The 226,646-nt window shown below is 71.5% G+C and carries 218 protein-coding genes, 1 tRNA gene and 1 pseudogene (2 of these 220 only partly in view); 117 read left to right on the forward strand and 103 right to left on the reverse strand.

Annotated elements, in window-relative coordinates:
- From ACYVNR_RS14875 to ACYVNR_RS14885, 3 genes are all read left to right on the forward strand, one after another.
- Positions 1-643: the 3' portion of a TetR/AcrR family transcriptional regulator gene (locus ACYVNR_RS14875; protein ID WP_461048951.1), read on the forward strand. It extends 155 nt beyond the left edge of the window; the window shows 643 of its 798 coding nt (coding positions 156-798); its start codon lies off the left edge, out of view; its stop codon occupies positions 641-643.
- Positions 644-733: 90 nt separating this feature from the next.
- The gene (locus ACYVNR_RS14880; RefSeq protein WP_045190770.1) at positions 734-2,467 is read left to right on the forward strand and encodes an ABC transporter ATP-binding protein; all 1,734 of its coding nucleotides are present in this window, start codon (positions 734-736) and stop codon (positions 2,465-2,467) included.
- Positions 2,467-4,581, forward strand: a complete 2,115-nt coding sequence (locus ACYVNR_RS14885; RefSeq protein WP_458803293.1) for an ABC transporter ATP-binding protein — start codon at positions 2,467-2,469, stop codon at positions 4,579-4,581. The genes ACYVNR_RS14880 and ACYVNR_RS14885 overlap by 1 nt, the downstream gene beginning before the upstream one ends.
- 184 nt (positions 4,582-4,765) lie before the next feature.
- On the opposite strand, the gene ACYVNR_RS14890 is transcribed toward ACYVNR_RS14885, so the two are convergent.
- From ACYVNR_RS14890 to ACYVNR_RS14965, 16 genes are all read right to left on the reverse strand, one after another.
- Positions 4,766-4,951 (reverse strand): hypothetical protein, encoded by a 186-nt coding sequence (locus ACYVNR_RS14890; protein WP_458803291.1) that lies wholly within the window; start codon positions 4,949-4,951, stop codon positions 4,766-4,768.
- A gap of 70 nt (positions 4,952-5,021) precedes the next feature.
- Entirely contained in the window at positions 5,022-8,111 is a 3,090-nt protein-coding gene (locus ACYVNR_RS14895) for an AfsR/SARP family transcriptional regulator (protein WP_461048954.1), read from the reverse strand.
- A 270-nt stretch (positions 8,112-8,381) separates the two neighbouring features.
- Complete coding sequence (locus tag ACYVNR_RS14900; RefSeq protein WP_045190631.1) at positions 8,382-8,855, reverse strand: CHAP domain-containing protein; 474 nt, start codon at positions 8,853-8,855, stop codon at positions 8,382-8,384.
- Positions 8,856-9,029: 174 nt separating this feature from the next.
- A complete protein-coding gene (gene soxR, locus ACYVNR_RS14905) occupies positions 9,030-9,461 on the reverse strand; it encodes a redox-sensitive transcriptional activator SoxR (RefSeq protein ID WP_045190629.1) in 432 nt (143 codons plus the stop codon).
- A 1-nt stretch (position 9,462) separates the two neighbouring features.
- A complete protein-coding gene (locus tag ACYVNR_RS14910; RefSeq protein ID WP_082080875.1) occupies positions 9,463-10,026 on the reverse strand; it encodes an AAA family ATPase in 564 nt (187 codons plus the stop codon).
- Positions 10,027-10,162: 136 nt separating this feature from the next.
- The gene (locus ACYVNR_RS14915) at positions 10,163-11,095 is read right to left on the reverse strand and encodes an FHA domain-containing protein (protein ID WP_461048957.1); all 933 of its coding nucleotides are present in this window, start codon (positions 11,093-11,095) and stop codon (positions 10,163-10,165) included.
- Entirely contained in the window at positions 11,092-12,390 is a 1,299-nt protein-coding gene (locus ACYVNR_RS14920) for a VWA domain-containing protein (protein WP_461048959.1), read from the reverse strand. The genes ACYVNR_RS14915 and ACYVNR_RS14920 overlap by 4 nt, the downstream gene beginning before the upstream one ends.
- Positions 12,383-13,801 (reverse strand): PP2C family protein-serine/threonine phosphatase, encoded by a 1,419-nt coding sequence (locus ACYVNR_RS14925; RefSeq protein WP_461048961.1) that lies wholly within the window; start codon positions 13,799-13,801, stop codon positions 12,383-12,385. Before ACYVNR_RS14925 ends, ACYVNR_RS14920 begins: the two co-directional genes overlap by 8 nt.
- On the reverse strand, positions 13,798-16,296 hold the full coding sequence (locus ACYVNR_RS14930) for a serine/threonine-protein kinase (RefSeq protein ID WP_461048963.1): 2,499 nt from the start codon (positions 16,294-16,296) through the stop codon (positions 13,798-13,800). The genes ACYVNR_RS14925 and ACYVNR_RS14930 overlap by 4 nt, the downstream gene beginning before the upstream one ends.
- Positions 16,293-17,552, reverse strand: coding sequence for a hypothetical protein (locus ACYVNR_RS14935; RefSeq protein WP_045190622.1), 1,260 nt, complete (start codon positions 17,550-17,552; stop codon positions 16,293-16,295). The genes ACYVNR_RS14930 and ACYVNR_RS14935 overlap by 4 nt, the downstream gene beginning before the upstream one ends.
- The gene (locus tag ACYVNR_RS14940) at positions 17,549-18,544 is read right to left on the reverse strand and encodes a glutamate ABC transporter substrate-binding protein (protein ID WP_461048965.1); all 996 of its coding nucleotides are present in this window, start codon (positions 18,542-18,544) and stop codon (positions 17,549-17,551) included. Before ACYVNR_RS14940 ends, ACYVNR_RS14935 begins: the two co-directional genes overlap by 4 nt.
- Entirely contained in the window at positions 18,541-19,872 is a 1,332-nt protein-coding gene (locus ACYVNR_RS14945) for a hypothetical protein (protein WP_461048967.1), read from the reverse strand. Before ACYVNR_RS14945 ends, ACYVNR_RS14940 begins: the two co-directional genes overlap by 4 nt.
- Positions 19,869-21,440, reverse strand: a complete 1,572-nt coding sequence (locus ACYVNR_RS14950; protein WP_461048969.1) for an AAA family ATPase — start codon at positions 21,438-21,440, stop codon at positions 19,869-19,871. The genes ACYVNR_RS14945 and ACYVNR_RS14950 overlap by 4 nt, the downstream gene beginning before the upstream one ends.
- A gap of 33 nt (positions 21,441-21,473) precedes the next feature.
- Positions 21,474-22,046 carry a hypothetical protein gene (locus ACYVNR_RS14955; protein WP_045190617.1) on the reverse strand — a complete coding sequence of 191 codons (573 nt, stop codon included), beginning with the start codon at positions 22,044-22,046 and terminating at the stop codon, positions 21,474-21,476.
- Between the two features lie 159 nt (positions 22,047-22,205).
- Entirely contained in the window at positions 22,206-23,465 is a 1,260-nt protein-coding gene (locus ACYVNR_RS14960; protein WP_045190615.1) for a toxic anion resistance protein, read from the reverse strand.
- Positions 23,466-23,860: 395 nt separating this feature from the next.
- A complete protein-coding gene (locus tag ACYVNR_RS14965; RefSeq protein ID WP_461048972.1) occupies positions 23,861-24,643 on the reverse strand; it encodes a dioxygenase family protein in 783 nt (260 codons plus the stop codon).
- A gap of 166 nt (positions 24,644-24,809) precedes the next feature.
- On the opposite strand from ACYVNR_RS14965, the gene ACYVNR_RS14970 reads away from it, so the two are divergent.
- From ACYVNR_RS14970 to ACYVNR_RS14995, 6 genes are all read left to right on the forward strand, one after another.
- Positions 24,810-25,268, forward strand: coding sequence for a GyrI-like domain-containing protein (locus ACYVNR_RS14970; protein WP_461048974.1), 459 nt, complete (start codon positions 24,810-24,812; stop codon positions 25,266-25,268).
- Between the two features lie 206 nt (positions 25,269-25,474).
- The gene (gene topA / locus ACYVNR_RS14975; RefSeq protein ID WP_461048976.1) at positions 25,475-28,255 is read left to right on the forward strand and encodes a type I DNA topoisomerase; all 2,781 of its coding nucleotides are present in this window, start codon (positions 25,475-25,477) and stop codon (positions 28,253-28,255) included.
- A 162-nt stretch (positions 28,256-28,417) separates the two neighbouring features.
- Complete coding sequence (locus ACYVNR_RS14980; protein WP_461048978.1) at positions 28,418-28,852, forward strand: GNAT family N-acetyltransferase; 435 nt, start codon at positions 28,418-28,420, stop codon at positions 28,850-28,852.
- 29 nt (positions 28,853-28,881) lie between these two features.
- Entirely contained in the window at positions 28,882-29,685 is an 804-nt protein-coding gene (locus tag ACYVNR_RS14985; protein ID WP_461048980.1) for a PIG-L deacetylase family protein, read from the forward strand.
- A gap of 43 nt (positions 29,686-29,728) precedes the next feature.
- On the forward strand, positions 29,729-30,196 hold the full coding sequence (locus ACYVNR_RS14990; RefSeq protein WP_045190608.1) for an SCP2 sterol-binding domain-containing protein: 468 nt from the start codon (positions 29,729-29,731) through the stop codon (positions 30,194-30,196).
- 10 nt (positions 30,197-30,206) lie between these two features.
- Positions 30,207-31,421, forward strand: coding sequence for an acyl-CoA dehydrogenase family protein (locus ACYVNR_RS14995; protein ID WP_461048982.1), 1,215 nt, complete (start codon positions 30,207-30,209; stop codon positions 31,419-31,421).
- A gap of 67 nt (positions 31,422-31,488) precedes the next feature.
- On the opposite strand, the gene ACYVNR_RS15000 is transcribed toward ACYVNR_RS14995, so the two are convergent.
- Together ACYVNR_RS15000 and ACYVNR_RS15005 are read right to left on the reverse strand one after the other, a co-directional pair.
- Positions 31,489-32,883 carry a GntP family permease gene (locus ACYVNR_RS15000; protein WP_045190606.1) on the reverse strand — a complete coding sequence of 465 codons (1,395 nt, stop codon included), beginning with the start codon at positions 32,881-32,883 and terminating at the stop codon, positions 31,489-31,491.
- The gene (locus ACYVNR_RS15005) at positions 32,880-33,509 is read right to left on the reverse strand and encodes a gluconokinase (RefSeq protein WP_461048984.1); all 630 of its coding nucleotides are present in this window, start codon (positions 33,507-33,509) and stop codon (positions 32,880-32,882) included. The genes ACYVNR_RS15000 and ACYVNR_RS15005 overlap by 4 nt, the downstream gene beginning before the upstream one ends.
- 157 nt (positions 33,510-33,666) lie before the next feature.
- Between ACYVNR_RS15005 and ACYVNR_RS15010 the strand changes: the two genes are divergently transcribed.
- Entirely contained in the window at positions 33,667-34,371 is a 705-nt protein-coding gene (locus tag ACYVNR_RS15010; protein WP_458801834.1) for a FadR/GntR family transcriptional regulator, read from the forward strand.
- Between the two features lie 114 nt (positions 34,372-34,485).
- On the opposite strand, the gene ACYVNR_RS15015 is transcribed toward ACYVNR_RS15010, so the two are convergent.
- A complete protein-coding gene (locus tag ACYVNR_RS15015; protein ID WP_461048987.1) occupies positions 34,486-36,708 on the reverse strand; it encodes an NADP-dependent isocitrate dehydrogenase in 2,223 nt (740 codons plus the stop codon).
- A 163-nt stretch (positions 36,709-36,871) separates the two neighbouring features.
- Here ACYVNR_RS15015 and ACYVNR_RS15020 point away from each other — a divergent pair, with 163 nt between their 5' ends.
- From ACYVNR_RS15020 to ACYVNR_RS15030, 3 genes are all read left to right on the forward strand, one after another.
- A complete protein-coding gene (locus ACYVNR_RS15020) occupies positions 36,872-38,275 on the forward strand; it encodes a serine hydrolase domain-containing protein (RefSeq protein ID WP_461048989.1) in 1,404 nt (467 codons plus the stop codon).
- Positions 38,275-38,868: a GNAT family N-acetyltransferase gene (locus tag ACYVNR_RS15025; RefSeq protein WP_461048991.1), complete on the forward strand. Its 594-nt coding sequence runs from the start codon at positions 38,275-38,277 to the stop codon at positions 38,866-38,868. The genes ACYVNR_RS15020 and ACYVNR_RS15025 overlap by 1 nt, the downstream gene beginning before the upstream one ends.
- A 263-nt stretch (positions 38,869-39,131) precedes the next feature.
- Entirely contained in the window at positions 39,132-41,216 is a 2,085-nt protein-coding gene (locus ACYVNR_RS15030) for a multicopper oxidase family protein (protein ID WP_461048993.1), read from the forward strand.
- 429 nt (positions 41,217-41,645) lie between these two features.
- Here the strand turns inward: ACYVNR_RS15030 and ACYVNR_RS15035 are convergent, their stop codons facing one another.
- Complete coding sequence (locus ACYVNR_RS15035) at positions 41,646-43,766, reverse strand: MMPL family transporter (RefSeq protein WP_461048995.1); 2,121 nt, start codon at positions 43,764-43,766, stop codon at positions 41,646-41,648.
- Positions 43,767-43,941: 175 nt separating this feature from the next.
- Here ACYVNR_RS15035 and ACYVNR_RS15040 point away from each other — a divergent pair, with 175 nt between their 5' ends.
- A complete protein-coding gene (locus ACYVNR_RS15040; RefSeq protein WP_045193161.1) occupies positions 43,942-44,403 on the forward strand; it encodes a MarR family winged helix-turn-helix transcriptional regulator in 462 nt (153 codons plus the stop codon).
- Positions 44,404-44,524: 121 nt separating this feature from the next.
- Here ACYVNR_RS15040 and ACYVNR_RS15045 read toward each other — a convergent pair whose 3' ends face one another.
- From ACYVNR_RS15045 to ACYVNR_RS15080, 8 genes are all read right to left on the reverse strand, one after another.
- Positions 44,525-45,280 carry an anti-sigma factor gene (locus ACYVNR_RS15045; RefSeq protein WP_461048998.1) on the reverse strand — a complete coding sequence of 252 codons (756 nt, stop codon included), beginning with the start codon at positions 45,278-45,280 and terminating at the stop codon, positions 44,525-44,527.
- Positions 45,264-45,836, reverse strand: a complete 573-nt coding sequence (locus ACYVNR_RS15050) for an RNA polymerase sigma factor (RefSeq protein WP_052677522.1) — start codon at positions 45,834-45,836, stop codon at positions 45,264-45,266. Before ACYVNR_RS15050 ends, ACYVNR_RS15045 begins: the two co-directional genes overlap by 17 nt.
- Positions 45,837-45,869: 33 nt before the next feature.
- Positions 45,870-46,334, reverse strand: coding sequence for a class F sortase (locus tag ACYVNR_RS15055; RefSeq protein WP_458801820.1), 465 nt, complete (start codon positions 46,332-46,334; stop codon positions 45,870-45,872).
- A gap of 470 nt (positions 46,335-46,804) precedes the next feature.
- Complete coding sequence (locus tag ACYVNR_RS15060) at positions 46,805-47,629, reverse strand: DUF4397 domain-containing protein (protein ID WP_461049001.1); 825 nt, start codon at positions 47,627-47,629, stop codon at positions 46,805-46,807.
- A 217-nt stretch (positions 47,630-47,846) separates the two neighbouring features.
- Positions 47,847-49,106 (reverse strand): NAD(P)/FAD-dependent oxidoreductase, encoded by a 1,260-nt coding sequence (locus ACYVNR_RS15065; RefSeq protein WP_461049003.1) that lies wholly within the window; start codon positions 49,104-49,106, stop codon positions 47,847-47,849.
- A 5-nt stretch (positions 49,107-49,111) separates the two neighbouring features.
- Positions 49,112-49,978: a tryptophan-rich sensory protein gene (locus ACYVNR_RS15070; RefSeq protein ID WP_461049005.1), complete on the reverse strand. Its 867-nt coding sequence runs from the start codon at positions 49,976-49,978 to the stop codon at positions 49,112-49,114.
- A 102-nt stretch (positions 49,979-50,080) separates the two neighbouring features.
- Positions 50,081-50,851, reverse strand: a complete 771-nt coding sequence (gene ddaH / locus ACYVNR_RS15075) for a dimethylargininase (protein ID WP_458801812.1) — start codon at positions 50,849-50,851, stop codon at positions 50,081-50,083.
- Positions 50,852-50,904: 53 nt separating this feature from the next.
- Positions 50,905-51,873 (reverse strand): LysR substrate-binding domain-containing protein, encoded by a 969-nt coding sequence (locus ACYVNR_RS15080; protein ID WP_458801810.1) that lies wholly within the window; start codon positions 51,871-51,873, stop codon positions 50,905-50,907.
- A 187-nt stretch (positions 51,874-52,060) separates the two neighbouring features.
- On the opposite strand from ACYVNR_RS15080, the gene ACYVNR_RS15085 reads away from it, so the two are divergent.
- From ACYVNR_RS15085 to ACYVNR_RS15115, 7 genes are all read left to right on the forward strand, one after another.
- Positions 52,061-52,855, forward strand: a complete 795-nt coding sequence (locus tag ACYVNR_RS15085; protein ID WP_461049007.1) for a MerR family transcriptional regulator — start codon at positions 52,061-52,063, stop codon at positions 52,853-52,855.
- 43 nt (positions 52,856-52,898) lie between these two features.
- Positions 52,899-53,939: an aspartate-semialdehyde dehydrogenase gene (locus ACYVNR_RS15090; protein WP_461049009.1), complete on the forward strand. Its 1,041-nt coding sequence runs from the start codon at positions 52,899-52,901 to the stop codon at positions 53,937-53,939.
- Between the two features lie 45 nt (positions 53,940-53,984).
- Positions 53,985-54,644, forward strand: coding sequence for a dTMP kinase (gene tmk, locus ACYVNR_RS15095; RefSeq protein ID WP_461049011.1), 660 nt, complete (start codon positions 53,985-53,987; stop codon positions 54,642-54,644).
- Positions 54,641-55,801 (forward strand): DNA polymerase III subunit delta', encoded by a 1,161-nt coding sequence (locus tag ACYVNR_RS15100; protein WP_461049013.1) that lies wholly within the window; start codon positions 54,641-54,643, stop codon positions 55,799-55,801. The genes tmk and ACYVNR_RS15100 overlap by 4 nt, the downstream gene beginning before the upstream one ends.
- Before the next feature lie 112 nt (positions 55,802-55,913).
- Complete coding sequence (locus ACYVNR_RS15105) at positions 55,914-57,470, forward strand: alpha/beta hydrolase (protein ID WP_461049015.1); 1,557 nt, start codon at positions 55,914-55,916, stop codon at positions 57,468-57,470.
- A 23-nt stretch (positions 57,471-57,493) separates the two neighbouring features.
- Positions 57,494-59,269 carry an alpha/beta hydrolase gene (locus tag ACYVNR_RS15110; RefSeq protein ID WP_461049017.1) on the forward strand — a complete coding sequence of 592 codons (1,776 nt, stop codon included), beginning with the start codon at positions 57,494-57,496 and terminating at the stop codon, positions 59,267-59,269.
- Positions 59,200-60,930: an alpha/beta hydrolase gene (locus tag ACYVNR_RS15115; RefSeq protein WP_461049019.1), complete on the forward strand. Its 1,731-nt coding sequence runs from the start codon at positions 59,200-59,202 to the stop codon at positions 60,928-60,930. Before ACYVNR_RS15110 ends, ACYVNR_RS15115 begins: the two co-directional genes overlap by 70 nt.
- Before the next feature lie 65 nt (positions 60,931-60,995).
- Here the strand turns inward: ACYVNR_RS15115 and ACYVNR_RS15120 are convergent, their stop codons facing one another.
- Complete coding sequence (locus ACYVNR_RS15120) at positions 60,996-61,922, reverse strand: NADP-dependent oxidoreductase (protein WP_461049021.1); 927 nt, start codon at positions 61,920-61,922, stop codon at positions 60,996-60,998.
- Positions 61,923-62,135: 213 nt separating this feature from the next.
- Between ACYVNR_RS15120 and ACYVNR_RS15125 the strand changes: the two genes are divergently transcribed.
- The 4 genes from ACYVNR_RS15125 (at position 62,136) to ACYVNR_RS15140 (ending at position 65,299) form a co-directional block, all read left to right on the forward strand.
- Positions 62,136-62,212, forward strand: a tRNA-Thr gene (locus tag ACYVNR_RS15125).
- Positions 62,213-62,705: 493 nt separating this feature from the next.
- The gene (locus ACYVNR_RS15130; protein WP_461049023.1) at positions 62,706-64,625 is read left to right on the forward strand and encodes an AAA family ATPase; all 1,920 of its coding nucleotides are present in this window, start codon (positions 62,706-62,708) and stop codon (positions 64,623-64,625) included.
- Positions 64,626-64,677: 52 nt separating this feature from the next.
- The gene (locus tag ACYVNR_RS15135; RefSeq protein ID WP_461049025.1) at positions 64,678-64,920 is read left to right on the forward strand and encodes a helix-turn-helix domain-containing protein; all 243 of its coding nucleotides are present in this window, start codon (positions 64,678-64,680) and stop codon (positions 64,918-64,920) included.
- Positions 64,921-65,104: 184 nt separating this feature from the next.
- On the forward strand, positions 65,105-65,299 hold the full coding sequence (locus ACYVNR_RS15140; RefSeq protein WP_461049027.1) for a hypothetical protein: 195 nt from the start codon (positions 65,105-65,107) through the stop codon (positions 65,297-65,299).
- A 470-nt stretch (positions 65,300-65,769) separates the two neighbouring features.
- On the opposite strand, the gene ACYVNR_RS15145 is transcribed toward ACYVNR_RS15140, so the two are convergent.
- The 15 genes from ACYVNR_RS15145 to ACYVNR_RS15215 all read right to left on the reverse strand — a co-directional run bounded on the left by ACYVNR_RS15145 (position 65,770) and on the right by ACYVNR_RS15215 (position 82,172).
- Positions 65,770-66,255 (reverse strand): hypothetical protein, encoded by a 486-nt coding sequence (locus ACYVNR_RS15145; protein WP_461049029.1) that lies wholly within the window; start codon positions 66,253-66,255, stop codon positions 65,770-65,772.
- On the reverse strand, positions 66,252-66,569 hold the full coding sequence (locus ACYVNR_RS15150) for a hypothetical protein (protein WP_461049031.1): 318 nt from the start codon (positions 66,567-66,569) through the stop codon (positions 66,252-66,254). The genes ACYVNR_RS15145 and ACYVNR_RS15150 overlap by 4 nt, the downstream gene beginning before the upstream one ends.
- A gap of 133 nt (positions 66,570-66,702) precedes the next feature.
- On the reverse strand, positions 66,703-67,776 hold the full coding sequence (locus ACYVNR_RS15155) for a M23 family metallopeptidase (protein WP_461049033.1): 1,074 nt from the start codon (positions 67,774-67,776) through the stop codon (positions 66,703-66,705).
- The gene (locus ACYVNR_RS15160; RefSeq protein WP_461049035.1) at positions 67,773-68,519 is read right to left on the reverse strand and encodes a hypothetical protein; all 747 of its coding nucleotides are present in this window, start codon (positions 68,517-68,519) and stop codon (positions 67,773-67,775) included. Before ACYVNR_RS15160 ends, ACYVNR_RS15155 begins: the two co-directional genes overlap by 4 nt.
- On the reverse strand, positions 68,516-70,489 hold the full coding sequence (locus ACYVNR_RS15165) for a hypothetical protein (RefSeq protein ID WP_461049037.1): 1,974 nt from the start codon (positions 70,487-70,489) through the stop codon (positions 68,516-68,518). Before ACYVNR_RS15165 ends, ACYVNR_RS15160 begins: the two co-directional genes overlap by 4 nt.
- Positions 70,486-73,158 carry a hypothetical protein gene (locus ACYVNR_RS15170; RefSeq protein ID WP_461049039.1) on the reverse strand — a complete coding sequence of 891 codons (2,673 nt, stop codon included), beginning with the start codon at positions 73,156-73,158 and terminating at the stop codon, positions 70,486-70,488. The genes ACYVNR_RS15165 and ACYVNR_RS15170 overlap by 4 nt, the downstream gene beginning before the upstream one ends.
- 16 nt (positions 73,159-73,174) lie before the next feature.
- Entirely contained in the window at positions 73,175-73,651 is a 477-nt protein-coding gene (locus tag ACYVNR_RS15175) for a hypothetical protein (RefSeq protein ID WP_461049041.1), read from the reverse strand.
- 10 nt (positions 73,652-73,661) lie between these two features.
- The gene (locus ACYVNR_RS15180; RefSeq protein ID WP_461049043.1) at positions 73,662-73,958 is read right to left on the reverse strand and encodes a hypothetical protein; all 297 of its coding nucleotides are present in this window, start codon (positions 73,956-73,958) and stop codon (positions 73,662-73,664) included.
- Between the two features lie 104 nt (positions 73,959-74,062).
- The gene (locus ACYVNR_RS15185; RefSeq protein WP_461049045.1) at positions 74,063-75,277 is read right to left on the reverse strand and encodes a tyrosine-type recombinase/integrase; all 1,215 of its coding nucleotides are present in this window, start codon (positions 75,275-75,277) and stop codon (positions 74,063-74,065) included.
- Complete coding sequence (locus ACYVNR_RS15190; RefSeq protein WP_461049047.1) at positions 75,274-75,453, reverse strand: helix-turn-helix domain-containing protein; 180 nt, start codon at positions 75,451-75,453, stop codon at positions 75,274-75,276. The genes ACYVNR_RS15185 and ACYVNR_RS15190 overlap by 4 nt, the downstream gene beginning before the upstream one ends.
- Before the next feature lie 205 nt (positions 75,454-75,658).
- Positions 75,659-77,260: a YfjI family protein gene (locus tag ACYVNR_RS15195; protein WP_461049049.1), complete on the reverse strand. Its 1,602-nt coding sequence runs from the start codon at positions 77,258-77,260 to the stop codon at positions 75,659-75,661.
- Positions 77,257-78,330 (reverse strand): bifunctional DNA primase/polymerase, encoded by a 1,074-nt coding sequence (locus ACYVNR_RS15200; protein WP_461049051.1) that lies wholly within the window; start codon positions 78,328-78,330, stop codon positions 77,257-77,259. Before ACYVNR_RS15200 ends, ACYVNR_RS15195 begins: the two co-directional genes overlap by 4 nt.
- Positions 78,331-78,532: 202 nt before the next feature.
- Positions 78,533-80,803 carry a hypothetical protein gene (locus tag ACYVNR_RS15205; RefSeq protein WP_461049053.1) on the reverse strand — a complete coding sequence of 757 codons (2,271 nt, stop codon included), beginning with the start codon at positions 80,801-80,803 and terminating at the stop codon, positions 78,533-78,535.
- A gap of 296 nt (positions 80,804-81,099) precedes the next feature.
- Positions 81,100-81,888, reverse strand: coding sequence for a hypothetical protein (locus ACYVNR_RS15210; RefSeq protein WP_461049055.1), 789 nt, complete (start codon positions 81,886-81,888; stop codon positions 81,100-81,102).
- Positions 81,889-81,965: 77 nt separating this feature from the next.
- Complete coding sequence (locus ACYVNR_RS15215) at positions 81,966-82,172, reverse strand: hypothetical protein (protein ID WP_461049057.1); 207 nt, start codon at positions 82,170-82,172, stop codon at positions 81,966-81,968.
- Positions 82,173-82,552: 380 nt separating this feature from the next.
- Between ACYVNR_RS15215 and ACYVNR_RS15220 the strand changes: the two genes are divergently transcribed.
- The 7 genes from ACYVNR_RS15220 to ACYVNR_RS15250 all read left to right on the forward strand — a co-directional run bounded on the left by ACYVNR_RS15220 (position 82,553) and on the right by ACYVNR_RS15250 (position 90,695).
- A complete protein-coding gene (locus ACYVNR_RS15220) occupies positions 82,553-82,882 on the forward strand; it encodes a GntR family transcriptional regulator (RefSeq protein ID WP_461049059.1) in 330 nt (109 codons plus the stop codon).
- Positions 82,883-83,022: 140 nt separating this feature from the next.
- On the forward strand, positions 83,023-84,216 hold the full coding sequence (locus ACYVNR_RS15225; RefSeq protein WP_461049061.1) for a helix-turn-helix domain-containing protein: 1,194 nt from the start codon (positions 83,023-83,025) through the stop codon (positions 84,214-84,216).
- Entirely contained in the window at positions 84,213-84,761 is a 549-nt protein-coding gene (locus ACYVNR_RS15230) for a flavoprotein (protein WP_461049063.1), read from the forward strand. Before ACYVNR_RS15225 ends, ACYVNR_RS15230 begins: the two co-directional genes overlap by 4 nt.
- 464 nt (positions 84,762-85,225) lie before the next feature.
- Positions 85,226-87,049: a site-specific DNA-methyltransferase gene (locus ACYVNR_RS15235; protein ID WP_461049065.1), complete on the forward strand. Its 1,824-nt coding sequence runs from the start codon at positions 85,226-85,228 to the stop codon at positions 87,047-87,049.
- Positions 87,049-89,541, forward strand: a complete 2,493-nt coding sequence (locus ACYVNR_RS15240; RefSeq protein WP_461049067.1) for a DEAD/DEAH box helicase — start codon at positions 87,049-87,051, stop codon at positions 89,539-89,541. The genes ACYVNR_RS15235 and ACYVNR_RS15240 overlap by 1 nt, the downstream gene beginning before the upstream one ends.
- Positions 89,542-89,694: 153 nt before the next feature.
- Positions 89,695-89,973: an IS3 family transposase gene (locus ACYVNR_RS15245; RefSeq protein ID WP_461049394.1), complete on the forward strand. Its 279-nt coding sequence runs from the start codon at positions 89,695-89,697 to the stop codon at positions 89,971-89,973.
- Positions 89,970-90,695 (forward strand): haloacid dehalogenase type II, encoded by a 726-nt coding sequence (locus ACYVNR_RS15250; RefSeq protein ID WP_461049069.1) that lies wholly within the window; start codon positions 89,970-89,972, stop codon positions 90,693-90,695. Before ACYVNR_RS15245 ends, ACYVNR_RS15250 begins: the two co-directional genes overlap by 4 nt.
- 212 nt (positions 90,696-90,907) lie before the next feature.
- On the opposite strand, the gene ACYVNR_RS15255 is transcribed toward ACYVNR_RS15250, so the two are convergent.
- The gene (locus ACYVNR_RS15255; RefSeq protein ID WP_461049071.1) at positions 90,908-91,558 is read right to left on the reverse strand and encodes a hypothetical protein; all 651 of its coding nucleotides are present in this window, start codon (positions 91,556-91,558) and stop codon (positions 90,908-90,910) included.
- A 652-nt stretch (positions 91,559-92,210) separates the two neighbouring features.
- Between ACYVNR_RS15255 and ACYVNR_RS15260 the strand changes: the two genes are divergently transcribed.
- Together ACYVNR_RS15260 and ACYVNR_RS15265 are read left to right on the forward strand one after the other, a co-directional pair.
- Complete coding sequence (locus ACYVNR_RS15260; protein WP_461049073.1) at positions 92,211-92,645, forward strand: cupredoxin domain-containing protein; 435 nt, start codon at positions 92,211-92,213, stop codon at positions 92,643-92,645.
- 5 nt (positions 92,646-92,650) lie between these two features.
- The gene (locus tag ACYVNR_RS15265; protein ID WP_461049075.1) at positions 92,651-93,103 is read left to right on the forward strand and encodes a hypothetical protein; all 453 of its coding nucleotides are present in this window, start codon (positions 92,651-92,653) and stop codon (positions 93,101-93,103) included.
- A 434-nt stretch (positions 93,104-93,537) separates the two neighbouring features.
- Here ACYVNR_RS15265 and ACYVNR_RS15270 read toward each other — a convergent pair whose 3' ends face one another.
- On the reverse strand, positions 93,538-93,738 hold the full coding sequence (locus ACYVNR_RS15270; RefSeq protein ID WP_461049077.1) for a hypothetical protein: 201 nt from the start codon (positions 93,736-93,738) through the stop codon (positions 93,538-93,540).
- 517 nt (positions 93,739-94,255) lie between these two features.
- Between ACYVNR_RS15270 and ACYVNR_RS15275 the strand changes: the two genes are divergently transcribed.
- Positions 94,256-95,086: a hypothetical protein gene (locus ACYVNR_RS15275; RefSeq protein ID WP_461049079.1), complete on the forward strand. Its 831-nt coding sequence runs from the start codon at positions 94,256-94,258 to the stop codon at positions 95,084-95,086.
- Positions 95,087-95,108: 22 nt separating this feature from the next.
- Complete coding sequence (locus ACYVNR_RS15280) at positions 95,109-95,882, forward strand: class F sortase (protein WP_461049081.1); 774 nt, start codon at positions 95,109-95,111, stop codon at positions 95,880-95,882.
- Between the two features lie 190 nt (positions 95,883-96,072).
- Here the strand turns inward: ACYVNR_RS15280 and ACYVNR_RS15285 are convergent, their stop codons facing one another.
- Positions 96,073-96,690, reverse strand: coding sequence for an alpha/beta hydrolase (locus ACYVNR_RS15285; RefSeq protein ID WP_461049083.1), 618 nt, complete (start codon positions 96,688-96,690; stop codon positions 96,073-96,075).
- 157 nt (positions 96,691-96,847) lie between these two features.
- On the opposite strand from ACYVNR_RS15285, the gene ACYVNR_RS15290 reads away from it, so the two are divergent.
- The 4 genes and pseudogenes from ACYVNR_RS15290 (at position 96,848) to ACYVNR_RS15305 (ending at position 99,188) form a co-directional block, all read left to right on the forward strand.
- A complete protein-coding gene (locus ACYVNR_RS15290; RefSeq protein ID WP_461049085.1) occupies positions 96,848-96,973 on the forward strand; it encodes a hypothetical protein in 126 nt (41 codons plus the stop codon).
- Positions 96,974-96,983: 10 nt separating this feature from the next.
- Positions 96,984-97,766 carry an alpha/beta fold hydrolase gene (locus ACYVNR_RS15295; protein WP_461049087.1) on the forward strand — a complete coding sequence of 261 codons (783 nt, stop codon included), beginning with the start codon at positions 96,984-96,986 and terminating at the stop codon, positions 97,764-97,766.
- Between the two features lie 568 nt (positions 97,767-98,334).
- Positions 98,335-98,697, forward strand: a pseudogene (locus tag ACYVNR_RS15300) (ester cyclase); the annotation flags it as partial.
- Positions 98,694-99,188, forward strand: a complete 495-nt coding sequence (locus ACYVNR_RS15305; RefSeq protein WP_461049089.1) for a hypothetical protein — start codon at positions 98,694-98,696, stop codon at positions 99,186-99,188. The pseudogene ACYVNR_RS15300 and the gene ACYVNR_RS15305, both read left to right, overlap by 4 nt.
- Positions 99,189-99,629: 441 nt before the next feature.
- Here the strand turns inward: ACYVNR_RS15305 and ACYVNR_RS15310 are convergent, their stop codons facing one another.
- The 5 genes from ACYVNR_RS15310 to ACYVNR_RS15330 form a co-directional block, all read right to left on the reverse strand.
- Positions 99,630-99,791: a hypothetical protein gene (locus ACYVNR_RS15310; protein WP_461049091.1), complete on the reverse strand. Its 162-nt coding sequence runs from the start codon at positions 99,789-99,791 to the stop codon at positions 99,630-99,632.
- A gap of 716 nt (positions 99,792-100,507) precedes the next feature.
- On the reverse strand, positions 100,508-100,975 hold the full coding sequence (locus ACYVNR_RS15315) for a transposase (RefSeq protein WP_461049093.1): 468 nt from the start codon (positions 100,973-100,975) through the stop codon (positions 100,508-100,510).
- 106 nt (positions 100,976-101,081) lie between these two features.
- On the reverse strand, positions 101,082-101,876 hold the full coding sequence (locus ACYVNR_RS15320) for an IS110 family transposase (protein WP_461049095.1): 795 nt from the start codon (positions 101,874-101,876) through the stop codon (positions 101,082-101,084).
- Positions 101,877-102,390: 514 nt separating this feature from the next.
- Positions 102,391-103,176, reverse strand: a complete 786-nt coding sequence (locus ACYVNR_RS15325; protein ID WP_461049097.1) for a VOC family protein — start codon at positions 103,174-103,176, stop codon at positions 102,391-102,393.
- Between the two features lie 195 nt (positions 103,177-103,371).
- A complete protein-coding gene (locus ACYVNR_RS15330) occupies positions 103,372-104,589 on the reverse strand; it encodes an MFS transporter (protein ID WP_461049099.1) in 1,218 nt (405 codons plus the stop codon).
- A gap of 108 nt (positions 104,590-104,697) precedes the next feature.
- Between ACYVNR_RS15330 and ACYVNR_RS15335 the strand changes: the two genes are divergently transcribed.
- Positions 104,698-105,267: a TetR/AcrR family transcriptional regulator gene (locus ACYVNR_RS15335; protein ID WP_461049101.1), complete on the forward strand. Its 570-nt coding sequence runs from the start codon at positions 104,698-104,700 to the stop codon at positions 105,265-105,267.
- Positions 105,268-105,307: 40 nt separating this feature from the next.
- On the opposite strand, the gene ACYVNR_RS15340 is transcribed toward ACYVNR_RS15335, so the two are convergent.
- Together ACYVNR_RS15340 and ACYVNR_RS15345 are read right to left on the reverse strand one after the other, a co-directional pair.
- A complete protein-coding gene (locus ACYVNR_RS15340) occupies positions 105,308-105,781 on the reverse strand; it encodes a carboxymuconolactone decarboxylase family protein (protein ID WP_461049103.1) in 474 nt (157 codons plus the stop codon).
- 200 nt (positions 105,782-105,981) lie between these two features.
- On the reverse strand, positions 105,982-106,515 hold the full coding sequence (locus ACYVNR_RS15345) for a TetR/AcrR family transcriptional regulator (protein WP_458801793.1): 534 nt from the start codon (positions 106,513-106,515) through the stop codon (positions 105,982-105,984).
- A gap of 223 nt (positions 106,516-106,738) precedes the next feature.
- Here ACYVNR_RS15345 and ACYVNR_RS15350 point away from each other — a divergent pair, with 223 nt between their 5' ends.
- The 3 genes from ACYVNR_RS15350 to ACYVNR_RS15360 are packed head-to-tail and all read left to right on the forward strand — an operon-like array spanning position 106,739 to position 108,375.
- Entirely contained in the window at positions 106,739-107,335 is a 597-nt protein-coding gene (locus ACYVNR_RS15350) for a molybdopterin-dependent oxidoreductase (RefSeq protein ID WP_458801791.1), read from the forward strand.
- A gap of 10 nt (positions 107,336-107,345) precedes the next feature.
- Positions 107,346-108,071 carry a ferredoxin reductase gene (locus ACYVNR_RS15355; RefSeq protein WP_461049106.1) on the forward strand — a complete coding sequence of 242 codons (726 nt, stop codon included), beginning with the start codon at positions 107,346-107,348 and terminating at the stop codon, positions 108,069-108,071.
- 1 nt (position 108,072) lies between these two features.
- Positions 108,073-108,375 carry a DUF6510 family protein gene (locus ACYVNR_RS15360; protein WP_045187245.1) on the forward strand — a complete coding sequence of 101 codons (303 nt, stop codon included), beginning with the start codon at positions 108,073-108,075 and terminating at the stop codon, positions 108,373-108,375.
- Positions 108,376-108,436: 61 nt separating this feature from the next.
- On the opposite strand, the gene ACYVNR_RS15365 is transcribed toward ACYVNR_RS15360, so the two are convergent.
- Complete coding sequence (locus ACYVNR_RS15365) at positions 108,437-108,754, reverse strand: hypothetical protein (RefSeq protein WP_461049108.1); 318 nt, start codon at positions 108,752-108,754, stop codon at positions 108,437-108,439.
- A 362-nt stretch (positions 108,755-109,116) separates the two neighbouring features.
- Between ACYVNR_RS15365 and ACYVNR_RS15370 the strand changes: the two genes are divergently transcribed.
- Both ACYVNR_RS15370 and ACYVNR_RS15375 read left to right on the forward strand, forming a co-directional pair.
- The gene (locus ACYVNR_RS15370; protein WP_461049110.1) at positions 109,117-110,247 is read left to right on the forward strand and encodes a hypothetical protein; all 1,131 of its coding nucleotides are present in this window, start codon (positions 109,117-109,119) and stop codon (positions 110,245-110,247) included.
- Positions 110,244-110,720, forward strand: a complete 477-nt coding sequence (locus ACYVNR_RS15375; RefSeq protein WP_458801783.1) for a GNAT family N-acetyltransferase — start codon at positions 110,244-110,246, stop codon at positions 110,718-110,720. The genes ACYVNR_RS15370 and ACYVNR_RS15375 overlap by 4 nt, the downstream gene beginning before the upstream one ends.
- Positions 110,721-110,781: 61 nt before the next feature.
- Here the strand turns inward: ACYVNR_RS15375 and ACYVNR_RS15380 are convergent, their stop codons facing one another.
- Both ACYVNR_RS15380 and ACYVNR_RS15385 read right to left on the reverse strand, forming a co-directional pair.
- The gene (locus ACYVNR_RS15380) at positions 110,782-112,020 is read right to left on the reverse strand and encodes an MFS transporter (protein ID WP_461049113.1); all 1,239 of its coding nucleotides are present in this window, start codon (positions 112,018-112,020) and stop codon (positions 110,782-110,784) included.
- Between the two features lie 169 nt (positions 112,021-112,189).
- Positions 112,190-114,637 (reverse strand): HAD-IC family P-type ATPase, encoded by a 2,448-nt coding sequence (locus tag ACYVNR_RS15385; protein ID WP_461049115.1) that lies wholly within the window; start codon positions 114,635-114,637, stop codon positions 112,190-112,192.
- A gap of 155 nt (positions 114,638-114,792) precedes the next feature.
- Here ACYVNR_RS15385 and ACYVNR_RS15390 point away from each other — a divergent pair, with 155 nt between their 5' ends.
- From ACYVNR_RS15390 to ACYVNR_RS15405, 4 genes are all read left to right on the forward strand, one after another.
- Positions 114,793-115,278, forward strand: a complete 486-nt coding sequence (locus ACYVNR_RS15390; RefSeq protein ID WP_458801779.1) for a hypothetical protein — start codon at positions 114,793-114,795, stop codon at positions 115,276-115,278.
- 75 nt (positions 115,279-115,353) lie between these two features.
- Entirely contained in the window at positions 115,354-116,793 is a 1,440-nt protein-coding gene (locus ACYVNR_RS15395) for a malic enzyme-like NAD(P)-binding protein (protein ID WP_461049117.1), read from the forward strand.
- Between the two features lie 25 nt (positions 116,794-116,818).
- Positions 116,819-118,150 carry an MFS transporter gene (locus tag ACYVNR_RS15400; RefSeq protein ID WP_461049119.1) on the forward strand — a complete coding sequence of 444 codons (1,332 nt, stop codon included), beginning with the start codon at positions 116,819-116,821 and terminating at the stop codon, positions 118,148-118,150.
- 63 nt (positions 118,151-118,213) lie between these two features.
- Positions 118,214-118,585 (forward strand): hypothetical protein, encoded by a 372-nt coding sequence (locus ACYVNR_RS15405; protein ID WP_461049121.1) that lies wholly within the window; start codon positions 118,214-118,216, stop codon positions 118,583-118,585.
- Between the two features lie 87 nt (positions 118,586-118,672).
- On the opposite strand, the gene ACYVNR_RS15410 is transcribed toward ACYVNR_RS15405, so the two are convergent.
- The 4 genes from ACYVNR_RS15410 to ACYVNR_RS15425 form a co-directional block, all read right to left on the reverse strand.
- Complete coding sequence (locus ACYVNR_RS15410) at positions 118,673-119,899, reverse strand: MFS transporter (protein WP_461049123.1); 1,227 nt, start codon at positions 119,897-119,899, stop codon at positions 118,673-118,675.
- On the reverse strand, positions 119,896-120,357 hold the full coding sequence (locus tag ACYVNR_RS15415) for a MarR family winged helix-turn-helix transcriptional regulator (protein ID WP_461049125.1): 462 nt from the start codon (positions 120,355-120,357) through the stop codon (positions 119,896-119,898). The genes ACYVNR_RS15410 and ACYVNR_RS15415 overlap by 4 nt, the downstream gene beginning before the upstream one ends.
- Before the next feature lie 158 nt (positions 120,358-120,515).
- Positions 120,516-121,451: an LLM class F420-dependent oxidoreductase gene (locus ACYVNR_RS15420; RefSeq protein WP_461049127.1), complete on the reverse strand. Its 936-nt coding sequence runs from the start codon at positions 121,449-121,451 to the stop codon at positions 120,516-120,518.
- 17 nt (positions 121,452-121,468) lie between these two features.
- Positions 121,469-122,017: a TetR/AcrR family transcriptional regulator gene (locus tag ACYVNR_RS15425; protein ID WP_045187223.1), complete on the reverse strand. Its 549-nt coding sequence runs from the start codon at positions 122,015-122,017 to the stop codon at positions 121,469-121,471.
- Positions 122,018-122,248: 231 nt separating this feature from the next.
- Here ACYVNR_RS15425 and ACYVNR_RS15430 point away from each other — a divergent pair, with 231 nt between their 5' ends.
- Positions 122,249-122,503 carry a hypothetical protein gene (locus tag ACYVNR_RS15430; RefSeq protein WP_461049129.1) on the forward strand — a complete coding sequence of 85 codons (255 nt, stop codon included), beginning with the start codon at positions 122,249-122,251 and terminating at the stop codon, positions 122,501-122,503.
- A gap of 8 nt (positions 122,504-122,511) precedes the next feature.
- Complete coding sequence (locus ACYVNR_RS15435) at positions 122,512-124,008, forward strand: MFS transporter (protein WP_461049131.1); 1,497 nt, start codon at positions 122,512-122,514, stop codon at positions 124,006-124,008.
- A 46-nt stretch (positions 124,009-124,054) separates the two neighbouring features.
- On the opposite strand, the gene ACYVNR_RS15440 is transcribed toward ACYVNR_RS15435, so the two are convergent.
- Positions 124,055-124,744: a LysE family translocator gene (locus tag ACYVNR_RS15440; protein ID WP_461049133.1), complete on the reverse strand. Its 690-nt coding sequence runs from the start codon at positions 124,742-124,744 to the stop codon at positions 124,055-124,057.
- A gap of 71 nt (positions 124,745-124,815) precedes the next feature.
- Between ACYVNR_RS15440 and ACYVNR_RS15445 the strand changes: the two genes are divergently transcribed.
- Complete coding sequence (locus ACYVNR_RS15445) at positions 124,816-125,775, forward strand: LysR family transcriptional regulator (protein ID WP_461049135.1); 960 nt, start codon at positions 124,816-124,818, stop codon at positions 125,773-125,775.
- Positions 125,776-125,794: 19 nt separating this feature from the next.
- Here the strand turns inward: ACYVNR_RS15445 and ACYVNR_RS15450 are convergent, their stop codons facing one another.
- Positions 125,795-126,259, reverse strand: a complete 465-nt coding sequence (locus ACYVNR_RS15450; protein WP_461049137.1) for a hypothetical protein — start codon at positions 126,257-126,259, stop codon at positions 125,795-125,797.
- On the opposite strand from ACYVNR_RS15450, the gene ACYVNR_RS15455 reads away from it, so the two are divergent.
- Positions 126,249-126,458, forward strand: a complete 210-nt coding sequence (locus ACYVNR_RS15455; RefSeq protein ID WP_461049139.1) for a hypothetical protein — start codon at positions 126,249-126,251, stop codon at positions 126,456-126,458. The genes ACYVNR_RS15450 and ACYVNR_RS15455 overlap by 11 nt on opposite strands.
- 199 nt (positions 126,459-126,657) lie before the next feature.
- Here the strand turns inward: ACYVNR_RS15455 and ACYVNR_RS15460 are convergent, their stop codons facing one another.
- Positions 126,658-127,071 (reverse strand): hypothetical protein, encoded by a 414-nt coding sequence (locus ACYVNR_RS15460; RefSeq protein WP_461049141.1) that lies wholly within the window; start codon positions 127,069-127,071, stop codon positions 126,658-126,660.
- 565 nt (positions 127,072-127,636) lie between these two features.
- The gene (locus ACYVNR_RS15465) at positions 127,637-128,212 is read right to left on the reverse strand and encodes an RNA polymerase sigma factor (RefSeq protein ID WP_461049143.1); all 576 of its coding nucleotides are present in this window, start codon (positions 128,210-128,212) and stop codon (positions 127,637-127,639) included.
- 88 nt (positions 128,213-128,300) lie between these two features.
- Between ACYVNR_RS15465 and ACYVNR_RS15470 the strand changes: the two genes are divergently transcribed.
- Complete coding sequence (locus tag ACYVNR_RS15470; RefSeq protein ID WP_461049145.1) at positions 128,301-129,245, forward strand: serine/threonine-protein kinase; 945 nt, start codon at positions 128,301-128,303, stop codon at positions 129,243-129,245.
- Positions 129,246-129,278: 33 nt separating this feature from the next.
- Here ACYVNR_RS15470 and ACYVNR_RS15475 read toward each other — a convergent pair whose 3' ends face one another.
- Positions 129,279-129,797, reverse strand: a complete 519-nt coding sequence (locus ACYVNR_RS15475) for an inorganic diphosphatase (protein ID WP_461049147.1) — start codon at positions 129,795-129,797, stop codon at positions 129,279-129,281.
- 142 nt (positions 129,798-129,939) lie between these two features.
- Between ACYVNR_RS15475 and ACYVNR_RS15480 the strand changes: the two genes are divergently transcribed.
- The 11 genes from ACYVNR_RS15480 to ACYVNR_RS15530 all read left to right on the forward strand — a co-directional run bounded on the left by ACYVNR_RS15480 (position 129,940) and on the right by ACYVNR_RS15530 (position 141,564).
- On the forward strand, positions 129,940-131,529 hold the full coding sequence (locus tag ACYVNR_RS15480) for a D-alanyl-D-alanine carboxypeptidase/D-alanyl-D-alanine-endopeptidase (protein WP_461049149.1): 1,590 nt from the start codon (positions 129,940-129,942) through the stop codon (positions 131,527-131,529).
- Between the two features lie 121 nt (positions 131,530-131,650).
- The gene (locus tag ACYVNR_RS15485; protein ID WP_458801758.1) at positions 131,651-132,748 is read left to right on the forward strand and encodes a zinc-dependent metalloprotease; all 1,098 of its coding nucleotides are present in this window, start codon (positions 131,651-131,653) and stop codon (positions 132,746-132,748) included.
- A 22-nt stretch (positions 132,749-132,770) separates the two neighbouring features.
- Complete coding sequence (gene tilS / locus ACYVNR_RS15490; protein ID WP_045187194.1) at positions 132,771-133,769, forward strand: tRNA lysidine(34) synthetase TilS; 999 nt, start codon at positions 132,771-132,773, stop codon at positions 133,767-133,769.
- A 143-nt stretch (positions 133,770-133,912) separates the two neighbouring features.
- Positions 133,913-134,464 (forward strand): hypoxanthine phosphoribosyltransferase, encoded by a 552-nt coding sequence (gene hpt / locus ACYVNR_RS15495; RefSeq protein ID WP_045187192.1) that lies wholly within the window; start codon positions 133,913-133,915, stop codon positions 134,462-134,464.
- Entirely contained in the window at positions 134,461-135,294 is an 834-nt protein-coding gene (locus ACYVNR_RS15500; RefSeq protein ID WP_461049152.1) for a DUF1028 domain-containing protein, read from the forward strand. Before hpt ends, ACYVNR_RS15500 begins: the two co-directional genes overlap by 4 nt.
- Before the next feature lie 261 nt (positions 135,295-135,555).
- Positions 135,556-137,664 (forward strand): ATP-dependent zinc metalloprotease FtsH, encoded by a 2,109-nt coding sequence (gene ftsH, locus ACYVNR_RS15505; protein WP_045187188.1) that lies wholly within the window; start codon positions 135,556-135,558, stop codon positions 137,662-137,664.
- 2 nt (positions 137,665-137,666) lie between these two features.
- Entirely contained in the window at positions 137,667-138,239 is a 573-nt protein-coding gene (gene folE / locus ACYVNR_RS15510) for a GTP cyclohydrolase I FolE (RefSeq protein ID WP_045187185.1), read from the forward strand.
- A gap of 53 nt (positions 138,240-138,292) precedes the next feature.
- Entirely contained in the window at positions 138,293-139,126 is an 834-nt protein-coding gene (gene folP, locus ACYVNR_RS15515) for a dihydropteroate synthase (protein ID WP_461049396.1), read from the forward strand.
- Positions 139,126-140,013: a 2-amino-4-hydroxy-6-hydroxymethyldihydropteridine diphosphokinase gene (gene folK, locus ACYVNR_RS15520; RefSeq protein ID WP_461049154.1), complete on the forward strand. Its 888-nt coding sequence runs from the start codon at positions 139,126-139,128 to the stop codon at positions 140,011-140,013. The genes folP and folK overlap by 1 nt, the downstream gene beginning before the upstream one ends.
- A gap of 14 nt (positions 140,014-140,027) precedes the next feature.
- Positions 140,028-140,489: a DUF3180 domain-containing protein gene (locus ACYVNR_RS15525; RefSeq protein ID WP_461049156.1), complete on the forward strand. Its 462-nt coding sequence runs from the start codon at positions 140,028-140,030 to the stop codon at positions 140,487-140,489.
- Between the two features lie 190 nt (positions 140,490-140,679).
- A complete protein-coding gene (locus tag ACYVNR_RS15530; RefSeq protein WP_461049158.1) occupies positions 140,680-141,564 on the forward strand; it encodes a hypothetical protein in 885 nt (294 codons plus the stop codon).
- 9 nt (positions 141,565-141,573) lie between these two features.
- Here the strand turns inward: ACYVNR_RS15530 and ACYVNR_RS15535 are convergent, their stop codons facing one another.
- The 4 genes from ACYVNR_RS15535 to ACYVNR_RS15550 all read right to left on the reverse strand — a co-directional run bounded on the left by ACYVNR_RS15535 (position 141,574) and on the right by ACYVNR_RS15550 (position 144,775).
- A complete protein-coding gene (locus ACYVNR_RS15535) occupies positions 141,574-141,825 on the reverse strand; it encodes a hypothetical protein (protein WP_461049160.1) in 252 nt (83 codons plus the stop codon).
- An 8-nt stretch (positions 141,826-141,833) separates the two neighbouring features.
- The gene (locus ACYVNR_RS15540) at positions 141,834-142,937 is read right to left on the reverse strand and encodes an NADH-quinone oxidoreductase subunit D (RefSeq protein ID WP_458801862.1); all 1,104 of its coding nucleotides are present in this window, start codon (positions 142,935-142,937) and stop codon (positions 141,834-141,836) included.
- A gap of 241 nt (positions 142,938-143,178) precedes the next feature.
- Positions 143,179-143,721, reverse strand: a complete 543-nt coding sequence (locus ACYVNR_RS15545) for a copper resistance CopC family protein (protein ID WP_461049162.1) — start codon at positions 143,719-143,721, stop codon at positions 143,179-143,181.
- Positions 143,722-143,725: 4 nt separating this feature from the next.
- On the reverse strand, positions 143,726-144,775 hold the full coding sequence (locus ACYVNR_RS15550) for an SAM-dependent methyltransferase (RefSeq protein WP_461049164.1): 1,050 nt from the start codon (positions 144,773-144,775) through the stop codon (positions 143,726-143,728).
- Positions 144,776-144,798: 23 nt separating this feature from the next.
- On the opposite strand from ACYVNR_RS15550, the gene ACYVNR_RS15555 reads away from it, so the two are divergent.
- The 6 genes from ACYVNR_RS15555 (at position 144,799) to ACYVNR_RS15580 (ending at position 151,519) form a co-directional block, all read left to right on the forward strand.
- On the forward strand, positions 144,799-145,707 hold the full coding sequence (locus ACYVNR_RS15555; RefSeq protein ID WP_461049166.1) for a Rossmann-like and DUF2520 domain-containing protein: 909 nt from the start codon (positions 144,799-144,801) through the stop codon (positions 145,705-145,707).
- Positions 145,704-146,624, forward strand: coding sequence for a pantoate--beta-alanine ligase (panC, locus tag ACYVNR_RS15560; RefSeq protein ID WP_461049168.1), 921 nt, complete (start codon positions 145,704-145,706; stop codon positions 146,622-146,624). Before ACYVNR_RS15555 ends, panC begins: the two co-directional genes overlap by 4 nt.
- Positions 146,625-146,671: 47 nt before the next feature.
- Positions 146,672-147,106 (forward strand): aspartate 1-decarboxylase, encoded by a 435-nt coding sequence (gene panD / locus ACYVNR_RS15565; protein WP_045187163.1) that lies wholly within the window; start codon positions 146,672-146,674, stop codon positions 147,104-147,106.
- 11 nt (positions 147,107-147,117) lie between these two features.
- Positions 147,118-148,896, forward strand: a complete 1,779-nt coding sequence (locus ACYVNR_RS15570) for an L-aspartate oxidase (RefSeq protein WP_461049171.1) — start codon at positions 147,118-147,120, stop codon at positions 148,894-148,896.
- Positions 148,893-149,777, forward strand: a complete 885-nt coding sequence (gene nadC / locus ACYVNR_RS15575; RefSeq protein WP_458801733.1) for a carboxylating nicotinate-nucleotide diphosphorylase — start codon at positions 148,893-148,895, stop codon at positions 149,775-149,777. Before ACYVNR_RS15570 ends, nadC begins: the two co-directional genes overlap by 4 nt.
- A gap of 113 nt (positions 149,778-149,890) precedes the next feature.
- Complete coding sequence (locus ACYVNR_RS15580) at positions 149,891-151,519, forward strand: LuxR C-terminal-related transcriptional regulator (protein ID WP_461049173.1); 1,629 nt, start codon at positions 149,891-149,893, stop codon at positions 151,517-151,519.
- Positions 151,520-151,530: 11 nt separating this feature from the next.
- On the opposite strand, the gene ACYVNR_RS15585 is transcribed toward ACYVNR_RS15580, so the two are convergent.
- The 3 genes from ACYVNR_RS15585 to ACYVNR_RS15595 all read right to left on the reverse strand — a co-directional run bounded on the left by ACYVNR_RS15585 (position 151,531) and on the right by ACYVNR_RS15595 (position 154,383).
- Complete coding sequence (locus ACYVNR_RS15585; RefSeq protein WP_461049175.1) at positions 151,531-152,646, reverse strand: flavin-containing monooxygenase; 1,116 nt, start codon at positions 152,644-152,646, stop codon at positions 151,531-151,533.
- Positions 152,647-152,864: 218 nt separating this feature from the next.
- Positions 152,865-153,575 carry a class I SAM-dependent methyltransferase gene (locus ACYVNR_RS15590; RefSeq protein WP_458801727.1) on the reverse strand — a complete coding sequence of 237 codons (711 nt, stop codon included), beginning with the start codon at positions 153,573-153,575 and terminating at the stop codon, positions 152,865-152,867.
- A gap of 7 nt (positions 153,576-153,582) precedes the next feature.
- Entirely contained in the window at positions 153,583-154,383 is an 801-nt protein-coding gene (locus tag ACYVNR_RS15595; protein ID WP_458801725.1) for a hypothetical protein, read from the reverse strand.
- Positions 154,384-154,579: 196 nt separating this feature from the next.
- On the opposite strand from ACYVNR_RS15595, the gene ACYVNR_RS15600 reads away from it, so the two are divergent.
- Complete coding sequence (locus ACYVNR_RS15600; RefSeq protein ID WP_461049178.1) at positions 154,580-155,941, forward strand: ankyrin repeat domain-containing protein; 1,362 nt, start codon at positions 154,580-154,582, stop codon at positions 155,939-155,941.
- Positions 155,942-155,990: 49 nt separating this feature from the next.
- On the opposite strand, the gene ACYVNR_RS15605 is transcribed toward ACYVNR_RS15600, so the two are convergent.
- On the reverse strand, positions 155,991-156,350 hold the full coding sequence (locus ACYVNR_RS15605) for an SPW repeat protein (RefSeq protein ID WP_045187144.1): 360 nt from the start codon (positions 156,348-156,350) through the stop codon (positions 155,991-155,993).
- Between the two features lie 140 nt (positions 156,351-156,490).
- Here ACYVNR_RS15605 and ACYVNR_RS15610 point away from each other — a divergent pair, with 140 nt between their 5' ends.
- The 5 genes from ACYVNR_RS15610 (at position 156,491) to ACYVNR_RS15630 (ending at position 160,501) form a co-directional block, all read left to right on the forward strand.
- Positions 156,491-157,105 (forward strand): TetR/AcrR family transcriptional regulator, encoded by a 615-nt coding sequence (locus ACYVNR_RS15610; protein ID WP_045187142.1) that lies wholly within the window; start codon positions 156,491-156,493, stop codon positions 157,103-157,105.
- 10 nt (positions 157,106-157,115) lie between these two features.
- Positions 157,116-157,895: an ABC transporter ATP-binding protein gene (locus ACYVNR_RS15615; protein ID WP_045187140.1), complete on the forward strand. Its 780-nt coding sequence runs from the start codon at positions 157,116-157,118 to the stop codon at positions 157,893-157,895.
- On the forward strand, positions 157,892-158,626 hold the full coding sequence (locus ACYVNR_RS15620; RefSeq protein WP_458801716.1) for an ABC transporter permease: 735 nt from the start codon (positions 157,892-157,894) through the stop codon (positions 158,624-158,626). Before ACYVNR_RS15615 ends, ACYVNR_RS15620 begins: the two co-directional genes overlap by 4 nt.
- 93 nt (positions 158,627-158,719) lie before the next feature.
- The gene (locus ACYVNR_RS15625) at positions 158,720-159,649 is read left to right on the forward strand and encodes a Ppx/GppA phosphatase family protein (RefSeq protein ID WP_458801714.1); all 930 of its coding nucleotides are present in this window, start codon (positions 158,720-158,722) and stop codon (positions 159,647-159,649) included.
- A gap of 54 nt (positions 159,650-159,703) precedes the next feature.
- Entirely contained in the window at positions 159,704-160,501 is a 798-nt protein-coding gene (locus tag ACYVNR_RS15630; protein WP_045187133.1) for a sugar phosphate isomerase/epimerase family protein, read from the forward strand.
- Positions 160,502-160,578: 77 nt separating this feature from the next.
- Here the strand turns inward: ACYVNR_RS15630 and ACYVNR_RS15635 are convergent, their stop codons facing one another.
- The 3 genes from ACYVNR_RS15635 to ku all read right to left on the reverse strand — a co-directional run bounded on the left by ACYVNR_RS15635 (position 160,579) and on the right by ku (position 163,651).
- Positions 160,579-161,322: an SDR family oxidoreductase gene (locus ACYVNR_RS15635; protein WP_461049182.1), complete on the reverse strand. Its 744-nt coding sequence runs from the start codon at positions 161,320-161,322 to the stop codon at positions 160,579-160,581.
- Positions 161,323-161,397: 75 nt separating this feature from the next.
- Positions 161,398-162,624 carry an acetyl-CoA hydrolase/transferase family protein gene (locus tag ACYVNR_RS15640; RefSeq protein WP_045187129.1) on the reverse strand — a complete coding sequence of 409 codons (1,227 nt, stop codon included), beginning with the start codon at positions 162,622-162,624 and terminating at the stop codon, positions 161,398-161,400.
- Between the two features lie 64 nt (positions 162,625-162,688).
- A complete protein-coding gene (gene ku / locus ACYVNR_RS15645) occupies positions 162,689-163,651 on the reverse strand; it encodes a non-homologous end joining protein Ku (protein WP_461049184.1) in 963 nt (320 codons plus the stop codon).
- Positions 163,652-163,669: 18 nt separating this feature from the next.
- Here ku and ligD (ACYVNR_RS15650) point away from each other — a divergent pair, with 18 nt between their 5' ends.
- Together ligD (ACYVNR_RS15650) and ligD (ACYVNR_RS15655) are read left to right on the forward strand one after the other, a co-directional pair.
- Positions 163,670-164,617, forward strand: coding sequence for a non-homologous end-joining DNA ligase (gene ligD, locus ACYVNR_RS15650; RefSeq protein ID WP_461049186.1), 948 nt, complete (start codon positions 163,670-163,672; stop codon positions 164,615-164,617).
- The gene (gene ligD, locus ACYVNR_RS15655; RefSeq protein ID WP_461049188.1) at positions 164,617-165,504 is read left to right on the forward strand and encodes a non-homologous end-joining DNA ligase; all 888 of its coding nucleotides are present in this window, start codon (positions 164,617-164,619) and stop codon (positions 165,502-165,504) included. The genes ligD (ACYVNR_RS15650) and ligD (ACYVNR_RS15655) overlap by 1 nt, the downstream gene beginning before the upstream one ends.
- Positions 165,505-165,589: 85 nt before the next feature.
- Here the strand turns inward: ligD (ACYVNR_RS15655) and ACYVNR_RS15660 are convergent, their stop codons facing one another.
- Together ACYVNR_RS15660 and ACYVNR_RS15665 are read right to left on the reverse strand one after the other, a co-directional pair.
- Complete coding sequence (locus ACYVNR_RS15660) at positions 165,590-165,919, reverse strand: histone-like nucleoid-structuring protein Lsr2 (protein ID WP_045187121.1); 330 nt, start codon at positions 165,917-165,919, stop codon at positions 165,590-165,592.
- Between the two features lie 199 nt (positions 165,920-166,118).
- Positions 166,119-166,322 (reverse strand): hypothetical protein, encoded by a 204-nt coding sequence (locus ACYVNR_RS15665; protein WP_045187351.1) that lies wholly within the window; start codon positions 166,320-166,322, stop codon positions 166,119-166,121.
- 71 nt (positions 166,323-166,393) lie between these two features.
- Between ACYVNR_RS15665 and radA the strand changes: the two genes are divergently transcribed.
- The 3 genes from radA to ACYVNR_RS15680 are packed head-to-tail and all read left to right on the forward strand — an operon-like array spanning position 166,394 to position 169,864.
- Positions 166,394-167,809, forward strand: a complete 1,416-nt coding sequence (gene radA / locus ACYVNR_RS15670) for a DNA repair protein RadA (RefSeq protein WP_458801700.1) — start codon at positions 166,394-166,396, stop codon at positions 167,807-167,809.
- A gap of 55 nt (positions 167,810-167,864) precedes the next feature.
- A complete protein-coding gene (disA, locus tag ACYVNR_RS15675) occupies positions 167,865-168,941 on the forward strand; it encodes a DNA integrity scanning diadenylate cyclase DisA (protein ID WP_045187116.1) in 1,077 nt (358 codons plus the stop codon).
- Between the two features lie 20 nt (positions 168,942-168,961).
- Positions 168,962-169,864, forward strand: coding sequence for an HhH-GPD family protein (locus ACYVNR_RS15680; RefSeq protein WP_461049192.1), 903 nt, complete (start codon positions 168,962-168,964; stop codon positions 169,862-169,864).
- 40 nt (positions 169,865-169,904) lie between these two features.
- Here the strand turns inward: ACYVNR_RS15680 and ACYVNR_RS15685 are convergent, their stop codons facing one another.
- Positions 169,905-170,294, reverse strand: a complete 390-nt coding sequence (locus tag ACYVNR_RS15685) for a PPOX class F420-dependent oxidoreductase (RefSeq protein WP_458801695.1) — start codon at positions 170,292-170,294, stop codon at positions 169,905-169,907.
- Positions 170,295-170,397: 103 nt separating this feature from the next.
- Between ACYVNR_RS15685 and ACYVNR_RS15690 the strand changes: the two genes are divergently transcribed.
- Genes ACYVNR_RS15690 through ACYVNR_RS15700 form a run of 3 tightly spaced genes read left to right on the forward strand, consistent with a single transcriptional unit; the run spans position 170,398 to position 172,938 of the window.
- Complete coding sequence (locus ACYVNR_RS15690) at positions 170,398-171,192, forward strand: ABC transporter permease (RefSeq protein ID WP_461049194.1); 795 nt, start codon at positions 170,398-170,400, stop codon at positions 171,190-171,192.
- Positions 171,185-172,009: an ABC transporter permease gene (locus ACYVNR_RS15695; protein ID WP_461049196.1), complete on the forward strand. Its 825-nt coding sequence runs from the start codon at positions 171,185-171,187 to the stop codon at positions 172,007-172,009. Before ACYVNR_RS15690 ends, ACYVNR_RS15695 begins: the two co-directional genes overlap by 8 nt.
- Positions 172,006-172,938: an ABC transporter ATP-binding protein gene (locus ACYVNR_RS15700; RefSeq protein WP_461049198.1), complete on the forward strand. Its 933-nt coding sequence runs from the start codon at positions 172,006-172,008 to the stop codon at positions 172,936-172,938. Before ACYVNR_RS15695 ends, ACYVNR_RS15700 begins: the two co-directional genes overlap by 4 nt.
- A gap of 80 nt (positions 172,939-173,018) precedes the next feature.
- Here the strand turns inward: ACYVNR_RS15700 and ACYVNR_RS15705 are convergent, their stop codons facing one another.
- The 10 genes from ACYVNR_RS15705 to ACYVNR_RS15750 form a co-directional block, all read right to left on the reverse strand.
- A complete protein-coding gene (locus tag ACYVNR_RS15705) occupies positions 173,019-173,549 on the reverse strand; it encodes an amino-acid N-acetyltransferase (protein WP_461049200.1) in 531 nt (176 codons plus the stop codon).
- Positions 173,546-174,799, reverse strand: a complete 1,254-nt coding sequence (locus tag ACYVNR_RS15710; RefSeq protein ID WP_461049202.1) for an LCP family protein — start codon at positions 174,797-174,799, stop codon at positions 173,546-173,548. The genes ACYVNR_RS15705 and ACYVNR_RS15710 overlap by 4 nt, the downstream gene beginning before the upstream one ends.
- Positions 174,800-174,821: 22 nt before the next feature.
- Positions 174,822-176,153 carry an FtsX-like permease family protein gene (locus tag ACYVNR_RS15715; RefSeq protein WP_461049204.1) on the reverse strand — a complete coding sequence of 444 codons (1,332 nt, stop codon included), beginning with the start codon at positions 176,151-176,153 and terminating at the stop codon, positions 174,822-174,824.
- Positions 176,150-176,893, reverse strand: coding sequence for an ABC transporter ATP-binding protein (locus tag ACYVNR_RS15720; RefSeq protein ID WP_461049206.1), 744 nt, complete (start codon positions 176,891-176,893; stop codon positions 176,150-176,152). Before ACYVNR_RS15720 ends, ACYVNR_RS15715 begins: the two co-directional genes overlap by 4 nt.
- A gap of 252 nt (positions 176,894-177,145) precedes the next feature.
- A complete protein-coding gene (locus tag ACYVNR_RS15725) occupies positions 177,146-179,770 on the reverse strand; it encodes an ATP-dependent Clp protease ATP-binding subunit (RefSeq protein ID WP_045187092.1) in 2,625 nt (874 codons plus the stop codon).
- Between the two features lie 342 nt (positions 179,771-180,112).
- Complete coding sequence (locus ACYVNR_RS15730) at positions 180,113-180,604, reverse strand: nucleoside deaminase (protein ID WP_045187089.1); 492 nt, start codon at positions 180,602-180,604, stop codon at positions 180,113-180,115.
- Positions 180,601-181,353: an SAM-dependent methyltransferase gene (locus ACYVNR_RS15735; RefSeq protein WP_461049209.1), complete on the reverse strand. Its 753-nt coding sequence runs from the start codon at positions 181,351-181,353 to the stop codon at positions 180,601-180,603. Before ACYVNR_RS15735 ends, ACYVNR_RS15730 begins: the two co-directional genes overlap by 4 nt.
- Before the next feature lie 84 nt (positions 181,354-181,437).
- Entirely contained in the window at positions 181,438-182,733 is a 1,296-nt protein-coding gene (locus ACYVNR_RS15740) for an alpha-hydroxy-acid oxidizing protein (RefSeq protein WP_461049211.1), read from the reverse strand.
- An 82-nt stretch (positions 182,734-182,815) separates the two neighbouring features.
- Positions 182,816-183,634, reverse strand: a complete 819-nt coding sequence (locus ACYVNR_RS15745) for a maleylpyruvate isomerase family mycothiol-dependent enzyme (protein WP_461049213.1) — start codon at positions 183,632-183,634, stop codon at positions 182,816-182,818.
- The gene (locus ACYVNR_RS15750) at positions 183,634-184,347 is read right to left on the reverse strand and encodes a hypothetical protein (protein ID WP_461049215.1); all 714 of its coding nucleotides are present in this window, start codon (positions 184,345-184,347) and stop codon (positions 183,634-183,636) included. Before ACYVNR_RS15750 ends, ACYVNR_RS15745 begins: the two co-directional genes overlap by 1 nt.
- Before the next feature lie 186 nt (positions 184,348-184,533).
- On the opposite strand from ACYVNR_RS15750, the gene ACYVNR_RS15755 reads away from it, so the two are divergent.
- The 4 genes from ACYVNR_RS15755 (at position 184,534) to ACYVNR_RS15770 (ending at position 187,882) form a co-directional block, all read left to right on the forward strand.
- On the forward strand, positions 184,534-185,484 hold the full coding sequence (locus ACYVNR_RS15755; RefSeq protein ID WP_461049217.1) for a proline dehydrogenase family protein: 951 nt from the start codon (positions 184,534-184,536) through the stop codon (positions 185,482-185,484).
- Positions 185,485-185,496: 12 nt separating this feature from the next.
- Positions 185,497-186,303: a pyrroline-5-carboxylate reductase gene (gene proC / locus ACYVNR_RS15760; RefSeq protein ID WP_045187083.1), complete on the forward strand. Its 807-nt coding sequence runs from the start codon at positions 185,497-185,499 to the stop codon at positions 186,301-186,303.
- Between the two features lie 371 nt (positions 186,304-186,674).
- Positions 186,675-187,250: a GNAT family N-acetyltransferase gene (locus ACYVNR_RS15765; RefSeq protein WP_461049219.1), complete on the forward strand. Its 576-nt coding sequence runs from the start codon at positions 186,675-186,677 to the stop codon at positions 187,248-187,250.
- Positions 187,251-187,354: 104 nt separating this feature from the next.
- Positions 187,355-187,882 carry a GNAT family N-acetyltransferase gene (locus ACYVNR_RS15770; protein WP_045187346.1) on the forward strand — a complete coding sequence of 176 codons (528 nt, stop codon included), beginning with the start codon at positions 187,355-187,357 and terminating at the stop codon, positions 187,880-187,882.
- Positions 187,883-187,963: 81 nt separating this feature from the next.
- On the opposite strand, the gene ACYVNR_RS15775 is transcribed toward ACYVNR_RS15770, so the two are convergent.
- On the reverse strand, positions 187,964-188,632 hold the full coding sequence (locus ACYVNR_RS15775; protein WP_045187082.1) for a potassium channel family protein: 669 nt from the start codon (positions 188,630-188,632) through the stop codon (positions 187,964-187,966).
- Between the two features lie 50 nt (positions 188,633-188,682).
- On the opposite strand from ACYVNR_RS15775, the gene ACYVNR_RS15780 reads away from it, so the two are divergent.
- The 6 genes from ACYVNR_RS15780 to ACYVNR_RS15805 all read left to right on the forward strand — a co-directional run bounded on the left by ACYVNR_RS15780 (position 188,683) and on the right by ACYVNR_RS15805 (position 195,517).
- Entirely contained in the window at positions 188,683-189,879 is a 1,197-nt protein-coding gene (locus ACYVNR_RS15780; protein WP_045187079.1) for an acetoin utilization protein AcuC, read from the forward strand.
- A 401-nt stretch (positions 189,880-190,280) separates the two neighbouring features.
- Positions 190,281-191,561: an aspartate--tRNA(Asn) ligase gene (aspS, locus tag ACYVNR_RS15785; RefSeq protein ID WP_461049223.1), complete on the forward strand. Its 1,281-nt coding sequence runs from the start codon at positions 190,281-190,283 to the stop codon at positions 191,559-191,561.
- Positions 191,562-191,756: 195 nt separating this feature from the next.
- Positions 191,757-191,957 (forward strand): helix-turn-helix domain-containing protein, encoded by a 201-nt coding sequence (locus tag ACYVNR_RS15790; protein WP_020145054.1) that lies wholly within the window; start codon positions 191,757-191,759, stop codon positions 191,955-191,957.
- A gap of 247 nt (positions 191,958-192,204) precedes the next feature.
- On the forward strand, positions 192,205-192,303 hold the full coding sequence (locus tag ACYVNR_RS15795; protein ID WP_003792170.1) for a 30S ribosomal protein bS22: 99 nt from the start codon (positions 192,205-192,207) through the stop codon (positions 192,301-192,303).
- A 230-nt stretch (positions 192,304-192,533) separates the two neighbouring features.
- Positions 192,534-193,580, forward strand: a complete 1,047-nt coding sequence (locus ACYVNR_RS15800; RefSeq protein ID WP_045187071.1) for an NAD-dependent epimerase/dehydratase family protein — start codon at positions 192,534-192,536, stop codon at positions 193,578-193,580.
- Complete coding sequence (locus tag ACYVNR_RS15805) at positions 193,577-195,517, forward strand: lysophospholipid acyltransferase family protein (protein WP_461049225.1); 1,941 nt, start codon at positions 193,577-193,579, stop codon at positions 195,515-195,517. The genes ACYVNR_RS15800 and ACYVNR_RS15805 overlap by 4 nt, the downstream gene beginning before the upstream one ends.
- 54 nt (positions 195,518-195,571) lie before the next feature.
- On the opposite strand, the gene ACYVNR_RS15810 is transcribed toward ACYVNR_RS15805, so the two are convergent.
- The 3 genes from ACYVNR_RS15810 to ACYVNR_RS15820 form a co-directional block, all read right to left on the reverse strand.
- Positions 195,572-196,951 carry a DUF5667 domain-containing protein gene (locus tag ACYVNR_RS15810; protein WP_461049227.1) on the reverse strand — a complete coding sequence of 460 codons (1,380 nt, stop codon included), beginning with the start codon at positions 196,949-196,951 and terminating at the stop codon, positions 195,572-195,574.
- 92 nt (positions 196,952-197,043) lie between these two features.
- Positions 197,044-197,166, reverse strand: coding sequence for a hypothetical protein (locus ACYVNR_RS15815; protein WP_461049229.1), 123 nt, complete (start codon positions 197,164-197,166; stop codon positions 197,044-197,046).
- Between the two features lie 122 nt (positions 197,167-197,288).
- Positions 197,289-198,041: an RNA polymerase sigma factor gene (locus ACYVNR_RS15820; protein ID WP_461049231.1), complete on the reverse strand. Its 753-nt coding sequence runs from the start codon at positions 198,039-198,041 to the stop codon at positions 197,289-197,291.
- Between the two features lie 228 nt (positions 198,042-198,269).
- Between ACYVNR_RS15820 and ACYVNR_RS15825 the strand changes: the two genes are divergently transcribed.
- From ACYVNR_RS15825 to ACYVNR_RS15865, 9 genes are all read left to right on the forward strand, one after another.
- Positions 198,270-198,533, forward strand: a complete 264-nt coding sequence (locus ACYVNR_RS15825; RefSeq protein ID WP_045187063.1) for a glutaredoxin family protein — start codon at positions 198,270-198,272, stop codon at positions 198,531-198,533.
- Between the two features lie 187 nt (positions 198,534-198,720).
- Positions 198,721-199,404, forward strand: coding sequence for a redox-sensing transcriptional repressor Rex (locus ACYVNR_RS15830; RefSeq protein WP_045187060.1), 684 nt, complete (start codon positions 198,721-198,723; stop codon positions 199,402-199,404).
- Positions 199,401-200,783 carry a glutamyl-tRNA reductase gene (gene hemA, locus ACYVNR_RS15835; protein ID WP_461049234.1) on the forward strand — a complete coding sequence of 461 codons (1,383 nt, stop codon included), beginning with the start codon at positions 199,401-199,403 and terminating at the stop codon, positions 200,781-200,783. The genes ACYVNR_RS15830 and hemA overlap by 4 nt, the downstream gene beginning before the upstream one ends.
- The gene (hemC, locus tag ACYVNR_RS15840; protein ID WP_461049236.1) at positions 200,780-201,748 is read left to right on the forward strand and encodes a hydroxymethylbilane synthase; all 969 of its coding nucleotides are present in this window, start codon (positions 200,780-200,782) and stop codon (positions 201,746-201,748) included. The genes hemA and hemC overlap by 4 nt, the downstream gene beginning before the upstream one ends.
- Positions 201,745-203,394 carry a bifunctional uroporphyrinogen-III C-methyltransferase/uroporphyrinogen-III synthase gene (locus ACYVNR_RS15845; protein WP_461049238.1) on the forward strand — a complete coding sequence of 550 codons (1,650 nt, stop codon included), beginning with the start codon at positions 201,745-201,747 and terminating at the stop codon, positions 203,392-203,394. Before hemC ends, ACYVNR_RS15845 begins: the two co-directional genes overlap by 4 nt.
- A 10-nt stretch (positions 203,395-203,404) precedes the next feature.
- On the forward strand, positions 203,405-204,370 hold the full coding sequence (hemB, locus tag ACYVNR_RS15850; RefSeq protein WP_461049240.1) for a porphobilinogen synthase: 966 nt from the start codon (positions 203,405-203,407) through the stop codon (positions 204,368-204,370).
- 35 nt (positions 204,371-204,405) lie between these two features.
- Positions 204,406-204,891: a MarR family winged helix-turn-helix transcriptional regulator gene (locus tag ACYVNR_RS15855; protein WP_045187045.1), complete on the forward strand. Its 486-nt coding sequence runs from the start codon at positions 204,406-204,408 to the stop codon at positions 204,889-204,891.
- A gap of 60 nt (positions 204,892-204,951) precedes the next feature.
- Positions 204,952-206,289, forward strand: a complete 1,338-nt coding sequence (gene hemL / locus ACYVNR_RS15860) for a glutamate-1-semialdehyde 2,1-aminomutase (protein WP_458801628.1) — start codon at positions 204,952-204,954, stop codon at positions 206,287-206,289.
- A gap of 150 nt (positions 206,290-206,439) precedes the next feature.
- A complete protein-coding gene (locus ACYVNR_RS15865) occupies positions 206,440-207,060 on the forward strand; it encodes an antibiotic biosynthesis monooxygenase (RefSeq protein WP_082080644.1) in 621 nt (206 codons plus the stop codon).
- A 73-nt stretch (positions 207,061-207,133) separates the two neighbouring features.
- On the opposite strand, the gene ACYVNR_RS15870 is transcribed toward ACYVNR_RS15865, so the two are convergent.
- Positions 207,134-207,751 carry a LysE family transporter gene (locus tag ACYVNR_RS15870; protein ID WP_458801626.1) on the reverse strand — a complete coding sequence of 206 codons (618 nt, stop codon included), beginning with the start codon at positions 207,749-207,751 and terminating at the stop codon, positions 207,134-207,136.
- Between the two features lie 100 nt (positions 207,752-207,851).
- Here ACYVNR_RS15870 and ACYVNR_RS15875 point away from each other — a divergent pair, with 100 nt between their 5' ends.
- From ACYVNR_RS15875 to ACYVNR_RS15905, 7 genes are all read left to right on the forward strand, one after another.
- Positions 207,852-209,474 (forward strand): HNH endonuclease signature motif containing protein, encoded by a 1,623-nt coding sequence (locus tag ACYVNR_RS15875; protein WP_461049243.1) that lies wholly within the window; start codon positions 207,852-207,854, stop codon positions 209,472-209,474.
- A gap of 134 nt (positions 209,475-209,608) precedes the next feature.
- A complete protein-coding gene (locus ACYVNR_RS15880) occupies positions 209,609-210,277 on the forward strand; it encodes a histidine phosphatase family protein (protein ID WP_045187029.1) in 669 nt (222 codons plus the stop codon).
- The gene (locus ACYVNR_RS15885) at positions 210,277-210,891 is read left to right on the forward strand and encodes a TlpA family protein disulfide reductase (RefSeq protein WP_461049246.1); all 615 of its coding nucleotides are present in this window, start codon (positions 210,277-210,279) and stop codon (positions 210,889-210,891) included. The genes ACYVNR_RS15880 and ACYVNR_RS15885 overlap by 1 nt, the downstream gene beginning before the upstream one ends.
- Positions 210,892-210,896: 5 nt before the next feature.
- Positions 210,897-211,640, forward strand: a complete 744-nt coding sequence (locus tag ACYVNR_RS15890) for a cytochrome c biogenesis CcdA family protein (RefSeq protein WP_461049248.1) — start codon at positions 210,897-210,899, stop codon at positions 211,638-211,640.
- Position 211,641: 1 nt separating this feature from the next.
- Positions 211,642-213,330, forward strand: coding sequence for a cytochrome c biogenesis protein ResB (gene resB / locus ACYVNR_RS15895; RefSeq protein WP_461049250.1), 1,689 nt, complete (start codon positions 211,642-211,644; stop codon positions 213,328-213,330).
- On the forward strand, positions 213,330-214,343 hold the full coding sequence (gene ccsB / locus ACYVNR_RS15900; protein WP_461049252.1) for a c-type cytochrome biogenesis protein CcsB: 1,014 nt from the start codon (positions 213,330-213,332) through the stop codon (positions 214,341-214,343). The genes resB and ccsB overlap by 1 nt, the downstream gene beginning before the upstream one ends.
- A 12-nt stretch (positions 214,344-214,355) precedes the next feature.
- Positions 214,356-214,649, forward strand: coding sequence for a DUF4229 domain-containing protein (locus tag ACYVNR_RS15905; RefSeq protein ID WP_045187024.1), 294 nt, complete (start codon positions 214,356-214,358; stop codon positions 214,647-214,649).
- Between the two features lie 6 nt (positions 214,650-214,655).
- On the opposite strand, the gene ACYVNR_RS15910 is transcribed toward ACYVNR_RS15905, so the two are convergent.
- The 5 genes from ACYVNR_RS15910 to ACYVNR_RS15930 all read right to left on the reverse strand — a co-directional run bounded on the left by ACYVNR_RS15910 (position 214,656) and on the right by ACYVNR_RS15930 (position 220,214).
- The gene (locus ACYVNR_RS15910; protein WP_461049255.1) at positions 214,656-215,885 is read right to left on the reverse strand and encodes a flavin-containing monooxygenase; all 1,230 of its coding nucleotides are present in this window, start codon (positions 215,883-215,885) and stop codon (positions 214,656-214,658) included.
- Between the two features lie 149 nt (positions 215,886-216,034).
- Entirely contained in the window at positions 216,035-216,910 is an 876-nt protein-coding gene (locus tag ACYVNR_RS15915) for a 1,4-dihydroxy-2-naphthoate polyprenyltransferase (RefSeq protein ID WP_461049257.1), read from the reverse strand.
- Positions 216,911-216,929: 19 nt separating this feature from the next.
- A complete protein-coding gene (locus ACYVNR_RS15920; RefSeq protein WP_045187336.1) occupies positions 216,930-217,214 on the reverse strand; it encodes a PLD nuclease N-terminal domain-containing protein in 285 nt (94 codons plus the stop codon).
- Positions 217,215-217,261: 47 nt separating this feature from the next.
- Positions 217,262-218,440, reverse strand: a complete 1,179-nt coding sequence (gene menE / locus ACYVNR_RS15925; protein ID WP_461049259.1) for an o-succinylbenzoate--CoA ligase — start codon at positions 218,438-218,440, stop codon at positions 217,262-217,264.
- A 127-nt stretch (positions 218,441-218,567) separates the two neighbouring features.
- Positions 218,568-220,214: an MFS transporter gene (locus tag ACYVNR_RS15930; protein WP_461049261.1), complete on the reverse strand. Its 1,647-nt coding sequence runs from the start codon at positions 220,212-220,214 to the stop codon at positions 218,568-218,570.
- A 197-nt stretch (positions 220,215-220,411) separates the two neighbouring features.
- On the opposite strand from ACYVNR_RS15930, the gene ACYVNR_RS15935 reads away from it, so the two are divergent.
- Positions 220,412-221,440, forward strand: coding sequence for an alpha/beta hydrolase (locus ACYVNR_RS15935; protein WP_461049263.1), 1,029 nt, complete (start codon positions 220,412-220,414; stop codon positions 221,438-221,440).
- Positions 221,441-221,450: 10 nt separating this feature from the next.
- Here ACYVNR_RS15935 and ACYVNR_RS15940 read toward each other — a convergent pair whose 3' ends face one another.
- Entirely contained in the window at positions 221,451-222,416 is a 966-nt protein-coding gene (locus ACYVNR_RS15940) for a 1,4-dihydroxy-2-naphthoyl-CoA synthase (RefSeq protein WP_461049264.1), read from the reverse strand.
- Positions 222,417-222,426: 10 nt separating this feature from the next.
- Positions 222,427-222,990, reverse strand: coding sequence for a methyltransferase family protein (locus tag ACYVNR_RS15945; protein WP_461049266.1), 564 nt, complete (start codon positions 222,988-222,990; stop codon positions 222,427-222,429).
- Positions 222,991-223,096: 106 nt separating this feature from the next.
- Between ACYVNR_RS15945 and ACYVNR_RS15950 the strand changes: the two genes are divergently transcribed.
- The 4 genes from ACYVNR_RS15950 to ACYVNR_RS15965 all read left to right on the forward strand — a co-directional run bounded on the left by ACYVNR_RS15950 (position 223,097) and on the right by ACYVNR_RS15965 (position 225,875).
- A complete protein-coding gene (locus tag ACYVNR_RS15950) occupies positions 223,097-223,579 on the forward strand; it encodes an NUDIX hydrolase (protein ID WP_461049268.1) in 483 nt (160 codons plus the stop codon).
- Between the two features lie 189 nt (positions 223,580-223,768).
- Positions 223,769-224,074 (forward strand): hypothetical protein, encoded by a 306-nt coding sequence (locus tag ACYVNR_RS15955; protein ID WP_461049270.1) that lies wholly within the window; start codon positions 223,769-223,771, stop codon positions 224,072-224,074.
- 35 nt (positions 224,075-224,109) lie between these two features.
- Positions 224,110-225,114, forward strand: coding sequence for an o-succinylbenzoate synthase (locus ACYVNR_RS15960; RefSeq protein WP_461049272.1), 1,005 nt, complete (start codon positions 224,110-224,112; stop codon positions 225,112-225,114).
- Positions 225,111-225,875, forward strand: a complete 765-nt coding sequence (locus ACYVNR_RS15965; RefSeq protein WP_461049274.1) for a 3-keto-5-aminohexanoate cleavage protein — start codon at positions 225,111-225,113, stop codon at positions 225,873-225,875. Before ACYVNR_RS15960 ends, ACYVNR_RS15965 begins: the two co-directional genes overlap by 4 nt.
- 79 nt (positions 225,876-225,954) lie before the next feature.
- On the opposite strand, the gene menD is transcribed toward ACYVNR_RS15965, so the two are convergent.
- Positions 225,955-226,646: the final stretch of a 2-succinyl-5-enolpyruvyl-6-hydroxy-3-cyclohexene-1-carboxylic-acid synthase gene (menD, locus tag ACYVNR_RS15970; protein ID WP_461049276.1), read on the reverse strand. Its footprint extends 1,111 nt past the window's final position; 692 of the gene's 1,803 nt are visible here — the last part of the coding sequence; its start codon lies off the right edge, out of view; it ends in the stop codon at positions 225,955-225,957.

The raw sequence follows: 226,646 nt of genomic DNA on the forward strand, positions 1-226,646 counted from the left end.
CCGGGTCTTCGCCACCAAGGACGCCCTGCAGGACGAAGCGGTGCAGACGGCGTTCTGCCCCGCGCCGGTGCGGCGGTCGATCGCCGCCATCGGCACCGACCTGCCGGTGCGCGACCGGCTCGTCGCGTTCACCACGATCCTGCAGCGGCGCTTCACCGAGGTCTTCGGGCTCATGGGGGCGCTCGGCCTCACCGAGCCGCCCAACCGCGGTCCGCACCTCGCCTGCTACGCCGCCGGCCGCCACCTGCGCGGCGCCGGTGACGCACCCCAGCCCGGCGCCGAGGAGTGCGAGCCGCACCAGCCCCTGCTCGACACCATCCACCAGCTCGTCCTCGGCGAGTCCGACCTGTTCGTCGTGCCGGCCCGCGACGTCGTGCACCGCATCCGGCTGCTCTGCTTCTCGGGCAGCCACCCCGGCATCGCCGACGGCCTGACCCTCACGCCCGAGGAGATCGTCGACACCGTGCTCTACGGCGTCGTGCCCCGGCCGCCGGCGGCGGGCAGCGGCCTCGGCATCGCCGAGCTCTACGCCGAACTCGGCGGCGAGCTCGGCGGCGAGCTCGGCGGCGACCCCAGCGCACTCGTCGGAGAGGAGCCAGCGCATGCAAGGCAGGCACCAGCCGTTGACCCTCACCCGACGTGAGGTCGTAGCGTCGCCGACCGGCCCGCACCCCCTCTGCACCCACACCGAGCACAGCCAGCACACAAACCACACCGAACGAAAGGCATGCGCATGTTGATGCGACTGCTCCGCAGCCACCTGCGGCCCTACGGGGGCGAGATCTCGCTCATCGTGCTGCTGCAGCTCGTGAGCACCCTCGCCTCCCTCTACCTGCCGAGCCTCAACGGCGAGATCATCGACGACGGCGTGGCCAAGGGCGACACCGGCTTCATCATGCGGCACGGAGGCCTCATGCTCGGCGTCAGCGTCGTGCAGATCGCCGCCGCGGTGGGTGCCACCTACCTCGCCGCCAGGGTCGCCATGGGGATGGGTCGCCAGATGCGCGCGAACATCTTCGGCACCGTCGTCGACTACTCCGCCCAGGAGGTCGCGAAGTTCGGCGCCCCCACCCTCATCTCGCGCAACACCAACGACGTCACCCAGGTGCAGATGGTGACGTTCATGGCGTTCGCGCTGCTCGTCACGACGCCGATCATGATGGTCGGCGGCGTCATCATGGCCCTGCGCGAGGACGTCGGCCTCTCCTGGCTCGTCGCGGTCGCGGTGCCGCTCCTCGGCCTGTGCGTCGGTCTCATCGTCTGGCGCATGGTGCCGTGGTTCGGCCGCATGCAGACCTCTCTCGACGGGGTGAACCGGGTGCTGCGCGAGCAGATCACGGGCATCCGCGTCGTGCGGGCGTTCGTGCGCGAGGGCCACGAGGAGGAGCGCTTCTCAGAGGCCAACGCGACCCTGACCGAGGCGGGCCTGCGCGTCGGCCGGCTCATGTCGCTCGTCTTCCCGATCGTGATGTTCATCTTCAACGTCTCGTCGGTCGCGGTGCTGTGGTTCGGTGCGCACCGCATCGCCACGGGAGACATGCAGATCGGGGCGCTGACGGCGTTCCTCAGCTACCTCATCCAGATCCTCATGGGCGTCATGATGGCGACCTTCATGGCCACGATGATCCCGCGCGCCGCGGTCTCGGCCGGCCGCATCCAGGAGGTGCTCGATACGAGCTCGTCGGTCGGCGAGTCGGTGCAGCCGCTGCCCATCAAGGCGGACCGCGCCGGCGTCGAGCTCGTCGACGTCGACTTCCACTACCCGGGCGCCGAGAACGCCGTGCTCCACGACGTCTCGTTCACGGCCGAGCCGGGGCGCACCACGGCGATCATCGGCTCCACGGGTGCCGGCAAGACGACCCTCATCGGCCTGGTGCCGCGCCTCTTCGACGTGTCGTCCGGGCGGGTGAAGGTGGGCGGCGTCGACGTGCGCGACCTCGCCCTCGACGAGCTGTGGTCACGCATCGGCCTCGTGCCGCAGAAGCCCTACCTCTTCAGCGGCACCGTCGCGAGCAACCTGCGCTACGGCAACCCCGACGCCACCGACGACGAGCTGTGGGAGGCCCTGCGCATCGCTCAGGCCCGCGACTTCGTCGAGAAGATGGACGGTGGCCTCGACGCGCCGATCGCGCAGGGCGGCACCAACGTGTCGGGCGGTCAGCGCCAGCGCCTCGCGATCGCGCGGGCCGTCGTCAAGCGGCCCGACGTCTACCTGTTCGACGACTCGTTCTCGGCCCTCGACCTCGCGACGGACGCCCGCCTGCGGCAGGCGTTGCGTCCGGTCACCCGCGAGAGCGCCGTCGTCATCGTGGCCCAGCGCGTCTCGACCATCGTCGACGCCGACCACATCGTCGTGCTCGAGGACGGCCGCGTCGTCGGCCAGGGCACCCACGACCAGCTCCTCGACTCCTGTGAGACCTACCAGGAGATCGTCGAGTCCCAGCGCAGCGCGGAGGAGGCGGCCTGATGGCCGAGGGAGTCAAGACCGCGGAGGAGAAGGCCGCCGAGGCACGTCGGGGTCCCGCCCGTCGCGGCGGACCGCCGCACATGCAGATGGGCCAGCCGGGTGAGAAGTCGCTGAACTTCGGCCCGTCGGCCAAGCGCCTGCTCGGCCTGCTCCGGCCCGAGCGCACCAAGCTCGTCGTCGTCATCGCGCTCGCGGTCGTCAGCGTCGTGCTGAGCTCGATCGGCCCGAAGATCCTCGGTCGCGCGACCGACATCATCTTCGCCGGCGTCATCGGCAGCACCGTCAAGGTGCCGCCGGGCACGACGAAGCAGCAGCTCGTCGACGGACTGCGCGCGAACGGCCAGACCACGTATGCCGACCTGCTGGCCAACGTGGACTTCACCCCGGGCGTCGGCATCGACTTCGAGGCGCTCAAGGGTGTGCTGCTGCTCGTCGTCGCGCTCTTCGCGATCGCCTCGCTGCTCATGTGGATCCAGGGCTGGGTGCTCCAGGGCCTGCTGCAGCGCACGATGTTCCGGCTGCGCGAGGAGGTCGAGGCCAAGCTCAACCGGCTGCCGCTGCCCTACTTCGACCGGCAGCCGCGCGGCGAGGTGCTCTCGCGCGTCACCAACGACATCGACAACATCTCGATGTCGCTGCAGCAGACGCTCTCCCAGCTGTTGACGTCACTGCTCACCGTGGTCGCGGTGCTCGGCATGATGTTCTGGATCTCGTGGCTGCTCGCCCTCATCGCGCTCGTCACGATCCCGATCTCGGTCATGGTGACGGCGGCCATCGGCAAGCGCTCGCAGAAGCTCTTCATCCAGCAGTGGCGCAACACCGGTGAGCTGAACGGCATCATCGAGGAGACCTTCACCGGCCACGGCGTCGTCAAGGTCTTCGGTCGCCAGAAGGAGGCCGAGGCGGCGTTCGAGAAGAAGAACGACGAGCTCTTCGGTGCCGCCTTCGGCGCCCAGTTCATCAGCGGCATCATCATGCCGACGATGATGTTCATCGGGAACCTCAACTACGTGCTCGTCGCCGTCGTCGGCGGACTGCGCGTGGCGAGCGGCTCGATGAGCCTCGGTGACGTGCAGGCCTTCATCCAGTACTCCCGCCAGTTCACGCAGCCGCTCACGCAGGTGGCCTCGATGGCCAACCTGCTGCAGTCGGGTGTCGCCTCGGCCGAGCGTGTCTTCGAGGTGCTCGACGCCGAGGAGCAGCAGGCCGACGCGGGCACCCCGGCGACCATCGACGACCCGCACGGCGCGGTGGCCTTCGAGGACGTGTCGTTCAGCTACGTCGCCGACAAGCCGCTCATCGAGCACCTCGACCTGTCGGTCAGCCCGGGACAGACCGTCGCCATCGTCGGTCCGACCGGTGCGGGCAAGACGACTCTCGTCAACCTCATCATGCGGTTCTACGAGCTCGACGGCGGCCGCATCACGCTCGACGGCGTCGACATCCGCGACCTGACCCGCCACGACCTGCGCTCGCGCATCGGCATGGTGCTGCAGGACACCTGGCTCTTCGGTGGCACGATCCGCGACAACATCGCGTACGGCCGACCGGGAGCCAGCAAGGAGGAGGTGCTCGAGGCGGCGCGCGCCACCTACGTCGACCGCTTCGTGCACTCGCTGCCCGACGGCTACGACACGGTGCTGGACGACGAGGCGAGCAACATCTCCGCCGGTGAGAAGCAGCTCGTCACCATCGCGAGGGCGTTCCTCTCCGACCCGGCGCTGCTCATCCTCGACGAGGCGACGAGCTCGGTCGACACGCGCACCGAGCTGCTCGTCCAGCAGGCCATGGCGGCGCTCCGGTCCGACCGCACGAGCTTCGTCATCGCGCACCGCCTCTCGACCATCCGCGACGCCGACCTCATCCTCGTCATGGAGGACGGCCGCATCGTCGAGCAGGGCTCGCACGCAGAGCTGCTCGCTCGCGACGGTGCGTACGCCACGCTGTATGCCGCCCAGTTCTCGGGTGCGGCGGCCGACCTCGACGAACAGGTCGCCGGTCCGCCCGCTCCACCCGAGCTGGCACGGGTCGGCGCCGGGGCTCCCGGTCCGGCCGGCGGGCCGGGAGTGCCGGCTCCGGACAACGCGGTCCCGGCCGACTCGCGCGGCGACTGAGCGCCCTGGCCCGCGAGCGTCGAGCGTCGGAGGCCCGGCGTACGCGCTCGGCTCGGCCGACGCGTGCGCGTTCGGATCACGACACGGAAGCGGCCCCCTCACCCGGCTGGGTGAGGGGGCCGCTCCGTTGCGACGCCCGAGTCGTCGCGCTGACCGGTCAGCCTTTGACAGGTCAGCCGGCCGGTCAGCTGAAGGACGGGGTCATGAGGATGGGGCACGGGCCGTTCGTGCCCGGGTCGGCGCGGAGGCACCAGCCGCTGGTCGTGGCGGCCGACGGCACGGCGGAGGGAGCCGCGGACGCCGGGCTCACGGTGAACGCGACGGCGAGTGCGGCGGTGAGGGCGGCTGCGGAACGGATGACGACCTTCATGATGAACCCCTGGATCTCTTGCGCCCGGTCCCTGTCGACCAAGCGGTGATCGGAGGATAGACCTGGGGCCCTAACTAACCGCTAACAGCGAATTCGCCTCTGGGTAGGGCGGGCTCGGCAGCCTCAGCGCCTGAGGTGCCACGTGGAGGTCGGCCAGGATCGCGGTCGCCTCCGCATGGTCGGAAGCGGACGCCTCGGGCTCGTCCAGGCGGGCGGCGACCCACCCCCGGCGGGCCAGGTCGGCGGCGAGCTCGAGGGGGGTGCCGTCCCGTCGGCGGCCCGTGACGAGCCTCTGCGCATGGTCGGCGGCGCGTGCCCACTCCTGCTGGTGCGCGAGCACGTCGACTTCGAGACGCAGCACGTCGAGGTCGCCGCCGTCGCCCGCCCGCGCGTCGAGCTCGACCCGGGCCGCGTGCAGCTCCTGCAGGGCTTCCCGCACGTCGCCGAGGCCGAGGAGGGCCCGGGCCAGCGCGAGACGGCAGTGGGCGGCCCCGAGGTCGTCGCGGATGTCCGCCGCGACCCGTAGCGCCTCCTCGAGCACGCCCTTCGCCTCGTCGTACCGGCCGAGGTCGACGAGCCCCTCACCGCGCGAGGCCATCCAGATGCTCGCGTCGCGTCGCGACCCGGAACGCCGGGCCTCTGCGACCATGGCGGCGAGGTGGGGGTCTCCCTCGTCGGCGCGTCCGACGTTGCGCAGCACGATGCCCCGGTGCGCCTCGGCCCGGATGCGTCCGAGGCGGTCGCCTCGCAGCTCGGCGAAGGCGGCGGTGCGGGCGAAACCCTCGAGCGCCGCCTCGAAGCGGTGCAGCGCCATGGATGCCCACGCCGACTGCGAGAGGGCGCGCTGCTCGCCGTCCCGGTCGCCGATGCGCCGCGCGATGGCCAGCGCTTCGGCGGCGACGTCGGGCAGCTCGACGTCCCGGTGCACCTGGCCGAGCACGGCGAAACGGGCTCCGAGCAGGTCCAGGCGCTGGCGGTCGCTTGATGGGGTCCGGCCCTCGGCTGCCCTCGACTCGAGGGCAGCGCGCAGCACCCGCTCGCGGTCGTCGTCGTAGGCACGCACCGTGAGGAAGCTCCGGATCGCGAGCGCCAGGCGGCCCGCGAGGTCGGGGTCACCGAGGCGGGCGGCGACGGTCACCGCCTCGACGAGGTTGAGCCGCTCGGACTCGAACCACTCGGCGGGGGCCGAGACCGCGTCCATGGCGCCGTCGCCCTGCGGCTCCGGCAGCGCGTCCGAGGCGCCGTCGAGGCGTGGCCCGGCAGCGGCCGCGAGCTGCAGCCACGCCTCGCCGAGGTCGAGCCGCAGCACGGCGACGGACGCCGGCGCCTCCTCGGCCTCGAGGTACTCGGCTGCCAGCTCCGAGACCAGGCTGTGCACGCGGTAGCGCGGCTGCCCGGCGGCGTCGCGGCCCGTGGGCTCGACGAGGTGACGGTCGACCAGCTCGTCGAGGGCGTGGTGCGCCTCGATCTCGCGCGTCACGTCCTTGAGGAGCCGGCGCGCGACCCACGCGGGCCAGTCCGCGCTCGGAGCGAGCGCCAGCCGCCGGAAGAGGGTGCGCGCCGGCCCCGGCAGGTCCTCGACCGAGAGCGCGATGCTGGCCCGCACGTCGATGTCGCCGGCCGACAGCTCGTCGAGACGGGTGTGCTCGTGGGTGAGGCGGTCCCTCAGCTCGGGCAGGGCGAGGGTCGGGTTGGTGGCGAGCTTCGAGCCCGCGACGCACAGCGCCAGGGGCAGGTGCCCGCAGAGGGCCGAGATGTCGACGAGGGCGTCGGGAGCGTCGACCTCTCGCTCGGGACCGGCCAGCTCGGTCAGCAGCGCCAGGCTCGCCTCCTCCGTCAGCGGCTGCACGGTGTGCCGGCGCACGCCGACGAGACCGGCTAGGCGGCTGCGGGAGGTGACGATGGCCCCGGCGCCCGGTGAGGTCGGCAGCAGGGGCCGCACCTGCGACTCGGTGCTGGCGCCGTCGATGACGGTGAGGATGCGCTTGCCCGCGATGGTGGTGCGGTAGAGCGCGATGCGGTCCTCGCGGCCGGCCGGGATCGAGGGGCCGTCGACGCCGAGCGCCCTGAGGAACCGCGCGGCGACGTGGTGGGGGTCGATGGCGCCGGTCGGGTCGTCGCTGAGGGCGGCGTAGAGCGTGCCGTCGGGGTAGGCGTCGGCGAGGGCGTGGCCCGCGGTCACCGCCAAGGCCGTCTTGCCCACCCCGCCGACGCCCACGAGGACGACGAGTGCCGGGGGCGCGGCGGCCCGGGAGGCCAGGGCGACAGGCGAGCGGGACCCGCCGGCGACGTCCGGCACCCGCGGGGCGAGGCGGGCGAGGACCGCCCCGAGCAGGGCCTCCCTGCCGACGAGGGTCCAGGTGGGTGCCGGGAGCTCGCGCGGGACGACGCGACGCCGTGACGACGTCGCGCCCAGTGGGCTGCCGTCGAGGATCTGGGTGTTGAGGTCGGCGAGGGTCTGGCTGGGTGGCACCCCGAGCTCGTCGATGAAGCGGCGGCGGAGCCGGAGGTAGGCGTCGCTGGCCTCGGAGCGGCGGCCGGTGGCGGCGAGTGCGCGGAGCCGGTGCTCGTGGAGGCGCTCGTTCCACGGGTCGTCCTCGAGCTGGGCCGCCGCGGTCGCGAGCACCTCCTCGTGCCGGCCGAGCTGGGCGAGGGAGTCGACGAGCAGGTCGACGGCGGCGATGCGCTCGTCGCGCAGGGCCTGCTGGAGGCTCTCGGTGGAGGAGTCGGCCGCCGGGGCGACATCGCCCAGGGCGGTGCCGCGCCACAGGGCCACGGCGCGTTCGAGGTGCCGCACGACGGTGGCCGGCTGGTCGCTGCCCTCCAGCGCGCGGGCCTCGGCCACCTCGCGCCGGAACTCGGCGAGGTCGAGGGTGTGGTCGCCCATCCGCAGCTCGTAGCCGAACGGGCGGGTCGTCACCAGGCCGCGGTCGTGACCGGCCAGGCGGCGGCGCAGGCCCGCGATGAGGTTCTGCAGCTGCTGTCTCGCCGTCGGCGGGGGCTCGTCCCACAGGCCGTCGATGAGCCGCTCTGCCGGAACGAGACGGTCGGCGCCGACGAGCAGCGTCGCCAGCACGAAGCGTTCGCGGGCGCTGCCGAGCCGCAGGAGCGCGCCGTCGTCGGCGACGACCTCCATGGGCCCGAGCAAGCGAAACTGCACAGGGCATTGATACCGGAACGACGGCGCCACGTCGCCACGGAGCGCAGGCACCTGCTGCCCCGGCGTCCCCACCGGTCGTGGTGGAGGATGGATCCCGGGGCAGCAGGTGCTGCGTTCGTGCCGGAGGACGCGACCGCGCGGAGTCGCCCCTGTACGACTCGCGCGGACAGGGCAACTGTGGCCGGCCCCGCTAACAAGTCGCTAACACGTCGCTGACGAGGACCGGCTGACCGTGGGAGCCCCCGTCGCCGGGGACCCCACGGCCGGCCGTCACTTGTGCCAGTAGTACGCGGCACCGCCGTTGTTGGCGGCGTGCGTCGTCGGGTCGTACGAGTGCTCGCCGACGATCTCGTAGCCGACCCAGTTCGAGTCGACCACGCGGATGGTGGCGCCCGCCGGGTCGCCCGTCACGATCGCGGTGTGGATGCCGCGCGTGTGGGTGGAGTCGGTCTCCTGGATGATGTCGCCGGGCACGACGTCGGCCTTGGCCACGCGGTGGTAGCCGGCGTCGATGTAGGCCTGGTAGTAGCCGGTGCCGAGGTTGTTGGCGTGGGTCTCGTTGTACATCCTCTGGACGAACGCCTTGCACTGGCCGCCCCACTCGCCGATGTGGCTGCGGGCGTGCTCGACGATGGCCGGCGCCGCGACGGCGGTCGTGGCGCTCATCGGCATGAAGGACGCCGCGGAGGCGGTGAGGACGGTGGCGGCCGCGGCGCGGCGCAGGATGGCGGTGTTGAGCTTCATGGTGGTCTCCTGGATCCCTGTGGTGGGTGCTGGAAGTGGTGGGCCGGCGACCGGGTGACCGGTCGGTGATCCATCGAGGAGACCGTCGCGAAGTGTCCTAACAAGCCACTAACCGTGGCGGGATGCACTCCGGCGCAAGGTGTTTCCCGGCCGGCACTCGGGCCGGGGCTCGGGCTAGACGTCGAGCTTGTGAGGACCGGGTCCGAGGTCCGCCTGCCAGTCGGCGGTGTTGTTGAGGGCGCAGGTCGTCAGGCTGAGACAGCCGCACCCGATGCAGCCGTCGAGGTCGTCGCGCAGCTTCTCGATGCGCCGGATCTGCTCGTCGAGGCGCGCCCGCCAGGCGCGCGAGAGCCGAGCCCAGTCGCGGGCCGTCGGGGTGCGCTGCTCGGGCAGCGTCGCCAGGGCGGCGCCGATCTCGTCGAGCGAAAGACCCACCCGCTGCGCGGCGCGGATGAAGGAGACGCGGCGGATGGTGGCCCGCTCGTAGCGGCGCTGGTTGCCGGTCGTGCGGACCGCCGTGATGAGCCCGAGGTCCTCCCAGTAGCGAAGGGCCGAGGTGGCCGCGCCCGTGCGCTGGGCCACCTCGCCGATCGTCAGGGCCGACATCTCAGGCGATCCTCGCCTCGGGCAGCCGGGAGACGATCTCGGTGACGGTCTCGTCGGGGGTCTGCTGCGAGCTGTCGAGCCACAGCCCGATGTGCGGCGTCTCGGCGCGCACCTTGAGGTCGAAGTCGCGGATCGACCACAGGTCGCCGTAGCCCACCTTGCTGCGCTCGGACTCGCGGCGCATGACCGTGCCGACGTCGGGAGCGAGCATCACGAGGCTGAGGGGCCGGGCCGAGACCTGCTCGAGGAAGGGCATGAGGCTGGCGCCGACGAAGAGGTCCTGCACCACGACGGTGAAGCCCGCCTCGGCGTACACGTCGGCGGTGCGCGCCGTGATGCGGTGCCGCAGGGCGAGCTGGCGCTCGGCCTCGGGGTCACCGTGGGGTGACATGTCGACGCGCCCGCGCACCACGACGCGGCGGAACTCGTCGCCGCGCAGGTGCACAGCACGGGTGAAGCGCTCCGCAAGGAGCTGGGACACGGTCGACTTGCCTGCGGCCATCACGCCAGTGACGACGATGACCTGCGGGATGTCGACGTCGGTGTGGAGGGACCGGTCGCTCACAGACCACAACCCTAGGGGGCGGTGGGCGAAATGTCGCCGGACCTCAGGTGAAGTTCAGGTCGAGTGCCCGGTTTCCCCGTCGGGAACCGGGCACTAGACCGGGACCCGCAGTCGAGTGCCCAGTTCCTCGCGTCTTTCAGGCGTACGCCTCGACCTCGTCGGGGGTGGCCCGCCGGACGACGACGCGCGTCCACGCGCCGACGTAGAGGCGGTCGTCGTCGTCGAGCTCGGTCTTGGGCCCGACGGAGATCGCGCGGTCGGGCAGAGGGCCGGAGGCGGGCCCGACGAAGGTGCCGTTGGAGCTGCCGAGGTCCTCGACGAACCAGCGCGACCCGTCGGTCGTCAGCTGCGCGTGCCGCCGGCTCACGCCCGGGTCTGAGGAGAGGTCGATCTCTGGGTGGGTGTTGCGGCTCGTGGAGACCCGGCCGAGCAGCACGCTGCGGTGACGCAGCGGCATGATCGTCGGCAGGCCGGGCGACGGGCACGGGTCGTCGGCCTCCTGCGTCTGGTACCAGTCGGGGTCGACCCACACCTCGGCGAGCCACTCGAACGCGGCCCCGCCGGCGCCGGCCTCGGCCGAGGATCCTTCGGCCCCAGCGGTGCCCGCCGCAGACGCGGCGGCACTCGCACGGGCTGCGGCGGCTCCTTCGAGGGTGACTGGCTCGTTGTCGGGCTGGGTGTCGTCGAGGTCGCCCGGCCCGGCGGCGGGGTCGCGCGGCATCGCTCCGGTCGTGAAGTCGTAGCCGCAGGCCTCGCAGAAGAGGGCTCCGTCGGGGTTCTCGGTGGCGCAGTTCGGGCACTCGAGCGACGTCGGCGCGGCCTCGGCCGGCGCGGCCTCGGCCGGCGCGGTCTCGGCCGGGGCACCCGCTGAGCCGGACGGCATACCTGCTGGGTCGAGGTCCAGCGACGAGCGCGACCCACCCGCGCCGGCGGCTGCACCGGACCCGGAGGCGGCCGGAGAGCCGCCCGCGCCGGCGGCGGGCTGGGCGCTCGCGTCGATGGGGGAACCGCAGGTGTCGCAGTAGTCCTCGGCCTCGGAGGTGTGCCCGTTGGGGCAGACCGCGCTCACCGGCGCACCCGGCTCGTCTTCGTCGAGGCCGTGTCGAGCGACATCTCGTCGATCTTCGACGCCCCCTTCTTCAGCCGCACCGTGCCGGTGTCGGCGTCGTCGATGTCGACGACCTTGCGCAGGCGCGAGGTCATCTCGTCGTTGCCGGTCATCCCGGCCAGCTGCACCGCACGCCCGAGCTTCGAGGTGGCAACGTCGTCCTGGCCGGCGGCCTTCGCGGCCAGCCCCTCCTGGATCACCGTGGCGAGCTCGGCCTGGCCCGTGTAGGCGGCGACCGCCGGGTCGATGCGCGTCGTCAGCGAGTCGTCGTTGCTCCACTTGGCCTTGACGAGAGCCTGCGCGACGGGGTCGCCGCCGAGGGAGAACTGCACCCGGGCCGCGAGCTGCTCCTGGCCGAGCGTGCGCGCCGGCAGACGCACGGCGACGTGGTAGTCGCGGCTCTCGTCGGACCATGCGCCGGTCGGGTAGGCGCCGGTGAGCGGGTTGACGACGGTGCGCCGCGAGGTGAGGTCCTCGAGGGTCGGAGACACCTGCTTGACGAAGAGCAGCTCGGCGCCCTGCGGCACCCACACCCGCAGCTCGGAGCTGGCGATGCCGCGCGACATCGAGGCGCGCATCATCGACCGGAACTCGGCGGCCATCTCCTCGGGCGCCGGGATGAGGTCGACCGTGCCGAGAAGGGCCGAGGCGATGCCGCGCACCTCGTCGACACGCCACTGGTCGCCCACGCCGCGGCAGTCGCACTGGAAGGCCCCGACGCAGCTGCGGACCGCGGCCTGCAGCGACGCCGGTGTCTCGCCCTCGTTGACGCCGTCGGTGAGCAGGATCGCGTGGCGCTTGGTCACGTGCGGGACGGTCTCGAAGATCTGCCGCGCGAGCGTGAGCCACGTGCCCATCGCCGTGCCGCCGTTGGCGCGCAGCCCCTCGATGGCCCGGTTGGCCTCGCCGCGCGTGTGCGACGACATCGGCACGAGCGCGCCCTGGTGGCTGTAGGGGTAGATGATCTGGGCGGTGCCGTTGCCCGACACGATCGAGAAGAGCGTGCCGTCGACGATCTCGGCGAGGGCGGCCTTGGCGGCCTCACCGGCGGCCGCGACCCCGCGCCGGCCCATCGAGCCCGACGTGTCGATGAGGATCACCTCGGCCGCCGAGCCGGGGTCGGCCAGACCGACCGCGCCGGCGCCGGACGCACCCGCGGAGGCGCCGGTCGAGGTCACGCGGACGATGGCGTGCACGTCGGTGCCGCCGTCGGGCAGGAACTCGTTCTGGAACACCTCTGCCGTGAAGTCAGCCATCGATCGGGTCCCCTTCCATCGGCGCCGCGGCAGCGGTCGCCTCGCTCGTGGTCGATCCTCGCCCAGCCAGTCTGGCGAGGGCAACCGTGATGTTGTCGCGTCCACCCTGCTCGTTCGCGAAGTCGACGAGTGCCTGGGCCAGCGCCGTCGGGGTGGGAGTGGCGGTGGTGCCGGCGGCCGAGCTGGCGTTGATGGCCCTCGTGGCCGGGTCCCCGGCACCCGACTCGTAGGCGGCAGACTCGTCGGCACCCGACTCGTGGGCACCGGACTGCTGCAGGCGCGCGGCCGCCTCGCGCAGCAGCGTGCGCAGGTCCTCGGCCTCGGAGCAGTAGTTCCACAGCCCGTCGGAACAGACCATGAGCCACCCCGGCGTGGCCTGCAGCGTCGTCAGGTGCGGGGTGAGGTCGTCGGGAGCGTCCTTGCCGAGCCAGCGCGTGATCGAGTGCGCGTGCGGGCCGTTCTCCGCCTCGACCCGGGGCACGCCCGCCACCATCTGCTCCTGGGCGAACGAGTCGTCGCGGCCGAGCTGCAATGCGGGCTGCTCCGACGCGTCGGGCAGCCAGTAGACGCGGCTGTCGCCGACGTTGCCGGCGACGACGACGTCGTCCTCGACGACGGCGGCGGCGATCGTGCAGGACGGGGGGTTGGGCACGTCTTCGTGGACGCACTCGGCGACGGCCTCGTTGGCGCTCGCGACGGCGACGGTGAGGGCGCGGCCCGCGGCAGCGGCCCACGCGTCCGGGGTGCCCACTCCCTTCGGGAAGGGCTGGTCGAGCACCGATCTCGCCGCCTTGGCGGCCGCGAGCGAGGCGATGTGCGAGTCCGTCGCCATCGAGACGCCGTCGCAGACCACGAGCACGGCCCGGGAGCCGGGTGCCTCGGTAGCGCTGAGCGACATGGCGTCCTCGTTGCGGGCGTGGCGCCGACCGATGTCGCACACCCCACCGACCCAGGCCGCGGGCGCCTCGGCGAAGTGGTCGCGCGGGTCGGGCGGTGGGGATCCGCACTGGTCGCAGTAGCCGTCGACGATGTGGCCCTGGCCGCACACGCGACAGAGCAGGTCGTCGTCGGCCGGAGCGGGCGGCACGACGGCCGACGGCACGGCGCCGGTCCAGCCGACGTCGAGCGGCGACTCCTCGCCCGCCGGGGCGGTCTGCGGCGTCGCCGACGCGAGCAGCGTGCCGTCGGAGACGGCGGTGCCGTCAGCGGCAGCCCCTCCGGCAAGGTCGCCGGCGGTGCCTGCCGGGAAGGCGGGAGCGTTGAGGACGACCAGGTCGGCGCCGCACGCCTCGCAGAAGCTCGACTCGGCCGGGTTGGCGGTGCCGCACGCGCGGCAGGTGCGTGAGGGCGCCTGCGTGGCCGGGGCCGTCGCCTCGGGCTGGGGGGATCCCGTCGTCGGGGTGTCGGTCACCAGAGGCTCCAGGGTCGGATGGCGTTCGCCTCGTCGACGAGGGGCACGCGCTCGGAAAGGTCGGGGGTGCGCTTGGCCAGCTCGCGCAGGGCGTCCTCGAGCCCGAGTCGCAGGCCGTGCGGGGTGCCCTTGTGGGTGCCGAGGCGGATGTCGGCCTTGTTGCCGGTCTTCTCCACCGTCTCGAGCGCCTCACGGTAGATGAGCGTCGTGAGCTCGGCCCGCCGCCGCGCCGAGAGCGAGGTGTCGTCGAGCGTGCGCAGCGCCTCGGCCAGGTCGGGGAGCCCGCGGTTGGCCTTGGTGAGCAGCTCGGCGAGGCCCGCTCGCGCCGTGCGGTAGGCGCTCGACTGCGGGGGCACGAGCCGGTACGCCGACACGGCGCCGTCGACGTCGGAGCGGGCCGCTCGGATGCGGGCGAGCCCGAAGGCGGCCATCGGCACGTAGGTCGCGTCGGTGCGGGCGCAGGCGACGTAGAGGTTCTCGGCGACGGCGTCGTCGCCGGCCTGCTCGCACGCCTGGGCGAGCGCGAGCTTGGGGGCGAGCTCGCCGGGCACCTGCCCGTAGACGGCGTTGAAGGCCGCCTGCGCCGCGCGGGCGTCGCCACGCTCGAGGGCGGCGAGGCCCTGGATCCAGACGGCGCGCCACTCCCACGGGTCGGCGGTGAGCAGCTCGCCCGCGGTGGCCTCGGCGACGTCGCGCTTGCCCGCCTCGAGGGCGGTGCGGCCGCGCTCGAGCAACACCTCGGTCGAGCTCTTCGGCGGGTTCATGAGTCGGTCGAGGCGCTCGGTCGGCGTGCCGTTGACGGTCTGCAGCCAGCCCACGAGCGCGTCGTGCGGGTCGCGGCGCAGGGCCGGGAGGTTGCGCCAGTCGTCGGGCTCGACGCCGGGCGTCGGCACGTCGAAGAGCAGCGAGCTGACCGTGGTGGAGGCCGCGCCCGACCCGCGGTCGAGCGCCACGACCTCGCGCAGCACACCGACCATCTGAGACCGCAGCTCGTCGGCGGAGACGAAGCGGTCGTCGCGGTTCGGTGCGCAGGCCTTGGCGACGAGCCGGTAGAAGGAGTCGTAGCGCTGGAAGACCGGCACGGTGTCCTGCGCGGGCAGCGTGTTGAGGTAGGTCGTCTGGTAGCCCCGGAACTCCATCGTCAGCACGACGAGCGTGCGGCCGATCGTGTAGATGTCGGACGCGACCGAGACCCCGAGCTCGGCGACCTCAGGGGCCTGGTAGCCGACGGTGCCGAAGATCGCGGAGTCCTCGTCGTCGGCCCGGCGCACGCCGCCGAGGTCGATGAGCTTCACCTCGTCGCCGACCTGGATGATGTTGTCGGGCTTGAAGTCGCAGTAGACGAGCCCGAGGTCGTGGAGGTACTGGAACGCCGGGAGGATCTCGAGCAGGTAGGCGAGGGCCTGGTCGACGGGCAGCGGATCGTACCTGCCGGCGGCCTGCAGTCGCTGCTTGAGGATCGACTTGAGCGACGTGCCACCGACGTACTCCATGACGATGTAGCCGGCGTCGTCGTGGGTGACGAAGTTGTAGATCTCGACGATGCTCGGGTGCGACACCTGGGCGAGGAACCGCTGCTCGGCGATCGCCGCGGCGAGCGCGTCGGGGTCGGCCGAGTTGAGCAGGCCCTTGAGCACGACCCACCGGTCGGACACGTTCTTGTCACGCGCGAGGTAGATCCAGCCGAGACCGCCGTGGGCGAGGCAGCCCGCCACTTCGTACTGCCCGGCGACGAGGTCACCGGCCTTGAGCTTCGGGTCGAACGAGAACGGGTGGCGGCACTTGGCGCAGAAACCGGTCGTGCGACCGGGCTTGCCGTCGCGGCCGCGGCCGACGGGCTCGCCGCACTTGGGGCAGAAGCGCTTGTTCTCGGGGACGGTGGGGTCCTTGAGGAGGGCCTTCCCAGCGTCGATCTCGGGCGCCGGGCGGACGGTCGTGATGCCGCCGCCGAGTCGGGCCGAGCGCAGCCGCTGCGAACCACTGGTGCGACGCGTCGCGACCGAACCGGACTCGCGGGCGCGCTTGGAGCCCAGCGCTGCCGAGGCGAGGTTGCTCGAGGCCGCCGAGCGGGTGGACATCTCGGGCCCGACCCCGGCGGTCCCGTTGCCGCCGTTGCTGCCGCCACCGTTGGTCCCGCCGGGCTCGGGGGTCGGAGGACCGGCGTACGCGGCGACGCCCTGCTGGTCGGCCGGGGTGCCGCAGACGTTGCAGTAGCCGGCCTCGATGGTCCCCGAGCAGCCCGGCTGCTGGCACGCGCCGCCCTCGGGGATGCCGGGGCCGCCGGGGAGGGAGCTGGACGGGGCCGGGGGGACGGGCAGCGACGCCCCGCCCGTTCCGGCCGAGCCAGTCGCCCCTCCGGTGGGTGCGGTGGCACTGCTTGCCGCGCTGCTCGAGGCGGCGGCGAGGGGCGCCGGAGTCGAGCCGGCGGCCATGCCGCAGACGTCGCAGTAGCCGTCGACGACGGTGCCGGAGCAGCCGGGCTGGGTGCACTTCATGGGCGAGGCCTCTGCGTTCGGGGTGCGGACGGGCGGGCGGCGGGTCGGGTCGTCGACCTGCTGCCGGGTCGGGTCACGGCTCTCGTCGCGGCGTCGACGTACGCCTGGTAGGCCGCCGCGAGCGCACGCGCGCGCCCGAGGGGGAGCGGCTTCGTCGCGAGCGTCTCGTCGAGGCGGGCGCGCAGGTCGGCGACGTCGGCCTGCACCTCCGGTCCGAGCGTCGCGGCTGCGGCCGCGGCCATGGCACCGACGGCGCCGGCGAGACCGACGACCTCGTCGCGCTCGGCGAGCCCGGCGGCATACCTCTCGTGGGCGAGGTCGAGCGCCCGCGACACCCGCTCGAGCTTGTCGCGGTAGGCCGCGAGCTCGGCCGCCGCCTGCGGCACGGGCCCCAGCGCGCGCACGTTGGGGATGGCCAGGTGCGGCGCGGGGGTGATGGCCTCGAGGCACGCCCGCTCGAGGGCGCGGATCGCCGCGGCTCGGGCGTCGAGCTCCTCGACCTGCTGCTGCGTGCGCACCCGGCTGCGGGCGGCGGAGGCCCGCTCGGCCGCGGCGACGATGAGGTCGCGCTCGAGGGTGGCGACCTCGATCTCGAGGGGCCCGATGATGCCCCCGACGTCGGCGCCGCGGCGGGCTCGGTCGACGAGGTCGTCCATGCGTCGGTCGAGCCGGGCGAGCTTCTCGCTCGCGTCGTCTCGCTGCGATCCCGCCGGCACGAGCGGGATCTGGTCGCGCGTGCGCTCGATCCCCGCGCGCACCAGAGTGATCCGCTGGGTCGCCTCGGCGGCTCCGGGAGCCAGCGACGCGCGGGCCTGGAGGGTGCGGGTGAGCGAGTCGAGCAGCCGGCACGCCTCGGGCAGGCTCACGGCGAGCGACCCGCTCGAGGGCAGCGACAGGTGCTCGGTCGTGTTGGAGTCGAGACGTCCGTGGATGAGCGTGGAGAGCCGCTCGGCCTCGACCGGCCCGACACGACCGCCGTCGAAGGTCGTCTCGAGCAGGGTGAGCCGGTCGCTGACGGCCTTCCAGAAGGTGAGGGCCACGGTGAGGTCGTTGGTGATGGCGACCTGCTCGGCCTGCGAGAGCTTGAGCACGGCGCGGTCGACCTCGCCGAGGTCGGCGCGGCGCTGGGCCACCCACTCGCGCAGGGCGCCCAGGTAGGTCTGGGCCTCGGGCGCCTGGACGGGCACGCCGAGCCGCCCGGGCGCCGCGGGCGCGACGACACCGGGGTCGGGATGCTGCTGGGGCACTGCCGTCATCGCCCGTAGACCGGGGTCGGGGGTGCGGGCGCCGGGCCGAGCGGGGCGGCCAACCAGCGGTTGTAGATCGCCTTCCACTCGCCGTCGGCCTCGAGGTCGGCGATGACCCGGTTGACGTAGCGCGTTAGGTACGTGTCGGCCTTGTTGAACCCGAGGCCGTACGGCTCGGCCGTGATGGCCTTGGCCTTCGTGATGACGGTGTTGGGGTCCTGGGCGGCCAGGCCCGCCAGCACGGTGTCGTCGCCGGTGATGGCGTCGGCCTTGCCCTGCTGGAACAGCACGAGGCAGCCCGTGTGGTTCGGCGCCGTGACGACCTCGGGGCCGCCGCTGCTCTGCGCGGCGACCTGCTGGAGCTTGGTCAGGGACGTCGTGCCGGTGGGCGCGCACACCTTCTTGCCCTTGAGGTCGGCCAGCCCGAGGTTCGCCGCGTTGGGGAGGTTCTTGCCGACGAGGACCTTCTGGCCGGAACGGTAGTACTCCGCGGAGAAGGCGATGTCGTTCCACCGGGCGCAGGTCATCGACATGTTGCGGGCGACCATGTCGACCTGCTTCGACTGCAGCAGCGGCAACCGTTCGGCGGCCGTGATGACGCGGAACTGCACCTTGCTCGGGTCGCCGAAGATCGCCTTCGCGACCGCCTTCGACATGTCGATGTCGAAGCCCTCGAGCGAGCTCGTGAACGGGTCGCGGGCGCCGAAGAGGTAGGTGTCGGCCGAGACCCCGACGGTGAGGTAGCCCTTGGTGTAGAGGTCGCGCATCTTCTGGTCCGTGATCTCGGCGCGACTCGGCAGGCTCGGCAGCGGGTCGTAGGACTGGGTCGCGTTCGAGCAGGTCGGGGCGCTCGTCGCCGGCGCGGCCGTGGTCGGCTTCGCCGCCACCGGGGCCGGGAGCGGGGTCTCCGCGTAGGTGACGCCCGAGCAGCCGGCGAGGGCGGCGATGCCCACGACGGTCGCCAGGGCGCCGGTGCGACGGCGCCAGCCCTGCGTGCTCATCGGTACTCCTCGATCCGCTGGCCGACTCCCCGCACGATGAGCCACGACGCGACGAGCGCGGCGAGGGCGACGAGGACGGCGTAGAGGGGGGCGCTGCCGCCGAGGCCCTGCAGCGTGCTGACGGTGGCCTTCGCAGCCGTGTCTCGGGCCTGGGCGACGCGCTGGTCGAACTCGTCGAACGTGCCGGCGGCCCCGGCGGCGGTGGTGTTGGTCGAGGCCTTCACGGCGTCGTCCCACCGACCACCGTCGTCGAGCTTGCGCACCTGCTCGTGGGCGACGACGTAGGCGGCCCACAGGCCTCTCAGCTCGGCCCCGTCGCGTATGCCGTCCAGACCCTTCTCGACGGCGTCGCGGTCGGCCTTCCACGAGGCCTCGTTCGAGGCGCCCGAGCCGCGGCGGATGAGCGTCAGGCTCTCGTTGGACCGTGCGTCGTTGGCGGCGGTCGTGACGTTCGCGAGCGAGACGGCCTGCTGGAAGTTCCCTCGCGACACGTCGGCCGTCGCGGTGCCGATGCCGCTGATCTGCGTCGCCGCGACGAAGAGCGCGACGAGCAGCAGGACGATGGCGCCGCTCAGCGAGCGGTTGAGGTAGCGGTGCGTGCGGCGGGCGAGCCACACGGCGAGGGCGACCAGCCCGATGACCGAGACGACGCCGACGAGCAGCTGCAGGCTCGAGTTGCTGCGCTCGAACTCCTTGCGGGAACGGTCCTCGTTGGCCTTGACGATCTGCGTGACGATCGGGATCGCGTCGGCCCGCAGCCCGGCGCTGGCCTGAGTGAGGTACTGGGCGCCCACGGGCAGCCCGAGGCGGTTGTTGGAGCGGGCCTGCTCGACGAGGGCGGCATACGCCTGGACCTTGACGGAGAGGGCACCGAGGGCGTTGCCGTCGGCCGGCTGGGCGGCGGCGGCCTTCGCGAGGCTGGTGGCCACGCGCGAGAGGGCCTGCTCGTACCTCAGCCGCGAGTCGGCGGACTCGAGGCCGCCGACGAGGAAGGCGTTGGTGGCGACGGCGTCGGCGCGGAGCAGGTCGACGTGGATCGACTGGACGCGGACGACCTGCTCGGTGTTGTTGGCCGCCCGCTCGACCGCGGCCTGCGAGGCGAGCAGGGCGTTCGCGCTGATCGCGCCGAGGAGGACGGCGGCCAGGACGCCGAGGAGCCCGAAGAGCCGCATCCGTCCGGGGGTGCCGTGCAGCAGGCGGCTCGCGAGCGACCGGGCACTGGGCAGGCTGCCGGCGATGGTGCGGGGCTGCGGCTGCTGGCCGCCGGACGTGCCGGACGCCGCTCCGGCCGTGACAGCGACGGGGATGTTCGTCGTCGGTGCGGTCATGCGGTGTCCTCGTCGCTGTGGTGGTGCTCGTCGTCCGAGGCTGCCTCATCGACGGCCGTGGGACCATCAGGGTCCTCCCTGACCGGCACCGGGTCGGTCCCCGAGCTCTCGGGCTCCTCGTCGGGTTCGTCGTCCGGCTGGTCGGTGAAGTCGCCTGCGGTGAGTAGACGCAGGTCGTCGCGCGTCGGCTCCGTCGCGTCCTTGAGTCGCCAGGCGTGGCGGCCGACGGCGTGCTCGAAGAGGTTGCGCGAGAAGCGGCCGTTCCCGAAGGCCGGCGTGCGCGGGGACGCCTGGAAGATGTGGCGGACACGCTCGTGCGCGTCGTCGGTCAGCTCGTAGTCGCTGCCCCCGGCGATGGAGTCGAGGATCGCGAGCAGCTCGTCGTCGGAGTAGTCGTCGAACTCGATCGTCGTCGTGAAGCGGCTCGCGAGCCCGGGGTTCTGGGCGATGAAGCCGACCATCGGGTCGGGGTAGCCGGCGACGATGACGACGAGGTCCTCGCGGTGGTCCTCCATCTCCTTGACGAGGGTGTTGACCGCCTCCTGGGCGTACTGGTCACCGGTGAGGGCGTACGCCTCATCGATGAAGAGCACGCCGCCGACGGCCTTGGCGCACACCTCCGCGGTCTTGAGCGCGGTCTGGCCGACGTAGCCGGCGACGAGCTCGCTGCGGTCGACCTCGACGAGCTGGCCCTTCGGCAACAGCCCCAGCGCCTTGTAGATGGCGCCGACGAGGCGGGCCACCGTGGTCTTCCCCGTGCCGGGGTTGCCGACGAAGATGAGGTGTCGACTCATCTTCGGGGCCTTGAGGCCGGCCTCGGTGCGCATCTTCTCGACGGTGAGCAGGGCCACCTGGCGGTGGATCTCCTTCTTGACCCGCTCGAGCCCGATCATCGCGTCGAGCTCGGCGAGCAGCTCCTCGACCGACTTCTCGGGCTCGGCCGGCTGCTCCGGCTCGGGCTCGGGCGCCGCGGGCTGCGCCTCGGCCACGGTGCCGTCAGTCGGGTTCCCTTGTGCGGCAGACGGGTCCATCGGGCCGGGAACGGTGGGTCGCATCGTGTCGGGCGAGCCGAGTCCGAAGCCGGGCACCCCGGAAAGGCCGGGTATGCCGGCTAGCTCGGCACCGGGGAACGCCGGGACCCCGTGCGTCGGCACCCGTGCGGCAGCGAGGTAGGCGCCCGACGCGGCCGACGCGTTCGCGATGACCCAGATCGGGGCGGTGCCGAGCATGACGGCCGACGACGCGACCTCGGTCAGCGCCTCGGCGTACTCGTCGGCGAGGTCGTGGCGGGAGGCGACGAGCGTGTCGAGCAGGTCGGTGGGTGCGGCGCGCCACCGGCGTCCGCGCGAGGCGGCGTCGAAGAAGACCTCGTTGATGCGGGCGAGGTCGGTGAGACCCGGGTGGGCGACCTCGGCCCACGCGGTGGCGGCACCGGGCACCGCCTCGGCGAGGGCGGCCGCCACCCGGAGCCCCTCGTCGCGCGCGGCGGCAGGGTCGAGCCCGGCCTCGGCCGCGACGTCTGTCAGCTGCTGCAGGCTCTCGGCGAGACGGGACTCGTCAGTACTCATGACTGCTCATGACTGCTCATGCGTCGTGCATCCTCACTCGGGGGGCGCCAGTGGAGCGGGCGACGGTGTGCCGGGAGCGGGTGGCGGCGCGACCTGGACGGGGTCGGGCCCGAGGCCGAGCACCCCGCCGGCCGAGGCGTGGCCGAACTTCTCCTCGAGGAAGGCCCCGTGGATGATGATCGCCTCGGCGTCGGCGCGGTTCACGGCGTCGTAGACCTTGTCCATCGTCGTGCCGAGCAGGTCGAGCTGGTCGACGAGCAGCATCACCGAGCTCTTGCCGGCAGCGATGGGGCGGGTGTCGGCCCAGTCGCGCGGCAGCCGCAGGTAGTTGCCGATGGCGACGGGCAGGTAGTCGGTGACCGTCGCCATGACGCTGAAGCCCTGGCTGCTGCCGAGACCGAGGTTGTCGAGCCGGGGGAGGGCCTGGCGCACGATGCGGGTGACGCGCAGCAGCCGGGAGAGCACGACGCCCGGCACCTTGCCGTCACGGGCCTGCTGCTCGATCAGCGCGAGCGCCTCGAGCAGCTGCTCCGTGGTCGGCGGCCCCGGGCGCGCGGGCTCGGGTGCCTCGGGCTCGCCCAACCCGAACCACGACCGGATTCCCACTGCGTTGTCCCCTCTGGTGTCCGCGGGGCCGACCGCTGGTCGGCCCCGCACATCCTGCAGCACGGGCCGCTCGTCGGCGACCCTGCTCACCTCACCGGCGCGTCACGCGCCGTCCACCCGTCTCTCGTGTGCCGTCGGACCCCTCTCAGCCCAGTGAGCTCACCGCCCCGACCCGAGGTCGAGCAGGCCGGGCGCGGAGTTCTCGGTGCGGCGGGCGTCCTGCTTGGCGACCCGGTCGAGGTAGCTGCGCGACTTGGCGACCTCGGTCTCGAGCGTGCCGATGGTGGCGGCCATGTTGTCGAGGGCCCGCACCTTGAACTGGTCGATGGTGTCCATCGTCTCGTAGATGTTGGCGAAGGCCTTCTGCAGGGACTCGATCGACAGGGTCGAGCTCGCCGACTGCTCCTGGATGCGGGCCGAGTTCTGCTTGAGAGCCTCGGACGTGCGCTCGATGATGCCGGACGTCGTCGTGTTGAGGGCCGTGATCTGGTCGAGCACGAGCTGCTGGTTGTTGAGCGCCTGGGCCACGATGACGGCGGTGCGCAGGGCCGACACGGTGGTCGTCGTGGCTCGGTCGACGCCCTTGATGAGCTCGATGTTGTTCTTGATGATGATGTCGATGGCCAGGTAGTTCTGGATCGAGACCGCGAGCTGCGTCAGCAGGTCCTGGTGCTTCTGGCGCACGTAGAAGAGGACGTCCTCGCGCAGCGCCTTGGCCCGCTCGGGGTCGCCGGCCTCGAGGGTCGCGACCTGGGCCGCGAGCTTGGCGTCGAGCTTCTCGGCGACGTAGACGTACTGGTTGAGCCGGCCCATCGACTCCCAGAGGTTCTTCTTCTCGAGGTTGAGGGCGACGTTGTCCTTGACGAGCTCGTCCTGGCCCGACTGGAGCGAGTGGAGGATGCCGTTGAGGTGGCTCTGCGCCGACTGGTACTTGCGGAAGTAGTCGGTGACCTTGTCGCCGAACGGGATCATGCCGAGGAACTTCTTCGCGCCCGTGGCCTGGCCGGGGTCGAGGTCCTCGACGGTGCGGCGCAGGTCCAGCAGGGTCTTGCCGACCTTCGAGTTGCCGGAGAGGCCCCCCTCGTTGAGCGCCTTGACCGGCATCTGGAGCATCCGGTTGCTCGACTCGGCGGCGAAGCGGACCTCGTCGTTGCCCATCGAGCGCACGTCGGCGGCCTTGTGCTCCCACTCGGGCGACCTCGCGGCGGCCTTGAGGAGGGAGTCGAGGTAGGTGTCGACCTTGGCGTCGAGCCCGGGCAGGGCCGCCTCGGGCACCGCCGGTGCCATCTTCGGGGCCGAGGTCGCGGCGACGGGCGCCGTGGGGGCCGGGGCGGTGAGGATGAACGCCTCGCCGGGCGGCGGCTCGAGCGGGGCCACCTGGGCGGGTGCGGCTGCCTGGGCGGCGGGCTGGTCAGTCATCTCCAACGGGTCCTTCCCTCAGTGCGGCCGCGTCGGCGACGCGACCGAAGTCCCCACCCGTCGCGACGTGCCGGGGCACGTCCTGCAGGTGCACTGCTCGCGTGCACCACACACGCCTGCGGCGCGCTCGTCGGGCGTACGGCCACTCTACGTGCCGTGCGCCTGCGACGGGATGCCGATCGGACCGGTTCCGCCGCCCTGCTGACGCGGTGCCGACGCTGGTGCCAACGCGGTGGCGAAGCTCCGAATCCGCAGGCGCGAGAGTGACCGTGGCGCGGAGTCAGGGGAGGTTCCACGCCACGGCCGAGGTGTGGGTACCCACACCTGAGGAACGGGTGGGGTTATCGGCGGGTTCCCGTCGCGCCGGACCGGGGGTGCGCGCGTCGGGAGGACGTTCAGCTGAACTGCCAGGAGCGCTTGGACAGGCCGAACCAGAAGCCGTCGATGACGCTCTTGTTGTCGAGTCCGCCGGACTCGTACGCGGCCCCGAGCGTGACGAAGAGGGGTGCGAAGTGCTCGGTGCGCGGGTGCGCCTCGTGCGCGGCCGGGGCCTTGTCGAGGAAGTCGAGCAGGCTGTCGACGTCCTTGGCCTTCATGGCCTCCTGTGCCCAGTGGTCGAACTCGGCGCTCGCCCGGGGCGGCAGCGCGTCGGCGCCGGCGCGCGGGTTGAACCAGCGCAGGTTGTGGGTGGTAAAGCCCGAGCCGACGATCATCGTGCCCTGCTCGCGCAACGGGGCGAGGCGGCGGCCGATCTCGAAGAGGCCGCGCGGGTCGAGCGTCGGCATCGACATCTGGAGCACCGGCACGTCGGCCTCGGGAAACATCTCCTTGAGGGGCACGTAGGCGCCGTGGTCGAGGCCGCGGGCCTCGTCGCGGTGGACCTGGTGACCGGGCCAGGTGAGCAGCTTGGTCACGTCGTCGGCGAGGCCGGGCGCGGCCGGTGCGTCGTAGGTGACCTCGTAGTACTTCTGCGGGAACCCCCAGAAGTCGTACGTGAGGGGGGCGCCGGACGTGGAGCCGAGCGTCGTGGGTGCGTCCTCCCAGTGGGCCGAGACCATGAGCACGCTCTCGGGCTTGGGCAGGTCGGAGGACCACTCGGCGAGCTGGGCCGTCCAGCGCTCGTCGTCGGCGAGCGGCGGCGCGCCGTGGCTCAGGTAGAGGACGGGGGCGGTGGTCATGAGGGGTCCTTCCGGCGTTTGGTTGAACAATAAACTATCACGTCCAACGTGGCCCTGCCCGCCATCATTCCCCAGCACGTATGCCGTGTGGTCACCTTTGAGGACCCGCCGCCGGCGGGCCCTTCGGCCCTGTCGAGGGGCAGGCAGGAGGGGCAAGGCTGGGGCGATGAACGAGATGCGCACCGTCGAGCTGACCGAACAGCCCACCGCCGTCCTGCGCGCGACGGTGCCGATGGACCAGCTGCCCGCCTTCTTCGCGCGTGCCTTCGCGGCGACGGCAGCGGTGATCGCGAAGCAGGGCCAGGCCCCGGCCGGACCGCCCTTCGGGCTCTACCATGGCCTGCCGTCGTCGTCCGTCGACGTCGAGGCCGGCTTCCCCGTCGGGACCCCCGTCGTGCCCGACGGCGAGGTGGCGCCGGGCGTGCTGCCGGGTGGGCGGGCCGTCGAGGCCGTGCACGTCGGGCCCTACGACACCATGGGCGAGACCTACGGCCGGGTCGAGCAGTGGATGGCCGGCCGACGACTGGCCCGCGGTCCCGTCGTCTGGGAGAGCTACCTCAGCGACCCGGAGCGCGAGCCCGACCCTGCCACCTGGCGCACCGTCATCCACTGGCCCGTCTCCTGACCGGAGGGCGCTCCCGAACCGCCGCCACCAGCGTCCCGGCGGTCGCTGGAGGTCACCGACCGGGCTCACCTCGTGACACGGCATACGCTCCCTCCTGCGGATGTCTGGGCGACCTTCCCGGCGCGGGCTGTTACGGTCGGTCCGCGTCCACGCAGGAGCAGCGACGAATCCGCTGCACGTGTGATGCGGGAAGTTGAAGGTGCACCATGGCCGCTGGCAAGGGCCGCAAGCTCGTCATCGTCGAGTCGCCCGCGAAGGCGAAGACGATCGCCGGTTACCTCGGAGGTGAGTTCGAGGTCGAGGCCTCGGTGGGCCACATCCGTGACCTGCCCAACCCGTCCGAGCTGCCCGCCGACATGAAGAAGGGCCCGTTCGGCAAGTTCGCCGTCGACGTCGAGAACGGCTTCGAGCCCTACTACGTCGTCGACCCCGACAAGAAGAAGAAGGTCGCCGAGCTCAAGCGTCTCCTCAAGGACTCCAGCGAGCTCTACCTCGCCACCGATGAGGACCGCGAGGGCGAGGCCATCGCGTGGCACCTGCTCGAGGCGCTCAAGCCGCGAGTTCCCGTGAAGCGCATGGTCTTCCACGAGATCACCCGCGAGGCGATCCAGCGGGCGGTCAACGACACCCGTGAGATCGACACCGCGATGGTCGACGCCCAGGAGACCCGCCGCATCCTCGACCGCCTCTACGGCTACGAGGTCAGCCCGGTGCTGTGGCGCAAGGTCCGCCAGGGACTTTCCGCCGGCCGCGTCCAGTCCGTCGCGACCCGCATGGTCGTCGAGCGCGAGCGCGAGCGCATGGCGTTCGTCCGCGCCTCCTACTGGGACGTCGAGGGCGACTTCACGCCCGACGGCGCGAGCCAGCAGTTCACCGCTCGCCTCGCGGCGGTCGACGGCGCCCGCGTCGCGACCGGTCGCGACTTCGCCGACGACGGCAGCCTGACGGGCAAGGGGGTCGTGCACCTCGACGAGGCGCTCGCGACCCGCATCGCCGAGGCCTGCCTGCCGCAGCGCGCCCGCGTCACCGACGTCCAGGAGAAGCCGTACACCCGTCGCCCGTCGGCGCCGTTCACCACGTCGACGCTCCAGCAGGAGGCCTCGCGCAAGCTGCGGCTGAGCTCGAAGAACGCGATGCGCGTCGCGCAGCGGCTCTACGAGAACGGCTACATCACCTACATGCGTACCGACAGCACGACGCTGTCGGACGCCGCGACCACCGCGGCGCGCAGCCAGGCCCGCGACATGTACGGCGCCGAGTACGTGCCCGACAGCCCGCGCCGCTACGAGAAGAAGGTCAAGAACGCCCAGGAGGCGCACGAGGCCATCCGCCCCGCCGGTGACCGCTTCCGCTCGCCCGCCCAGGTCGCGGGCGAGCTGCGCGGCGAGGAGTTCGCGCTCTACGAGCTGATCTGGAAGCGCACCGTCGCCTCGCAGATGGCCGACGCGCGCGGCTCGACCGCCACCGTCCGGCTCGCCGTCGACACCGCTGTCGAGGGCGCACAGACCGTCGAGTTCAGCGCCAGCGGCACGGTCATCACGTTCAAGGGCTTCCTCGCCGCCTACGAGGAGGGGCGCGACGACGAGGCCGCCGCGAAGGCCGACGCCGCCGCCGAGGAGCGCCGCCTGCCCAAGCTGAGCGCCGGCGTGCCGCTCGAGGTCGTGCGTGCCGAGGCCGACGGACACGAGACCAGCCCGCCCGCGCGCTACACCGAGGCCACCCTCGTCAAGGCGATGGAGGAGCGCGGTATCGGCCGCCCGTCCACGTACGCCGCGACGATCGGCACCATCCAGGACCGCGGCTACGTCTTCACCAAGGGGCAGGCGCTCGTGCCGACGTGGCTCGCCTTCGCGGTGACGCGGCTGCTCGAGGAGCACTTCGGCAGTCTCGTCGACTACGAGTTCACCGCCTCGATGGAGGAGGACCTCGACCGCATCGCCAACGGCGACGAGGGCCGGGTCGCCTGGCTCAAGCGCTTCTACTTCGGTGAGGAGGCGACGAGCGGCGCCGGGCTCAAGAGCCTCGTCGACGACCTCGGCGAGATCGACGCCAAGGAGATCAGCACGATCCCGATCGGCAAGGGCATGGTCGTGCGCGTCGGCCGCTACGGCCCCTATGTCGAGGAGGTCGCGCCCGCCGGGGTCGACCTCTCGACGGGCGAGGTCGCCGACGGCGCCGACGTGTCGGGCACCCCGCGGCGCGCGACGATCACCGACGACATCGCGCCCGACGAGATGACGCCCGAGAAGGCGCGCGAGCTGCTCGAGGTCGCGGCCGACGACGGCAAGGTGCTCGGCCAGGACCCCGAGACCGGCCGCGACATCGTGGCCCGGGCCGGCCGCTACGGCCCCTACGTCACCGAGGTCATCGACGACGACGAGGCGCCCTCCGGCGACAAGCCCAAGGGGCGCAAGGCCGCGAAGGTCAAGCCGCGCACGGCGTCGCTCTTCAAGGACATGGAGCTCTCGACGCTCACGATCGACGACGCGTTGAAGCTGCTCTCGCTGCCCCGCGTCGTCGGCGCCGACGCCGAGGGTGTCGAGATCACGGCGCAGAACGGCCGCTACGGGCCCTACCTCAAGAAGGGCACCGACTCGCGGTCGCTGACCACCGAGCAGCAGCTCTTCGACATCACGCTCGAGGAGGCGCTGGCGATCTACGCCCAGCCCAAGCAGCGTGGCCGCGCCGCAGCCGCCCCGCCGCTCAAGGAGCTCGGCGCCGACCCCGTCAGCGGAAGGCCGGTCGTCGTGAAGGACGGCCGCTTCGGCCCGTACGTCACCGACGGCGAGACGAACGCGACGCTGCGCAAGGACGACGACCCCGCGTCGATCACGCCCGAGCGCGGCTTCGAGCTGCTCGCCGAGAAGCGGGCTAAGGGCCCGACCACCCGCAAGCGTGCCGTGAAGAAGACGGCGAAGAAGACGACGACGAAGAAGGCGACGGCGAAGAAGGCGACGACGCGCAAGACGTCCGCCAAGAAGTCCTGACCCGCTCTCCCGATCGAAAGAACACTCCGTCCTCGTACGCGTGGCCGCGCGGTCGTGCTCGCAGGGGACGGAGTGTTCTTTCGATCTCCGGGGGATTGGCCCATTGCGTATGCCGCCGAGTGGCCCTCCCGGTCCCCCCGGGCCTCGCGCTACGGTCACGTCGTGACCACCATCCGAGCCCTCGGGGACGACGACCGGCAGCGGTGGGAGGAGCTGTTCCGCGCGTACATCGCCTTCTACGAGCGCGAGCTCGACCAAGCGGCATACGACAGGGCGTGGCGTGAGTTCGTCTCCGGCGCAAGGATGCACGCGCGCTTGGCGGTCGTGGACGGCGTCGTCGTCGGCCTCACCCACTTCCTCGTGCACCCCAGCACGTCCGGTCCGGACGTCTGCTACCTGCAGGACCTCTTCACCGCTCCCGAGGCGCGCGGTCGCGGCGTCGGGCGGGCGCTCATCGAGGCCGTCGCCGACTGGGCGCGCGGACAGGGTTGCGGCCGCGTCTACTGGCAGACCCACGAGACGAACGCGACCGCGCGACGGCTCTACGACGAGGTCGCCGTGCGCGACGGCTTCCTCGTCTACCGGCTGCCGCTCTGACCGTCGGCGGGCGGTGAGAGGCTGACGGCATGGCAACCGTGGTCTTCGTCCATGCCCATCCCGACGACGAGGCGTCGCAGACGGCCGGGTCGATGGCCCGCGCCGTCAGCGAGGGGCACCGGGTCGTCCTCGTCGTCGCGACGAACGGCGACCACGGCGACGCACCCGACGACCTCGCCGAGGGCGAGACGGTCGTCCACCGACGCCGCGCCGAGGCGGCCGCGTCCAACGAGGTCATCGGCACCCACCGGGTCGCGTGGCTCGACTACGCCGACTCCGGCATGACCGGGTGGGCCCAGAACGACCACGAGCTGAGCTTCACCCGCGCCGACACCGAGCAGGCGGCCCGGAGGCTCGCGGGGATCCTTCGCGAGGAGGACGCCGACGTCGTCGTCGGCTACGACTGGCACGGTGGCTACGGCCACCCCGACCACGTCAAGGTGCACGCCGTCACCAAGCGGGCGGCCGAGATCGCCGGCACGCCGCGCTACCTCGAGAGCTCGATGAACCGCACGGCGATGATCCGCTCGCACGAGGCCGCGCTCGCGGCCGGGCAGGACGTCGGCGACTGGGACCCCCGCGCGCCGATGGACGACGGCAACCCGCTCGGCAGCCTCGAGGAGGAGCTGCACTGGGCCTGCGACGTCGGGGAGTTCCTCGAGGTCAAGCGCTCGGCGCTCAAGGCCCACGCCAGCCAGTCCGACGCCCAGGGCATGCTCCAGATGCCCGAGGACTGGTTCACCCAGGGCTTCTCGTGGGAGCACTACATCGAGCCCGGCCGGCCTGACGGCATGGTCGTCGGGTGGTTCCTCGACAACGAGACCGTCGGGTAACCTACTCGCGGTAACAACGCCGTTCTGCACCGGAGGTCCACCCATGCCCGACATCGACTTCACCACCGCCAGCGCCGACGAGCTCGCCGCCGTCGAGCCGGGTGACTTCATCCGCATCGTCAAGGAGATGTCCGACAAGGACGTCAAGCAGGTGATGGAGAGCGCCAACCGCGAGCCGATCGTCGCGGCGATCTTCTCCCGCATGCCCGAGCTCTTCCGCGCCGACCGCGCAGGCACGACGACGGCCACCACGCACTGGAGCATCACCGGCCGCCCCGACGGCGGCGCCGACGAGTGGACCGTGCGCTTCGCCGACGGCACCTGCACCACGCTGCCCGGTCACGACGGCGACTCCACCCTCTCGCTCGCGATGTCGCCCGTCGACTTCACCAAGGTCATCACCAAGAGCGGCAACCCGGTGATGATGTTCATGACCGGCAAGATCAAGGCGAAGGGCGACCTCGGTCTCGCCGCCAACATCGCGAACTTCTTCGACATCCCCAAGGCCTGAGGCGCCGGTCGTGGCCGAGTTCTCCCTCGCCCTGGACGACGACCAGACCGAGATCCGCGACTGGGTGCACGGCTTCGCCGCCGACGTCGTGCGCCCGGCCGCCGCGGAGTGGGACGCCCGCGAGGAGACGCCCTGGCCGGTCATCCAGGAGGCCGCGAAGAACGGCCTCTACGGCTTCGAGTTCCTCGCCCAGTGCTGGTCCGACCCCACCGGCATCTCGATCAACCTCGCCAACGAGGAGCTCTTCTGGGGTGACGCCGGCATCGGCATGTCGATCTTCGGCACCACCCTCGCGGTGGCCGCGATCTATGGCTCGGGCACCCCCGACCAGATGGTCGAGTGGCTGCCCCAGTGCTACGGCGACGCCGACGACCCGAAGCTCGCCGCCTTCGCCACGACCGAGCCGCAGGCCGGCTCCGACGTCGGCGCCATGCGCACCCGAGCCCGCTACGACGAGGCGACCGACGAGTGGGTGATCAACGGGCAGAAGGCCTACATCACCAATGGCGGCATCGCCAACATCCACGTCGTCACCGCGGTGGTCGACCCCGAGCTCGGCTCCCGAGGGCAGGCGGCGTTCGTCGTGCCGCCGGGCACTGCTGGGCTCGTGGGCGCCAAGAAGCTGCGCAAGCTGGGGCTGCGGGCCTCGCACACCGCCGACGTCTTCCTCGACGACGTGCGCGTGCCGGGCTCGTGCCTGCTCGGCGGCAAGGAGAAGCTCGACGAGCGTCTCGCCCGGGCGCGCGAGGGCGGGTCGTCCAGTGGTCAGGCGGCGATGCGCACCTTCGAGATCTCACGGCCCACGGTGGGGGCGCAGGCGATCGGGATCGCCCGGGCGGCATACGAGTACGCCCTCGACTACGCCAAGGAGCGCGTCGCGTTCGGACGCCCCATCATCGAGAACCAGGCGATCGCGTTCGCCCTCGCCGACATGCGCACCGAGATCGACGCCGCGCGGCTGCTCGTGTGGCGGGCGTCGTGGATGGGCCGCACCAACCAGCCGTTCACGGCGGCCGAGGGCTCGATGAGCAAGCTCAAGGCGGGCGAGGTGGCGGTCGCGGTCACCGACAAGGCGGTGCAGATCCTCGGGGGCGCCGGCTACGTCACCGACCACCCCGTCGAGCGGTGGTCGCGCGACGCGAAGATCTACACGATCTTCGAGGGCACCAGCGAGATCCAGCGCATCGTCATCGCCCGCGCCATCAGCGGCGTCCGCATCCACTAGCCGCTTCGCCCACGTGTCAAGGGCCGGTTCTCGTGGCGAGAACCGGCCCTTCCCACGTCGACTTCCGCTAGACGACCAGGTCGAGGAGCATGACCAGGACGAGGCCGGTCACCGACAGGATCGTCTCCATCACCGACCAGGTCTTGATGGTCTGGCCGACCTTGAGGCCGAAGTACTCCTTGACCAGCCAGAAGCCGGCGTCGTTGACGTGCGAGAAGAACACCGAGCCGGCGCCGATCGCGAGCACCATGAGCGAGACCTCGGTGGTCGACATGTTGGCTGCCAGCGGCGCGAGGATGCCGGAGGCCGTGACGGTGGCGACGGTGGCCGAGCCGGTGGCGAGGCGGATGAAGACGGCCACGAGCCAGGCGAGCAGCAGGACCGACAGGCCGCTCTGGGCGATCCAGTCGGCCACGAGCTGGCCGATGCCGGTGTCGACGAGGGTCTGCTTGAAGCCGCCGCCGGCCGCGACGATGAGGATGATCCCGGCGATCGGGCCGAGCGAGGACTCGAGCGACGTGCCGACCTGCTTGATGCCCATGCCGGCGCCGCGGCCGAGGGTGAACATCGCGAGGATCACGGCGATGAGCAGCGCGATGAGCGGCGTGCCGAGGAAGTCGAGCACGACGCGGACGGGCGTGTCCTTGGGCGCGAGGATGTCGGCCAGGGCCTTGCCCATCATGAGGACCACGGGCGTGAGGACGGTGAGCATCGTGACGCCGAACGAGGGCCGCGGGCCGTTCTCGGTGTCGCGCGACTCGAACAGCTCGGGGGCGGGCACGTCGACCCAGCGGCCGGCGATGCGGGCGAACCACGGACCGGCGACGGCGATGGTGGGGATCGCCACGAGGATGCCGAGGCCCAGGGTGACGCCGAGGTCGGCCTTGAGGGCGTCGATGGCCACGAGGGGGCCCGGGTGCGGGGGCACGAGTCCGTGCATGGCCGAGAGGCCGGCGAGGGCCGGGATGCCGACGCGCACGAGCGACAGGCCCGAGCGGCGGGCCACGAGGAAGATCACCGGCATGAGCAGCACGAGGCCGATCTCGAAGAACATCGGCAGGCCGATGATCGCGCCGACGCCCGCCATCGCCCACGGCAGGCTGCGGGCGGAGCTGCGGCCGATGATGGTGTCGACGATCTCGTCGGCGCCGCCCGAGTCGGCGAGCAGCTTGCCGAACATCGCGCCCAGCGCGATGAGGATGCCGACGCCGGCTGCGGTGCTGCCGAAGCCCTTGGTGTAGCTGTCGAGCACGTCGGACATCGAGACGCCCGCCACCCCGCCGACGGTGAGCGACCCGAGCGTCAGGGCGAGGAACGGGTGCAGCTTGAAGCGCACGATGAGCACGACGAGCACGGCGATGCCGAGCAGCGCTGCGGGGACGAGCCGCCCCGCCGGGATGTCAGGAGGGGTGTCGGCGGCGACCGCCGACAGGGGCAGGAGGGACAGGAGGTCGGTCGTCATCTGCGGGTCTCTTCCGGGTTGTCGGCGTCGCCGCCGGCGCTGGGCGTGGAGGTGGGGGTGGAGGTGGGGGTGGGGTTCGACGGATCGGTGGCGGGGCCGGGCTGCACGAGGCCGACCGACTGCGTCACGAGCTCGTCGACCGCCTGGTCGACGTCGAGCACCGAGCCGCGCTCGTCGTGCTCGAGCGGCTCGAGGGTCGCGAACTGCGACTCGACGAGGGCCGCGGGCATGAAGTGGCCGGGGCGGCCTGCGACGCGGGCAGCGATGACCTGTGGCGTGCCGTGCAGGTGGATGAAGTACGCCTGCGGTGCAGCGGCCGTGAGGACCTCGCGGTAGGCGCGTCGCAGGGCAGAGCAGCTGACGACGCCGCCGGTATCGGCGTGCGCGGCGAGCCACTCGCCGATGATCGCGAGCCAGGGGCCGCGGTCGTCGTCGGTGAGGGGGATGCCGGCGGACATCTTGTCGATGTTGGCCTGCGGGTGGAAGTCGTCGGCGTCCGCGAAGGGGACGCGCAGGCGCTGGGCCAGGGCCGCGCCGACCGTGGTCTTGCCAGAGCCCGAGACGCCCATGACGACGACCAGGGGCGGGGGGTGGTGCTGGGGTTTCGATGTCGTCTGCTGCGACATGGTCCGTGACTCCTTCGTCCGGCTCGATCGCTCTCATCGTCGAGTCGCAGGAGCCAGAGTGCAGCAAGAAGGGCGTCTTATCAAGTCATGTGGGCAAACAAAGCATCTTTAATATGTCAACGGTCGCAGCACGGCGGTCGTGTGGGAGGCTGTGGCCGTGCCCGACGCCCCCCGCCCCGCGCTCCACGCGAGCGTCCTCGACACGCTCGGACGCGAGATCGTCTCGGGTGACCTGCCGGCCGGGACGGTGCTGCGCATCGACCAGCTCGACGAGCGCCACGGCGTGTCCCGGTCGGTCGTGCGTGAGGCGGTGCGGGTGCTCGACTCGATGGGCCTGGTCGAGGCGCGCAAGCGCCTGGGCGTACGCGTGCTGCCGAGCTCGTCGTGGAACGTGTTCGACCCGCGGGTGATCCGGTGGCGTCTGGACGGCCCGGGGCGTGAGGAGCAGCTGCTGTCGCTGGGTGACCTGCGGCGCGGGATCGAGCCGGTGGCGGCCGAGCTGGCGGCGGCGCACGCGAGCCCGGAGCAGTGCGGGGCGATGGTCGGGGCGGTGGTGCAGATGGCGGTGCATGCGAAGTCCGGGGATCTCGAGGCGTACCTGCGGGCCGACCAGCTGTTCCACGCGACGTTGCTCGCGGCCTCGGGCAACGAGATGCTCGCCGCGCTCGGTGACGTCGTCGGCGAGGTGCTCGCCGGCCGCACGCACCACGACCTCATGCCGAGCACGCCGAACCCCGTCGCGGTGCGCCTCCACGGTGACGTCGCGGAGGCCGTCCAGTCGGGCGACGGCGCTGCCGCGTCCGCCGCGATGCAGGCGATCATCGCCGAGGCGAGCGACGCCCTGCGCGACCCGGACGCGTAGTCGCCACCCCGCCTCCAGCGCGTCGCGTGGCCCCATCTCCGCTGGGCGTCCAGACAGCAGAGTGCCCACTCGGCTGGGTGAGCCGAGTGGGCACTCTGACAGGCGGGAGGTGGCTCAGGCGAGCGAGTCGATGATCGAGTTGAACGTCTTCGACGGGCGCATCACCGTGGCGACCTTGTCGGCGTCGGGGCGGTAGTAGCCACCGATGTCGACGGGGTGGCCCTGCGCGTCGACGAGCTCCTGGGAGATCGTCTCGATGTTGTCCGACAGGGTCTGGGCGACCGGCGCGAACGTCTCGGCGAGCGCGGCGTCGTCGGTCTGCTTCGCGAGCTCCTGGGCCCAGTAGAGGGCGAGCCACACGTGGCTGCCCCGGTTGTCGATCTGCCCGACCTTGCGGGCCGGTCCCTTGTTCTCGTCGAGCAGGGTGCCCGTCGCGCGGTCGAGGGCCTCGCCGAGGACCTTGGCCCGGGCGTTGCCGGTGACACCGGCGAGGTGCTCGAACGAGACTGCGAGAGCGAGGAACTCGCCGAGGCTGTCCCAGCGGAGGTAGTTCTCCTTGACGAGCTGCTGCACGTGCTTCGGGGCCGAGCCGCCCGCGCCGGTCTCGAAGAGGCCACCGCCGTTGATGAGCGGAACGACCGAGAGCATCTTGGCCGAGGTGCCGAGCTCGAGGATCGGGAAGAGGTCGGTGAGGTAGTCGCGCAGCACGTTGCCGGTGACCGAGATGGTGTCCTCACCCTTGCGGATGCGGCCCAGGGAGAAGGCGATCGCGTCGGTCGGCTTGAGGATCTGGATGTCGAGCCCCTCGGTGTCGTGCTCCTTCAGGTACTCCTCGACCTTGCCGATGAGGTTGGCGTCGTGCGCACGGTCGGCGTCGAGCCAGAACACGGCGGGGGAGCCCGTGGCGCGGGCGCGGGTGACGGCGAGCTTGACCCAGTCGCGGATCGGCACGTCCTTGGTCTGGCAGGCGCGCCAGATGTCGCCGGCCGAGACGGCGTGCTCGATGAGCGCGTTGCCCGAGCCGTCGACGATGCGCACGGTGCCGTCGGCGGGGATCTCGAACGTCTTGTCGTGGCTGCCGTACTCCTCGGCGGCCTGCGCCATGAGGCCGACGTTCGGCACCGAGCCCATGGTGGCCGGGTCGTAGGCGCCGTTGGCGCGGCAGTCGTCGATGACGACCTGGTAGATGCCGGCGTACGAGCTGTCGGGCAGCACGGCGAGCGTGTCGGCCTCGTCGCCCTCGGCGTTCCACATGTGGCCCGAGGTGCGGATCATCGCGGGCATCGACGCGTCGACGATGACGTCGCTCGGCACGTGCAGGTTGGTGATGCCCTTGTCGGAGTCGACCATCGCGATGGCCGGGCCCTCCTCGAAGCCCTTCTTCACCGCGGCCTCGACCTCGGCGCGCTGGTCGGCGGGCAGGCCCTCGACGGCCTTGAGGACGGCGCCGAGGCCGTCGTTGGGGGAGGCTCCGACCGAGGCCAGCTCGGCGGCATACGCCTGGAAGACCTCGGGGAAGAAGGCGCGCACGACGTGGCCGAAGATGATCGGGTCGGAGACCTTCATCATCGTGGCCTTGAGGTGCACCGAGAAGAGCACGTCCTCCGCCTTGGCGCGGGCGACCTGCTCGGAGAGGAACTCGCGCAGCTTCGCGACGTCCATGAAGGTGGCGTCGACGACCTCGCCCGCGAGGACCGGGATCGACTCCTTGAGCACGGTCGTCTGCCCGTCGGCGCCGACGAGCTCGACGCGGAGCGTGTCGTCGTCCGTGATGACGACGGACTTCTCGTTGTGGCGGAAGTCGTGCTCGCCCATGGTGGCGACGTTGGTCTTCGAGTCGGCGGTCCAGGCGCCCATCGAGTGCGGGTGCTTGCGCGCGTAGCTCTTGACCGACGCGGGAGCGCGGCGGTCGGAGTTGCCTTCGCGCAGAACGGGGTTGACCGCCGACCCCTTGACCTTGTCGTATGCCGCCCGGGCCGCCTTCTCGGCGTCGGTGGTCGGGTTGTCGGGGTAGTCGGGCAGGTCGTAGCCGGCGGCCTGCAGCTCGGCGACCGCGGCCTTGAGCTGCGGGATCGAGGCCGAGATGTTGGGCAGCTTGATGATGTTCGCCTCGGGCGTCTTCGCGAGCTCACCGAGCTCGGCCAGGGCGTCCCCGATGCGCTGCTCCGGCTTCAGGGCTTCGGGGAAGCCGGCGATGATGCGGCCCGAGAGCGAGATGTCGCGCGTCTCGACGTCGACGCCGGCCTGCTTGGCGAAGGCCGAGACGATCGGCAGCAGCGAGGCCGTGGCCAGGGCGGGCGCCTCGTCCGTGTGCGTGTAGATGATTGTCGAGTCCAACGCTGGTGCTCCGTTCGGGTTGCGGGTCGTGCCGAGATCCGAGAAGAGGATCCGAATAAATCTTGATGTCAAGATAACGGATCGGTCGCGGCCGTGGGGCCGCCGTCCCATCCTGCCGGGGTGCTCTGCGCCACGCCAGAGAGCCCGGCCTAGGGTGGAGCGGGTGAGCACCAGCCCCGACAGCGCCGTCGAGCCGGCCCCCACCGCCGACCCCGCGCCGGCCCTCGACCCGTCCACCTCACGGCACCTGCACCACCTCCTCGCCACGGAGCAGCGAACGAACCGGCTGCCCTCCGTCGCGGCCGGCCTCGTGCGGGGCGGCGGCCTCGTGTGGTCCGACGCGGTGGGCACCCTCGACGGGAGGGAGGGCGGCGAGGCTGCCGACACCGACACGCAGTACCGCATGGGGTCGATCACCAAGACCTTCGTGGCCGTCGCGGTCATGCGGCTGCGCGACCAGGGACGTCTCGACCTCACCGACCACCTCGACGACCACGTGCCCGGCTCACAGCTCGGCCGCGCGACGATCGCCCAGCTGCTGTCGCACGGCGGTGGCGTCCAGGCCGAGACGAACGGCCCGTGGTGGGAGCGGACGCCGGGCGACGACTGGGACGAGCTCGTGAATTCGTCTGTGGCGCAACGCTTCCGGGCCGGTCGACGCTTCCACTACACCAACGTCGGCTTCGCGGCGCTCGGCGAGGTCGTGGCCCGGGCCAACGGTGCGGACTGGTTCGACGTCATCCGGCGCGACCTGCTCGCACCGTTGGGGATGACGCGCACCACGACCCGGCCGACGGGCAAGGCCGCGCAGGGTCTCGCGGTCCACCCCTTCGCCGACGTGCTGCTGCCCGAGCCCGAGCACGACGCCGGCGCGATGGCCCCCGCCGGCCAGCTGTGGACGACCGTCCAGGATCTCTCGCGCTGGGCCGCCTTCGCGGGCGGTGACACGGGCGAGGTGCTCTCGAAGGGCACGCTCGACGAGATGTACGAGCCGCACACCGTCGCCGACAACCCCGGCCTGCCGTGGACGGTCGCCCACGGGCTCGGCTGGCAGGTCTGGAACCTCGAGGGCACCCGGTATGCCGGTCACGGCGGCTCGATGCCCGGCTTCCTCGCCGGACTGCGCGTCGCGGTCGAGTCGGGTGACGGCGTCGTCGTGATGGCCAACTCGACGTCCGGCATGGGCACCATCGGTCCCGACCTGCTCGCTGCGCTCGCCGAGCGCGAACCGCTGACACCCCAGCCGTGGCACGCCGCGGGCGACCGGGGTGTGCTCGAGCTCGTCGGCACGTGGCACTGGGGGCCGTCGGTGTCGGTCGCGAAGGCAGTGGGGGAGCACCTGGTCCTCGGCGAGCCGGGGCAGGGGCGCGGCTCGAGGTTCGCCCCGGCGGGCACCGACGAGTGGGTCGGCCTCGACGGTTACTACACCGGCGAGCCGTTGCGCGTCGTCCGGGCGGGCGACGGCACGCCCTCGCACCTCGACCTCGCCTCGTTCCGCTTCACGCGCACCCCGTACGACCCAGCGGCCGACGTGCCCGGCGGCGTCGACGAGGCCGGTTGGCGATAGTGCCCCGCCCCGACCTGTCCGCGCTGACCTGGCCGCGGCGCACCGACCGCCTCGTCCTGCGCCCGCTCACGCCCGACGACGTCGACGCGGTCCTGGCCTACCGCGGTCTGCCCGAGGTCGTGGTGCACCTGAGCCACGGCGTGCTCGACCGTGAGCAGGTCACGGCCCGTATCGCCGACCGCATCGCCCGGGGGCTCCCGGGCGCCGGGAACCCACTGCTCGGCCTCGCCGTCGCGGATCCGCGGACGGGCCGGGTCGTCGGCGACGTGATGCTCCGGCTCGAGCCGAGCCACAGCATCGGCCCGGTCACCGACGAGTGGGAGGGCACCATCGGCTACGCGCTGCACCCCGACGTGCACGGCCGCGGCCTCGCCGCCGAAGCGGCTGCCGCGCTGCTCGCCATCGGCTTCCGCGACCTGGGGCTGCGACGGATCACCGCCGACGCGTATGCCGACAACGTCGCCTCCAACCGCGTACTGCACCGCATCGGCATGCGGCTCGAGTCGACGAGCGTCGCGACGTCGCTGGGCAAGGACGGCACGTGGCTCGACGACAACACGTGGGCGCTGCTCCGTGAGGAGTGGCGTGGATGACGGATTCATGACGGGCGCATGACGAACTCCTGACGGACGCCGCCGGCGTGAGCGAGATCACGCTCGGACGAACCGGGACGCACTGGGGCGCAAGCGTTTCCACGTAACACCGCTCATGGCGGAAGCACAGGAAAGCCCAGCGGCGAGAGGTGTCCCCGCCCATTCTGGAGGGGTCCACTGGTTCACCCCGGGGGACTCCGGGGCGGGGTGGCTGAGTGCGGGGAGAGTTCGCCATGGGAGGTCGCAGAGGGGCAGATGCGGGCGTGTCGAGGCGCACGTTCGTCAAGGCAGTCGGGGGTGCAGGAATCGGGTTCGCGCTGTACGCGTACCTGCCGGGAGGCGAGAAGGTGGCCGTGGCCCAGGTGCCCGGGGGGACCCTGGACCCGGCCACCATCCCGAAGTTCACCACCCCGCTCGTCATCCCACCGGTGATGGCGCGAGCGGGGACCATCAAGCAGGCCTCGGGCCCGCCCGTCGACTACTACGAGATCTCGCTGCGCCAGTTCAGGCAGCAGATCCTTCCCGCGGGCCTTCCCGCGACGACCGTGTGGGGCTACGGCGCGCTGTCGTCGGACAGCAAGCAGGGAGTGCTGCTGCACCACGCGCCCTGCCCGACGATCGAGGCGGAGCACGGTCGGCCGGTGCGGGTGAAGTGGGTCAACGAGCTCGTCGACGGCCAGGGCCGCTACCTGCCGCACCTGCTCACGGTCGACCCCACCCTGCACTGGGCGAACCCGCCGGGCGGGACGGCCGGCCGGGACTCGCGACCGGTCTTCAAGCGGACGCCGGGCCCGTACACCGGACCGGTGCCGATGGTGGTGCACCTGCACGGGGCCGTCGGCGTCGGTGACGAGAGCGACGGCTACCCGGAGGCGTGGTTCCTGCCGGCCGCGACCAACCTTCCCAGCGGGTACGCCGCGAGAGGCACCTGGTACGACTTCTTCGCGGGCAAGGCGAAGGCCGGCTATGGCGCCACGTGGGGTCCCGGCTACTCCGTCTTCCAGTACCCGAACCCCGACCGCGCGTCGACGAAGTGGTTCCACGACCACACCCTCGGGATGACGCGGGTCAACGTGTATGCCGGCGGCGCCGGGTTCTACCTCATCCGCGGTGGGCCGGACGGCGACGGAGCGGTGCGCGACGCCAAGACGGGGAGGGCTGCGGTGCTGCCCGGCCCGGCCCCGAGCAAGGCCGACGGGTTCCCGACGACGAAGCGCTACTACGAGATCCCGATCGCCATCCAGGACCGGGCGTTCAACGCCGACGGATCGCTCTTCTACCCGGACTCGCGCGTCTTCTTCGACGGCATCGTGCGCCCGTACATCCCGAAGGGCACGTTCTCGCCGTTCTGGAACCCGGAGTTCTTCGGCAACGCGCTCATGGTCAACGGCCGTACGTGGCCCTACCTGGACGTCGAGAAGCGGCGCTACCGGTTCCGGGTCCTGAACGGCTGCCAGTCGCGCTTCCTGATCCTCGACTTCCAGAAGATCCCGGGCGTCAAGGTGTGGATGATCGGCAACGAGGGCGGCTTCCTGGCCCTGTCGGTCGACCTGACGTCGGGCCACGCGAACCGCCTGCTCATGGGGCTGGCCGAGCGCGCCGACCTCATCGTCGACTTCACCGGGGTGCCGGCGGGCAGGTACGTCCTGCGCAACGTCGGCCCGGACGAGCCCTTCGGTGGCGGTGAGCCGAGCCTCCCGGACGAGCCCGGCGACTTCGACGTCGCCGACCCCGAGAGCACCGGGCTCGTCATGGAGTTCCGGGTGGGGCCGGCCACGAGCGCCGACCTGTCCACCCCGGGTGAGGACCTGCAGCTGCCCGCGGTGGCCGCGCTGCCCGCCGAGCAGCGGTCGCGCAAGCTGGCGCTCATCGAGCTGGCCGACGTCGGTGCGGACGCGGCGGGGGCAAGGGTCGAGGGCCCCATCGAGGGCGCCCTGGGCGTGGTGCACGACGGCATGGCGATGGAGCACGAGTGGATGCACCCGGTGACCGAGGACCCTGGCGTGGGCGACACGGAGGTGTGGGAGATCCACAACACGACGGCCGACGCGCACCCCATCCACCTGCACCAGGTGGCTTTCGAGGTCGTCGAACGGCAGCCGCTGCTCCTCGCGGGCGAGGAGGTCGTACAGCCGATGGTGGTCGTCGGTGAGCCGACGGGGCCCGAGGCGTGGGAGTCGGGCGTCAAGGACACGGTGACCTCGTATCCCGGACAGGTGACGCGCCTGCGTGCGCACTTCGAACGGCCCGGCCAGTTCGTCTGGCACTGCCACATCCTCGAGCACGAGGACAACGAGATGATGCGGCCCTTCCGGATCGGGCCCGTGCAGCCGGGGCAGCCCGGCTAGCCGAAGCCGTCCACCCCCGGGTCATGGCAACGACTCCCACCGACACCGGTCTGTCGGTGGGAGTCGCGGCTCGGTGCGAGCGTCGAGCCCGGCTGGGAGGAAGGAGGCCGCGCGCCGGAAGGGAGTCCGACGCGCGGCCCCACCCGCCTCGGCCGGTTGGGGAGGGGGATCGGCCGAGACGCCGGAGGCCCGCCTGGGGGGCAGCAGGTCTCCGCGAGGTGTCCGTCCGAGGGGATTTCAGGAAGTGCGGACAAGGGGGTCGACAGGCGTTTCAGTTGGAGCGCCGGACGGTTCGTCGACGGATCTCGAGACGTCGGCCCGAACTTTCCGACACCGAGATTGAAGATCTTTGCCGAGTGTTTGTCAAGAGTTTGTAGAGGGTTGACTCCGGGGGTTCGAACCCGGCTTGACCCCGTCGAGGTGGTGCCCCTACGCGCGGGTCGCCGCCCGGTTGGAGGTCCTGTCCAGGCCGCTGTCCGACGCCTCGGACCCCGGGCCCGGGGCGCCCGTCTGCGCCGCCGTGCCAGGGCCCACGGGGTGCGGCCGCCGCGGCCACCAGAACCGGTCGCCGAGCACGATGCCGATCGCCGGCACGAGCAGGGTGCGCACCACGAGGGTGTCGAGCAGGACGCCGATGCAGATGATGACGCCGATCTGCGCCAGCACCACGAGCGGCAGCACGCCGAGCACTGCGAAGACGGCCGCGAGCAGGATGCCGGCGCTCGTGATGACGCCACCGGTGGCAGCCAGGCCGCGCAGCATGCCGGCGCGTGAGCCGTGCGTGCGCGACTCCTCCCGGGCGCGGGTGACGAGGAAGATGTTGTAGTCGACGCCGAGCGCCACCAGGAAGACGAACGCGAAGAGCGGCGCACTGTCGTCGAGGGCCGAGAAGTGGAAGACCTTGGTGAAGATCCACCACGAGGCACCGACGCTCGCCAGGTAGGTCGCGACGACGGTCGTCACGAGGACGATGGGCGCGACGACCGAGCGGAGGAGCAGTCCCAGGGCCAGCAGGACGAGGCCCAGCACCAGCGGGAGGATGACGAACCGGTCGCGTGAGGACGCCTCGGCCTGGTCGAGGGCCACCGCCTCGGTGCCGCCGACGTGCGTCTGCGCGATGGGCGCGACCGCGGCGCGGAGGGCGCGCACGGCCTGGGTGGCCTCCTCGGTCCCGGGTGCCGCCGAGATGACGGCGTCGACCTCGGTCACGCCGCTGCCGGTGTTGACGACGCGGGCGCTCGCGACCCCCTCGACCCCGGCGGCCGCGGTGCGCACCCGCTCGGCGTCGCCCGTGGTCACGATGACCGCAGGGTCGGCGCTGCCGGCCGGGAAGGACCGGGCGAGGCGCTCGCCGGCCGCGATGGCCTCGGGCTTCTGCAGGAACTGGTCGGACTGCTTGAGCCCGGTGTCGACCGCGAAGAGCCCGGCGGCCATCGCCGCGAGGATCACGAGCGTCACGCCGATGACGCGCTTCGGGTGCGCCGCGACCCGGTCCCCGACGCGCCGCCAGAGGGAGTGGCCGTCGGCGAGGGCGTCCTCACCGACGTGGGGGACCTTCGGCCAGAAGACCCAGCGGCCGAAGCAGACGAGGGCGGCCGGAAGGACCACGAGCACGAAGGCGGCGGCGACGACGACGCCGACGGCGCAGGCGACGCCGAGCCCGCGGGTCGCGGGGAACAGCGAGAGGGCCAGCGTGAGCAGGCCGACGACGACGGTGACGGCACTGGAGAGCACAGCCTCTGCCGTACGCCGCAGGGCCAGGGACATGGCCTCACGCCGGTCGTCGTGGCGGCGCAGCTCGTCGCGGTAGCGCGAGATGAGGAGGAGGGCGTAGTCGGTGCCGGCGCCGAAGACGAGGACGGAGAGGATGCCGATCGTCGACTCGTCCCAGACGAGGCCGAAGGCGGAGAGCACGTGGGTGGCGACGACGGCCGAGAGGCGGTCGGCCACACCGACGACGATGAGCGGCACGAGCCAGAGCACGGGGCTGCGGTAGGTGATCACGAGCAGCAGCGCGACGACCGAGGCGGTCGCGATGAGCAGTCGGGTGTTGGCGCCGTCGAAGACCTTCGCGAGGTCCGCCTGGACCGCTGCGGGGCCGGTGACCTGAGCCGTGACCCCGTCGGGCAGGCCCTGCTTGGCGGTGCTGCGGATGTCGGCCACGGCTTTGGAGGTGTCCGTCGCGCTCTCGGCGGCGACGGGCACGACGGCGAGGGCGGCGCTGCCGTCGTCGCTGCGCTGGAGCGGGATGCGCCCGCCGCCCGGCAGCTCACGGGCCCGCGTCTCGATGGCTGCCACGTCGGCGGTGCTCAGCCGGCCGCCTTCTCGGGTGAAGAGCACGACGGCGGTGGATCCCTTCGCCTCCGGGAGGCGCTCGCGCAGCTGGGCTGCCTTCGCGCTGTCGGAGTCGACGGGCAGCTGGTCGGTGGATGCAGCGGTGCGCGTCGCCTCGCCGAGGGCGCTCGTGACGCCCATGGCGCCGGCGAGCGCGAGAATGACGATGGCGATGGCCCACCACCGCCGCACGATGGTGTCGGTCAGACCCCGCACGAGAGACCTCCGGGTTAGGATGAGTAACTCAGTTACTCAGATGATTACTAAGTTGGTGAGTGACATTAGCACGAAGCGTCGATCCGCAACAGACGCACCCCCCGGCCGCCACGGCCCTGACGACGGCACCCCGCACGCATCCGCACGCGCGACGGGAGACGCCGTCCGCTCCGGCATGCCCGAGCTCGGGCTCGTCCCCGGGGTGCCTCAGTGGCGCACGACCGCGACCCTCGCTGCGCTCCAGGAGCTCGTCGAGGTGTCCGAGACGGTGCCGGCGGTCGTCGCGCGCCAGGCCGGCCTGTCGACCACGGAGCTGCACTCGCTGCGCCACCTCATGCGCGGACCGCTCGGACCCGTCGAGATCGGACGCCTGCTCGGTGTCACCTCGGCGGCCTCGTCGGGCGTCGTCGACCGGCTCGTCTCGCGGGGGCACGCCGAGCGTCGCTCGCACCCGGGCGACGGCCGGCGCACCGAGGTGGTCATCACCGACAGCGGACGCGCCGAGGTGCTCGCCCGCATGCGCCCGATGTTCGAGGCGCTCGCCGACCTCGACGCCTCGCTCGACGACCGTGATCGCGCCGTCGTCGAGCGTTACCTGCTCGGCGCGACCGCCGCCATGCGCAACCTCATGTCCTGAGCCCCGTCGACCGACCCTGACCTCCGCGAGGCCGACCCACCCGACCCGCCCGTGCCTTCCGTGCCGTCCGTGTCCCGGCCGCTCGGGGCCCATGGCGTATGCCGTCTCACCGGTCGCGCCCTCAGGCGGGCAGCTGCCCTCGGAGCAGGCTGTCGCCCGAGTGGGCCGGCTTGTCGTCGAACTGCTCCTTGGAGATGTCGACGACGACGTAGCCCTGGTCGATCAGCGCCTGGGTGACCGGGAACGAGCCGGGCTCGCCGGGTCGCAGGACTCCCACGGACACCATCCGCTTGCCGTCGGCGTTGATGAGCCACACCTCGAGGTAGCCGTCTCCGGCGTCGAGGGCGGTGTCGGTGCTGACCTGCAGGTCGAGGCCCGAGGCTGCGCGCACGAGCGTGGCCTCGCCCTCGGTGCGTCGGGTGTCGAGGGTCGCGAGGGCCACCTGGGCGACCTGACCGCCCTCCGTCGTGCCCCAGATGGCGCGTCCGGTGAGCAGCCCGACGACGAGGCTGGCGGCGACGAGGGCGGCGGCCCACGCTGCCGTACGCCGCCGGCCGGGTCGATCGAGCCGGACGACGGGTGCCGACGGTGCGGCGGGCGCCGTTCCGGAAGGGTCGGGAGCCGTTCCGGAAGCGTCGGGAGCCTCGGGTATCGCGTCCTCGGCGGTGTCGAGCTGGGCCACGACCCTCGTCCAGACAGCGTCGTCCGGAGCCTGCCACCCGGCATACGGGCCGGGGTTGGAGACGAGGCGCACGGTGCGGCGGAGGTCGGTCACCGCGGAGGAGCACGCCGCGCACTGCGCGACGTGGGCCGACACGTCGCCGGCCGGCTCGCCCAGGGCGAGGTCGACCAGCTCGTCGTCACTCGGGTGAGACACGTTCCACCTCCTTCAGTCGATCTCTCAGTGCCATCAGGCCCCGGCGCACGTGGCTCTTGACCGTGCCGAGGGGCAGGTCGAGGGCCCGGGCGATGTCCTCGTGGGTGCGGTCCTCGATGAACGCCATGCGCAGCACCGTCGCGCGCGGGTCACCCATCCGTTCCAGCTCGTGCACCAGCAGCAGCCGCTCCGCCCAGTCCGAGTCGCCGGCGGCGTCGGGTGCGGTCGCGACCTCGGAGGCGACGGCCTGCAGGTTGCGGTGGGCCCGGTAGCGCTCGGCCCGCACGTCGGCCACCCGGTGCTTCGTGATGCCTACGAGCCAGGCGGCCGGGGAGCCGCGGTCGGGACGCAGGGTCGCCCGGCCCCGCCACGCGGCGACGAAGACCTGCTGGACGACGTCCTCGGCGTCCTCACGGGTGCCGAGGGCACGCAGCGCGATGGTGTGTACGAGGGGTGACCAGCGGCGGTACATCTCGGCGAGCGCCTCGCGGTCGCCGCCGGACAACCGGGCGGCGAGCTCGGCGGACTCGACATCAGGGTCGTCGTGCACGTGCACGAGTACACCTAACCACGGCATGTCGGCTCACGCTCACGTCATCGGCACGGCCGTCACGACGACGTTCTCGTCGTACCGCCGGCGTTCTCTGTCGAACTCACCGCCGCAGGTCACCACGTGGAGGCGGGGCGGGCCGTCGCGGGCGAAAAGGGCGGCCAGGTCGAGCGAGGTCTTGCGGACGCTCGCGACGCCGGTCACCCGGAAGCGGTGCGTCGTGGCCGCCGAGCGCACGGTGATGACGTCACCGGCGCGCAGGTCCTCGACCTTGGCGATCGGGCCGATGCCGTAGCCCGGCATGTCGAGGTGGGCCGCCAGGACGGTGGCACCGGCGCGGTCGCCGGGACGTGGTCCGTAGCGGTACCACCCGACCTGCGCCGGGGTGGCGGGCAGCGCCATCTCGCCGTCCCGGGCCACCCCCTGGGGGACGACCGGCATGTCGATGCCCAGGCGCTGGATGGTCAGCTGCTCCGGCATGCCCTGTCGACTGTCGGCTGGCACGGCCGGAACCGTCGCGGGTCTGGCGGACACCGGGGTCGACAAGGGCTCCGAGGGGGACGCTCCGGCGGCGGGCGCACGCGCCGCCGGAGCGCCGGGCGCGCTGGACGGTGCCGTGACCGACCGGATCCCCTCACTCCCGGCAGGGCGTGCGCTCTGCTGCGGGCGCGTCAGCCACGCCACCGCCAGCCCGGCCAGGAGGGCCGCCGCCAGTGCGGCGGCCACGGTCCGGGCTCCCCGAGCCCCCGCCGGGACGTGCCCCCGAACACGCCCAGGCACGGGTCCCTCGGTCCCGACCCCGGCTCCGGCCTCCCGCCCCTCGGCGAACGGGGCGGGAGGGTCGCCGGCCGGCGCGCGGTGCCGCGACGGGGTGACGTGCGCGTCGGCGACGTCGTCCCGCGTCACGGAGCCGGCTCGGGCGGCCGTCCGGTGCTGTGGGCCGGGCATGGGGGCTCTCCTCGGGTGTGGGCCGCTCAGCTCTCGGCGCGCGCCGACCGGCGACGCGTCACGAGCACGAGCGCTCCGGCCGCGGCTGCCGCACCGACGACGGCCGAGTAGCGGGCGACGTCGGAGGACTGCTGCGCGGCGGCGACCTGCCCGCCCGCGCCGGCGGGCACGCCGCCGGGAGCGGAGTGCATGCCGGAGATGGTCTGCACCGCGAGCTTGAGGTTCTTGTCGGCGGCGCTGCCCCAGGCGTACACGATGGTGTTCGTGCCCTCCTTGAGGTCGAGGTCGGCGGGGCCGATCGCGACGTCGGACGTCCCGGCGAGCACGACGTCGGCCTTGATGGTGCCCGCGCCGACGACGGCCTTCGCCTCGTTCGGGTTGGTCAGGCCCTTGAGCGCAGCGGCGCCGTTGGCCCTGACGTCGACGGCGGGAGCCGCAGCGGTGTGGCGGACCGTCAGCCGGGCCTTGCCCGCCGGCACCTTCGAGGTGTCGTTGACGAACGGGGTGAGCACCGGCTTGCCGGCCTCCGACAGGTGGGCCACCACGGTGACGTTGGCGCCGCCCGGGACCTGCACGTCCTTGGCCTCGATGACGGCGGCGCCGCCGGCGCCGGCCCCCGCCTGGGTGACCTTGAGGTCGTAGGTGCCCTCGGGGAGCATCAGCGGGTCGGTGAGCGTGCCGGGCTTGAAGTTGGTGAGCAGGGCCTTGCCGTTGGCGTAGACGTCGACCGTCGCACCGGGCACGCCGTGCAGCACCGAGACGGTGGCGTCGGCGGCGTGTGCGGGGGCCGCGACGAGGGCGGCGGGGGCGAGGGCGAGCGAAGCGGCGGCGGCGATGCGGATGGACTTCATGGTCGTTCCTTTCCGGTGTGAGTTCTCGAGTGCGACCGGGTCGCTCTCGTCGGGCGGACGTTCCAGGAGGGGAGGTGCGCGGTCGACGGCGTGGGGTGCCGTCTGCCTCCTACTTCCGGGTGGACACCCGCCCCGGATGCACCGGAGCCGATCTTTTTCCGCGGATTCTTGCCGCGCGCCCGACGGGGTCGTCGCAGCGGGTCTCGCCGACCGCCCCTCAGAGGGACGCGTGGACCGCCTCGGCGGTGCGGTGTCCCGAGACCAGGGCGCCCTGGATCGAGGCGGTGTCGCGGTGGTCGCCGCACACGAAGACGCCGTCACCGAGGTCGACGGACGAGCGTGCCTGCAGGGGTGGCGCCATCGCCGGCAGCGCGGCCTCGACGCGGTGCCGGGTCACGAGCCGCCACCCGGAGGTGTCGCAGCCGTAGATCTCGCCGACGTGGCGCAGGACGTCGGCCTGCGACGCGTCGCCGTCGGGCCGGTCGAGCAGGCAGGTGGCCTCGACGAGGTGCCGCGCGGGCGGGGCGTAGCTGGGCGCCGCCGCGGTCATGACCGCCGCGTTCCACACCGGCCCGGGTGCTTGGTCCCCGGACCGTCTTCCGTCGACGGCGACGAAGGGGAGCGCGTGCGGCGCCTCCGGGGCGTCGAACCACCACGTCACCAGCCCCCGGACGTGCGGCTCGGGTAGGCCCGTGAGCGCCGAGGCGCCGAGCGGGTCGGTCGCCACGACGGCGCGGCGGGCGCTCAGGACCCCCTCCCCGGTCCGGACCTCGACCCTGCCCTCGGTGCCACCCTCGACCGGCACCACCGCCTCGACACGACGGTTCAGGCGCACGCGGTCACCCAGCCGTTCGGCCAGCTGCCGGGGAAGGGCTTGCATGCCGAGTGCCGGCACCGAGGGTCGACCGAGCGCGAACATCCGCACGAGCAGCTTGGTGAAGGTGGCCGAGGATCGCCCATGGCTGTCGACGAGCACGCCGGCGAGGAAGGGCTCGAGGACCTCACGGCGCAGCCGTCCCGTCACACCAGCGCGGTCGAAGGACTCGGCGAGCGTGCAGTCCTGTTGCGCCAGAACGCCTTTCGGGTCGACCATCACGCGCCCGGCCCACCGGCCCAGTGCCGCCAGCTCGACGGGGTTCGCGTAGCCGCTGCGCAGGGTGGCAGCGAGTCGGCGCGGCTCCCGCACCGGGTCGGCCACCACCTTGAGGCCGTCGGCCTGGCGGACCAGCACCCCGGCGCCGAAGGGTCTGAGGTCGAGCGACTCGAGGTCGACCCATCGACGGACGGCCGGGTAGGCCGGGTTGAGCACCTGGAACCCGCGGTCGCAGCGGAAGCCGTCGACGACGTCGGTGCGGATGCGCCCTCCGACGGCATCGGCCGACTCGAGGACGAGCACCTCGCGGCCCAGCTCGGCGAGCCGCACCGCGCACCGCAGGCCGGCAAGGCCCGCGCCCACGACGACGACGTCGGCGTCCACGGCGCTCAGCCCTCCGGCTGGAGTCGGGCCGCCGAGCGGTCGCGGGTGTCGCGGGTGTCGCGTGACCCGGCGGGCGTGTGCCAGCGGGCCGCGGCACCGAGCACCACGAGGGCAGCCACCACGGCGGCGATCCCGGTGACCAGCGAGCGGGGCGTGTCGGCGATGCGCCCCACCGCGATCCAGGCCAGGCCCCACGCCATGGCCCCGGCCACGGCCCAGCGACCGCCGAGACGACGCGCGAACAGCACCCCGAGACCGCCGGCGACGGCGAGGACCAGCACCGCCGCGACCTGGTTGAGCCAGGCACTGAGGTCGACGCCCGAGTCGACCAGTGCCGCAGTGATGTTCGCGCACGTGGCCACCGCGACCCAGCCGAGGTAGGCGCCGAAGGTGCCGTCGACGACAACCGTCTCGATCGGCGAGGCGGCGGGCGCCTCGGTGAGGCGTCGCATCAGGACGCCGAGCGTCAGGGCGAGCGCGACGATCACGACGACGCTCACCCAGATCCATCCCTGCTGCGTCACGAGGAGCCACCCCGCGTTCAGCACCATCGAGGCCGCGGCGAGCCAGCCGGTGCTGCGCACCCGGGCGCGCACGGCGTTGGCGGGCAGCGCCTGCCACACGGCATACGCCAGGAGACCGAGGTAGATGGGCGTCCAGATCGAGAAGGCCGGGGTGGCCGGCGCGATGAGCGTCGCCGTGGCCGCGAGGGCCCCACCCGATGACTCCTCGACGCGGGTGCCGAACACCCCGAGGCCCACGAGCGTGCCCACGACGCAGAACACCTCGGCAGCGACGACGGTGGTGCGGCGCACCTGGTCGGTCGGCGTCAACCCGCGCTCGCGCGCTGGTCGTGGAGGTCGTGTGGTCATGCCCTCACCTCGATCGCTCGGGAGATTGCTCATCCAGTTAGCGACCTTAGCAAACCGCGACCCGTCGCACGGCCCGGGGCCGGGGCCCGAGGGCGTATGCCGCTAGCCGCGCAGCCGCACGGAGAGGCAGGTGACGCAGCCCTCGAGCTTCTCGAACTCGGAGATGTCGACCATCGTCACGTCGAGCCCTCTCGCCGCGAAGAGCTGGGCGGTACGGGGTGCCGCCGCCGACATGAGCACGGACTGCCCGCCGAGCAGCACGACGTGGGCGCCCGGCTCCTCTGGCACGGGCAGGAACCGGGGCCACACGGTGGGGTCGTCGACGAGGGGGAGGTGTCCGACGACAGTGCCGTCGGGCAGGGCGGTCACGGCCGACTTGAGGTGCAGCACCTTGGAGACCGGCACCGGCACGACGTCGACGCGGTGACCCTCCAGGGCCCGGGCGAGCTGCGCGACGCCGTCGTGGTTGGTGCGCCCGCCGACCCCGACCCACACGTGGTGGCCGTGCTTGAGCACGTCACCTCCGTCGAGCGTGCCGGGCCCCTCGATCTCGACGGTGCGGTAGCCGTGTGCCTCGACGGCCTCGCGCACGCCGGCGCGCTCGCCCCGCCGCTCGGGGGCGCCGGAGCGGCACAGCACCGCCACGTCGCCGTGGACGACGACCTGGTCCTCGATGAAGACGCCGTCGGGGCAGTCGTCGGCGGCCGGTGCGTCGACGACCGACCAGCCGCGGCGACGCAGCACGTCGACGTACTCCTGCCACTGCCGCAGGGCCAGGTCCGCGTCGACCGTCGTCGACCGCTCGAGGTGTGTCACGATCCCGTCCGCGAGTCGGGGCGAGGGGCGGCGGACGAGCGCGAGGCGACGATGCACGCGCTCACCCTATGGGTGGCGGAACGAGGCCGACCGGGCGCGCTCGTCGCCCGTCAGGACGCGAGCGTCGGCTTCTCCTCCGAGCGCGCCGTCGGCCACCACCCCTGGGTCTGTGCCGTGTGGGTCAGCTGCTCCCGGTACGCCGACCCCGCGGCCCGCACGCACCGCTCGACGTCCTCCTCGCCGATCGAGCCGAGCCGCCAGCGCAGCACGCGCCGGGCGATGATCGGCTGGTCGCAGAGCGGGCGCAGCACCCCACCGGGCGGGGCTGCGGCGGTCGGCACCGCGAACGAGACCGCGCGCCCGGTCACGACGGCCGGCCACAGCGGCCCCAGGTCGTGCGGCCCGTACGACGACCGGAGCGTGACGCCGAGCGCGCCGAGCACCGAGCTCGTCGCCTCGGAGCCGGGGTCGATCTCGACCGGGGGCAGGATCCAGTCCTCGTCCGCGAGGTCCCGGATGTCGACGCAGCGCTGGGCCGCGAGCGGGTGCGTCGCGGAGAGCGCTACGAGCAGCGGCTCGCGCTCGACGATGAGGCGCTCGCCGACGTCCGCGCGCTCCTTCGTGCGCGCGGCCGCCAGCGCGATGACGACGGCGACGTCGATGCGGCCGTCGCTGATGGCCTCGGTCGTGGTGGTGCCGGTGAGCGGCGGCACGGGCAGCAGTGGCCGCCGCATGTCGGTCGCATAGGCGTGGCTGACGAACGAGGTGAAGTAGCGCAGCGAGTCGGACGAGATGCGCAGCGGGCCCTCGCCGGACTGGTGGCCGCGCACGTCCTCGCGGAGCAGCGCCACCTCGTTGACGACGGCCCGGGCCCGCGCCGCGACCCGCTCGCCGATCGCCGTGCACGAGACCGAGTCACCGCTCGTGCGGAACAGGGAGCAGCCGAGTGCCCGCTCGATGCGGCCCACCTCCGAGCCCAGGGCTGCCGGCGACACGCCGAGGACGGCAGCCGCCGCGGGCAGGCTGCCCTGCTGCGCGACCACCGCGATGACACGCAGGTGCCGGACCTCGAGCTCCACGGTTCCGAGAGTAGGGCGACCCGGGCCGGGCCGCCGCCCGACGGCTCGGCGCCCCCGCCCCGCCCGTTCGAGGCAGGCGGCAGGTCGCACGCGGGAGGAGGCGCACGGCATACGCACTCGTCATCGGGTCGGTCTCGTCTTGAATGGGGTTGACCCTCACGCGACGTGAGGCGACACGCTCGGTGCCATGACCGGAAGGACACAGGAGATGACCACCTGGACGGTGGGGCAGGTCGCCGACCTCTTCGGCGTGACGGTGCGCACGCTGCACCACTACGACGAGATCGGCCTGCTCGTCCCGAGCGAGCGCTCGCGGGCGGGCTACCGGCTCTACACCGACGAGGACCTCGTCCGCCTGCAGCAGGTCGTGGTCTACCGGCGGCTGGAGCTGCCGCTCGACGAGATCGCGACCCTGCTGGACGGCGGCGAGGACGCGGCCGACCACCTGCGCCGTCAGCGCGCGACGGTCATGACCCGGCTGGACGAGCTGCGCGAGCTCGTGTCGGCCATCGACCGAGCACTGGAGAGAGAGATGAACGACCAGCCCGCCACGCCCGACGACCTCAGGGAGCTCTTCGGCGACGGCTTCAGCGACGAGTACCAGCAGGAGGCGCAGGAGCGCTGGGGCGAGTCCGACGCGTGGAAGCAGTCGGCGGCCCGGACCAAGCGCTACACGAAGGCCGACTGGGCCGAGGTCAAGGCCGAGACGGAGGCCGTGAACTCGGCCTTCGTCCGCGCCCTGCAGTCGGGCGAGCCCGCGACGGGCGAGGCGGCGATGGACGCCGCCGAGCAGCACCGCCGCCACATCCACGACCGCTTCTACGACCTCGACCACACCTTCCATCGCGGGCTCGCCGACATGTACGTCGCCGACCCGCGGTTCACGAAGACGTACGAGGACCTCGCACCCGGCCTCGCGGCATACGTGCGCGACGCGATCCACGCGAACGCCGACCGCCACGGGGCGGCGACCGACAGGTGAACGCGGCGGGGGAGGGCGACCTCCCTCGCCGTAACCTTGTGGCATGCGAGTAGGTGTCTTCGGTGCAACGGGTCAGGTCGGCGGCGTCATGCGCGCCCTTCTCGAGGAGCGCGACTTCCCGGTCACGCAGGTGCGGTTCTTCGCGTCCGCCCGCTCGGCCGGCACGACGCTCCCGTTCAAGGGCGAGGACGTCGTCGTCGAGGACTCCGCGACGGCCGACTTCTCCGGCATCGACATCGCCCTGTTCAGCAACGGCGGCGCCGCTTCCAAGGAGCTCGCGCCCAAGGTCGCGGCCGCGGGCGCGACCGTCATCGACAACTCGAGCGCGTGGCGCAAGGACCCCGAGGTCCCGCTCGTCGTCTCCGAGGTGAACGCGGCCGACCTCGACCTGATCCCCAAGGGCATCGTCGCCAACCCCAACTGCACGACGATGGCCGCGATGCCGGCGCTCAAGCCGCTGCACGACAAGGCGGGTCTCGTGCGCCTCCACGTCTCCAGCTACCAGGCCGTGAGCGGCTCCGGAGGCAAGGGCGTGCAGGAGCTCGACGGCCAGCTGCGGGGCGCGTACGCCGCCGGTGACCCCGCGGGGCTCGCCCTCGACGGGCGCGCGGTCGCCGTGCCCGACCCGAACGTGTATGCCGTGCCGGTCGCCTTCAACGTCGTGCCGCTCGCGGGGTCGATCGTCGACGACGGCTCGCTCGAGACCGACGAGGAGCAGAAGCTGCGCAACGAGTCGCGCAAGATCCTGCACATCCCCGACCTGCGGGTGAGCGGGACGTGCGTGCGCGTGCCCGTCTTCACCGGGCACAGCCTCGCGATCCACGCGGAGTTCGAGCGCGACATCACGCCCGACGAGGCGCTGGACCTGCTCAAGAACGCGCCCGGCGTCGTCGTCACCGACGTGCCCAACCCGCTCGAGGCCGCCGGCCGCGACGAGGTGTTCGTCGGCCGCGTGCGCGCCGACCAGGCCGCCCCCGAGGGCAAGGGCCTCGTGCTCTTCGTCGTCGGCGACAACCTGCGCAAGGGCGCGGCGCTCAACGCGGTCCAGATCGCCGAGGAGCTCGTCGCCCGCCGTCGCGCCTGAGAGGACGGGGGGCCTCGTGTCGTCGGGGTCGCATAGGCTCGGGGCGTGACGGAGAACCTCGCGGCCGCGACCCATCGAGTCGACACCGCCCCCGGGCTCTTCGTGTGCTTCGAGGGTGGTGACGGCGCGGGCAAGTCCACCCAGGTGCGCCTGCTCACCGACGTGCTCGAGCAGCAGGGCCGCGAGGTGGTCGTGACGCGCCAGCCCGGCGGAACGCCCCTCGGTGCGCAGATCCGCGAGCTCGTGCTGCACGGTGACCACGTGTCGGCCCGGGCCGAGGCGCTGCTCTTCGCCGCCGACAAGGCGCACCACGTCGACCAGCTCATCAAGCCGGCGCTCGCCGACGGCAAGGTCGTCATCACCGACCGCTACGTCGACAGCTCGATCACCTACCAGGGCGCCGGTCGCGAGCTGGGGGCCGACGAGATCACGGCCCTGCAGCACTGGGCCGTCGGCGGACTGCTGCCCGACCTCACGATCGTCCTCGACGTCTCGCCCGAGGTCGGCCGCGAGCGGCGCGGCGACGTGCACGACCGGCTCGAGTCCGAGGCCGACGCCTTCCACGCGGCGGTCCGCCGGGGCTACCTCGAGCTCGCGGCGCAGGACCCGGAGCGCTACCTCGTGCTCGACGCGAGCAAGCCCGTCGAGCACCTGCACGCAGCGGTGGTCGACGGCATCGACCGCGTCACGGCGGGGCGAGCATGACCGTCTGGGCCGACCTCGTCGGCCAGGAGCCGACCATCGAGACGCTCTCGCGCGCCGTCTCCGACGAGTCGGCGATGACGCACGCGTGGCTCTTCACCGGCCCGCCCGGGTCGGGCCGGTCCACCGCTGCGCGGGCCTTCGCCGCCGCGCTCCAGTGCCCGCAGGGCGGTTGCGGCGAGTGCCGCGAGTGCCGCACCGCGCTCGACGGCAGCCACGCCGACGTCAAGGTCGTCGCGACCGAGGGTCTGTCGATCAAGGTCGCCGAGGCCCGGGCGCTCGTGCAGGAGGCGGCGCTGCGCCCGTCGGTCGGCCGCTGGCGCATCATCATCATCGAGGACGCCGACCGCCTCACCGCCTACACCGACGCCCCCGCCGACGCGCTGCTCAAGGCGCTCGAGGAGCCGACGCCCCGCACTGTCTGGATGCTCTGCGCGCCGAGTCTCGAGGACGTCATCGTCACCATCCGCTCGCGCTCGCGCCACGTGCGGCTGCGCACCCCGCCCGTCGAGGCCGTGGCCGACCTGCTCCAGCGGCGCGACGGCATCGACCCCGCGATGGCCCTGTATGCCGCCCGCGCCGCGCAGTGCCACGTCGGGCTGGCCCGCCGCCTCGCCCGCGACGAGCAGGCCCGCATCCGGCGGCGCGACGTCATCGCCATGGCGACCAAGATCCAGGGGGTCGGCGACGCCATCGGCGCGGCTACCGACCTGGCGCAGATCGCCGACGAGGAGTCGTCCGCCTCCGGCGCCGAGCGCGACGCCGCCGAGCGCACCCGGCTGATGGAGACCCTCGGCGCCGACCCGACCGCCCGCACCCAGCCGCCCCACATCCGCTCGCAGCTGGCCGCCCTCGAGCGCGAGCAGAAGATGCGGGCCACCCGCTACGGTCGCGACGTCGTCGACCGTGCCCTCGTCGACCTCACGTCCGTCTACCGCGACGCGCTCGTGCTGCGGCTCCACTCCGACGTCGACCTCGTCAACCCTGATGCCATCGACAAGGTGCGCGCCCTGGCCGGCGTCTTCGGCCCCGAGCAGCTGCTCGCCGCGATGGACGCCATCAACGAGGCCCGCGACCGCATCAACGCCAACGTCCCGCCCCTGCTCGCGCTCGAGGCGATGGCCCTGCAGCTGCGCGTCCCACGCGACCTCGGGGTCTGAGGGGCGCCGCCCGAGCCGCCCCCCGGCATACGCCATCAGCGTCCTCGGGGCAAGCGATGGGACGGCTCCTCGGATGCGGCCCGACAGGGCCCGACACGTTACGGTTTCGGGCATGACGACACGCCCTGCCGCCAGCTCCCGTGCCCTGTCCGCCGTGGCGGCGGTCGCGGCGCTGGTGCTGGCTGCGGGGGCGTGCACGACCGACGAGCCGCCGGTGGCGGCGACGTCCCGGACCGGCCTCCCGGCGGCCACGGCGGCGCCCAGTCCCGCCCTCGCCTCCTACTACTCCCAGCGCCTCGACTGGCAGGCCTGCGGCGGCCTCGAGTGCGCCGACCTGCGCGTGCCCCTCGACCACGCCGCCCCCGACCCGGCGAAGGACCTCACCATCAAGGTCGTGCGGGTCAAGGCCCGCGACCAGGCGAAGCGACTCGGCTCGCTGCTCGTCAACCCGGGCGGTCCCGGGGCGTCGGGCATCGACTACGTCCGCGCCGGCGCGAGCACCATCGGGGGCACCCAGGTGCGCCGCTACTACGACCTCATCGGCTTCGACCCTCGCGGCGTCGCGCGGTCGAGCCCGATCGACTGCCTCGACGACAAGGCCCTCGACCGCTTCCTGGCCACGGACCCGACGCCCGACGACGCGGCCGAGGAGCAGGCGCTGCGCTCACAGGCGAAGGCGATGGCCGACGGGTGCGAGGCCGACAACCCCGAGCTGGTCAAGCACCTGTCGACCGCGGACGCCGCTCGTGACATGGACATCCTCCGGGCGGCCGTCGGCGACCCGCAGCTGAACTACCTCGGCAAGTCCTACGGCACCTTCCTCGGCTCGACGTACGCCGACCTCTTCCCGCAGCGCGTCGGGCGCGTCGTCCTCGACGGCGTCGTGCCGCCAGACCTCACGAGCGCGCAGCTGAGCGAGGGGCAGGCCCGGGGCTTCGAGATCGCGACCCAGGCCTACCTCCAGGACTGCACCAGCGAGTCCGGCTGCCCGCTCGGCGACACCCCTGAGGCCGCCCGCCAAGGCCTCGAAGCCCTCTTCCGACAGGTCGACCGGCAGCCGCTGCCCACCGGCGACCCGAGCGCGCCCGAGCTTACCGAGGGCTGGGCGCGCGTCGGCGTCGCGATCGCCCTCTACGACCAGGGCTCGTGGGGCATCCTGACCGAAGCCCTCAAGCAGGCCAAGGCCGGCAGTGGGCAGAGCCTCATGCAGCTGGCCGACGCGTACGCCGACCGCCGTCCGGGCGGCGGCTACGACGGCAACATCATGGAGTCGATCTTCGCCGTCAACTGCCTCGACCGCCCCGACAGCTCGGACCTGTCGACGTACGAGACGTACGCGAAGGACTTCTCGGTGAAGGCTCCGACGTGGGGCTCCACCCTCGCGTGGGGCTCGCTGCCGTGCGGCTTCTGGCCGGCCAAGGCCGCCGTCGGGCCGCACAAGATCAAGGCAGCCGGCAGCGATCCCATCGTCGTCGTCGGCACCACCCGCGACCCCGCCACGATCTACGAGTGGTCCGCGCAGCTGCGCGACCAGCTCGAGAACGCCGTGCTCGTGTCCTTCGACGGTGACGGGCACACGGCTTATGGTCGGAGCAACACGTGCGTCGACAGCGCCATCGACGCCTACTACGTCCAGGGGCGCGTGCCCAAGGACGGACTCCGATGCTGAGCGGCGGATCCTGGTGACCGATGATGAGTGACGACCCGCGTCCCGACGACCTCCCGGACGCCCCGACGGGGTATGCCGCCCTTCCGCCGAGCTACTCGTCGGGCTCGGGTGCAGCGGGTGCAGCGGGTGGGTCGGGGTCAGCCGCGGGCCACGGCGTCCCGTACGCCGCCTCGCCCGCAGGCTCGCCGGTGCGGTCGCCGCTGCGGACCGTCCTCGCCGCCGTCGCCATCGTCGCCGTCGTCGCGGTCGTGGTGCTCGCCGTCTGGCGCATCAGCAGCCCGCCGGTGGTGGCCCAGAAACAGCCGCCGGTGCCGTCGCCGACGCAGGTCGTGCCGACGCCCACCCCGAGCGCGAGCCGGAGCAGCGCCCCCGCCAGCGGCGACTACCCGGCGGCCCTGCGTGGCTTCTACACGCAGCAGGTCTCGTGGTCGCCGTGCCCCGACAACGCCAAGCACGAGTGCGGCACGATGCAGGTCCCGGTCGACTACGCAGACCCCACGGGTGGGCGCTTCACCCTGGCCCTGCGCAAGGCCCCCGCGACCGACCCCGCGAAGCGCATCGGCTCGCTCGTGATCAACCCCGGCGGCCCTGGTGGCTCGGGGGTGGAGTACGCCCAGTACGCGTCGTTCGTCTTCTCGCCCGAGGTGCGGTCGGCCTACGACATCGTCGGTTTCGACCCGCGTGGCATCGGCGCGTCGAGCCCGGTGCGCTGCCTCGGTGACTCCGACATGGACCTGCTCTTCAGCGACGACCCGACGCCCGACTCGGCGGCCGAGCGCGCCAAGCTGCTCGGCGACGTCGACGCCATCACCAAGCGCTGCGCCGCCCGCGGTGGGCAGCGGGCGCTGCACATGAGCACCGCCGAGGTGGCCCGCGACATGGACGTCATGCGCGTGCTGCTCGGTGACGAGCGCCTCAACTTCTTCGGCGGCTCCTACGGCACCTTCCTCGGCGCGATGTACGCCGACGCGTTCCCGAAGAAGGTCGGGCGCATGGTGCTCGACTCGGCGATGTCGCCGAACCAGACCGAGCAGCAGGAGATGACCTACGACATCCAGGGCTTCGAGTCCTCGATCGACGCCTTCATCGACTGGTGCGTCGCCCGCTCCGACTGCGCCCTGGGCAGCGACAAGGGCAGTGCCCGTCAGAAGATCGTCGACCTGCTCGACAGCGTCGAGAAGAACGGCCTGAAGACGAGCAAGCCGGGCCTCACGACCATCGGCGAGGGCTGGGTCGGCTTCTCGATCTTCATGTGCCTCTACTCCGACACCTCGTGGCCGACGCTCAACCGCGGGCTGGCCCAGGCCCTCACCGGCAAGGGCGACATCCTCCTCGCCAAGGGCATGTCGGTCGTCGAACGCAGCGCCTCCGGTGCCTACGCGCCGACCACCTACCTGCAGGCGATGATCCCGGTGCGCTGCGCCGACTGGCCCCGCATGTCGTCCGACCCGTCGCTGGCGGCCGACCAGGCGAAGGCCAAGAAGGACCACCCGCTCTGGGCGCGGATGACGGGCGAGCTCTACGACAACTGCCGCACCTGGCCGACCGCGGGCCGCGCCCCGAAGGGGACCACCCTGGCCGCGGGGGCGGCCCCGATCCTCGTCATCGGCAACGAGCGCGACCCGGCCACCCCCATCGGCGGCACGAAGCAGCTCGCGAAGGACCTCGCATCGGGCGTTCTTCTCACTTCCGACCATGACGGACACGGCACCTACTACGCTGGCAACTCGTGCGTGGACTCCGCCGTGGACGGGTACCTGCTCAGGGGAACGGCGCCGTCAGACGGCACGACCTGCTGAGCCGGCTGCTCGCGCCCTTCGTCTCCCTCGCGATCCTCGCGGGCCTCCTGCTGCTCGCTGCTGCGCCCGTCACGGGCCCGGCCGGTGACGCGTCGGTGACACCGACGACGACACGCGAGGCGTCCGGCGGCTCCGGTGGCTCACACCGCTCGGACGGCGAGAACGGCGACGAGGAGCCGGAGAGGACGCCGATCACCTTCACCGGACCGGTCGAACCCGACCCGGCCGAGCTCGCGGCCTTCTACGGCAAGCCGGTCGCCTGGCAGGAGTGCGAGGACGACGACCTCTACGACTGCGGCACCGTCACGGTGCCCGTCGACTACGCCAAGCCGCGCGGAGCGACGACGAGGATCGCCGTGCGGCGCCTCCAGGCATCGCTCCCCGCGCAGCGGATCGGCTCGCTCTTCATCAACCCGGGCGGGCCGGGAGGGTCCGGGATCGAGTTCGTGAACGACGCGGCGTACGTCTTTGGTGACGCCGTGCGCGAGCGCTACGACGTCATCGGGTTCGACCCCCGCGGCATGGGCGAGTCCGACCCCGTCGACTGCATGAGCGACGCGGACCTCGACGCCATGTACGGGGCCGACCCGACTCCTGACACCGGCGCCGAGCGGGAGGCTGCTCGCCGAGCGCCTGTCGAGCGCGTCCGCCATTGCCTCGCGCGCGGGGGAGCGCTCACGGCCCACATGGGCACCGAGTCCGTGGCGCGCGACCTCGACGTGCTGCGCTCGGCCGTCGGTGACGAGCGGCTCAACTACTACGGCGTCAGCTACGGCACGATGATCGGCGCGCTGTACGCGGACTTCTTCACCTCCCGGGTCGGACTCATGGTCCTCGACTCCGCAGTGGTGCCCGACGCCCTCGCCGAGGAGGCGCCGAGCCGGGAGGACGTCGATGCCGCCGCCCGCGGCGCGGCCTACGACTTCGACGACGTCGTCGACGACTTCGCCGGCGAGTGCGGGGACGGCGCGGACTGCCCGCTGGGCGCGGACACGAAGGCGGTCGTCGCGGCGCTCGTCGGCTTCCTCGACCGGCTGGACCGCAGGCCGGTCGCCACCGGCATCGACAGCCTGCCGGCGCTCACCGAGGGCTGGGCGAGCATGGCCATCGACGAGGGCCTGCGCGACCGGGAGTCGTGGCCCGACCTCGTCGATGCCCTGGACCTCGCGATCAACGAGGACGACGGAGAGGCGCTGGCCTCGTTCGCGATGGGGACGGTCGAGCGCGATGAAGACGGCTCCTACCCGCAAGCGAACTTCGGTCGCACCCACCTGCTCGTGATGTGCGCTGACTGGCCGAGGTCGCCGTGGGACTCCGTCGTCCCGAGCAAGGACGTCCTGGACAACCATCCCCTGTGGGCCCGCGTTCAGCCGGCGCGGCCCGACCCGTGCAGCGGCTGGACCGGCGCCGTGCGCCAGACCTTGCTCGTCGGCGCGGACGTGTCGACCCCGGTCCTGGTCATCGGCAACGACGGCGACCGCACCACGCCGATCGAGGACACCGAGGCCCTGGCCGGCGAGATCGTGCGCTCCCGCTTCGTCACGGTCGAGGCCGAGGGGCACGGCGCGTACGGCCGGGGCAACGACTGCGCGGACGGCATCGTCGACGCCTACCTGACGCGGCAGCTGGCGCCCGAGAACGACTTCGTCTGCGAGTCCTGACCGCTGTCCAACGAGTGCCCACCTTCGCGCGAGGAGAGAGGTGGGCACTCGAGGCGTGATGGGCCTCAGTCCTGGGAGACGCGCACGACGACCTTGCCGGCGGCGTGGCCCTCGGCGCTGAACCGGAACGCGTCGGCGAGCTCCTCGAGAGGGAAGGTGCGCGCGACCGGGACACGGATGACGCCGGCATCGGCGAGGTCGGCCAGCTCGCCCAGCTCGACCCCGTCGGGGCGCACCCAGATGTACGAGCCGCCGTTCTCGGCGACGGAGCCGTCGGCGATCGAGGCGTGGCGCCCACCGGGGGCGAGGACGGCGAGCGTCGCGTCGAGCACGCCGCCCACGAAGTCGGCCACGGCGTCGACGCCCTCGGGCTCCAGGGCGCGCACCCGGCCGGCGAGGCCGTCACCGTAGGTGACCGGTTCGGCACCGAGATCACGCAGGCGCTCGTGGTTGCGCTCGGAGGCCGTTCCGATGACCCGGGCGCCGAGCGAGCGGGCCAGCTGCACGCCGAGCGAGCCGACGCCGCCGGCTGCGCCGTGCACGAGCACCGTGTCGCCCTCGCCGACGCCGAGGCGCTTGAGCACCCGCCAGGCGGTGAGCCCGGCGAGCGGCAGGCCCGCGGCCTCGTCCCACGAGAGGCTGCGCGGCTTGGGGGCCAGAGACCGGGCTGGCACGGTGACGTACTCGGCGAAGGTCCCGCCGTGCACGTAGTCCTTGCGGGCATAGGCGATGACCTCGTCACCGGGAGCGAACTCCGGGGTGTCGAAGCCGACGGCCTCGACCACCCCCGCGACGTCCCAGCCCGGAACGACCGGGAAGCGCACGTCCATGACGGCGTCGAGGCCGCCGGACATCAGCTTCCAGTCGACGGGGTTGACCGAGGCCGACTGCACCCGCACGAGGACCTCGCCCGGCCCGACCTTGGGTCGCGGCTGCTCCGTCAGGCTCAGGACGTCCGGGGTCCCGTACTCGGCGTAGGTCATGGCGCGCATCGTGGTGTCATTGGTCTTCGTTTCGCTCACGTGGAGGGAAGGCGAGCGGCCCGGCGTGTCATTCCCGGGCGCGCGCGTGAGGGCGATCACCGCGCTCGACGCGTGGTCGGCGCGCGGGCAGCCCTTCGGGCGGCGGCCGATTTCTCTCTGGGCGGGGCCGATGCGTATACTCGACCACCGTGCCGGACCACCCCGTGTGGGCCGTCGCAACCTGCCGCTTTAGCTCAGTCGGCCAGAGCGATTCACTCGTAATGAATAGGTCATCGGTTCGATTCCGATAAGCGGCTCCAGCAACGCCCCCGGCTTCTGCCGGGGGCGTTTCTGCTGGTCAGGCGCCCGTTACCGCGCCTGTTCGGTAGGTCATCGCCGACGCTGTGTAACGCTCCGCTCGGCGGGGCATGACCGGGTGACCATCTAAGTGACCATCTACCTCGCTTCACGCACTCCCCGTCAGACGCAGGCCAGTAGCCACCAGCTCGAGCGTCAGTGGCCTCCCGGTAAGGCGCAGGCGATCATCCGGGGCGACGATGTCGAGGTCGACGCCTAGGAGCTCGACGCGCCTCGCGGCATGGTCGAACGTCGACAATCGGCTTCAATCGCGGCGTCGACGCGCGCTCCCACTGCCGGGGGCACCCCACCTAACGGATCGGACAGCCAGGCACCGGTGTATTGGCGCCTTGGGCGCACGCTCGCCGAGCCCGGCGCCTCAGAAGACTTTTGACCTACTTGCGTCGATGGTCCCGGTTACGCTCAAGCTCCCACGCGACTACAGGGAGGACGCTCGTGAGGCTGGTCAAGGTAAACCTACGCAGGTACCGGAGCATCGAGGAAGGTGGCACGTTCGAGATCCAGCCCGATGTGACCTGCCTAGTAGGCAAGAACGAGTCCGGCAAGACAGCGGTCCTCCAGTCGCTGTACAAGTCGAACCCGGTCGACAGGGCCAAGTTTGACGAGGGCATTGACTTCCCGAGCCGCATGACCAGGGAGCGCAAGGGCACCGACTCCATCCCGGTGTCCGACCTGACCTACGAGCTGGCCGACGAGGACATCACGTTCATTGAGTCACGCTTCGGCGAGGGCGTCATGAGGAGCCACATCGTTAGGGTGACAACCGGTTACCGGTTCGACAAGCAGATCTGGCACGTCGAGACTGACGTGCCAGCCGCATTGACCCACCTGCGCAAGGGTCTCGATCTCCCCCAGAAGACGAAAAAGGCCGTTGATGAGGCGAAAACCGAGAGCGACTTTATCGCCGCGCTGGAATCCATGGAGGCACCCACAGAGGCGGCCACCGCGGCGCTGGCTGAGGTCAAGGGCTGGCGCGGCGAAGATTTAGACTTGGCGGTCATCTCCGCGCTCGCCCCTCGCCGCCCCAAGTTCGTCTACTTCGGTGACTACGACTCGATGCCCGGCAAGGTCTCGATCCCTTACCTGATTGAGCAACGTGACGAGGAAGATCTTGCGCGTGGGGAAGAGGCTGTTCTTGCGCTCCTTGACATGGCCGGCGTAAAGCCGGAGGAGTTCCAAGACCCGCAGTCTCACGAGCACCTGATCCGCGACCTAGAGAACGCATCCAACAGCATCAGCGACGAGGTGTTCGAATACTGGAGTCAGAACAAGAACCTCTCTGTGCGGCTGGACGTCATCGGCAAGGCCGAGGCGGACGCTGTGCCACCGCTTGACCGCGTACCGTTGCTGCAGATCCGAGTCGTCAACCAACGGCACAACGTCAGTGTTCCGTTCGATGAGCGCTCACGCGGCTTCGTCTGGTTCTTTTCGTTCCTGGCGTACTTCACTCACGTCGAGGAGGCTGCCAATCAGCCGCTCATCCTCCTCCTTGATGAGCCGGGCCTCAACCTGCATGGCACCGCCCAAGCAGACCTGCTGCGCTTCATCGACGAGCGCCTGGCTCCGAAGCACCAAGTCATCTTCTCGACCCACTCCCCCTTCATGGTCGACGCGCACAAGTTCGAGCGCGTCCGTACGGTGACCGATGACGAAAAACTTGGCACGGTCGTCTCTGCGGACGTGCTCAAGGCTGACGCTGAGACCGCCTTTCCGCTACACGCGGCGCTCGGCATCGAACTGAGCCAGACGCTCTTCGTTGGCCCGAACGTGCTGCTCGTGGAGGGACCTGGTGATGTCATCTTCCTCGAGGTTCTGTCGAGCGCCTTGAAGGACAAGGGACGCTCGGGCCTAGACGACCGCTTCGTCGTCACGCCGGCCGGCGGCATCGCCAAGTTGCCAGCGTTCGTCACTCTCCTCGGCGCGAACAAGATCAACACCGTCGTGCTGGCTGACTCGTCCACCACAGACAAGGCGCCGATCCAGCGGCTAAGGGAAGCGGGTCGTCTGGGTCAGGGCGGCCTGGTTGAACTCGGCGACGTCGTGGGCCGAGCCGACGCTGACATCGAGGATATGTTTGATCAGGGCTTCTACCTGGAACTGATCAACGATGCATATGCGGGTCTCCTGAAGTCGAACAAGCTCAAGGTCACAGACCTCCCCAAGGACGACCGGCTGGTGCGCCGGGTTGAGTTGGCCTTTCATTCGCGCGGCCTGAACAACGGACGCATCAACCACTTCGCCCCAGCATCGGCACTCAACCGGAACCAGGCCAAGTACGTGCCGAAGATCAGCGACAAGACGCTGGGTTTCGCCGAAGAGCTGTTCGAGCGCGTGAACGCCTTCCTGAAAGACTGATCTACTCCGGCGGCTCGCTGTCCACCCCGAGCCGTACCCCGAGACTTGGTCCATGCCCTATCCATCGCGGCCGGTTCCCGACCCGCTTCCGCAGTTCCGCGGGACAGCCACAAACCGGCAGACCTTCGAGCAGCGCAAGACCTTCCTCGAGTACGTCGCGAAGGGTTACCGGGAAGGGAAGTCGTTGCGGGTCCTGGCGGCCGAGACGGACAGAACCCAGACCGCAATCCGACGTGCCCTACGGGAGCAGGACGTGCCGCTGCGAGACCGGGGAGCACCGCAGATCAACAGCTGAACGCCACAGCGAACCCGGTGAGCAGGTGCAGTCAACATGTGCGGTGCGGCGTGCGCTTGACCAGGCAGGGGTGGAACGCCGTGGGCGAGGCGCGCCAGCGATATCGTCATCACCATGAGGACGGCGCGGCGACTCCCAGCCTGAGCCCGACAGGCGGGCACGGGCCTCAAACCCAGGAGTCACCATGCGCGCCAAGCGCCTCATCGTCAACGCTCTCGACCACGCCTGCTTCATCATCGACGGGCTGCCCATCTGGACGTATTGGCTCGTCATCCGCTGGCTCGGCTGCCCGGACGGGCTCGCAGCCGTCGCAGCACGCCTCGACCGCAGGTGGGAGACCGGCCTCTACCGGCCCGTCGAGGACGCCGACCTGTACTGACCGCACACTCAGACGCGCCCATCTTGCGAGGAGTGGTCAAGTGGCCCCGCCCGTTGCGGTTGGGGCGGACGGGCGCCTTCGCGCTCGGGTCGGGGATGGCCGTCGCGCGAGCTGCACAAAGAAGAGCCCCCGCCCCGAGATAGGGGGCGGGGGCTCTGTGCTGGCCGCTTCTGTGGCGTGGGGCGCCGCGGCCGGCGCTGCGATCTGGTCGCGAAGCTGACGCTACGTCTCGCCTCCGACAGCGGCCGTCAGTGACGGCGGCTGTCGTCGTTCAGCGGGTTCGACAGCATGTCGCCGAGGAGCTCGTCGAAGCTCTTGGGCGCGGCGACGGCGCCGGCTGGTACGCCGTCGGCCAGGGACCGTCCTCGTCGACCGGCAGGACGGCGACGGGCTCACCAGCGGGCCCGCCGCCTGTGCCCTCGGTGGCCATGCCCTGGTGGGAAGCGATGGACCCCGAACATCGCGTCCTTCTAGGCCCTGCGTAGGTCGGTCGTGGTGACGCTGATGGTCGATTCGCCGACGTAACCGCCTCCGACGGCGCGTGCGATCGCTCGCTGTCCCATCGGGGCAAGGATGGGCCACGTGCGACGGATCGTGAACCATCGCTCATCGAGGGCCGCGGTGTGTTCCTTGTTGGCGTTGTCGACGGCTACGAGCGCATCGCGCAGCCGGGTCACAGCATCGGCTTGGCGGCGGGTCAGGGTCACGTCACTGCGAGGGCCGCGAGGAGGCCTCGGCTCGAGGTCGGCTGTGAGGGCCCGCACCATAGCGCGGCTGCTCTCCATGCCCATCTGCTTCGCGATGTTGGTTGGGCCGAGCTCGTGCAGTGACTTCCATGTCTGCTTCGCGACCTGCTTGCGCTTCTTGAGCGCGGCGTCCTTCGCCTTCTGCGCCTCGTACGCGCGCCTGCACGCGGCACGCAGCTCAACGATCGCAGCGTCCATGTCGGACGTCACGGGGCCACCTTCTGCGACGACTGGTTGCCGTCGATCCATGCGGCTGCTCGCTCTCCCCAGCGGAGCACGAGGTCCTCGGCGAGGGGCTGTTCAGCGAGGATCCGTGCCTCGACGACGGCCCCGATGATGTGCGACGCGAGCCCTTGCTCCGTGCCGCTCACGTCGACGAGGGCGGCGGTAACCGCGGTGCCGGACGCCTCCCACCACGGGAGCGTTCGGTCGAGGTCGGCCTGGTTCGCCATACGCGTCTCGATCATGAACGCGACGTCAGCGACCCGGTCCTTGGTGGGCCATGTGGCTGAGGCTGCGATCACGTTGCGCATCCGGGGAGGCATCGAGTTTGCGACTGCCGCGCAGGCCGCCGTTCGGGACTCCTCGGCGGTCAGTTGCACTCTCGCGCCGCCTTCCTCGGACATGGAGGGAGTATGTCGGACGGAGAAGTGCGCGTCATAGCGGCACGCCCCGATCGGCGAAGAACGCGACGGGATTGATGAGCTCGCCGGCCTTCTCGACCTGCACGTGCAGGTGCGGGCCGGTGGAGTTGCCCTCGTTGCCGGAGATGGCGACGACGTCCCCTGCGTGGACCTTGGCGCCCCTCTTCACCTTGAAGCCCACGTTGTGCATGAGCTTGATGAGAATTTCTCCGCCGCAGTCAAGGTCGAGCTGGTAGCCGCCGCCGTAGTGGTCCCACTCCGCGCGAGCCACGACGCCGTCGCACACTGCGTGCACGGGCGTGCCGACGGGGACGCCGAGGTCCTGCCCCTTGTGGAAGTTGGGGATGCCGCGAAACTCGCGCCATCCCATCGGGGACGTGAGGACATATGCCGCGGGCTTGAGCGGGTTGGCCCACCGACCGGAGATTACGACGGGCCCGGAAGTCTCCTGCTTGCACTCGTCGATGTTGGGGCCGGCGGCGGCGACGGCCGGCACCACGGGCGAAGCAGAGCCGACGAGCCGGTTGTAGATCGCGACAGCCTCGGCCTGCCGCTTGCCGTATCGCGACGGGAACGCCGAGCGCTGCACTGCCTGGGCGGCCGCGCCGAACGACATGACCTGCCACCCGTTCACCTTGAGCAGGTGGTCGTAGAACGAGTCGGCCGCGACGGGGACTCTCATGCCGTTCTCGATGGTGTCGAACCACCCCATGCCGACCTGCTGCTGGAACAGGTTGATGGATAGGTGGTCGCCGGGCACGATGCCGTCGTTCGGGTAGCGCAGCGACTCGGGGACCTTGCGCGATGCGTAGTTCAGGCCGGTGGACTCGACGAGCGTCACCGCGAGGGCGATCTGGATGCCGCGGCCGGGGATCTTCTTGGCGATGCCGCGCTCGATGATGGTGCTCCAATTCCGGTCGCGTGCTTCCGACTGCGGGACGCGCTGGTTCGACGCGGGCACGACACACGTGCCGGGCGCGGCGCCGGCCTGCACCTGCCCGGGCCGCGGGGTTCCCGCGACCAGGAAAGCGAACAGGACGGCCGGGGCGGTGAGCACCCCGGCCGTCAGGAGCAGAGGCTTCTTCACAGCGCCTCGTCGAGGTCGGTGACCTTCCACCGTCCGTCGATGACCTCGAGCGTGATGGAAAGAATCTGCCCGTCGCTCATGGATGCGTCCACGGCGGATGACGAGCCGGTGGTGACTGACGTCATCGACTTCACCTTGGCCGGGGACACGCGGGTGACGTCGGTGAGCCGGAACAGGTCGAGCATGGCCTGCGTGGTGTACGGGGCCATGGCGTCGAGCCATTCCCCCGTGTTCGGGTAGCTGGCGGCGCCGGCCCAGGTCTTCAGGAACGTGCCCGCGACCTTCCGCGGGGCCTGCTCGACGTCGGGGACGCCGGACGCGATGACGGGCGGGCCGGTCGGCGTGAGGCTGGGCGCCGCTGGCGTCGTGGTGGGCTCCGGAACCGGTTCAGTGGCCTCGGTGTCAGTGCCCTCGGTGCTGCCGAGCTCGCGGTAGGTGGCCTCCGACTTGGGCGTGGAGGACGGGGACACCGAGGCCACCTTGGCCGCGGCCTCGGCCCGGAGCTGCTCCTCGTACTGCGTGACCTCGTGCCGGTACGTCGTGAGTCGGGTGAACACGAGCACCGCCAGTGTGAGCGCCGCCATGGTGACGATGAGCGTCCGCATCGCGTTGCGCCGGTTCCAGAACACCCACGTCATCGCGCGGTGTGCGGCGCCGTGCCGGGTCGTGCGCACCTTGACTTTGTCGGCACGCCGAGCCAGGGCCGCCGAGATGCGGGTCAGGGTGACCTTGATCGTCCTCACGCCTTGCCTCCTGCGGCCTGGTAGATGTCATAGACGCGCTTGCCGGCGACGACGCGCGTCTGCGCAGCCTCGGCAGGCCCGACGGTGCTCGTGGTCGATGGGTGGTAGATCGCCGACGGCTCGACGACCCGGGACGGGGCGTTGGCACCGCCCTTCCTCTGCAGGGCGTGCCCTGCGGCGCCTCCTGCGGCGCCCTTGGCCGCCGCGCCCGCGAGGAGCGGGATGGTGGCCGTGCCTCCAGAGACGACGGTGCCGATGCCAACAACCGCGGCGTTCGATGCGGCGCCCTTCGCGGCGGCCTTGCTCATGCCTCTCGAGGCTGCGTCCGCAGGCAGATGCAGCGCCTCCGGCGGGGTGGTCCGCGGGACGTCACGCACGCCGGTCATCACGTACTCCTGCCGGATGCGCGTGGCAGACGCGTCGGACCCGCGACGCGGGTAGTCGGCCGGGGAATCAGTGCCGTCGAACAGCTCCTGCGCGTTCTGGGGCTTGCGGACGCGCCGCTCACCCGAAGGCCGGACCTCCTCGACCTCGTCGACGCCCAGGGGCTCCCGGACGTCGTCGGGGAAGCGGCGGCCCATACGGCGGAGCTTCTGCAGGTCGTTGGCGATGCCGAGCCTCTTCGCGACTCGCCACGCGACGTAGGTCGCAACCGCCAGGGCGATGAGCTTCAGGAGCGGGTGCATCGTCGTCGCCGGGGACAAGATGCCGCCGATGCCGAACCCGACGAAAACCACGACGGCCAGGCCGAAGTAGAGCGCCTTCACGATCGCATCCCACATGATGCCGAACACGTTGAGGGCAAGGTGCTGGAAGCGCGGGAACACCGCGGCGGTCGCGACGGCCGGGAAGATGCCGACCATGATGCGGGTCACGGCCATGGCGTAGATGAGCTTGAGCAGCGCCACCACGATGAACAGGAGCGAGACGACCGCGGCCAGGAAAGCGACGAGCGCGAACGAAAGCTGCTCTCCCGTGTGGTTGCCGGCGACGTACTCGTACGGCTGCGGGTACTTCCCCTTGATCTCGGTGAGGACCTCCTTGTAGTCCTCGCGCTTCTGATCCGAGAGGTCCCCGGCGATGGACGGGTCCTTGTCGATGCGGGCCTGCTCGTCGCGCGAGAACGTGGACGCCATGAACAGCGGACCGCCGAACTCCTTTGCGGCCGCAGCGTTCTGCTTGCCGCTGCCGAACGTCATCTGCAGCCACGTGTTGTAGAGCAGTGAGTTGTGCGCTGTGCCGCCGAGCGCGTCGGAAGGGTTCACGCTGCCCTCGAGGACGCCGGTGTTCGCGGCCGAGCTGATGAGCGTCGTCATGCCCTTGTCGACGGCGTTGCCCAGCGGCACCGCCATCAGCACGGTGAACATGCCCACCGTGAGGATGAGCGTGCTCTTGGCGAGAATGCTCGCGGTCTCCCCGACCTTCGCCCGCGCGGCGCGGAAGGCGAGCAGGAGCGCCGTCCCGATGAACACGACACCGACGAGCGGCACGAAGATCGCGCTGCCGAGCATGCTCCTGAGCCCTTCCTGCAGCGGTTCGAACACCACGCCGAGCGGCGAGGACATGGCGGCGCGGTAGAGCATCACGGACAGTGCGACGGCGCCCTCGGTCCAGTCGAGCAGGCCGTTGGCCCAGGAGTTCTCGGTGTCGGACCACGATGGGACCGGGTTGCAGCCGGGGTCGGCGCGCTGCACGTGCAGGCCTCCGTAGCCGTAGGTGTCGTAGATCGTCGGCTGCGGCTTGCCGGCCATCGGCGCAGCGAACGGGTTGCCGGGGGTCGGCTTGGACGGGCCAGCGTCCCAATCGCCGGCCGTGCCGATGTTGGGGCGCTCCGGGTCCGGCGGGACCATGCAGTCGTTGCCGGATGGAATGTCGATTGCCCACGCGGCCGCGGCGCCGCCGCCGAGCAGCGTTGCTACCGAGAGCACTAGCGCGACGACCGCGCGGCGCGAGCGGAGTCGGAGCTTCACGCGACCGCTCCCTCGAAGATCGTGTCGCGACCGGCCGACGTGTCGTAGGTGCGGTGGCGGCCTTCAGCGTTCGTGTCGAGGGCGTCGAGCAGCTGCTCGTGCCACCAGCCCTGGTCGACCTGCACCTGACGGTGCCTGCCCGACCAGTCGCGCCAGAGGAACCCGCCCTTGGGCAGGGTCGTGATGTCCTGCTCGTAGCCGAAGCCCTCCTTGAGGCGCAGAAGGCGCAGTGCGCGCACGGCGACCTCCTCCTCCATGCGCCCGATCGCCGCGGCGCCGATGAGGTTCGGAATCTCATCGTCGATGCGAAGGAGCATGTTCGGGTTCTGGAACAGGAGCATGAACAGCGTGTTGGTGCGTCGCGTCTCCACTGAGCCGCGGGAGAGGAACGCGGCGTGCGCGGACCCGGCCGCCGCCTGGATGCCGAGCTCGTCGTTGCCGATGACCTTCGGCTTCCGGTCGAGGTACATCGCGCGAGAGGCGAACCGGGCCGCAAGGTTGAGGATCGGGACGGCCTGACGCTGCTCGTCGGTCCAGGCGGCACGGTCGAGGCTGCCAGCCGGCGGGTGCGCGACACCCTTGAGAGTGACGACGGTGAGCACCGCCTGATCCATGAGTGCGCGGTAGTGGTCCGGGTCGACGTCCTGCCCCTTGGGCTGGAAAACGAGCGCACCGTCGCGGAACTCGGCTCGGGACTCGAGGGCGTCGGCGACGTCCCGCCCGGCCTCGCCGTAGCGCTCGCGCATGACCGCGAGGTAGCGCCACGGGTCCTCGCCGAAGTCGCCACCAACCCTGCCGATGGCGCCGGTGATCGCACGGGCCACGGCGCCACCAGTGTCGTAGGCGATCATCTCGTGCGGCAGGAGCGACCGGAACGTCTCGACGAGCAGGCTCCGACGCTCCTGCTTCGCCGCCATGATGGCTGCCTGGAAGTCCTCGGCGGTGGAGTAGGCGTCCCTGCTCGGCTCGGGGTCAAGCGTCGGCGAGAGCGTCCCGGGCTTGACGTGCTGCAGGTCCAAGTGCCGAGAGTTCGCCTTGAGCGCCGGCATCTGGGTGAGCTTGAACAGGTGCCCGGCCGGGTCGCTCAGGACGGTGCGCATGCCGAGCATCGCGCTGTGGTGCGCGATCGCGCCCATGAGCGTCGACTTGCCGGCGCCCTGGTCGCCCCCGATTGCGAACATGCCGGAGCCGCCGCGGCGCGTGCCGCCGTGCGGATCGAACAGGAACACGTCGTGCCCTCCGGCGATCGGACCGACGTACATGCCGGAGGAGTCACCGAATGACGGCGACGCGTTGGGCACCGCAGGCCCGACGAAGTAGCACGGCTGCCGAGTGACGTGGCCCGTGCGACGCACGGGCTCGCCGGGGCACAGGCTCCGGTAGGACTCCCACTGCGCATAGTCGTGCGTGAGGATGATCTGCTGCTTCTCCGCGGCCGCCGACATGAGCTTTCGGGCGTGCTCGCGCGCCTCGTCCTCGGTGTCGCCGACGACGCCGACGAGAACGACGCCACGGGCGCGCGGGGCCATGGCGACGTCACCGGTGGAGACCTCGTCGAGGACCTCGCGGGAGCGAGCGATCGCGCGACCGACCTCGGCGGGCGGCTCCTCCCCGTGGGAGCGGAAGTGCTCGTCCTGGTCGATACCGAGACGGCGCCAGTAGTCGGCCTGCTCCTTGAGGTCCTCGCCGGGGACCACGTCGAAGTCGAGCACCCAGCGCGTGGGGCACGGGGCGCTGTTGGACAGCCACGACAGCCACGGCTCGAGGCCCTGGTTGTCGAGGTCGCGACGGCCGAACTTCGACCCGTGCAGCATCACGACGTGGCTCGTGTGGTTCGTGACGTTGCGCACGACGCGGACCGTCGTCGAGGCGGCATACGGGTTGTGCGTCGCGTAGACCGGGTTCGTGAAGCCGGGCAGGTCGTCGTTGTCCCAGCCATCCGCGCAGGCGTCGAGGAGCAGCGACGGGACGGGCGCGCCGAGGCCCAGCGCGGAGTGCATGAACCACGCGATGACCCGCGGACGCGCTGGACGCGCCTGCCAGCTGTCGCCGGCCACCGAGGCGGTGACCTGACGGAGCTTCTGCCGGTAGGTCTCGAGGACGCCGCGGGAGTCGCCGAGCGGGCGGGACGAGAGCAAGTGGGGCAGTTCGTCGGCCTTGACCTTGGCCTCGGTGATGCGCACCGCGAGCAGCACGACTGACCGGCGCGCCTCGTAGTCCTTCATGCGCACCTGCATGTCGATGAGGTAGTCGGGGAAGGACCATGCCCCGTCGATGGCAGGGAGGCGGAACGAGCGGGCGCGGGCGACATTGGCAGCGTCGGCGAGCGGGTGCTCGGAATCGAGGGTGGCGGCCGCGGCCTTGGTGTTAAGAGGCGACGTGGCGCCGTACATCTTCACGCGGCTGCCGACGAGCTCGGCCCAGCGGAACGTCTGCTGGCGCATGACCGTGGCGCGGTGGCCGGGGGTGGTGTAGAGCCAGTTCTCGTCCTCGAGTAAGTAGTAGGCCCACGTGCCGTCGGAATCGACGACGAGGTTGCGGTGAGCGGCGGTCATGTGCAGCTCGTTCGCGTGGGGGGTGCGTGCGCCCTCCGGCTCGCCGGTCAGGTCGGGGGTGGTCTCGGTGCCATCGGTGGCGGCGCCGCGCTGGTTGCGCTTCCAGAAGGTCATCTTGGGGTCCCTTGCCTCAGTGAGTGGGGTTCTCGTCGACGTCGTCGACGAAGTGGGGGACAGCTGCGACTCTGACTTGTCGGCTCTCGGGCCGGCCCTCGATCCATAGGTGTGGGGGGACTGCGAGCACGGCCTCGACGGTCTCCGTGTTCGGTCGCGGGACCGCAATCTCGGCCTGCATCGTGGCGAAGTGGTGAGACCACGGCATGTAGGGCGTGACGTGCTTGGCGAGCTTGCGGGTGATGATGATTGCGCCGGCCACCCCGGCTACCGTCGCGATGGCCGCGTGTGCAGCCCAGGCACCGATGCCGGGGAGGCCGACGAAGTCGATGAACGGCGTCGCCACGTAAACCACGAAGCTCAGGAAGATCGACACCGCGAGCCCTGCGACCTGGGACGACAGGCGCGCTGACACGGGGAATGGCGTGTCGGACGGCCCGAGGTAGACGTAGGACTGCCGGGCGGCAGCGTCGTCGGTCTCTATGAGTCGCATGGCGTTGACCTCAGAGCGACGTGTTGGTGAAGAAGCCGACGATGCTCTTGGCGAACGGCAGTGCGAGCGAGCCCGCGCCGATGACGAACGCGACCGCGGCGAGCCCGAGGTTGCCGAGGATCGTGCCGTTCTCGCTGATCTTCGCCTTCTTCGCCCGCCACGCCATAAATACGGCAACGAAGATGCAGATGATCCCGAATACTGCTGCCGCGAAGGCGCTGATCGCGTCGAGCTTGAAGAAGCTCGGAGCCTCGCCGGCCGCGGGCAGTGCCGCCGCGTTGGCCGCGATGAAAGTCATTGTCTGCATTGAGTTTTCCTCCCTGAATGCGTGTAAAAGTCGCGCGTACATGCGTGCGTGACGTTTTGAGTGTGGCGGATCGTGCAGAGAAGTGCAAAGCGATACGCCACTCTTTACTTCCCGTTTACCTCGCCCATACCGATTCCTCGCGGGTCGAGCCCAGCGGGCCTCGATGTCTGGCCGAAGATGGCGTCCATGACCTCCGCGCCGGTCTCGACTACCGGCCGGATCTGATGGCGGTAGACGAGTTCGGTGACGCTCGTCCCCGAGTGGCCGACGAGGCGGGAGATGTCCTCGATGCGCATCCCTGCGTCGGAGAGCAGCGAGACGAACGAGTGGCGCAGCTCGCGCGGTGTCCACTGGGTTTCATCGATACCGGGGACGCCCTTGAGCGCCGCCCGGAAATCACGCCGGACGTTATTGACGTCGAGTTGGCCGCCGATGGTGTCGGTGAAGACGTAGCCGGGACCAGGCTTCCACCGCTCGCCTGCCGCCTGCCGCGCCCCGGCTTGTGCGCGGCGGTGCTTGATGAGCGCCTCGACGCAGAGTTGCGGCAGGGCGATGGTTCGGCGCGACTTGCGCGTCTTGGTGTCACCATTCCGGCGAACTGAGCGCCAGACCATCATGTGAGGCGGGACATCGCCGCTGCTCTTGAGGACCACGTCATCCCAAGTGAGCTCGCGCATCTCCTCCGTCCGCGCCCCGGTGAGCATCGACACCAAGATGTAGGCATGCATCCGGTGGGACTCCGTCCCTTTGAGGATCAGGTCGGCCTGAGCAGCTGTGAAACTCTTGGATGGCCTGCCCGGCCGGCCTTCCGGTAAGTCGACGTGCTCAGCGACATTTCGAATGGCAAGTTCGTGAGCCACGGCCCGTCGGAGTGAGCGACTGAGTACGGCTCGCGCCTTCTTCAGAGTCGCCTTGCCCACCTTGTCTGACATCTCGTGGAGCCACTTCTCCACATCGCGCACAGTGAGGTCCTTCACCCTGGCGCCGCCGAGGCTCGGAATGACGTGACTGTCCGCGACAGAGGCAAAGCTCTTGATGGTGTTGGGATCGCGGCCGGTGAGGCCGTACTCGAGCCAGTCGCGTACGGCCTCACCAACGGTGTACCGCTCGGCCTTTGGCGTGATGCCCTTCTCGCGGTCGCGCAGCGCGGCGCGCAGCGCCGCCATGGCTGCCGATTGTGACTTGCCCCATCGAGTGACGTAGATGCGCTTGCCACGGGCGTCGTAGCCCGCGCTGGCCTGTGCGCGCCAGCGCTGTCTGCTCTCGTACCACGTGAGCGAGTGATCTCCCCGTGCTCGTTTCCTGTGGTCGTCGCTCACGCGGCCTCCTCGAGGCGGTAGATGTAGTCGGTCAGTGCGGCATGGGAGATGAGCCGCGTCCGACCGACCGTGACGGAGCGGATTTGGCCGGAGCGAATGAGTTCGTAGAGCCGACTCCGGCTAATCCTGAGGGCGCTGGCGGCCTCGGGAACTCGGTACATGAGTGGGTTGTTCACGCGTTCTCCTCGTGGTACCTCAGGGATTGGTTCTCGCGAATCGGGCCGGTGGTGTGGTGGCGCGCTGAGCGGTGGTGCGTCAAAACTGCCCAAACTGCCAAAAGATCTGTTCCGCCGGTCGCAGGGGATGAGTTTTGGCACGGGCTGTCTGCCAAAACCCTTGACAGGCCTGCCAATACCTCTGTGGCATGCGGGTGAGGGCAGGTCAAAGGTCCGGGTGGGTCTGGTAGGTGGGGCTGGGGCGGCCTCCCTTCTTGGGCTCGGGGACGTCCCGGATGAGGCCGTGGTCCAGCAGCAGCCGGATGGCGGGGTCGACCGATTCGGGCTTGGGGAAGCGTTGCGACTTGATGCCTCGGTGCAGCTCCCGGCGTGTGAACGTGTCGGGCCGAGCGCGCGCGATCCAGTCGAGGACCCGGCGGGCCGCGTCCAGGTCGGGATCGGCCGTGAGGGTGTCGAACACGGCGAGGGTGTGGGCCAGGTAGTAGCGCGCGATGGTGACGGCGGCGGTCATGGTGTCGCCGGTGATGAGCACGTGTCGGCCGCTGGTGCCGTGGTGTGCCAGGTGCAGGAGCCCCGCGATGCGGACTGCGGTTCCGGCCATCTTGGAGGCCCAGTCGGTAACGGCAGCGAGTTCGCCGGTCTCGGGGTGCAGGCGCGGCTCTAGCCAAGTCTCGAGGTCGGCCAGAACTGTCCGTGCCTGGCTGTCGATATCGAGCTGGACTCGCTCGGGGGTGAGGGCGAGGTCGAGCACGAGGCGGGACAGGCAGGTCTCATAGGCCTGGCGGGTGGTGTCGGTGACGGGCGCCGGGTGGATCTGCCGGTTGCCGACAGTGTTGGTCGGCAGGCTGTAGAGGAACCGGGCGAGTAGGCCACGCTCGCGCGCGTCGGGGGTGTTGGCGATGCTGGCCAGGTGCCCGGGCTGGGTGGTGATGGCGATGGTCAGGGCGGGCCGTTCGATCCGCTCCGAGGGCCTGCCCTTGCGGTCGATGCGGATCATGTCCCCGGCGTGGGCCTTGAGCAGGGGTTCGAGGTTCGCGGCGGCGCTGTACCTGGTCCCGGCGATGGTGGAGAACGAGCCGCCTTCGGCGGACATGAGCGCGAGGCGCCCGTCGTGCCGGGCCAGCAGGGTGGCGGCGGTCTCAGGGGTGAGGTCGTCGGCGAGCAGTCGTGGCTCTGGTGGTTCGTCGTGCTCGTGCGCGGCGCGGGCGGCGGCGATGGCTTCGGCCATGGCCTCGTCGGTGTCGGTGTTCTCGGCGGCCGTTGCGGTCCGCTCGGCGTGGGCGCGGGCGCGCCGGGCCATCAGGGTCGCCTCGATCCGGGCGGGCTCGGTGGCCTCGCATAGCGCGGTCTCGGCCGCGTACAGGGGCCGGGTCATCGCGGAGAACGCAGGCGACTTGCGCGAGCCGGGCACGAGCGCCACGACGGTGTAGAGGTTCGTCGGCTCGACCCAGCCGGGCACCGGCGCGACGTCGACGCGCCCCCCGGCCGCGACTGCCAGGCACGCCAGGGCCAGAGTCGCGGGCAGGTCGGTGGGGACCTGCAAGGCCTCGGTGACCTCATCGACCATGGCGCGCAGCCACGTCGGCAGCGTCTCGACCGGGAACGGGGGCCGGACCCGGACCGGCGTCAGCGGCACGGGAGCGTCCCACGGCGCGGCCATCGCGGCGTCTCTGGCGGCCTGTGCGGCGCTCTGCCCAGCCCCGACGTCGCGGAGCACCCTGCGGGCATCCAGCGGCATCACCGTCGCTGAGTCGGCCGTCGTCGCGCCGCCCGAGCTGGTCGTGTTGCGGTGCTGGTGGTCGGTCATGCTCGCCTCCCGGCGTCGGGGCCACGGGTGCTGTCGCGGTCGGTCTGGTGGCGGGGCCTGTGCGCGGCGGCGGCCAGGCCAGAGGCGATGGTGCGGGCGGTCTCGGCCGGGGAGAGGCCGATGTGCTCGGCGGCAATGGTCAGCGCGTCGATGGCCATCGACTCGTTGAGCCGCCCGGCGGCGATGAACTGCCCGAGCGCGTAGGCGGCCCGGTTCAAAGCGTCGTTCCGGGTTCCGGGTCGGGCCGCGAGCACGGCGTCGACCTCGTTCTCGAACGCGGCGAACACGTACGGGTCGGTGACCGGGCCTCGAGCTGCGGCGGTGCGCCGCATGGCCGGGCCCGGACGGCTCGCGCCAACGGGTGCGGCCGGGGTCAGTGCGTCGAGCAGCCATCCGGGCAGCGGCGCGGGAGGGGCGGGGTTGATCGTCTGGTATCCACCGGCGGTCGTCCGCGATGGTGGGGCGACGACGTATCCACCCATCGCGCGGGTGTCGATCATCGGCCCGAGCCGCCCGCACGTCGAGGGCAGCGGGTGCGGCGCCAGGAAGTACAGGTGCATCCCGCCCGAGGGCGTCCTAACGGTGCGCGTCTCGAGGGGCACAGGCTGCCCGGCGCGGGCGGCCAAGACGGCGAGCACGTCGGCGCCGTCCATCACGCCAGGCTCGGTCGCCCAGGCGCCCGGCAGGTCGCTGGCGCGCGCAGCTGGGACGGCGCCGCCTTGGTCGTGCTGGCCCGGATCGGACAGGCCTGGGTCGTGCTGGCCGTGGTTGCGGGTGTCCAGATCCAGGACGACGAGCCGGGCCGGGCCGGTCGAGAGTCCGACGTTGTACGGGCGCCGGGTCCACCACCGGGCGATGACGTCGGGATCGGTGGTTGCGTCCTTGAACCCGGCCGCTGTCGCGGGGGTCTTGCCTGCGACGGTGAGCGGGAAGACGGGCACGTCGTGTGCTGCGAGCCATAGCGCGGTGGCGCGGACCTCGGGCAGGGACGCTGCGCCGGACTGCGCTGCTGGCGCGCCTTGGGTGGTGGTCGCAGGGCCCGTGCCGTGGGGGTCGGGTGATGGCTGCATGAGGGTCCTCCTTCACTGGTTCGTGGCCTGTTCAGGCATGGGTGGGTAGGGGCGCGTCGGTAGCGGGTAGCAGCGCCCGAGCGGTGCGGGTGTGGGTTTCGGGGGTGTTTGAGCAGGTCGGTGTCGGGCCGCTACCGAGGTATCGCCGCTGGTCAGCGGGGGTTTGCGGCGGTAGCGGCCCCGCTACCTTCCTGCGGAGGTGCTACCTGTCGAAAACCTCCGGTTCGTCGCTGCCGTCGTCCGCGACGTCGCTTCCCTGGTCGGCGCCGGTGAGGGCGAGGTCGTCGCGGCGCAGTCCGCGCCGGTTCTGGCCGTCGAGCTTGATCTGCCGGGTGCGCAGCCCGTGGGGCTTGACGGCGGTGGTGACGTTCTCGGCGGTCCACCCGGCGTACGCGGACGGGAACGCCTCGGCCAGTCGGGCGGCGAGGGTGTCGCACCAGGCGCGGTCCTCGGTCGCGGGCCAGACGGCGAGCAGGTGGTCGATGATCGATGCGGTGTCGTCGTCCGGGGTGAGGTCCTGGTCGGCGGCGTAGCCGGTGAGGCGTCCGGCCGCGACCCGGGCGGCCCGGGCTCGGGCGGCGATCTTCTCGGCCTGCACGGCGTCGATGTAAGCCGCGCGCACGATCTGCGGGTCATCTGCCTCACCGGAGAGGTACGCCACGCCCCGCTCGCTGCGGGCGAACATCGTCGCGCGGTGCCCGCTCTTGTAGGCGCTGGTCCCAAGCACCATGTCATTTTCCATCTGGCCCTGCACCCGCAGGCACAGCCGCAGGACGGCGTTAGAGCGGATGCCCGAGGGCAGCGACTTGGCGTCGGGGCGCTGGGTGGCGCAGATGACGATGATGCCGACCGAGGGGCCCCGCTTGGTCAGGTCAGTGATGACGGCTTCGAGCTCCTTGCCGTGGGTCGGGTGCTCGAACGCGATCTGGCACTCGTCGATGAACATCACGACCGGGTGCAGCCCGAGGTCCTTGCGGGAGGCCAGTTCCGGGGTGATCTTGCCCTCGGGGCAGATGTCACGCGGCAGGGACCTCAGAGTCTTGTTGCGGCGGGTCAGATCCTGATGGAGCTCGCGCGCGGCGCCGAGCAGATAGTCCATGTCCTCGGGCTCATCCCCGGAGCGGAAGGCGTGGGCCACCTGCCCCAGCGGCAGCAGGTCGGGCGAGCCCTTGAGGTCGAACAGGTACAGGGCGCACCGGACATCGAGCGCGGCCGCTAGCAGCAGCAGCCGCGCCAGGAACGACTTGCCCATGCGGGGCTGTCCGCCGATGACCATCGAGGCGAACATGAGCGTGATCGGCACCGCGCGGCCGCGCGGGTCCGCGCCGAACGGGAACGGAGCGAACAGATCAACGGTGCCCTTGTCCGCCAGCGGCCACGGCAGCGGCTTGGCCTTGCTCATCGGCTTGTCCCCGACCCACACGATGAGGCGGCCCTCGTGCACGTCGCTGTCCCCTTCGGGCCACACGGCGGACAACGGACGGCGCAGGCCAGCGGCCAGCCGGTCACGGCGGTCCACGATCATGCCCGAGGTGACCCCGGCCGGCAGATCAACCTCGGCGCGCCACCCGACGCCGTCGCGCGCGATCGGGGACGGGAACCGGACGCCGTCCGCGCCTGGCCTGAGGCCACGGTTCAGCTCGGCGACCCCGAGCGCCCCGAGCGCGGTCAGCAGCAGGTCAGAGGACAGCCGGGGCATCTCGGCCGCGTCGGTGTACCGGGACACCACGCGGGCGGCCGCGTCGCGCCCGGCCACCCCGAGCAGCGCCAGGGCAGCGGACACCACGAGCACGGCCGCCCACCCTGGCACCAAGGCCAACACCACCCATGCCGTGACGCCCAGGGCGGCCAGTGCGGCGGCCACGAGCCAGGCGCGGGTGCGGGTGACCTTGCGGCGTTGTTCCTCGAGCCGCGCCCACGCCGCGGCATCCTCCGTCCCGTACCCGGCGCCGCCAGCGGCCGTCGACATTGCCTTACGTACCTGCGCGCCGTCCGCGTCGAACACCCATCGCCCGGTCGCGCGGGCGATGCGGTAGACCCCGACCGGGGACCGGCCCGCCAGACGCGCCCAGTAAATGGGCAGCCGGACCGTGTGGAACCCGACCGAGTGCGCGGCGTACTTGCTTGCCCAGACCGTCGCCGCGCGAGCCGACTCCCGGTCGCGCATCCACGGCGGGACCACCGGGCGCGATGGCAGCGCCCGCAGCGGCGCCGCGCCCCGGGCGCCCCGCTGCGCGCCAAGCTTGGCATCGTGCGTCACGGCCTGCCCGTGGTGCTCGACCACGACACCATCCACGACAGCATCGACCACCCGGCGTCCGTTCTCGTCTTCGTCGTCGTCCGGGTCGTGCGGCCCGTCGTGTTCGGCCAGGGCTTTGGGCTGCGCGTGGCCCATTCGGGCCGCACGCTCGGCAGCCAGGTCAACGACCGCCGCGGCCTCCGCAGTCGTGTTAGCGCCCGTGTACGAGCTCATCAGCGAACCTCCGTGGTCTCGGTCGTGCCGTTGTTGCTGGTGCGGTCGGTGCTCGGCTTCCAGGTCGAGCGGTGTGAAGGCGGGGTGCCGGTACTGGCACCCCCCCATGGCGTGCGGGTGATCTACCAGCCCTCCGTGCTGGCGGACGCGTCCTCGCCGCTCGTGGACGCGTTCACCGAGTCGGGACACGGCCGGCTCGATACACGCGGCCAGGCTCGTGGGCGTCAGGGCCGTATCGCGCGCCGTCCCTCGGACGGACAGGCAGTGCCGGGCCGTCGCGGTGACTGGGCAGGTGCTCATGCCGCGTCCTCGGTGTCGTTGCTGGCGTCCTGGTCAGCAGCGGCCGGGACGGACTCGAGCACCGGACGTGTGTCGGGCTGTGCGGGCTCGGTGTCCGGCTGGGTGGGGTTGGTTAGGTGCCGGCGCACGGTGCGCACCGAGCACCCGGCCTCGGCGGCGATCCGGGCTTGAGTCCAAGTCGGGTTGGCCTCGGCCAACGCCCGTACAGACGCCGCGAGCTGCGAGACGGTCGCCGTGGTCGCCGGAGCCCTGCGAGCCGCCTCGAGGCGCGTTTTGGCAGGGCCAGTAGGGGTTTTGGCAGGTGCCTCGGGCCGAACCTCGGGGCCGCTGACCTGTACATTCGGCGTTTTGGCAGTTCTGGCGGTTTTGGCAGGCCGACCGAGCGCGGGGGCGGGGGCGGCCTCGTTGGCGTCGGTTGTCTCAGTGCCGTGCAGGTGAGCCAGGGCGGCGCCCATGCCCAGGACAACCACGGGCAGCGTGGCGACCATCGCGACGACCGGCCACGGTGCGGCGGTGATCCCGGCCGCGCTCATCAGGTGGTAGGCGACCTGCCCGGCCGCCCCGATCGTGAGCGCGGCCAGCGCCGAGAGCTTGGCAAACTGCCGTGCGGTGCCGGGAGCGCTGGTCAGCCAAACCCGCAGCGCGAACGCGGCGTAGGTCTCCATGCCGATGGGAAGCGTGACGCGTGTGTCGATCACCAGGGAGTCCCACAGGCCCGGCAGCGGCTGGACCTTGCCGAACCCGCACAACGTGCCAAGGGCGACCCACCCGGACCAGATGGCCACGCCGGCCGGGAGGGACAGCAGCGCAAGCGGCAACCGGGTGGGCAGTCGCCGACGTGGCGATTGCAAAGGGGCCGGCATTACTTGCCGGCCAGCGAGCTGAGGGCGTCGACAAGGCCCGAAGACGCTGCCGTCAGCGCCTGCAGGATCGGCGCCCCGAGCGAGGTCGAGGCGAGAGTCAGGCCCAGCAGCACGCCCAAGAACACGCTGCCGACCTCGGCCAACTTGCCCCCGATGCAGACGGCGGTTAGCAAGAGCACAACAACGAACAGAGGTGCGGTAAGCATGATGAATTCCCCTCAGGCAGAAACGGACTGGGTCGGGTTGGAGCTTGGGGCAGCCGTACCGGGAAGGGCCACGATCGCGATACGAGTAGCAGCCGCAGAGTTGGCACGGGTCACCCGGGCCAGACGAGCAACTGCGCGGCGATGCCGACGCACGGCCAACGGATCAGGCGATGCGGCTAGGCGGCACTCCGCATCGACTACGGCCAGTTCGGCCTCGATCACGCGCCATTCGGCGGCGATGCTGGCCAAGTCAGAGGGCCGGGGTTCGCAAATCACTGTCAACCTCCGAGGTGTACTAGGTGTGCTAGAACGACTAGAACATAGGACCGGCAGCCACGCAAGTGATGTGCTGCGTGTGCTAGGTCGTTAGGGTTGGCGGCATGGAACTGGACATGGACGACCCGCGGCCCAGTTACCTCCAACTGGCCGCCCGGCTGCGCGCTGCCGTGACGGATGGGACCTATGCCGTGGGAGCTCGCTTGCCGAGCGTCCGCACCCTGGCGGATGAATATGGAGTTGCCACGGCCACGGCGGCAAAGGCGATGGACGTCTTGAAGCGGGATGGCATAGTCCAGGGCCGGCCCGGTATCGGCACGGTGGTTCGCGAGGCGCCGAGCGCTTCCAGCCCGTCGACGGCGAGCCTGCAAGAGCAGGTAGACGACCTCCGGCGCAGGGTCGAAGCGCTGGAGGATGCGGCGGAAGAGGGGTGATCGGGTCTGCATGCGATGACCCTCACCCGAATCCGGTGCCGTGTTGTGCAGCCCATGAGATGCGCACAAAAGTGCACATTCCGGGCCGAAAGTGACGCGACAGTGAGAAGGCCCCGAGCAGACAAGGAAGGGCACGCCACATGCATGTTGGTGAACGGATTGCCGCCCACAGAAAACGACGTGGCATGTCGCAGGAGGCGTTGGCCGGGCTCGTAGGGATGTCGCGAACCTGGCTTTCCCAGGTCGAGCGCGGATTGCGCGGAGTCGATCGACTCTCGACGCTGACTGACCTGGCCTCGGTGCTGCGCGTCGAGGTCAACGAGTTGATCGGCAAGGACTGGAAGCTTGGCCCCGATGTGGCCCCTCAGGTTCGTGCCTTGGACGCCATCCGATCGCAGCTCGCGGGGTATGCGCATCTGCTGGGAGCGGATGTGGACCTCTGGCCACTGCCACAACTTCGCACCGCGGCCGTGCTCGTCAATCGCGAGTACCAGGCCGCCAACTACGCGAGTGCATCAGCGATGCTTCCGGATGTCCTGGGTGCCGCTGATGCACTTGATGCCTTCAGCGGCGATGATTCGCGGGAGATTCACCTCGCGCGCTGCATGGTCTACACGGTCACGGCGAAACTCCTGACGAAGGTGGGGGAGTCGCACCTCGCCTGGCTGTCCGCAGACCGGGCTGCCCGCGCTGCGATGGCAGCCGACTCGACCTCCGCAAAGGCAATGGCGGCATACCAAGTCGTGACTGCGCTTCTCAAGGGCCAACAAAACGACAACGCCGAGCGCATCGCCGTCAGCACGGCCGAGTCCCTGATGGGGCGCGCAACCTCGGATCGGCCAGATATCGTGTCCCTGGCTGGTGCGCATTGGCTCATCGGCTCCGTGATCGCAGCCCGTCGTGCTGACCGAGCAACGGCCATGCAACGGCTGGACCAGGCAGATGGGCTCTCGGGGGTACTGGCTCAGGATGCTAACCACGCGTGGACTGCTTTCGGCCCAACAAACACGCTCATCCATCGGGCATCAGTCAGTGCCGAGCTGGGGAACCATCGCGGTGTCCTGGAGGCGGCAACCCTCATCGATCCTGACGCTCTGCCCGGCGGTCTCAACGGCCGCCGCTCTCGGCTTCACCTCAACCTTGCATGGGCGCAGTCCCAGGCACGCCATGACCTGGAGGCGACCATGCACCTCCTCCAAGCAGAGCGGGTGGCACCCGAGGTTGTGCGATTCGATTGCGTGGCAAGGGAACTCATTCGGGGGTTGCTCAAGAGATCCCGTCGACCGGCCCCCGCCCTCAACAAACTTGCCGCGCGAAGTGGAGTCCTGGCGTGACTGAGCGAACCCTCTACATAGTCACCTGCGGCGCGCCGTTGGCGAGTCGCGCCGTCGAAGGCGTGCACGCGGCAACAGACCGGGGCTGGTCGCCCGTGCTCGTACCGACAGACGCGTCGCGAGCGTGGCTCGACCCGAAATCGTTAGAGGGGATAACCGTTCTCGATGGACAGCGTGCGCCTGGCGAGGCTAAGCGCGCTCCGTCACCATCGGCCATCGCCGTCGTTCCCGCAACGTTCAACACCCTTACGGGCTGGGCTAACGGCAGGGCAAACACCCTCTCGCTCGTGACCCTCTGCGCCGGGCTGGGAGCCCGGGTACCGACTGTGGCTGTTCCATTCGCGAAGTCCGACCTGACGGGCCATCCCGCGTGGTTAGCTTCCCTAGCCGTTCTTAGATACGCCGGAGTGACGATCGTTGATCCCCACGACGGAATCGTGGGTTCTGTCGAGCCAGTCGCGTCCGGGACCGGCGGGGAAGTCGCGGGCAGATTCAAGTGGGCGTGGGTCCTGGACTGCTTGGATGCGGTGCTGGACCAGGGGTAGACGTCCGTTAGGCGCGCTTGACGCGGACGGCGAGAACGTCGAATGGCGAGGGATGGCCCGGATCTTGCCTCCCAGCCCCTGGGCGCTGTGAGCGGTTGACCAAGCGTCTTGCAGAAAGTGAAGCTCGAGTCGGCCACCGTCCCAGATGACGAGTTTGCCATCGAGACCGGTCCTGGCGGATAGCTGCCCGGCTGCAACCGCGGGCGATCTCGGAAATGTGCCCGGTCGCGCCGCTCAGTCGTCTGGCCGGGACTAGTTCATACCGAACTTGGCAGGATTCTCAGGATCGCGTAGGCGAGCTGCCCGGGATGCTGAGAGCGGCCAGCGGTGGCAGGAAGCTGCTCCATAGGGAGCAGGGGCTGCGGTCAGGATGAGCGGGTCGCGCCGTAGGACAGCGGTCCGGGTCCCTAGAGTGATGCCTGCCGGACGTAGCCAGGCATCGATTATCGCGTGAACGGATGGGCATGGGTAGGTATCAGGGTCGACTTGAGCTCACGTGGACCAACAAGGACCAAGCCCTGCTCTCCACCGGTGATGGGAGGTACGACTACGAGTTCGTCGACCCCCACGACCCCCGTGTGCTAGAGGTCAGGATCCTTCATGAGGTCGAGGAGGTAGAGGCAGCCGTCCCCGCCACTCGGCCGCCCGATATGCCGGAGCCAACCACTGGCAACCTGCTGATCACGGGCGACGCGATGCACGCGCTCGACGCGTTGACAAAGACGCCCGAGCTGGCCGCCAAGTACCTAGGGAAGATCAAGCTCGCCTACATCGATCCGCCCTTCAACACCGGCCAAGCGTTCGCGCACTACGAGGACAACATCGAGCACTCGATCTGGCTCACGATGCTTCGCGATCGCCTGCGACAGATCCGCCCGCTCCTCGCTGAAGACGGCTCGGTTTGGGTGCACCTGGATGACGTCGAGGTGCACCGTTGCCGGATCGTCATGGACGAGATGTTCGGTTCCGAGTGCTTCGTCACTGAAGTCATCTGGCAGAAGGCCGATAGCCCAAGGATGGACGCCAAACAGTTCTCCTCGAGCCACGACAGCATCCTGGTTTACGCGAAGCGGCCCAACTGGGCGCCTAACCGTTTCGCTGCCGCTTCGAGGCTCGACTACCCGTTCGCTGATGCGGATGGGCGGCGCTACCGCGCTCCCTACTCGCTGCGGAAGTGGGGCAACAACTCCGCACGAGAAGACCGCCCCAAGGGGTGGTACCCCATCACCGACCCTCAAGGGGTCGAGGTCTGGCCCATTCGCTCCGACGGCAGCGAGGGGACCTGGCGCTGGGGCCGGCAGATGGTTGCAAACAACTACGACCGACTCCACTGGGAAGACCGGGGAAACGGATACGGCGCGTACGTCAAGGAGTATGAGGACGAGGAGCGGAAGGCCACGCCGCCTGTGACCTTGTGGCCCCACTCAGAGGTCGGGCACAACAGGTCCGCAAAGGCCGAGATCAAGGCGCTCTTCCCCGACTCTGACCCGTTCTCCACCCCGAAGCCGGAGCGGCTCCTCCAGCGAATCCTCCACATCGCAACCAACCCCGGTGACATCGTCCTGGACTGTTACGCCGGATCAGGAACGACAGCCGCTGTGGCGCACAAGATGGGTCGACGGTGGATTACGAGTGAGCTGCTCCCCGCAACCGCTGCGACGTTCACGCTGCCGCGGCTCACGAAAGTGGTCCGTGGACAGGATCCAGGCGGGATAACGACCACGTCCGAGCGGGCAGCAGATGGCGAGCTCCCTGAGAACCTGAGCCCGCTGGAAGCGCAGCAGTTGAACACCTTGCTCAACCGGACCGTGAAGCATCTGACGGACGCGGACGAAGCCGTCGACGCGGTCACGATCCGGGCGATCCGTCAAGCCACCAGAACGAAGGACCAGGTCACCCAGACCTGGCATGGCGGCGGCGCGTTCACCCACCTTTCCGTCTGCCCCTCAATGTACGAAGTCGACGAAGACGGAGACGTATTTCTGTCTCCCGCGGCCACCAACGGAGCCTGGTCGAAGTCAGTCGCCGCCCAACTCAAGTTCGCACTGACACCTGATCACCCCGTGTTCTGCGGGCTCCGTGGCCGCCAACGACTCGCAGTGATCGACGGCGTTGCTGACGAAGTGGTTGTGCTGACTGTCTTGGAGAACCTAGCCGATCGGGAGCGGGCAGTGATTGTCGCCAAGGCAGTGCTCCCAGAGGCCCAAGCCCTGCTCAGCACGCAGTCACCTGGCTCGCGGATGCGCAAGGCGCCAGATGACCTGTTCCCCAAGAGGACGGTGAAGTGATGGCCGCGGAGATCACCTACGACGAAGCCCTCTTGGCCGAGATCGCGGCACGGTTCGACCTGCGCGAACCGAACCGCAAGGCCCTCGCCGCGCTCGTCCGAGCGATCGTCGACGCGGACGGCGAGTTCCGAGAGATGGTGGCCGACCTGGCCACCGGTGTCGGCAAGACGTTCCTGATGTCGTCGCTGATCGACTACCTCGCAGCGCAGGGCGTGCGGCATGTGCTCGTGGTGACGCCCGGCAGCGTGATCCAGGCGAAGACACTCGCCAACTTCGATGCCGCGAGCCAGAAGTACGTCGCCGGCGCCGAGCACCTCCCGGTGATCATCACCCCGGACAACTTCCAGGCGGGTGCGATCGGCGCGGCACTAAGGGACGCGGAAGCACTGAAGGTGTTCGTGTTCAACGTCCAGCAGCTCATCCGGCCAACCGACAGGGTCTCTCGGAAGGTCCGCGACGTCGATGAGTACCTCGGTGCGGCGCTCTACGAGTACCTGCATCAGGCTGACGATCTCTTCGTCATCGCAGACGAGCATCACATCTACCACGAGAAGGCCAAGGCGTTCTCCGGCGCGATTCGCGACCTGCATCCCGTCAGCCTGGTCGGGCTCACTGCAACGCCGAGCACCGCCGATCTGAGCAAGGTGGTCTTCCAGTACACGTTGGGGGAGGCGATCGCGGACGGGCACGTGAAGATCCCGGTGATCGTCTACCGCAAGGACGGGACTAAGGACGAGCGCACACAGCTCGGCGATGCATGTCAGTTGCTGCGGTCGAAGGAGAAGTCGTACGCGCGTTACCAAGCGATGAACCCCGACTCGGCCGCCGTGCGGCCGGTCCTGTTCATCGTGGCCAGCAGCATCGAGCACGCTGGCGAGGTTGGGCAGCTGCTGGCCCAGCCAGGCTTCCTTGGAGACCCGGGTGCGGTCCTGGAGATCACCTCGCAGTCCTCCGACCATGCGCTCACCGCGCTGGCCGAGGTCGAGGCGGAGGCCTCGCCGATCCGTGCCATCGTGAGTGTGAACATGCTCCGCGAGGGCTGGGACGTGAAGAACATCGCGGTCATAGTGGCGCTACGGAAGCTCGCCTCCCAGACGCTGACCGAGCAGATCCTCGGCCGCGGCCTGCGGCTCCCGTTTGGGGCCCGTACCGGGTCCCTGCCCGTCGACCAGGTCGACCTGGTAGCGCACGACTCGTACCAGCAGCTGCTCGCACAGAAGGACGTGCTGCGCGAACGGATCCAGATGCCAGCCTCGACAGTCGAGGTCGACGAGCAGGGAGCGGCGACGACGGCCGGCAGCCTGCCGGTACCGTCACCGGACACCCCGACTGGACAGGTGGCGGCCGCCGACGGCGCAGAGGCCTTAGGTGCGCAGCTGACCAGCGGGGGAGTGGAGACCTCGAGCTCCTCGAGCGAACTCACCTTCATCTTCGGTGATGACGAAGAGACCAGCGACGAACCGGGGCTCTTCCTGATCGAGACCGACGACCGCATCGCCGAGCCGACCCCGACGCCGATGGGCCGCGTCAAGGGCGCGCCACAGATCGTGTTCCCGCGCCGGCAGTCCAGGCTGACCTACGCCGCGTTCACACTGTCTGAGATTCCCGACGGGGACGCCCAGGCCGCAGGCACCCGCTTCATCACGGAGGTCCCCACCTTCCTTGTCCGGGACGCACTCACCGCGGCACGGCACGGCGATGAGGTGACGATCAAGGTGACCCCTCAAGCCCACGCCGAGGCTCAGCAGGCGCTTACGGGTATCGACACCATCCGCGAGGACCTGGTCGCGGCGATCCTCCGTCACCCCGGGGTGATCCAGGAGCGCGCCGAGAAGAACGCTGCGCGGCGCCTCGTGCGAGCGTTCCTCAAGGGCGCCGGCGTCGTCGACGACGCCCAAACCGCTGAGTGGGGCGAGATCCGACGGCAGCAGGCGATCGCCGGCATGGCAGACCTGATAAAGGCCACGTACGCCGCCCGCAAGACGGAGATGCGCTACGAGCTCATGGCGATCACGCTGCCGGTCGAGCCGGTGATGGTCGATCCCGACGCTCGGGACGCCTACAACGACACGTTCGTGAAGCACGTCCAATTCTGCGGCTGGCAACACAACGTGATGCCGATTGCGAGCTTCGACGCCGGCACAACCGAGTGGGCGCTGGCCCACCTGCTCGACCGCGAGCCGGCCATCGTTTGGTGGCTCCGGGTCTACACCGGCGGCCCTGCCTACATCCCCACCTCGGAGGGGTCGTACTTCCCCGACTTCATCGCCCTTGACACCGCCGGTGCGTACTGGCTCATCGAAGGCAAGTCGGACAAGAACGCCAACGACGAGGACGTGCGGCGGAAGCGGGTCGCCGCTGAGCAGTGGGCCCGATCCGTCCGTGACGAGGGCGAATTCGGCACATGGCGGTATGTGTTCGCCACGGAGAGCCACATCAAGTCCGCGGTCGGTTCTTGGGCGGGTCTACTGATCGCCACCAACCCCGAGTAAGACCTTCACGCGCGTTCGTCACTGCGTCGGTGCTTTGCCGATATGTCCCGTGCCGGGTCTGATGGAGGCTCTCATTCCACGGAAGGATGAGAGTTTTGGCAGCACCGAGGAAGTACCCGGACGAGCTTCGGGAGCGGGCGATCAGGTTGCGCCCTGGCCGAGGCGTTCAACTCGCTGTTCAAGGCCGAGCTGATCCGCAACCGCGGCCCGTGGCGGTCGATCGATGACCTGGAGATCGCGGTCGCGGAGTACATCGACTGGTTCAACCACCGACGCCTGCACGGCGAGCTCGGGCTGGTGCCACCGGCCGAGTTCGAGGACCAGCACTACCGACACAATCCCGTGGCGGCTACCGTCGTTGCGTCAGTTCGAGCCTCCACTAAAACCGGTACGGGACACTCCACGATGCTGACGAAAGGCACGAACTCATGACCGCCCCCGCGTCTGCTAGCAACATCACCAACGGAACGCCGGCGGTGGTGATCTTCGACGTGAACGAGACGCTGTCCGACATGGCTCCCCTGGCCGCCAGTTTCGACCGGGTCAGGCTCGGCGCGGGCGCGGTCGAGGCATGGTTCGCGGGAGTTCTCCGCGACGGCTTTGCGCTGACCGCGGTGGGCGTGAACCCGGGGTTCGCGGAGATTGCCTCGGAGGCCCTCCACGTCCGCCTTGCGATGGCTCGTGAGGGAGGAACTCATCCCGGATCCGGCGCGGAGTCGGCCCAGCAGTCGGTCGACGAGATCATGGGCACCTTCAGCTCGTTGACCGTGCACCCTGACGTCGTGGAGGGAGTCCAGGCGCTGCGCGAGCTCGGGGCGCGCCTGGTGACACTCAGCAACGGCTCGACTGGCGTCGCCCAAGGTCTCTTCGAGCGCGCCGGGCTGACTGGGGCCTTCGAGGCCCTCATGACGGTGGAGGATGCCGGCGCTTGGAAGCCGCACCCGGCGGCATATGCCTACGCGCTCGACAGGTGCGGGGTGTCGGCATCAGCGGCAATGCTCGTGGCAGTACACCCTTGGGATATCGACGGGGCCGCCCGTGCTGGGCTCCGAACGGGGTGGCTCAACCGCAAAGGCACGAGGTATCCGGGCTACTTCACTGCACCGGACATTGAGGCGACCGACCTCGTGCAGCTGTCCCGGCTCCTGTCCTGACCCCCGCGACACAGGTGGCGCGGCCGCGCTCAGCCTTCCTCGCGAGAGCGCTGTCGAGGTCCGATTGCAGGTCTCGTCGGAGCATCGCGGCTTTGGCTGGCTGTCCAGCTGAGTTCATCCCGGCAGCAGTATCGGGCCGCCGGTGGGTGACGGGACCCGCCCGTCAACTTGCGGCGGGTCGGGCCCCGTCCGAGCGAACGACAGCGATGGGATCAGCGGTTCGAGACGATCTCGCCGCAGGCGACGGGAAGGGTGGCCTCGAAGAGGCTGCTCAGCGAGCTGTGGTCGGCGTCGCCGGGCAGGTCGGCGCCGTGCAGCACGATGTGCAGGTCCGCCAGGTTCTTGGCGACCTCCTTCGGCACCACGACGCTGCGGTGGTAGGCGAGATTGCCGTCGGCGTCGGCCGCCACGAAACGCTCGAGGCTGAGCCCGCTGGACGGGCTCGTGTCACCCGCGACCGTCATCGAGACGTCGATGGGGCCGTAGTCGGGAGCACCCTCGCCGAGCGAGATCAGGCCGTCCGGCCTGCCTGCCACAAACGACGGTGGATCGATGGGGTCGCCGGTGTTGACGTCGGCCTCGATCGATGGGCACTCGTTCTTCGACTGCGTCAGGCCGTGGATGTGCATGGCGTGCGGCTCGTTGGGCGTGAGCCCTGTGGCGTTGAGGGTGATGTCGAGCGTCCGCCCGGTCAGGCGTAGGGCCGCCTGTCCCGTGACGTTCGAGCCGCCGTCGGCGACGTGGTCGTGCGGAACCGGGAGGAGGTTCGCGTGGAAGCTGCCGGCGCTGACCGCTGCGGCGGCTCCCGCGGACAGCAGCACCGCGGCCGGCACGGCCATGGCGATCTTGAGTCTCTTCTGCATGGTGGATCCTTCACCGTTGAAGGCTGGCCCCGAGCGTGCGCACGCACCCACCCACCTGTCTGTTCGGCGCCAGAGGCCGTGCGGATTGGTCGGCCGACAGCACGACGCGTGCGTTCTCTGCGAGGCAGTTGCCCTGGACGTCGACCATGGCCGTGCCACTACCGTCGACGCCGCCGGCGACGGGCGTGAGCTTGGCGATGACCCAGATGTCTGCGGCGAAGACCGGGTCAATGCTGAGGGCCCTGGCTGCTGCTGGGGAGAGGGTGGCGCCGGCGATCCGAGTGGTGGCGGGGGATCTGTGTTCCTGCTTGACGAGGAGACAAACTGTCCGTCCTGCTGCGCATTAGACGGGGCCGTCAGCGACCCTCTCCTCCTCGCGGTCCGTTGCGAACAGAGCGGATTCCAGTCCGCCGCGGACACCACGGCCGATGGCCGCGCGGGCCTCACGCCATCCGACGGAGCGCTTCCAGTTGGATTCGGAGAGTAGAAGCACCGAACATCGCCAGCCGGACTCGTCGAGCCCGGCGAAGCCGGGCTCGCCACCCAAGCAGGTTGCTGGTCGCGCAGGCTCGCCTCCAACCAAGCCGATCGTGGTGCCGTTCCGAACTCCATCGTGCGGCCCTCGAATCGGCCGCTTGATCTGGAGGCAACCATGACACGCAAGACCCCGCTCCTCGCCGCCGTTCCAGCCCTGGCGCTAAGCCTGGCGGCCTGTGGCACGTCGAGCACCGATGCAGCCCCCTCGACGTCTATGTCGTCGACCATGGCGCCCCCATCTGCTTCGAGTAGTAGCAGTCGTAGTCGTTCCGCCGAACCATCCACCTCGCCAAGCAAGGCCGTTGCGGCACCAGTCATCTCGATCGCCGACTTCGCCTACAAGGTGCCCACCTCGGTGGCGCCCGGCGCGACGATCACCATCAAGAACGGTGACTCGGAGGCGCATACCGTCACGTCGCAGGACGGGGGCTTCGACGTCAAGATCGACCCCGGCAGCTCCGCGACCGTAACCGCGCCCTTGAAGCCGGGCAGCTACAAGTTCGTCTGCACCTTCCATGCCAGCATGAGCGGGACATTGGTAGTCCAGTGACGTCCATGACCGCAGAACGGCATGGCAACCCGGACGGTGTCACCCCATGGGTGCTGAGACTGGTCGTCGCGGCTGCGCTCATGGTCGATGCGGTGGTACACCTGCGGCTGGCCAGTGGGTACCAGCAGGCGGCCCCGACCGGGATCGGCGCAGGAAGTCTTTTCCGCATCGAAGCGGCTGCGGCCATGGTCGTGGCTGCCTGGGTGATATTGCGTGGAAGCCGAAGGGCCTTCATGGTGGCGTTCGGCGTCGGCCTGAGTGCTGTCGTTGCTGTCGTCCTCTACCGCTACGTCGACATCCCCGCCGTTGGGCCGTTACCGGCGATGTACGAGCCCGTCTGGTTCTTCGAAAAAACCGTGAGCGCGGTGGCCGAGGCCCTCGCAGCAGCGGCGGCGCTCGTGGCACTGGTCGTCTCAGCGCGCCGCGCCTCCCGCGACCGAGTAGCTACCGGAGCGTGAAAGACGCTCGCCCGCGATTGTCCCGCTCCAGGGCTGGTGGAAGCCCATCCACTCCATGACTGGACGACAGTTGGGGCAGGACCGAGGATGTCCCCGCGGGAGCGTCATAAGCGAACGATCAGCAAGGCCGTCGATCTGCGGAGTTCCCGGACAGATCCGACGACCCCAACGTATCGATGACCAGTTCGGGCCAACTCAGAGACGTTGCCCAAACTCGGCCCAGGCGGCAGACGCCGGTCAGGGCCACCCCACCCGTCGTGACCACGAGGGTCGATGGACGCCACCAACCTGGGCGCGAGCGGTGAGAAGGTCGCATCCCAGAGATGCCCCTAACCGGTGAGTCCTGGCCCCCTCGCAAGGATGACATTGCTGCCCGGAAGCCATCACGTCTTTGCGGCACGCCCACACCGACACCCTCATCGGTGGATCGAGGCCTACATCTCGCGAGCACTCAGGTAGGCGATCGTGGCCAACCAACAGCGCGGTGAGACCGCGCCGACTTCATAGGAGATCGCTTCGCTCCATACCCGGCGGTACGCGGCCACGGCGCAGCGCTCGGCCTGGTCGTTGTCGCGTACGACGAGCCAGCACATGCGCAGCACGAGCTCGGCGGTTTGGTCGAAGAGTGCGGCCATGGCGTGATGGTCACCGACGGCGCAACCCGCGATCAGCCGAGCCAGCTGCGGGTCAGTGCCGTGGGGAGGACCGCGCTCTGTGCTGCCCCTCACACAACCTCCGAACGCGCGCCGTCGCAAAACTGTTATCCCTGAGTGCATACCCGTTAGCGGACACCTGCGCGTCACGGACTGTCCCTTGCCCTGTTCCCTGCCTGGATTCAACCTCCCTTGCGCACACGTGCGAGAGCCACACCGCGGCCCGCCTAGACCTTTGCGCTGCTCACCGGCTCAACCCGCGAGCCTTTTCGTTGATGAACGGCATCGGCGCATCGGCGCATCGCCGCGTCGCCGCACGGCAGGCGGCAGGCGCCAGGACTCGGGCGGCGATGCGAGGCGTGGAGTCCGTCCACTGCGCATCCAATCCGATCCTGCGGCCCGTGACGAAGCCCTTGGTGGAGACGGTCGACGACGACCCCCCGTCCGAACCAGCAGAGGGATGGACGAGTTCGTCTCCTCGTCAAGGAGGAAGAAACGCATGCCAACCACCGCTATTCGAACGAAGACCACCCGACCCAGCACCCGCGGTACGACCCGTATCGTCGGAGCCAGCTTCGCGGCCGCAGCCGCCCTGGCCCTCAGCGTCGGCCCGGCCTTCGCCGCCGACGGCTCGGTCAGCGCCAACCTCAAGCCCGTCGCCGGCAACGGCGTCCAGGGCAGCGGAACCGCCATGGTCGACGTGCAGGGCAACACGATCACCGTGACCATGGCCGCCACCGGCCTACTCCCGGACAACCCGCACGCCGCGCACATCCACTTCGGCGCCGAGGCCCGCCACGAGTGCCCCGTCCTGTCCGACGACAAGAACGGTGACGGGCACCTCAACACCACCGAGGGCGGCCCCGCCTACGGCGGTATCGTCGTCTCGCTGACCAAGACCGGCGACACGAGCCCGAAGTCTGGCCTCGCCATTGACCGATTCAGCACCGCGCCCGGCGGCAAGATCGCCTACCAGCGCGGCAGCATCAAGGTCTCCAGCGACGTCGCGAAGGCGATCTCGGCAGGGGAGTCCGTCGTCGTCATCCACGGTGTCGACTACAACAAGGACGGCAAGTACTCCGGCAACACCAAGAGCGACCTGATGCCTTCGCTGCCCACCGAGGCCACCGACCCGGCCCTGTGCGGCGCGCTGCGCGTCGCCCCCGTCGGCGGCATGCACACCGGTGGCGGCCTGCCCACCGACACCCTCAAGAACGCGAGCCTCAACACTGGCCCGAACGAGGCCCTCCTCATCGTCGGCGGCGGCGTCCTCCTCGCCGCCGCTGGCACCGGCACCCTCGCCGCCCGCCGCGCCCGTTCGCGCGGCTGACCGGTACAGAGGCAACAGGTCCATGCCCGAGCGCCCACCGAAACAAGCGAGCCGCCGCGTCACCACTGGTGTCGCGGCGGCCGCGGCGGCCGCAGCTGTGCTGCTCGCCGTAGGGATACTCGCGCTTGTCCTGGGCCTGCAAGGCACTTCTGGCCCGTCGCACCCAGCGACGGGCCAGAGTCTTGCTGCCTCCGCGAATCAACCCGCAGCAACCGCCTCGGCCAGGCCGAAGGGGACGCCCGCAGAAAGCCCAGCCGGACCAACCAGCCGTCCAGCCGCGCTTGCCCCGGATGCCAGCACCCACCACGACACGACTAGCGGCGCCATCGGGGAGTTCCTCCCCGCCTCCGAACCGACCGCCATCGACATCCCCGCCATCGGGGTCCACTCAACGCGCTTCGTGCCGCTCAGCATTCAACGTGACGGCACCCTCTCCGTCCCGGAAACGGCCCAAGAGGTCGGCCTCTACGACTCAGGCCCCACCCCCGGGCAGCTGGGCCCAGCCGTCCTCGCAGCACACGTCGACACCCCCGCCGGGGTGCCCGGCATCTTCGCAAACCTGCGCGAAGTCAAGACCGGCGACCTGGTGAAGATCTCCCGGCAGGACGGTACCCACCTCACCTTTACCGTCGACCGCGTCGATGCCTTCCGAAAAACGCAGTTCCCGACCCACCAGGTATACGACGGCGACTTCACCCACGCCGAAATCCGCCTCGTCACCTGCGGCGGCCCCACCGACGACCGCAACGAATACCGCGACAACGTCATCGTCTTCGGCCACCTCACCACGAGCTGAACACTCCCACGCGTGCGCACCCTTACGGACGGGAGCCTTCCGTGAGTCCAGCGCGGCCGCAGATCCGAACCACCACGCCCACGAAGCACGAGCACCTGGACCGAGTCTGGCCGCACGTCGATCCTGCGACCAGTCTCTAAGTAGGCACGCTGAGGACGCGTAGCGTCCGCTTCTCACTGGCCTGTTCGGCCTAACTCTTGAAGGTAGCGTTGCTCCGCATCCAGCGGACCGCGATCTGCTCATCAAGGTCTCCGATGAGGTGTCCTGTTGGGAGCACCTCGTGTTGCACGTCTGCTCCCGCCTGCCGGAGGGTCTCGGCAAGGAGCTGGCCGTCGCCAGGGTTTCGGCGGTCGTCGTGAGCACCATCGACGAGCAGGACCGGAAGCCCGTTCAGCGCCTGCTCGGGGCCGACGGTGAACGGCGAGAGGGGCCGGAGCAGGATCGCGCCGGAGAACACTTGGGGCTCGGTTCGGAACATCGCCGCCGCCATGATGGCGCCATTGGAGAATCCGACGACGACTGGGCGCCGGGCCAACTCGTGCTCGGACAGGGCAGTTTTGATGAACTCGCTGAGCGGTAAAACCCGTGCCGCCAGGTCCTGCTCGTCGATGCGCCGGTCAGCGAAACGGTGGAAGAACGCGAAACCGCCAGGCGTAGCCACGGCCCCACGGATGCTGATCTTGGCCGCTGAGGGCATGAGCCGTTCCGCGAATGGGATCAGGTCGGTTTCTCGCCCGTCGGAACCGTGGAGGAGCACGAGAGGAGCAGCGCGTGATTCTTTGGCCGGGACGAACATGTACTCGTGCACAGCGCTCACGCTCTCACGCGTGAACCGGGATTGAGGCCTCCGCAGCCTCTCCTGAACTCCGATCGGCGACGATGTCCCGACATGCCGCAGGTGTGTCGTGCTGCCGGGTCGCTCGGGCTCGATGCCCAGACGAGAGCCATCTGCGACAGTAGCGCGGGTGACGATCCACGACGTGCTGCCACAGCTTGCAACGCCCGCCGGGCTGCCGGATCTGAGCAAGACCCTAGCCGTGCTCGACATCGCGTTGTCTCCGGACGACGACCCCGAGCTCCGGGTGAGCTAGCGTCCCCAGTGTGGCGTTGAATCATGTAAGACGAGGGACCGGTAGCCCGCTGTTGCTCGTGCATGGTCTGGGTGCGGGGTGGCGATCCTGGTCGCCGATCCTTGACGAACTGGCCGAGCGCCGTGAAGTGGTCGCCGTCGACCTACCGGGGTTCGGCGAGACGCCGCCGCTGACCGGCGAGGTCTCGATCGCCACTCTGACCGACTCAGTCGCGAACTTCATCCGCGAACAGGGCCTGGACGGGGTTTCGACCGTCGGCCAGTCGATGGGCGGCCGAATGGTGCTCGAGCTCGCGCGGCGGGGCGTCGGCGGCGACACCGTGGCGTTGGACCCGGGCGGCTTCTGGAGCGACCGCGAGGTCGCCGTCTTCGGCGCCACGCTGCGGCCGTCGATCGCTTTGGTTCGAGCGCTGCGCGGCATGCTGCCGCCGCTGCTCGGCAGCTCTGCGGGAAGGACGTTACTGCTGGCGCAGTTGTCGGCGCGGCCCTGGGCGCTCTCGCGCGGGACCGTGCTGCCGGACGTGCGCGGGCTCGCCGACTCCCCGGCGACCGGCGCTGCCATGGACGCGCTGACCAAGGGGCCCAGGCAAGCGGGAGCTCCTGCTGGCACAGTACCCGGCCGGGTCACGATCGGTTGGGGTCGTCGTGACCTGGTAACCGTGCCGAGACAGGCCGCACGTGCTACGGAACTCTTCCCCGACGCGGTCCTGCACTGGTTCGAGCGGTGCGGTCATTTCCCACAATGGGACGCACCGCATGAAGCGACCCGACTGATTCTCGATAGGACCGCTTGAGGTTTGTTGCCCGGCCTGCCGACGGCCGCACCCGTCGCCATGGGCGGATCGCGCAGCGAGGCGTGACAGCGCGTCCGCCTGCGCGCAACATGGGGAAGCCCGGTCAACGCACGTGACTTCCTCGTGACGAAGGTGTCGCCGTCTGCGATCGTTCTTGTGGTCGACACCTCGCTTCGTGAGCGTGGAACCGATCCAGCGACGGCGGGCAGCCCTTTGCCGCGGCCAAAGATGTGCGAATGCGTGCTTGGCCGTCTTCACGACGGCCCGGCACGTCGTTGGATGATTCCGGAGCTGGCGTTTGCCGGTCTGCCGCGGCGGGTACGTCGACCTGGTCGGGGGTCGACGGTGAGCCAAGTGTTCGAAGGAACCTTGGCGCCGGGATCGGTGCCGAGTCTGGCGCCCGCGGGACCTGGTTCTGAACGTGTCGCGGCCATCGCCTGTGGCGGCCTCGGGTAGGGACGCATCCGGCCTCGTGCCGTCCGGCGACACAGGAAGAGCCGCATAGAGATGAGGAGATGTCGTGTTCGATAAGAAGTCCAATATCGCGGCCTAGGAGGCGTTTGGAGAGGCGGTCAACACTGGTCGGCTCGACGCGCTGGATGAGCTGGTCGCGCCCGACTGCGTTGACCACGATCCGGCGCCGGGACAGGTGGCCGGCCCGGCGGGTTTCAAGGCCTTCTTCACCGAGATGCGGGACGCGTTTCCGGATCTGCATGTCGCCATGGAGACGTTGGTCGCCGACGATGACCAGGTGGCCTTCGCCTATACCCTCACCGGCACCCAGGACGGCCCGTTCCAGGGCCACCCGCCCACCAGCAAGTCGATCAAGGTCCGGGGGGTGCAGATCAGCAAGTTCGCCGACGGCAAGCTGGTCGAGCGGTGGGGCAGCTCCGACGAGCGGGGTATCGCCACCCAGCTCGGGCTCCGGTGAGCCGCGCCCGCGCCGGCGTGCTGGGCAGGCTGGGCCGCGGACTGCTCGCCGGCGCCGCGGGTGGCGCCGCCGGCAGCACCGCGCTGAACGCGACAACCTATCTCGACATGGCGCTGCGCGGTCGCGCCACGTCCAGCGCGCCCGAGGACACCGTGACCACGCTGGCCGAGAAGAGCGGCACCACCATCCCCGGCGACCGGGACAGCCGCAGCAACCGGGTCGCTGGACTGGGCCCGCTACTCGGCCTGCTCACCGGCGTCGGTGTCGGCGCCGCGTTCGGTCTGGCCCGCGCCGCCGGGTGGCGTCCCCCCCTACCAGTTGCCGGGCTACTGACCGGCGCGGCCGCGATGGCCGGCAGTGACGTGCCGATGACCGCGCTGGGCATCTCTAGACCCACGACCTGGACGGGCACCGACTGGGCCGCCGACGCGATCCCCCACCTGACCTACGGGCTCGTCACCGCAGTGGTCACACAAGCCATCATCTCCTGACCCGACCGGCGAGTGCCGCAAGCGCCGCTCTTCGAGCGGGTGCCTGCTCACCGTTCGCACCAAGGCAAGCCAACCGACATCGGCCCCCTCTCCGCCCCCCGACACGTCGAAGGCCCCGGCCCCCACATGAGGGCCGGGGCCTTCACACGGTCGCTAGGCGGCGATCATGACGAAGCCGCGTCGCCGCGAGTCCTGGTAGTGATCACGGAGCTCGCGCTCCACCAGATCCGGCAGGTTGTTCGGCAGCAGGCATCCGGTGCCACCGCCCGAGAACCCGTATCCATCGTCCTGCTGTGGATCGCAGCGAAGGTCAGGATGGACCTCTCGGTGAATACCTACGCAGATCTCATGAGTATGCCCACTCCGACATACGACCTTGACCCGTGCCCGATGATTCGGTCCCATGGTCAGCCCCTCGGCTTTTCGAAGCCGCTGCCCATGTCAGCGCTTGTGCTTCGTCGGGTCGACCAGCTTCCAGGAGCCGCCGGGCTTCGACGTGGGCGGCAAGGGCTTCCCCTGTACCGCCGTGATCTCAGTGCTGCGTCCGGGCTGCTTGTACTGACCGGACTTCGGTGCGGGCGTACCCGGCTTGTGGTTGGCCATGACGGCCTCCCCTTCCTGCCTCCGCAGAGGCGCGGTAGGGGAGCACACGCGACCGGACATCACCCTCTGACGACAGGCCCCAGGATTGGGACAGAGGACGTTAGCGGGTGTACGTTTGCCGTCTACCTCCAAGTAGCCGAACCCCGTCATCCAGTCACCCGACTGCGTTGCCGGGGTTCTGTGTTGCTCCGGTCCGGAGTCTACCTATGAGTAACGACACCGTAGTGACGCACACCACGCGGTTGGGCCCTGCGAGTGCGGGTCGAATCGTTACAACCGTCCAAATCTGATACCAGAAGTGTCAGATATGGAATCAAAGTTTGTGACGCAGATCACGTTGTTGGCGTGTCGGATGCCCTCAGGCTGTGCCGAAACGGACGGTCCGCGCCGACTCAGGGTTGACTAGGTTCGATCTGAGCCGACGGCCTGGGGTTGGTCGGGTGGCTGCCCTCGCGACCATCCGGGACCCTTCCGGTCATCAGCGTGAGGTGTTTAGCGTCAAGAGTTGGGCGGGTGCCGGTGTCTCGTCGTCGGTCCCTGCATAGCTAATCGAGGTCGTGCTCGGCAGCGTGTGATCGGGTTGTGTCGACGACGGGACGGGGCGGCCTGCGATGACCGACGAGATACCTAGGGGTTCTCAATGCCGCGGAAGGCTCACCCCGCCCCCGGCTCTTGATGGTTAGCGCCTCGTGCTCGTGACTATGTGCTGGATCTCGTTATGCAGCAGCGGTGCTCGTGGTCTCCTTCCACGTGGTGGTGCCGTGGGCGGCGATGACCGGATCCCACGCGCGCTGCTGGGTGACGATGGCGTACAGCTGGCGCAGGATCGCCGCGGCGACCGCGGTCTGTGCCTGGGTCGGGGTCAGCCGGTTGTGCTCGCGGCTGGTGAGGTGGCGGTAGCGGGCGGCGTACACCCGGTTCGTCTGCAGGCAGCCCCACACCGCCCGCCAGGCGGCGACCCGCAGCTGCGGCCGTCCGGCGCCGGTGACCCGCGCCCGGCCGGTGAACGTGCCGGACTTGCGTTCCCGCGGCGCCAGGCCGGCGTGCTTGACGACGGCCCGCGCGGAGGTGAACCGGGCCAGGTCGCCGGTCTGGGCCAGGATCGCGGCCGCGCCGACCGGCGACAGCCCGTCGATGCTCGTCACGAGTGCGGTGAGGCCGAGCTCGTCAAGGACAGATGCCATCCGTGCCTCGATGTCGACAAGCTTCGCGCGAGTGGTGTCCCAGTCCGTCAGGATCCACTCGATCCGCTTGAAGACTGCCGGCCGGTGCGCCAGCACCCCAGCATCATCACCGAGGACGGCGAACATGCGCCGTGCGATCGGCAGGCATGGACGGACCCCGCCCCGAGGGACGACCCTCGGCGCGGACGGCTCGCTCGAACCGGGCCAGCCCGAGCCGGCGGGTCCGGTCCAGGTCCCCACCGTCACGGCGCACGACGACAGCCAGCGCGGCGACCCACGTGGCGGAGCGGAACGGCCACTTGGCGGCCTCGAGCGCGGCCGGCCACACGCACTCGAGCAGGTCCCGGATCGTCTGCACGGCCGCGACGTGCTGACCGATCAGCTCTTCGCGGCGGGACCCGAGGTGACGCAGCCGGGTCCAGGTTGCGTTCGCGTCGTCGACCCGTTCGGGCAGGTAGCAGCGCAGCTGCCCGGTCAGCCGGGCGATCAGGACGGCGTCCTTGTCGTCGGTCTTGTCCGTGGTCAGGTCCTCGCTCTTCCGGGCCCACGACGAGGCAGCCGGCTGCACGCACACGAACGCCATCCCGCGTTCGGCCGCCAGCTGCGCCAGGACCATCCACCGGTGCCCGGTCGGCTCACACGCGACAGTCACCCCGGCGAACCCCTTGGCGTGGGCCCGGTCGGCGGCCCAGTCCAGCGCAGCCCCGAGGTCCCACGCCTTGCACCGGAACGTCCGCCGCGCCAGAACCTTGGAGTCGTGGTCGGTGACGACGAGCATCTGCTTGCGGTCGGCCAGGTCGATCCCGACGATCGCGTTCGTGTCCGGGCCGGTCGCCCGCAGCCTCGAAAGTCGAGCATTCCGGTTCCGATCACCGCGGGAAACACCACTACCGTGAGACATGAACGTCCTCCTTCGATGCGATGGGACACCAAGCCCGACAAGCGCATCAGGAGGACGTTCGCCACGCCAGATCCTGCCCCGCAGAACGCCTTTCTAGCGTGAGGCGTTTGGCGTCGAGGGGTGGGAACGTGCGGGTGTCTCGTCGGTCCCTTCATGGCGTAACGAGCCGCCCACTAGCGCTAGTACATCCAAGTGACCATCCATTGCTGCGTCTGGGAGCGGTCTTCCGTGGACGCCTGTGGACTCTAAATCAGCCGGGCAGGGAGAGGCGCCCGGTGGTTCACAGCGCTCGTAATGAATAGGTCGTCGGTTCGATTCCGACAAGCGGCTCCAGCAACGCCCCCGGCTTCTGCCGGGGGCGTTTGTGCTGTTCAGGCACCCGTTGCCGCGCTCCTCTTCGGACGCAGGCCTCGAGTGAGCCTGCCCGATGGGCGCCGGCCTCCAGAGGGTTGCAGTGCTGGCCCACGGCCCGAGGTCACGTGCTCACCGGTGCTCTCTGGCTCCGGCGGACCGCTCAGCCACGGGCTGCGCTGACTCCGTGCCGTGTGGCCATGTGGGCGTCGGCGTGGCGCTGCGCCTCGGCGACGCTCGCGCCTCCCTGGCGGGCGAGCAGGTACGGCGCGTACCAGTGCCACCAGTGGTGCTCGGGCGCGGCCTTCTCGAACGCGTCGTGGTGCTGTGCCGTCTCGCGGAGCAGTTCGGCCAGGCGGCCGGGGTCCGGGTCAGACCTGACGGGCGAGGCGCTCGACTGCTCGGCGTCGTGGGCGGGCTCGGGCTGTGCGGTCGTCTCCCACAGTCGCCCGGGCAGTCGTGTCGTCAGCTCTTGGAGCACCCAGCGGTTGCCGTCCAGGTCCTCGAAGGACGCGTAGGTGGCGTAGGAGCGGCGCTCTGGGTCCGGGCCGGGGGCGCGCCCTTCTTCACCGGGGTGGAAACCCCCGCCGAGGCCGCCGTTGACGTCGTGGAAGGGCTCGCTGACGTCGACGCCGCGCGCGACCAGGGCGGCGCGGGCCTGCTCGATGTCGTCGACGACGAGCAGCAGGCCGTCGAGTGAGCCGGCTGGGGCGGCGGTGACGCGGGTGCCGAAGAGGACGGAGGCATCGGATCCGGGCGGGGTCAGTTGCATGAGGCGGTAGCCGGCCTGGTCGTCGACGTCCGCGTCGACCCGCCACCCCAGTCCGGTGTAGAAGGCCTTCGCGCGGTCGTAGTCGGCGACGGGGATGACGACGGCCTCGAGGCGAAGCGCGACGGTGGCCGGTTCCGCGGGCGCGGTGCGGCTGTGGGTGTCAGGAAGTGCGGTCATGGTGATTCTCCTGGTGCTGATGGTTGGTGGTGGATCCGAGGGTGTGTGCCTCGGGGAGGCGACGCGATGAGGCGACGCGTTGAGTTCGATGCGATGAGTTCGATGCGAGGTGGCGAGGCGGGACCGTGGCTGCCCGCGGGCTGGTGCCGATGCCCGTTTCGCTGTTTGAGGTCAGGGATGGGCGTTTGGACTGAGTCAGGATGTGGCAGGCACCGCCTCGCTCTCCCGACGCTGACGCACGGCACGGGCGCCCTGGACGGCAAGGCCGACCAGCGCGAGGGTGATGACGACGGCGGCGTAGATGTCGAAGGTCGGCAGCAGGCCCCATCGGGGTGCGAGCTGGCCGGCGATGACGACCGGGACGCCGAAGGCCAGGTAGGCGACGGTGTAGACGGCCGAGAACAGGCTGGCGCGCTGGTGGGCGCCGGCGTGTGGGGCGATCAGGCGTACTTGTCCGCCGAAGGTGCCGCCGAAGCCGGCCCCGCCCAGCAGCGCACCGACCCATACGAGAGGCAGCAGGGTGGCGGTGACCCCGATGAGGACGACGAGCATGCCGAGCAGGACCAGGGCCAGACCGGCGAGGGTGCCTCGTCGTGGGTCGTGCCGGGCGAAGACGAAGCCGGCCAGCGCGGCGGAGAAGGGGCCGACGAAGGCGGTGAAGCCGGTGACGAGGCCGCCGTGCAGGCCGAAGTGCAGGCGCAGGATCGCCGGTGAGAGGCCGAGGAAGAAGGCGGGGAACATCCATCCGGCGATGTGCACGGGGATGCTGGCCAGGAACTCGCCGCGGGCGCTGACGGGCACCGCGACCGTCGGGCTCAGTGAGCGTCGGGCGCCGGGCCGGCGGACTCCGGTTTCGGGGGTGGCGAGCACGAACGCGACGGCCGCCACCATGAGCCCCGCCAGGGTGGTGAACACGATGGTGTTGGCGGCGTCCGTCAGCTGGATCGCGGCCCCGGTGAGCAGGGCGCCGAGGCCCAGGCCGCCGGCGACCGAGGCGGCGGACAGGCCGCCGGCGAGCTTCTTCAGATGGGCGGGCGCGTGCTCGGTGATGGCGGCGCTGAAAGCGCTCGTGCCCAGCCCTGTGGCCAGTCCCTGCAGGACCCGTGCCGCGATGAGCCAGCTGATCGAGGGGGCTGTCAGGAACCCGACCATCGAGACCGTCTCGACGGCGAGGGCCGCCAGGAGGACGGGTCGGCGGCCGAGATGGTCTGACAGGGAGCCCCCGACCAGCAGGGCCACGAGCAGGGCCAGCGCGTAGACCGAGAACGCGATGGTCAGCAGGCCGGGGGAGAACCCCCACTGCTGCTGGCGGAGCCCGAGCAACGGGGTCGGCGCCCCGGCAGCGAGGAAGAAGGTGCCGAAGATGCCGGCGGTGCCGGCGAAGGCGAGGGTGGGACGGACTGGGGTGTACATCAGAGACTCCTTGAACCGATCTGTCTAATCAACATGAATTCAGTTAGACAGATCGGTTCAATGATGTCAACCCCTTATTAGACAGATCTGTCTGATAGACTGCAGGCCATGGCGACAGCAACTCGAGGGAGTGCCCGCGAGCGTCTCCTGACGGCAGCGGACCGGCTCTTCTACGCGGAAGGTGTCCACACGGTCGGCATCGACCGACTGCTCGAGGAAGCGGGAGTCGCGAAGGGGTCGCTCTTCTACAACTTCAGCGGCAAGGAGGAGCTCGTCGGCGCGTACCTCGAAGGTCGTGCGACGCAGCGCCGTGAGCGGATCGCGGCACACCAGGAGGGTGTGTCGGATCCGGCCGAGAAGATCCTGGCCATGTTCGACGCCCTCGCAGAAGCGGCCGCCTCGCCGACGTACAACGGCTGCCCGTTCGCCAACGCGAACGCCGAGGCCTCGCCCGACGGCGTCGAGGCCCAAGCGCTGCATGAGTTCCGGGCATGGCTGGGCGGGGAGTTCCGTCGGCTCGCCGAGGAGGCGGAGGTGGTGGATCCGGAGAGTGTCGCGGTGCGTCTTCAGGTGCTCTACGACGGCGCCGTGTCGACCTCCCAGCTGGACGGGCGTGCCGATGCCGTGCACGTCGCCAGGGACCTGGCGGCTCAGGTCCTCACCGCTGCGCGTCCGTAGGGGCCACGCGCGGTGGGACATGGCCGGGCGGGACGGCCAGTCAGCCGGCAGCCGCCTGGAGCGCCGGCGGCGCGACCTCGTAGTGGCTGGTGATGGCGATGCGGTTGAAGGTGTTCAGCGCGATCGCGAGCCAGGCCACGGCCGACACCTGCTCGTCGGTCAGGGGGCTGACCGTGTCCTCGGAGATGTGGTACGAGGCGTCCGAGCCGATGTCGGTGACGCGCTCGGCCAGCGTCAGCGCCGCACGCTCGGCGTCCGTGAAGTACGCCGTCTCACGCCACGCGGGAAGGACCGCGAGCCGGTCGGTCGACTCGCCCGCGGCCAGGGCGTCACGGGTGTGCTGACGCAGACAGAACGCGCAGCCGTTGAGCTGCGACACGCGGATCTTGAGCAGTTCGAGCAGGCCCGTGGCCAGGCCTGCCCGCAAGCCGGCCGCCTCGGCCCGAGAGGCCATGTCGATGGCCAACCGATAGAGGTGCGGGTGCTGCGTGCTGACGTTGGTGGGTGCGGACATCTGGGCTGTCCCCTTTCCTGACGATGGCCTTCGGCCCTCCACCGGTGTCGTTCACCGGGTGTCACGACAGTGACTCGGGGCCGCTGCCCGGGTCGACGGATCGGGACAGGCACGCAACGTTCGTCCCGCTGCCTTGACGGGGCCGCGGGGGACCAGGCAGAAACGCTCGGATCGCGTCGGAGCTCCACGCGGGGGACGGGTCAGGGCGCGGTGGTCAACCCACCGACGACAAGGTCGACGAGGGCCCCCACGAAGAGCGCGTCGATGGGCCTGCGGGTCACCAGCAGACGATGGTGCAGCGCTCCGTACACGGCATCGATCGTCGTCTCGACATCGAGATCACGACGGATCTGCCCACGCTGCTGACCGCCACGAAGGATCCCTTCGAAGGTCTGGCGGCGATGGCCGATGAGGCCCTCGCGGAAGAGGGCCGCGAAGTCCTCGTCGCCGACCGCCTCGCCGATGAGCCCGGCGACCGTCGAGGCGGCTCCTCCGAAGTCGAGGCAGAACGCCAGCTTGCCCAGGTAGGTCCTGAGGTCCCGGACGGCGTCACCCGTCGGCGCGATCCGTGTCATCGTGTCGGTCTTGTACGCGAAGGCGTCGAGCACGAGCCTCTGCCGGGAAGACCAGTGGCGGTAGATCGTCGACTTGCTGACTCCGGACGCTCGGGCGACGGCCTCGATCGTCACGTCGTGGTACTCCATCCGTTCAAACAGGAGCACTGTCGCCGACATGATCCTGAGCCGCGTCTCACGTGCGCTCTCGCGCGGGGGCGCCTGCCCCGACCACACTCGGGCCAGGCCGGGCGAGGCGTCACCGGGACGTGAGGCGGTCGGCTTGGGCTCATGCGAACGTGGAGTCACCACGACCCCATCATGACGCCCGGCATCCATCCCCGACGTGCGGGCTCGGTGCGAACCCTCCGACGTCCGGCGGGGACCGGTGCCATGATCGGGCATGGGCATCGTGACCCCGGGCTTTCGCGGGCGGCGTCAGGACGACGTGCAGCTACCGCCTGGCCAGTACCTCACCCACGACTTCCCGGTGCTCCAGGCCGGGCCGACGCCACGCGTCGAGGCGGCCGACTGGTCGCTCACGGTGCGCACCGAGACGGGCGAGGAGCATGCGTGGAGCTGGGACGAGCTCCAGGCCCTGCCGCAGGAGACCCCGACGGTCGACCTGCACTGCGTGACGAAGTGGAGCAAGCTCGGCACGTCGTGGCGCGGTGTCTCGCTCGACGTGATCCTCCAGGACGTCGAGACGGCAGCCGATTTCGCACTCGTCACGTCCTACGGCGACTACACCACGAACCTCCCCCTCGAGGACCTGGTCGACGGCAAGGCGTGGATCGTCCACGAGTACGACGGCGAAGCGCTCGAGCCGTGGCACGGCGGTCCCGCGCGTCTGCTCGTGCCGCACCTCTACCTCTGGAAGTCGGCCAAGTGGGTCACCCGGATCGACCTGCTCCTCTACGACGAGCCCGGCTTCTGGGAACAGCTCGGCTACCACGAGTACGGCGACCCCTGGCGCGAGCAGCGCTACGCGGGCGACTGACGTGGCGCCGGTGGCGTGGCAGGCGGCCTACCTCGTGTCGCGCAAGGACGAGACGGCCGACGCGGTGACCCTCGTGCTCGGGGTGCCGGGCTGGCCGGGCCACCTGCCGGGGCAGCACGTGGACGTGCGGCTGACGGCGGAGGACGGCTACTCGACGCAGCGCTCCTACTCGATCGCGGCGCCCGACCACGGCGCCCAGGTCGAGGTCACGGTGCAGGTCGTCGCCGACGGTGAGGTGTCGCCGTTCCTTGCGCGCGAGCTCGCCATCGGCGACCCGGTGGAGCTGCGCGGCCCGATCGGTGGGTGGTTCGTCTGGCACCCGCAGTCCTCGCGCCCGACCCTGCTCCTCGCGGGCGGCTCGGGGGTCGTGCCGCTGATGGCGATGGTCCGTGCCCGGCACGAGGCGGGCAGCACCGCGCCGCTGGTCCTCGCCTACTCGGTCCGCATGCCCGACGACGTCATCTACGCAGACGAGCTCGCCCGTCGCAGCGCGCACGACGAAGGGCTGGCGGTCGAGCTCGTCCACACCCGACGGGCCCCGGCGGGTGACGGGCGACCGGCGGGCCGGCTGTCGCGCGACGAGCTGGTCGGCTGGGTCGATCGGCTGGGGACGGACACTGACGTGTTCGTCTGCGGCCCAACGGGTTTCGTCGACGCCGTCGCCGACACCCTCGTCGAGGTCGGCGTGCCGGCGCGGCTGGTGCGGACCGAGCGGTTCGGACCGAGTGGAGGATGAGATGACTGGCCCACACACCGAACAGGAGCACCCGACGTATGCCGTGCACGACCGACCGCTCGACGGCAACGTCCTCGCGGGAGCGTTGGGCGGGGCGTTGGGGATCGACGTCACGGTCGCCGTCGTCGCGTGCGCAGGCTGCGGGCGCCGACAGGCCGTCGGCGAGCTCGTCGTCTACGCCTCGGCGATGGGGTCGGTCGCGCGCTGTCGGGGGTGCGGGGACGTCGTGCTGCGTGTCGCCGAGGTGCGCGAGGACGTCCTGCTCGATCTGCGTGGCTGCTCGGTGCTCCGACTGAGCCGCTGAGCGCCGTCGGTGCCGCGGCGGCCGTGCCGGTCGGGTGCGGCGGTCGGATGCGTCTGTCGTGCTAGACGAGGTGGCGCGCCTTCTGCGGGCAGAAGGCGGCGACGGAGCGCTCGAGCAGCTCCTGCGACATGGACTTCGTCGCCCCGGTCTGCAGGCGGATCATCCGGGTGACGTCTGCGCCCGAGCCGCCGGGCTCGTCGGAGAGCAGGTCGCAGTAGCCGGTCGCCACGCGCTCCAGCTCGCCCGTGCTCGCGTCCATCCCCGGCAGGTTCAGCGACCCGACGCGATGCTGGGCGGCCCAGTCGAAGAAGTCGTTCTGCTGCGCGTCGCCGCCGTATCCGCCCTCCGCCACCTCGGTGACCCCCGTCTCGCTGGGCATCGTCGCGGGACGGGCGGGTCCGGCGGCGCTCTGGGTGACCCTGTGAGTGCGCAGCGGTCCGTGCCCGCGTACGGCCTCCTGCATTGTGCCGAGTGCGCCGCCGGATCCGGGCTCACCGCTTCTTCCATGTTGGTGGTCGTCCCGTTGCCAACCCTCGGCTGGGAAAGGCGAAGGAGCCCGACCCGCGCGCGCAGGTGGGCTCCTTCGAGGCTGGTGCGGATGGGGGGGTGCGTGCCAGCCGTGGGGGTGTTACAAGAGAGACGTTAGTCAATCTGTGCCCCGGTGTAAGCAGTTTCGGCGAAATTGTCGTCAATATTTCTGTTCGTACCACTCGTCCGGGGTTCTGGCACAGTGACCCGGTGATGTCCGCCAGCACCGAGGCCGATCGCGCAGCGCTCGTCGCCGAGACGCTCGACGTGGCCTCGCGCCTGCTCGGCACGACGCTGACGGCCGCGGCGGCGCCCTTTCCCGGGAGCCGCCGCACGCTCGTGGTGCGGGCCGCCGGGGAGGTCGGCGACGCGTACGTGGTCAAGCGCTACACCGGTGAAGGGGCCGCCGAAACCTACGCGCGTGAGGCGTCGGCCCTGGCCGCGTTGGCAGGCCGCGCCCGCACGCCGCGGCTGCTCGCCGAGTGCGGCGACCCGCGGCTCGTCGTGATGGACGATCTCGGCGACGGCGCCCACCTGGCCGAGGTCCTGCTCGCCGACGACGCAGGTCGCGCCGCGGCCGGGCTGCGTGGCTGGGGCGACTCCGTGGGGGCACTCCACGTGGCCGGCCGCGGCGTCCGAGACGCCTTCGTCGAGGGGGTCGCGGCCCGCTCGGGGGAGCAGCTGGAGCTCGACTACCTGCTGGGGCAGCTGGCCGAGGCCGCCGCCGAGTGGCAGCGGCTGGCCACCGCCCTCGACGTCGAGGTGACCCCTGGCACGTTCGACGTGCTCGAGTCGGTGCCGTCGCGTTTCCGGGTCGATGCCACGAGCCTCTCGGCAGCCGACATGTGCCCCGACAACAACCTCCTCACCGATGCCGGGCTGGCGCTGCTCGACTTCGAGTGGGCGCTGTGGCGACCGATCGCTTGGGACGCGGCGTACCTGCGCGTGCCGTGGCCGACGTGCTGGTGCGCGTGGTCCCTCGACGCGGCAGCCTCCGACGCGGCGTTGGCGCGGTGGCGGACGGCCGTCGTGAAGGTCTGGCCCGAGGTGGCCGGGCCGGACTTCGAGCACGACCTCGACCTGGCCACCGAGGCCTGGGCGTGGCTCGCCGGCAGCTGGTGCCTCGGCCCGCTCGTCGACGGCGCGCCTGCACCGGCCAACCCGGTCAAGCCGATGCCGCGTATGCCGGACCGGACCCTCCGCTTCCTGCGCACCGCCTCGACGGGGCGGGCGATCCCCGAGCTCGCCGACGTCGCGAGTGCCCTCGCCGACGCCGTCACGAGGACGTATGCCGCCGAGCCGGTCCCGCTGGCGCCGGCCTTCACGGGAGGAGGGTTCCGGTGAGCGAGTTCACGGTGCGGAGAGCGACCGCCGCCGACGTCGAGGCCGTCGTCGAGCTGCGGGCGCTGATGTTCTCCGCGATGGGTGTGCCCGGCGTCGAGGCCCACGGCTGGCGCGATGCGGCGGCCGAGTGGCTGCGGCGCGAGCTGGACGGGCCGAACGCGTGCGCCGTGGTCGCGCAGGGCATCGACGGCAGAGTCGTCGCCGCCGCCATGGGGACGCTGCGCTTCGAGACGCCCTCGCCGGCGAACCCCAGCGGGGTGTCGGCGCTCGTCAACAACGTCGCGACCCAGCCGGAGGCGCGCCGTCGGGGACTCGCTCGTGAGTGCGTCGTCGGCGTGCTCGACTGGCTGCGCGACGACACGTCCGCGGGCGTCGTCGAGCTCTTTGCGACGGGCGAGGGCGCCGGACTGTACGAGGATCTGGGCTTCACGCGGACGGCGTGGCCCGCGATGCGCCTGCGCCTGCCCCGCTGACCGGCGCCCCCCTCGACAACTCCGCCGGGGCGGAGAACGTGTGCTGGAGCCGGCCCTCGCCTCAGCCCGCGGGGGCTGCGGGAGCGATCGGCTGCTCGGTCGCCGTCGTGAGCACGCGACCGCAGGTCCACGAGAGCGTGACGGCGGCGGCGCCGGCGACGACCGTGACGGCATACGCCGGAGTGTGTCCGCCCCAGTCGGCGAGCCGTCCGGCGAGGGCGGCCCCGATGGCGTAGCCGAGCCCCGTGGCTGCCGCGAGGGCCGTCATGGCAGCCCCGGTGCGCGACGCCGGCGTCACGCGCTCGCCGAGCGTGAAGGTCGTGATCATGTAGGGCGCGACCGTGAGGCCGAGCACGAGGAGCACCGGCACCAGCGCGGGCAGCGAGCCGACGAGCAGCAGCGGCGCCGACAGCACGAGCAGTCCCACGGCGAACCAGCGCAGGCGGCTCGGGAGCCCGAAGCGTGCCGGCAGGCCCGCCACGGCGAGGCCGGCGAGCACGCTCCCGACACCGAGCAGGGCATGGAAGTAGCCGGTCGCCCCGGCGCTGCCGGCGGCCGTGGCGAGCACCGAGGTGCCGGTCTGCACCGACCCGAAGACGCTGCCGACGAGCACCTGGGCGACGCAGAGCACGACGAGGGCCGGCGTGAGCAGGCGACCGGTGGCGACCGTGTCTCCCGAGGTCGCCGCGTGCGTGACCGTCGCGGTCTCGTGCAGGGCGAACCACGTGCCGAAGACGGCGAGGCCGAGGGCGGCGAGGGCGAGCGCTGCCGTCGGGCTCGCGACCGAGACGCCGAGGCCGACGAGCGCCGGCCCGAGCACGAACGACGCCTCGTCGGCTGCGCCCTCGTAGGAAAAGGCGGCGTCGACGAGCCGGTGCTGGCGAGGTCCCGTGTGGGCGGTGATCGGGCGCCACCGGACGCGCGCGAGCGGACCGATCTGCGGCAGCACGAGGCCGGTGGCCGCGCTCGCGACGGCCGCTGCTCCCCAAGGGAGTCCGGCGTTCACGACGAGCAGCAGGGCGACGAGGCCGGCGGCCCCGGCGAGGGACTGGACGGCGACGACTCGACGCTGGCCGAGCCGGTCGGCCCGAGCGCCCCAGAAGGCCGCGCCGGCCGCGTTGGCGACCGCCAGCGCCCCGGCGCAGAAACCCCCCGCGCCGTAGCTGCCGGTGGCGGCCGACACGAGAAGGAGGGTGCCGAGCTGGCTCATCGCGAGCGGCATACGGGCGAGGAAGGCGACGACGATGTACGTGCGGCCGGTGAGGCCGAAGAGGTGGCGGTACGAGTCGATGGGTGACACGGGGCGGCTCCGGAACTGGTCGCGGGGTGCGCGACGGCGGGTGCGTGCCTACCCGCCCATCAGGCCACGCCGGATCCCTGTGCAGGTCCCATTGTAGGGCGTCCACGAGACCGGCCCGGCCACCGTCGAGGTGGTCCTCAGGCGGGTCGGCCCTCGGTCGGGTCGGACCTCAGTCGCGGACGTGGTGGGCGTGCCGCACCGACGGGGAGAGCCGGTAGACCGCCTCGACGAGCGCGGCGCCGACGAGCCCGATCGCCAGCGACTGCCACAGCAGCGCCGCCGGCGCGTCGAGGTTGAAGAACTGCGCCGCGAGCGGCACCACGAACGCGAGCACCGCCAGCCCCACCATCGCCGCGACGAGCGCCGCCTTCCACGCGAGGAAGGGGCGGGCGAGCACCGCGAGGATCCAGAAGAAGACGGAGAGCAGGGTGATCGTGGCCCCGCTGCCGGGCTGCCAGCACGCGACGTCCGCGACGGTGCGTCCGCCCTCCTCGACGGCGCACCGCGCCGCGAACTGCTCCCGCGGCACGCCGTACCCGCTGCCGGCGAGCAGGTAGGAGGCGATGACCGCCAGGCCCGCGACGGCGCCCGACGGCACGGCGAACCGCAGGATGCGCGCGAGGAAGCCCGGCAGGTAGCGGCGCCGGTTCGGTCCCAGGGCGAGGAAGAAGGCCGGGATGCCGATCGTCACGGCCGACACGAGCGTCAGGTGCCGCGGCAGGAACGGGAAGGGCAGGGTGGCCAGCGCGGCGGCGAGGATCGCCACGAGGCTCATCGCGTTCTTGGCCACGAAGAGGTTGGCGACGCGCTCGACGTTGCCGATGACGCGGCGGCCCTCGGCGAGCACGTCGGGCAGGTGCGAGAACCGCCCGTCGAGCAGCACGAGCTCGGCGACGGCCTTGGTGGCCTGCGCGCCGTTGCCCATGGCGACCCCGATGTCGGCGTCCTTGAGGGCGAGCGCGTCGTTGACGCCGTCGCCCGTCATCGCGACGACGTGCCCGTCGGCCTGCAGGGCGTTCACGAAGGCGCGTTTCTGCTCCGGGGTGACGCGGCCGAAGACGGTCGTGCGCGCGAGCACCTCGCGGAGCACGGCGGGGTCGTCGGGGAGGGTCCGCGCGTCGACGGGCTCCCCGACGTCGAGGCCGACCTCGCGGGCGACGGCAGCGACCGTGACGGGGTTGTCGCCGGAGATGACCTTGATCGCGACGTCCTGCTCGGCGAAGTAGGCGAGGGTGTCGCGGGCGTCGGGGCGCACCTGCTCGGTCAGCGTGACGAGCGCCGCAGGCGTCAGGTCGGGGGGCAGGGTGGGCTCGGTGAGGTCGACGTCGCTGCGGGCGAGCAGCACGACGCGACGCCCCGACGCGGCGAGCTCGGCGACGCGCGCGCGGATCGCCTCGATGACCTCCGGCGGGCTCGGCTGCGGGTCTGCGGCGAGCAGCACCTCCGGCGCGCCGAGCACCCAGGTCGCGTGGGCCGTGAAGCAGGCGGCGCTCCACTTGCGTGCGGAGTTGAACGGGATGGTGCGGGTGCGCTCCCAGCCGGGCGAGGCGAGCACGGCCGCCACGGCCGTCAGGGTGCCGTTGGCGTTGGGGTCATCGGCGAGCGCACCCAGCGCGCAACGGATCTCGTCGCCGTCCTGTCCGGCGAGCGGCTCTGCGTCGTCGTAGGCGATCTCGCCCGCGGTCAGCGTGCCGGTCTTGTCGAGGCAGACGACGTCGACGCGGGCGAGCCCCTCGACGGCGGGCAGCTGCTGCACGAGGACGTTCCGGCGCGTCAGCTGGACCGCCGAGAGCAGGAACGCCACCGACGTCAGCAGGACGAGGCCCTCCGGCACGAGCCCGACCACCCCCGCGGCGGAGCGGATGACGACCTGCTGCCAGCCGTGGTCACCGACGGTGCGCCACTGCGACCAGATCGCGATCGGCAGCGCGGCCGCGATCACCCAGGTGATGTAGCGCAGCAGCGTGTTGATCGACTCCTGGATCTCCGAACGGGTGCGGGTGAAGCGGCGCGCGTCGGCGGCGATCCGGTTGACGTACGCGTCGGCCCCGACGTGGCGCGCGTGGTAGCGCCCCGAGCCGGCGACGACGCTCGTGCCCGACATGATGTCGTCGCCCTCGTCGTGGGGCACCGGGTCGGACTCGCCGGTGAGGTTCGCCTCGTTGAGCTCGAGCCCGGCGCTGCTGAGGAGGGGGCCGTCGGCGGGCACCTCGTCGCCGGTGCGCAGCTCGATGAGGTCGTCCTGCACGACCTCCGTCGTGGGCACGACCCGCACCTGCCCGTCGCGCACGACGCGCGTCGTCGGCGCGTTGAGCAGCGCGAGACGGTCGAGCTTGCGCTTGGCGAGGTACTCCTGGGTGATCCCGATGGCCGAGTTGACGACGAGGACGAGCCCGAAGAGCCCGTCGGCCCACGACCCCGTCACCATGACGAGGACGAAGAGCGCACCGAGGATGGCGTTGAAGCGGGTCAGCACGTTGGCGCGCACGATCTCGCCGACCGACCGGGACGTGCGCTCCGAGAGCCGGTTCACGGCCCCCCGCGCGACGCGCTCGTCGACCTCCGTGGAGGTCAGACCGGACGCCCGTGTCAGGGAGGTGTCCTCGGCGGTGGTCACGCGCCCATTGTCGTATGCCGTCGCGCGGGCCGCCCCGGAATGCGCGGTGCGCGCCCCGAGAGGCGACGGCGCTGCCGGGCGAGGACGGCACCCCTCGAGAGGCGACGACCCGGCATACGGCTTCGGGCAGGTCGCCCGCGGCATACGCTGGCTGCGTGGTGGGGTCGACACCGCGAAGTGGCGAGGTGGGCGAACGCGCCCGACGGGTGGCGTGGGTGGCGCCCGCGGATGTCGTCGACGTCTTCGTCTACGTCGTCGTGCTGGGGCTGGCCGCAGAGCACGTCCCCTCCGTCATGACGGAGTCGTTCACCGTCTCGTTGCTGACGGCAGTGCTGCTCAAGCTCGTGCTCGAGCTCGTCGTGGTGGTCAAGGGCGGCGCCCGGCGCCGGTTCAGCGCGGCGACGACACCGACCGGCAGGCTCGGGTCCGGGCTCCTGCTCTGGCTGGTCCTCGTCGGCAGCAAGTTCCTCGTCCTCGAGGTGGAGGACCTGGTCCTCGGCGACCGCGTCGAGCTGGGCGGCTTCGTGTCGGTGACCCTGCTGATCCTCGCGCTGCTCGTCGCCCGGGCCGGCGTCCGGCGCCTCCTCGGCGTCGGTGACCCCGTCGTGGACGCCCGGGACGAAGCGGACACGCCTGCCTGAGCCGGCGCCCGCTTGTTACTGATCGGTCTACGGACGGGGTCCGGGGCGTTTCTCGGATCGTGGGACGATTGCTCCGTGACTGAGTCGATCCAACGTGCCCGCGCCACCACCGCCTCCTACTCGATCACGATGCGAATCCACACCGGCACCGACCCGGCCGTCATCGGCACGCTCGCGGTCAAGGTCGCCGAGAGCGGTGGCATCACGACGGCGCTCGACATCGTCGACTCGCACCCCGACCGGCTCGTCATCGACCTCACCTGCTCCGCGAGCAACGCCGAGCACTCGACCGAGATCGTCGACGCCGTCGAGACGCTCGAGGGCGTGCGTGTGCACAAGGTCTCCGACCGCGTCTTCCTGCTCCACCTCGGCGGCAAGATCTCCGTCGAGTCCAAGGTCAACCTGCGCAACCGCCAGGACCTCGCGATGGCCTACACGCCCGGCGTCGGACGCGTGAGCCAGGCCCTCGCCGAGCACCCCGAGGACGTGCCGAAGCTGACGATCAAGGGCAACTCGGTCGCCGTCGTCACCGACGGCACCGCGGTCCTGGGTCTCGGCGACATCGGCCCGATGGCGGCGCTGCCCGTCATGGAGGGCAAGGCCGCGCTCTTCAAGCGGTTCGCCGACATCGACGCGTGGCCGATCTGCATCGACACGACCGACGTCGACGAGATCGTGCGCACCGTCGAGCTCATCGCGCCGGGCTTCGGCGGCATCAACCTCGAGGACATCGCCGCGCCGCGCTGCTTCGAGATCGAGGCGAAGCTGCGCGAGCGGCTCTCGATCCCGGTCTTCCACGACGACCAGCACGGCACCGCCATCGTCGTGCTCGCCGCCCTCAAGAACGCGCTGCGCATCACCGACAAGAAGCTCCCCGACGCCCGCATCATCGTCTCCGGCGGTGGGGCCGCAGGCTCGGCCATCGTCCAGCTGCTCCTCGCCGCGGGCGCCACCGACGTCACGGTGAGCGACCGCCCCGGCCTGCTCAACAAGGCCGACGAGTCGCTGACCCCGGCGTGGCGCGAGCTCGCCGAGAAGACCAACCCGCGCGGCCTCACCGGCACTCTGCGCGACGGCCTCCAGGGCGCCGACGTCTTCATCGGTGTCAGCGCCCCGCGCATCCTCGACCCCGAGTGGATCGACGAGATGGCCGACAAGCGCATCGTCTTCGCCCTCGCCAACCCCGACCCCGAGGTCGACATCCACGAGGCGACGCAGCGCGCGACGGTCGTGGCGTCCGGGCGCAGCGACTACCCGAACCAGATCAACAACGTGCTCGCGTTCCCGGGCGTCTTCCGCGGCCTGCTCGACGCTCGCGCCACCGACGTCACGACCGAGATGCTCATCAAGGCCGCCGACGCCATCGCGTCGGTCGTCACCGACGAGCAGCTCAACCCGAACTACATCATCCCGAGCGTCTTCCAGCCCGACATGAGCAAGACGGTCGCCAAGGCGATCGTCGACTGCGTGCCCAAGGCGCCCGCCAAGAGCATCCCGATGACCGGGGCCAACTGAGCGGCAGCTGAGGACGAAAGACCGGATGACGAGCACCACCCACCCCGGACAGCCCTTCCCCCTCGACGGTCGCCGCGCCTGGGCAGTCTGGGCAGCGGCGATCGCCGTCTACGTGCTCGCCGTCTTCCACCGCACGTCGCTCGGTGTCGCCGGTCTCGATGCCGCGGAGCGCTTCGGCATCAGCAGCTCGCAGCTGTCGACGTTCACGATCGTGCAGGTCTTCGTCTACGCGGCGATGCAGCTGCCCGTCGGTGCGCTGCTCGACCGCTACGGCTCGAAGAAGCTGCTCGGCATCGGCCTGACCCTGCTCACGGTCGCCCAGCTCGGCTTCGCGTTCGTCCACTCGTTCGGCGCAGCGCTCGTGTGCCGGGTGCTGCTCGGCATCGGCGACGCGATGGTGTTCATCTCGGTGCTGCGCCTCGTGGCGCTGTGGTTCTCCCCGCGGCGCACCCCGATGGTCACCCAGCTGACGGGCGTGCTCGGTCAGATCGGCGCCTTCGCGTCGGCGGGACCCCTCGCCGCCGCGCTCGACCGGTTCGGATGGACGCCGTCGTATGCCGTCGCCGCCTCCTTCGGTGTCGTCACCGGCATCGCGCTCGTGGTGCTGGTCAAGGACAGCCCGTACGCCGACCGTCACCGTGACGAGCTGCGCCTGCGAGCCGTCGCCCGCACGTTGCGGGCTGCCTGGCTCGTGCCGGGCACGCGCCTCGGGCTGTGGTCGCACTTCACGTCACAGTTCGCGGCCAACATGTTCACGATGCTCTGGGGCTTCCCGTTCCTCGTCGCCGGCCAAGGTCTCTCACCCGCGACGGCGAGCATCCTGCTCATGGTCATGGTCGTCACGACGGTCGTCTCCAGCCCGGTCATCGGCACGTTGACGATGCGCTACCCGTTCTCGCGCAGCACCCTCGTGCTCTGGATTGCATCGGCGGCCATCGTCGCCTGGACCGTCGTGCTGCTCTGGCCCGGACGGGCACCGCTGTGGCTGCTCGTCGCCCTTGTCGTGCTCATCGCCGTCGGCGGTCCCGGCTCGATGATCGGCTTCGACGTGGCCCGCACCTTCAACCCGCCGACCCGCATCGGCAGCGCCTCGGGCATCGTCAACACCGGCGGCTTCGTCGCGACGCTCACCGCCGTCGCGCTCGTCGGTGTGGTGCTCGACCACGTCGCCCCGGGTGGTCCGTCGACGTGGGACGTCGACGCCTTCCGGGTCGCCATGACGGTGCAGTACCCGGTGTGGGCCCTGGGCATCGTGCAGATCCTGCGCTACCGGCACAAGGCGCGCCGGGCCGCCCTCGAGGCCGACCCCGAGGCGTACGCCGCCATGCAGGCCGGCCGCTCCGTCACGTTCCACTGACACCCCCGCCCGAACCGTCGAGTGGCCGGCCCGTGGGGTCTAGCCTGCTCGGGAGGAGGCGAGATGGCGACGTGGGCCGACGTGGACGATCTGGCCCGTCGGCTGCCCGGAGCGGAGCTCGGAGTCGCGCACGAGGGGTCGCCCGCCTGGCACGCCGGACGGCATACGTTCGCCCGCCTGCGGTGGGACGACGAGGGACGCGAGCTCGTCCAGGTGTGGACCGGCGAGATGGACACGGCGCTGGCGCTCGCTGGTCGACGTGACACGTTCGTGCGGATCGACACCTTCCGCTTCCGCGTCACGATGTGGGCCCGGCTGGACCGACTCGACCTGCGTGAGCTCGCCGAGCTGCTCGTCGAGTCCTATGACATCCGCGGCGGACACCGGCGACGCGGCGCAACCGGCCTGGCCGACCTCCTGCGCAACACACCGTGAAAGCCGCAACCCACCGGGATCGGATCCCGGTGGGTTGCAACCTGTTCGGTGTGTTGCGCTCGTGGGGGCTGAGGGACTCAGGGGCGGTCAGGCGTCGCCGACGGTGAGGGCCTCAGCCTCCGTGCGCGAGGTGACCGGCTCGGCCCCGTGACCGGGTGCCTCGTCGAGGGCGCCGATGACGCGGCGTGCCGTCGACAGCACGACGACCGCGAGCACGACCGCGACGGAACCGACCCAGAACGGCAGGTGGATCGACTTCTCGCCGAGGTTGCCGGCCAGCCACGGGGCGACCGCGCCACCGCTGAAGCGGACGAAGCTGTATGCCGCCGACGCGACGCCGCGCTCGACGGGAGCGACCTTCATGACGGTCTCGGTGATGAGGGTGTTGTTCACGCCCAGGAAGGCGCCGGCGAGGATGACGCCGACGACGAGCACCGTCTTGTTGTCCGTCGCGACGGCCATCACGGCGAGGATGACGGCGAAGCCGAGCAGGGCTCCGACGATGCCGGCCATCGTGCCGAACCGGCGCTGCACCATCGGCGCGACGAAGACCGAGGTGATGGCGAGAAGCAGGCCCCAGCCGAAGAAGATGAAGCCGATCTCGTGGGCGCCCATCGCGAGGGGGAACGGCGTGAACGCGAGCAGCGTGAAGAACCCGAAGTTGTAGAGCAGCGCGGTGAGGCCGACGGTGAGCAGTCCCCGGTGCCCGAGGGCCTTCAGGGGCGCCGCGATCGAGGTCGGGCGGGCGGCGGCCGGGGTGGCCGGGAGGGTGGTCACGGTGGCGATGAAGGCGACGGCCATGAGGACGGCGACGCCGTAGAACGGCCAGCGCCACGAGATGCCGCCGAGCCAGCCGCCGAGGAGCGGGCCGGTCGCGATGCCGACGCCGAGGGCGGCCTCGTAGAGGATGATCGCCTGCTTCACCGAGCCGGACGCCGCGCTGACGATCGTCGCAAGCGCGGTGGCGATGAAGAGGGCGTTGCCGAGGCCCCAGAGGGCGCGGAAGGCGACGATGCCGCCGACGGTGTCCTGGCTGCCGGCGAGGGCAGAGCCGACGATGATGAGGGCGAGGCCGAGCAGCAGGGTGCGCTTGGCGCCGACGCGGCTGCTGACCCAGCCGGTGCCGAGCATCGCCACGCCCATGACGGCGAGGTAGCTCGTGAAGAGGAGGGAGACCTGCGACGGTCCCGCGCCGAGCTCGTCGGCGATCGGCTTGAGGATGGGGTCGACGAGGCCGATGCCCATGAAGGAGATCACGCAGGCGAAGGCGATCGACCAGACGGTCTTGGGTTGGCGCCACATGGGGGTGGTCATCCGTCCTTTCGGGTGGGGTGGGGGACAGGGGCGTCCGCCGCGGCGGCGAGCAGCTCGTTCATGACGTCGATGGCGACGCGTACGCGGTCGAGCGCCGGGCCGTCGAGCTGGTCGAGGGCGGGGGACAGGACGGCCAGCCGCGCGAGGCGCACGCTGTCGAGCGCGGCGTGGCCCTCCTCGCTGAGGCTGACGAGCGTGGCCCGGGCGTCGTCGGGGTCGGGCGCACGGTGCACCCAGCCCGCCGCCTCGAGGCGGTTCAGCTGGGTGGTCGTCGTCGGCTGGCTGCTGTGGTCGGCGGCCGCGAGGGTGCTGACGCGCGAGGGCCCGAGCTCGTCGAGGAGGGCGAGCAGGCGGGCCTGCGCGAACGGCACGTCGAACGACGCGTGCCGGCTGGCCCAGCGCGAGAGTCGCGCGGCCGAGCGCAGCAGGTCGTTGCCCAGGGTCGTCGGAACGGTCACCCACGCAATTTACATAGATAATCTATGCATATCAACTCAGGCCGTGACGGAGCGTTCTCTCGATCGGGCTGAGTGGCTGAGGAGGGTGCGCGAGGGGTCGGGACGTGACGGAGTGTTCTCTCGATCAGCAATCGAGAGAACACTCCGTCACGAGGCGCTCAGGCGAGCTGGCGCAGGACCTCGTCGGCGATGTCGGCGAGGTGGTCGAGGTCCGACAGGTCGAGCACCTGGAGGTAGACGCGCTCGGCCCCGGCCTCGGCGAACGTCCCCAGCCGGTCGACGACCTCGTCGGGCGAGCCGGTCAGGCCGTTCTCGCGCAGCTCGTCGACATCGCGCCCGATCGCGTCCGCGCGGCGTCGCAGGGTCGCGTCGTCCTTGCCCAGGCACACGACCTGCGCCGCCGAGTAGGTCAACGACGACGGGTCGCGACCCGCCTCGCGAGCGGCGTCGCGCACCCGCTCGAAGAGGTGGCCGGCCTCGGAGGGCGACGTGAACGGCGCATTGAACTCGGCGGCATACCTGATGGCGAGGGCAGGGGTGCGGCGTGCCCCGCCACCGCCGATGATGATCGGCACGCCGCCCGTCTGGGTCGGCTTCGCGAGGGCCGGCGAGTTGCTGACCGGGTAGTGGGGCCCGTCGTGGCTGAACGTGGCGCCGGGCTCGGTGGCCCAGAGGCCGGTGATGACTGCGAGCTGCTCCTCGAGACGGTCGAACCGCTCGCCGAGCGGCGGGAAGGGGATCCCGTATGCCGTGTGCTCGGCCTCGAACCAGCCGGCGCCGAGTCCCAGCTCGACGCGTCCGCCGCTCATCTGGTCGACGCCGGCGACCTGCACGGCGAGCGGCCCGGGCAGGCGGAAGGTGGCGGAGGTGACGAGCGTGCCCAGGCGGATCGTCGAGGTGTCACGCGCGAGGCCGGCGAGAGTCGTCCACGCATCGGTGGGGCCGGGGCCGCCGTCGCCGCCCATGTGGAGGTAGTGGTCGGAGCGGAAGAAGCCGCCGAAGCCGAGGTCCTCGGCGGCTCGCGCGACGGCGAGCAGGTCGTCGTAGGTGGCGCCCTGCTGGGGCTCGGTGAAGATGCGGAGGTCGAGGGTCATGCCCCTGCAACCACGGGTCAGGCGCGGACAATCCCGTCGACGACGACCTCGAGCATCGGGCGGACCTCGATCTCGGCCCGGCTCGTGTCGGCCACGCTCGCGACGCCGCTCACGAGGCGCATGACGTTGGCCGCGTCGACCCCGGGGCGCAGCTCGCCGCGCTCGTCGAGGTGCTCGATGACGCGACGGTTGGCCTCGCCCATGACGCGGCACTTGCGGTACATCGGCGACGCCGGGTCGTCCATGGCCGCGCAGATCTTCGTCGCGGCACCCCGGTGCAGGGTGATGTGGTCGATGAAGTGCTCGAACCAGTCGAGCAGCATCGCGGGGGCGGGGGCGCCGGAGGCGATGGCTGCCTCGGCGTCGGACGCGACCCGGTCGGTCCAGTCCTGCATCAGCGCGTCGACCAGGGCCTCGCGGGTGGGGAAGTGGCGGTAGAGGGTGCCCGGGCCCACGCCGGCGCGCTTGGCGATCTCGTCGAGGGAGGCGTCCGTGCCGCGTTCGGTGAAGACGATCCGGGCTGTCGCGAGGATCTTGTCGTAGTTGCGGCGGGCGTCGGCGCGCATCGGCCGGGCAGATTTCTGGGGAGCTTCGGTGGAGTCTGTTGCCAGCGAATTCGCTTCTGTGGCAACGGAACTCGGCGACGATTCCAGCGTCGCCTTGCCGGTGGCGGCAGGCGTCACGAGAAAACTCCCTTGCTAAAACGGAGACTGTCTCCGTATTGTGGGTCAGGCAGAACCGGAGTGGTTCTCCGCTAATCGTAGCGCCGACCGTCGTCAAAGAGGAGTCGAGCACCCATGACAACCACCATCCGCCCCACCCGACAGGCCCTGCGCATGCACATGTCGCACCTGGCGACCACCTACCGCGCACCGCTCGTCAGCCGCACCCCCGGCGGGACCGGCACCGCCTCCCGCCCGTCGGGCGCTCCCCGCACCCGTGCCACCGCCTTCACCCCGATGGCGCCCGAGGGCGTCGACCAGGAGAAGCCGCGGCACCAGGTCCACACCCAGATCCAGGCCCAGCTTCAGCCCAACACCCCGGAATCCTGAGGTTCCCGATGTCCACCAGCACCACCCAGGCGCCATCCGGCGCCACCCCACGCACCTCGTCCGACCCGTCCGCCGCGCCAGGTGCTGCGGCCCCGAGCCCCCGTGCAGCGCGCCGGGCCGCGGTCGGCGTCGGCATCGTGCTCGTCGCCCAGCTCATGCTCGTGCTCGACGCCACCGTCGTGAACGTCGCGCTGCCACACATCCAGACCGACCTCGGCTTCTCGCCCGCCGGCCTGTCGTGGGTGCTCAACGCGTACACCCTCGCCTTCGGCGGACTGTTGCTCCTCGGCGGTCGTCTCGGTGACGTGCTCGGGCGGCTGCGCACCTTCGAGCTCGGCCTCGGCATCTTCACCGTCGCGAGCCTCCTCGGCGGCCTCGCGACGTCGCCCACCTGGCTCATCGCCGCGCGCACCCTGCAGGGCGTCGGTGCGGCACTGGCAGCCCCCGGCGTGCTCGCCCTCGTGACGACGAGCGCCCCGAACGAGGCGGCCCGCAACCGTGGCCTCGCCCTCTTCACGGCCGTCTCGTCCGCGGGCGCGTCCATCGGCCTGCTCCTCGGCGGTGTCCTCACCGACTTCGTCAGCTGGCACTGGACGCTCTTCGTCAACGTGCCGATCGGCGCTGCAGTCCTCCTGCTCGCCCGACGCTTCGTCACCGAGACGCCCCGCATCCGCGGTCGTTTCGACGTCGTCGGCGCGGTCACGGCCACCCTCGGCTCCGTCGCGGTCGTGCACGGCTTCATCAGTGCCGCCGAGCGCGGCTGGACGCCGCCCCTGACGTTCGCCTCGTTCGTGGTCGGAGTCGCCCTGCTCGGACTCTTCGTCCGCACCGAGAACCGCGTCGCGGCGCCGCTGCTGCCGCTGTCGCTCGTGCGCAACCGCACGCGCGGGGGAGCCCTCGTGCTCATGGCGCTCGTCGTCGGCGCGCAGTTCTCGACGTTCTTCCTCGTGACGCAGTACCTCCAGCTCGTGCTCGGCTTCAGCCCGGTCGCGACCGGTGCCGCGTTCCTGCCGCTCAGCCTCGCGATCTTCGCGACCTCGCGGGTCAGCGCCCGCCTCGTCGCCAAGGTCGGCCCCCGGCCGATGCTGCTCACGGGCACCCTGGGTCTCACGGCGAGCTTCGTGTGGCTCAGCTCGATCTCGACCACGAGCACGTATGCCGTCCACCTCCTGGGTGCGCTGGTGCTGAACGGCGTCTCGGCCGCCCTGGTCTTCATGCCGGTCACGGTCGTCGTGCTGGGCGGCGTCGAGCGGTCCCAGGCCGGCACCGTTTCGGGTTTGCTCCAAACGGCGCAGCAGCTCGGGGGAGCGGTGGGACTGGCGGCGATCGTGAGCGTGTATGCCTCGCAGTCGGTCCCGGGCCAGTTCGTCCCGGGCGTCGAGCCGGCGTTCTACACCTCGGCGAGCTTCACGCTCGTGGCCCTGCTCGTGGCGGCGGTCGTGCTCCGGCCGCGCCGCGAGACGGTCGCGGTCGCAGCAGCGGCCGAAGGTGCCGAAACCGGCTGACCCCCGCCTCCCACACCAAACGCGGCGTTCGCGCGCAGGGTCTTCGTCAGGTGGCGGCTGCGGCGACGGAGATGCCGACCGCGACGAGCGCTGCAGCGCTGAAACCCTCGATCGCGCGAGTGGCTCTCGGTCGTGAGAGGAGCCCGCGGCCGCGGTGGGCGAGCTGGACGCCGACCATGTTCCACAAGCCGGCCACGAGGGTCCACAGCGCGCCGAGAGCGAGCGTCGTCATGGCAGCAGCGGAGCCCGGCGCGACGAACTGCGGCAGCACGGAGGCCGCCGTCACCGGGCAGCGCGGGTTGGCGAGCGAGGTGGCCGCCGCCGACCGGAAGCTGGCCCGCCCTTCAATCGAGAGAACACTCCGTCCCCTGCCATCGGAACGATCCGTCGGCTGGAACGGCACGGAGTGTTCTCTCGATTGTTCGGTGTGCGCCGGTTCGGGGCGTCGGAGCACCCGCAGCCCAGACCACAGGCCGTTCGCGACCAGCAGGGCGGCGCCGGCGACCTGGAACCACACGAAGGCCTGCGGGTGCTGCGTCGCCAGGCTACCGAGCCCCACGGCCACCGCCGCCGACCAGGCGAGGATGCCGATGCTCGTGCCGGCGATCGCGGCATACCCGCCGTGTCGCCCGTGCGCCACCGTCTCGCGCAGGACGACGAGGTTGTTGACGCCGGGCACGAGGACGAGCGACACGGCGACGGGCAGGAAGGCGAGGAGCGCGGCTGCGATGGTCATGTCATCGAGTCTTCGCTCCACAGGGATGTCAGTGAAGTCACATCGATGAGTCAGAGCATTAACATCAGTTAATGCGGATCGAACCGGAACAGCTGCGCATGCTCGCCCTCGTCGGCGCCCACGGCTCCCTGGCTGGGGCGGCCGCCGAGCTCGGTCTCACCCCTGCGGCCGTCACCGGTCAGGTGGCTCGGGCCGAACGCCAGTGGGGCGTTCCGCTCGTCGTCCGAGGCTCTCGTGGAGCCCGCCTCACGGACGCCGGGGAGGCGCTGGCGGCGCACGGTCGCGAGATCGACACCGTGTGCGAGCTCGCCGAGTCGCAGATGTCGGGCGCCCTGACCCGGACCTCCCGACGGCTGCGCATCGGGACCTTCATGTCTGCGGCGCTCCGGGTCCTGCCCGAGGCGGTCACGGCCCTGCGACACCGGCACCCGGAGGGCGACCTCTCCATCGTCGAGGGCACGAGCCCCGACCTGTTGGAGCGCGTCGCAGCGGGCGAGCTCGACGTCGCCGTGATCGGCTCCTACGGCGAGGAGCCGACGCTGCCGGCTTGGCTGACGGCGACGCGCCTCTTCCGCGACCCCCTCGTGCTGTGCCTGCCGAGCGACCACCGGCTCGCTGCCACGGCGGCGGGCCGACGGGTCCGGATGAGCCAGCTGCGCGGCGACCGGTGGATCGTGATCCTCGCCGGGCAGGCCGCACGCGACCAGTTCGACACCGCGGCGGCGTCGGCCGGTGTCGAGCCGAGCATCCAGTTCGAGACGGAGTCCTACGACGTCGCGCAGGCGCTCGTCGCCACCGGGCTCGGGGTCGCCGTCATCTCGCAGATGGCGGCACGGGCGATGCCCGGCATCACCCATCGCGAGCTCGAGCGCCCGCGCCTGCACCGCGAGCTCTGGGCCGTCCACTCACGGGACACCCGGCTGACACCCCTCGTCGTCGAGTTCGTCGACCTTGTCGGTCAGGTCTGCGGCGAGCTCACCGACCGCTGGGCCGGCACGCCCCTGTCCCAAGTCGTCGCCGCCCAGTCCTGATCTGGCGCCCGTCAGACGCTCAGGTCAGCCGTTCGGTCGCGCTGCGGGCCAGCCCTGCCATGTCGACACCCCCAAAGGTGCGCGCTGCTCCTTGGGCGACCTCCTTGGTCACGACCACCAACGCGACGCGGTTGCCTGATCTGGCGACGACGAGCTTCTCGATCCTCGTCACACCCTCGTAGCCGCCCAGGTCCATGGTGAAGGTCCAGGCATACGCTTCGTCCGGGGCCGGCACGCGCACCGAGGCGAGTTCCGAGACCGCGATGAAGCCGGGGTTCGGCTCCCCGGGACCTCTGGGGTCGCACGTGTCTCGCCAGGAGACCAACGCGCGAAGCACGGCATCTGCTTGTGCCGGTGTGCCGGTCTCGACGACCGCTTCGGCTCCGGTCAAGGTGCGGCTGGCGACGGTGGAGTAGCGGGTGCCACGGACCCCCGCCATCGCACCGAGGCTGCGATCCTGACACCTGCTGAGCGTGCGCAGCACCTCGGCCGAGGCGACGGAAGGCAGGCCGGCCTCCCGCCAGTCGTTCAATCTGAGCAGAGCCTGGCTGATCGGTCGCGGTGGCGGGGCGGTGGTGGCCGGGGTGCGGGTCGGTGGGAGTGTGATGCGGGTCGTGATCGGTTCCGCCGTCGTGGTCGGGACAGCGCTCGGCATGCCTGAGCCCGCCGGCGACGTGCTCTGAGTGGGGAGTGAGACTGCGGGAGTGCCGGCGCGGCCAGAGCTCCCGACGATCTGACCGTCTCCGGGCCAGAAGTGGCTTGCGGCGGCGCCGGCGGAGATGCCGGTGAGGCAGGCCATCGTGAGGGTCAGAGCGACGGCTCGTCTGCCCAGAGCGGAGCGTGTCACCTGGGAGCGGCCTCGGAGCGGGGGTGGCTCGCCACTCACGGCAGCCGGGCCGCGGCCGAGTCCGCAAGGGAGTCACGGTCGATCCCGCCCAGCTGGGCGGTCGAACCCGAGATCAACACGACCGAGACGAACGCTCCGGAACGGAGCACCATGACGATCTCAGGCGACGCCCCTTGTCGGGTGGGTGTCATCGTCCACGTGACGACCGACGCGCCACTGACCACCATCCGGCGCAGCGGTGAGGACGTCCACGGGCCCGAGGGCGCGACCGTGTGAGCGTCGCAGGTCGCCCTCGAGGCAAGTGCGCCCTCGACCGCGCGCTTGGCCTGGCCGCTGGTGGAGAAGCGCGCGGTCAGCTGCCCGGCGTACGCATGCTGATCGCGGTAGTAGGCGTCTCCACGGAAGAAGGAGCGGGCGCCCACCGCCGCCTCGAGGTGGGGGTCGCACATACCGAGGACTGCCTGTCCGTAGCCAGGACTCGCAGAGTAGTCAACGGGTTTGCGTGGCAGGCCTGCACGGGCGAACTCACCCGCGGTGAGCAGGGAGCTGATGTCCCACGCGGGCGAGTAGATCGGTCTCGACGAGAAGGTGGGGGTGGTCTGGGCCGACGTCGGCGTGGGGGTGGGCTTGGCTGAACTCGTAGGTGTGATCGGCTCTGCCGCCGTGGTGGGGACCTGGCTCGGTGCCGCCGGTGCCGCCGGTGCCGCCGGTGCCGCCGGTGTGGTCGGGGGCGCCGGGGTCGACGAGGCAGGCGTCCCGTCGCCCACCGACGTGGAGGCCGCCGAGGGAGGGAGCGGGGCCGATGCCCTGTTGGCGGCGACACCTGCGGCGCTGCCCGCCAGCCCGGTGGACAGGACGGTCACCAGGATCGCGACTCGGGATTTCACGGGCGGTCTGCTCCTCGGTGGGCGGTCGGCGGGGGCGCGAAGGGCGCTCCACCCCACCTGATGCACGCCGGACCTGTTTGGTTGTCGCGAGGTGACTCGACTCGGGCTGGCCGCCCGCGGCGCCCCGTCATCCCTGCTGCTCGACGAGCCGCTGGCGCACGAACGCCCGTGCGTCGTGGATGCGCGCCTTCACGGTGCCGAGCGGCACGCCTGTGGCCCGGGCGATCTCGTCGTAGGGCAGGGTCCCGAGGTCGCGCAGCACGAACGCCTCGACGAGGTGCGGCTTCTCCGACTCGAGCGCCTCGAGGGCCTCGAGGAGGTCGACCCGTGACCCCGCGATGACGCTCGTCGTACGCGGGTCCGCACGTTCCGGGATCGTCTCGACCGTGCGCTCCGAACCCCGGCGCTTGAGCGTGCGGTACGTCGTTCGCGCACTGTTCGACGCCACCACCGACACCCAGCCGGCGAACGACCCGGACCCCGAGAACGTGTGCAGCTTGGTCGCGACCGCGACCAGGGCGTCCTGGCAGGCCTCCTCGGCATCGTGCTGGTAGGGCAGGAACTTGCTGACGCGCCGCATGACGAGCGGCTCGAGGCGCCGCAGCAGGTCGTCCATCGCCCCGTGCCGGCCGTCGACCGCGGCAACCCGCAGCCTTTCGAGCTCCTCCGCCTCCGCCGTCTCGGTCGTGCTGACGCCGTCCATGGTCCTGCCCCCTGTAGCCGGTCCCGCCACGCAGACCTGCTCGCACCGGTGGGCGAGACCGACCCCGCGTGGGTCATGATGTGTCGCGATGGAGGGTATCGGGCGATATGAGGTGGTGCGACGTCTCGGCGTCGGCGCTTTCGCGACCGTCTGGTACGGCTGGGACCCCGCGCTCTCGGTGCCGGTCGCGATCAAGGTGCTCGCCGACAACTGGAGCCACGACGCCGACGTGCGTCAGCGGTTCCTCGCCGAGGCGCGGCTGCTCCGCAAGATCTCCGACGACCGCGTGGTGCGCGTCCACGACATCGGCGAGCTGCCCGACGGCCGCCCCTACTTCGTCATGGACCACGCCGACGGCGGCACCCTCGCCGAGCTCGTCGCCGACCGCCCCGACGCGCCTACCGCTCTGCGGCTCGGCGCCGAGTCTGCCCGTGCACTCCACGTCCTGCACGAGAACGGCGTCGTGCACCGCGACGTGAAGCCGAGCAACCTGCTGCTCACCCGGCGCGAGGGCGAGCCCCGCGTCCTCATCGCCGACCTCGGCATGGCCAAGGCCTTGGCGGACTCGTCAGGCATGACCATGACGGTGGGCACGCCGGCCTACATGGCACCCGAACAGGCCCACGGCACAGCAGGTTTCGACCAACGGGCTGACGTCTACGCCACGGCTGCCGTCACCTACGGGCTGCTCACCGGCACGCCGCCGTTCGGCAGCGACTCCGGCATCGCAGGGGTCCTCGCGCGTTCGCCGGAGGCCACGCCGGCGCCGGTCGCCCACGAGATCGGCGCACCCCGCGACCTCGACGTGCTGCTGCGCGAGGCGCTCGCGCACGACCCGGCCCGCCGCCCACGCACCGCGCTCGACCTCGCGGCCCGGCTCGACGGCATACGGGAGCGGATGGAGGCGGGGGAGGCCAGCACGGACACCGACACCGCAAGGGGTTGGACGCCGCGCGCCCTCGCCGGCCTCGGCGTCGCGACGTTCGCCGTGTTCATGGCCGCGACATGGCTGACCCTCCGCCTCCTCGGGTGAGGTGACGGAGGGCCGGCTCGGAAGCGAAAGGGCTCAGTGACCCTGCGGCATCGCCCAGCGGGCGGTCGAGACGCCCTGCTCCTTGGCGCGGTCGAGCGCCTCGGTGATGATCTTCTCGGCGGCCTCGCGGTTGCCCCAGTCGGACGCCTCGACGTGCTTGCCGGGCTCGAGGTCCTTGTAGCGCTCGAAGAAGTGCTGGATCTCGTCGAGCATGAACTTGCTGACGTCGGAGATGTCCTGGACGTCGGCGGTGCGCGGGTCGACCGGCACGCAGAGCACCTTGTCGTCGCCGCCGGCCTCGTCGGTCATGTGGAAGACGCCGATCGGGCGGGCTTCGACGACAACGCCGGGGAAGAGCGGCTCGGGCAGCAGCACGAGTGCGTCCAGCGGGTCGCCGTCCTCGCCGAGGGAGTCCTCGATGTAGCCGTAGTCGGCGGGGTAGGCCATCGGGGTGAAGAGGTAGCGGTCGAGGCGGACACGCCCGGTCTCGTGGTCGATCTCGTACTTGTTGCGCTGTCCGCGCGGGATCTCGATGGTGACGTCGAACTCCACGTCTTCCCCTTCTTCACGGTCTTCGGTAGGCGGCTCGGGTGCCGAGGCACCCGGCGGCGGCTGACAGAATCGTCCGCGACAGTGTGTCAGCAAGGGCGGTCCTCGCGCGAAACGCGACGGACGGCGGACGGGGGTGAGCAGCGTGGCGCGAACGACGCTGCGGCGTGCCCCCCGCTTCACGTATGCCGTCGCCACCGCATGGTCGGTCGTCGCCATCCTGCTCGGGTATGCCGTCCTCGACGTCGCCGACGCGTCCCCGGGCCTGCTCACGCTGCGCCCACTGCCGCCACCCCCGCCGACCGAGTACGTCGCCAAGCGCACCCTGCCGCTCGTGCCGCAGCCCTCGCTGCCGACGTCGGTGGACGCTCCGTTGCCGTCGCTGGTCGGGGATCCGGCGGCGCCGACCCGGGCCGGGGTGGAGCAGGCGCTGGCGCCGGTGCTCGCGCTGTCGGCACTGCGCGACTCCGCCGTCGTCGTCCGTGACGGGCAGACCGGTGCCGTCCTCCTCGACCGGGGCGGCGACCAGCTGCGCATCCCCGCGTCGACGACGAAGCTGCTCTCCGCCGCGGCCATCGGCCGGGCGTTCACCCCCGGCGAGACGCTGCGCACGGTCGTGCGCGAGGGGGACCGCCCCGACCAGATCGTCCTCGTGGCAGGCGGAGACTCGCTGCTCGCACCCGGCAAGGGCGACGCCGAGGCAGTGGCCGGACACGCAGGCCTGCGCGACCTCGCCGAGCAGGTCGCCGCGGCCCTGGCGAAGAGCGGCACGACGGCGGTGACGCTCTACGTCGACGAGACGTACGCCGACGGCCCCACCACCGCCCCCACCTGGAGCCCGACCTTCCGCAGCTCCGGCATCACCGGCGCCGTCGCCATGCTCGGCCTGTCGAGCCAGCGGGCCACCGGCGGCAAGCCCGGCCCGGCCGACCCCGTGGCGGCTGTGCGCAGCCGGTTCGCGCAGCAGCTCGAGGCGCTCGGCGTCGACGTAACGGTCGCGCCGCGCGGCAACGCCCCGGGCACACCGGGCTCGCCCATGCCAATGCCCACGGCCTCGAGTGCCACCACCGGCAGTCCCACGACCCCGCCCGACGCGACGCCCACGGACGGCGCCACGGTCACGGCCACCGCCTCGGCCGCCCGCACCGGCAGCGCCCCGGCCAGCGGCCCCGGCTCGGTGCTCGGCAGCGTCGAGTCGGCGCCGGTTCGCGACCAGCTCGCGCTCGCCCTCACCGACAGCGACAACGCCCTCACCGAGATCCTCGCCCGCCAGGCGGCCTACCGCTCGGGCGCCCGCACCGACTTCGCCGCAGTGGGCGCCTGGGTGGTCACCCAGGTCGCGGCGCTCGGGCTCGCCACCGACGGCGTACGTCTCCTCGACGCGAGCGGGCTCTCCCGCGAGAACCGGGTGCGGGCCGACCTGCTCGCCGACGTGCTCGTGCTCGGCTACGACGGCACCCACCCGGTGCTGAGGCGCGCCCTCGATGGGCTCCCCATCGCCGGGCTCACCGGCACGCTCGCCGAGCGGCTCACCGGCTCCGACCACGCCGCAGCCGGCCGCGCCCGTGCCAAGACCGGCACCCTCACCGGCGCGAACGCCCTGGCCGGAAGCGTCGTCGACGACGACGGTCGGCTGTTGGTCTTCGTGGGTATGGTCGCCGGAGCGGGAACCAACGACGCCCGGGCGGCGTTGGACCGACTGGTAGCGACAGTCGCCTCGTGCGGGTGTCGCTGACAGGCCCACGGGCAGCTCGGGGAGTGCGACCACCACGATGGTCGGGCTCGTGCCCGCAGCCGTCCGCCCCTCCAGACACCACGCGCGAAAGACGACAACGTCCCGGCACGAAAGGGCTGGCATGACCGACACGACCCTCCCAGTGGACGCCGGCCGTCCCGACCCGTCGGGAGGTGCGCCGGCCGCCTACGTCGACTACGAGTTCGCGAAGAAGACCGGCCGCGCCATCGTCAACCCCGGCCCGCAGGTCTCCGGCGACGAGGCCGCAGCCATCGTCGCCGATCTGCGCGAGGCCGCCGCGTCGGCGGTCGCCCCCGTCGCCGAGACGAGCGCGATGACCGCGCCCGACGATGCTCCTGCGCCGCTCGTCGTCGACCGGGTGGGCTGGATCAGCGCCAACGTCGACTCCTTCCGAGCCCTGCTCGAGCCGGTCGTCGACAAGCTCAACGCCTCGAAGAAGGGCCAGACGAGCGCTGCCGCTGCGGCAATCGGTGGCAAGGTCACCGGCGCCGAGATGGGTGGGCTGCTCGCCTTCCTCTCCAGCAAGGTGCTGGGGCAGTACGACCTCGCCCCGGGTGGCACTCCGCGGCTGCTGCTCGTCGCGCCCAACATCGTCGCCACCGAGCGCAAGCTGGCGGTCGACCCGACCGACTTCCGGCGCTGGGTCGCGATGCACGAGGAGACCCACCGCGTGCAGTTCACCGCTGTGCCGTGGCTGCGCGAGCATATGGTCGCCAGCACCCAGGCCCTGGCGGTCGACATGGCGCCGACGCCCGACGACCTCAGCAAGCGCTTCGAGCAGCTGACGAAGAACCTCCCCGAGGTGCTCAGCTCGGGCGAGGGGCTCGGGCAGCTCTTCGCGACTCCCGAGCAGAAGGCGAAGATCGCCGACCTGACCGCCGTCATGTCGCTGCTCGAGGGCCACGCCGACGTCGTCATGGACGCCGTCGGGCCCCGCGTCATCCCGAGCGTCCAGGAGATCCGCCGCAAGTTCGACGAGCGCCGCAACAGCTCGGTCGGCGTCGACCGGCTGCTGCGCAAGCTGCTCGGCCTCGAGGCGAAGATGCGGCAGTACCGAGACGGCGCGGTCTTCGTGCGGGCCGTCACCGACCAGGTGGGCCGTGACGGGTTCAACGCGGTGTGGAGCTCGCCCGACACGCTCCCGCGGGCCTCCGAGATCCTCGAGCCGGACGCCTGGGTGCGTCGGGTCCACGGCTGAGCCGGTGAGGAGCCCGCACGACATGCCCGGCCCCGACCCCGCCGTCGCCGCCACCCGTCTCGCCGTGCGCGAGCACCTCTCCGACGTCCCCGAGGGAGGCGTCGTCCTCGTCGCCTGTTCGGGTGGCCCCGACTCCGTCGCGCTCGCGGCCGCCCTCGCCTTCGAGGCGCCGCGTGCCGGCGTGCGCGGTGGCGCCGTCGTCGTCGACCACGGCCTGCAGGAGGGCTCCGACCAGGTCGCCGCAGACGCTGCAGACCTGTGCCGCGAGCTCGGCCTCGACCCCGTCGAGGTGGTGCGCGCCGACCTGCACACGACGGGCGCCGGCCTCGAGGCCGACGCACGCTCGGCGCGCTACGTCGCCATCGAGGGCGTAGCCGACCGCGCCGGCGCGTCCATGGTGCTCATCGGCCACACCCGCGACGACCAGGCCGAGCAGGTGCTGCTGGGTCTCTCACGCGGCTCCGGGGCCCGCTCCCTCAGCGGTATGCCGGTGCGCCGCGACCGTTTCGTGCGCCCCCTCCTCGCCCTGCCGCGCGCGACGACGCTCGCCGCCTGCGCGGCCTACGGCATCGAGCCGTGGACCGACCCCCACAACAGTGACGACTCCTTCCGGCGGGTGCGGGCCCGGCGCCTGCTCGCGACGCTCGAGTCCGACCTCGGACCCGGTTTCGGGGCGGCCCTCGCCCGCAGCGCCGACCTGCTGCGCGAGGACGCCGACTACCTCGAGAGCCTCGCCATCAAGGCCAGGGCCGAGCTGCCCACCGGGCCGGGCGGCAACGGCGTCGACCTCGATGCCCTGTCGGGGCTGCCGCGGGCGATCCGCACCCGCGTGTGGCGGCTGCTCGCGGCCGAGGCGGGCGCCCCGCTCGCCGACGTCAGCGCCGCCCACGTCGAGTCCCTCGACGCGCTCCTGACGTCGTGGCACGGGCAGGGGCCGCTCCACGTGCCCGGCGGCATCGCGGTGTCACGCACGGCGGGGGCCATCGTCTTCAGCCCTCTCCGCGAGTCGGCCATCGCCTGACCGCCACACGGCATACGGCCCCGTGGAGGCTTGTCGCCGCCAGGGCGACGTCAACCCTCCACGGCGTTCCCGCCCCGCCGAGCCGGTGCGGTTGAATGGACCCGCCCGGAACGACCCCGCACCACCCGCACAGAGGAGCCTTCGTGGACCACGAGCACATGGGAGATGACCTGGCCAAGGTCCTGCTCACCGAGGAGCAGATCCAGACCCGCCTCTCCGAGCTCGCCGCCGACATCTGGAAGGACTACGAGGGCAAGGAGTTCCTGCTCGTGGGCGTCCTCAAGGGCGCGGTCGTCGTGATGGCCGACCTCATGCGCGCCCTGCCCGGCACCGCCCCGATGGACTGGATGGCGGTCTCGTCCTACGGCTCCGGCACGAAGTCCTCGGGCGTCGTGCGCATCCTCAAGGACCTCGACACCGACATCAGCGGCCGCCACGTGCTCATCGTCGAGGACATCATCGACTCCGGCCTGACGCTCTCGTGGATCAAGTCCAACCTCGAGTCGCGCAGCCCGGCCTCGGTCGAGATCTGCACGCTGCTGCGCAAGCCCGACGTCGTCAAGGTCGACATCCCGGTCAAGTACGTCGGCTTCGACATCCCCAACGAGTTCGTCGTCGGCTACGGCCTCGACTACGCGGAGAAGTACCGCAACCTGCGCTGCGTCGGCACCCTCGCACCCCACGTCTACGAATGACCTTCTCGATCGTCGCCCGCCAGGGCGAGGCCTACGGAGTCGCGGTCGCCTCGAAGTTCCTCGCGGTCGGCGCGGTGGTCCCCGCCGCGCGCAGCGGCGTCGGGGCCGTCGCCACGCAGTCGTACGCGCGCGTGGCCTACCTCGACGAGCTGCTCGGCCGCCTCGCCACGGGTGAGGCCGCCGACGAGGCGCTCGCCGCCGCGACGGCCCTCGACGACGGGCGCGAGACGCGTCAGCTCGGGGTGGTCGGCACGGGTTCGGCGGCCACCCACACCGGCTCGGAGTGCAACCCCTGGGCGGGCGGCGTCGCACGCGACGAGGGCGACACGGCATACGCCATCCAGGGCAACATCCTGACCGGTCCCGACGTGGTCGAGGAGATGGAGCGGGCCTGGCACGAGAGCGCCGGCGAGCCGTTCGCCCGGCGTCTGCTGGCGGCCCTCGCCGCCGGTGACGCCGCCGGCGGCGACTCGCGGGGACGCCAGAGCGCGGCCCTGTATGCCGTCGAGCCGGGTTCGGGCTACGACGCGTGCGGGGTGCTCGCCGACCTCCGCGTCGACGACCACGCCGACCCCGTGACCGAGCTGGCGCGCCTGCACGCGGACTGGGAGATGTACTTCGGCAAGCCGGAGGACGTCCAGCCACTCGTCGGCGAGCTCGCCGACGAGGTACGCGAGCGGCTGGCCCGTGCCGGGTTCGTGGCGTCCGGGGCCGACGGCGTCGGGAGCGCCCTCGCCGACTGGGCGGGCAACGCGAACTACGAGGCCCGGCTCAGTCCCGACGGCATCGACCGACGCGTGCTCGAGGCGCTACGCGCCGCCACGACCTGAGTCGAGTGCTCCCTTCCCGACGCACACCCGCGTCGGGAACTGGGCACTCGACTGACTTGCCGCGTCGGGAAGTGAGCACTCGAGGTTGGGTGGGGTCGGCGTGCACGGTGCGTGCTCCCCGCGGACGGGTAGGAGAAGGGGTGGCCGGGTTGGCCGTGCCACCCCGCCATGCGGAACACTGGTAGTCCGCCGGACGTTGAGCCCGGTGGAAAGACTCACCGGACGAGCAGGAGGACCGGGGCGCCCCAGCCCCGCACGTACATGGACGCCAAACGCATTCTGCGCACCCCACTGCTGTGGATCCTGGTCCTCATCAGCGCGCTCGTCTTCGGCATGATGTTCTCCGAGTCCGGGCCGCCCCGGATCGACACGTCGGCTGCCATGAAGCAGATCACCGACGGCAACGTCGAGTCGGCCAAGCTGCTCAACAACGAGCGCATGGAGCTGACCCTCAAGACGCCCTACACCTCGCCCGACGGCACGGTGAAGGACGCGAAGTCGGTCTACGCCTTCTACGTCGAGGCCCGCGGCAAGGACGTCGTCGACGCGCTCAACGCCAAGCCGCCGACGAAGGGCGTCGACGACCAGATCGACGAGCCGAGCTGGTTCGGCTCGCTGCTCTTCTCGATCCTGCCGATCATCATCATCCTCGGCCTCTTCTGGTTCCTCATGGGCCAGATGCAGGGCGGTGGCAACCGGGTCATGCAGTTCGGCAAGTCGCGGGCCAAGCTGGCGACCAAGGACACCCCCAAGGTCACCTTCGCCGACGTCGCCGGCTGCGACGAGGCCATCGAGGAGCTGCAGGAGATCAAGGAGTTCCTCCAGGAGCCGGCGAAGTTCCTTGCCGTCGGCGCCAAGATCCCCAAGGGCGTGCTGCTCTACGGCCAGCCGGGCACCGGCAAGACGCTGCTGGCCCGCGCCGTCGCAGGTGAGGCCGGCGTGCCGTTCTACTCGATCTCGGGCTCCGACTTCGTCGAGATGTTCGTCGGTGTCGGTGCGAGCCGCGTGCGCGACCTCTTCGAGCAGGCCAAGGCCAACGCGCCGGCCATCGTCTTCGTCGACGAGATCGACGCCGTCGGCCGCCACCGCGGCGCCGGCATGGGCGGCGGTCACGACGAGCGCGAGCAGACCCTCAACCAGCTGCTCGTCGAGATGGACGGCTTCGACGTCAAGACGAACGTCATCCTCATCGCGGCGACCAACCGCCCCGACATCCTCGACCCGGCGCTGCTGCGTCCCGGCCGCTTCGACCGCCAGATCGCCGTCGACGCGCCCGACATGATCGGCCGCCACCGCATCCTCGAGGTGCATGCCCAGGGCAAGCCCGTCACGGCCGATGTCGACCTGCTGGCTGTCGCCCGCCGCACGCCCGGCTTCACCGGTGCCGACCTCGCGAACGTGCTCAACGAGGCCGCCCTGCTGACGGCCCGCAGCGACAAGAAGGTCATCGACAACGTCGCCCTCGACGAGGCGATCGACCGCGTCATCGCCGGACCGCAGAAGCGCACCCGCATCATGTCGGCCAAGGAGCGCAAGATCACCGCGTACCACGAGGGTGGTCACGCGCTCGTCGCCGCGGCGCTCAACCACACCGACCCGGTGACGAAGGTGACGATCCTGCCGCGCGGCCGGGCCCTCGGCTACACGATGGTCATGCCGATCGACGACAAGTACTCCACGACGCGCAACGAGATCCTCGACCAGCTCGCGTACGCCCTCGGTGGCCGCGTCGCCGAGGAGATCGTCTTCCACGAGCCGACCACCGGTGCCAGCAACGACATCGAGAAGGCCACCGGGATGGCGCGCAAGATGGTCACCGAGTTCGGCATGTCCGAGCGGGTGGGCGCGATCAAGCTGGGCCAGAGCACGGGCGAGGTCTTCCTCGGTCGCGACATGGGGCACCAGCGTGACTACTCCGAGGAGGTCGCGCGCATCGTCGACGAAGAGGTCCGCGCCCTCATCGACGCGGCCCACGACGAGGCGTACGCCGCCCTCAACGCCAACCGCGACCTGCTCGACCACCTCGTCCTCGAGCTGCTCGAGAAGGAGACGCTCAACGTCCACGAGCTCGCCGAGCTCTTCAAGCCGGTCGTGAAGCAGCCGCCCCGCCCGACCTGGCTGTCGTCGCAGACGCGCCAGCTGAGCGACCGCCCGCCGGTGCTCACGCCGGCCGAGATCGCGGCGAGCCAGAACGGTGCCGGCGGCCAGAACGGCCACCTGCCCCCGCCGGTCCCGGCCGACAAGGTCATCGAGGAGCAGATCGACGAGGCCGCCTCGGTCGGTGCGCACCCGCTGGCCGAGGAGCACCCGCCGGAGCAGGTCATCGAGGTGCCCGACGACCAGCCGGTGAACCCGGGCGAGAAGGGCTGAGCGTGGCCATCGACCACGCGCGGGCCGAGGCCGCGGTTCGCGAGCTGCTGCTCGCCATCGGCGAGGATCCCGACCGTGAGGGACTGCGCGACACGCCTGCTCGTGTCGCGCGGTCCTACTCCGAGATCTTCGCCGGCCTCGAGATGACGGCCCAGGACGTCCTCAGCACGACCTTCTCGATCGACCACGAAGAGCTCGTCATCGTGCGCGACATCGAGCTCTACAGCACGTGCGAGCACCACCTGGTGCCCTTCCACGGCGTCGCCCACGTCGGCTACATCCCCGACAAGGACGGCCGGGTCACGGGCCTGTCGAAGCTCGCCCGGCTCGTCGAGGTGTTCGCCCGCCGCCCGCAGGTGCAGGAGCGGCTGACCTCGCAGATCGCCGACGCGCTCGTCGAGCACCTGTCGGTGCGCGGCGTCATCGTCGTCATCCAGGCCGAGCACCTCTGCATGTCGATGCGCGGCATCCGCAAGCCGGGAGCGAGCACGATCACCTCGGCGGTGCGCGGCCAGCTGCGCGACGGGGCCACTCGAGCGGAGGCCATGGCACTCATGCTCGAGGGCAACAAGTGAACGCAGCCGAGGTCAGCGCAGCGCTCCTCGGCGAGCGCGAACGCACCCTCGTCATGGGGGTCGTCAACGTCACCCCCGACTCGTTCTCCGACGGCGGGGAGTGGTTCGAGCAGGACGCCGCCGTCGCGCACGGCCGCGAGGTGCTGGCTGCGGGCGCCGACATCGTCGACGTCGGAGGGGAGTCCACGCGACCGGGTGCCGAGCGCCCCTCCGTCGAGGAGGAGCTGCGCCGCGTCGTGCCCGTCGTCACCGCTCTCGCCGCCGAGGGCGCCGTCATCTCGGTCGACACGATGCGCGCCGCGGTGGCACGCGCGGCCGTCGATGCCGGTGCCACGATCGTCAACGACGTCTCCGGTGGACTGGCCGACCCCGAGATGGTGCCCTGGGTGGCCGCCGACCGGCTGCCCTTCATCGCAATGCACTGGCGGGGCCACAGCACGAGCATGCAGTCGCGGGCCCACTACGACGACGTCGTCGACGACGTGTGCCGCGAGCTCGCCGAGCGCCGAGACGCCCTGCTGCGTGGAGGCATCGAGGCGCACAACCTCGTGCTCGACCCGGGGCTCGGCTTCGCCAAGAACGCCGACCACAACTGGGCCCTCATGGCGGCGCTACCGGCGCTCCAAGACCTGGGTCACCCCGTCCTGCTCGGCGCGTCGCGCAAGACGTTCCTCGGACGCCTCGGCCGCGGCGGCGACGAGGCTCCCCGCCCGGCTGCCGAGCGCGACGTCGAGACGACGGCCACCTCGGTGATGGCGGCGATGGCGGGTCTGTGGTGCGTACGCGTGCACGACGTCGCCTCGACCGTGCGTGCCCTCTCGGTCGTGCAGGCCGCCCTCGACCACGCCCCGGCCGACCCGCCGGACCACCTGGAGGACACCGACTGATGGTCGACCGCATCGTGCTGCAGGGCGTCTCCGCCCGCGGCAACCACGGCGTGCTCGACGTCGAGAAGCGCGACGGCCAGACGTTCGTCGTCGACGTGACGATGGTCATCGACCTCGAGCCGGCCGGGCGCACCGACGCCCTCGCCGCCACCGTCAACTACGCCGACGTCGCCGCCGACGTGGTCGCCCGCATCACCGGGCCCTCCTTCGACCTCATCGAACGGCTCGCCGAGGTCATCGCCGACGACGTGCTGCGCCACGACCTCGTCGACCGGGTCGAGGTCGTCGTGCACAAGCCCGAGGCGCCCGTGGGGCAGCCCTTCACCGACGTCCAGGTGCGCATCGAACGCACCAACGCGGCCCACGTCGTCATCGCGCTCGGCACCAACCTCGGCGACCGCGGCCAGACCCTCGTCGATGCCGTCGCCTCGCTCACCGCGCTGCCGGGCCTCACCGTGACGGCCGTCTCCGACATCGTCGCGACCGACCCGGTCGGCGGCCCCGAGCAGCCGGAGTACCTCAACGCGGTCGTCGTGGCACGCTCGCTGCTGCACCCGCACGACCTGCTGGCCGAGCTGCACCGCATCGAGGCCGACCACGGCCGCACCCGCGAAACCCGTTGGGGTGCAAGGACCCTCGACCTCGACCTGGTCCAGTACGGCCAGCCAGGCGGTCACCGCGAGGTCGTCGACGACGACCCCGAGCTCACCCTTCCGCACCCTCGTGCCCACGAGCGCGCCTTCGTGCTCGTGCCGTGGAACGACGCCGACCCGAGGGCCACGCTGCGCATCGCACCCGGCGCGGACGGCATACGTCGGGTGGCGGACCTCCTGGCCGACCTCGACCGATCGGGTGTGCGCCCCGGTCCCCCCTGGGAGCAGCAGTGAGACCACACTCCGGCGTGCGCGCCACGACCCTCGTGCTCGCGGCCGTCGCCATGACGGTGCTCGTCTGGCTCGTGCTGCGGCTGATGTCGTCCGGCGGCAGCTCCGTGCCCGAGCCGGGCTGGGTCGGGGCGGTTGCCATGCTCTTCCTCGGCGGCGGCCTGCTGGTCGCCGGGTGGCAGGTGCGCAAGGTGCGTGACGGCGCGCCGAACCCCGCGATCACGCCGCTCAGGGCCGCCCGCACGCTCGTGCTCGGGCAGGCCGGGGCGCTCACCGGCTCGGTGCTGGTCGGCTGGTACCTCGCCAACGTGCTCGTGCTGCTGCCCGACGCCGACGTCGAGTCCCAGCGCGGCCGCATCTGGCCGTTCCTGGTGCACGCTGCCGTCGCCGTGCTGCTGGCCGCCGCGGGGATGCTCGTGCAGGCCTGGTGCCGGCTGCGACCACGCGACGACGAGGACGACGACCCCGACCGCGCCTGAGCGCAACGAACCGCCTCCGTCCGGTGTCATCCATGACATGGGACCTCTGGGGGCACGTGCAGGGACGACCGGGCGCACCCGTCGGTGGGCCGTCACGCTGGCGCTCGGCGCGGGCCTGCTCGCCGGCTGTGGGTCCGCAGTGGCGCCGGGTAGCCCGGGCGGCTCTGGCGGCCCGGGTGGCTCAGACGCCGTGACGAGCGTCCCGGTGCGGGACGGCCTGGGCACGGCCCCGGCGCCCCCGGGCACGGCGTTCGTGCCGGTCCGCCCCCCGTCGGCGGAGTTCGCCGAGCGTGCGAGGGTCGTCGCCGAGGCGGTGCGTCGCGCCGGGCTGCCCGTGCCCCCGACCGGACCCGTGCTCCTCTCGAGCTGGGCCCTGGACGAGGGCTTCGAGACGAGCGAGCAGAAGATCGCCTGGATGTACGGCCACGTCACCTTCGCTCCCGGCGTCGACCGGGCTGCGGCGGGCAGCGGGACCGTGCGGCTCCCTGACGGCGGCAGCCGTCCCGTCGACCTCGTCGCCGTGCGCCCTGCCCTCGACCGCGCCCTCGACGGCGCGCTCGCCGGCCCGAAGCCCTGTGACGGCGTCCCGGCCGACTCGTGCCGGCTCGTCGTGTCCAGGGCGGTGCTCGCCGAGGCGAAGGTGCGCACCACCCAGGGCGACGCGACGGTCCCCGTCTGGCGGTTGACCATCCAGGGCCTCCCGCACACCATCTCGGTCATCGCGGTCGCGGACGGGGTGTTCACCCGCCCGCAGCCGCAGGACCCGCTGCCGGGCCTGCCGAGCCCGCCGGACGGGGTGCGGGGCATGGACTCGCTGAGGCGCGTCGACGGCGCGACGATCGAGGTCGGCATTGCCGGGGGCGGCTGCGACGAGGGCCTCGTCGCGCACGTCGTCGAGCTGGACGACATGGTGGTCGTCGGCGGCACCACACCCCCGCTGCCCAAGGGCACGGCGTGCACGGCCGACTACGCGTCGCTCCCGGCCCGCGTGCAGCTGGCGAAGCCGTTGGGCTCGCGGCCCGTCATCGACGTCGTGTCCGGTCGGCCCAGGGTGGCCGGCGTGCCCGCCTTCTGACGACGCCCCTCAGGTGGTGCCGGTGACGGTGGCCGTCGACGAGGGCACGGGCTCGGTGGTCGAGGTGGGCGGCTGGGGCGGGCCGTCGGGCGTCGTCGTGCGGGTCGGCCAGGGGGGCGGCACCGTGTCGACGGTGTCCTCGTCCGAGCAGGCCGCGGCGAGCGTGACGGAGGCGGTGATGACCGTGACGGCTGCGGCACGTAGGACGGTCGCGCGGGTGACCCGGCGCGACGGCATACGCGAGGGGAAGGGGTCCGGCACGACGCCCCTCACTTGTCCACGTCGCCGACGACGAAGAACATCGAGCCGAGGATCGCGACCATGTCGGCGATGAGCTGGCCGGGCAGCATCTCCGAGAGCACGCTGACGTTGTTGAACGACGCGGAGCGCAGCTTGAGCCGCCACGGCGTCTTCTCGCCGCGCGAGACGAGGTAGTAGCCGTTGAAGCCGAGGGGGTTCTCGGTGGCGCAGTAGATCTGGCCCTCGGGGACCTTGAGCACCTTGGGCAGCTTGACGTTGATCGGTCCCTGCGGCAGCTGGACGAGCCGGTCGAGGCAGGCCTGCGCGAGGTCGAGCGAGACGTGCACCTGCTCGAGCAGCACCTCGAGGCGCGCGAGGCAGTCGCCGGCGGAGCGGGTGACGACGCGCCCCGGACCCTTGTCGCCGAAGAGCTCGCCGTAGGCGAGGTAGGGCGCGTCGCGGCGCAGGTCGACGTCGAGGCCGCTCGCCCGCGCGATCGGGCCCGAGACGCCGTACGCCCGGACGGTCTCGAGCGGGAGCACCCCGACGCCGCGGGTGCGAGCCTCGAGGATCTCGTTGCCGACGATGAGGCGCTCGAGCGAGGGAAGCCGCTTGCGCACGTTGGCGATCGCCTTGTCGACCCGGCCCATCCAGCCGGCCGGCAGGTCCTCCTTCAGGCCGCCGACGCGGTTGAACATGTAGTGCATGCGGCCGCCCGAGACCTCCTCCATCACGGCCTGGAGCTCCTCGCGCTCGCGGAACGCGTGGAAGACCGGCGTGATCGCGCCGAGCTCGAGCGGGTAGCTGCCGAGGAACATCAGGTGGTTGAGCACGCGGTTGAGCTCGGCGAGCGCGGTGCGCGCCCAGACGGCTCGCTCGGGCACCTCCATGCCGAGCATCTGCTCGACGCCGAGCACGACGCCGAGCTCGTTGCTGAAGGCGCTGAGCCAGTCGTGCCGGTTGGCGAGCACGATGATCTGGCGGTAGTCGCGCACCTCGAAGAGCTTCTCGGCGCCGCGGTGCATGTAGCCGATGACCGGCTCGGCGCTGACGATGCGCTCGCCGTCGACGACGATGCGCAGGCGCAGCACGCCGTGCGTGGCCGGGTGCTGCGGGCCGATGTTGAGCACCATGTCGGCGGTCGCGAGCCCGCCCGCGCCGACACCGACCGTCAGGGCACGCTCGCGCGAGGACGCCGTCGGCGTCGTCGGGGTCGCCGGCGTCGTCGTCTCGCTCACGGAGTCGACCCTACGTGGCTCATGCGCCCGAGTATGCCGTGAGCCCCGTTCCGCACGTCACCCGGCGTAGCGTCGGTGCGGCGACCGCACCCGCCTCGAGGAGACGACATGAGCGAGCTGAGCGGGGTCAGGCCGGTCAGGGGCGGCGGTCCGCTTCGCGGCTGCGGAGCACGAGGTAGCCGGCGAGCCCGAGCAGCAGGACCGTCGACACGACCGTGAGCAGGATCGGCACGAGCAGCGAGCCGCGGGCGGCCGCCTGCTCCTCGGTGTCGACCGGGCGCACGTGCACGGTGGCGGGGGCGGTCGCCGTGGACCCGTCGAGCCCGACCGTCGCGTGGAACGAGAACGTGCCGCTCACCGGGTGCCCGTCTCCCGAGGTGACGCGGTAGGTCACCGTGTAGTCGCCGCCGGGTGCGTCGGGCGCGACGGCCTGTGTGACGTCCCGCCCGGTGACCGTCGGGGCGCCCGACGAGACCGCGCCGGAGGGCCCGGTGACGACCACCTGGGCGCCGATCGCGAGGGGGTCCTCGGAGAACGTGAGCACCACCGAGGCAGGCATCGTCGAGACCGTCGTGCCGTCGGCGGGGTTCGTCCGCTCGAGCACGTCGTGCGCCAGGGCGGTGGTGGGCACCGCGACGAGGAGTCCGAGGGCGAGCAGCGCGGAGGCGAGACGACGCATGCGGTCAGGGTACGTCGGGCCCGTTCACGCGCTTGAGCGCCCACCAGAAGTCCCCGAACCCACCGCGCCGGGCGAGCTCGGCCTCGGCGCCTGCGCGCTCCAGGGCGCGGAGGTAGCCGAGCGGGTCGGTGCCGGCGAGGGCGTGGTCGGGCCGGGCGCCGGTGAGGCCCAGTGAACGCAGCAGGTCGCGCTGCCGGTGCAGCTCGTCGGCGTCGAGCGTGTCCATCGCGACGTGGGCCGTGAGGTCGCACGAGCCGTCGGGCACGCGGTGGGTCAGCCCGCCCCTCGCGTATGCCGTCAGCGTCCCCTCGTGCGGCCGCTCGGTCGCGGTGTGGCCGTAGTCCACGGCCACGAGAGTGCCCGAGGTGACCCGGGCGACGAGGTCGGCCCACGCCCGGTCGCGGGACCGTCCCACCTCGACCCGGTCGCCCGGTGCGGCGTCGGGCCAGTGGTCCCGGGCCCACCGCGCGTCGGCGTCGGTCAGCGGGCCGCCGGGTGACTCGTCGCCGGTCGTGGGGTGGACGAGGACCTCGCGCAGCACGCCGCTCGCGTCCACCTCGGCCACGGTGCACGGCACGACGTCGAGCCACTCGTGGGCGACGACGAGCGCATCCTCCAGCCCGTGGACCTCGGCAGGCAGGTCGGCGCCTCCGGGGGACCTCAGCCACTCGACGCGGGGGTCGAGGCCGTCCGGGCGGTCCACGACGTCGACGGCGACGACGCGCACGCCGTCGCCCTCCACTCGCGCGCGTCGAGGTGGCTCGTCGCGACCCGGCGCGACGGCATACCCCGGCTCGGCGGCCTCGGCGAAGGCGGCGACGAGGTGCGTCGCCAGCTCGCCCCGGCCGGCGCCGACGTCGACGACGACCGACGGCAGCGGGTCGCCGTGGCGCGCCTGCCAGAGGCGCAGGAGAACCTCGGCCAGCACGCGCCCGGTCGGACCGTGCGCTGCCGTCGTGAAGTGCGCCGCCGGCCCACCGCGCGCGACGTAGAAACCGCGCCCGGCGGCATACAGGGCGTCGTGCCACGCGTCGTGCCACGGAACGGGATCCACGCCTCCGGACTGTAGGCGATAGCGTGCCGTGGGTGAGCACCCCGCACGACCGCCCCGCGCGCTTCGACGTCGGCATCGTCGGGGCAGGGCGCGTCGGCGCAGTGCTCGGCGCGGCGCTCGTGCGGGCCGGCCACGTCGTCACGGGCGTCTCGGCAGTCAGCGAGGCCAGTCTCGAGCGGGCCGCCACCCTGTTGCCGGGCGTGCCGGTGAAGCCCATCCCCGAGGTCGTGTCGGGCGCACACCTCGTCGTGCTCGCGGTTCCCGACGACGCCCTCGAGCCGCTCGTCGCCGGACTCAGCTCGACAGGCACCTTCACCCCCGGCCAGCTCGTCATGCACACGTCCGGCGCACACGGCATCTCCGTCTTCGAGGCGGCCGCACCGAGCGACATCATCCCGCTCGCCCTCCACCCGGCCATGACGTTCACCGGCACGGCCCTGGACCTCGAGCGGCTCGGCGGCTGCTGCTTCGGCGTCACCACCGTCGACCTCGCGCGGCCGGTCGGCGAGGCGCTCGTGATCGAGATGGGCGGCGAGCCCGTGTGGGTCGCCGAGGACGACCGCGTCACCTACCACGCGGCCCTCGCCCACGGCGCCAACCACCTCGTCACCCTCGTGGCCCAGGCGATGCAGCTGCTCGGCGAGACCGGCATCGAGGACCCGGCCCGCCTGCTCGAGCCGCTCCTCACGGCGGCGCTCGCCAACACCCTGCAGCGGGGTGACGCAGCCCTCACCGGTCCGGTGGCGCGCGGCGATGCCGGTACCGTTGCCGGGCACGTCGCGATGCTGCGCAAGGTCGCACCGGACATCCACCCGACCTACCTCGCGCTGGCCCGGGCGACGGCACAGCGGGCCCTGCTCAGCGGGCGCCTTCGTGCGTCCGCCGCCGGCCCGCTGCTCGAGCTGCTGGCGCACGAGGAGGAGCAACCGTGACACGACCTGCGGCACCCACCGCACCCACCGCACTCTCGACACCCGTGGTGGCCCGGACCCGCGACGAGCTGCGCGAGGCCCGCGCGGCGCTCGACGACGGCGACGTCGCCGTCGTCATGACGATGGGGGCGCTCCACGAGGGGCACGCGACGCTCATCCACACGGCCCGCGAGAAGCACGCGCACGTCGTCGTGACGATCTTCCTCAACCCGCTCCAGTTCGGGCCCAAGGAGGACCTCTCGCGCTACCCGCGCACCTTCGACGCCGACCTCGAGATCTGCACCGCCGCGGGTGTCGACCTCGTCTTCGCCCCGACGCCCGACGTCATCTACCCCGACGGCGACCCCGGCGTGCGCGTCTCGGCCGGCCCGCTCGGCGACGTGCTCGAGGGCCAGGCCCGGCCGGGCCACTTCGACGGGATGCTCACCGTGGTCGGCAAGCTCATGCACCTCACGCGGTGCAACGCGGCCTACTTCGGGCAGAAGGACGCCCAGCAGCTGCTCCTCATCCGGCGAATGTGCCGCGACCTCGACTTCCCGGTGCAGGTCGTGTCGGTGCCGACCGTCCGTGAGCCCGACGGCCTGGCGATGTCGAGCCGCAACACCTACCTCACGCAGTCCGACCGCGAGACGGCGCTGTGCCTGTCGGCGGCCCTGCGGGCGGGTGCCGCGGCCGCGGCCGAGGGGCCGTCGGCCGTGCGCCGGGCGGCCCGGGCGGTGCTGGTGCGCGAGCCGCTCGCCCTCATCGACTACCTCGTGCTCGTGCACCCCGACACCCTCGAGGACGTGCCCGAGTGGTACCGGGGCGAGGCGCTCCTCGCCGTGGCGGGCCGCGTCGGCACGACCCGCCTCATCGACAACCTGCCCGTGCTCGTCGGCCCCGACGGTGGGGCGCTCGAGACCTTCACGCAGACCTGAGTTCTTCACACCCGCAACGTCTTTCACCCTCCAAGGAAGTCCAGACCGTGCAGCGCTTCATGCTCCACTCGAAGATCCACCGAGCCAAGGTGACCCAGGCCGACCTGCACTACGTCGGGTCGCTCACCATCGACCGCGACCTGCTCGACGCGGCCGACCTGTGGCCGGGTCAGCAGGTCGACGTCGTCGACGTCGACAACGGCAACCGGCTCACGACGTACGCCATCGAGGGCGAGCGAGGCTCGGGCATCGTCTGCATCAACGGCGCTGCGGCGCGGCTCATCTCGCCCGGTGACACCGTCATCATCATCGCGTACGCCGCCATGGACGACGCCGAGGCGCGTACCTTCGAGCCGCAGGTCGTCTTCGTCGACGACCACAACCGCGTCGTCGAGGTGGGGCACGATGCGGGGGACGTCCCCGACGGCTTCGGCCTCCTGACGTCCGCCGTCACCGAGCGCCACCACGACTACCAGGACTGAGAGGCCACCGTATGCCGCAGAGCGGGCTCCCCGACGTGACCGTGTCGCGGCGGCTGCGTGCGCCCGCGCCCGGCTGGACGACCACCGCCGACGTCATCGTCGTCGGCTCCGGCATCGCCGGCCTCACCACGGCGCTGCGCCTGCGGCGCCGTGTCGACCGCGTGCTGCTCGTCACGAAGACGGTGCTCGACGAGGGTTCGACCGCGTGGGCGCAGGGCGGCATCGCGGCCGTCATGTCACCCGAGGACAGCGCTGCGGAGCACGTGCACGACACCCTCGTCGCCGGCGTCGGGCTCTGTGACGTCGAGGCCGTCGAGGCCCTCGTCACCGAGGGCACCGACGCCGTGTGGGACCTCATCGCCCTCGGCGCCGACTTCGACCGCGGCGACAGCGGCGGGCTCTCGCTGACCCGCGAGGGCGGCCACCACCGCGACCGCATCCTGCACGCGGGCGGCGACGCGACGGGCCGCGAGATCAGCCGGGCCCTCATCGCCGCGCTCGACCGCGTGCGTGACGACCCCGGCATCGAGGTCATCGAGCACGCCCTCGTCGTCGACCTGCTCACCGATGCCGAGGAGCGCGTCTGCGGCGTCACGCTGCACGTCATCGGAGAGGGCCAGGTCGACGGTGTCGGCGCGGCCCACGCGCGGGCCGTCGTGCTCGCGACCGGTGGCCTCGGGCAGATCTACGCCTCGACCACGAACCCGTCCGTCGCGACCGGCGACGGCATGGCCGCGGCCCTGCGCGCCGGCGCCGTGCTCGCCGACCTCGAGTTCGTCCAGTTCCACCCGACGGTGCTCTGGCTCGGCGAGGGCTCGCGCGGCCAGCAGCCGCTCATCTCCGAGGCCGTCCGCGGCGAGGGCGCCTTCCTCGTCGACGAGGCGGGGGAGCGGTTCATGCAGGGGCAGCACCCGCTCGCCGACCTCGCCCCGCGCGACGTCGTGGCCAGGGCGATCATCGCCCGCATGCGCGAGACGGGCACCGACCACGTCTACCTCGACTGCCGCCACCTCGGCGCCGAGTTCCTCGAGCAGCGCTTCCCGTCGATCGTGCAGCGCTGCCGCGAGCTCGGCTTCGACCCGGCCACCCAGCTGCTCCCCGTCGCGCCCGCCCAGCACTACGCGTCCGGCGGCGTGCGCACCGACCTGCGCGGCCGCACCTCCGTCGAGGGCCTGTACGCGTGCGGCGAGACGTCGTGCACCGGCGTCCACGGCGCCAACCGCCTCGCCTCCAACTCGCTCCTCGAGGGCCTCGTCTTCGCCCGTCGCATCGCCGACGACCTCACGGCCCGGCTCGGCGCCGGCGAGCTGCCCGAGACCACGCCCGTCGAGCCTGCCGGTGAGCCCGAGCTGATCCGCGGCAAGCGCCGCATCGACGTCCAGCGCGCCATGACCGCCGGGTCGGGCACGGTGCGCTCCGCGTCGTCGCTGGCCAGCACGCAGGCGACGCTCGCCGAGCTCGCCAGCCGTGCCGTCACCGACGACGCCGAGAAGCAGGGTGGCCCCAAGAGCTGGGAGACCACCAACCTGCTGCACCTCGGCCGGGCGCTCACGTATGCCGCCGCGCTGCGTGAGGAGACCCGCGGCGGTCACGTGCGCGAGGACTTCCCGGCCCGCGACGACGAGCACTTCCTGCACCACGTGCACCTGCGTCGCGCGGCCTCGGGAACGGTCGAGGCGCGGGTGGTGCCGGTGCCGCAGTCCAACCTCGACGGCCTGGACCTCGACAACACGGCTGCCGCAGAAACCGCTGTGGCACAGGACGACTCACGGATGGAGGGACGCCGGTGACCGCCGACGGCCTGAGTGGCTTCCCGCTCGACTGGGCTCGCGAGCTCGTCACCGTCGCCTTGCGCGAGGACCTCGGTCCCGACGGTCTCGACGTGACGACCCTCGCGACGATCCCCGCCGACCAGGTGCGCACGGCCGAGATCGTGGCGCGCGCGCCCGGCGTCGTGGCCGGGGTGCCGGTGATCGGGCTCGTGCTCGCCGCCGTCGCCGAGAAGGTCGGGGGAGAGGTGCCCTCGGTCGAGGTGGTCAACGACGACGGTGCGCGGCTCGAGCGCGGTGACGTCATCGCGCGACTCACCGGCCCCACCCAGGTCGTCCTGGTGGCCGAGCGCACCATCCTCAACATCCTCAGCCGGCTCTCGGGCGTCGCCACCCACACACGCCGGTGGGCCGACGCGCTCGAGGGCACGTCGACCATGGTCCTCGACACCCGCAAGACGACGCCCGGCATGCGCTGGCTGGAGAAGTACGCCGTCCGCTGTGGCGGCGGCACCAACAAGCGCATGGGGCTCTTCGACGTCGCCATGATCAAGGACAACCACAAGCTGGCCGCGGGCTCCGTCGCCGCGGCGTACGCCCTGGTGCGCGAGCGCTTCCCGGACGTGGACGTGCAGGTCGAGGTCACGACGCCCGCCGAGGCGCGGGAGGCCTACGACGCCGGCGCGCGCTTCATCATGTGCGACAACATGTCGGTCGACGTGCTCGGCGAGACGGTGCGGCTGCTGCGGGCGGCGGGTGAGCCGGTCGAGATCGAGGCGACGGGCGGCCTCACGCTCGAGGTCGTGAGGGAGTACGCCGGCACCGGCGTCGACTTCGTGTCCGTCGGTGGCCTGACGCACAGCTCACCCATCGTCGACATCGCCCTCGACCTCACCGACTGACCCGTCGAGAGGCCGAAGTTCGCGGTCCCTGCGCCGTCGAGAGGCCACGCGCGGCCTCCTCGACCCGTGGCCTGGCCTCGTCGCAGGCGTACCCTGCGACGAAGGAGGGTGTCGTGGGCGTCGTCGACGAGCTGGTCCGCGCGAGATCCGAGTTCGAGCGCGGGGAGTGGGCTGCGGCCCTCGAGCGCTGGTCGGCGCTCGAACCCGAGGGGCTGACAGCAGCCGACCTCGAGTCGGCGGGGGAGGCGGCCCAGCTGCTCGGCCGTCCGGACGAAGCCCTCGACCGCTACCGTCGCGCCTTCGACAAGCGGGTCGCGGCCAACGAGCCCGAACGGGCGGCTCGCTGCGCCTTCCACCTGTCGATGGTGCCGCGCCTCACGAGCGACCATGCAACCGCCTCCGGCTGGCTCGCTCGCGGTGAGCGCATCGTGGCGGACCTGCCAGACGGCAGCCTCGAGGCCGGCTACCTGAGCTTCTCGCGGATGTTCGTGCACCTCGGCCGGGGTGACTTCGCGGCCGCCCTCGAGTGCGCCGAGCAGGCGACCGACGCGGCACGCCGGCACGGCGACCAGGGTCTCGTCGCGGCGGGCCTCTGCGCCCAGGGCCGGATGGCGATCTACGGCGGACGGATCGCCGACGGACTCTCGCTCCTCGACGAGTCGATGCTCGAGACGGCCGGCCAGACCCTCGAGCCGATCCTGCTCGGCAACGTCTACTGCACCGCCATCGAGGGTTGTCAGGAGGTCTCGGACCTGCGCCGCGTCGAGGAGTGGACGCACGTGCTGGAGCGCTGGTGCGCGCGGCATCCCGGCCTCGTCACCTTCACCGGACAGTGCGCCCTGCACCGCGGCCAGGTCATGGTGGCACGCGGGGCGTGGGACGAAGCGGTCGAGGAGCTCGCGTCGGCCATCGACCGCTACCGCCGTGCCGGCGCCTTCCCCGCCATCGGGCTTGCCGCCACCGAGCTCGGCGACCTGCACCGCCTGCGAGGGGACTGGGTGCACGCCGAGGAGGCGTATGCGACGAGTGCCGAGCAGGGGCATGATCCCCAGCCCGGGTCGGCCCTGCTGTGGCTCGCCCGTGGCTCAGCGGCGGCCGCTGCCGGCGCCGTCCGTCGGCTCCTGGCGGAGACGCGGACCGACGTGGCCCGCGCTCGCATCCTGCCCGGTGTGATCGCGGTGCTGCTCGCGACCGGCGACACGGAGACGGCACGCGCGTGCGCCTCCGAGCTGGACGCGTACGCAAGGTCGTTCGGCTCAGACATCCTTGCTGCGAGGGCTGCGTATGCCGGTGGTCTCGTCGAGCTGTCGGGTGGTGACCCGGCGGGCGCGTTGCCCTACCTGCGCCGGGCGCACCAGGCGTGGGTGCGCCTCGACATGCCCTACGAGGCCGCGTCGGCCCAGGCCGCGACCGGGCGAGCCCTCGTCGCCCTCGGCGACACCGAGACCGGACGGCTCTCGCTCGCCGCGGCCCGCCAGACGTTCCAGACGCTCGGGGCCAAGCCGGACGTCGACGCGGTGGGTCGCGAGCTCGGGCCGGCGCACCGGCCGGCAGGACTGAGCGAGCGCGAGATCGAGGTCCTCCGACTGGTGGCTGCCGGCCGGAGCAACGCGCAGATCGCGGCCGACCTCGTGCTGAGCGACCGCACGGTGGCCCGGCACCTCAGCAACATCTTCGCCAAGCTCGGAGTCGGGAGCCGCACTGCTGCAGCCGCTTTCGCCTTCGAGAACGACCTTCTCTGACGGATGCCGGCTCAGGTCCGCACAGCGGCGTGGGGTGCCGCCGGCGCCGTCGTGCCGGCGCGCTTCATGATCTGGCTCGCGACGTAGGCGGCATCGCGACCCACACCGGGCAGCACCATCGAGGCGAACGCGTACTGGAAGGCGAGGCCGCAGAAGAAGAGGCCTTCGACGTCGCGCGCCACCCCGCGGTACTCGCGCGGCCACCCGTCGTCACCGACGACGGGCAGGTCGATCCAGTCGAACTGGGGCGCGAAGCCGGTCGCCCAGATGACGTTGGCCGCGTCGACGACGGTGCCGTCGTCGAGCGTCGGCAGCCCGCCGGTGACGCCGACGACCCGCCCGAGTTGCCTGTCCACGCCCCGAGCCGCGAGGTCGTCGCGCTTGACGCGGAGCATCGGGCCGCCGTGGTGGCGGATCTCGTTCATCGCCTTGCGGCCCATCGGCGTGCGGCGGGTGAGCACGTGCCGCCAGGCGAAGAGCAGGAAGGGGAAGACGGCGTGGATGGCGGGCGACTCCCATCGCACGGGGATCTGGCCGCAGTCGCGCCCGGCCAGGACGGTCGGCCGGTCCTGGGCCAGCTCGTACGCGATGTCGCACCCGGAGTGCGAGGCGCCGACGACGAGGACGCGGCCGTCTCGCAGCTGGCTCGGCCGGCGGTACTCGCTCGAGTGCAGCTGGAGGATCGACGGGTCGAGGTCGGCGCCGAACGCGGGCACGACCGGTGTGCGGCCGAAGGTGCCGGTGGCGACGACGACGTTGCGACACTGGATGGCGCCGTGGTCGGTGGTCACGGCAAACCCGTCGCCGCCCGGCGCCCTCGTCAGGCGCTCGACGCGTACGCCGAGCCGCACGGGAAGACGGAAGTGGGCGGCATACGACTGGAGGTAGGTGGCGATGTCGTCCTTGCCGGGGAAGGCCTTCGGGTCGCCGGGGAAGGCCAGGCCGGGCAGCGAGTCGTGCCTGGCCGAGGTGTAGAGGCGCAGCGAGTCGTACTGCTGTCGCCAGCCGTCGCCGACGGCCGTGTTGCGCTCGAGCACGACGCACTCGTGCCCGTGGGTGACGAGCTCGCGAGCCGTCGCCAGCCCCGCCTGCCCGGCGCCGATGATGACGGTGTCGATGGTCTCCATGATGTCCCTCCGTGGTGTCCGGACCTGTGGTCGTGGAGCCACGGTAGGAAGGCGGGCCGGTGCGCCGCGTCGGCCGGGATGACCAACTGCGCGCAGTGGCTGATGGGTCGAAATGACCACGCGGGCGTGGCAGCCGCAGGTGGCCTCTCGACTGCGACGGGGCGGCAAAGAGTGGCCACTCGACCGGTGGGGGGCCGCGGACTTCGGCCTTTCGACGGTCAGAACCGGCGGTGCCAGAGGTTGACGGCGTAGTCGACGCCCGTCGCGTCGGGATGCTCGGCGAGGATCAGGTCGGCGTGCTCGGGTGCGAACTCGATGCCGACGACGGCCTCGAAGTCCTTGCGCGAGTCGAAGTCCCACCGGATGTCGAGCCGCTCGCGCTGCCAGCCCTGCCGCTCCCAGAACCGCTCGACGGCACGCGGGTCGTAGGACGGCAGGGCACGCCGGAACCACGTGCCGAACGTCGAGCGGGTCGCGTCGTTGTCGACGACGAACGCCGCCCCGCCCGGCCGCATGACACGGTCGAGCTCGGCGAGGCCCGGCTCCGAACCCGGCCCGAAGAAGTAGGCCCAGCGGGCGTGCGCGACGTCGAACGACGAGTCGGGCACCCCGATCGCGGCGGCGCCCTCCTCGCGCACGGTCACGGACGGCATACCCGAGACACGTTGTGCTGCAAGGGCGGCCAGCGGTGGGTGCGGCTCGACCCCCGTGACGGACCGGGCCGTCGAGGCGAAGTAGGGGAGGTGGAAGCCGGTGCCACAGCCGATGTCGACGACGTCGAGGCCGGCCCAGTCGAGCACCGAGCGCATGGCCGACTCGATGACGTGGTCGCGGTCGACGCCGCGGTTCTCGACCTCGTAGACGTCGGGTGTCTCCCAGATGTTGGGCGACGGGATGATCTCGGGCCGCTCGCCCGTGGAACCGCTCATGCCGACCTCACTTCTCCCGCTGGGCCTCGATGGTGGCCGGGTGCACGAGCAGCGGCAGCAGCTTGCGCACGCCGCGGGCGCGAACCGCCTTGACCTGGGCGAGGTGCGCCTCGGCCCGGATCGCCAGCTCGGCGTACGCGAGTGGCCCCATCAGCTCGGTCAGCTCGGGCGCGTTGGAGCGGTAGACGGGCTCGCGCCCGACGTGCGCCTCGGGGTTGCCCGAGCAGTACCAGTCGAGGTCGTGGCCTCCCGGCCCCCACCCGCGGCGGTCGTACTCGGTGATCGTCACCTCGAGGTAGCTCGAGTCGTCGGGCAGCTCGACCGTGCGGAAGGTGCGCCGGATCGGCAGCTGCCAGCAGACGTCGGGCTTGAGGGTGTGCGGCTCGACACCGGTGAGGACGGCGTGCTGGTGCAGCGCGCAGCCGGCGCCCGCGGGGAAGCCGGGGCGGTTGAGGAAGATGCAGGCGCCGTCGACGACCTTCGTCTTGCGGGCGCCGTCCTCCTTCTCGGTCCAGTCGTCCTTGCTGCCGGTGGCGGTGCCGACCGAGTGGTACTCCCACTCGTCCTCGCCGAGCTCCTCGACCGCCTTGGCGACGCGCTTCCAGTCGTCCTTCTCGGTGAAGTGCGCGCCGAGCGTGCAGCACCCGTCGTCGGGCCGTCCGGCATAGATGCCCTGGCAGCCGCTGCCGAAGATGCACGTCCAGCTGCTCGTCAGCCAGGTGAGGTCGCAGCGGTAGCGCTGGTTCGCGTCGGCGGGGTCGGTGAACTCGACCCAGACGCGCGGGAGGTCGAGAGGTGCTTCAGCCACCGGAACACCTTATGTCGCAGAGGTTCGCGACGCGTGAAAGGCGCCCACGTAATGGAAGCCGCGTACGCTGGTGGTGGCGTCCAGGGCGCCACCGGTGCGCGGGAAGGGGCTCAGCCTCCCTGGTGGCACGACGTATGCGGTCCGACCTCCTTTCGGCCCGACCAGCGCACAGCGGGCACGACGAGAGGAGGCCGTCATGGCCCTGTCCCTGCCCGCCAACCCCGACCTCGAGCGGTTCCGCCGTGATGCGAGACGGCTGCAGCGTGCCGTCCGCCTGGCCGAGCCCGAGGCGCTCGCGCATGCCGCCCGCCACCATCCCGAGGGTGTGCCCTCCGACCCCACCACCTTCGCCCTCGCGGACGCGCAGCTCGTCGTGGCGCGGGCGTACGGCCTGCCGAGCTGGCCGCGACTCCGCGCCTACCTTCGGGCGGCCGCACCGCTGACCCGTGACCCGGCGGCCCTCGACCCGTCTGCCACCGACGGCGCGAAGTCTCCCACCGCGCACCCGGAGGAGGGGTCCGCGTCTGCCGTGCTGGCGCTCGCGTGCCTGACGTACACCGAGCGGGACGAGCCCGCGAGGTGGGCGCGGGCGGCACAGCTGCTCGCGAAGGAGCCGCACCTCGTCGACCGGAGCATCTTCGTCGCCGCGGTGGCGGGCGACGCGGAGGCAGTGGCCCGTCACCTCGCCGCGGACCCGTCGGCGGCGAGCCGGGAGGGCGGGCCCTTCCGCTGGGCCCCGTTGCTCCACGTCGTCTACTCCCGGATGCCGCAGCGCGACCCGGTCGAGACAGCGCGTCTGCTGCTCGACGCCGGTGCCGACCCGGACGCGGGCTACCTGTGGCAGGGGCTGCCGACCCCCTTCACGGCCCTGACCGGCGTCTTCGGCGAGGGCGAGCAGGGTCCGGCGCGACAGCCCCGGCACCCGCAGTGGCGGCCTCTGGCGCAGCTGCTGCTGGCGCGTGGCGCCGACCCGAACGACCGGCAGGCCCTCTACAACCGCATGTTCAACCGGGACGACAGCCACCTCGAGCTGCTCCTCGCCCACGGGCTCGGGCGGCCGGCGTCGGAGGTGTGGGCCCGGCGCACCGGCGAGTCTGCCGAGACCGTCGACGAGATGGTCGCGCGGCAGGTCCACTGGGCACGGTGGCACGGCTTTCACCAGCGGCTCGCCCTCCTGGCCGCGCACTGCCTCCTGCCCGACCAGGTGGTGGACACCGGAGGGCACGTCGAGCGGGTGGCAGGCGACGCGGCAGGCGACGCGGTCGCCGAGGCGGCCGCCGACGTCCACCTGGCCGCATCGCCCGAGGCCGTGCGCGCTGCCGTGGCTGCCGGTGCCGACCTCGACGCCCGGCGCGACGGGCGCACGGCCCTGCACCAGGCCGCCTACATGGACGACGTCGAGCTCGTGCAGGCGCTCCTCGATGCCGGCGCCGACCCGGAGGCGCGCGACGACAGCCATGGCACCCGGCCGCTCGAGTGGGCACGCTGGGCGCGCGCGGCGTCGGCCGAGGCCCTGCTGCGACGCGCGACGAGAACCGACGCCGGCCTCGATGGCTGAGGACCGCCCGGGCCGGTGCTCTCCCACCGGCCCGGGCGGCGCACGTGGCTCAGTGCGACGTGGCGGTGCCCTCGCGGTGATGCATGCGGGTCACCTGGAGGTCGGCGGCGCCGACGAGGAACGTGACGGCGCCGACGATCCACGCGGTCCACGCCATCGGGCGGGTGTCGCTGAACCCCATGACCCACGGCGCGACGATGAACGCCACGCCGATGAGGGCGGTGAGCCCCTCGAGGGGGAGGATGTCGGGACGCACCAGCTCGGCGACCGCCGCGACCGCCGCGATGGCGCCGAGGATGATCATCGTCGTGGTGGCCCGGGTGGTGGTTGTCGTCCAGATGGGTGACAACGCTGCATAGATGCCGGCAATGAGTGGCAGGGCATCCTGCGGATGCGTCCATCGCTTCATGGTCGCATCGACCCTCTTTCGTGCGGGTCCGTCGATCCTTGTTGGCGGACCGGACACCTCGATTGTCGGACGCCGTGAACGGCGGGTCAACGGGTGCGAGGCGCACGCGCCGACGGGCAGGAGCGGCATACGGTGTCCCCATGACGACGCCCGATGCGGTGAAGGCGCGGGGGAGGCGGCCGGGCGGCGAGGACACCCGTTCGGCGATCATCCATGCGGCACGAAAGTCCTTTGCTGCCAAGGGGTATGACAAGACGAGCCTGCGCGGCATCGCCCGTGAGGCCGGTGTCGACCCGGCCCTCGTGCACCACTACTTCGACGGCAAGGCGGCGCTCTTCGCCGAGACCCTCGACGTTCCTGTCAACCCGGCCGAGCTCATCGACCGCATCACGGCGGGCGACGTCGACCGGCTGGGCTGGCGCATCGTCGAGACGTTCCTCGGCGTGTGGGAGCCGCCCGAGCGGCGGGACGCGCTGGTCGCGCTCGTGCGCTCGAGCATGTCGAGCGAGGAGGCGGCCCGGATGCTGCGCGAGTTCCTCGGGCGTGAGGTGTTCGGGCGCATCGCCGCGTCGACCGGGGCGCCCGACCCGATGCTGCGCGGCGCGCTCGCGGCCTCGCAGATGATCGGACTGGTCGTCGCGCGCTACGTCATCAAGGTGCCGGCCCTGGCCGAGGCCACCCGCGAGCAGCTGGTCGAGCGCATCGGTCCCGTCCTGCAGCAGCATCTCGTGGACAGGATCGCCCGACCGGAGTAGATTTCATCACATGATGAATAACAGTGGACCGGCAGTGGCCGTGAGCGGTCTGCAGGTCGTCCGCGGCAAGCGGCGCGTCATCCCCAAGCTGGACCTCGTGATCCCGTCCGGCCAGGTCGTCGGGTTGCTGGGCCCCTCCGGTTCGGGCAAGTCCACGCTCATGCGGTGCATCGTCGGCGTCCAGATCATCGAGGCCGGCAGCGTCACCGTGCTCGGCCACCCCGCCGGATCTCCCGTCCTGCGAGACGAGGTCGGCTACGTCACCCAGAGCCCCAGCGTGTACGCCGACCTCACCGTCCGCGACAACGTGGCCTACTTCGGCCGCGCCGTCGGTCTGCGCGGCCAGGACCTGCGCGACGCCGTCGACCGCACGCTCGCCGAGGTCGACCTCGTGTCGCACGCCGACCAGCTCGTGCAGGACCTCTCCGGGGGCCAGGAGTCGCGGGTCTCTCTCGCCGCCGCACTCGTCGGTCGCCCGACGCTCCTCGTCCTCGACGAGCCGACCGTCGGGCTCGACCCCGTGCTGCGCCGCGACCTGTGGGCCCTCTTCCGCCGCCTCGCCGAGCGCGGGCACTCCCTCGTCGTCTCGAGCCACGTCATGGACGAGGCCACCCGCTGCGACCGGCTCGTGCTGCTCCGCGAGGGTGAGGTGCTCGCCGACCTCACCCCGGACGAGCTGCTCGCCCGCACCGGTGCGCCCGACGCCGACGCCGCCTTCCTCGCCCTCATCGACGCCGAGGCCGCCCGCGCCGCTGCCTCCCCGGCCCCCTCCGACAGGAGCGCATCGTGAACGCCGGTCTCGCCACCGCCACCTCCGGACGCGTGCTGCGCCAGGTCCGCACCGACCACCGCACCATCGCGCTCATCATCGTCGTGCCGTGCGTCCTGCTCGGGCTGCTCGCCTGGATCTACGACGGCACGCCGGTCTTCGACGCCATCGGCCCGGCCCTGCTCGGCGTCTTCCCGATGATCGTCATGTTCATCGTCACCTCGGTCGCCACCCTGCGCGAGCGCCAGTCGGGCACCCTCGAGCGGCTGCTCACGACCCCCATGGGCAAGGGCGACTTCATGCTCGGGTATGCCGCCGCGTTCGGTGCGCTGGCCGTCGTGCAGGCTCTTGTGGCAACGGGATTCGCCGTCTGGGTGTGCGACCTCGACGTCGCGGGCCCGCTCTGGCTGCTCATCGTCGTGGCCGTCTTCGACGCCGTGCTCGGCACCGCTCTGGGCCTGCTCGCCAGCGGCTTCGCCCGCACCGAGTTCCAGGCCGTGCAGTTCATGCCGGCCTTCGTGCTGCCGCAGTTCCTGCTCTGCGGGCTGCTCATCGCGCGCGACCAGCTGCCCACCGTGCTCGAGTGGGTCTCCGACGTGCTGCCGCTGTCGTACGCCGTGGACGCCATGAAGGAGATCGCCCGCAACCCCGACCCGGTCACCACGGTGCTCACCGACCTCGGCATCATCGCGGCCTTCATCGCGGGAGCCCTCGCGCTCGGCTCGCTCACCCTCAGTCGCCGCTCCGCCTGACGGCATACGCCCCCGCCTTCACCCCACTTCACCCCGCCGAACGCGGCGTTGGAGCCGGGGGAGGCGCGGGCGCGCGGGCGATAGGGTCAGGGCATGCGCCTTGGCGTCATCGACATCGGGTCCAACACGGTCCACCTCCTCGTCGTCGACGCACACCCCGGCGCCCAGCCGCTGCCGGCGTTCTCGCACAAGACCGAGCTGCGCCTCGCCGAGAGCCTCGACCGCGACGGCCGCGTCGGCGAGGCCACGGCCGACCGCCTCGTCGCGTTCGTGCGCGAGTGCCTCGTCGTCGCCGAGGACCAGGGCGTCAGCGACCTGTTCGCCTTCGCGACGTCGGCCCTGCGCGAGTCGCCCAACGGCGACGCCGTCATCGACCGGGTGCGCCGCGAGACCGGGGTCGAGCTCGAGGCGCTCAGCGGCACCGACGAAGCGCGCATGACGTTCCTCGCGGTGCGCCGCTGGTTCGGCTGGTCGAGCGGGCGCCTGCTCGTCGTCGACATCGGGGGCGGCTCGCTCGAGCTCGCCGGCGGTCTCGACGAGGAGCCCGACGTCGCCTTCAGCCTGCCCCTGGGCGCCGGCCGCCTGACCCGTGAGCGGCTGCCCGGAGACCCGCCGACCGAGTCCGACGCGCGTGACCTGCGCGCCCACGTGCGCGCCACTCTCGCCGAGCACGTACGCCCCCTGCTGGCCTCCGGTGCACCTGACCGGGCGGTCGGGACGTCGAAGACCATGCGCTCGCTCGCGCGCATCGCCGGCGCGGCCCCGCGCGACGACGGTCCGTTCGTGCCGCGCACCCTGTCGCGGGGCGACCTTCGCGGGATCGTGCAACGGCTCGCGACGCTCGACTCGTCGGCCCGCGCGCAGCTGCCGGGTGTCTCCGAGGGGCGCGCGCTCCAGCTGTATGCCGGTGCGCTCGTCGCCGAGGCCGCGCTCGACCTGCTCCAGGTCGAGCGTCTCGACATCTGCCCCTGGGCGCTGCGCGAGGGGCTCATCCTCCGGAGGCTCGACCACCTGGTCTCCTGACGCCGGCGGTGACCACCTCGCGCCTGCCGATGCGCCGTGCCGGACAATGGCCGCATGACGATCCGGGTCGGCCTGTCGACCGCCTCGCTCTACCCCGACAACGCGGCGACCGCCTTCGCGACCGCCGCGCGGCTCGGCTACGACGCGATCGAGGTCATGGTCTGGACCGACCCGGTCACCCAGGAGGCCGGGGCCCTGCGCTCCCTGTCCGAGCTGCACGGGCTGCCGATCGCGTCGGTCCACGCGCCCACCCTGCTGCTCACCCAGCGCGTCTGGGGCACCGACCCGTGGGGCAAGGTCGACCGGTCGATCGAGCTCGCGCTCGAGGTGGGGGCGAGCACGGTCGTGCTGCACCCGCCGTTCCGCTGGCAGAGGGAGTATGCCGCCGGGTTCGTCGACGGCATCGCGCTGCGCGAGCACGACCACGGCATCCGGCTGGCCGTCGAGAACATGTACCCGTGGCGGACGGCGCGCCGTGAGGTCATGGCCTACCTGCCGCACTGGGACCCCGTCGACCAGGCCTACGACAACGTGACGCTCGACCTGTCGCACACGGCGACCGCGGGCTCCGACGCCCTCGAGATGGCGCAGCAGCTGGGGTCACGGCTCGCCCACCTGCACCTCGCCGACGGCGCCGGGTCCTTCCTCGACGAGCACCTCGTGCCGGGGCGCGGCACGCAGCCGTGCGCGGAGGTGCTCGAGCACCTCGCCGACAGCGACTGGGCGGGCGACGTCGTCGTGGAGGTGTCGACGAGGAAGGGCGACCGGGAGCAGCGCGAGGTCGACCTCGCCGCCTCGCTCGCGTTCGCCCGGTTCGCGCTCATGCCCACGCGCGGCTCCAGCCGCATCTGACCCGCAACACACCCGGTAACGGGCAACCGACCCGGGCTGCAACCGCCGTGGGTTGCTCGCTACCGGGTGTGTTGCGGTCAGGGGGTGGTGGGGCGCCAGCCGCGGGGTCGCACCGACACCATGTCGATGCTCGCGTCCTCGCCGGCGTCGATGGCGAGCCGGGCGGCCCGCACGACCGACTGCACGTCGAGGTAGGCCGTAGCGTCGTACTCGCCGCCCTCGAACGCCACGAGCTCGTGCTGCATGTCGGCGTCGACGCGTCCGGGGTGCAGCGACGTGACGCGCACGCCGTGCTCCCGCTCCTCCTGGCGCAGCGTGTCGGTGAGCGCCCGCAGGGCGAACTTCGACGCGCAGTAGGCGCCGGACGACGGCGAGGCGGTGAGCCCGGACCCGGAGTTCACGGTGACCACCAGGCCGTGGGCCCGCCGCAGCGCCGGCAGCAGCGACTTGGTCACGGCGGCGACGGCGGTGACGTTGACCGTCAGCGACTCGGTCCAGTCGGCGACCGGCGCGTCGGCGACGGTGCCGTTGCGCAGCACCCCGGCCGAGTGGACGAGCACGTCGACCCGCGGCAGCTGCGTCACGAGCGACTCCAGAGCCGCGTCGAGGGAACCGCCCGGGGAGCAGTCGGCGAGGTCGGCGACGAAGCCCTCGGCCGACGGCAGCCGGTCGACCACCGAGGCGACCGACTGCGCACTGCGGCCGCCGACCACGACGTGGTGCGTGTCGGCGAGGTCCTCGACGAGGGCGAGGCCGATGCCTCGCGTGCCACCGGTCACGACGGCCACGGGACGCGAGTCTCGGGAGTGGTGTTCGCTCATGCCGGCCACCCTACGAGCGGCCACGGGACGCGATCGACGCACCCGACGGCATACGCCCGCGGAGAGCCCGGGCGCTCAGGCGAGGCCGAGTCCGGCGGCCTCCTCCCACAGGTCCTCGCGAACCCGCGGGTGCGCGCACTCCTCGATGATGTCGTGGCACTGCTCGCGCTCGCTGCGACCCCAGAGCGGCGCGCAGCCGTGCTCGGTGACGATGGCGCTCTGCTGGAAGCTCGTCACCGGCTCGTCGAGCAGCGGCACGATCGTCGAGACGTCGGCCTTCGGGTGCCACGACCGCAGCGCGATGAACGACTGGCCGCCCGGCGAGTGCAGCGCACCGACGATGAAGTCGGTCTGGCCGCCGAAGCCCGAGTGGATGCGCGCGTTGATGCGCGAGGCGTTGGCCTGTCCGAAGAGGTCGACCTCGAGGGCCGTGTTGACCGACGTCATCTGGCGCTGCTGCGCGATGAGGCCGGGGTCGTTCGTCTTCTCGGTGCGCAGCATCCGCACCCGCTCGTTGCCGTCGAGCCACGCGTAGAGCTCGGGCGACCCGAACGCGAACGAGGTGACGAGCGGGTGGTCGGGGTCGAGCGCGCCCGCCGCGTCGAGGGCGAGCACGCCGTCGGAGAACATCTCGGTCCACACCCGTATGCCGCGGCGCGCGGTCAGGCCGGCCAGCGTCGCGTCGGGCACGGCGCCGATGCCGAGCTGCATCGTCGCCCCGTCGGCCACGCGGGCGGCCACGCGCTCGCCGATGAGCCGGCTCTCGGGGTCGGGCTCGACGGCGGCGTGCGAGGCCAGCTCGGCGTCGACCTCGACGAGCAGGTCGACGTGCTCGAGCGGCACCTGCGCGTCACCGAAGGTGAACGGCATCCGCGGGTTGACGACCGCCACGACGAGACCGCCCCGGGCCCGGCAGGCCTCGATCGCGGCCGGCAGCACGTTGACCTCGAGCCCGAGGCTCACCTGTCCGTCGCGCGGGGGCGAGCAGTGCAGCAGCACCGCGTCGGGCGGCAGTGCCCGGCCGTAGAGCAGGGGCACGAGCGACAGGCGCGACGGCACGTAGCGCAGGCCGTGGTGGCGGCGCATGCCGGGACCGACGAAGCACGTCTCCACCGTCACGCCGTCACGCTCGGGCAGCCCGGCCGGGGCGTTGAGGGCGTGGAGCACGTAGGTCTCCTGTGCGGCGTCGAGGGCTTTCACCGCCTCCCAGGGCACCGCCATGTTGCCGCTGACGACGACCCGAGAGCCGCTGGGCAGGGTCTCGAGCCGTCGGGTGAGCTCGTCGATCGTCGCCGTTCGCACGTTCTCATCCTCGCGCAGCAGCGCGCGACCGGCTCGCGTATGCCGCCGACGTGACGAGAATCGCTCAGCTGGCCTTCTTGGTGGCTGCCTTCTTCGCCGTCGCCTTCTTTGCCGTCGCCTTCTTCGTCGCCGTCTTCTTGGGCGACGTCTTCTTCGCCGCGGCCTTTTCCGTGGTCTTCTTGGCCGGCTTCTTCGTCTCGTCCGCCGCGTCGTCGGAGGCGTTTGAGGCGCCTGCGGAGGCACCTCCGGACTTCGCCGCCTTGGCCTTGTCGACGCTGCGCTGCAGGGCCGCCAGCAGGTCGACGACCTCGGTCTCCTCGCCCTTCGCCTCGGGCGTCTCGGTGATGTCGCCGCCCTCGATCTTCGTCGCGACGAGCTTCGTCACGGCCTCGGAGTAGTCGTCCTCGAACTCGTCGGGCTCGTAGTCGCCCGACAGCGAGTCGACGAGGGAGGCCGCCATCGCCAGCTCCTTGGCCGTCGCGTGGGTGTCCTCCGACAGCGACTCGAACTCGGGGGTGCGCACCTCGTCGGCCCACAGCAGCGTCTGCAGCACGATGACGCCGTCACGGACGCGGAGCACGGCCAGCGTCATGCGAGTGCGCACCGACACGGTGACGAGCGCCATCCGGTCGGCCTTCTCGAGCGCGTCGCGCAGCAGCACGTACGGCTTGAGGCCGGTCTTGTCGGGCTCGAGGTAGTAGCTCTTGTCGAACAGGAGCGGGTCGATCTGCTCCGACGGCACGAACTTCTCGATCGAGATCTCCTTCGACGAGCGCGAGGGCAGGCTCTTGAGGTCCTCGTCGGTGAGCACGACCATCTGCCCGTCGGCCGCCTCATATCCCTTGGCGATGTCGGAGTAGGGCACCTCCTCGCCGTCGATCGAGCAGACGCGTTGGTACTTGATGCGGCCCCCGTCCTTCTCGTGGACCTGGCGGAACTGCACGTCGTGGTTCTCGGTGGCCGAAAAGAGTCGGACCGGCACATTCACCAGGCCGAACGACACGGCGCCTTTCCAGATGGCTCGCATGAGAACAAGAATGCACCCATGCGCCCCATGCTCGCGACGCCGACGTCGACCATTCCGGCCGGCGACCGCTGGCAGCACGAGGTCAAATGGGACGGGATGCGCGTGCTGGCCGACGTGCGCGACGGCGGGATGCGCCTCTTCTCGCGCACGGAGCGCGACGTCACGGTGGCGTTCCCGGAGCTGCGCGGCCTCGCCGACGAGTACGCCGACATGCTGCTCGACGGCGAGATCGTGTCGATGCGCGACGGCGTGCCGTCCTTCGCCGCGATGGCCGAGCGCTTCCACGTCACCGACGCCCGGCGGGCCGCGCTGCTCGCCGAGCAGGCACCGGTGACGCTCATGACGTTCGACCTGCTGCGCCTCTACGGGGTGGAGCTGCTCGGGCGGACCTGGACCGACCGCCGGTCCACGCTCGAACGACTCGAGCTCGCCGGGCCGCGCTGGCAGACGCCGCCGACCTTCTCCGACGGCGCGACCCTGCACGCCGCGACGAAGGAGCAGGGCCTCGAGGGCATCGTCTCGAAGCGGGTCGACTCCGTCTACGTCCCCGGGCTGCGGTCGCCCTACTGGCTCAAGGCCCCGCACCGCGGCACCGTCTCGGTCGTCATCGGCGGGTGGCGCCCCGAGTCCACCGGCACGGTCTCGCGCCGGCTCGGTGCGGTGCTCGTCGGAGTGCCCGGGCCCGGCGGGCTGCGCTACCTGGGACGCGTCGGATCCGGCCTCGCGGGCAAGACCGGGCAGGCCCTCATGCGCGACCTCGAGGCGCTCACCTCCGTCGAATCCCCTTTTGCCGCAGACGTTCCCGCGGAGGACTCGAGCGGTGCGACCTGGGTGCACCCCGTTCTCGTCGCCGACGTGCAGTCGCTGGGACTGAGCGGTCAGGGCAGGCTGCGCCAGCCGGCATACAAGGGCCTGCGCAGCGACCTCACCCCCGGTGACGTCGACGACCACGGGGACGGTGAGTGATGCCCTACGAGGCGCCGAAGGTGACCGTCGAGGTCGACGGGCGACGGATGAAGCTCTCGAGCCTGGAGAAGGTCATGTACCCCAGGACAGGCACCACCAAGGCACAGGTCATCGACTACTACGCGCGCATCGCGCCCGTCATCCTGCCGCACCTGCGCGACCGCGCCGTCACGCGAATCCGCTTCCCGCACGGCGTCGGTGACATGCAGTTCTTCGAGAAGAACATCCCGGCAGGCACGCCCGCGTGGATCCGACGCGCGGGTCGCGACCCCGTCTTCCCCTTCATCGACGACCTCGCGGGGCTCACCTTCTTCGCCAACCTCAACTCGCTCGAGCTGCACGTGCCGCAGTGGCGCTACGAAGGGGAAGGGCGGGACGCGGTGCAGCTCGACCCCGACCGGCTCGTCATCGACCTCGACCCCGGCCCGGGAACGGGCCTGCACGAGTGCGCTCGCGTCGCCCTCATCGTCCGTGAGCGCCTGGGCGGCATCGGGCTCGACACGGTCCCGGTCACCAGTGGCAGCAAGGGACTCCAGCTGTATGCCGTCCTGCCGGGCACTCACACGAGCGACCAGATCCGCGACACCGTGCAGCAGCTCGCGCAGGAGCTGACGAAGCAGCACCCCGACCTCATCGTCTGGAAGATGGCCAAGGACCTGCGACCCGGCAAGATCTTCCTCGACTGGAGCCAGAACGTCGCGGCGAAGACGACGGTGTGCCCCTACTCGTTGCGTGGTCGCGACCGGCCGACCGCGGCCGCGCCGAGGTCGTGGGACGAGATCGAGGCGGGCGCCTCGGGCGACGATGAGCTCGTCCAGCTGACGGCCGACGAGGTGCTCGAGCGCGTCGAGCGCGACGGAGACCTTGCCGCCGACATCACGGCGTGAGAGCCGGCGCGGCCGGTCGGGCCGTGCACGACGAGAGGGCCCGGCATCCGAGTGGATGCCGGGCCCTCTGGTTCGGGACCGCCGGTCAGTGCGCCTTGTCGTAGGCGGACTGGATCTCTGCCGAGATGCGGCCGCGGTCGGAGACGGCGTGGCCGTTGGCGCGCGCCCACTCGCGGACCGCGGTCAGGTCGGTGCGCTTCGCGGAACCGGCAGCACGGCGGCGCGAGGGGCCCTTGGCGGCTCCGGCGCGACGGGCGTGACCCGTCCAGTTCGCGAAGTCGTCACGCAGCTTCTTGGCATTCTTGTCGGACAGGTCGATCTCGTAGGTCACACCATCAAGGGCGAAGGTGACGGTCTCTTCGGCGTCTCCGCCGTCGATGTCGTCGATCAACACCACTTCGACACGCTGGGCCATGTTTCTCCATCTGAAGTTGTCGGTCTGGGAGGGGAAAGCCGCGAATTCAGGTTCCGCGGCAGGATCAATTTACAGGTAGACGCGCCGGAATGCATTTCGTCCGAAAACATTCTTTGCGCGACCGTGATTATCGATCTCCGCACGACCGGACTGTGGTGAATTGCCTCGGGGAACAGCTCCCGGTCAATACCTGCGTCTTTCAGCGGCGGTCGGCGGATTTGTCCGCAGGGGTGTCCACGCCCTCGGCCGCATTCGCGGCGCTGTCGTTCGCTGCTTCCCACCGGGCCTGCGCCAGCCGCTCGCGTCGGTCGCCCTCGAGGATGCTCTTGATGACGAAGTAGAAGAGCGTGCCCACCCCGATGGTCGGGACGATGGCCAGCACGTAGGGCAGAACCGATTCCATGCGCGCCATTTTCTCACGTCGCGCGGCAGGCCCTCCCGGGCGCTGTCGGGACCGGCCCGTACGGTCATGCCATGGCTACGAGGACGACGACCCGGCGTGCCCCCGGATTCCGCTGCGGTGAGTGCGGCTGGACCACCGTCAAGTGGGTCGGGCGGTGCGGCGAGTGCCAGGCGTGGGGCTCCGTCGCCGAGACCGGCGCGGCCACGGCGACGCGCACCACGGCGGCTCCCGTGGTCACCCCCGCGCAGCGCATCGCCGATGTCGACGTCACGCGCGCCGCTGCCCGCCCGACCGGGGTGGCCGAGTTCGACCGGGTCCTCGGCGGTGGCCTCGTGCCGGGGGGCGTCGTGCTCGTCGCCGGCGAGCCGGGCGTCGGCAAGTCCACGCTGCTGCTCGACGTCGCCGCGCGCACCGCCCGCTCCGGCGCCGACGTCCTCTACGTGAGCGGCGAGGAGTCGGCGGCGCAGGTGCGCACCCGGGCCGAGCGCATCTCGGCGATGGCCGACTCGCTCTACCTCGCCGCCGAGACCGACCTCGCCACGGTGCTCGGCCACATCGAGTCCCGGTCGCCCGCACTGCTCGTCGTCGACTCTGTCCAGACCATCGCCAGCGGCGACGTCGAGGGGCAGGCCGGCAACGTCTCGCAGGTGCGCGAGGTGGCCGGGAGTCTCATCCAGGCCGCGAAGGCCCGCGGGGTGGCGGTGCTGCTCGTCGGTCACGTCACCAAGGACGGCTCGATCGCCGGGCCGCGCGTGCTCGAGCACCTCGTCGACGTCGTCATCCAGTTCGAGGGCGACCGCCACTCTCGGCTGCGGCTCGTGCGCGCCGTGAAGAACCGCTTCGGTCCCACCGACGAGGTGGGCTGCTTCGACCTCTCCGACGTCGGCATCACCGGGCTGCCCGACCCCAGCGGCCTGTTCCTCTCCAGCCGCGACCACGCCGTCCCGGGCACGTGCGTGACCGTCACCCTCGAGGGGCGGCGCCCCCTCGTCGCGGAGGTGCAGGCGCTCGTGGCCCAGTCGACGCTGCCCTCCCCGCGGCGCACCTCGAGCGGTCTCGACTCGTCGCGCCTCGCGATGATCATCGCCGTCCTCGACAAGCGCGCCGGCGCGCCCGTCGGCTCCCGCGACATCTTCGCGGCCACCGTCGGCGGGGTGCGCATCACCGAGCCGGCGGCCGACCTCGCCATCGTCTGCGCGCTCGCGTCGTCGGTCGTCGACCAGCCACTCGCCACCGACGTCGTCGCCTTCGGCGAGGTCGGCCTCGCGGGCGAGGTGCGACGGGTCACCGGCCTCGACCGGCGGCTGGCCGAGGCCGCCCGCCTGGGCTTCCGCCACGCCCTCGTGCCGGTCGGCAGCCTCGCCGACTCGTCGGTGCCCGAGGGCATCCGGGCCGTCGAGGTGTCGGACGTCCCGCGGGCCATCGCGGCCATGGGCCGCCTCGCCGGAGGCCGGCCATCGACCGCGCCGGCCGTCGGCACCGTCTAGACTGCGACCGACCGGGGTGGACGCGCTCGGCGCCCCCATTGCGAACAGGGAAGTGATGGACCGGAACGACGAGCTGCTGCTGCGCGCGGCCCTCGCCGCGGTAGCCCCGGGAACGGAGCTGCGCGACAGTCTCGAACGCATCCTGCGTGGCCGCACCGGTGCACTCATCGTGCTCGGCTTCGACCGCATCGTCGAGTCTCTCTGCACGGGTGGGTTCGCCCTCGACGTCGAGTTCTCGGCCACCCGCCTGCGCGAGCTGTGCAAGATGGACGGCGCCGTCGTGCTCGACCGCGAGGGCACCCGCATCCTCCGCGCCGCGACCCAGCTCGTCCCCGACTCCCGCATCGAGACCACCGAGTCCGGCACCCGGCACCGCACGGCCGAGCGCGTGGCGAAGCAGACCGGTTTCCCGGTGATCTCGGTGAGCCAGTCGATGGGCGTCGTCGCGCTCTACGTCGGCGACCTGCGCCACGTCATCGAGGGCTCCCCGACCACGCTGTCGCGTGCCGACCAGGCGCTGCAGACCCTCGAGCGCTACAAGGCCCGCCTCGACGAGGTCACCGGCACCCTGTCGGCGCTCGAGATCGAGGACCTCGTCACGATCCGCGACGTCACCGCCGTCCTGCAGCGCCTCGAGATGGTGCGCCGCATCTCCGCCGAGATCCAGGACTACGTCGTCGAGCTCGGCACCGACGGCCGACTGCTCAGCCTCCAGCTCGAGGAGCTCGTCGGCGGGCTCGGCAACGACCGCGAGCTCGTCATCCGCGACTACCTCCCCGCCACGAAGTCCGGCCTCGACCTGCCCGAGGCCCTCGACAACCTCCAGACCCTGAATGCGGTCGAGCTGCTCGACCTCGCGGCCGGCGCCCGGGCGGTGGGCTTCTCGGTGGTCGGCGACAGCCTCGACGCTCCGGTGTCGCCGCAGGGCTACCGGCTGCTCACCAAGGTGCCGCGGCTGCCCACCGCCATCGTCGACCGGCTCGTCAACCACTTCGAATCGCTGCAGCGCCTGCTCGCGGCCGGCATCGAGGACCTCATGCTCGTCGAGGGCGTCGGCGAGGGCCGTGCCCGCGCCGTGCGCGAGGGCCTGTCGCGCCTCGCCGAGTCCAGCATTCTCGAACGCTACGTCTGACCGTCCCACCCTTTCCGCGTATGCCGTCCGGCCAGGTCCCGCTGTCCCCGCTCCCTCTGCTGCACGAGCGGGTCAACGGCTGGTATGCCGAGTCCGGTCGAACGCACCTGCCGTGGCGCGAGCCGGACTGCAGCCCGTGGGGCGTGTTCCTCTCCGAGGTGATGTCGCAGCAGACTCCACTGTCGAGGGTCGAGCCGGCGTGGCGAGAGTGGATGCGGCGGTGGCCGACCCCGTCCGACCTCGCCGCCGCACCTCCCGGTGAGGCAGTGCGGGCCTGGGGCCGGCTCGGCTACCCGCGGCGCGCGCTGCGGCTCCACGAGGCGGCGACCGTGATGGTCGCGCGCCACGGTGGCGAGGTGCCCGGCACGCCCGAGGAGCTGCTCGCGCTCCCGGGCGTCGGCGCCTACACCGCGGCCGCCGTGTCGTGCTTCGCGTTCGGCATCCCGGAGGTGGTCGTCGACACCAACGTGCGGCGCGTGCTGGCACGCGCCCTGGAGGGCAAGGCGTTCCCGAACCCGACCCTCAACCGCGCCGAGATGCGGCTCGCGGCCGAGTCGATGCCGTCCGACCTCGACACCGCGAACACGTGGAACGTCGCCGTCATGGAGCTGGGTGCGCTCGTCTGCGTCGCCCGCGGTCCTCGCTGCGACGAGTGTCCGGTCGCCGACCTGTGCGCGTGGAACGTGTCGGGCCGACCGGCGTACGACGGGCCACCCCGCCGCGGCCAGGCCTGGCACGGCACCGACCGCCAGGTCCGCGGCGAGCTGCTGCGCCGGTTGCGTGAGGCGCACGAGGCCGTGCCGCTCTCGGGGCTCGACGACTCCGCGGACGACCGCCTGCAGGTCATGCGCTGCCTCGACTCCCTCGTCGCCGACGGACTCGTCGAGCCCATGCCACGAAGCCGCTACCGCCTCCCCGCCTGATTCGGTCACCTGCCCGCCGAGTGCTCAGTTGCCCGATGCGTCAGAGGTTTCCGAGGATGGCCTTCACGTCGACGGCGATCACCACACGCTCGGGGTTGGGGCGCGGCTGGCGGTAGCGGGCGGCATACCGCTGCTCGGCATCCGTGACGGCGGCCGCGTCGTCGAGAACGCGAGCCGTCCCTTCGAGCGAGAGCCAGTACCTGCCGTCGACCTGGCAGAGCACCGCCGGGCCGCCCGCGAGGGCGTTGCGCGCCTTGCGGCTGCCGCGGCTCGTGATGACGCGGGCGGTCGCCGTGGCTGCGTCCCAGGTGAAGCCCACCGGGGTGACGTGCGGGCGGCCGTCGGGGCGCAGCGTCGTCAGGGTCGCGAGGTGCCGGACGGTGAGGAACTCGAGGGCCTCGGGGGAGAGGTCGTCTGGTCGGGTGGCCATGGCGCGAGTCTCTCAGGCGCGGCGGCGTCGGTCGCGGAGGGCGTTGCCCGCCGGCCGTCGCGTGAGTAGTGTCGCCCTTTGTGCCTGCCGCCCCCCGACTGTCGTGAGGACCTTCTGGATGCTCGTGCGGGCCGGCTTCCGGAGGCACTCGACCTACCGCCTGGCCCTGTTGGCAGGCATGACGACGAACTCCGTCTTCGGATTCATCCGGGCCTCGATCCTGCTCGCGGCGCTGACCTCCGCGAACGCCGCCATCGGTGGCTACGACAAGCCGACGACGATCGCCTTCGTGTGGTGGGGCCAGGCGCTGCTCGGCACGGTCAACCTCTGGGGCTTCTCCGAGGTCAAGGACCGGGTGCGGTCCGGAGACATCGCGGTCGACTTCCTGCGCCCCATCAACCCCCAGCTCGCCTATCTGGCAGGTGATCTCGGTCGTGCCGCCATCAACCTCCTCGGCCGTGGCCTGCCGGCGCTGCTGCTCGGCGCGCTGCTCTTCGACATGGCATGGCCGCCGTCGGCAGCGAGCTGGGTGGTGGGTGCCGTGTCGGTGGGGCTGGCTGTCGTCGTCGCCTTCTCGGGCAACTTCGTCATCAACCTGCTCGCGTTCTGGCTGGTCGAGATCCGCGGCATCACGCTGCTCTGGATGATCACGGGCGGTCTGCTGTGCGGGCTCTACCTCCCCGTGCCCTGGTTCCCCGACTGGCTGCGCACCATCGCGCAGTGGTCGCCGTTCCCGTCGATGCTGCAGAACCCGATCGACATCCTCGCCGGACGCGTGGTCGGCGCCGACATCGCGTCGGCCGTTGCGGTGCAGCTCTTCTGGGCGACCCTGCTCATCGTTCTCGGCCAGGCCGTGCTGCGCGCCGGCCGGCGTCGGCTGGAGGTGCAGGGTGGCTGACGCCAGGGGGTCGCTGTCGCAGCGGCTGCGCCCGTACCGGGTGCTGCTCGCCTCGCGCGCCCGCGCGCAGATGCAGTACCGCGCCTCGTTCGTCACCGACATCCTCGGCACGGTCGGGGTGGGGCTGGCCGAGTTCGCGGAGGTGTGGGTCATCTTCCACAACGTCGAGCTCCTCGGCGGTCTCGACTTCAAGGCGGCGCTGCTCGTCTTCGCCCTGTCGAACCTCGCCTTCTCGCTGGCCGACATGTTCGTCGGCCACCTCGACCAGCTGCCCGTCTACATCCGCGCCGGCCAGGTCGACGCCTTCTACGTGCGGCCGCTGCCACTGCTGGCGCAGCTCATGACGAGCGAGCTGTCGATGCGCCGGATCGGGCGCCTCTCGGTCGCCGTCGTCGCGCTCGTCGTGGCCCTGACGACGGGCGCCGTCGCCTGGTCGCCCGCCACGGTCGTGCTCATCGTGCTGACCGTCGTGAGCGGCACCGCGATCTTCGCGGCCCTGTTCACCGCTGCGGGCGGGCTGCAGTTCTTCCTCGTGGACGGCTCGGAGTTCACCAACTCGTTCACCTACGGCGGGCAGTATGCCGCCCAGCAGAGCCAGCAGGTCTTCCCCGGTCCGCTGCGCATCTTCTGGACGTTCGTCGTGCCGACGGCCTTCGTCGCCTACGTGCCGGCCGTCGCCATCCTCGACCTGCCCGGCGACAGCCTCGCGCCCCCGTGGCTCGCCTGGTGCACCCCCCTCGCGGCCCTGCTCGCCTGGGGCATCGCCGGCCTCTGCTGGAGACTCGGGACCCGCCACTACCAAGGAGCCGGTGGATGAGCATCATCGAGACCCGCGACCTCGTGCGCGACTTCAAGAAGACCCGCGCCGTCGACCGGATGACCTTCTCCGTCGAGCCGGGAGAGTCGGTCGGCTACATCGGTGCGAACGGCGCCGGCAAGTCGACGACGATCAAGATGCTGACCGGCATCCTCAAGCCGACCTCGGGGCACGTGCGCACGTGCGACCTGGACCCGATGCGTGAGCGCATCGGTGTCGCCCGTCGGGTCGGCGTCGTCTTCGGCCAGCGGTCTCAGCTCTGGTGGGACCTGCCCCTGCGCGACTCGTTCGCGATCCTCGCCGCCATCCACAGCCTCGGCGAGCAGGAGGCCCGGTCGCGCACCGACGTGCTCGTCGAGCAGCTCGAGATGGGTCCGCAGCTCGCGACCCCCGTGCGCTCCCTGTCGCTGGGGCAACGCATGCGCGCCGAGATCGCGGCCGCGCTGCTCCACTCGCCAGACCTGCTCATCCTCGACGAGCCGACGATCGGCCTGGACGTGCTGTCGAAGCAGCGCCTGCGTGAGTTCCTCGTCGCCGAGCGGCGCGAGCGCGGCACGACCCTGCTGCTGACGACGCACGACATGGGCGACATCGAGCGACTCTGCGACCGCGTGCTCGTCGTCGACCACGGCCGGCTCGCCTTCGACGGCAGCTTGACGGGGCTCGCCGCGACGGTCGGGGCCCAGCGCGTCCTCGTGATCGACCTCGCACAGCCCACGCCGGACCTCGACGACATCCCGCGCACCCGGCTGCTCGGCAGCGAGTCCGACGGGCTGCGGCAGCGGCTCGCGTTCGACTCCGAGGCGACCACCGCGGCAGCGGTGCTGGCGCAGGTCTCGGCGCGGCACGAGGTGCGCGACCTCACCATCGAGGAGCCCGACATCGAGGACGTCGTGCGGCGCATCTACGCCGCCTCGGGCCGAGCCTGACCCGCGCCTGACCCGAGCCCTACCCCTCAGCACCTTCAACCGTCGAGAGGCCAGAGGTGGCCGTCTCTGTGGCCGACGGTTCAGAGGGTGCGGAGCATGCGGGTGTTGCCGAGGGTGTTGGGCTTGACCCGCTCGAGGTCGAGGAACTCGGCCACGCCCTCGTCGTAGGACCGCAGCAGCTCGGCGTAGACGTCCATCGGCACGGCCTGACCCTCGATGACCTCGAACCCGTGCCGCACGAAGAAGTCCGTCTCGAAGGTGAGGCAGAAGAGCCGCTCGACCCCGATCTCGCGCGCGTCGTCCACGAGGGCCTCGAGCAGCCGACCGCCGAGGCCGGTGCCGAGCATCTCGGGCGCGACCGCGAGGGTGCGGACCTCGGCGAGGTCCTCCCACATGACGTGCAGGGCGCCGCAGCCGACGACGCGACCGTCGAGCTCGGCGACCCGGAACTCCTGGAGGCTCTCGAAGTACGTGACCGCCTCCTTGCTCACGAGCACCCGGCGTTCGGCGAGCGGGGCCACGAGAGCCCGTATGCCGCGTACGTCGGCGGTGCGCGCCCGCCGGATGACGGGCTGCGGGCCCGAACCCGCCTCGCGCGTCACGCTGCTCATGCCAGGTTCCCGTCACGGAACTGCGCGAACAGGCGACGGGCCTCGTTGCCGAGCACCACGATCGACTGCCCTCCGGCCGTGCCGAACGCCCCCTTGGCCACGCCCCTGCCGACCTTGAGCGGGCTCAGCTGGTGGAGCCCGGCCGTGAACGTGAGGATCTGCTCGGCGGTGAGGTTGCTCTTGCCGACCTTGCTGAAGCTCGTGAGCGCCGACGGGATCGCGATCGGACCGGCGAGCTTGGCCTTGACGGCGGACGCGAGGATCACCTCGCCCTGGTGACGAGATCGGCCGAAGTCCCCGTCGGGCAACGTCTTTCGCTCACGCGCGTACGCCAGAGCCTGCTTGCCGGTGAGAGTCTGGGGGCCGGCCTTGATGACCATGTTGCGGGCGTGCGAGGCGACGACGGTCTTCGGCACGACGATGGGGATGCCGCCCTGGTCGTCCACGATCTTCGTGAAGCCGGTGAAGCCGAGCACGACGTAGCCCTGGATCGGCAGGCCAGTCACGTTGCGCACGGTGCTCACCTGCGCCTTGGGGCCACCGAACACCATGGCGGAGTTGATCTTTCCCCGTCCGCCGGTCGACAGCGGGACGTAGAGGTCGCGGGCCATGCCCATCACGCCGCCGCCGCCCTTGCCGTCGACCCCGATGACCTGGAGCACGTCGGCCCGGGTGCGCTCGAGGGGCTGCCCCGGTCGGGCGTCGGACCCGATCGCCAGGACGAAGCGGGGGCCCGCGCCGAGGCTCGGCTTCGAGACGCCCAGTGAGGGCCACCAGCCGCCGACGACCTTCCACGTCGGACCGACGGCGAGCGTGACGTCGTCGCCCGAGGTCACCACTGCAACGGGGGTGCCCATCCACGAGCCGACCTTCGCGGTCGCGTCCAGCGAGCCGGTCGCGGCCCGCGCCTTGAGCGCGGCGGCCGCCGTGGGGGAGGCCGTTCGCGTGAGGTCGCCTCCGGCGTACAGGCTGCGCACCAGCGCGGCCAGTGGCGCCGGCGCTCCCTCGACCCGCGAGCCACCTGCCGTGGTCGAGATGGTGCCGGAGGTCGAGCCGTCGGGGGAGCCGGTGGCTGCCGACGATGCCGGCGCGCCGCCCGGTGCGGCCGGGTCGGACGAGCACGCGCCGAGAGCGAGCGCGGCGACCGCCGTGACGCCGGCCACGCGCAGGGCGAGCGGACGACGAGAGCGCGCCGGACGGCATACGGGGTCGGCGCGCCGGCGATCGGTGGGGTGGTGCTCAGAGGTCACCGCCCCACCGTAGACGACCGGTTCACGCGACGCGGGACGCCGTCCGGACCAGCGAGCGGGAGGCCAGCACCGAAGCGAGCACCACTGCCCCGGCGATCGCCGACGTCACGACGAACCGCACCACGAGGCCGCCGTCGAGCCTGCTCAGGAAGGGCAGCATCAGGACGAGGACGAAGCCGGCCGACAACGCGATCGTCATGGCCAGGGGCAGGGCGACCTCCAGTGCCCGCGCCCGGTGCAGCGACCGCTCTCCGGTGCCGGCGAGGGCCAGGGCGCGGTACTGCTCGCGCTGGTCGAGCACCCGGGCGGCCTGCACGACACCGGTCGACGTCGCACCGACGATCGTGATGATGACGAGCGTCACCAGGGCTCCGGTGCCGAGGTCCGCGGAGAGGTAGGCCTCCAGCGGCGTGCCGGGGTCGTCGACCTGGGCCAGGCTCGTGAAACCGACGACGACGACAGCCAGGCCGAGCGCGCCCACGGCCCGCCACGTGCTCTTCGGGTCGTCCGCGATGCGGCGGGCGGCGAGCAGCGTCGCCGCCGTCGGGGCGATGCGGGCGGCGACCCTGCCGGCCACCATGACGACCCACGGACCGACCGCGTTGACCGCCAGGATCACCGCGCCCAGCACGAGCACGATCGTGAGGCGCTCCGGCTCCTTCATCGGGGTGATGACGAGCACCCAGGCCGCACCGGCGGCCGCGGCCACGAGCACGCGCAGGATGCTGAGCCGCTTCGGGCTGGTGCGGGCCGCGACGCCGAGGGGGCTGATCGCGACCCTCGCGAGGCTCGACGCCCCCGAGACGATCGCGACCACGACGACGGCACCGACGACGGCCGCCGTCTGGCCGAGCGGCAGCACGAGCTCGCTCAGGTCGAACGTGCGGCCCTGGAACGTCAGCCGGGCCACGATCGGCAGGACGGCGAGGTAGAGCACGACCCCGGTCAGCGCGCCGACGAGTGCCTGGGCCGCCGCCTCGGCCAGCGTCATGACGGTCACCTGGGCCGAGGTCGCTCCGGCCAGCCGCAGAGCAGCCAGGCGCTGGTCACGCCGGGCGATGGCGAGGCGGGCCGCGACGCCACCCAGCGTGAGGATGGGGATGACCATGCAGGTGGTCGCGATCCACGCGAGGGTCACGTAGAGGTCGCCGATCATGGCCTCGTCGATGGACAGGCCGGTGCTGTGCCCCGGCGGCACCGTGTTGCGCGCCTCGAAGGCCGACAGCCCGGCCACGCAGACGAGCAGGGCCGCCGTCGCCACCGCGAACGAGACGACGGCGAGCACACCCGGCACCCGGTCGTCGGCCGCAGCGGCGCGACGCAGCCGCCACCAGAGCGAGACCGCGGCGTTCATCGGGCGGCCTGCGCGCTGTGCTCGACGACCCGTCCGTCGCGCACGCGCACCACGCCGTGGCACCACGCGGCGACGTTCTCGTCGTGCGTCACGACGACGAGCGAGGCGCCCGTGTGGGCGGTCAGCTCGGTCAGGTGGCGCATGACCTCGCCGCTCGTGGTCTGGTCGAGCGCACCCGTCGGCTCGTCGGCGAACACCACGCCGGGGCGCGCCACGAGCGCCCTGGCGATCGCGACTCGCTGCGCCTGCCCGCCCGACAGCTCGCCGGGACGCCGCTTCTCGAAGCCGGAGAGGCCGAGCGGTGCGAACAGGGTCGCTGCCCGGGCGGTGGCCTGCGAACGTGACGTGCCGTCGAGCATGAGGGGCAGGGCGACGTTCTCGATCGCGGGGAGCTCGGGCAGGAGCATGCCCTGCTGGAAGACGAAACCGAAGTCCTTGCGGCGCAGCACGGTCCGCTCGCGATCCGACATGCGCGCGATGTCGCGACCGCGCCACAGCACCTGGCCGCCGGTCGGGCGCAGGATGCCGGCCAGCACGTGCAGCAGCGTCGTCTTGCCCGAGCCGGACGGGCCCATCACGGCGAGACTCTGGCCCGCGCGGATGATGAGGTCCACCCCGCCGAGAGCGGGCGGGCCGGACTGCCCGCCCGAGCGGCCCTTGCCGTAGGTCATCACGAGGTCGCGGGCGACGAGGTCCCTGTCGGGGTGGCCCGATGCGTTGTCGAGGTCGTTGTGGCTCATGGGGACAACCCTCGCCGGGAGGCCTGCCTGCCCACATCGGACCGCGGTCGGCTCTGCCGGCCGAGCGTGTACGACTCCGGTATGACGGCCCACCCGGCGGCCCACGACCCCGGCGACGACGACCCCGGCGACGACGACCCGCGCGACGGCATACGGCCCCGGGACGACGACCGGCACGGCGAAGGGGCCGGGAACCGTGGTCCCCGACCCCTCCGGTCGGTCAGTGCGGTGCGGGCCGCCCCAGCGCTGGGTTCAGCGCTCGGTGCCGGTGCCGGTCATCCCCGAGTCCGGGTAGACCTGGTCGTCGGGCACCGTCGACGGGCCGGCGGTGACGTTGACACCGAGCGCCTCGTCGAGGGCAGCGCCCTCCGGCAGCTCCGGCAGGTCGTCTGCCGGTCGGTGCGCGTCGGGGTGGGCCATGTTGGAGAAGGTGAACTTCTCCTCCTTGCCCTCGCCCTCGGTGTCGACCTTGATGTACTGGCCCGAGGTGAACTCGGCGAAGAGGATCTTCTCCGACAGGGCGTCCTCGATCTCGCGCTGGATGGTGCGGCGCAGCGGGCGCGCACCGAGCACGGGGTCGTAGCCCTTCTTGGCGAGCAGGTCCTTGGCCGCGGGCGTGAGCTCGATGCCCATGTCCTTGTCCTTGAGCCGCTTGTCGAGCTTGGCGATCTCGAGGTCGACGATCTGCGTGATCTCCGCCTTGTTGAGGTGCGGGAACACGATGGTGTCGTCGACGCGGTTGAGGAACTCGGGCCGGAAGTGCTGCTTGAGCTCGTCGGTGACCTTGGCCTTCATCCGCTCGTAGTCCGTGCGGCTGTCGGGCCCGGACGAGAAGCCCATGTTGGCCTTGGAGATGTCCCTCGTGCCGAGGTTGGTCGTCATGATGATGACGGTGTTCTTGAAGTCGACCATCCGACCCTGCGAGTCGGTGAGGCGGCCGTCCTCGAGAACCTGCAGCAGCGAGTTGAAGATCTCCGGGTGGGCCTTCTCGACCTCGTCGAAGAGCACGACGGAGAACGGCTTGCGGCGCACCTTCTCGGTGAGCTGGCCGCCCTCCTCGTAGCCGACGTAGCCGGGAGGCGAACCGAAGAGCCGGCTCACCGTGTGCTTCTCGGAGTACTCGGACATGTCGAGCTGGATCAGCGCGTCCTCGCTGCCGAAGAGGAACTCGGCGAGCGTCTTGGCCAGCTCGGTCTTACCGACACCGGTGGGGCCGGCGAAGATGAACGAGCCACCGGGGCGGCGCGGGTCCTTCAGGCCGGCACGGGTGCGGCGGATCGCCTGCGACAGCGCCTTGACGGCGTCGTCCATGCCGACGATTCGCTTGTGCAGCTCGTCCTCCATGTGGAGCAGTCGACTGGACTCCTCCTCGGTCAGCTTGAACACCGGGATGCCGGTGCTGGCAGCCAGGACCTCGGCGATGAGCTCCTCGTCGACCTCGGCCACGACGTCCATGTCGCCCGACTTCCACTGGGCCTCACGGGCAGCCTTCTCCTGACGGAGGCGCTTCTCGTCGTCGCGGACGCGCGCCGCGCGCTCGAAGTCCTGGCCGTCGATGGCCGACTCCTTCTCACGCACCAGCGCGGCGATCTTCTCGTCGAACTCGCGCAGGTCCGGCGGAGCCGTCATCCGGCGGATGCGCAGTCGCGCGCCCGCCTCGTCGATGAGGTCGATCGCCTTGTCCGGCAGGAAGCGGTCGTTGACGTAGCGGTCGGCCATGTTGGCCGCCGCGACGAGCGCGCCGTCGGTGATCGTCACGCGGTGGTGTGCCTCGTAGCGGTCACGCAGGCCCTTGAGGATCTCGATGGCGTGCGGCAGCGTCGGCTCCTGCACCTGGATCGGCTGGAAGCGCCGCTCGAGGGCCGAGTCCTTCTCGATGTGCTTGCGGTACTCGTCGAGCGTCGTGGCGCCGATCGTCTGCAGCTCGCCGCGGGCCAGCATCGGCTTGAGGATGCTGGCGGCGTCGATGGCGCCCTCGGCCGCACCGGCACCGACGAGCGTGTGGATCTCGTCGATGAAGATGATGATGTCGCCGCGGGTGCGGATCTCCTTGAGGACCTTCTTCAGCCGCTCCTCGAAGTCACCGCGGTAGCGGCTGCCGGCCACGAGCGAGCCGAGGTCGAGGGTGTAGAGCTGCTTGTCCTTGAGCGTCTCGGGCACCTCGCCCTTGACGATGTCCTGGGCGAGACCCTCGACGACGGCGGTCTTGCCGACGCCGGGCTCGCCGATGAGGACCGGGTTGTTCTTCGTGCGGCGGGACAGCACCTGCATGACCCGTTCGATCTCCTTCTCACGCCCGATGACCGGGTCGAGCTTGCCCTCGCGGGCCGCCTGCGTGAGGTTGCGACCGAACTGGTCGAGCACGAGGGAGCCCGCGGGCGTTCCCTCGGCCTGGCCCTGGCCGACGCCGGCGCCGGCCTTCTCGCCGCTCTGGCCACCCTGGTAGCCGGAGAGCAGCTGGATGACCTGCTGGCGCACCTTGTTGAGCTCCGCGCCGAGCTTGACGAGGACCTGGGCAGCAACGCCCTCACCCTCGCGGATCAGACCGAGCAGGATGTGCTCGGTGCCGATGTAGCTGTGGCCGAGCTGGAGTGCCTCGCGCAGCGAGTACTCGAGAACCTTCTTCGCGCGGGGCGTGAAGGGGATGTGGCCGGTCGGGGCCTGCTGCCCCTGGCCGATGATCTCCTGGACCTGGGCCCGGACCGCTTCGAGCGAGATGTCGAGCGATTCGAGGGCCTTCGCGGCGACGCCTTCGCCTTCGTGGATCAGACCCAGGAGGATGTGCTCGGTCCCGATGTAGTTGTGGTTGAGCAGGCGAGCTTCCTCTTGCGCGAGGACAACCACCCTTCGGGCCCTGTCGGTGAACCGTTCGAACATGTTCTTCTCCTGACTGATCGAGAGACATCTCGATGCTATCCGTGCCCGCTGTCAGCGAGCACAACCCGACCAACGCGAGCCGGCCGCGTCCTGTTCCCATCCTGAGCGTGATCGGCTCAGGTTCCGCATCTGTTCGCCGTGGGCGGACAGATGTGGCCGCACCTACCTCTGTGGACGGCGCACCCCTACCCCGTTCGGGTCGCCGCCGTGCGGTGGGAGACGTAGTTCCCCGGCTCGGGGTCCGATGTCATGCCCAGACGATCCAGCACACCGGGCCGCCCGCGTTCCGGTCCTCCACAGCCCGACGGTTCGGGGGCCGTGGCACTGGAACCGGCAGGGCCGTCAGGGGGTGGGGGCGCTGCTCGCGAACTCGGCGTGGAGGGCCTTCACCTCGTCCTCGAGCTCGGGGGCCGGCCCGTCGACCACGGCACCGGGCACCACGTCGCGGATCGACAGAGCCGCCACGGGCGACGCGGGTGAGCCCCACGCCGACCGCCACTCGCCCAGCCGGGCCGAGCTGACGGCATACGCGATGCGCCCCAGCCCCACCCAGGCGTGCGCGGCCGAGCACATCGGGCAGTGCTCTCCCGACGTGTAGACGGTCGCCGCAGCCCGCTCGGCGGGCGTCAGGTGCGCGCCCGCCCACCGCGCGATGGCGAACTCGGGGTGCTGGGTCGCCTCGAGCGCGACGACGTGGTTGTGGTCCTCGAAGAGCACCTCTCCGGAGCCGGAGACGAGCACCGACCCGAACGGTTCGTCGCCGCGCTCGAGGGCCAGCCGGGCGAGCGCGACGGCCCGCCGCAGGTGCTCGAGGTCCGTGGCCGAGAGGCTCATGCGACCCTCCCCGTCACGAGCGCGAAGGTCACGAAGGCGCCGCCGTCCGCCTCGAGCATCCCCTGGACGGGCGAGGTCACTGTGCCCTTGAGCTCCATGACGGCACGCTCCCACAGGAGCCAGTTCGCGCACGCGTCCTCCTGCGTGCGCGCCGTGACGCGGGTGAACGCGCGGCTGAACTCCCACTGGCTCCGCAGCCAGTCGGCGGTGTGCCAGGCAGCGGTCTCGGCCCCGACGACGCGGTCGATGTGCTCGGGGATCTCGCCGAGCTCGCGCACCTCGGTGGTGAGGGCGGGGGTGGCGACGCCGAGCTGGCCGCCGGGCTTGAGGAACTTCGCGAGGTAGGGCGGGTAGTGGTCCCCGGTGCCGAAGTACTCCCACGCGTCGATGCTGACGATGGCGTCGAACGAGCCGCGACCGAACGGCAGCGCGTGCGCGTCGACGCGCATGGGGAGCACCCGGTCGTCCACGCCCTCCTTCCGGAACACGGCGCCGGCCTCGCTCGGGTCGACCCAGAGGTCGGCCGCGACGACCTGCACGCCGTACTCCCTCGCGAGGAAGACCGACGTCGCTCCGAGGCCCGAGCCGAGGTCGAGCACGCGCATGTCGGGCCGCAGGGCGAGGTCGGCCGCGAGGTCCTCGAGCAGCCACAGCGGGTGCGGCCCCATGTCGAGGTCGACGAGCCACTTCGCGTCGTACTTCGCCGACCTGGGGTAGGCGGCTCGGGTCAGGTGGTCGAGGGCGGGCATGGGTCGATCCTCCGTGACGAGAACGTATGCCGTCGAGCGAGTTCCACGGGTCGAGTTGCCTTGCGTCGCGGGCTGGTCGGGCTGCTAGCCGTCGTCCCGGACGCGAACGAGCACGTCGGGGGTCAGCCCGGCGACCGAGGTCTGGCCCGAGAGGGCGAGCTGCAGGTCGAGCTCCGCGCGCAGGTTGCGCAGCACCTGCGAGACACCGTCGGCGCCTGCGAGGGCGAGCCCGTAGACGTGTGGGCGACCCACTGCGACCGCAGTGGCTCCGAGTGCGAGGGCGATGAAAGCATCTGCACCGCAACGGATCCCGCTGTCGAAGATGACGGGCATCTGTGAGCCGGCACCGCGCACCGCGGTGACCACACGTGGCAGCGCGTCGAGCGCCGCGACCGACCGGTCGACCTGGCGCCCGCCGTGGTTGGAGACGTAGATGCCGTCGACGCCTGCGTCCACGGCCCGTAGCGCGTCGTCCGGGTGCAGGATCCCCTTGAGCACGATCGGCAGCGACGTCAGCGAACGCAGTCGCGGCAAGTCGTCCCACGTCAACGACGGTCGGCTGAAGACGTCGAGGAAGGTCTCGACGGCGGCACGGGGCTCGGGGGCGGTCAGGTTGTGCCGCGTGTCGCCGGGGTGGTTGCGCGACATCGAGAGCAGCGTCGCGACGGCAGCGGGCGTGGGCCGGGGGCGCGGCTGGGGCGTCGCCGCAGCGACCCGCCCCGCGACGAGCCGACGGAACACGGGGTCCGACGTGTACTGCGCGATGCCCTCGCCGCGCGCGAACGGAAGGTGCCCGAGGTCGAGGTCGCGGGGCCGCCAGCCGAGGTATGCCGTGTCGAGCGTGACGACGAGCGCCTCGCTGCCGCAGGCCTCGGCGCGCGACACGAGGCTCTCGACGAGCTCGTCGTCGCTGCTCCAGTAGAGCTGGTACCAGTGGCCGGAGCCGGCGAGCGTCCGCGCGATGTCCTCCATCGGCACCGATGCCTGCGTGCTGATGATCTGGGTGACGCCCTGCTCACGCGCCCCGCGGGCGACGGCGAGGTCGGCCTCGTCGTGGGCCATCGACAGCACCCCGATCGGTGCGACGAGAAGCGGGCTCTCGTGGCGCCGGCCGAAGAGCTCGACCCCGAGGTCGCGCTCCGTCGTGTCGACGAGCATCTGCGGCGCGACCCGCCAGTGGGCAAAGGCCTGCGCGTTGGCCGAGGCGCTCGCCTCGGACCCTGCAGACCCGGCCACGTAGGCAAAACCCCTGCGGGACATCACCTTTCGAGCGGCTTCCTCGAGTCGCGTGCCATCGGTCGGCACCTCCGGACGGTGGCCGAAGGCGCCCGCGCGGTAGATGGCGGACTGCACGGCCCGGCCGAACCCCTCAGGCGGCATACCTGCTCCTCACGTCGCGGTCCGGCGCCTCGTCACGTCCGGCCCGGCCCATCCTGCTACGGGCGGCGCCTGCGCGGGCGGGTCACCAGGTGACCGAGATGGTCTCGCGCCACCAGCGCTCCAGGTCGTCGACGGGGTCGGAGGCGCACCGGCTCCAGAGGCGCAGGTAGAGGTCGACGGGTCCGCCCCGCCACTCGTGGTCGCGCTCCGACACGTCCACCGCGTCGGGTCGCACCCGCCTCGTCTCGATCGGCCGGCCGGCTGCAAGGTCGACGAGCCACGCCACGTCGCAACCGTCGGGGGCCACGAGCAGGCGCGTCGGGTCGGTGGACCCGTCGGGAGAGGCACCCTTGCGACTGCGGGTGATGAACCCGACCAGCAGCTCGTCGATGCCGTCGACGGCGACCTCCGGCGAGATCCACGTCTCGTCGGCGCGCGCGGGCCGGCGCAGCCGGGCGCCGAGGGCGTCGACCGCGTGGATCGTCGTCTCGTGGCACTGCCGGCGGGTCCAGAACAGGCGGGCGGGAGGCGCGTGCTCGAGGAAGACCAGCGCCTCGAGGTCGTCGGGCGCGTCGACGATCGCCTGCAGCAGGTCGGTGGCGCCCTCGTCGAACCACCCGAGCACGTCGGCCGACGCGCGGCCCTCGGCCTCGAGCGGCTCCGGTGGGTCGATGGGGGCTCCCCGGAGCTGGCTCGCGGCCCAACGGTGCACCATGCCCTGGTGGGCGACGAGGTCGAGCACCGTCCAGTCCGGGCAGGTCGGCACCGGCGCGTCGAGGCCTGCAGCCATCGCGTTGGCCCGCAGCACCGTCGACGCCGAACCGAGCCCGTCGCCCAGGACGTCCAGGGTGAGCCCGAGCGGTCCCGGCGACTGCAGCGCGTCGTCGGTGAGCGAGACCATCACAGCCCCTGGACGTGTCGGGCCAGCAGGGCGAGGGCGCTCGAACCCTTCTCGTTGGCGACCTTGCCGTCGGGCGAGGAGTAGGTCAGCCGCAGCAGCACGTTGCCGACCTGCACCACCCCGATGTAGTCGTGCACCGTGCCGGCGGCGGACGTGCGGGTCAGGTCGACCCGGCCCAGCGGCATACCTTCGGCGACGTCACGTCGCTCGTTGGCGACCGCCGTCGTCACGCCGTTGGCCGCCTTGGGTGCCCGACACGACGCGGCGGCGGCCAGCACCGGCTCGACGGCCCTCGCGGCGGCGGCGAGGTCGGGGTACGTGATCGCGGCGACGTCGGCGCGGGTGCCCGTCGCTCCCGTCCACGAGCGGGCGTACGCGTCAGGCCCGCTCGTCCTCGTCAGCCGCGGCGTCCCGGGGCACGCCGCGACGTCGGCGGTGTCGCCGGAGGGCGCGCGGGTCAGCCCGGACACGTCGTAGCCCTCGAGGTATGCCGCCACGGCGTCGGCCGGGTGCACCCGGGGCGGGGTCAGGCTCGACGGGGGAGCGAGCGGGTCGTCCGTGGTGGCGGTCGCCGCCGGAGTCGTGGCGATGCCCCGCGTGGACGGGGTGACGACCGGCATCGTGGCCGCGGCATCGGAGCACGCGGCCGGCAGCGGCACGACGACGAGCGGCGTCACGGCGGCGAGGAGGGCTCGGGCGGTCGGTCGACGCATGGCAGCGAGTCTGCCCCATGGCGCCCCGACGGCCGGGGAGCGGGCGGGCACGGAGGGCGGGCGGGCACGTCGGCGGTAGATTTGCCGGGCGGGGCGGCCACCGCCGGCCCGCGCACCCCCGACCTGCGGGCCCGGCACCCCGGACCCGACCGCCCGTCACCACCCGAGCACCACCCGGAGGCCCCCGTGGACGCCAGCGACCTGCTGCGCAACTCGCTCCTGCAGCTGTCCAAGCAGGAGAAGATCCGAGACGTCATCGAGAAGGCGCCCGTGTCGCGCTCGGTCGTCAAGCGCTTCGTCCCGGGCGCGGAGCGCGCCGACGTCGTCGGCGCGGCCGCGGAGATCGCGGCCTCCGGCCGGCTGTCGACCATCGACTACCTCGGTGAGGACACCACCGACATCGCGCAGGCGCGCCACACCCGCGACGCCTACCTCTCGCTCCTCACGGCGCTGCGCGACCAGGGACTCACCGAGGGCGGCACGGTCGAGGTGTCGCTCAAGCTGAGCGCGCTCGGCCAGGCGCTGCCGGGCGACGGCAACGCCATCGCCCTCGACCACGCCCGCGAGATCTGCGACCTCGCGCAGCAGTCTGGCACCACGGTCACCCTCGACATGGAGGACCACACGACGACCGACCTCACGCTCGATGCCCTCCGTGACCTGCGTGCCGACTTCCCGACGGTGGGCGCCGTGCTGCAGGCCTACCTCTACCGCACCGAGGCGGACTGCCGTGACCTCGCGCACGCCGGCTCACGCGTCCGCCTGTGCAAGGGCGCCTACAAGGAACCCGAGTCGGTCGCCTTCCAGGCCGGCGCCGAGGTCGACAAGTCCTACGTGCGATGCCTCAAGATCCTCATGCAGGGCGAGGGCTACCCGATGGTCGCCTCGCACGACCCGCGCCTCATCGAGATCGCCGGGGCGCTGGCGGGCCAGGCCGGCCGCGACCCGAAGTCGTTCGAGTACCAGATGCTCTACGGCATCCGGCCCGAGGAGCAGAAGCGCATCGCCGACCGCGGTGACCAGATGCGTGTCTACATCCCGTACGGCCAGGAGTGGTACGGCTACCTCATGCGCCGCATGGCCGAGAAGCCGGCCAACGTCATGTTCTTCCTGCGCGGCGTCGCGACCAAGAGCTGAGTGGGGGCCACGATGACGACGACGGCCATCTTCGGCGCAGGGGTCATGGGCGAGACGCTCGTCTCCGGCCTCATCCGCTCGGGGCGCACGCCCGGCGACCTCGTCGTCACCGGGCGCACCCCCGACAAGGTCAACGCGCTCGCCGAGCGCCATGGCGTACGCGTCCTGCCGAACTCCGAGGCCGCCGACGTCGCCGACACCCTCGTGCTGTGCGTCAAGCCGCAGGACATGGCCGGGCTGCTCGACGAGATCCGCGACCACGTGGCTCCCGGGAACGTCGTCGTGTCGCTCGCGGCCGGCATCACGACCGAGTACCTGGAGTCGCGCCTGCCCGAGGGCACCTCGGTCGTGCGCGTCATGCCGAACACCCCGGCGCTCGTCGACGAGGGGATGGCGGGCATCGCGCCGGGAAGCCACTGCACCGACGACCACCTCGCCGAGGCCGAGGCGCTGCTCAGCTCGTGCGGTCGCGTCGTGCGACTGGCCGAGAAGCACCTCGACGCGGTCACCGCGATCTCCGGCTCCGGCCCGGCGTACATCTTCTACGTCGTCGAGGCGATGATCGAGGCCGGTGTCGTGCTCGGCCTGCCGCGCGCGACGTCGACCGAGCTCGTGGTCCAGACCCTCTACGGCGCGGCGACGATGCTGCGCGAGACCCACGAGCACCCGACGGTGCTCCGTGAGCAGGTGAGCTCGCCGGGTGGCACGACCGTCGCCGCCCTGCGCCAGCTCGACGACCACAAGGTGCGTGCCGCCTTCGTCACGGCCATGGAGGCCGCGGCGGCTCGCTCCAAGCAGCTGGCGTCTGGGCAGGCCTGAGCGGCCGGCAGCACGCCGACCCCTCGGCTATAGGTGTACTTGAGCGGTCGCCAAGGCTGACTTGGCACGGCGTACTCGATGGTGCCCCGGACGCCCGACCACGGGCCGAACGCGTGCGTGGATGTCCAGTAGCGGTACGACCGCGCGACGACCGTGACCTTCGTGCCGCGGCGCGTGGCCGAGGTGTAGGCGACCGAGCCCAGCCGGACATCCGACGTCGTCGTGTTGAGCGAGGCTGTCGTCAGGGGTGCCCGCGCGCTCAGCGGGCGCCAGGTCCACACCCCGAGGTGGTCGGTGTCGGACACCTCGGGGGGTCCACGACCGAGCCGATCGCAGGTGACGTCAGGGGCGCGTGCGGGCACAGTGGAGACGTGAGCGCACCCGACGACGACGTCCCCGCCCCTGCGCCGACCGCAGCCCGTGCTGCCGGCGGGTCGGACGCGGCAGCGGCCCCCGGTCCCCGGATGCACCTGCACGCGGTCACGCCCGACGACTGGGAGTCCCATCGCGACGTGCGGCTCGCGATGCTCGATGACGCCCCCGACGCCTTCTGGTTCACCTACGCCGACGAAGCCGTCTACGACGAGGCCGACTGGCGAGAGCGGATCGAGGGAGCCTGGCTGGTGCAGGCGCGCGACGCCGACGGCGTCATCGGGAGTGCGGGGCTCGGATCCCACTGGGAGCCCGAACGGGCAACGACGGCAACGCTCTTCGGCATGTACGTGGCGCCGCGGGCACGCGGGAGGGGTGTGGGTGAGGCCTTGGTCCACGCGGTGCTCGACGAGGCGAGGCGGCTGGGCAAGTCGGAGGTCGTCCTCGAGGTGACCAGCTCCAACACGGCAGCCGAGGCCCTCTACACCCGCTGCGGGTTCGAGCGGACGGGAGCCGTCCACGACCACCCTCGGCGCCCCGACCTGAGCGAGATCGAGATGACGCACCGGCTTTGAGCGGCACTGGCGGGCAGTGCGGTTCGTCGCCGGGTGCCGCGGTCGCCGAACGTTCACCGACCTGCTGGTGCGCTCGCGTGCTGGGTCGTGCGATGGTGGACCACATGACCGACATCACCGTGCGTCCCCTCGGCGAGGACGACTGGGAGGACTACCGCTCCGTCCGTCTCTCCGCCCTCCGAGAGTCGCCCGAGGCGTTCGTGGCCACCGCCGACGAGGAGGAGGCCTACGACGAGGCCTTCTGGCGTGAACGCATGCAGCGGTCGGCACGCCTCGTCGCCGAGAGCGACGGCAACGCCGTGGGCGTCGTCAGCGTCGGCACCGCCAAGGCGACGGACGGGGCGGCCGGGGAGCTCTTCGGCCTGTGGGTGCGCCCCGAGGCCCGCGGCCTCGGCGTCGCCACCCGCCTCGTCAAGCACGGGGCGGCGCTCGCCGCCAAGCGCGGCAACTCGCACCTCGTCTACTGGGTCGGCACCGACAACGGGCGCGCCGTCGCCTTCGCGAGCGGCATGGGCTTCCGGCCCACCGACTACCGCCGGCCGATGGGCGTCGTCAGCGAGGAGGACGGCGACGAGGAGGTCGCCATGGTGCTGCCCCTCGGCGACGACCCCGGCCCCCACCCCCGCCTCTGACAGCGGGCCATCCAGCCACCCGCGAACCCACCCTCCCGTATGCCGGGAGGGTGGGTTCATCCGTGCGACAGGCGGTTCCGCTCACGGTCGAGCGGCGAACCGCTCGATCAGCTCGGTGGGTCCGCTCACGATGAGCATGTGGTGCGCCGAGATCTTCGTCTGCGGGACGGCGTACGTGAAGTCCTCGCCGGGAGCCTTGACGCCCACGATCGTGACGCCGTACTTGCGGCGCACCTGGCTCTGTTCGAGCGTGAAACCGATGGTCTCGCTCGGCGGCTTGAGCTTGACGATGGCGAAGCCGTCGTCGAACTCGATGTAGTCGAGCATCTTGCCGTTGACGAGGTGGGCCACCCGGCGACCCGAGTCGGCCTCGGGAGAGATGACGTGGTGCACGCCGATGCGGTCGAGGATGCGCTTGTGCTCCGGCGACATCGCCTTGGCCCAGATCGACGGCACCCCTGCGTCGACGAGGTTTGCGGCGGCGAGCACCGACGACTCCACCGACGAGCCGATGCCGACGATCGCGATCTTCGGCTCGGCGTCGCGGATCATGTCGAGGCCCGAGGCGTGCGACAGGTCCGCGTGCACGACCTTCGCCACCTTGTTGACGTAGCTCTCGGCGATCGCGTTGTCGCGCTCGACGGCGATGACCCGGTGCCCGAGACGGGTCAGCTCGAGCGCGACGGCAGAGCCGAAGCGTCCCAGCCCGATGACGATCACGTCGTCGTCGAAGAGCCGGTTGCGGCCCATGGGTTGTACCTCCGTCGTCGGTGGCGCGTTTCCGCGATAGCGTCTCAATCATGCCAACTCAGGCCAGGGTCGTCTGGGACTCCTCCTTCACGAGGTACAACTTCGGCCCCACGCACCCGATGGCACCGGTGCGCCTCGACCTGACGGCACGGCTCTGCGACGCACTCGGTGTCTTCGACGTCGACGGCGTCGAGGTCGTCGGCGCCGACGAGGCCACCGACGATCTGCTGGCCACGATCCACGACCGCGACTACCTCGCCGCCGTCAAGGCCGCGTCCGCCGACCCCCGTTCGGCCGACGAGGCCTATGGCCTCGGCACTGACGACGACCCCGCCTTCGAGGGCATGCACGAGGCGAGCTCACGCGTGGTCCAGGGCACCGTCGACAGCTGTCGCGCCGTCTGGGAAGGCACCGCCGCCCACGCCGTGAACTTCACCGGCGGCCTGCACCACGCCATGCGAGGAGCCGCCAGCGGCTTCTGCGTGTACAACGACATCGCCGTCGGCATCCAGTGGCTGCTCGACCACGGCGCCGAACGCGTCGCCTACGTCGACGTCGACGTCCACCACGGCGACGGCGTCGAACGCATCTTCTGGGACGACCCGCGCGTGCTGACCATCTCCGTCCACGAGACCGGCCGCGCACTCTTCCCCGGCACCGGGTGGCCCGGCGACGTCGGCGGCAAGGACGCCGAAGGCACCGCAGTGAACGTCGCACTCCCGCCCGGGCTCTCCGACGCCGGGTGGCTCCGCGCCATCCATGCCGTCGCCGTCCCCGTCGTCCGCGCCTTCAAACCCGACGTCCTCGTCACCCAGCACGGCTGCGACACCCACACCGAAGACCCCCTCGCGCACTTCGCCGTCACCGTCGACGCCCAACGAGCCGCCGCCGACGCCATGCACCGCCTCGCCCACGAGGTCTGCGACGGGCGCTGGGTCGCGCTCGGTGGAGGCGGCTACGAGGTCGTCGGCGTCGTGCCCCGCACCTGGACCCACCTCACCGCGATCGCCGCCCACGCCCCCATCAAGACCACCACCCCGATCCCCGAGGACTGGCGCGCCCACGTCGAGCACGTCTTCGGACGCCCCGGACCACGCCGCATGGGCGACCTCACCGCCGAGGACGGCCCCCTCTGGTGGCGCTCCTGGGAGATGGGCTACGACCCTGGCAGCGAGGTCGACCGCGCCGTCATGGCCACCCGCACCGCCGTCTTCCCCCTCCACGGGCTCGACATCCACTTCGACTGAATTGTTGGCGCCTGCTTCGCCCGGCGCGTGCCGCTTCGCCCCTGAGCCGTCGTTTTCCTCCGCTCCGCTCGCTCGTTCCTCGCTCGCTCCGCTTCGTCCAGACGACGCCGGCGCCGCGGCGGCCTGCGGGTTGAAACTGCGACTCGCTTCGCTGCGTCCAGGCGACGCCGGCGCCGCGGCGATAACCGTTTGGTCGACAGCAGTGTGAGCGCCTAGCCTTGTCCCACGGCGATGACGGGCCTGACGATCCTGAGCCGAGCACGACCAGAGGCCGCCCGCGATCCGCGGCGGCGAAGGTGTGGTGGCACAGCGACATTCCCCATCGCCCACACCTCCGGGGCATCAACCCTCTGGAGGTGAACGGAATGCAACCAACCCAACCCACGACCCTTGCTCCGCGCGTGCTCGCGCGGGACCTGGGCTCCGTCGAGCCCGGCAGCCATGCCACCCTCGCCGGCTGGGTCCACCGACGGCGCGTGCTCGCGAGCGTCACGTTCCTCGTGCTGCGCGACCGCTCGGGCCTGGCGCAGGTCGTCGTCAAGGACGAGGAGACCATCGCGCAGCTCGCCGGGCTGCCCGAGGAGACGGTCGTCGAGGTGACCGGCAGCGTGTCGGCCAACGCGAGCGCACCCGGCGGCGCCGAGCTCGTCGAACCGACCGTCACGCCCCTCACCGAGCCGGCAGCCGCACCACCGGTCGAGCTGTGGCGTCCGACCTTCGGCGCCGGACTGCCCACCCACCTCGACCACGCCGCCGTCACGCTGCGGCACCCGAGGCACCGCGCCGCCTGGCAGATCGCGAGCGCCTCGATGCGCGGATTCCGTTCTGCGCTGGGCTCGCTCGAGTTCACGGAGATCGCCACGCCGAAACTCGTCGGCACGGCCACCGAGTCGGGCGCCAACGTCTTCACCGTCGACTACTTCGGCCGCACCGCCTACCTCGCGCAGAGCCCGCAGCTCTACAAGCAGATGCTCGTCGGGGTCTTCGAGCGCGTCTTCGAGGTCGGCCCGGTCTTCCGCGCCGAACCGCACGACACGGTGCGCCACCTCGCGCAGTACACCTCGCTCGACGCCGAGCTCGGCTTCATCCGCGACCACCATGACGTGCTGGCCGTCCTGCGCGCCGCGGTCGCCGGCATGGTCGAGGGCATCACCACCTATGCCGGTGACGCCGCTGCTCTCCTGGGCGTCGAGCTGCCGCAGGTGCCCGACGAGTTCCCCGTCATCCACTTCAGCGACGCCCTCGCGAGGGTCGGGGCCGACCCCGACGAGCCCGACCTCAGCCCGGCGCACGAGCGCGCCCTCGGGGAGTGGGCGCGGGCGGCATACGGCTCGGACTTCCTTGCGGTGGAGGGCTATCCGATGGGCAAGCGGCCGTTCTACACCCACCCGCAGCCGGGCGACGAGCGGTGGAGCAACAGCTTCGACCTGCTCTTCCGCGGCCTCGAGCTGACGACGGGCGGGCAGCGGCTGCACCGGCCGTCGGACTACGCCGCCGCCATGGCGCGCACCGGCACCGACCCGGCGGTGCTGGCCGGCTACCTCGACGCCTTCGCGCACGGCATGCCTCCGCATGGCGGCTTCGCGATCGGTCTGGAAAGGTGGGTCGCGCGCCTCACGGGCGCCGAGAACGTGCGCGAGGTGACGCTCTTCCCGCGTGACCTGCACCGCCTGGAGCCGTGACGGGTGACCGCACAGCCGGGAGATCCACAGGGGTCCCACCGGCGTGTCGAGTTGCATCGCGACGATTCGTTACACGGTTCGCTTCCCCTCCAGTCACATCTGCCCCTAGTGTTGCTTCTTGCACCTGCGTGAAGTTTCGCCGGAGGGGAAGCCGTCGACGCGCGGGTGCGACCCACCTGAAGATCGGGGTAACACATGTCGAATGAGCGTCAGCTCGCCGAGGTGCGGTTCCTAACCGTCGCCGAGGTCGCCTCGATCATGCGCGTGTCGAAGATGACGGTCTACCGGCTCGTCCACGGCGGAGACCTTCCGGCCGTACGCGTCGGCCGCTCCTTCCGGGTTCCGGAGGACGCGGTGCACAAGTACCTGCAGACGTCCTACATCGACACCGCGTGAGCACAGCGTGACACCCGCGTCACGGCGCACCCGAGGGGGCGGCCCCGACCACCCGGTCGGGCCGCCCCCTCGGCGTTCCCGCAGGTGGGCAGGCTGCGACGTCGACGTTCCTTTTTGGGTCAGAGGCCCCGTACGCGCTACGCTGTGGAGCCTGTTCGGCTCGTGAAGTTCGACCGGCCTCTCGGAGGTGTGTCGACGCAGGTCGGCATCAGCTCAGTCAGAGACAAGTCGCACGACAAGGACAAACATGGGTTCTGTCATCAAGAAGCGCCGCAAGCGGATGGCGAAGAAGAAGCACCGCAAGCTGCTGCGCAAGACGCGCCACCAGCGCCGCAACAAGAAGTGACCTGAGTTCTCAGGTCTCGGCGGATCGCCCCGCACGCTCTCGACCCTCACCGACGGTGGGGGTCGTTCGCGTTTCCGGACCGGTCCCGCGGGCGCGCCCACGCGTCCGGGCCCGGCTTCCGGTGCGAGACGCTCGCCACATCCACGCTCCGAGGCCGTACGCAAGCCGTCTGGGCGACAACCCATCGGTAGGCTGCACCAGACGGTAGGGGCCGACGACAGGAGGACGTGATGGCAAAGGTCGTCCTCGTGACGGGGGTGTCCCGCTACCTCGGCGGGCTCTACGCCCGCCGGTTGTCGGCCGACCCGTCCATCGAGCGGATCCTCGGCGTCGACGTCGTGCCCCCGAAGCACTCGATCGGACGAGCCGAGTTCGTGCGGGCCGACATCCGCAACCCGATGATCGGGCGCATCATGGCCCAGGCCTCGGTCGACACGGTCGTGCACATGAACGTCATCGCGACGCCCAAGGACTCCGGCGGGCGGGTGACGCAGAAGGAGATCAACGTCATCGGCACGATGCAGCTGCTCGCTGCCTGCCAGAAGTCCGAGTCGGTGACGCGCCTCGTCGTCAAGTCGTCCGCCGCCGTCTACGGCTCCTCGCCGCGTGACCCGGCCATGTTCAGCGAGGACATGAACCCCAAGACGCTGCCGCGCACCGGGTTCGGCAAGGACTCCGTCGAGGTCGAGGGCTACGTGCGCGGGTTCTCGCGCCGCCGGCCCGACGTCGAGATCACCATGCTGCGCTTCGCCAATGTCGTCGGCCCGAGCATCCACACCGCCATCACCGACTACTTCTCGCTGCCCGTCGTGCCCGTGCCACTCGGCTTCGACGCCCGGTTCCAGTTCGTCCACGAGGACGACGCGACCGCGGCCATGATCCTCGCCACCACCGGACCCGCCGTGGGCATCGTCAACGTCGCCGGCGACGGCTTCCTCACGGTGACGCAGTGCACGGCCATCGCCCGTCGCCCGATCCTGCCGCTGCCGCTCCCGGCTGCCGGTCTCATCGGCAACCTCGTGAAGCGCAGCGGCCTCGCCGACTTCTCGTCGGACCAGCTGACCTTCCTCGCCTTCGGCCGGGGCCTCGACACTCACCGGATGCGGTCGGTCTTCGGCTTCGAACCGCACTACACGACCCGGTCCGCCTTCGAGGACTACGCCAGCCACCTGCGCCCCGCCGTGCCCGGCGTCGAGGGCGTCGGTGACGTCGTCAGCGATGCCGCCGGCGGCACCGCGGCCGCCATCGCCCGAGTCTTCGACAGGATCCAGCCGTGACCACCGAGCCCACCGACCAGACGCGGCAGGCGGGGAACGCCGCACCGGCCACGCCCGAGGGGCAGGCGACGGAGACGGCGACGCCGGCGGACATCGCCGCCAAGCCCACCGCTGCGAAGAAGGCCGCTGTCAAGAAGGCTGCCGTGAAGAAGGCTGCCGTGAAGAAGGCTGTCGTGAAGAAGGCTGCGGCCAAGCAGCCCGCTGTGCGGAAGTCCGCGTCGAAAGCAACGTCGAAGTCCGCGTCCAAGTCTGCGTCCAAGAAGCCCCCGTCGAAGACGTCGACGGCCACGCGCACTGCTGCGGTCAAGGCAGCGGGCGGCACCCCCGCCGAGAAGGTCTCGGCCCCTACGACGGCCGCCACGAAGGCGTCCGCGCGCGAGGCGTCACAGCCGCGCTCGGGCGGCGCGTTCGCAGCGGGCGCAGCGCGGGCCTCGGGCGAGCGCCGACGTCGCAGCGGCACGCCGCTGCTGCCGACGCAGCCCGTCGAGGTGAGCCACGCTCGGCACCGGTCCGTCGGTGCGGCCAGCACGACCCCTCCGGACGAGCCGGTCGAGGTCGCCGACACCCCGGTCTCCGTCGACGCTCCGGGCGAGCAGCCCGACGACTCGTCGCTCGGCACGACCGCCACCAGCGACGTCCCCGCCGCCGCAGCGGCCAGTCCGTCGACCGGCGGTGCGGGCCGTCGCCCGCGCACGAGCGAGCCGGCCGACACGCCGACCACCCCGACCGCCCCGACCGCCCCGACCACCCCGACCACCCCGACCACTCGGGCCAGGCCGAGCCGGGCCTCGATGCGCTCGACGCGGCGCACCGCGAACGGTGAGCCGACGCGGTTGCGGGCCGTGCCACGCGTGCCCGAGCCCGCCGCGACCCCGGGCGACGCGGGCGCCCCCGGAGCCGGGCGGCATACGCAAGCAGGCGGTGACGGCTGGGAGCACGCGCTGACCTCGGGGCTGCAGTCGCGGGCCGAGAAGCTCGTGGGCGCGGTGCTCGAGGGTGCCGAGTTCACGTCCGAGTCCCGCCCCGGACCCGCCGAGCTCGTCGAGCTGGCCATCAACGTGCTGCGCGCCGCGGCGACGTCGGCCGGGGTGCCGGCGGAGGACGTCGAGCGCCAGGTCGCCGAGACGCTGGCCTACCTCAGGCGGCGGCTGTCGGGCGACTACGTCGTCGACGAGTTCGGCTTCGACGAGGACTACACGATCAACGTCCACCTGCCCCTGCTGCGACCGCTCTACAAGAAGTGGTTCCGGGTCGAGGTGCGTGGCATCGAGAACATCCCCGACGAGGGCGGCGCCCTCGTCGTCGGCAACCACTCGGGCACGGTCGCCATGGACTCGCTCATGACGCAGGTCGCCGTCTACGACGAGCACCCGAAGAAGCGACACCTGCGCATGCTGGGGGCCGACCTCGTCTTCCAGATGCCCTTCATCGGCACCATGGCGCGCCGGTCGGGAACCACCCTGGCGGCCAACACCGACGCCGAGCGCCTGCTCGCGGGCGGTTCGCTCGTCGGCGTCTGGCCCGAGGGGTTCAAGGGGGTCGGCAAGCCGTTCAGCGAGCGCTACAAGCTGCAGCGCTTCGGCCGCGGTGGCTTCGTGTCGGCGGCCCTGCGCGCCGGCGTGCCGATCGTGCCGGTGTCGATCGTCGGTGCCGAGGAGATCTACCCGATCCTCGGCAACATGCCGGCCGTCGCGCGGCTGCTGGGGCTGCCGTACGCGCCGATCACGCCGACGTTCCCGCTTCTCGGCCCGCTCGGCATGGTGCCGCTGCCGAGCAAGTGGCTCATCGAGTTCGGGCCGCCGATCGACACGTCGGCCTTCGGGCCGGAGGCCGCCGACGACCCGATGCTCGTCTTCGACCTCACCGACCAGGTGCGCGAGACCATCCAGCAGACGCTCTACAGCCTGCTCATGCAGCGCAAGTCCGTCTTCCTCTGACCCGGCCCACCCGGCCCACCCGACCCCTCGCCCGGGGCGGAGCCGAGATGGCGCTCAGGGCAGCGGCTGGAGGGGGAGCGTCGTCGACGGCAGCAGCGGCAGCGCGGGCGGCGTGACGACGACCGTCGGCACCGGGATCGTCGCGCCGGGCAGCGTGATGCCGCCCCCGCCGACCCTGATGGTCGTGCTCGAGACCCCCACGCGGGGGATGCTCACGGTCGCGCCCGGCAGCGTGACGCCGCCACCACCGAGCCTGCCCGACGTGCTGTTGACGCCGGCGCCCGGCAGGTTGATGGTGCCGCCGGGCAGCGTGACGCCGCCGGTGACGCCGGCACCGCCGCCCGGGAGCGGCACGGACGGAAGCGGAGCGCTCGGCAGGCCGCCCCCGGGGAGGGTCGCGGACGGCAGCTGCGGCCGGGGGAGCGAGACCGAGGGCCGCGGCGCCGTGCTCGAGGGTCGCGGCGTCGCCGTGGCGCCCGGACGGGTCGTCACGAGGCCGCTGAGCAGCTGCTTCGCCTGGTCGGCGCGGTCGCCGCACACGGTGCACGAGGCGAGGTCGCGAAGCGTGGCCACCTGGCTGGCACCCAGCAGGTCACGCAGCCGCTGCCAGGCGGGGAGGGAGGCGGCCGGCACGCGCGGTCGCATCGCGTCGACCTGCGGGATCGCCCGGGTGTAGAAGTCGGACAGCTCCGTGAGGGCGTCGGCCCGACCATCGGTGCGGTAGGCCTCGAGCAGGATCGTCTGCGCGCGCCGCGTGGCGTCGGCGGCGGAGTCGTAGGCCGTGTCGAGGTCGTGCGTCGAGGGCTCGCCGCGGTCGATGAGGCTGCGGGCGTCGCCGATGTGCTCCTGCGCCTGGGCGAGGTAGGTGAGCCCCTGCTCGTAGCGCGAGCCGGCCAGCTGGACGGCCGCCCGGTCGAGGAGCTGCTTGACGCCGTAGAGCGCGTCGCCGGGCACCGCGGACCTCGAGGCGAACCCGAGCGCGCCGCCGATGACCAGCACCGCCGCAGCGGCGGCGGCCAGGAACTTCAGCGGCCGTGCCGCGACCCGAAGCACCGAGACGGTGCCGCCGGTTCCTGGACGTGCGGAGTCGGAGGAGCGCTCGGTGGCACCGGGGACACCGGGGGCACCGGACACACCGGGGGCACCAGGGGCACCGGGGGCATCCGGAGTGCCCTCGGCGGAGGAGGGCTCGGCGTCGGTGTCGGAATCGCCCGGGGCCACAGGCACGATCGGGACGACCGTCGTCGCGTCGTCGGCGAGGAGCCTGGCGCGCAGGTCGGTCACGAACTCGGCTCGCGGCGCGAGGCCGGCCTGGTCGACGGACTGGACGGCGTGGAGCACGGCGACGAGCTCGAGGATGCCGGGGTCGGAGATCCGCTCGCCGTCGAGGGCGCGCTGCAGCAGCTCGCCGTCGGCATTCGCGCCGAGGTCCATGTCCCCTCCTTCGTCTGTCGTCTGCTGGTCGTTGGTCGGTCAGCCGTTCTGGCTGGTCTGGCTGGTCTGGCTGGGGCGCCGGGTCTCGCCCGTCAGGGCGTCGGGGGTCCCGGCAGGCGCCCAGTGGCCCGACGGGGCGCCACGGGACGGCATACGGCGAGGGGTGGGTGGTGCAGGTTGCTCGTCAGGGACTCCAGCACCGTCGTCGCTGTCATGGAGCCGCCTGCGTTCACGCGATCCGCGGTCGCGCCGGTCGGCGCGCCGAGCGTCGGTCCGGGCCCACACGCACCGTCCCTACGCCGTGAGAACGACGCGGGTGGCAGTGGGGTTACGGGGTTCACAGCTCGACTCCCTCGAGCGCCTTGCGCAGGGCCCGCGTGGCGCGCAGCTGGAGCTGCTTGACGGCACCTTCGGACTTGCCGATGACCTTGGCGGTGTCGGCGAGGCTGAGGCCCTGGAGGAAGCGCAGGGTGATGCACTCGGCCTGGTCGGGGCCGAGTCCCCTGATCGCCTCGACGAGCCGCTCGTCGCGCAGCCGGGTGAGCACCTCGGCGTCGGGGGCATCGACCCGCTCGTCGGCGTCGCGCATGTCGGCCGTCGCGACCTCGAAGCGGAACTTCGCCGACTTCACGTGGTCGGCGATGAGGTTGCGGGCGATGGTGACGAACCACGCCGCGATGTCCTTGCCCTGCCACGTGAAGGAGTCGATGCGCCGCATGGCGCGCAGGAAGGTCTCGGAGGTGAGGTCCTCGGCGAGCGAACGGTTGGCCACGCGTACGAGCACGTAGCGGAAGACGGTGTCGACGTAGCTGTCGTAGAGCTGGGCGAAGGCCTCCTTGTCGCCGCCCTGGGCCAGCTCGACGAGTGCGGCGATCCGGGCCTGCTCGGCCGCGTCGCGCTCGGGGTGGGGGCGTCGGGGACCGAGCGATCCGAGGGGCGTCGGCCCGACGTCGACGTGCGCGGCGCTCTCGTTGGCGAGGGAGGCCCACAGCGCGTCGAGCGCGGAACGCCAGGAGGGCAGCGTCGGCGTGAGACCAGAGGTGAACGCGGGGGAGAGGGCGGGCGTGAGGGCAGGCGTCACCGACACCATCGCCGGGAGCGTCCGCGGCGCGGTTACAGGGGCAGGTCGGCGGGCCGACGTCCTGTTCGAGCGCATTGGAGACAGTCTGGCGGAAGCGGGCCCCATCTGGGAGATCGATCGGCATTTGTGGCGCATGACCTACTCACCGGTACGCGTTCGCCCCACCAGTCCCGGCAGGTGTCGACGGCACGGCCGTCCGCGCCGCGCGCGCCTAGAGTGCGCGCCTAGAGTGGTCGCATGACGATCCAGCAGCCCGATGCCGGGGGTGCGCCACGGGTGGTCCTGCTCGGACGCCCCGGCTGTCACCTGTGCGAGGAGGCCCGTGAGGTCGTGGCTCGCGTCACCTCCGAGCTCGGCGTGGCCTGGTCGGAGCAGTCGATCGACGACGACCCCGACCTGCTGCGCCGTTACGCCGAGCAGATCCCGGTGACCTTCGTCGACGGGCGACGTCACGAGTTCTGGCGGGTCGACGAGGCCCGCCTGCGCGCTGCCCTCCGCTGAGCCGGGCGGGCGGCCGGGCCCGCGGACGGCGACCTGCCTCGAGGGCGCGTCCCATGCCGTGGTAAGTCCCCGAAAGTCAACTTTGTGCATGGCTTCACAAACGTCTAGCCTGAACAGGTCCCCACGTGCTCCGCGTTCGGCTCGGTCCCGACCCGAACGCCTCGCTGAGAGGAGCCGGTGAGCAAGAGTGTCCGCCGACCCTGCACTGCGTCGAGAGATCCCCGACGCGACCGTCGCGCGGCTTCCCGAGTACCTTCGGACGCTCTCGCGCCTCGCTGAGGACGGCGTCCTGTCCGTCTCGTCCGAAGAGCTCGCAGCCGAGGTCGGAGTGCGCTCCGCGCAGCTGCGCAAGGACCTCAGCCACCTCGGCTCCTACGGGGTGCGCGGTGTCGGCTACGACGTCGAGACCTTGGCCCTCGAGATCTCGCGGGCGCTCGGACTCACCGAGGACTGGCCCGTCGCGATCGTCGGCATGGGCAACCTCGGGCACGCGCTCGCCTCCTACTCCGGCTTCGTCACCAAGGGATTCCGCATCGTCGGCCTCTACGACGACGACCCGGCGCTCGTGGACGAGCGCGTCGTCGGGGTGCGCATCCGGCCGCTGCGCGAGATCGTCGACCACCACCAGGTCGACCCCATCGCCATCGGTGTCATCGCGACGCCGGCGCCTGCCGCGCAGGCCGTCTGCGACGCGCTCGTCGGCGCCGGCATCAGCTCGATCCTCAACTTCGCCCCCGCCGTGCTCTCGGTGCCCGAGGGCGTCGACGTGCGCCGCGTCGACCTGTCCACCGAGCTGCAGATCCTCGCCTTCCACGCCCAGCGCAAGTCGCTGGCGGCGGGCGACCTCCGGTCGGCGGTGGTCGCCCCGTGAGCCTGCTCGTCATCGGACTGTCCCACCACACCGCGCCGCTGTCGGTGCTCGAGGCGCTCTCCGAGCGTCCCGACCGCGCCGCTGCCATCGCGTCGTCCGTGCTCGGTTCGGCCACCGCCACCGAGGCCGTCGTGCTCTCCACGTGCAACCGGCTCGAGGTCTACGCCTCGGTGCCCGCCTTCCACCCCGCCGTCGCCGCCATCGGAGAGGCCCTCGCCCTCGCCGCCGGCATCGAGGAGCCCGAGGGCGTGCGCGACCCCGTCGAGCTGCCTCCGGGCGACCCGGCCGACGCCCTCGCCGCGCGCGCCGAGGCACTCGCCGACCACCTCTACGTCCGTTACGACGACGCCGCCGTCGCCCACGCGTTCACCGTCGCCTGCGGCCTCGACTCGATGGCCGTGGGTGAGGCGCAGGTGCTCGGCCAGATGCGCGACGCGCTCGCCGGCGCCCAGGAGCGCGGCCAGGTGGGAGAGACCCTCAACGCGCTCTTCCAGCGCGCGCTCCGGGTGGGCAAGCGCGCCCACACCGACACCGACATCGACCGGCACAGCGTCTCGCTCGTGCAGATCGCGCTCGAGGAGGCCGCCGAGGTGCTCGGCCCGCTCGAGGGCGTGTCCGCCGCGGTCATCGGCGCCGGCGGCATGAGCGGGCTCGCGGCGGCAACGACGTCCCGGGCGGGCGTGCGGTCGCTCACCATCGTCAACCGCACCCCCGAGCGCGCGGAGCGTCTCGCCGAGGCCACGTCGGGTACGCCACGCGCGTGGAGCGACCTCAGCGACGTCGTCGCCGAGAGCGACCTCGTCATCACCTGCACCGGCGCGGTGGGCCACGTGATCACGGCTGACCTGCTGGCCGACGGTGCTGCCCGGCGCGACGCACGGCCCCAGGTCGTCGTCGACCTGGCCCTGCCGCGCGACGTCGAGCCGGCCGACACCTGGCAACGGCCCGTGCCCGGCGTGACCCTCATCGACCTGCAGGCTCTGGGGCTGCTCCTCGAGGGCCGCGCCGACACCACGCAGGTGGTGCGCGTGCGCGACCTCGTCACCGGCGAGGTCGCCGACTACCTCACCCGCCGCATGGAGAAGTCCGTGGCGCCCACGGTGGCCGCGCTCCGGGCCCGGGCGGCCGACCTCGTCGCCACCGAGATGGACCGCCTCGACCAGCGCCTGCCCGGTCTCGACGAGACCACCCGGGCGGAGGTCGGTCTCGCAGTGCACCGCATCGTCGAGAAGCTGCTCCACACGCCGACCAAGCGCGTCAAGGAGTTCGCGATGGAGGGCAGCGGCGACGACTACGCCGCCGCGCTGCGCGAGCTCTTCGACCTCGAGCCCAAGGACGTCGCCAACGTGTCGACCCCGCCGAAGCGAGGGCAGTCATGACCGCACTGCGTCTCGGCACCCGCCGCTCCGCCCTCGCCACCACCCAGTCCGGCTGGGTGGCCGACCGGCTGCGCGACGCGGGCCACGACGTCGAGATCGTCGAGATCACGACCGAGGGCGACGTCTCGGGGGAGCTGCTCACGGCCATCGGCGGCACCGGCGTCTTCGCGGCCGCGATCCGCCACGCGCTGCTCGACGGACGCATCGACGTCGCCGTGCACTCGCTCAAGGACCTCCCCACGACGCCCGAGCCGGGGCTCGTCGTCGCCGCAGTGCCGGTGCGCGAGGACAGCCGCGACGTGCTCGTGGCGCGTGACGGGCTCACGCTGGGCGAGCTTCCTCCCGGCTCCGTGGTCGGCACCGGGTCCCCCCGGCGCACCGCGCAGCTGGCGGCTCTCGGTCTGGGCCTCGACATCCGCCCCATTCGCGGAAACGTCGACACGAGAATCGGTTTCGTCATGTCGGGCAAGCTCGACGCCGTCGTCCTCGCCCGCGCGGGCCTCTCCAGGCTCGACCGCCTCACCGAGGCGACCGAGGTCATCGACCCGATCCAGGTGCTTCCCGCGCCCGGTCAGGGCGCCCTGGCCGTCGAGTGCCGGTCCGACCGGGCCGACGTCGTCGCAGCGGTCTCCGTGCTCGACGACGCCGACACCCGCGCCTGCGTCCTCGCCGAGCGGTCGCTCCTCGCCACCCTCGAGGCCGGCTGCACCGCGCCGGTGGGTGCGCTCGCCGAGGTCGTCGAGGGCGAGGACGGCCTGGAGCTGTCGCTCCGCGCCTTCGCCGGCAGCGAGAACGGATCCGTCGAGCTGCGCCGCTCGCTCGTCGGCCCGTACGAGGAGCCCGAGGCCCTCGGCGCCCGACTCGCCCACGTCCTTCTGGAGGACGGCGCCGCCGACCTCCAGGTCTCACCGTCAGCTGGACCCGCACCAGACCACGCCCCACACCAACCGGAGCAAGTTTCGTGACTCCTTCCCGCCAGCCGTCAGAGCAGACGGTCTCGACTCCCACCCACGCGACGACCCCTGCTCGCGTCGCCTTCGTCGGGTCCGGACCCGGTGACCCCGGTCTGATGACGCTGCGCGGCCGCGACCTGCTCGCCGCTGCCGACGTCGTCGTCACCGACCGGATCGCCCGCGACGACGTCGTGCTCGAGCACGCCCGGCCCGACGTCGAGATCGTCGACGCCGGACACGGCGAGCAGGGTCAGGAGCTGACCCACGCCGTGCGCGCCAAGCTCGTCGTCAAGGCCGCGAAGTCGGTGGGCCCCAACGGGCTCGTCGTGCGCCTCATGGACGGCGACCCCGCGACCTTCAACGGCCTCGTCGAGGAGGTGCGTGCGTGCCGCAAGGCCGGCATCACCTTCGACGTCGTGCCCGGCGTCTCCGCGCTCACGGCCGGCCCGACGTATGCCGGTGTGCCGCTGACCTCGAAGTCGACCGGCGCCGTCCACGTCGTCGGCGTCGACCGCTCGAGCGTCGACTGGTCGGCCTACACCGCCGACGACGACACGCTCGTGCTGCTCGGCGGCACCGACGGGATCCGGACCGCCCTCGCGGCGCTCCTCGCCGCCGGCCGACCGGCGGAGGCTCTCGTCGCGCTCTCGGCCAACGGCACCACCGTGCGCCAGTCGTCCGTCGCGACGACGCTGGGCGAAGCCGACTCCGTGTTCGCCGGCAAGGAGCCCCTCGAGGTCTCGCTCGCCGTCGTGTCGCCGAACGTCGGCCTGCGCGACGAGTTCGCGTGGTTCGAGAACAAGCCGCTGTTCGGGTGGAAGGTGCTCGTGCCGCGCACCCAGGCCCAGGCCGGCCCGATGGTCGAGCGCCTCGCGGCCTACGGGGCCACCGCCGACGTCGTCCCGACCATCTCGGTCGAGCCGCCGCGCACCCCGCAGCAGATGGAGAAGGCCGTCAAGGGCCTCGTCACCGGTCGCTACGAGTGGATCGGCTTCACCTCGGTCAACGCCGTGCGAGCGGTGCGTGAGCGCTTCGAGGAGTTCGGTCTCGACGCGCGCGCCTTCGCCGGTCTGAAGGTGGCTGCCGTCGGTGGCGTCACCGCCGACGCGCTGCGCGAGTGGGGCATCAACCCCGATCTCGTGCCGAGCGGGGAGCACTCTGCCGCAGGCCTGCTCGAGGTATGGCCCGAGTTCGACGAGGTGCTCGACCCGATCAACCGCGTGCTGCTGCCGCGCGCCGACATCGCCACCGAGACGCTCGTCGCGGGTCTGCGCGAGATGGGCTGGGAGGTCGACGACGTCACCGCCTACCGCACCGTGCGCGCGGCCCCGCCTGCGGCCTCGATCCGAGACGCGATCAAGGGCGGCGACTACGACGCGGTGGTCTTCACGTCGAGCTCGACGGTGCGCAACCTCGTCGGCATCGCCGGAAAGCCCCACGCCGCAACGGTGGTCGCCTGCATCGGTCCGGCCACGGCAAAGACGGCGCAGGAGCACGGTCTCCGGGTCGACGTGCTTGCACCCGAGGCGTCGGCGGTCAGACTCGTCGACGCGCTGGCCGGGCACGGAGTCGGGCTCGCCGTCGCGGCCGCCGAGGCGGGGCAGCCGGTCCAGCGCCCCAGCGACAAGCGTCCGGCCTCGCGCCGTCGCGCCCGCTGACGGGCCCGCCGTGATCGAGCGTCCTCGTCGGCTCCGCCAGAACGCGGTCCTGCGGTCCCTCGTCGCCGAGACCCGGCTGCACCCGCGCGACCTCGTGCTCCCCGTCTTCGTGGGGGAGGGCCTGACCGAGCCCCGGCCGATCGAGAGCATGCCCGGCGTCCAGCAGCACACGCTCGAGAGCGTCGTCGACGTCGCGCGCCAGTGCGTGGCGAAGGGCCTCGGCGGCATCATGCTCTTCGGCGTGCCGCTGGAGAAGGACGCCACCGGCGCGGGCGCCATCGACCCCGACGGCATCCTCAACGTCGCGCTCCGCGCGGTGCGTGACGCGGTCGGCGACGACCTCGTCGTCATGGCCGACACGTGCCTCGACGAGTTCACCGACCACGGCCACTGCGGGGTGCTCGACGAGCAGGGCCGGGTCGACAACGACGCCACCAACGAGCTCTACGCCCGGATGGCCGTCGCCCAGGCTCGCGCCGGCGCCCACGTCGTCGCGCCGAGCGGGATGATGGACGGCCAGGTCGCCGTCATCCGCGAGGCGCTCGACGCGGAGGGCCTCATGGACACGGTGATCCTCGCCTACTCGGCGAAGTACGCGTCTGCGTTCTTCGGGCCGTTCCGCGAGGCCGTCCAGTCGAGCCTGCAGGGCGACCGCCGCACCTACCAGCAGGACCCCGCCAACATCGTCGAGTCGCTGCGCGAGATCGACCTCGACATCGCCGAGGGCGCCGATCTGGTGATGGTCAAGCCGGCGATGTCCTACCTCGACGTCGTCGCGGCGGCCGCCGAGCGGTCGTCGGTGCCGGTCGCCGCCTACCAGGTGTCGGGCGAGTTCTCGATGATCCAGGCCGCTGCCGCCAACGGCTGGATCGACCTGCGCGCCACCGCCGTCGAGTCGCTGACGTCGATCCGCCGGGCCGGCGCACAGGTCATCCTCACGTACTTCGCCCTCGACGTGCCGGACTGGATCGCCTGAGACCACTACCATCTGGTACGTCGCAGGAGGTTGACATGGCAATTACGGGGGATGACGGGGTGCAGTGGCTCAGTGACGCCGAGCAGGCGTCGTGGCGGGCCATCCTGCGCGGCACCCGTCTGCTCGAGCGCGCGCTCGACGACGCGCTGGGCGACGCCGGGCTCCAGCTGAGCGAGTACGAGATCATCTCGATGCTCTCCGAGAGCCAGAACCACCGGCTGCGGATGTCCGAGCTCGCCGCGATGGTGGTGCAGTCGCGCAGCCGGCTGACCCACACGGCGAAGCGCCTCGAGGACCGGGGCTGGGTGACGCGCGAGCAGTGCGCCGACGACCGCCGCGGTGTCGAGCTCGTGCTGACGACGGGAGGACTCACGGCTGTCCGCGAGATCGCGCGCGTGCACGTGCAGAGCGTGCGCGACAACCTCGTCGACATCATGACGCCGGCGCAGTTCAGCGCCATCGGCGACGCGATGGCGATCGTGCGCGACCACCTCGACCCCGAGGGAGTCAGCGGCCGCTGAGCTGACGGCCCGACGGGCCCAGGGCGTACGCGTACGCCGGGGGTTGAGAGGATGGGACCCATGAGCTCGCAGCCCGCCCCCGTCCAGACCAGCCCCGACGCCCCGGCGTCCGCCGCGCTCCTCGCGCGGGCGAGCGAGGTGATCCCGGGCGGCGTCAACTCCCCGGTCCGTGCCTTCCGCGCCGTCGGCGGCACGCCGCGCTTCATGGCGAGCGGGTCGGGTCCGTGGCTCACCGACGCCGACGGCAAGCGCTACGTCGACCTCATCTGCTCCTGGGGTCCGATGATCCTCGGGCACGCACACCCTGACGTCCTCGCTGCAGTGAACAGCGCTGCGGCACGCGGCTTTTCGTTCGGCACGCCGTCCGAGAACGAGGTCCGCCTCGCCGAGGAGATCGTCGCGAGGGTCGAGCCCGTCGACCAGGTGCGCCTCGTCAACTCGGGCACCGAGGCGACGATGTCGGCGATCCGCCTCGCGCGCGGCTTCACCGGTCGCGACGTCATCGTGAAGTTCGCGGGCTGCTACCACGGGCACGTCGACGCGCTGCTCGCCTCGGCCGGCTCGGGTGTCGCGACCTTCGCCCTTCCCGACTCGGCCGGGGTGCCGCGCTCGAGCGCCGGCGAGACGATCGTGCTGCCCTACAACGACCTCGGCGCGGTCGAGGCCGCCTTCGCGGAGCGTGGCCACGAGATCGCGGCCGTCATCACCGAGGCGGCCCCCGGAAACATGGGGGTCGTGCCACCCGCACCCGGCTTCACCGAGGGCCTGCTGCGCATCACCAAGGCGCACGGCGCACTGCTCGTCTCCGACGAGGTGATGACCGGGTTCCGTTGCAGCGCCTCGGGTTTCTACGGGCTCGAGGGGCCGTATGCCGCCGGGGCCCCCGACCTGTTCACGTTCGGCAAGGTGATGGGTGGCGGGTTCCCGACTGCAGCTTTCGGCGGGCGGGCAGATGTCATGGCCCTGCTCGCTCCGCAGGGGCCTGTCTACCAGGCCGGCACGCTGTCCGGTAACCCCGTCGCGTCCGCGGCCGGTCTCGCCACCCTGCAGGGCTGCACCCCCGCCGTCTACGAGCGGCTCGACACCGTGGCGCACGCCATCGCGGACGCCGTCGCGAGCGAGCTCACGGCGGCCTCGGTGCCCCACACCATCCAGTGGGCGGGCTCGATGTTCTCCGTCTTCTTCCGCGACGGCGCCGTCATGGGCTACGACGAGGCCAAGGACCAGGACACCGCGGCCTTCCGCCGCTTCTTCCACTCGATGCTGAGCCAGGGCGTGCACCTGCCGCCGAGCGCCTTCGAGTCGTGGTTCGTGTCCGCGTCGCACGACGACGAGGCGGTCGACCACGTCATCGGCGCGCTGCCCGCGGCAGCCCGTGCCGCGGCCACGGCCGACTGAGCCACGACGTGGCCGCGCGGCCCCGCGGTGCCGGCCCGACGGCATACGCCCTCGGGAGCGGCAGGGCATTGTCGGGGCGGGCCCGGGAGAGGAGTCTGGACGGTGACGGCGGCGCCGTCCGGGCGCTGCCTCGACCGAGGGAGGTGGGCCGTGCACGCACGTTCCACGACGGTCATGGGCCGTCCCGGCATGATCGAGACCGGAATCGCGCACGTGCAGGACGTGGTGATGCCGCGGGTCAGGGAGATGGACGGGTGCATCGGCCTGTCCATGGTGGCCGACCGCACGAGCGGCCGCTGCATCGTGACGACCGCCTGGCGTGACGAGGACGCGATGCGGGCCACGGCCAGCATGGTCGAGCCGCTGCGCACCCAGGCTGCGGAGATGCTCGGAGGTGAGGCGAGCGTCGACGAGTGGGAGATCGCCTACCTGCACCGCGACCACCGGGCCGCCGACGGTTGCTGCGCCCGCATCACGTGGACCGAGGCCGACCCCGGCTCGATCGACCGCGTCATGGATGCGTTCCGGATGGGGATCATGCCCCGCGTCGAGCAGCTGGAGGGCTTCTGCAGCGCCAGCATGTTCGTCGACCGTGCCTCCGGGCGGGCCTGCGTGACAGCGACATACGACTCGACGGAGGCGATGATGGCGAACCGGAACGCAGCCATGGGGATGCGCGCCGACCTCGCGGCCGAGACGGGGCTGCGCATCATGGAGGTAGGCGAGTTCTCGCTCGCCATCGCGCACCTCGACGTGCCTGAGATGGTCTGACTGGCAGGCTGATTCGTCGATGGCGCCGCCCGATCAGGTGGCGCCATCGGCATGGCTGCCGGTGCGCCGCGGGCTAGTGGACGGCCGCGAGGAGCACTCCCACACCCACGAAGAGTCCGCCGAAGACCCGGTTGAGGGTGCGCTGCCCCGACTCGCGCTCGGTCAGCCGGCCCAGGCCACGCGCGGCCGCGGCGAAGAAGAACCACATGACGACCACGTCGACGGCGACCACCGTCGCGGCAAGCACGGCGTACTGCATCAGCAACGGCTGCTCGGGGCGGATGAACTGCGGCGTGAAGGCGAGGAAGAAGACGACGGCCTTCGGGTTGGTGAGGTTGACGAGCAGCCCGCGGCGGAACATCGACCAGGCGGGCTCGTGCTGCAGCTCGCCGACCCTGGCAGCAGCAGCGCGTGAGCGGAACTGCCGCACGCCGAGGAAGACGAGGTACGCGGCGCCGGCGTAACGGATGACGTTGAAGAGCACGGACGAGCCCGCGACCAGCACCCCGACACCCGCGGCGACGATCGCGATGTGGGCGAGCAGTGCCACCTGCTGCCCGAGGATGCCCCAGATCGAGCGGGTCCAGCCCGACCCGAGGGAGTTGGCCATGGTGTTGACGGCTCCGGCGCCCGGGGTGAACGAGATCAGCGCGCTGGCGGCGACGAGGGTGAACCAGAGTGACCACGACACGATCGCGAGTGTAGGTCGGCCACGGGTCGGAACGGATTCGGCGTCCGTGCGCTGCGTTCGCCGGCGGAGCGCTGTCGGTGGTAGCACATATGTTCGACTCATGGCACCGGAACCGTCGACGCTCGAGCTCCTGAGGAGCCGGCTGGCTGACCTCGAGGAGCGTCAGCGCGCGGCGGGTGGCGCGGCCGAGGCCGGGTTCTGGCAACTGTTCTCGGGGCGTATGCCGTCTGCGTCGTCTGGGTCGCGCGCACCTTCCGCGCGGGGTCGGGTCAGGACGCGGCGTGAGGCGCCGGCCGCGCGGCCGGCGGCGCAGCCTCGAGGGGCCTGGGCCGGGCTGACGGCAGAGGAGCTGGACTCGATCGACCTGCGCGACGTGCGCTGGACCGACCCGCCCGATTTCGAGCAGATGGTCAACGACCCGGCGTGGACCGAGTCGATCGAGGAGCGCATCGAGGCCAAAGTTGTCCTCAGCGGCGAGGGCCAGACTGCGAGCTGGCACGCGACGGAGGCGGTGACGCTGGAGGCGAGCCTCGGGGTCGGGCTGGGCGGGCACCCGGAAGCCGCGCTGGTGGCGGCGACGGAGCGGGTCGCGGTGCAGCGGCGGGGGCTGGAGGTCACGTTGGTGACGTTGGTGTCCGAGCTGGTCGCGCGGGGGGTGGACGCGCCGGGTGGGTTGTCGCGGGTCGACTGGCTCCGCAGTCTCGATGCGTCCCTGACGGCCGGGCAGGCGAAGGCGTTCGTGACGGTCGGGACGGCACTGGCCGACCGGCGGTGGGCCAGGTTGCGGATGCTCGTGGCGACGCAGCAGGTCACGGTGGGCAACGCGGCGCAGGTCATCGAGTTCCAGGAGCGGGTCGCGCCGGTCGCCGACCCCGACGACCTGGCCACCGCGATCGGTGACCTGACGGCGCAGGCGGGGGTGCTGCGGCCGGAGGAGCTGGCCCGCCTGGCCCGGCACCACACCGAGCAGGTCCGGCCGCCGCGGGACGAGGACTCGCTGGACCACGGGCGACGCCAGGCCCGCGGCCTGTGGTTCACCCCGCCGACGAAGACCGGGATGGTGGGGCTGCGCGGGATGCTCGACCCCGAGGGCGCCGCGATCCTCCAGGCCGCGATCGACCCGCTCGCCGCGCCGCGTCCGGTCAAGGACGAGCACGGCCACACGACCGCGCCCGACGAGCGCACCCCGGCCCGGCGCCGGATGGACGCCCTGCTCACCATCACGCAACGGGGTGTCGCGGCCGCCCGCGGCGTCCCGGTCACCGAGAAGGCCAAGGTCGTCGTCCTCATCGACTACGACACCCTCACCGCCGACCTCGAGAACACCCTGGGCGCCGGCAAGGGGGCCGGCAAGGGGGCCGGGATGACGTTGACCGGGGACGTGCTCTCACCGTCGGTGGTGCGGCGGATGGCGTGCGACGCGGGAATCATCCCCGTGGTCCTGGGCCGGGACGGGGCACCGTTGGACGTCGGCTACCGCGAACGGCTCTTCACCTACAGCCAGCGCCTCGCGTTGATCGCCCGCGACCGGGGCTGCAGCTTCACCGGCTGCACCGTGCCCGCGACCTGGTGCGAGGCCCACCACGTCGTCCCGTGGCACCGCGGGGGCAGGACCGACCTGACCAACGGGGCCCTGCTCTGCCCCCACCACCACACCCACGTCCACCAGCACGGCCTCACCGCGACCGTCACCGCGACCGGGGTCACCTGGCACACCAGATGACCCCGCCCCGCACCCCGCCCCGACCCCGGCGGGGTCAGCGGCATGTGTGCACGCGCCGTGGGACGGGTCACAGGGGGCGCACAGGAGCGGGTGCGGATTCGGTCCTGAGCACGACGTTTGAGAGACTGTCGCCCATGGGTCAGAGCACGGACGGGGCGGCGGCGCGCGCCGACGACCTCACGGTCGTGCACCTCATGCGACACGGTGAGGTCCACAACCCGGAGGGCGTCCTCTACGGGCGCCTCGACGGCTTCCACCTCTCCTCCCTCGGCACCGACATGGCCCGCCTCGTCGCGGCCCATCTGGCGACCAACGACATCACGTGCGTCGTCGCGTCCCCCCTCGAACGGGCGCAGGAGACCGCCGCCCCCATCGCGGCCGACCACGACGTCGAGATCCGCACCGACCCGCGGGTCATCGAGTCCGAGAACCGGTTCGAGGGCCGTGGGGTCAGCGCCGGCGAGCTCCTCCACCCGCGCAACTGGCACCTGTTCCGTGACGTGACCAAGCCGTCGTGGGGTGAGCCCTACGAGCAGATCGCGGTCCGCATGCTCGCGGCCATCGCCGACGCGCGCGATGCCGCACGTGGGCACGAGGCCGTCATCGTCAGCCACCAGCTGCCCGTCTGGACCGTGCGCAACAAGCTCGAGGGTCGCCGCCTGTGGCACGACCCCCGCAAGCGCGAGTGCACTCTCGCCTCGCTCACGTCGCTGACCTACCAGGGCGACGAGCTGGCCTCGATCACGTACTCGGAGCCGGCGGCCTCGCTGCTCGTCGGCGCGAGCAAGAGCGTGGGCGCCTGATGGAGCACGTCGACCGACGCACCGCACTGCGGTGGGGCGCCGTCGCCATGGCCGGTGGTCTCGTGACCTTTGCCGCGGCGTGCTCGTCCGACCCGAACTCCGTGGCCGACCAGGCCCGTTCGGGTGACCGCAAGGGCTACGTCGCGGGTGACGGCTCCATCGAGCAGGTGCCCGTGGCCGAGCGCGGCGAGCCCGTGCGCTTGAGCGGCACCACGCTCGAGGGCAAGCCGTGGGACATCGCCGAGCGTGCCGGCACGGTGCTCGTCGTCAACGTGTGGGGCTCGTGGTGCCCACCGTGCATCGAGGAGACCCCGGCCCTGCAGAAGGCGTGGGAGACCGTCCAGGCCAAGGGCAAGAAGGTCGAGTTCATCGGCCTCGACAAGCTCGAGTCCCCGGAGACCGGGCTCGCCTTCCAGACTGCCAACAAGGTCACCTATCCCTCGCTCGCCTACGACGGCGGGGTGCCGTTGCTCGCCCTCCAGGGCAAGGCGTCGGCGACCCCGACCACGCTCGTCCTCGACGGTGAGGCCCGCATCGCCGCCCGCGTCTCGGGGCCGGTCTCGACGACGACTCTCCTGGGGCTCGTCGACGACGTGCTCACCGGGAAGGCCTGACCCCCGTGGGCTCCGAGATCGCTACCGGTTCGCTGCTCGTCGCGGCGGCCGTCGCCCTCGTGGCCGGCTTCGTCTCGTTCGCCTCGCCGTGCGTGCTACCGCTGGTGCCAGGCTTCCTCGGCTACGTCACCGGCCTGTCGGACGTGTCGCTCGAGAAGCGCTCCCGAGGCCGGCTCGTGCTGGGGGCGCTGCTCTTCGTGCTCGGCTTCACCGTCGTCTTCCTCATCGCGGCGGCAGCGGTCTCGGCCGTGGGCCTCGCCTTCCGCGAGCACCAGAGCGTGCTGCTCCGGATCGGTGGCGCGGTCGTGCTCGTCATGGGTGTGCTCTTCCTCGGCGTGGGCCGGTCGTATGCCGTCCCGGTGAGCTGGCGACCGCGTGCTGGTCTCGCCGGCGCGCCCCTGCTCGGCGCGGCGTTCGCCGTCGGCTGGTCGCCCTGCATGGGCCCGACGCTCGGGGCGATCCAGGCGATGGCGGCGCCGATCTCGGCCGAGTCCGGGTCGATCGGCCGGGGGCTTGCGCTCGCCGCGGTCTACTCGATCGGGCTGGGGCTGCCGTTCGTCCTCATGGCCGCGCTGTGGGAGCGGGCGGGGCGCGCGAGCGACTGGCTGCGTCGTCACCGCCGCGTGCTGCAGACCGTCGGCGGCCTGCTGCTCGTCGTCGTGGGCCTGCTCATGCTGACCGGGGTGTGGGAGACGGTCGTGGTCTGGCTCCAGGTGCGCCTCGTCAACGGTTTCCAGGTGGCGATCTGAGATGACCACCGACACACCCGTGAAGCCGCGCAAGGGCAAGGGCCGCGCCAAGGACCAGCGCCCCGAGCCGGCGCTGCCCGATCTGGGACCGCTCGAGCTGCTGCGGTGGGGCTGGCGCCAGCTGACGAGCATGCGCACCGCGCTCTTCCTGCTGCTCCTGCTGTCCATCGCGGCCGTGCCGGGGTCGATCTTCCCGCAGCGCAACATCGACGCCGGCCGGGTCGCCGACTACATCGCCCAGAACCCCACGACGAGCCCGTGGCTCGACCGCCTCGGCTTCTTCGACGTCTACGCGTCGGTGTGGTTCTCCGCCATCTACCTGCTGCTCTTCATCTCGCTGGTCGGCTGCATCGTGCCGCGCACCAAGGTGCACGTGGCAGCGCTTCGGGCGCGGCCCCCGAAGGCGCCGGCGAGACTGCACCGCCTCGACGAGCACGCCGAGCTGACGACCTCGCTGTCGCCCGACGAGGCCCTCGAGGTCGCGCGTGCCGCCCTGAAGCGCAAGCGGTTCCGACTCCACTCCCACGACGGCGTGAGCCTGTCCGGCGAGTCCGGCTACCTGCGTGAGACGGGCAACCTGCTCTTCCACCTCGCGCTGACCGGCATCATCATCGGCATGGCCGTCGGCCACGTGTTCGGCTGGCGCGGCGACATCATCCTCGCCGAGGGCGACAAGTTCGCGTCGTCGGCGGGCACGTACAACACGATCTCGCCCGGTCCCTGGGTCGACACCGAGAGCCTGCCGCCGTTCGTGCTCTCGCTCGACAAGCTCCACGTGGAGTTCAACGAGACGCCCGGTCGCGGTTTCGGGCAGCCGCGCCTCTTCGATGCCCAGACGCGGCTCCAGCGCGACCCCGGCTCGCCGGCCAGCGAGGAGACCGTCTCGGTCAACCACCCGATCGCCGTGGACGGCGCCGACATCTTCCTGCTCGGCAACGGCTACACGCCGGTCGTCACGGTGCGCGACGCCAAGGGCACCGTCCTCTACCGCGAGGCGACGCCCTTCCTGCCGCAGGACGGCAACTACCGCTCCCTCGGCGTCATCAAGGTGCCGTCCGCGACGCCGAAGCAGCTCGGCTTCACCGGCTTCTTCCTGCCGACCGCCGAGCCCACCTTCGCCAACGGCCCGGCGTCGATCTTCCCCGACGCCAAGAACCCCGAGCTCGCCCTGTCGGTGTGGGAGGGCAACCTCTTCCCGGGCGGCGCGCCGCAGTCGGTCTACACGCTCAACACCGACGAGATGAAGCAGGTGACCAAGGCCGACGGGTCGCCCGCCCTGGTCCGTCTCAAGCCGGGCCAGACCTACCAGCTCCCGGACGACCGGGGGTCCATCACCTTCGACAACGTCAAGCGCTTCGCCGGCCTCTCGGTGCGCACCGACCCCGGGGCCCCGATCAGCCTGGTCAGCGCGATCCTCGCCACGCTGGGCCTGATCCTCGGCCTCACGATCAAGCGCCGACGCGTCTTCGTGCGCGTCCGCCCTGCCGCCGACCCGACGGCCACCGACGGTGGCGCTGGGGGTCGTGCGGGCTCACCGGCTACCGTGGTGACCATCGGTGGCCTCTCCAAGGACTCCGACCCCGGGCTGGCCGCGATCGTGACGGCGATCGTCACCGCGTTCCACACGACGATCGACACCGCCACCGCGACCGCCGAGCCCGACCGCCCCGCAGAACGGACCGAAAGCTAGTGCCGAACTCGCTCGCCGCCAACGCCAACATCGCGCTCTACGCGTCGATGATCGTCTACACGCTCGCCATGCTCGCGTTCACGTGGCACCTCGCCGCGCGCGCGCCGAAGGTGGCCGAGTCCAAGGTCCTCGCCGAGTCGACCGTCGCCGAGCGCGAGCTCGTCGGCGCGGGAGCGGCGGCAGGGGCTCCGGCACCCGCCGAGCGTCGCCCCGCGACCCCGTACGCCGCCGGGCCGGCCTTCGAGGAGAGCCTCCGCAGCCGGCAGCGGGGGAGCATCGCGCTGATGCTGACCTACCTCGCGACGGCGCTGCTCGTCGCGTCCGTGGTCATGCGCGGCGTCGCGGTGTCGCGTCCGCCGTGGGGCAACATGTTCGAGTTCGCGACCGCTGCGGCTGCCGCTGTCGGCGTCGCCTACAGCGTGCTGGCCCGGCGCAACCGCTGGGAGTGGCTGGGCGTCTTCATCGTCACCCCGATCCTCCTCGTGCTCGGCCTGTCCCTCACCGTGCTCTACACGGAGGCCGGCGAGCTCATGCCGGCCCTCAAGTCGTACTGGCTCGGCATCCACGTCTCCGTCGCGTTCCTCGCGGTCGCGTTCTTCACCCTTGCCTTCGCCATCGGCGTCCTCTACCTCGTGCGCCTGCGCCGCGAGGACAAGCCGCCTGCGAAGCCCGGCGTCCTCGAGTCCCTGCCGTCGGCAGCGGCGCTCGAGCGGACGGCGTACAGCCTCAACATGGTCGGCTTCATCCTCTGGACGTTCACCCTCATCGCAGGCGCCATCTGGGCGAAGCAGGCGTGGGGCGCCTACTGGCAGTGGGACCCCAAGGAGGTGTGGACCTTCGTCATCTGGACGGTCTACGCCGCCTACATGCACGGTCGCGCCACGGCCGGTGTCGACCCGCGCAGGTCGATGTACATCGCGCTCGCCGGCTACGTGTCCGTCATCATCAACTTCACCCTGGTCAACCTCGTGTCGACGTTCGTCGGCATGCACAACTACTCCGGCATGAGCTGAGGGTCTGAAACCGTGGTCCGCTACACCCTGCTGCGAATCCTGATCTTCTTCGGGTTCTTCTTCCTCTTCTGGCTCATCGGCCTGCGCGACCAGCCGTGGCTGCTCCTCGGCCTCGCGGCTATCGCCTCCGCGGCCGCCTCGTACATCCTGCTCCGGGGCATGCGCGACGAGATCACGGCGAAGCTCGTCGAGCGCCACGAGGCCAAGGTCGAGGGTCGCCGTCTGCAGGCCGACCCGACGAGCGACGAGGCGGCCGAAGACGCCGAGGACGCCGGGTACGACGGCCCGCGCAGCCCCGGGCGCTGATCATCGTCACGCCGTGAGGCCGAGCCTCAGGGCGATCCTCGTCGCAGTGACGCGCGCGTCGTCGCCGACGCCGAAGAGCAGCGCCGAGCGCCGGCTCCGCAGGAAGTGCACCCCGACGAAGTGCAGGTCGGGCGCGACCAGGCTCTCGCCGTCGTCGTGGCGGGGGAACCCCTGCTCGTCGACGAGGCCCGGCACGTCGATCCACTCGGCGTAGCGGCTGCGGAACCCGGCGGCGACGACGACGGCGCCGAGGTCGCGTACGGCGACGCTCTCGACGGCCCGCGGTGCGAACGGGCCCGGGTCGGGCACGTCCGGCGGCGTCCGACCCGCCCGCGCGCAGGACGCGACGATGAGGTCGCGGATGCCGTCGTGGGCCGCGTCGGACATCGCGAGGGTCGCCTCGAGGTCGGGCGCCAGGTGGACGGTCGTGTCGTCCGCGCCGACCAGATGGCCACCGAGGCGCACCCCGAGGCCGTGCAGGGTGCGGAAGCTGAGGTCGTGCCCGCCGTCGCGGCCGGTGACCTGTGGGTTGGCGCCGAGCCGTGCGGCCGGCGACGGCAGGTCGGTGACCCGCTGGTCGAAGAACGGGGTGTCGAGGAGCCACTCGAAGACGTCGCGTCCTGCGGTGCGCCGCGGGAACCAGGGCGCCCGGCCGCAGGCCATGACGACGTCGCGACCGGCCTCGGCGAGCTCCTCGGCGATCTGGCACGCGCTCTGACCCGAGCCGACGACGAGCACCTGACCGTCGGGGAGCGCGGCGGGGTTGCGGTACTGCGACACGTCGACGCACGCCGATCGGGCGGGAAGCGACCGCACGGCCGCAGGCAGGTTCGGGCGCTGGTAGGCGCCGGTGGCGACGACGACCACGCGGCTGCGCACGGTGCCGTCGTCGGTCTCGAGGTCGTAGCCGCCGTCCCGTCCCGGACGCAGCGCGCGGACGGGAGTGCCGTGTCGCACCTGCGCGGTCAGGCGCGAAGCGTAGTCCTCGAGGTGGCGGGTGATCTGCTCGCGCGACATGAAGCCGTCGGGGTCATCACCCTCGTAGGGCGCCCCTGGCAGCAGCAGCAGGTGGTTCGGGCCCACCAGGGTGAAGCTGTCCCACCGGTGGGCCCACGACGAGCCCGGCGACTCCGCCTCCAGCACGACGTGCGCGACGCCGCGAAGGCCCAGCTCGTGGCTCGCTGCGAGGCCGGCCTGCCCGGCACCGATGACGACGACGTCGATCTCCTCGTGCACGTCTCAACGGTGGCACTCGCGCGGCGAGCCGTCAGCGAAACGGGACCGACGGGCCGAGGAGGGGTCGAGGTATGCCGTCGCGCCGGGTCGCGACGGTATGCCGTCGCGCCGGGTCGCGACGGATCACCTCGACCCGCCGGGGCATCAGGTCAGGCGCGGCCGGCTGCGAGCCCGACGGCGAGGAGCAGCGACCAGGCCAGCAGGAACTGCCCGGTGCCGGCCAGCGCGGGGATGAGACCGCGCCCCGTGGCCCGGCCCACCACGGCCTGCATCGGCTTGAGCACCAGCGGTGCGGCGAGCAGCGCGAGCAGCGCCCACGGCGAGGTGAAGGACGCGAGGCCGGTCATCACGAAGGCCACGGCGACGAGGGCGACGTAGAACCAACGGGTGCCGGACTCGCCCATGCGCACCGCGAGGGTGCGCTTGCCGTGCTCGCGGTCGGTGGGGATGTCGCGCAGGTTGTTGGCCACGAGGATCGCCGACGACAGGGCGCCCACGCCGATGGCGCCCCACCAGCCCGCGGCGGTGGGTGGCGTCATGGTCGCCATCGTGCCGAGCGTGGCGACGAGCCCGAAGAAGACGAAGACGAACACCTCGCCCAGCCCGAGGTAGCCGTAGGGCCGGGAGCCGCCCGTGTAGTACCACGCCGCGACGATGGCAGCCGCGCCGATGGGGATCATCACCCAGAGGCCGGAGAGCCCGACGAGCGCCAGCCCCATGAGCGCGGCGAAGAAGAAGCACGAGAACGCGGCGATCTTGACCGAGCGAGGGGCGGCGAGGCGCTGCCCCACGAGCCGGACCGGACCGACGCGCACCTCGTCGGTGCCGCGGATCCCGTCGGAGTAGTCGTTCGCGTAGTTGACCCCGACCTGGAGGGCGAGGGCGACGACGAGGGCGAGGACGGCATACGCCCAGACGACGTGACCGGTCTGGTAGGCGGCGCCGGTGCCGACGAGGATGGGGGAGACGGCAGCAGGCAGCGTGCGTGGACGAGCGCCCTCGATCCACTGGGACAAGGTGGCCATGGGGTCTGGGGGAGTCCTTCTACAGCTTGCGGAGGAAGTCGGGGTCGTCGTCGGGGCCACGCGGGCCCGCCGGGCCACGGGGACCGGGCGGCTGGCGCCCGGGACCGCGCGGGGCGGGGCCGCCGCGGGCGTCGCTGCGGCCGGCGACCAGCCAGAAGATCGGCCCCAGCACCGGGACGAGGGTGGCGAGGAGCCAGACCGGCTTCGGCATGATGCGCACGAGACGGCTGTTGGTCTGCACGCAGTCCACGAAGGCGTAGATCGAGGCGAAGACCACGAGGGCGACGAGCACGACGCGTGGCACGTTGATCTCCTTCGTCGACCGGGTGGACACCCCCATCTTGCCACCGCTCAGGCGGAGCCCTGCACAGCGCGTCGGATGGCCGACCGGTCAGGCTTCCCCGGGCCGCGCTGCGGGATCGCCGGGAGCACGAGCACGCGCCTCGGCAGGGCTGCGTCGGGCAGGATGTCGCGCAGCCGCTCCCGCACCTGCCCCGTGGTCAGGTGCCCCGTCGGGTCGACGAGCGTCACTGCGGCGCAGACGGACTCGCCCCACTCGGGATCGGGCAGGCCGACGACCACGACGTCGAGCACGTCGTCGAGGTGCCGCGACATGGCGTCCTCGACGACCCCCGGGTTCACCTTGAGGCCTCCGGTGTTGATGACGTCGTCGGCTCGCCCGTCGATCACGAGCAGGCCGTCGTCGTCGAAGTGGCCGAGGTCATCGGTGCGGAACCAGCGGACGCCGTCGAGGTCGACGGTGAAGGCGTCGCGGCTCAGGACCGGTCCGCCGAGGTAGCCGTGGGCGACGGTGTCGCCACCGAGCACGACGTGCCGGTCGTTGTCGACGTGGATGCGGCTCACCGGCAGCGGCGTGCCGTCGTAGACACAGCCGCCCGCCGTCTCGCTCATGCCGTAGGTCAGGCTCAGGTTCACCCCGGCGTCGCGTGCCCGCTCGACGAGGGCGCCCGGGGTCGCAGCGCCACCCACGAGCACGCCGTCGAACCCGCGCAGCGCCTCGAGGCCCTCAGGATCGTCGACGAGCCGCGTCAGCTGGGTCGGCACGAGGGAGGTGTAGCGACGCCGAGCCGACCCCGTCGGTCGCACGGCCGCCGCCGCTGCTGCGAAGGCCCGGGGTGAGAAGCCGTCGCGCAGGTCGAGGACGGTCGGCGACACACCGGCAGCGACGGAGCGCAGGAGCACCTGGAGACCCGCGATGTGGTGCGCCGGCATCGCCAGCAGCCAGGCGCCGCTGCCACCGAGCACCTGATGGGTCGCCCACGCGGAGCGCTCGAGCGCCTCGGCGGTGAGCAGGGCGCGCTTGGGTCGACCCGTGGAACCCGACGTCCCGATCGCGACCGCGAGGCCGTCGGGCAGGTCGGAGGGGTCGTGGGACGGCACGGACGGCGGGGCGTCGGCGGCGGCATACGGCAGCACCGGCGACCGGCCGGCGAGCGCGTTCTCCAGGGCGGGCAGCACGTCGAGGACGTCCGGTCCGGCAGGGACCGGAAGCAGCTGCAGCGCCGTCATGGACCCCATTGTGCCTGCGGTCTCGGCTCGCCTCGGACACGACCCATCGACCGCGGCCCTGCGTGATGGGTCGGAAACCTGCGCGTTGCCGCCTCTCCGGCCGGAGAGCTCTCGACAGCCTCCCGGGTCAGTGGGCAGGACGGCGAGCGGAGCGAGCAGGTCGTGCCCGGTGCCGCTGCCGGGCGGCCATGAAGACGGTCCACACGAGCGCCGCCGCGCACACCGGGAAGCCCACGTAGGGGTTGAGCGGGAGCACGATGCCGAGCGCGCCGCCGACGACCCAGAGCACCTGCAGCATCGTCTCGGACCACGCGAAGACCGACGTCCGCACGTTCTCGGGGACCTCGCGCTGCACGAGGGCGTCGAAGCAGAGCTTGGCCAGCTGCGCGGAGAGCCCCTGCACGAGCCCGAGCACCACGAGCGTCCAGACGCCGTACCAGATCCCGGTGGCGAGACAGCTGAGCGTGGCCGCGAGCACCGACACCATCGCGATGCGCTCGGGTCGCTGGTCGCGCACGACGTTGCCGACGACGCTGCCGAGGCCGTTGCCGACCCCGATCCCCACGGCGATGAAGGCGAGCACCAGCTCGCCGCGGAACCCGTCGATCGGGTGCTCCTTGGCGAGGAAGGCCATGAACATGATGAGGAAGCCGGTGAGCACCCGCGTGCCGCCCGTCGACCACATGGCGTGCATGACCGGCCACGGGATCGCCTGCTTGCGCCGGCGGAAGCGGCCGACGGGGCCGAGCGAGTCGACGGTGAGGGCCTCGTGCTCCGCGGGCGTATGCCGTCCGGCGCCGTCCGAGGTCCACCCACGCCGGGTGCCCCTGAGCGAGTCGGGCCCGCCCGGATCGAGCCGTCGGGGCGCGTGCGGGGACCGGACCGCGATCGGGGCGGTGTCCCCGATGGGCACCTCACCGGCCGATGAGTCCACCTGGGCCGGCAGGCGGATCGCCTGCACGGTGCCGACGACGAACACGACGAACCCGATGCGCAGTGCCCACGCCGGACCGGCGAGCATGCCGAGCCCACCGAGCGCGCCGCCGACGACCGCCCCCACGACCCCGGCCATCGAGACGCGGGAGTTGGCCCGGACGAGCGTCGTGCCGGCGGGCAGCAGACGGGGCACGGCGGCGGCGCGGGTGATGTTGTAGGCGCGGGACGCGACGAGGCAGCCCAGGGCGGCGGGGAAGAGCCAGCTGCTGTCGTTGTTCACCGCCTCGGCCAGCACCCAGCAGAGGAAGGCGCGTGACGCGAGGGTCGTGCCGATGGCCCAGCGGCGGCCGTGCGAGAAGCGGTCGAGCAGCGGCCCGATGAGCGGGGCGACGAGGACGAACGGGACCATCGTCAGGAGCAGGAACGTCGCGACGTCGCCGCGTGCCTGTGCCGTCTGGGGGTTGAAGAACAGCGTGCCGGCGAGGGCCAGCGTCATGATCGTGTCGCCGGCGGTGTGGCTCGCGTGCAGCTCGGTGACGCGGGCCAGGCCCGTCTCCCCGGCGCCACCCGAGTGCGTGAACGCGTGTGCCTTCGTCGCGGCGAAGCGGCCGGTTCGGGCCGTGGCGCGTGCGGTCCCGGTCGCCGCACGCCCCAGCCCCCGTCCGATGGCGCGGGTCGCGTTCAGGGCGGTGGTGCGCGGTGGCTGGCGGAAGCTCGCGGGTCGGCCCCCCTCGGGCACATCGGGATCCGCACCGCTCTCCGCCGCGCGCAGCACCGGGTCGTCGCTCGCGGGCGCGCGGCGTCCACTGCCGGCGCTCCTGTCGTCGCGAGGTCCCACCCCTTCATCCTGCCCCCTCGGCGGGCCCGGGGGTGGAGCGACACCGGACCCGGTGGCAGGCCGTTGGCCGGTCCAAAGGTCGAGGCTCCGCTCGGGCCGGGCAACGGCCGCGCCGCCCCGGGCACGCGCCGACGGACTCCTGAAATCGCCCGTGACGATGACCGAATCGTCCTCCGCGCCCTCGCTACGCTCGACGGGTGAGAACCGTGGGGGACGCGGGTTTCGAGGGGGTCGGAGGGGCCGACGAGGGAGTCGGTGGCAACGAGGGGGCCGAGGGCTCGGCTGCCGTCGCCCGCCGACGGTCTCGCACGCGCCTCGGTCTCGTGCTGGGCGTCGTCTGGCTCGTCGTGCCGCTCGTGCTCTTCCTCCTGGACCGGCCGATCTTGCTGTCCGGCAACCCGGCCCACGTCATCGCGCTCGCCGCGAGCGGTCTCGTCGGCGTCGTCCTGCTCGTCAACGACAAACCGGACGACCGGAGGCGCCACCGTCGCCGGTCGCGCTCGGTGCGAGTGGTCGGACAGGTCCTGGGGGTCGTCGCCACCGTGGTCGTGCTCGGCGCCCTCGTCTGGCTGCGCCCCTTCGCCGCGACCCCCTCCGCCGTCTCGTCCCTCGTGGGTGGCTCCGACGTGCGTGTCATCGACGCTGCCGCAAGCATCACGATCGCGCCGAGGGCGGGCACCCCGGATCGTGGGCTGGTGTTCCAGCCCGGCGCTCGCGTCGACCCACGCGCGTACGTCCCGATGCTCTCGCAGGTGTCGAGGCAAGGGGTGCTGGTCGTCGTCGTCAAGCAGCCCTTCGACATCGGCCTGCTCGCCACCACGGCACCGCAGTCCTTCGTCGACGAGCACCCCGAGGTGAAGTTCTGGGCCGTCGGTGGCCACAGCCTCGGCGGGGTCGCGGCGGCGCGGTTCGCGCTCGACAACCCGCGGCTCGTCAAGGGCCTCGTGCTCTGGGCCTCCTACCCCGACCAGTCCCTCGCCGGCCGCACCGAGCTGCAGGTCGCCTCGGTGAGCGGAACGCGCGACGCGTTCACGACCCCGGCCGACGTCGCGGCCGGCCGGGCCCTGCTGCCCCGCACGACGGCATACACCCGCGTCGAGGGGGCCGTGCACTCGTTCTTCGGCGACTACGGCCAGCAGCCGGGCGACGGGTCGCCGACGGTGTCACGGACCCAGGCGCAGCGGCAGGTCGTCGACGCGACGGTGCACCTGATGCTGTCCCTCTGAGCCGTGCGGCTCAGAAGTACCAGGGGAACGGGGACCAGTCGGGGTCGCGCTTCTCGAGGAACTGGTCACGGCCCTCGACGGCCTCGTCGGTCATGTACGCGAGGCGGGTGGCCTCACCGGCGAAGACCTGCTGGCCCATGAGCCCGTCGTCGGTGAGGTTGAACGCGAACTTCAGCATGCGCTGCGCCTGCGGGCTCTTGCCCATGATCTCGCTCGCGACCTGTAGCGCCTCGGCCTCGAGGTCGGCGTGGTCGGCGACGATGTTGACCGCGCCCATCCCGTGCATGTCCTCGGCGGAGTAAGTGCGGCCGAGGAAGAAGATCTCGCGGGCGAACTTCTGGCCGACCATCTTGGCGAGGTAGGCGCTGCCGTAGCCGGCGTCGAAGCTGCCCACGTCGGCGTCGGTCTGCTTGAACCGGGCGTGCTCGCGGCTCGCGATCGTGAGGTCGCACACGACATGGAGCGAGTGGCCGCCCCCGGCCGCCCAGCCGCCCACGACGGCGATGACGACCTTCGGCATGGTCCGGATGAGGCGCTGCACCTCGAGGATGTGCAGGCGACCGCCCTGGGCCTTGACCCGCGCCTCGTCGATCCCGGCGGACGTGGCGTCGGCGTCGGGCGACGTCGCGTACTGGTAGCCGGAGCGGCCGCGGATGCGCTGGTCGCCACCCGAGCAGAAGGCCCACTTGCCGTCCTTGGGGCTGGGGCCGTTGCCGGTGATGAGCACGACCCCGACGTCGGGGGTCATGCGGGCGTGGTCGAGCGCGCGGTAGAGCTCGTCGACGGTGTGGGGGCGGAACGCGTTGAGCACCTCGGGTCGGTCGAAGGCGATGCGGACGACGCCCGACTCGGCGTGCGGGCGGCCCTCGACGGGGCGGCGCCGGTGGTAGGTGATGTCGGTGAGGTCGAAGCCCGGCACCTCGTCCCACTCGGAGGGGTCGAAGGTCTCGGAGACGGTCGCGCGTTCGGTGCTCACGGCGGGCAGCCTACGCGCGCGCCGCGTGTGGCCGGACACACACCTCGGGGTCGCCTGGGTGGGGTGAGGTTCCGGTCCCGCGCGGCCACACGCGGCCGGGGCGGGGCAGCCACCGCGGCACGGTGGCGACATAGCGGGCGTACTCCTCGCCGTGCGCCTCGCGCAGCGTCGGCTCCTCGTACAGCGCGACAAAAGCGGTGACCGCGACGACGAAGAGGCCGGCATACGCGAGGACGGCGACGCTGCGCCACAGCAGCGCCTGGCCCACGATGACCGCCAGCACGGCGACGTACATCGGGTTGCGCACGAAGCGGTACGGGCCGGTGACGACGAGGTGCTCGGTCGGGGCGGTGGGCGAGGGGGTGCCGAGGCCGTCGCGGGCGAAGCGGACGAACGATGCTGCGAGCGCTACGACTCCGAGGGCGACGAGCAGCCAGCCGGCGACGGTGCCCGCCGTCGACGTGGCCCAGGCGTCGCGCGCGGAGGCCCCGACGAGCCACGGGACCGCCCCACCCATGGTGGCCGGAACGGCGGCGAAGACCGTCGTGCCGAGGGCTGCGGACCGGGCGTCCATCGCTTCCTCCTGTGCGGTCGGTGCCACCGCCTCTCGGGACCACGCTACGGCTGCGCGGCGGTCGGCCGGGCCGGAAGGGTCCGCGTCGTGCGGCTAGCGTGGCGGCATGCCGATCCCTCCCTACGTCCTGCACCTACGATCCATGGTCGGCACCGAGCTGCTGTGGATGCCGGGCATCACCGCGGTCGTGCTGCGCGAGGGCGCTCGCGGCGTGGACGAGGTCCTGCTCGTGAAGCGCTCCGACAACGGCCAGTGGACCCCCGTGACCGGCATCGTCGACCCCGGCGAGGACCCCCACGTCACCGCCGTGCGAGAGGTCGAGGAGGAGGCGTGCGTCGTCGCCGAGGTGGAGCGGCTCGTCTGGGTCGCCGCCACCGGCGTCGTCACGCACGTCAACGGTGACCTCGGGCAGTACCTCGACCACACGTTCCGGTGCCGCTGGGTCGAGGGCGAGCCACGCCCCGGCGACGACGAGTCCACTGATGCCGCCTGGTTCGCGCTCGACGCGCTCCCAACCATGGCCGACCTGCACCGGGAGCGCATCACGGTGGCGGCCGACAACCCGGCAGACGTGCGGCTGGGACGCTGACTTTCGGACGCAGTCGGCCCGGCGCCGGACGGGCTGTCGGTCGGGCTGTCGGTCGGGCTGGCACCCGTCGGGCCGCGTCGGGGTGACATCTGTCAGGGGCAGGTCGTGACAGGGGACGCAGGGAGTGGGTGCGCTCCGTGCCTAGCGTGGAGGCACGCCGGGTGGTCCGGCGGAGCAACGGAGGTCATCGTGTTCGTCCCACGCACGTTCATCGTCGCCGGCATCGCCCTCATCGCGATCTCGCTCGGCGCCTCGGGCCACGGCCTCTGGTGGCTCATCGGTCTCGTCTGGGCGTTCGGCTGGATGCACGACGGTCGGCGGTCCTGCCACGTCGGCAGGCGTCGCCATCGCGCCGAGCCCCGGCTCGACGACCGGCTCGACAGCCAGCCCGACGACCGGCCCGACGACCAGCCCGTCTCGAGCCCGACGGCTCGCGGGCCGGTGGCGCAGCCCGACCCCACCCACGACCGCCACGAGGCGTTCCCCGTGCGCTGACCGGTGCCGGAAGGTCCGTCGGTGATGATGGGGGCATGACGCCCCCGCACAGCGCCGCCGACCTGCTCGCGTCGGCCCACGTCGTCGCCCTGCCGATGCGGGTGCGCTTCCGCGGTGTCGACGTGCGCGAGGCGGTCGTCTTCGAGGGGCCCTGCGGCTGGGGCGAGTTCGCGCCCTTCCCGGAGTACCCCGACGACGAGGCGGCTCGCTGGCTCGCTGCGGGCATCGAGGCCGCGTATGCCGGGTGGCCTGCGGCCGTCCGCGACGTCGTGCCCGTCAACGCGACGGTCCCTGCCGTGCCGGCGGACCGGGTGGCCGAGGTGCTCGCCCGCTTCGACGGCTGTACGACGGCCAAGGTGAAGGTCGCCGAGCGTGGTCAGGGCATCGACGACGACGTCGACCGGGTGGCGGCCGTCCGGGACGTCATGGGCGCGGACGCCCGCATCCGCGTCGACGCGAACGGCGGCTGGGACGAGAGCAGCGCCGCGGACGCACTTGCCAGGCTGGCGGCCTACGACCTCGAGTACGCCGAGCAGCCCTGCGCAACCGTCGAAGAGCTGGCTCGTCTGCGAAAGACTCTGGCGCGCAACGGCATCGACGTCCCGATTGCTGCAGACGAGTCGATCCGCAAGGCCGAGGACCCTGTTCGGGTCGCCCGTCTCGGCGCGGCCGACCTCGTCGTCGTCAAGGTGGCCCCGTTGGGCGGCGTCGAGGCCGCCCTCGAGGTCGTCGCGGCGTGCGGCCTGCCCGCGGTCGTGTCGTCGGCCCTCGACACGAGCATCGGCATCGCGGCCGGCGTCGCGCTCGCGGCCGCCCTGCCGCAGCTCGACCACGCTTGCGGCCTCGGCACCGTCAGCCTCTTCGAGCGTGACGTCGCACGGGACGCGTTGCGGCCCACAGCCGGCCGCCTCGTGGTGACCAGGCCGGTGCCGGACCCGGTGGCGCTGGAGGAGCTGGCGGCGCCGCCGGCACGCCAGCAGTGGTGGCGCGACCGGCTCACCCGGTGCGCCGAGCTGCTCGCCGCGGGGAGCGCACGGTGATCAAGGCCTGCCTCAACGGCTCCCGCACCCGCCGTCAGCACCGTGGGGTGCCGCTGACACCCCAGGAGCTGGCGCTGGCGGCTGCCGACGCGGCTGCCGCCGGCGCCTTCATGGTCCACGTCCACCCGCGTGACGAGTCCGGTCGGGAGACCCTCGAGACGCGGCACGTCGTCGACGCGGTGGTCGCCATCCGTTCGCGGACGCCCGGCCTGCGGGTCAGCGTGTCGACGCGGGACGGCATCGTCGACAGTGCCCGCCGCAAGCTGGCGCACGTCGCGGAGTGGCCGACGCCCGACCTCGGAGGTCCCGACTGCGCGAGCGTCAACTGGCACGAGGAAGCCGCCGTCGAGGTGGCAGAAGCCCTGCGCGACAACGGTTCCGGCGTCGAGGCCGGCATCTGGACGCCGAAGGCTGCGAGCCTCTTCGTCGCCACGAACTGGCCGTGGCAGGTTGAGCGGGTGCTCGTCGAGCTCATTCCCGGCGTCACCCCGGGCTCCGACGGCCCCTGGGCCGCGGAGCGCATCCTCGCCGCGCTGGGGATGTCGCCGGTGCCGGTCGTCGTCCACGGCGAGGAGCGGTGGACCTGGCCGGTGCTGCGTTGGGCCCAGGCCGCCGGCTACGACGTGCGCGTCGGGCTCGAGGACACGCTGCACCTGGCGAGCGGGCGGGAGGCCCGGGACAACGCCGAGCTCGTGCGAGCCGCCGCGACGTCCGAGCCCAGCACCCCGTCCCAGTGGCCGGTGCCCGACCCGCCCGGCTGAGTCGAGACCGACGGTTCGCCCAGTGTCGCCCAGTGTCGCCCAGCGTCGTTCAGCGTCGCTCAGCGTCGCTCGGCGTCGCTCAGGATCGCTCGGCGTCGCCCGTCGCGCGCGACAGGGCCTGCTGGGCGAGCGACCGCAGCCACGCCGCCTCTGCCCGGCGATCGGCCCGGGACACCGGCACCTCGAGAACCCTGATGCCGGTCGGTGACTCGGCGAGCGCTCGGGCCAGCCGATCGAGGTCTTCGACACGTTCGTATGCCGTGTGGTGCGCCGCGCAGAGCGCTGCCAGGTCGGTGCCATGAGGCGTTGCGAAGACGCGTTCGAACGCGCTCGAGTAGCGCGGGTCGCCCTGCTCGAGCGTGCTGAAGATGGCGCCGCCGTCGTCGTTCAGGACGACGAAGGTGAGGTCGGGCCGCGGCTGACCACTGCCGACGAGCAGGCCGTTGCTGTCGTGCAGGAAGGTCAGGTCGCCGAGGTAGGCGATGGTGCGGGCGGCCCGCGGGCGGCCGAGCGCGATGCCGATCGCCGTCGACACCGTGCCGTCGATGCCGGCCAGGCCGCGGTTGCCCACGACGAAGCGGTGCTGCAGCGGTGGCCAGGGCGACCCCATGACGTCGAGGTCGCGTACGGCGTTGGACGAGCCGACGACGAGCGAGGTGTCGGCCTCGACGGCGGAGGCGACGACTGCGGCGACGGAGAGGGGCGACAGGCCGACGTCGAGGCCCGGTGCACGCTGCGGATCTCCTTGCGCGGCAGTCAGACCGGCGTCGA

Source organism: Terrabacter koreensis (assembly GCF_054783315.1).

Excerpts from the sequence above, each read along its gene's own strand:
- ACYVNR_RS15680 (WP_461049192.1), top strand. The coding sequence starts at position 168,962 with ATGCCGTCCGGCCAGGTCCCGCTGTCCCCGCTCCCTCTGCTGCACGAG.
- ACYVNR_RS15315 (WP_461049093.1), bottom strand. The coding sequence starts at position 100,975 with ATGGCATCTGTCCTTGACGAGCTCGGCCTCACCGCACTCGTGACGAGC.
- ACYVNR_RS15425 (WP_045187223.1), bottom strand. The coding sequence starts at position 122,017 with ATGCGCGCCGACGCCCGCCGCAACTACGACAAGATCCTCGCGACAGCC.
- ligD (WP_461049186.1), top strand. The coding sequence starts at position 163,670 with ATGCGCCCCATGCTCGCGACGCCGACGTCGACCATTCCGGCCGGCGAC.
- folK (WP_461049154.1), top strand. The coding sequence starts at position 139,126 with ATGGTCGACCGCATCGTGCTGCAGGGCGTCTCCGCCCGCGGCAACCAC.
- ACYVNR_RS15630 (WP_045187133.1), top strand. The coding sequence starts at position 159,704 with ATGACGATCCGGGTCGGCCTGTCGACCGCCTCGCTCTACCCCGACAAC.
- hemL (WP_458801628.1), top strand. The coding sequence starts at position 204,952 with ATGAGCTCGCAGCCCGCCCCCGTCCAGACCAGCCCCGACGCCCCGGCG.
- ACYVNR_RS15770 (WP_045187346.1), top strand. The coding sequence starts at position 187,355 with ATGACCGACATCACCGTGCGTCCCCTCGGCGAGGACGACTGGGAGGAC.
- ACYVNR_RS15780 (WP_045187079.1), top strand. The coding sequence starts at position 188,683 with ATGCCAACTCAGGCCAGGGTCGTCTGGGACTCCTCCTTCACGAGGTAC.
- ACYVNR_RS15085 (WP_461049007.1), top strand. The coding sequence starts at position 52,061 with ATGACCGGAAGGACACAGGAGATGACCACCTGGACGGTGGGGCAGGTC.
- ACYVNR_RS15815 (WP_461049229.1), bottom strand. The coding sequence starts at position 197,166 with ATGACAGCGACGACGGTGCTGGAGTCCCTGACGAGCAACCTGCACCAC.
- ACYVNR_RS15740 (WP_461049211.1), bottom strand. The coding sequence starts at position 182,733 with ATGCCGCCTGAGGGGTTCGGCCGGGCCGTGCAGTCCGCCATCTACCGC.
- ACYVNR_RS15545 (WP_461049162.1), bottom strand. The coding sequence starts at position 143,721 with ATGCGTCGTCTCGCCTCCGCGCTGCTCGCCCTCGGACTCCTCGTCGCG.
- ACYVNR_RS15600 (WP_461049178.1), top strand. The coding sequence starts at position 154,580 with ATGGCCCTGTCCCTGCCCGCCAACCCCGACCTCGAGCGGTTCCGCCGT.
- ACYVNR_RS15005 (WP_461048984.1), bottom strand. The coding sequence starts at position 33,509 with ATGTCGCAGCAGACGACATCGAAACCCCAGCACCACCCCCCGCCCCTG.
- ACYVNR_RS15370 (WP_461049110.1), top strand. The coding sequence starts at position 109,117 with ATGTCCGCCAGCACCGAGGCCGATCGCGCAGCGCTCGTCGCCGAGACG.
- ACYVNR_RS14960 (WP_045190615.1), bottom strand. The coding sequence starts at position 23,465 with ATGACTGACCAGCCCGCCGCCCAGGCAGCCGCACCCGCCCAGGTGGCC.
- topA (WP_461048976.1), top strand. The coding sequence starts at position 25,475 with ATGGCCGCTGGCAAGGGCCGCAAGCTCGTCATCGTCGAGTCGCCCGCG.
- ACYVNR_RS15615 (WP_045187140.1), top strand. The coding sequence starts at position 157,116 with ATGATGAATAACAGTGGACCGGCAGTGGCCGTGAGCGGTCTGCAGGTC.
- ACYVNR_RS15345 (WP_458801793.1), bottom strand. The coding sequence starts at position 106,515 with ATGTCGGCGACAGTGCTCCTGTTTGAACGGATGGAGTACCACGACGTG.
- ACYVNR_RS15410 (WP_461049123.1), bottom strand. The coding sequence starts at position 119,899 with ATGACCACCCCCATGTGGCGCCAACCCAAGACCGTCTGGTCGATCGCC.
- ku (WP_461049184.1), bottom strand. The coding sequence starts at position 163,651 with ATGCGAGCCATCTGGAAAGGCGCCGTGTCGTTCGGCCTGGTGAATGTG.
- ACYVNR_RS15090 (WP_461049009.1), top strand. The coding sequence starts at position 52,899 with ATGCGAGTAGGTGTCTTCGGTGCAACGGGTCAGGTCGGCGGCGTCATG.
- ACYVNR_RS15445 (WP_461049135.1), top strand. The coding sequence starts at position 124,816 with ATGCGGATCGAACCGGAACAGCTGCGCATGCTCGCCCTCGTCGGCGCC.
- ACYVNR_RS15605 (WP_045187144.1), bottom strand. The coding sequence starts at position 156,350 with ATGAAGCGATGGACGCATCCGCAGGATGCCCTGCCACTCATTGCCGGC.
- ACYVNR_RS15875 (WP_461049243.1), top strand. The coding sequence starts at position 207,852 with ATGGCACCGGAACCGTCGACGCTCGAGCTCCTGAGGAGCCGGCTGGCT.
- ACYVNR_RS15585 (WP_461049175.1), bottom strand. The coding sequence starts at position 152,646 with ATGGAGACCATCGACACCGTCATCATCGGCGCCGGGCAGGCGGGGCTG.
- ACYVNR_RS15660 (WP_045187121.1), bottom strand. The coding sequence starts at position 165,919 with ATGGCCCAGCGTGTCGAAGTGGTGTTGATCGACGACATCGACGGCGGA.
- ACYVNR_RS15795 (WP_003792170.1), top strand. The coding sequence starts at position 192,205 with ATGGGTTCTGTCATCAAGAAGCGCCGCAAGCGGATGGCGAAGAAGAAG.
- ACYVNR_RS15750 (WP_461049215.1), bottom strand. The coding sequence starts at position 184,347 with ATGCGTCGACCGACCGCCCGAGCCCTCCTCGCCGCCGTGACGCCGCTC.
- ACYVNR_RS15635 (WP_461049182.1), bottom strand. The coding sequence starts at position 161,322 with ATGAGCGAACACCACTCCCGAGACTCGCGTCCCGTGGCCGTCGTGACC.
- ACYVNR_RS15360 (WP_045187245.1), top strand. The coding sequence starts at position 108,073 with ATGACTGGCCCACACACCGAACAGGAGCACCCGACGTATGCCGTGCAC.
- ACYVNR_RS15335 (WP_461049101.1), top strand. The coding sequence starts at position 104,698 with ATGGCGACAGCAACTCGAGGGAGTGCCCGCGAGCGTCTCCTGACGGCA.
- ACYVNR_RS15060 (WP_461049001.1), bottom strand. The coding sequence starts at position 47,629 with ATGAAGTCCATCCGCATCGCCGCCGCCGCTTCGCTCGCCCTCGCCCCC.
- ACYVNR_RS15885 (WP_461049246.1), top strand. The coding sequence starts at position 210,277 with ATGGAGCACGTCGACCGACGCACCGCACTGCGGTGGGGCGCCGTCGCC.
- soxR (WP_045190629.1), bottom strand. The coding sequence starts at position 9,461 with ATGTCGGCCCTGACGATCGGCGAGGTGGCCCAGCGCACGGGCGCGGCC.
- ACYVNR_RS15260 (WP_461049073.1), top strand. The coding sequence starts at position 92,211 with ATGACACGCAAGACCCCGCTCCTCGCCGCCGTTCCAGCCCTGGCGCTA.
- ACYVNR_RS14945 (WP_461048967.1), bottom strand. The coding sequence starts at position 19,872 with ATGACCGCACCGACGACGAACATCCCCGTCGCTGTCACGGCCGGAGCG.
- ACYVNR_RS15330 (WP_461049099.1), bottom strand. The coding sequence starts at position 104,589 with ATGTACACCCCAGTCCGTCCCACCCTCGCCTTCGCCGGCACCGCCGGC.
- hemC (WP_461049236.1), top strand. The coding sequence starts at position 200,780 with ATGACCGCACTGCGTCTCGGCACCCGCCGCTCCGCCCTCGCCACCACC.
- ACYVNR_RS15320 (WP_461049095.1), bottom strand. The coding sequence starts at position 101,876 with ATGTCTCACGGTAGTGGTGTTTCCCGCGGTGATCGGAACCGGAATGCT.
- disA (WP_045187116.1), top strand. The coding sequence starts at position 167,865 with ATGGACCGGAACGACGAGCTGCTGCTGCGCGCGGCCCTCGCCGCGGTA.
- ACYVNR_RS15215 (WP_461049057.1), bottom strand. The coding sequence starts at position 82,172 with ATGCTTACCGCACCTCTGTTCGTTGTTGTGCTCTTGCTAACCGCCGTC.
- ACYVNR_RS15170 (WP_461049039.1), bottom strand. The coding sequence starts at position 73,158 with ATGACCTTCTGGAAGCGCAACCAGCGCGGCGCCGCCACCGATGGCACC.
- ACYVNR_RS15465 (WP_461049143.1), bottom strand. The coding sequence starts at position 128,212 with ATGGACGGCGTCAGCACGACCGAGACGGCGGAGGCGGAGGAGCTCGAA.
- ACYVNR_RS15855 (WP_045187045.1), top strand. The coding sequence starts at position 204,406 with ATGGCAATTACGGGGGATGACGGGGTGCAGTGGCTCAGTGACGCCGAG.
- ligD (WP_461049188.1), top strand. The coding sequence starts at position 164,617 with ATGCCCTACGAGGCGCCGAAGGTGACCGTCGAGGTCGACGGGCGACGG.
- ACYVNR_RS15235 (WP_461049065.1), top strand. The coding sequence starts at position 85,226 with ATGGGTAGGTATCAGGGTCGACTTGAGCTCACGTGGACCAACAAGGAC.
- ACYVNR_RS15350 (WP_458801791.1), top strand. The coding sequence starts at position 106,739 with ATGGGCATCGTGACCCCGGGCTTTCGCGGGCGGCGTCAGGACGACGTG.
- ACYVNR_RS15705 (WP_461049200.1), bottom strand. The coding sequence starts at position 173,549 with ATGAGCAGCGTGACGCGCGAGGCGGGTTCGGGCCCGCAGCCCGTCATC.
- ACYVNR_RS15280 (WP_461049081.1), top strand. The coding sequence starts at position 95,109 with ATGCCCGAGCGCCCACCGAAACAAGCGAGCCGCCGCGTCACCACTGGT.
- ACYVNR_RS15440 (WP_461049133.1), bottom strand. The coding sequence starts at position 124,744 with ATGACCATCGCAGCCGCGCTCCTCGCCTTCCTGCCCGTCGCCGTGTCG.
- ACYVNR_RS14985 (WP_461048980.1), top strand. The coding sequence starts at position 28,882 with ATGGCAACCGTGGTCTTCGTCCATGCCCATCCCGACGACGAGGCGTCG.
- ACYVNR_RS15270 (WP_461049077.1), bottom strand. The coding sequence starts at position 93,738 with ATGGCCGCACTCTTCGACCAAACCGCCGAGCTCGTGCTGCGCATGTGC.
- ACYVNR_RS15120 (WP_461049021.1), bottom strand. The coding sequence starts at position 61,922 with ATGCGCGCCATGACCTACGCCGAGTACGGGACCCCGGACGTCCTGAGC.
- ACYVNR_RS15915 (WP_461049257.1), bottom strand. The coding sequence starts at position 216,910 with ATGGCCACCTTGTCCCAGTGGATCGAGGGCGCTCGTCCACGCACGCTG.
- ACYVNR_RS15570 (WP_461049171.1), top strand. The coding sequence starts at position 147,118 with ATGCCGCAGAGCGGGCTCCCCGACGTGACCGTGTCGCGGCGGCTGCGT.
- tilS (WP_045187194.1), top strand. The coding sequence starts at position 132,771 with ATGCCCGGCCCCGACCCCGCCGTCGCCGCCACCCGTCTCGCCGTGCGC.
- ACYVNR_RS15240 (WP_461049067.1), top strand. The coding sequence starts at position 87,049 with ATGGCCGCGGAGATCACCTACGACGAAGCCCTCTTGGCCGAGATCGCG.
- ACYVNR_RS15205 (WP_461049053.1), bottom strand. The coding sequence starts at position 80,803 with ATGAGCTCGTACACGGGCGCTAACACGACTGCGGAGGCCGCGGCGGTC.
- ACYVNR_RS15950 (WP_461049268.1), top strand. The coding sequence starts at position 223,097 with ATGCCGATCCCTCCCTACGTCCTGCACCTACGATCCATGGTCGGCACC.
- ACYVNR_RS15800 (WP_045187071.1), top strand. The coding sequence starts at position 192,534 with ATGGCAAAGGTCGTCCTCGTGACGGGGGTGTCCCGCTACCTCGGCGGG.
- ACYVNR_RS15400 (WP_461049119.1), top strand. The coding sequence starts at position 116,819 with ATGACGAGCACCACCCACCCCGGACAGCCCTTCCCCCTCGACGGTCGC.
- ACYVNR_RS15070 (WP_461049005.1), bottom strand. The coding sequence starts at position 49,978 with ATGACCACACGACCTCCACGACCAGCGCGCGAGCGCGGGTTGACGCCG.
- ACYVNR_RS15340 (WP_461049103.1), bottom strand. The coding sequence starts at position 105,781 with ATGTCCGCACCCACCAACGTCAGCACGCAGCACCCGCACCTCTATCGG.
- ACYVNR_RS15200 (WP_461049051.1), bottom strand. The coding sequence starts at position 78,330 with ATGCAGCCATCACCCGACCCCCACGGCACGGGCCCTGCGACCACCACC.
- ACYVNR_RS15735 (WP_461049209.1), bottom strand. The coding sequence starts at position 181,353 with ATGCCCGCCCTCGACCACCTGACCCGAGCCGCCTACCCCAGGTCGGCG.
- ACYVNR_RS15825 (WP_045187063.1), top strand. The coding sequence starts at position 198,270 with ATGACGATCCAGCAGCCCGATGCCGGGGGTGCGCCACGGGTGGTCCTG.
- ACYVNR_RS14880 (WP_045190770.1), top strand. The coding sequence starts at position 734 with ATGTTGATGCGACTGCTCCGCAGCCACCTGCGGCCCTACGGGGGCGAG.
- ACYVNR_RS15220 (WP_461049059.1), top strand. The coding sequence starts at position 82,553 with ATGGAACTGGACATGGACGACCCGCGGCCCAGTTACCTCCAACTGGCC.
- ACYVNR_RS15225 (WP_461049061.1), top strand. The coding sequence starts at position 83,023 with ATGCATGTTGGTGAACGGATTGCCGCCCACAGAAAACGACGTGGCATG.
- ACYVNR_RS15725 (WP_045187092.1), bottom strand. The coding sequence starts at position 179,770 with ATGTTCGAACGGTTCACCGACAGGGCCCGAAGGGTGGTTGTCCTCGCG.
- ACYVNR_RS15105 (WP_461049015.1), top strand. The coding sequence starts at position 55,914 with ATGACGACACGCCCTGCCGCCAGCTCCCGTGCCCTGTCCGCCGTGGCG.
- ACYVNR_RS15685 (WP_458801695.1), bottom strand. The coding sequence starts at position 170,294 with ATGGCCACCCGACCAGACGACCTCTCCCCCGAGGCCCTCGAGTTCCTC.
- ACYVNR_RS15250 (WP_461049069.1), top strand. The coding sequence starts at position 89,970 with ATGACCGCCCCCGCGTCTGCTAGCAACATCACCAACGGAACGCCGGCG.
- ACYVNR_RS15040 (WP_045193161.1), top strand. The coding sequence starts at position 43,942 with ATGCCCGAGCTCGGGCTCGTCCCCGGGGTGCCTCAGTGGCGCACGACC.
- ACYVNR_RS14890 (WP_458803291.1), bottom strand. The coding sequence starts at position 4,951 with ATGAAGGTCGTCATCCGTTCCGCAGCCGCCCTCACCGCCGCACTCGCC.
- ACYVNR_RS15000 (WP_045190606.1), bottom strand. The coding sequence starts at position 32,883 with ATGACGACCGACCTCCTGTCCCTCCTGCCCCTGTCGGCGGTCGCCGCC.
- ACYVNR_RS14920 (WP_461048959.1), bottom strand. The coding sequence starts at position 12,390 with ATGGCTGACTTCACGGCAGAGGTGTTCCAGAACGAGTTCCTGCCCGAC.
- ACYVNR_RS15625 (WP_458801714.1), top strand. The coding sequence starts at position 158,720 with ATGCGCCTTGGCGTCATCGACATCGGGTCCAACACGGTCCACCTCCTC.
- ACYVNR_RS15110 (WP_461049017.1), top strand. The coding sequence starts at position 57,494 with ATGAGTGACGACCCGCGTCCCGACGACCTCCCGGACGCCCCGACGGGG.
- ACYVNR_RS15715 (WP_461049204.1), bottom strand. The coding sequence starts at position 176,153 with ATGAACGCCGCGGTCTCGCTCTGGTGGCGGCTGCGTCGCGCCGCTGCG.
- ACYVNR_RS14990 (WP_045190608.1), top strand. The coding sequence starts at position 29,729 with ATGCCCGACATCGACTTCACCACCGCCAGCGCCGACGAGCTCGCCGCC.
- ACYVNR_RS15540 (WP_458801862.1), bottom strand. The coding sequence starts at position 142,937 with ATGGTGCTCAACATCGGCCCGCAGCACCCGGCCACGCACGGCGTGCTG.
- ACYVNR_RS15430 (WP_461049129.1), top strand. The coding sequence starts at position 122,249 with ATGACAACCACCATCCGCCCCACCCGACAGGCCCTGCGCATGCACATG.
- ACYVNR_RS15255 (WP_461049071.1), bottom strand. The coding sequence starts at position 91,558 with ATGCAGAAGAGACTCAAGATCGCCATGGCCGTGCCGGCCGCGGTGCTG.
- ACYVNR_RS14930 (WP_461048963.1), bottom strand. The coding sequence starts at position 16,296 with ATGAAGTGCACCCAGCCCGGCTGCTCCGGCACCGTCGTCGACGGCTAC.
- ACYVNR_RS15485 (WP_458801758.1), top strand. The coding sequence starts at position 131,651 with ATGACCGACACGACCCTCCCAGTGGACGCCGGCCGTCCCGACCCGTCG.
- folP (WP_461049396.1), top strand. The coding sequence starts at position 138,293 with ATGGGGGTCGTCAACGTCACCCCCGACTCGTTCTCCGACGGCGGGGAG.
- ACYVNR_RS15365 (WP_461049108.1), bottom strand. The coding sequence starts at position 108,754 with ATGCCCAGCGAGACGGGGGTCACCGAGGTGGCGGAGGGCGGATACGGC.
- ACYVNR_RS15100 (WP_461049013.1), top strand. The coding sequence starts at position 54,641 with ATGACCGTCTGGGCCGACCTCGTCGGCCAGGAGCCGACCATCGAGACG.
- ACYVNR_RS15730 (WP_045187089.1), bottom strand. The coding sequence starts at position 180,604 with ATGAGCCTCTCGGCCACGGACCTCGAGCACCTGCGGCGGGCCGTCGCG.
- ACYVNR_RS15775 (WP_045187082.1), bottom strand. The coding sequence starts at position 188,632 with ATGGGCCGCAACCGGCTCTTCGACGACGACGTGATCGTCATCGGGCTG.
- ACYVNR_RS15195 (WP_461049049.1), bottom strand. The coding sequence starts at position 77,260 with ATGACCGACCACCAGCACCGCAACACGACCAGCTCGGGCGGCGCGACG.
- ACYVNR_RS15820 (WP_461049231.1), bottom strand. The coding sequence starts at position 198,041 with ATGGTGTCGGTGACGCCTGCCCTCACGCCCGCCCTCTCCCCCGCGTTC.
- ACYVNR_RS15310 (WP_461049091.1), bottom strand. The coding sequence starts at position 99,791 with ATGGCCAACCACAAGCCGGGTACGCCCGCACCGAAGTCCGGTCAGTAC.
- ACYVNR_RS15665 (WP_045187351.1), bottom strand. The coding sequence starts at position 166,322 with ATGGAATCGGTTCTGCCCTACGTGCTGGCCATCGTCCCGACCATCGGG.
- ACYVNR_RS15960 (WP_461049272.1), top strand. The coding sequence starts at position 224,110 with ATGACGCCCCCGCACAGCGCCGCCGACCTGCTCGCGTCGGCCCACGTC.
- ACYVNR_RS15470 (WP_461049145.1), top strand. The coding sequence starts at position 128,301 with ATGGAGGGTATCGGGCGATATGAGGTGGTGCGACGTCTCGGCGTCGGC.
- ACYVNR_RS14965 (WP_461048972.1), bottom strand. The coding sequence starts at position 24,643 with ATGACCACCGCCCCCGTCCTCTACCTGAGCCACGGCGCGCCGCCGCTC.
- ACYVNR_RS14940 (WP_461048965.1), bottom strand. The coding sequence starts at position 18,544 with ATGAGCACGCAGGGCTGGCGCCGTCGCACCGGCGCCCTGGCGACCGTC.
- ACYVNR_RS15880 (WP_045187029.1), top strand. The coding sequence starts at position 209,609 with ATGGGTCAGAGCACGGACGGGGCGGCGGCGCGCGCCGACGACCTCACG.
- ACYVNR_RS15810 (WP_461049227.1), bottom strand. The coding sequence starts at position 196,951 with ATGGACCTCGGCGCGAATGCCGACGGCGAGCTGCTGCAGCGCGCCCTC.
- ACYVNR_RS15405 (WP_461049121.1), top strand. The coding sequence starts at position 118,214 with ATGGCGACGTGGGCCGACGTGGACGATCTGGCCCGTCGGCTGCCCGGA.
- ACYVNR_RS15790 (WP_020145054.1), top strand. The coding sequence starts at position 191,757 with ATGTCGAATGAGCGTCAGCTCGCCGAGGTGCGGTTCCTAACCGTCGCC.
- ACYVNR_RS15135 (WP_461049025.1), top strand. The coding sequence starts at position 64,678 with ATGCCCTATCCATCGCGGCCGGTTCCCGACCCGCTTCCGCAGTTCCGC.
- ACYVNR_RS15700 (WP_461049198.1), top strand. The coding sequence starts at position 172,006 with ATGAGCATCATCGAGACCCGCGACCTCGTGCGCGACTTCAAGAAGACC.
- ftsH (WP_045187188.1), top strand. The coding sequence starts at position 135,556 with ATGGACGCCAAACGCATTCTGCGCACCCCACTGCTGTGGATCCTGGTC.
- ACYVNR_RS15325 (WP_461049097.1), bottom strand. The coding sequence starts at position 103,176 with ATGACCGCACTTCCTGACACCCACAGCCGCACCGCGCCCGCGGAACCG.
- ACYVNR_RS15500 (WP_461049152.1), top strand. The coding sequence starts at position 134,461 with ATGACCTTCTCGATCGTCGCCCGCCAGGGCGAGGCCTACGGAGTCGCG.
- ACYVNR_RS15265 (WP_461049075.1), top strand. The coding sequence starts at position 92,651 with ATGACCGCAGAACGGCATGGCAACCCGGACGGTGTCACCCCATGGGTG.
- ACYVNR_RS14885 (WP_458803293.1), top strand. The coding sequence starts at position 2,467 with ATGGCCGAGGGAGTCAAGACCGCGGAGGAGAAGGCCGCCGAGGCACGT.
- ACYVNR_RS15945 (WP_461049266.1), bottom strand. The coding sequence starts at position 222,990 with ATGGACGCCCGGTCCGCAGCCCTCGGCACGACGGTCTTCGCCGCCGTT.
- ACYVNR_RS15140 (WP_461049027.1), top strand. The coding sequence starts at position 65,105 with ATGCGCGCCAAGCGCCTCATCGTCAACGCTCTCGACCACGCCTGCTTC.
- ACYVNR_RS14970 (WP_461048974.1), top strand. The coding sequence starts at position 24,810 with ATGAACGAGATGCGCACCGTCGAGCTGACCGAACAGCCCACCGCCGTC.
- ACYVNR_RS15590 (WP_458801727.1), bottom strand. The coding sequence starts at position 153,575 with ATGAGCGGTTCCACGGGCGAGCGGCCCGAGATCATCCCGTCGCCCAAC.
- ACYVNR_RS15435 (WP_461049131.1), top strand. The coding sequence starts at position 122,512 with ATGTCCACCAGCACCACCCAGGCGCCATCCGGCGCCACCCCACGCACC.
- ACYVNR_RS14900 (WP_045190631.1), bottom strand. The coding sequence starts at position 8,855 with ATGAAGCTCAACACCGCCATCCTGCGCCGCGCCGCGGCCGCCACCGTC.
- menE (WP_461049259.1), bottom strand. The coding sequence starts at position 218,440 with ATGACGGCGCTGCAGCTGCTTCCGGTCCCTGCCGGACCGGACGTCCTC.
- ACYVNR_RS15275 (WP_461049079.1), top strand. The coding sequence starts at position 94,256 with ATGCCAACCACCGCTATTCGAACGAAGACCACCCGACCCAGCACCCGC.
- ACYVNR_RS14935 (WP_045190622.1), bottom strand. The coding sequence starts at position 17,552 with ATGACGGCAGTGCCCCAGCAGCATCCCGACCCCGGTGTCGTCGCGCCC.
- ACYVNR_RS15720 (WP_461049206.1), bottom strand. The coding sequence starts at position 176,893 with ATGAGCCACAACGACCTCGACAACGCATCGGGCCACCCCGACAGGGAC.
- ACYVNR_RS15610 (WP_045187142.1), top strand. The coding sequence starts at position 156,491 with ATGACGACGCCCGATGCGGTGAAGGCGCGGGGGAGGCGGCCGGGCGGC.
- ACYVNR_RS14950 (WP_461048969.1), bottom strand. The coding sequence starts at position 21,440 with ATGAGTACTGACGAGTCCCGTCTCGCCGAGAGCCTGCAGCAGCTGACA.
- radA (WP_458801700.1), top strand. The coding sequence starts at position 166,394 with ATGGCTACGAGGACGACGACCCGGCGTGCCCCCGGATTCCGCTGCGGT.
- ACYVNR_RS15180 (WP_461049043.1), bottom strand. The coding sequence starts at position 73,958 with ATGCAGACAATGACTTTCATCGCGGCCAACGCGGCGGCACTGCCCGCG.
- ACYVNR_RS15460 (WP_461049141.1), bottom strand. The coding sequence starts at position 127,071 with ATGTGCGACCCCCACCTCGAGGCGGCGGTGGGCGCCCGCTCCTTCTTC.
- ACYVNR_RS15175 (WP_461049041.1), bottom strand. The coding sequence starts at position 73,651 with ATGCGACTCATAGAGACCGACGACGCTGCCGCCCGGCAGTCCTACGTC.
- ACYVNR_RS15420 (WP_461049127.1), bottom strand. The coding sequence starts at position 121,451 with ATGACCCTCGACCTCCGCATCTTCACCGAGCCCCAGCAGGGCGCCACC.
- resB (WP_461049250.1), top strand. The coding sequence starts at position 211,642 with ATGACCACCGACACACCCGTGAAGCCGCGCAAGGGCAAGGGCCGCGCC.
- ACYVNR_RS15745 (WP_461049213.1), bottom strand. The coding sequence starts at position 183,634 with ATGGTCTCGCTCACCGACGACGCGCTGCAGTCGCCGGGACCGCTCGGG.
- proC (WP_045187083.1), top strand. The coding sequence starts at position 185,497 with ATGACGACGACGGCCATCTTCGGCGCAGGGGTCATGGGCGAGACGCTC.